A 226,932-nucleotide genomic window follows, 5' to 3' on the forward strand; every position below is an offset into this window, starting at 1 on the left:
GCCCATCGCCTTGTCGTTCGCTTCCGGATCGTTCTTGATCGGAATCAGCGCGCTCATCCCGCCGATCGCCGGCGCGTTGCGCTTGTGGCAAGTCTTCAGCAGCAGCAGCGCGTATGCGCGCATGAACGGCACCGTCATCGTGATCTTCGAGCGGTCGGCCAGGCAGAAGTCGCGGTCGTTCTTGAACTTCTTGATCGCCGAGAAGATGTAGTCCCAGCGGCCGGCGTTCAGGCCCGAGCTGTGTTCGCGCAGTTCGTACAGGATCTCGTCCATCTCGAACGCCGCGAGGATCGTCTCGATCAGCACCGTCGCGCGGATCGTGCCGCGCGGCACGCCGACTGCCTCCTGTGCGGCGACGAAGATGTCGTTCCACAGGCGCGCCTCGAGATGGCTTTCCATCTTCGGCAGGTAGAAGTACGGTCCCGAGCCGCGCGCGATCAGTTCCTTCGCGTTGTGGAACAGGAACAGCGCGAAATCGAAGATGCCGCCGGACACGCGCTGGCCGTCGACCGTCACGTGCTTCTCGTCGAGGTGCCAGCCGCGCGGACGCACGATCAGCGTTGCGACCTTGTCGTTCAGCCGGTACGACTTGCCGTTCTGCTCGAGCGAAATCGTGCGGCGCACGGCGTCCTTCAGGTTGATCTGGCCGTCGATCTGGTTCGTCCAGTTCGGCGCGTTCGAATCCTCGAAGTCCGTCATGTACGAATCGGCGCCGGAGTTCAGCGCGTTGATGATCATCTTGCGCTCGACGGGGCCGGTGATCTCGACGCGGCGGCATTGCAGGTCGGCCGGCAGCGGCGCGACCTTCCAGTCGCCTTCGCGGATCGCCTTCGTATCGGCCAGGAAATCGGGGCGTTCGCCAGCGTCGAGGCGCTTGGTGCGCTCGACGCGGGCCTGCAGCAGTGCCTGGCGGCGCGGCTCGAACGCGCGGTGCAGCGCCGCGACGAGTGCGAGCGCTTCAGGCGTCAGGATCGCTTCGTAACCCGGCTTGATTTCGCCGGTGATCGCCATGCCTTGCGGCAGCGTGATCGGGGTGCTCATGAGTCTCATCTCCTTGGTCGGTCAGTTGCGGTTTCGGTGAAGGGGGAAGGCGGCAGCGCCGCGAACGTCACGCGCCCGGGCCGGGGCGCGCGCGGTTCGCGGGTCTGCCGGACGGAGCCGGGGTGGCGAGGAATGCGAGCAGGTCGGCCATGCCGCTGCCGGTGCCGTCGGGCGGCGCGCCGAGCTCCTCGGCGGGCGCGCCCGTGCGGTTGAGCCAGAACGTCGTGTAGCCGAACCAGGCGGCGCCCGCGACGTCCCAGGCGTTCGACGACACGAACACGATGTCGCGCGGATTCGCGCCGAACGCGGCGGTGCCGAGCGCGTACGCGACCGGGCTCGGCTTGTACGCGCGCACCGCGTCGGCCGACAGCACACGATCGAACAGGCCGGTCATGCCGGCGCTCTTGATCGCGATGTCGAGCATCTCCGGGTTGCCGTTCGACAGGATCGCGAGCGGCGGGCGCGGTTCGAGCGCGCGCAGCTTGCGCAGCGCGGGCACCGTGTCGGGATAGGTGGACAGGCACGCGTATTCGTCCATCAGCCGCTTTTCGGCCGCGCTGTTCAGCGCGAGGCCAAGCAGGCGCGCGGCGAACCGCAGCGCGTCCAGCGTGATGTCGCGGAACGGCCGATAGCGGGCGCCGGACGGATCGGCGAGCGTGCGCAACTGCGAGTATTCGATTTGCTTGCGTCGCCACAGCTGCGACAACCGCTCCCCGTGACCGGGAAACATCTGCTCTGCCGCGGCCACGACCGCATGCACGTCGAACAACGTGCCGAATGCGTCGAAGAGGATTGCGTCGGGAGAGGAGAGTGTCGTTGTGGCCGACATAGCCTTGCGCTCCAGTTTCAGAGGTCGGATCGATTCTATTCGTGATAACAGGTGCTAAAAAAGACGCTAATCATCACTTGATCTTTTACTTTCATATACATAATCTTGACCGCTCAAGCTATTTGGAGGGCGGGAGCGCCGCCCTGGCGAGTCATGGACCGGTTCAAACAGATCGAAACGTTCGCCGCGGTCGCGGCGAAGGGCAGCCTGTCGGCGGCCGCGCACGCGGAAGGCGTCGCGCCGGCGATCATCGGACGCCGCCTCGACGCGCTCGAGGAGCGGCTCGGCGTCAAGCTGCTGGTGCGCACGACGCGCAAGCTCACGCTGACCTTCGAGGGTTCGGCCTTCCTCGAGGATTGCCAGCGGATCATCAACGACATGCAGAACGCGGAGGCGAGCGTGTCCGCCGGCGGCGTGAAGGCGAGCGGCCACTTGCGCATTTCCGCGCCGGCCGGCTTCGGCCGGCGCCACGTCGCGCCGCTCGTGCCCGAATTCAGCGGCGCGCATCCGGACGTGTCGGTCACGCTCGACCTGTCCGACCGGATGGTCGATCTGGTCAACGAAGGGTTCGATTGCGCGGTGCGGCTCGGCGAGCTGCCCGATTCGTCGCTGGTGTCGCTGAAGCTCGGCGAGAACCGGCGCGTGTGCGTCGCGTCTCCCGCGTATCTCGCGCGGCGCGGCACGCCGGCCACGCTCGCCGAACTCGCGCGCCACAACTGCCTCGCGCTTGCCGCGAACGCGAACCAGCAGCGCGGCTGGGCGTTCCAGGAGGACGACAAGGTCGTGTCGATTCGCGTAAACGGCACGATGGAATGCTCGGACGGCGCGGTGCTGCACGAGTGGTGCCTCGCCGGGTATGGCCTGGCATGGCGCTCGTGGTGGGAAGTCGGCGACGACATCGCGGCCGGGCGCCTCGTCAGCGTGCTCGATGCGTTCGCGGCGCCGCCGATCGGCATCCACGCGGTATTTCCGCAGCGCCGCCACCTGCCGCTGCGCGTGCGCCTGTTTCTCGATTACCTGAAACATACGTACGAGCGGCCCGGGTATTGGGGCGAATAGGGCGCGTCCGCCCGCGCGTTTCCGATATGAGGGCGAACCCGCTGCCGGCGCCGGTCGCCCGGTTTCGCGCACTACAATCGAAATTGGCATGCGCGACGCGCCGGGGTCGGCCCGCATGGGGTCGCGGCGCGCGCGGTGCGTCTGACGCAGGAGGGCGCGATGTTCCGGCACATCCTCGTTCCAACCGACGGCTCCGAGCTGTCGCAGAAGGCGATCGACGGCGCGATCGACCTGGCGCGCGCGGTCGGCGCGCAGGTCACGGCCTATGCGTGCCTGCCGCAGTATCCATACTCGCCGTTTTCCGAAGTGATCATCGAACCGCCCGCCGATTTCCGGGCGCGCAGCGAGCGCGAGGCGCGCGCGCACCTGGACGACGTGCAGGCGGCCGCGAAGGCGGCCGGCGTCGTCTGCGACAGCTGGACCAGCGTGCATCCGTCGCCGTACCTCGGCATCATCGAGGCGGCCGAACGCGGTGGCTGCGACGTGATCTTCATGGCGTCGCACGGACGCCGCGGGCTCGGCAGTCTGCTGATCGGCAGCGAAACGCAGCGCGTGCTGACCCATACGAAAATTCCGGTGATCGTCTATCGGTAGCCGCGGGGCCGTGCAGGGCCGCGCGGGCGGCGGCACGGCGGCGCCGCTGAAAAAAGGCGCGCCGGACGAAGCCGGCGCGCGTCGTTGCAGGCGGCCGCAGGCCGCGCGGCGGGTCGCACGGGTCACCGCGCGCCAGCCGTCTCCTCCCTGATTGTTGTTCCATGCCGCCGATGCCGCGCCGTCGCATGACGGGCGGGCATCGGCGTGACGCTTGCTTTCGCGTGTTATGCGACCTTCTTGCCGTCGAAGAACTGCTCGTCTTCGGTCGAGCCGTGCAGCGCGGTCGTCGAGGCTTCGCGCTCGACCGTCTGCGTGACCGCGTCGAAGTAGCCGGTGCCGACTTCGCGCTGGTGCTTGACGGCCGTGAAGCCCTTGTCCGCTGCCGCGAACTCGGCCTGCTGCAGTTCGACGAACGCGCTCATCTGCGTGCGGGCATAGCCGTGCGCGAGGTTGAACATCGAGTAGTTCAGCGCATGGAAGCCGGCCAGCGTGATGAACTGGAACTTGTAGCCCATCGCGCCGAGCTCCTTCTGGAACTTCGCGATCGTCGCGTCGTCGAGGTTCTTCTTCCAGTTGAACGACGGCGAACAGTTGTACGACAGCATCTTGCCCGGGAACTGCTTGTGGATCGCTTCGGCGAATTTCTTCGCGTACTCCAGATCCGGCTTGCCCGTTTCGCACCAGACGAGATCGGCGTACGGCGCATAGGCGAGGCCGCGCGAGATCGCCTGCCCGATGCCCGGCTTCGTCCGGAAGAAGCCTTCGACCGTGCGCTCGCCCGTCAGGAACGGCTTGTCGTTGTCGTCGATGTCGGATGTGATCAGGTCCGCCGCTTCGGCGTCGGTCCGCGCGACCAGCACGGTCGGCGTGCCCATCACGTCGGCCGCCAGGCGCGCCGCCGACAGTTTCGCGACCGCTTCGCGCGTCGGCACGAGCACCTTGCCGCCCATGTGGCCGCACTTCTTCACCGACGCGAGCTGGTCCTCGAAGTGGACGCCCGATGCGCCTGCCTCGATCATCGCCTTCATCAGTTCGAACGCGTTCAGCACGCCGCCGAAGCCGGCTTCCGCATCGGCAACGATCGGCGCGAAGAAGTCGACGTAGCCCTCGTCGCCCGGGTTCTTGCCTTCGGACCACTGGATCTGGTCGGCACGCGTCAGCGTGTTGTTGATGCGCTTGACGACGAGCGGCACCGAGTTCGCCGGGTACAGCGACTGGTCCGGGTACATTTCGCCCGCGACGTTCGCGTCGCCGGCCACCTGCCAGCCGGACAGGTAGATTGCCTTGAGGCCGGCCTTCACCTGCTGCATCGCCTGATTGCCGGTCAGCGCGCCGAGTGCGTTGACGAACGGCTCTTCGTTGATGAGGCTCCACAGCTTTTCCGCGCCGCGCTTGGCCAGCGTGTGCTCGACGACGATCGAGCCGCGCAGGCGAACCACGTCCTCAGCCGTGTAGCTGCGCTTGATACCCTTCCAGCGCGGATCGGTTTCCCATTGCTTTTGCAGTTCCTGTGCCTGTTGCTGTCGCGACATGATGAGCTCCTTGATGCGATGTGTTGCCAGATCGGTCGAATCGGACGGTACTGATGCCGTTCTCGAAACGGGGGCAGGGTGTGCGCCGTTTTCGGGAAGTCTTGTATAAGAGTTTAGGCAAGCCGATCGGAGCAAAACAGGGGGTGGCTCAGGAAGTTTTGAATTTTTTAATCGTTATTAATCAATGTGTTGTGTATTCGGTTTTGCAATGAGAAACGATTTTTCCCATCTCGCAATTGTAAGGTTGTGCCGCGCAGCATGATTTTTTACGACTCAAAAAAATTTTCCGTATCGTGAAATCTGGCGCGGGACGAAAAAAAACCGGCGCGGGTGCGCCGGTCTGCCGGATGGGCGGGGCGGCGCGGGGCCGCCCGGGCGTGCTTACGACGCCGAATTGCTGCGACGCGGGCCACCGCTGCGCTGGCCGTCGCGACGCGGGCCGCCGTCACGGCTGCCGCCCGGCTTGCCGCTCCAGCCGCCGCCATTGCCGCCGCCGTAGCTGCGGCCGTTGCCGCCATGACCGCCGCCCGGCTTGCCGCCGAAACGACGACCGCCGTTACCGCCGCCCGGACGGCCGCGGCCGCCGGTGCCGCGATCGTTGCGCGGGGGGGCCTTGCGCGGCTCGAAGCCTTCGATCACGTTGACCGGCAGCGGCGAGCGCACGAAGCGCTCGATGCGCTTGAGCGCGCCTTGTTCGGCGTGGTGCACGAGGCTCACCGCGGTGCCCGAACGGCCGGCACGGCCCGTACGGCCGATACGGTGCACGTAGTCTTCCGCGAACTTCGGCAGGTCGTAGTTGAACACGTGCGTGATGCCCGGGATGTCGATGCCGCGGGCCGCGACGTCGGTCGCGACCAGCACGCGCACGCGGCGCTCGCGCAGCGCACGGATGGTGCGGTTGCGCGCGCCCTGCGGCAGGTCGCCGTGCAGCGCGGCCGACTGGAAGCCGGCGTCGGCGAGACGGCCGGCGAGCTGGTCTGCGTCGATCTTGGTCGCCGTGAAGATGATCGCCTGGTCGAGCGCGTCGTCGCGCAGCAGGTGATCGAGCAGACGATCCTTGTGATCGCGGTCGTCGACGTAGTGGACGGTCTGCGCGATGTTTGCGCGCGACTCGATCTTCGCCGTGATCTCGATGCGCTCCGGATCCTTCAGCAGGCGGCTCGTCAGCGAACCGATCTTGCCGTCGAGCGTGGCCGAGAACAGCATCGTCTGGCGCGACTCGGGCGTCGCGGCGACGATCGTCTCGATGTCGTCGATGAAGCCCATGTCGAGCATGCGGTCGGCTTCGTCGAGCACGAGCATCTTCAGTTCGGACAGGTCGATGCGGCCGCGCTCGAGGTGGTCGAGCAGGCGGCCCGGCGTGGCGACCAGGATCTCGGGGTTCTTCGCGAGCAGCATCAGCTGCTGGCCGTAGGCGACGCCGCCGAGGATGCTGACCGTACGCAGACGCTTCAGGTGCTTGCCGTAGGTCGACGCGGCCGTGGTGACCTGCATCGCGAGTTCGCGGGTCGGCGTCAGCACGAGCAGGCCCGGGCGGGCGACGGGTTGCGGGCGGCGCGCACGGCGGTCGCCCTGGTTCGGTTCACGCGGCGCACGCGGTTGCTGCGCCTGCGACTTCTGAAGCTGCGCGAAACGTTCGATCGCGGGCAGCATGAATGCGGCCGTCTTGCCCGAACCGGTCGGGCTCGACACCAGCAGGTCACGGCCGGCGATGCCGGCCGGAATCGCGCGCTGCTGGACCGGCGTCGGCTTGGCGTAGCCGGCGGCCTGCAGCGCGGAGACGATCTCCGGCGACAACCCGAGCGACGCGAAAGTCGGCTCGTCCGACGCCGGTTCGACCGCGGCCGGTGCGGCGGCGTTCTCGAGACCGAGCGCCTGGTCGGCGATCGCGTTGAGCGGGCTGGAGTTGATGCTCGAAGTCATAACAATCCTTGAAACACAGTGGGTGAAACGTCGGCGCCAATCGCGCATACCCAAGTCGTCGGATTCAGCGAGCAAATCGGGAAACGGGTGCAATCCGCCGAACCGTCGGCGGATGAGGCATTAGAAGCTGTTTTGGGTGCGGCGCGCTTCTGGAGCGGGGCCGCCAGCCTGATAAGTGACGACCGCGAGGGTCGAAGCAGGAGGGGACAGGTTCTAAACCGGATTGGAGCTTAACGCTACGAGGCGTCGGGCCGGAACGGCTTGCGAGCCGAGCGCGGGAGATGACGCAGCCAGCATTATAAAGATATTTGCTGCGCTGCGCCACTGATTTGATTGCCTATTGCGGCGGGCGGGGCAGGTCAGGACGCCGTGCCGTTCTTCAGCGATTCGACGAGCTCGATGTATTGCTGCTTCGCCGCATCCTGGGTCGTGCCTTTCAGGGCTTCCCATGCGTCGTACTTGTACTTGCCGACGATATCGGTGAAGCCGGGCTTGTCGCCGTGCGCGTCGCCGTCGGTCGCCTGCTTGAAGAGCGCGTACAGGCGCAGCAGCGTCAGGTTGCCCGGTCGCTCGGTCAGTTGCTTGACGTCGATCTGGGCTTGGTCGAATTGGGCGGTGAGTTCGCTCATCGTGTGTCTCCGTAAGGGTTTCAAGTCGGCCGATCTTAACAAGCGCCGCGCCGCGCGGGGTCGAGCGATCCTTCCAAACCGCCGGCCGCGCGGCGCGCGCAACGCGATCGGGTCCGATCGCCCGTGGGAGCGGGGCGCCGCATTACAATGTCGGCCATGACGCAAACAGTGCTCCTCGCCATCGATACGTCGACCGAATACTGCTCGGTCGCGCTGCTGCGCTCGGCTTCGGCCGATGACGCCGTTTCCACCCCGCAAACCTGGGTCCGCCACGAGCTGACGGGCGCCGTGTCGAGCACGCGCGTGCTGCCGGCCATCCAGGAGCTCTTCGCCGAATCGGGCCTCACGTTCGCCGATTGCGACGCGATCGCATTCGGCGCGGGCCCCGGCTCGTTCACCGGGCTGCGTACCGCGACCGGCATCACCCAGGGGCTCGCGTTCGGGCGCGGGCTGCCGGTCGTGCCGGTCGGCACGCTGCTCGCGTGCGCCGAGCATGCGCGGCTGCGCGCGCCCGGCACGACGCGCGTGCTGGCCGCGCTCGATGCGCGGATGGATGAAGCGTACTGGGCCGACTTCGCGTGGGACGACCAGGCAGGCGACTGGCGCACGCTGCATCCGGCGTCGCTCGATGCGCCGGGCGCCGTCGGCGTGCCCGACGCGCCGTTCACGCTCGCGGGCAACGCGGCGGCCGCATTCGGCGCGCAGCTGCCGGCCGCGGCCGCCGCGGCCGTGATCGACGGCGACGCGCTGCCGCATGCGCTGGCGGTCGCGCATGCCGCGCTGAGGGCGTTCCGCGCCGGCCGTACGGTGCCGGCCGACCAGGCTGCACCGGAGTACGTGCGCGACAAGGTCGCGCAGACCACCGCCGAGCGCATCGCGGCCCGTGCCGCGCAGACGGGCGGAGCGAAAGGATGACAGGCGTATTGTTGAGCGACCGCTATCTGTCGCCGATGACGGATACCGATCTCGATGAAGTCGTCGCGATCGAGCAGGTCGCGTACGAATTCCCGTGGAGCCGCGGCAATTTCGAGGATTCGCTGCGCAACGGCTATTTCGGCGTGTGCCTGCGGCACGTGACGGGCACGCTCGTCGGCTATTGCGTGCTGATGCCGGTCATCGACGAGATGCACCTGCTGAACCTGTGCGTCGCCCCGGCGGCCCAGCAGTCGGGCGCGGGCCTCGCGCTGCTGCGCGAAGCCGTGCGCATCTCGCGCGCCGAACGGCTCGACGGCGTGCTGCTCGAGGTGCGGCCGTCCAATCCGCGCGCGATCCATCTGTACGAGCGCTTCGGCTTCGTGACGATCGGCCGGCGCAAGAACTACTATCCGGCGCGGCATCGCAGCCGGGAAGACGCGATCGTGATGCGTCTGACGCTGAACAAGGACGAAGGGGACGCGCATGGCGTGGGCTGAAGCAGCGCTCGAGGAAATGGGGCTCGCGCAAATATGGGTGCGGCGCGGGCAGCGTGCGGAAGGCGATGAAGCGGGCGCAACGCCGACGGCCGCGTCCGGCGCGGGGGGCGAGGTGTCCGCCGTTGCGACCGCAACCGTCGCGGCGACGCCTCGGCCGGTCGCGGAACAGCCTCGCGACACGCCGCCGCCTGCGACGCGTGCGTTCGCACGCGACGATACGGCGCCGGTCGGCGCAACCGCACGCGATGCGGCACCGGCGGGCGACGCCGGTTCGGCCGCCCGGGGCGCGAGCGATGACGACCACGCGCCCACCACGCCCGCACCGGCCGCTGCCGCGGACGACATGCCGCCCGTCACCGAGGACGATTTCGCCTGGTTTGACGCGGCGCCGCCCGGCGATCCGCTGCCGCCGGCCGAATCGCGTCCCGCCGCAACCCCGGTGGCGATGCTCGACTGGGATGCGCTGGCCGACCGCGTTGCCGGCTGCACGAGCTGCCGCCTGTGCGAGAAGCGCACCAATACCGTGTTCGGTGTCGGCGATCGCGAGGCGGACTGGATGCTGATCGGCGAGGCGCCGGGCGAGAACGAGGACAAGCAGGGCGAGCCGTTCGTCGGCCAGGCCGGCAAGCTGCTCGACAACATGCTGCAGTCGCTCGCGCTCAAGCGCGGCGACAACGTCTACATCGCGAACGTGATCAAGTGCCGCCCGCCGGGCAACCGCAATCCGGAACCGGACGAGGTCGCGCGCTGCGAGCCGTACCTGCAGCGCCAGGTCGCGCTCGTGAAGCCGAAGCTGATCGTCGCGCTCGGCCGCTTCGCCGCGCAGACGCTGCTGAAGACGGACGCGAGCATTGCCTCGCTGCGCGGCCGCGTGCACGCGTATGAAGGCGTGCCGGTGATCGTTACCTATCACCCGGCGTACCTGCTGCGCAGCCTGCAGGACAAGGCGAAGGCGTGGGCCGACCTGTGCCTGGCGCGCGATACCTTCCAGCGGCCGGAGGGTGACGACGCGAACGGGCCGGCCGGACGATGACGCGCAGCGCGGCGTTCGCGTTCGTCGATACGCTGCACGATGCCGCGGTCCGCGATCTGGGCTGGCTCCTCGCGAGCCCGAGCCTGCTCACCGCGGCGCCCGGCGCGCCGCTCGCGCATCCGTGGTCGGACGCGGTCGAGCGGGTGGCCGTCGAAGCGTGGCTCGTCGCGCTCGATGCCGCGCCGGCGCCGCTGCACCGCGCACTCGACGGGCTGCGGCCCGTGCGACTCGGCCGCTATGCCGAATGCCTGCTCGAGTATTTCCTCACGCACGGGCCGTCGCTGCGGCTCGTCGCCGCCAATCTGCCGCTGCGCAGCAACGGCAAGACGCTCGGCGAAGTCGATTTCCTCGTCGATGCGCCGGGCGGGCAGCGCCTGCACTGGGAACTCGCGGTGAAGTGCTATCTGTGCGCGCCGGTGGACGGCGACGCAACGCTCGCGGATTTCGTCGGGCCGAATCTCGTCGACCGCCTCGACCGCAAGCGCAGTCGGTTGCTCGAGCATCAATTGCGGCTGAGCGATCGCCACGGGTTCGCGCTGCTCGGCTACGGCGCGCCGTCCGATGCGCAGATGTTCATCAAGGGCTGGCTGTTCTATCCGCACGGCGTGCCGCTGCCGCCGGTGGCCGCGGAAATCGCGGCCGATCATCCGCGCGGGTTCTGGCTCACGCATGCGCAGTGGCCGGCCTGGGCGGCCGCGCAACCTGGTGGAGCGGCGTGGAACGTGCTGCCGCGGCTGGCGTGGCTCGCGCCGCGACGGGTGGCGGCGGACGCCGCGCCCGAACCGCTGGCGCAGTCGCTCGAGCTGCCGTCCGTATTGACGGCGCGCCAGGCGCCTGCGTTGATCGGCGTGCATCGACACGACGGCGACGGCGTATGGCGGGAGACGGCACGCGGCTTCATCGTCCCGGACGACTGGCCGGCGCGTGCGCGGGCGTTCGCCGCGCAGGACCACTGACGCCGCGTCAGCCGGCGCTTACCACCAGCGATGGAAGTGATGGACGGGGCCGACGCCGTGGCCGACGTCGAGCCGGCCGCTCGCGGCGATCGCGCCGGTGAGATAGGCCTTCGCTTCGCGCACCGCGCTCTCGAGATCGGGCTGTTGCGGCAGCAGCGCGGCGATCGCCGACGACAGCGTGCAGCCGGTGCCGTGCGTGTTGCTGGCCGGCACGCGCGCACCGTCGAACCGCACCGTATGCGCCGCGTCGACGAGCCAGTCGGGGCTCGCGGCGGCATCGGGCAGATGGCCGCCCTTCATCAGCACGGCGCGCGCACCGGTCTTCAGCAGCAGTTGACCTTGCCGGACCATCTCGTCTTCGGTCGTCGCGGGCGTATCGCCGAGCAGGGCGGCCGCTTCGGGCAGGTTCGGCGTGACGACGGTCGCGAGCGGCAGCAGCGCGTCGCGCAACGCGTCGACCGCATCGGGCGCGAGCAGCGCATGCGAGCTCTTCGAGATCATCACCGTGTCGAGCACGACGAAGCGCGGCGCATGGCGCCGCAGCGCGTCGGCCACCGCGTGCACGATCGCCGCGTTCGCGAGCATGCCGATCTTGACCGCGTCGATGCGGATGTCGTCGAACACCGCATCGAGCTGCGCGGTCACGAACGTGGCGTCCGGCGTGTGCACGCCCGTCACGCCGCGCGTGTTCTGCGCGGTCAGCGCGGTGATCACGCTCGCGCCGTACGCGCCGAGCGCGGAGAAGGTCTTGAGGTCGGCCTGGATGCCCGCGCCGCCGCCCGAGTCGGAGCCGGCGATCGTCAGGACGTTGGGTATCGGGTGCGTCATGATGGCAAGGCGCCGGTTCGAAGACCGGCGCCGACGGACGGAAACAGGAAGTGTAGCGTCAGTGCCGCGATTCGCCGATCAGCGCGACCGAGTCGAACTGACGCTGGTTCGCCTGGTGGCGGCGCATCACGAGCCACATCGTCAGGCACACGAACGTGCCGAACAGCACGATCACGACGCCGACCGGCACGTCGAGCCAGACGAGCACCGCATACAGGCACAGCATCACGAGCACCGACAGGTTCTCGTTGAAATTCTGCACCGCGATCGAGTGGCCGGCCGACAGCAGCACGTGGCCGCGATGTTGCAGCAGTGCGTTCATCGGAACCACGAAGTAGCCGGACAGCGCGCCGACGCAGATCAGGAAGATGTACGCGACGATCAGGTACGCCGGCAGGCGCAGGTGGCCGAAGTGCACGGCCCAGTGCGACGGGAACAGGTCGCGCGTGTAGAACGCCATCAGCATGACCGCGATGCCCATGATGATGCCGACGGGCAGCACGGTGAGCGACTTCTTCAGCGGGATCCGCGCGGCGGCGGCGATCGCGCCGCCCGCGACACCGACCGCGACCACCGCCTGCAGGATCGCGCCTTCGGACAGCGACATGTTGAGCGAGACTTCGGCCCACTTCAGCACGATGAACTGCAGGGTCGCGCCGGCGCCCCAGAACAGCGTCGTGACCGCGAGCGAGATCTGGCCGAGCTTGTCGCGCCAGAGCACCATGAAGCAGTCGGCGAAGTCGGTGAGGAGCTTGACCGGGCCACGCTCCTGCTTCGGGTAGCGCGCGCCCGTATCGGGGATCCGCAGGTTGAAGATGGCGGCGATCACGTAGATCGCCATGATGATCACCATCGCCGCTTCGGCGGGCGTGGCGATCCAGGCTGGCGTGTGCGCGATCACGTGCGACGCGATGTGCGGGCTGATCAGCGCGCCGCCGAGCACGGTGCCGAGGATGATCGAGCTGACGGTCGTGCCTTCGATCCAGCCGTTCGCGGCGACGAGCCTGTCGGCCGGCAGCAGCTCGGTCAGAATGCCGTATTTCGCGGGCGAGTAGGCCGCGGCGCCGAAGCCGACGATCCCGTACGCGATCAGCGGATGAGCACCGAACAGCATGATCAGGCAGCCGACCACCTTGATCGAGTTGGTGATGAACATCACGCGGCCCTTCGGGCGCGAGTCGGCGAACGCACCGACATACGCCGCCAGCACCACGTAGGACAACACGAAGAACAGCTTGAGCAGCGGTGTCATCCAGTTGGGGGCGTGGAGGTCTTTCAGCAGGGCGATGGCGGCGATGAGAAGCGCATTGTCGGCCAACGACGAGAAAAACTGCGCGGCCATGATGGTGTAAAAACCTTTTTTCATCTGATGCGATGCTTTCGTCGCTGCGGCAGGGCCGCGTAGGCCGCCTAGTATGCGATCGGCTTATTCCGTTCGAAATGGGTTGTGCGCACGGCTTTATAACACGAAAATACGGCAATTCGGACTAGCAAGATTCCCCGATCGTTCCGCAAATTGTCGGCTTCGGTGCTCAAAAGGCGCGGTAAGCTGATGATTCGCAAGCGTCTTTACGTAAATTTCCCATGCCGCGCCCGATCTCCGCCACCATCCATACCGCCGCTCTCGCGAACAATCTCTCCGTCGTCCGCCGATTTGCCGGCCCGTCCAAGGTCTGGGCGGTCGTCAAGGCCAACGCGTACGGCCACGGTCTCGCGCGCGTGTTTCCCGGCCTGCGCGGCACCGACGGCTTCGGCCTGCTCGACCTCGACGAGGCCGTGAAGCTGCGCGAGCTCGGCTGGGCCGGCCCGATCCTGCTGCTCGAAGGGTTCTTCCGCTCGACCGACATCGACGTGATCGACCGCTACAGCCTCACGACCACCGTCCACAACGACGAACAGATGCGGATGCTTGAGACGGCGCGGTTGTCGAAGCCCGTCAACGTGCACCTCAAGATGAACAGCGGGATGAACCGGCTCGGCTACGTGCCGGAGAAATACCGCGCCGCGTGGGAGCGCGCCCGCGCGTGCCCCGGCATCGGCCAGATTACGTTGATGACCCATTTTTCGGACGCGGACAACGAGCGCGGTGTGGCCGAGCAGCTCGCGACGTTCGAGCGCGGTGCGGAAAACATTGCCGGTGCGCGCAGTCTCGCGAATTCCGCGGCCGTGCTGTGGCATCCGGATACGCACTTCGACTGGGTGCGCCCGGGGATCGTGCTGTACGGCGCGTCGCCGTCGGGGCTGTCGGCCGACATCGCCGACACGGGCCTGAAGCCCGCGATGACGCTCGCGTCCGAGCTGATCGCCGTGCAGACGATCGCGAAGGGGCAGGCGATCGGCTACGGCTCGACGTTCTCCGCGCAGGCGCAGATGCGCATCGGCGTCGTCGCGTGCGGCTATGCGGACGGCTATCCGCGCGTCGCGCCCGAAGGCACGCCGGTGATCGTCGACGGCATCCGCACGCGGATCGTCGGCCGCGTGTCGATGGACATGATTACCGTCGACCTGACGCCGTGCCCGCAGGCCGGCGTCGGCGCGCGGGTCGAGCTGTGGGGCGACGCGCTGCCGATCGACGACGTCGCGCGCCATTGCGGGACCATCGGCTATGAACTGATGTGCGCGGTCGCCGGCCGCGTGCCGGTGCGCGCGGAATAAGGGCAGCTCGCGTGGCAAAACAGAAAACCGTCTACGTCTGCAGCGAGTGCGGCGGACAAACCCCGAAGTGGCAGGGGCAATGCCCGTCGTGCCAGGCCTGGAACACGCTCGTCGAATCGGTCGCCGAGTCGCCGGCCGCCCATCGCTTCCAGTCGCTCGCGAAGCGGGCGCCCGTGCAGCGGCTCGTCGACATCGAGGCGGCCGACGTGCCGCGCTTCTCCACCGGCATCGGCGAATTCGACCGCGTGCTGGGCGGCGGGCTGGTGCCGGGCGGCGTCGTGCTGATCGGCGGCGATCCGGGCATCGGCAAGTCGACGCTGTTGCTGCAGTCGCTCGCGGACATCGCCAGCGAGCGCCGTGCACTCTATATCAGCGGCGAGGAATCGGCCGCGCAGATCGCGTTGCGCGCGCAACGGCTCGCGCTGCTCGACGGCGGCGCACCGGCGGCCGAGCTGAAGCTGCTCGCCGAAATCCAGCTCGAGAAGATCCAGGCCGCGATCGATGTGGAACGGCCGGACGTCGCCGTCATCGACTCGATCCAGACCGTCTATTCCGAAGCGCTGACGTCGGCGCCCGGTTCGGTGGCCCAGGTGCGCGAGTGCGCGGCGCAGCTCACGCGCATCGCGAAGCAGTCCGGCACCGCGATCATCATGGTCGGACACGTGACGAAGGAGGGCAACCTCGCCGGCCCGCGCGTGCTCGAGCACATCGTCGACACGGTGCTGTACTTCGAAGGCGACACCCATTCGTCGTTCCGGCTCGTGCGCGCGTTCAAAAACCGCTTCGGCGCGGTCAACGAACTCGGCGTGTTCGCGATGACCGAGCGCGGGCTGCGCGGTGTCGCTAATCCGTCCGCGCTGTTCCTGTCGCAGCACGAGCAGGTCGTGCCGGGTTCCTGCGTGCTCGTCACGCAGGAGGGCACACGCCCGCTGCTCGTCGAAATCCAGGCGCTCGTCGATACGGCCCACGTGCCGAACCCGCGCCGGCTCGCGGTCGGCCTCGAGCAGAACCGGCTCGCGATGCTGCTCGCGGTGCTGCACCGGCATGCGGGCATCGCGTGTTTCGATCAGGACGTGTTTCTGAACGCGGTGGGCGGCGTGAAGATCACCGAACCGGCCGCCGACCTCGCGGTGCTGCTCGCGATCCATTCGTCGATGCGCAACAAGGCGCTGCCGAAGGGTCTGATCGTATTCGGCGAAGTGGGGCTGGCGGGCGAGATCCGGCCGTCGCCGCGCGGCCAGGAACGGCTGCGCGAGGCGGCGAAGCTTGGTTTCACCGCAGCGCTGATCCCGAAGGCGAATGCGCCGAAACAGCCGATCGAAGGGCTGAACGTGATGGCCGTCGAGCGGATCGAGCAGGCGATCGACCGCGTGCGCGATCTCGAATGACCGTGCGCGGCCGGCACCCGCGCGTGCCGGCCGGCCGCGATCTGTCGCGTAATTCGTTGTAAAGAATATGTAGGCTGATGTAACCTGCCGGACATCGCTTTTCCCTATCCTTTCCCGGATTGTCGAACCGCGCAATGCGAAGGGAACCTATGTTCAAACAGTATGGGGAAACGCCGGGCGGACGCAGTTACAACCTGCGCGGCTGCCGCGTGTCGGAGCCGATCGTTCAGCCGTGGGGCGGTGGATGTCGGATCGTCGAGTGGATCGACGACGAAGGGCGCATCGCGCGCCGGGTCGTGTCCGAGGACGTGACGGAAGCGGAGGTTGCTGCGGCGATCCGCCGGCCGACCGAAGGGCGGCGTCATCTGATGGACGACGACGAGCAGATGCCGCGCGATACGTTGCCGCGGCGTTGAGCGGCTGGCGGGGCCGACGAACGGCCGACGCGACAACGGCGAACGCGACAATGACGAAGAGGCCGGGCCTGAGTGCCCGGCCTTGTCGTTTCCGGGCCCGGTGCAGCCGGGCGGGTGCTTCGGGCGTTGACGCATCCCGGGGATGCCGCGCGTGGCCGATGAAGCGATCGGCCGACGGCGCCCCGGGCCGTGGTCAGCCGATCTGCTCGAGCTCTTCCTGCACGGCGAGCCAGTCCGCCTCGACCGTTTCGAGCCGGGTATTGACCTCACCGAGCGTGCGGATCGCGTCGGTCAGTTCCGTCTTGCGCGCGGCCTCGTAGCTCGCCGGATCGGCGACGAACGCGTCGAGACGCGCCTTCTCCGCGTGCAATGTTTCCATTTCCTTTTCGAGCTTCGTGATGCGGTTCTGCAGCGGTTTCTTCAGCTGCGACAGCCGCTGGCGCTCCTCGGCCGCCTGACGTTTCTGATCCTTGCGATTGACGCCCGAATCTACACCCGCTGCCGCCGCGCTGTCGGCCTTCGCGGCCGCGCGCTGCTCGGCCGCATGCTGCAGCAGCCAGTCGCGGTAATCGTCGAGATCGCCGTCGAACGGCTGCAGACGGTGTTTCGCGACGAGCATGAACTGGTCGGTGGTCGCGCGCAGCAGGTGGCGGTCGTGCGAGACGAGGATCAGCGTGCCTTCGAACTGCGCGAGCGCCATCGTCAGCGCGTGACGCGTTTCGAGGTCGAGGTGGTTGGTCGGCTCGTCGAGCAGCAGCAGGTTCGGCTTCTGCCAGATGATCAGCGCGAGCGCGAGCCGTGCTTTCTCGCCACCCGAGAACGGGCCGACCGGGCTCGTCGCCATGTCGCCCGAGAAATTGAAGCCGCCGAGGAAATCGCGCAGTTCCTGCTCGCGCGTATCGGGGGCGAGCCGGGCGAGATGCGCGAGCGGCGAATCGTCCTCGCGCAGCGTTTCGAGCTGGTGCTGCGCGAAATAGCCGATCGTCAGCCCCTTGCCGTCGCGCACGTGGCCCGACAGCGGCGCGAGCGTGCCGGCCAGCGTCTTGATCAGCGTCGACTTGCCCTGGCCGTTCGCGCCGAGCAGGCCGATGCGCTGGCCGTTCTGGATCGACAGCGCCACGCGTTCGACGATCGGAATGTCCGTGCCGTCGTCGGCGTGGTAGCCGCAGCGGACGTCCTCCATCACCATCATCGGATTCGGCGCGGCATCGGGCGTGCGGAACTCGAAGGTGAACGGCGACGCGATGTGCGCGGGCGCGATCAGCTCCATCTTCTCGAGCGCCTTCATCCGGCTTTGCGCCTGCTTGGCCTTGGTCGCCTTGGCCTTGAAGCGGTCGACGAAGCTCTGCAGGTGCTCGATCGTCTTCTGCTGCTTTTCGTATGCGCTTTGCTGCAGCGCCAGTTGTTGCGCGCGCAGCACTTCGAATTGCGAATAATTGCCGCCGTAGCGCTTCACCTGGCGATTTTCCAGATGCAGCGTGACGTTGCAGATCGAGTCGAGGAATTCGCGGTCGTGCGAGATCACGACGAGCGTGCCGGCGTAGCGGTGCAGCCAGTCCTCGAGCCAGACGATCGCGTCGAGGTCGAGGTGGTTGGTCGGTTCGTCGAGCAGCAGCAGGTCGGAGCGGCACATCAGCGCCTGCGCGAGGTTCAGCCGCATGCGCCAGCCGCCGGAGAAGCTGGCGACCGATTCGCGCGTCTGCGCGAGCGTGAAGCCGAGGCCGAGCAGCAGTGCTTCGGCGCGCGCCGGTGCGGTATAGCCGTCGGCGTCGGCGAAGGCCGCATGTGCGTCGGCCTCGGCCGCGCCGTCATGCGCGGCCGAGGCCGCGGCGATGCGCGCTTCGATCTCGCGCAGCGCGGTGTCGCCGTCGAGCGTGTAGTCGAGCGCCGAGCGGTCGACGGCGGGCGTTTCCTGCGACACGTGGGCGATCCGCCACGACGGCGGCATCGCGAAATCGCCGGCGTCGGAATGCAGCTCGCCGCGCAGGACCGAGAACAGCGTCGATTTGCCGGCGCCGTTCGCGCCGATCAGGCCGGCCTTTTCGCCGGGATTGAGCACGAACGAGGCCGACTCGAACAGCGGCTTGGTGCCGCGCGCAAGGCTGAACTGATTGAAACGGATCACGGCGGGAATGACTGGCCAAAACCGCTATTCTAGACTGCGCGCGCGTCGCCCCGGATATCGGCCGTTCGGCAGATGCCGCAACGGCGCGATTTGGCCTAGACTCCACCTCGATCCGGTTTCGTAAAAGGAGTGCCCGATGTCCACCCTGTATTCGTTCAGCGCAGAGACGCTCGCCGGTGAGCCGGCGTCGCTCGATGCGTACCGCGGCAAGGTGCTGCTGATCGTCAATACCGCGAGCGAGTGCGGTTTCACGCCGCAGTATGCGGGCCTGCAGAAGCTGTACGACCAGTACGCGGCGCGCGGTTTCTTCGTGCTCGGCTTCCCGTGCAACCAATTCGGCAAGCAGGAGCCGGGCGACGCCGCGCAGATCGGCGCGTTCTGCGAGCGCAATTACGGCGTCACGTTCCCGATGTTCGCGAAGATCGATGTGAAGGGCGACCACGCGCATCCGTTGTACCGCTACCTGACCGACGAGGCGCCCGGCATCCTCGGCCTCAAGGCGATCAAGTGGAATTTCACGAAATTCCTGATCGACCGTGACGGGCGGATCGTCAAGCGCTATGCGCCGTCGACGAAGCCCGAGGACATCGCCGCGGATATCGACAAGCTGTTGTAACCCCGAGAAGCGGCGGGCGGGCCGTTCGGACCGAGCGGGCAGTGGCCGCGGCGCCGAGCCGAATCCCGCGAAAGCGTGTGCCGTCATTCGAGCGGCGCACGTCCGGCGCTCGCGCGGCCGCTACAGGATTGGCGCGAACAGGCGCGCGACGTGCATCGCGATGCGTCGCCACGCGGGCGAGTGCCGATACTCGTTCGCATCGACTTCGTAGGCCAGTGAGAAATCGGCGTCGAGCATGGCCTCGACCTCGTCGGCGAACGTGCGATCGACGGTCAGCACCATGATTTCGAAGTTGAGCCGGAACGAGCGGTTGTCGAGATTCGCGCTGCCGATCGCGGCGGCGACACGGTCGATCAGCACGACCTTCTGGTGCAGGAAGCCGGGCCGGTAGCGGAACACCTTGACGCCCGCGTCGACGAGATCGCGCGCATAGAGCCTGGACGCCTCGAACACGACGTAGTGGTCGCGCCGGCTCGGGATCAGGATGCGCACGTCGACGCCGCGCATCACCGCGAGCTTCAGCGCGGCGATCACCGCTTCGTCGGGTACGAGATACGGCGTCGTGATCCAGATCCGTTCGCGCGCGGCGTTGATCGCCTCGACGAAGAACAGCGAGCCGGTTTCCTGTTTGTCGGCCGGCCCCATCGGCACGGCGAGGCAATGCATCGCGTCGTCGGGCAGCGCCTCCGGCGGTGTGGCGAGCGCCGGCAGCGTCTGCGTGGCCCAGTGCCAGTCTTCGGCGAACACGTACTGAATGCTGGCCACCACCGGGCCGCGGATCTCGATATGGGTGTCGCGCCACGGCGACAGGCGCCGGTTCGCGCCGAGATATTCGACGCCGACGTTGAGGCCGCCGACGAACGCGCGATTGCCGTCGACGACGACGATCTTGCGATGGTTGCGGAAGTTGAGCTGGAAGCGGTTGACGAACTTGCGGTGGGTCGCGAACGGATGGACCTCGACGCCGCCGCGGCGCAGCGTGTCGACGTAGCTGTGCGGCAGGTCGAAGCTGCCGATGCTGTCGTACAGCAGGTAGCAGCGCACGCCGGCCGCCGCGCGGGCGAGCAGCGCGTCGCTCAGCATCTGGCCGAGCGCGTCGTCGCGCACGATGAAGAACTGGACGATTACGTAGTCGCGCGCGGCGTCGATCGCCGACAGGATCGCCGAGAAGGTCGCGTCGCCGTTCACGAGCGTGCGCACCGCATTGCCGCCGACGAACGGCATTCCGCCCAGCCGCGTAAGCGCGAGCACGGCGGCCCGGCCGATCGCGTCGGCGGCCGGCCCGTCGGTTGCGTTCGCATCGGGCCACGGCGCGCGCGGCGTGTGCGTGCGCAGCGCTTCCATCTCGTGGCGCCGCGCGTCGACGTAGCCGGAGAACTTGCTGCGGCCGAGGAACAGATAGGGAATGAGCGTCAGGTATGGCATCGCGGCGAGCGATACCGCCCACGCGATCGCGCCTTGCGACGTGCGCGTGTTCAAGATCGCGTGACACGCCGCAATGATCCCGAGCACGTGGATGGCCAGGATCAGGGTGCCGAGGTGTAACCAGTCGAGGGTCATGGGCGCGTGACGGACTCCTGAAGTCGTGCGGCGCGACAGCCGCTTACGCGCATCTTACCCAACCGTGCGGGACAGCGGTGTGCCGTACCGCACGGTTCGGTCGTGGCGCGCCGTCAGGCCTTGCGCGGCAGGTCCGACGCCTGGATCAGGAACACGGCGTCGTCACCCGCGCTGGTGGGCAGCCACGTGAGCTCGAGGCCGCCGAACGCGGCTTCGACGTGCTCGCGCTCGTTGCCGATCTCGACGACGAGCACGCCGTCGTCGTGCAGCCACTTGTGTGCTTGCCCGATGATGCGTCGCACGATGTCCATGCCGTCGTCGCCGCCCGCGAGCGCCATCTCCGGCTCGTGCCGGTATTCGGGCGGGAGGGCCGCCATCGACGTTGCGTTCACGTACGGCGGATTCGTCAGGATCACGTCGTAGCGCGTGTCGGGCTCGGCGCGGAACGCGGGCAGCGGCGCGTAGAGGTCGCCGTGATGCAGCGTGATGCGATCGTCGAGACCATAGTCGTGCACGTTGATCCTGGCGACTTCGAGCGCCTTCTCGGACAGGTCGACCGCGTCGATCTCGGCATTCGGGAACGCGCTGGCCGCGAGGATCGCGAGGCAGCCGGAGCCGGTGCACAGCTCGAGCACCGCGCCGACCTGTTCGGGATCGGCGACATACGGCTGCAGCCCGTCGTCGAGCAGCTCGCCGATGAACGAGCGCGGCACGATCACGCGCTCGTCGACGTAGAAGCGGTGGCCGTGCATCCACGCTTCATGCGTGAGATAGGCGGCCGGCACGCGGTCGGTCGCGCGTCGTTCGATCACCGCGAGCACTGCCGCGATTTCGTCGGGCAGCAGGCGAGCATCGAGGAACGGCTCGAGCGTGTCGAGCGGAAGGTCGAGCGTGCGCAGCACGAGATAGGCGGCTTCGTCGTACGCGTTGTCCGAGCCGTGGCCGAACGCGAGCTTCGCCTTCGAGAAGCGCGTGACCGCATAGCGCAGCAGGTCGCGAACGGTTGCAAAAGGTGTCGTCATGCGAGGCTCCGTCAGGCAATCAGTTGTTCGAGCACGCGGCGGTACACGTTCTTCAGCGGGTCGACGAAGCGCACGTCGATGTGTTCGTCGATCTTGTGGATGCTGCCGTTCGGCGGACCGAACTCGATCACCTGTGGGCAGATGCGCGCGATGAAGCGCCCGTCGGACGTGCCGCCCGTCGTCGACAGTTCGGTCGTGAGGCCGGTTTCGGCGCGGATCGCGTTCTCGAGCGCGTTCGACAGGTCGCCGCGCGGCGTGAGGAACGGCAGGCCGCTCACCGACCACTTCAACGTGTATTCGAGGCCGTGCTTGTCGAGGATCGCATGCACGCGTGCCTGCAAGCCCTCGACGGTGCTCGCCGTCGAAAAGCGGAAGTTGAACATCAGGTCCGCGTGGCCGGGGATCACGTTGGTCGCGCCGGTGCCCGCATGCAGGTTCGACACCTGCCAGGTGGTCGGCGGGAAGTATTCGTTGCCTTCGTCCCACTGTTCGGCGGCGAGCTCGGCGAGCGCCGGCGCGAGCAGGTGGATCGGGTTCTTCGCGAGGTGCGGGTATGCAATGTGGCCCTGCACGCCCTTGACGATCAGTTCGCCCGACATCGAGCCGCGGCGGCCGTTCTTCACGACGTCGCCGAGTTCGGCGGTCGACGTCGGTTCGCCGACGATGCAGTAGTCGAGGCGTTCGCCGCGTGCTTCGAGCAGATCGACGACCTTCACGGTGCCGTCGGTGGCCGGTCCTTCCTCGTCACTCGTGATCAGGAACGCGATCGCGCCGCGATGGCCGGGGTGGGCCGCGACGAATTCCTCGGAGGCGACGACGAACGCCGCGAGCGACGTCTTCATGTCGGCCGCACCGCGGCCGTACAGCTTGCCGTCGCGATGCGCGGGAATGAACGGCGGCGAAGTCCACTGCTCGAGCGGGCCGGTCGGTACGACGTCGGTGTGGCCCGCGAACGCGAGCAGCTTGCCGTCGCGGCCGTCGGTGCCGCGCTTGACGGCCCACAGGTTGGTCACGCCGTGCGACGCGACGGTCTCGCATTCGAAGCCGAGCACGGCGAGGCGCTCGGTCATGATCTGCTGGCAATGCTGGTCGTCGGGCGTGACGGACGCGCGGGCGATCAGCTGTTCGGTAAGGGCTAGGGTGGCGGACATGGTTCGGACCACTTTCGATAAAAAATGCCGGCGCGGTGGCCGGCAGCGATGGGGCGTCGTGCGCGGCGCGTGCGCAGCGCGGGCGGCCCTAGGCGGCAAACAGCGCCGCGTACTGATCGGCCACGAAACCGAGCGATTTCACGCGGCCGTTGACGACGAGCACGGGGCGCTTGATGACCGACGGCTTGTGGATCATCAGCGCGACCGCGCCGGACTTCGTTTCCGCGGCCGCCTTCATGGCGTCGTCCAGGCCGCGCCACGTCGTGCCGCGCTTGTTCACGAGCGCGTCGAGCGACACGTCCTTCAGCCAGTCCTCGACGAGCGGTGCGCTGACGCCGAGCTTCTTGAAGTCGTGAAACTCGAACTCGACGCCGTGATCGTCGAGCCACACGCGGGCCTTCTTCACGGTGTCGCAGTTCGGAATGCCGTAGACGACCACGGTGCGCGGCTTGGCCATCAGTCGCCTCGCAGCAGCTCGTTCAGGCCGACCTTCGCGCGGGTCTTCGCGTCGACCTTCTTCACGATCACCGCGCAGTACAGGCTGTGCGAGCCGTCCTTCGACGGCAGGTTGCCGGCGACGACGACCGAGCCGGCCGGGATGCGGCCGTAGCTGACTTCACCCGTTTCGCGATCGTAGATCTTCGTGCTCTGGCCGAGGTACACGCCCATCGAGATCACCGAGTTCTCCTCGACGATCACGCCTTCGACGACTTCCGAGCGCGCGCCGATGAAGCAGTTGTCTTCGATGATGACGGGGTTCGCCTGCAGCGGCTCGAGCACGCCGCCGATGCCGACGCCGCCCGACAGGTGCACGTTCTTGCCGATCTGCGCGCACGAGCCGACCGTGGCCCACGTGTCGACCATCGTGCCTTCGTCGACGTACGCGCCGATGTTGGTGTACGACGGCATCAGCACGACGTTCTTCGCGATGAACGAGCCGCGGCGCGCGATGGCCGGCGGCACGACGCGGAAGCCGCCCGCGGCGAAGTCTTCGGCCGTGTAGTTCGCGAACTTCGACGGCACCTTGTCGTAGAACTGCGAGTAGCCGCCGGCCGGCATCGGTGCGTTGTCCTCCAGGCGGAACGACAGCAGCACGGCCTTCTTCAGCCACTGGTGCACGGTCCAGTTGCCGTCGATCTTCTCGGCGACGCGCAGTGCACCCTTGTCGAGTTGCTCGATCGCATGAGCGACGGCTTCGCGGACGTCGGCGGGCGCGGCCTTCGGCGACAGCTCGGCGCGGTTTTCCCAGGCGGTATCGATGATTTGCTGAAGTTGTTGCGACATGTTCGTTTTCGCAGGAGATGAATGGAATTGATCGGGATGGACGTCTTACCGCGCGAGAGCCCGGCAGAAATCGACGATGCGTTGCGCGCCCTCGACGCATTCGGGGGTGCCCGCGACGAGCGCGATCCGGATGAAATCGCGGCCCGGATTCGTGCCGTGCGCATCGCGCGCCAGATACGAGCCGGGCAGAACCGTCACATTATAGTCGGCGTACAGGCGGCGGGCGAACTCGGTATCCGACAGGCCGGTGCGCGCGACATTGGCCCACAGGTAGAACGCGGCGTCGGGCAGCTTCACGTCGATCACGTCGGCCAGCATCGGCGTGACCGTGCTGAACTTCTGCAGGTACAGCGCGCGGTTCTCGCGCACGTGCGCCTCGTCGTTCCACGCGGCGATGCTCGCGTGCTGCCAGACCGGCGACAGCGCGGCGCCGTGGTACGTGCGGTAGAGCAGGAATTTCTTCAGCAGCGCGGCGTCGCCGGCGACGAAGCCCGAGCGCATGCCCGGCACGTTCGAGCGCTTCGACAGGCTCGACAGCATCACGAGCCGCTCGAAGCCGCGACCGAGGCGGTGCGCGGCCTCGAGGCCGCCGAGCGGCGGTGCCGCTTCGTCGAAGTAGATCTCCGAATAGCACTCGTCGGATGCGATCACGAAGCCGTGGCGGTCGGACAGCGCGAACAGCTCGCGCCAGTCGTCGAGCGTCAGCACGGCGCCCGTCGGGTTGCCCGGCGAGCACACGTACAGCAGCTGGGTGCGCGCCCAGACTTCATCGGGCACGGCCGCGTAGTCGCACGCGAAGTTGCGCGCCGGGTCGCTGTTCGCGAAATAGGGTTCGGCACCGGCCAGGAGCGCCGCGCCTTCGTAAATTTGATAGAACGGATTCGGACAGAGTACGATCGCTTTCTTGCCGTCCGCGGTCGGGCGCGCGTCGATCACCGTCTGCGCGAGCGAGAACAGCGCCTCGCGCGACCCCGACACGGGCAGTACCTGCGTGGCCGGGTCGATCGCCGGCAGCCCGTAGCGGCGCTCCAGCCAGTGCGCGATCGACGTGCGCAGCGCGTCCGAGCCGGCCGTGGCCGGATATGACGCGAGGCCGTCGAGCGAAGCCACCACGGCGTCGCGGATCAGCGCCGGAGTCGGGTGCTTGGGCTCGCCGATGCCGAAGCTGATCGGTTTCAGGCCGGCGGAGGGCGTCACGTCCTTGAACAGGGCGCGCAGCTTTTCGAAGGGATAGGGCTGGAGCGAGTCGAGTCGAGGGTTCACGGGCGAAGCGGCCATCGCGGCCGGTTGGAGCGAAAGGGGCGGCGCGGGTGCCGCACGGCTGCGAGCGGGCGCCGACGGCGCGCGGGTCGCAACGGACGATTATAGCGTGATGCAATGCGGTCACGGCCCGCCGGAACGGCGGCCGGGCCGGTCGAATAAAGGGTATCGAACCAAATGAACAACGCGGTACGCGGCAGCCTGCCGACGCTGGCCATCCTGATCGGCGCGTCGGTATGGGGCCTGATCTGGTATCCGCTGCGGATCCTCGCGTCGCTCGGGCTCACCGGCACGCTGGCGAGCGCGCTGACGAGCGCCGTTGCGTTCCTGTTCGTGGTGGTCGTGCGGCACCGCACGATCGCCACGCTGCGCTGGCACTGGGTGCTGCCGGGCATCGCGATCACGGCGGGCGTGACGAACCTGGGCTTCGTGTGGGGCACGATCCACGGCGAAGTGCTGCGCGTGATGCTGCTGTTCTATCTGACGCCTGCCTGGACCGCGATCTACGCGCATTTCCTGCTGCGCGAGCGGCTGACCTGGGCCGGCGTGGGGCTTGCGGCGCTGTCGATCGGCGGCGCGATGCTGATGCTGTGGTCGCCGAAGCTCGGCATGCCGCTGCCGGCCAATCCGGCGGAATGGGCGGGGCTCGCGGCCGGCCTGAGTTTCGCGATGAGCAACGTGCTCGTGATCAAGGCGAGCCGCGAGCTGCCGGACATGCGCGCCGAAATGCGCACGGCGACGCTGTTCGGCGGCGCGGCGGTCTTCGGCGCGATCGCATCGCTGTTCGAGGGGCTGCCGGCCGCGCCGGCGGGCGGCCAGCTCGGCGTCGCCGTGCTGATCGTCGCCGCGATCGGCGTGACGATGGCGGCGAACAACCTGCTCGTGCAATATGGCCTCGCGCGCGTGCCGGCGAACCGCGCGTCGATCATCATGCTGTTTGAGATCGTGATCACCGCGCTGTCCGCGTGGGTGTTCGCGAACGAACTGCCGACGGCGCGCGAATGGGCGGGCGGCGCATGCATCGTGCTGGCGACGCTGCTGTCGAGCCGGGTCCATCGTGCCGCGCCGGCATCGGGCAAACCCGGCGACGGGCGGGACGGCGCACGCGCGATGGTATGATGGAAGCCGTTTGCGGGGCCCAACGCTGGATGCGCGCGGCCCCGCTTTTGAATTCCGGGGCGCATCGCGCGCACGGGCCGTCCGGCCCCGCGCGTCGCGGCCCCGTCCGTTTCACACCTTCTTCACATCCGATACCGCCGTGCGTCTGAGCTCGATCAAACTCGCTGGCTTCAAATCCTTTGTCGATCCCACGCATTTCCAGGTTCCGGGCCAGCTTGTCGGCGTGGTGGGCCCGAACGGGTGCGGCAAGTCCAACATCATCGATGCCGTGCGCTGGGTGCTCGGCGAGTCGCGCGCGTCCGAGCTGCGCGGCGAGTCGATGCAGGACGTGATCTTCAACGGCTCGACCGCACGCAAGCCCGGCAGCCGGGCCAGCGTCGAGCTGATCTTCGACAACTCCGACGGCCGCGCGGCCGGGCAGTGGGGCCAGTACGGCGAGATCGCCGTGAAGCGCGTGCTGACGCGCGACGGCACGTCGAGCTACTACATCAACAACCTGCCGGCGCGCCGCCGCGACATCCAGGACATCTTCCTCGGCACGGGCCTCGGCCCGCGCGCGTACGCGATCATCGGCCAGGGCATGATCGCGCGGATCATCGAGGCGAAGCCGGAAGAGCTGCGCGTGTTCCTCGAGGAAGCCGCGGGCGTGTCGAAGTACAAGGAGCGCCGCCGCGAAACGGAAAACCGCCTGCACGACACGCGCGAGAACCTGACGCGCGTCGAGGACATCGTCCGCGAGCTCGGCGCGAACCTCGAGAAGCTCGAGGCGCAGGCCGTCGTCGCGACCAAATACAAGGAACTCGTCGCCGACGGCGAGGAGAAGCAGCGCCTGTTGTGGCTGCTGCGCAAGAACGAGGCCGCGAGCGAGCAGCAGAAGCAGCAGCGCGCGATCGAGCAGGCGCAGATCGACCTCGAGGCGCAGACGGCAAAGCTGCGCGAGGTCGAGTCGCAGCTCGAGACGTTGCGGGTCGCGCATTATTCGGCGAGCGACGCGATGCAGGGCGCGCAGGGGGCGCTCTACGAGGCGAACGCCGAAGTGAGCCGCCTCGAGGCCGAGATCAAGTTCATCGTCGAATCGCGCAATCGCGTGCAGGCGCAGATCGCCGCGCTGAACGCGCAGCGCGAGCAATGGCGTGCGCAGGCCGAGAAGGCGCAGGACGAGCTCGAGGAAGCGGAAGAAGCGCGGGCGATGGCCGACGAGAAGGCCGCGCTCGCTGAAGACAACGCGGCTGCGAAGCACGACGCGCTCCCGGCGCTCGAGGCGAAATGGCGCGATGCGCAGGCGCAGCTCAACGACGAACGCGCGCGGATCGCGCAGACCGAACAGTCGTTGAAGCTCGAGGCCGCGCACCAGCGCAATGCCGACCAGCAGCTCCAGCAGCTTCAGCAGCGCCACGAACGCCTGAAGTCCGAGGCGGGCGGGCTCGACGCACCGGACGAAGCGCAGCTCGAGGAGTTGCGCATGCAGCTCGCCGAGCAGGAAGAGATCCTCGCCGAAGCCCAGGCACGCCTCACCGATGCGCAGGACGCGCTGCCGCGCCTCGACGGCGAACGCCGTGCCGCGCAGGAGCGCGTACAGGCCGAAAGCGCGCAGATCCACCAGCTCGAGGCGCGGCTCGCCGCGCTCAAGCAGCTGCAGGAGAACGTGCAGACCGAAGGCAAGATTCAGCCGTGGCTCGACAAGCACGAGCTCGGCGCGCTGCCGCGTCTCTGGAAGAAGCTGCACGTCGAGGCGGGCTGGGAAGCGGCGCTCGAGGCCGTGCTGCGCGAGCGTCTGGCTGCGCTCGAAGTGTCGAATCTCGACTGGGTGAAGGCGTTCGCGACCGACGCGCCGCCCGCGAAGCTCGCGTTCTACGCGCCGCCCGCGGCCGGTGAACCGCCGGCCGCCGCGGCCGGGCTGCGCCCGGTGCTGTCGCTCGTACGCATCGACGATGCGGGCATCCGTGCGGTGCTGAACGACTGGCTCGGCAACGTGTACGTCGCCGACGACGTCGCGCAGGCGCTCGCGACGCGCGCGCAACTGCCGGCAGGCGGCGCGTTCGTCGTCAAGGCCGGCCACATCGTCACGCGTGTCGGCGTGCAGCTGTACGCGGCCGATTCGGAGCAGGCCGGGATGCTGGCCCGCCAGCAGGAAATCGAGAACCTGACGCGCCAGGTGCGCGCGCAGGCGCTGCTCGCCGACGAGGCCCGCACCGCCGCCGTGCGGGCGGAGGCCGCGCACACGCAGGCCACGCAGGCGCTCGGCGACGTGCGCGCGCAGGCCGAGCGCGCGACGCAGCGCGTGCACGCACTGCAGATGGACGTGCTGAAGCTCGCGCAGGCGCATGAGCGCTACACGCAGCGCAGCACGCAGATCCGCGAGGAGCTCGAGGAAATCGGCGCGCAGATCGACGAGCAGCGCGCGCTGCGCGCGGAATCGGAAGCGAACTTCGAGCGTTTCGACGGCGAACTCGCCGAACTGCAGGCGTGCTTCGAGGACAACCAGCTCGCATTCGAGGCGCTCGACGAATCGCTGACGCAGGCGCGCCAGGAAGCGCGCGACCTCGAGCGCGGCGCGAACGACGCACGCTTCGCCGCGCGCAACGCGGTCACGCGGATCGACGAGCTCAAGCGCAGCATCCAGGTCGCGCACGAGCAGAGCGAGCGCGTCGCCGCGTCGCTGGAAGACGCGCGCGCCGAACTCGAAACGATCAACGAGCAGACCGCGCACACGGGCCTGCAGGACGCGCTCGAAATTCGCGCGGTGAAGGAAGAGGCGTTGCAGGCCGCGCGGATCGAGCTCGACGACCTGACGGCAAAGCTGCGCGCTTCGGACGAGCAGCGTCTCGTCGCCGAGCGTTCGCTGCAGCCGTTGCGCGACCGCATCACCGAGCTGCAGCTGAAGGAGCAGGCCGCGCGCCTGTCCGTCGAGCAGTTTGCCGAGCAGCTCGCGGCGGCCGAGGTCGACGAGCAAGCGCTGCGCGAGAAGCTGACGCCGGACCTGAAACCGTCGTACCTGCAGGGCGAGGTCACGCGCCTGAACAACGCGATCAACGCGCTGGGTCCGGTCAACATGGCCGCGCTCGACGAGCTGAAGGCCGCGAGCGAGCGCAAGGTGTTCCTCGATGCGCAGTCGGCCGACCTGACCGACGCGATCACGACGCTCGAGGATGCGATCCACAAGATCGACCAGGAAACCCGCACGCTGCTGCAGGGCACGTTCGACGAGGTCAACCGTCACTTCAGCGACCTGTTCCCGCGCCTGTTCGGCGGCGGCCAGGCGAAGCTGATCATGACGGGCGACGAGATCCTCGACGCGGGCGTGCAGGTGATGGCGCAGCCGCCGGGCAAGAAGAACGCGACCATTCACCTGCTGTCGGGCGGCGAAAAGGCGCTGACCGCCACCGCGCTGGTGTTCGCGATGTTCCAGCTGAACCCGGCGCCGTTCTGTCTGCTCGACGAGGTCGACGCGCCGCTCGACGACGCGAACACCGAGCGTTTCGCGAATCTCGTGCGCGCGATGTCCGACAAGACGCAGTTCCTCTTCATCTCGCACAACAAGATCGCGATGGAGATGGCGCAGCAACTGATCGGCGTGACGATGCAGGAGCAGGGCGTGTCGCGGATCGTTGCGGTGGACATGGAAACCGCCGCGGGTTTTGCCCAGAATTGACGTTTGACGAAACCGGACCGCGTTCGCGCGGCGCATGGGCGCCCGTTCGCGAGTCCGACGAACAAGAATTGCTGATGGAGCGTGCATGGACGAGTTGACACTCGGATTGATCGGCGCGGGCGCCGTCGTGGTGGGCGGCGTCGTGGTCTACAACGCGTGGCAGGGCGCGAAGGTGCGGCGCAGGATGCCGCGCCCGATGCCGGAAGAGACGGCCGAGGCGATGAATCGCCCCGAGCGCGACGAAGAGCTGCCGTTCATCGAGCCGGTGCGCCAGCCCGTGCGCCGCGAATCCGCGGCGCCGGCACCGGCAGCCGCTGCCGCGAGCGCATCGGCCGACGCCGCGCGCGTCGAGCCGACCTTCGGTGGCGTGGCGCCTGCCGACACGCCGGCCGACCTGCAGGCCGAGGCCACCGGCGTCGACGCGCCGTCGGCGTCGGCCGAGTCGGCCGAGCAGGCCGTCGACGAAGGTGCGGTCGCCGCCACGCAGGAAGCACCGGCCGCGGATGCATCGAACGAACCGGCTGAACCCGTGCTGCCCGCCGCGACGACGATTTCGTCGGCGCCGCCCGCGATCGTCGATCGCCGGATCGACTGCATCGTGCCGATTCGCCTCGGCGCGCCGCTGCCGGGCGACAAGATCCTGCCGGTCGCGCAGCGGCTGCGCCGCGCGGGCAGCAAGCCCGTGCATATCGAGGGCAAGCCGGAAGGCGGCCAGTGGGAACTGCTGCAGAACGGCGTGCGCTATGAAGAGCTGCGTGCCGCCGCCCAGCTCGCGAACCGCAGCGGCGCGCTGAACGAACTCGAATTTTCCGAATTCGTGACGGGCGTCCAGCAGTTCGCCGACGCGATCGACGGCGCACCGGAATTCCCGGACATGATGGAGACGGTCGCGATGGCGCGCGAACTCGACGGCTTTGCCGCGCAGTGCGACGCGCAGTTGTCGATCAACGTGATGTCGGACGGCGCGCCGTGGTCGGCGAACTACGTGCAGGCCGTCGCTTCCCAGGACGGGCTGCTGCTGTCGCGCGACGGCACGCGCTTCGTGAAGCTCGATGCGAAGCAGAACCCCGTGTTCATGCTGCAGTTCGGCGACACGAACTTCCTGCGCGACGACCTGACCTACAAGGGCGGCAACATGATCACGCTGGTGCTCGACGTGCCGGTCGCCGAAGAGGACATCCTGCCGTTCCGGCTGATGTGCGACTACGCGAAGTCGCTGTCCGAGCGGATCGGTGCGCGGGTCGTCGACGATTCGCGCCGGCCGCTGCCGGAATCGACGCTGGTGGCGATCGACCAGCAACTCATGAAGCTGTACGCGAAGCTCGAGGAAGCGGGCATCCCGGCCGGTTCGCCGGTCACGCGCCGCCTCTTCAGCCAGTAACGCGTTTCACGGGCGACGGCCTGCGGTGCCGTCGCCCGTTGTCGTTGCAGCGCCGCAAACACATCGTCCGTGTGCACTGCAACGCGCCTGCGCGGCACGCATCGCGTGCCCCCGCCGCGGCGTCAAACTGAGATAATCGAACATCCGATTTTTCAGAGCGAATTGCCGCCAGCATGGCCCGAACCCAAGCCGAACCGCCAGCCAGCCACCCCGACGCGCGTGCCGCTTGGCTGCGCGATCAACTCGAGCGGGCGAATTACGCCTATTACGTGCTCGACCAGCCGGATCTGCCCGACGCCGAATACGACCGGCTCTTCGGCGAGCTGCAACAGCTCGAAACCGATCATCCCGAGCTCGTGACGCCCGATTCGCCGACGCAGCGCGTCGGCGGCGAAGTGGCGAGCGGTTTCACGCCGGTCGTCCATGACGCGCCGATGCTGTCGCTGAACAACGGCTTCGCCGACGAGGACATCGCCGCGTTCGACAAGCGCGTCGCCGATGCGCTCGGCAAGACGACCGATCTTGCCGGCTCGGTGACGGATCCCGTCGAATACGCATGCGAGCTGAAGTTCGACGGGCTTGCGATCTCGCTGCGCTACGAGCACGGCGTGTTCGTGCAGGCATCGACGCGCGGCGACGGCACGACCGGCGAGGACGTGACGGAGAACGTCCGCACGATCCGCTCGATCCCGCTGAAGCTGAAGGGCGCGCACGTGCCCGCCGTGCTCGACGTGCGCGGCGAGGTGCTGATGTTCAAGCGCGATTTCGCACGCCTGAACGAACGCCAGCGCGCGGCCGAGCAGCGCGAATTCGCGAATCCGCGCAATGCGGCGGCCGGCAGCCTGCGCCAGCTCGACCCGAAGATCACCGCGCAGCGTCCGTTGTCGTTCTTCTCGTACGGGATCGGCGTGCTCGACGGGATGCCGATGCCGGACACGCACAGCGCGCTGCTCGACTGGTACGAGTCGCTCGGCCTGCCGGTGAACCGCGAACGCGCGGTCGTGCTCGGCGCCGACGGCCTGCTCGGTTTCTTCCGCAAGGTCGGCGAGAAGCGCGAATCGCTGCCGTACGATATCGACGGCGTCGTGTACAAGGTCAACCGGCGCGACGAGCAGGACCGCCTCGGCTTCGTGTCGCGCGCGCCGCGCTTCGCGCTCGCGCACAAGTTCCCCGCGCAGGAAGCATTGACGAAGCTCGTCGCGATCGACGTGCAGGTCGGCCGCACGGGCGCGATCACGCCGGTCGCGCGGCTCGAGCCGGTGTTCGTCGGCGGCGCGACGGTAACCAACGCAACGCTGCACAACGAGGACGAAGTGCGCCGCAAGGACATCCGGATCGGCGATACCGTGATCGTGCGGCGCGCGGGCGACGTGATTCCCGAAGTCGTCGGCGCGCTGCTCGATCGCCGGCCGGCCGATGCGGCCGAGTTCGTGATGCCGACCGAGTGCCCGGTATGCGGCTCGAAGATCGAGCGCCTGCCCGACGAGGCGATCGCGCGCTGCACGGGCGGCCTGTTTTGCCCGGCGCAGCGCAAGCAGGCGCTGTGGCACTTCGCGCAGCGCCGCGCGCTCGACATCGATGGGCTCGGCGAGAAGATCATCGATCAGCTCGTCGAGCTGAACCTCGTGCGCACGCCGGCCGACCTGTTCAATCTCGGTTTCGCGACGCTCGCGGAACTCGACCGGTTCGCCGAGAAGTCCGCACAGAATCTGCTCGACTCGCTCGAAAAGGCGAAGCACACGACCCTCGCGCGCTTCATCTACGGGCTCGGGATCCGCCATGTCGGCGAATCGACCGCGAAGGATCTCGCGAAGCATTTCGGGTCGCTGACGCCGATCATGGACGCGTCGATCGAGGAACTGCTCGAAGTGAACGACGTCGGTCCGATCGTGGCCGAGTCGCTGCACCAGTTCTTCGCGGAAGAGCACAACCGCACGGTGATCGAGCAGTTGCGCGCGCCCGGCAAGGTCACGTGGCCCGAAGGCCCGCCCGCGCCGAAGGCGCCGCAGGGCGTGCTCGCCGGCAAGACGGTCGTGCTGACGGGCACGCTGCCGACGCTCACGCGCGACGCGGCGAAGGAGATGCTCGAAGCGGCGGGCGCGAAAGTCGCGGGCTCGGTATCGAAGAAGACGGATTACGTGGTCGCGGGCGCTGACGCCGGCAGCAAGCTCGCGAAGGCCGAGGAACTCGGCATCCCCGTGCTGGACGAAGACGGACTGCACCAACTCCTGGAGGGCAACACGCCATGATTCGCGAGATCCTGAAGATGGGCGATCCGCGCCTGCTCGAAGTCGCCAAGCCGGTCGAGCGGTTCGATACCCCCGAACTGCACGAGATCGTCGCGGACATGTTCGAGACGATGCATCACGCGAACGGTGCGGGGCTTGCCGCGCCGCAAATCGGCGTCGGTCTGCAGATCATCATCTTCGGCTTCGGCAGCAACAACCGTTATCCGGACGCACCGCCCGTGCCCGAGACGGTGCTGATCAACCCGAAGCTCGAGTACATGCCGCCGGACATGGAGGAGGGCTGGGAGGGCTGCCTGTCGGTGCCGGGCATGCGCGGCGTCGTCAGCCGCTATGCGAAGGTGCGCTACAGCGGCTTCGATCAGTTCGGCGCGAAGCTCGACCGCGTCGCCGAAGGCTTCCACGCGCGGGTCGTCCAGCACGAATACGATCACCTGATCGGCAAGCTGTATCCGATGCGGATCACCGACTTCACGCGCTTCGGCTTCACCGAAGTGTTGTTTCCGGGGCTTGATCCGGCCGACGACGACTGACCGTCATGCGGCCGCGCGCGCCGTCGCCGTATCGAAACGCAAAAAGCCCGCTTGCGCGGGCTTTTTGCATTGCGCGGCACGCAGTGCGTGCCCGCCGTCAGAACGACTCGTCAGCCGACAGATAGCGCCATTGCCCTTGCGGCAACGCGCCGAGCATCACGCGGCCCATCCGCACGCGTTTCAGACCGATCACTTCGAGACCGACCAGTTCGCACATGCGGCGGATCTGGCGCTTCTTGCCTTCGCGCAGCACGAAACGCAGCTGTTCGCCGTTCTGCCAGCTCACCATCGCGGGCTTCAGCGGGACGCCGTCGAGCTCGAGACCGTGGCGCAGCTTCGCGAGCGATTCCGCGGGGAAGTGCTGGTCGATGTCGATCAGCCGTTCGCCGAAGCGCACGCGCACCAGATATTCCTTGTCGATGTCCGACTGCTCGCCGATCAGTTGCTTCGCGATCCGGCCGTTCTGCGTCAGCACGAGCAGGCCGGTCGAATCGATGTCGAGCCGCCCGGCCGGCGCGAGCGCATGCAGATGCTGCGGCGAGAAGCGCAGTTGCGAGCGGTCGCCGCTCCACTGGTTCGCGCGCGTGATCAGTACCGATGCCGGCTCGTAGCCGTCTTCCGCCTGACCCGACACGTAGCCGACCGGCTTGTGCAGCAGGATCGTCACCTGCGCGGCCTGCGCGGCGCTCGCGCGTTCGTCGATCTCGATCTTCTGGTCCGGGCGGACCTTGGTGCCGAGCGTGTCGATGCGTTCGCCGTCGACGAGCACCCAGCCCTTTTCGATCCATTCGTCCGCTTCGCGGCGCGAGCACAGGCCGAGTTCGGACATGCGCTTCGACAGGCGCATCAGGCCCGTTTCGTCGCCGTGGTCGACGTCGGCGGCGCGGCGCTTGACCGGTTGCGCGGTCTTCAGCGCGGCGCCGGTCGAGCGGCGTTCGGTGCCGCTACGTTCGTTGTCGCGTGCGGGGCGCGCCGGACGGTCGGACGACGTGCGGCGTTCGCCGAAGCTGCGCTTTTCGCCGTAGCCAGCTGCCTTGTCGCGGTAGGGTGCGCGTGCAGCGCCTTCGGCGCCTGCGCGGCGCGGGCGCGCATCGTCGTCGTTGCGACGGGCCGGGCGGTCGGAGGTCGTACGGCGTTCGCCGAAGCTGCGCTTTTCGCCTGCGCCGGCTGCCTTGTCGCGGTAGGGCGCACGTGCGCCGCCTTCAGCGCCTGCGCGGCGCGGGCGCGTATCGTCGTCGCTGCGGCGAGCCGGGCGGTCGGACGACGTACGGCGTTCGCCGAAGCTGCGCTTTTCGCCTGCGCCGGCTGCCTTGTCGCGGTAGGGCGCACGTGCGCCGCCTTCAGCGCCCGCGCCGCGCGGGCGCGTATCGTCGTCGCTGCGGCGAGCCGGGCGGTCGGATGTTGTGCGGCGTTCGCCGAAGCTGCGCTTTTCGCCTGCGCCGCCTGCCTTGTCGCGGTAGGGCGCACGTGCGCCACCTTCAGCGCTTGCGCGGCGCGGGCGCGTATCGTCGTCGCTGCGGCGAGCCGGGCGGTCGGACGACGTACGGCGTTCGCCGAAGCTGCGCTTTTCGCCTTCACCGGCTGCCTTGTCACGATAGGGCGCACGTGCGCCGCCTTCGGTGCCAGCACGGCGCGGCCGCGCATCGGGCTTGCCGTCGGTGCCGCGATATGGACGGGCGTCGCCGCGTTCGGCGCGGCCGCCAGGCTTCGCGTCACTGCGATAGCCGCGCTCGGCGCCGCCGTCACGCGGCGCGCGCTTCGCCGGAGCGCGTTCCGCACCCGGGCCCTCCGCGCCGCGCGGCTTGAACGCACGCTCGCCGGCGGCGGCCGGTGCGGCGGCCTTCTTCGGGCGCGGCGGCTTGTCGGCCGCGGACGGCGCGGCGGGGCGCACCGCCTTGCGGGCGACGAGGCTGCCGGAGCGGACAGGTGCGCGGGTCGGCGACGCCGGCCGCGGATTCTTGACGGTCAATTTGGTGCGCATAAACGCTGGGATTCATTCAGACTGCGATCGCGCGCAGCAATTCGGTTTCGAGCTGGATCTGCAAGCGGTTGTCGGACAGGCCGGCACCGTCGAGCAGGAAGATGTCCTCGACGCGTTCGCCGAGCGTATTGATCCGCGCCGCGTGGACGCCGACCCGATGCTCGGCCAGGACGCGCGCGATCGAATAGAGAAGGCCCGGCCGGTCGTTGGCGGACACGGACAGGATGTAGTACTGACCGCGCTCGTCGGCCCGGAGGTCGACGCGCGGCGTAATCGGAAACGTCCGGGACAGCCGCGACAGGCGACCCTTGGACGGCTCAGGCAGTGACGCGGTTTCGGCAAGGCGCGTCGCGAGTTGCTGTTCGACGAGATTCGCGATGTCGCGGTAGCGCACGTCGCGTTCGGTCTGCGTGACGATGAAGTTGTCGAGCGCATAGCCGTGCCGCGTCGTGCTGACGCGCGCATCGAGCACCGACAGCCCGTTGCGGTCGAAGTACGCGCAAATGCCCGCGAACAGGTCGGGGCGGTCCTTCACGTACACGAGCACTTGCAGCGCGTCGCCGATCGGCGACGGCCGCGCGCGGACGATCGCGGTTTCGGCGTTCACGTGCCGGTACAGCACGCGCGTCTGCCATGCGATGTCGGCCGCGTCGTGGCGCAGGAAAAAGCCGATGTCGAGCTGATCCCACAGCGCGCGATGCGCGTCGTCGGGCACGGTCTCGAGGCGCAGCAGCGCGAGCGCCTGCTCCTGCCGCGACTTCAGTTCCGAATGCGCGTCGGGATTGGCGCCGCCGAGCACCGCCAGCGTGATCCGGTAGAGGTCTTCGAGAAGCTTGCCCTTCCACGTGTTCCACACCTTCGGGCTCGTGCCGCGGATATCGGCGACGGTCAGCAGGTAGAGCGCGGTGAGGTAGCGTTCGTTGCCGACGACTTCGGCGAAGCGCTTGATGACCTCCGGGTCGCTCGTGTCCTGCTTCTGTGCGACCTGGCTCATCGTCAGGTGATGCTGGACGAGCCACACGATCAGCGCCGCGTCGTCGCCGGCGATCCCGTGCTCGCGGCAGAAACGCCGCGCGTCGGCCATCCCGAGCGTCGAGTGGTCGCCGCCGCGGCCTTTCGCGATGTCGTGGAACAACGCCGCGACATACAGCACCCACGGGCGCTCGAAATTGCCGATCAGCTGGCTGCAGAACGGGTACTCGTGCGCGTGCTCGGCCACCGCGAAGCGGCGAATGTTGCGCAACACCATCAGGATGTGCTGGTCGACCGTGTACACGTGGTAAAGGTCGTGCTGCATCTGGCCGACGATGCGGCGGAAATTCAGCAGATAGCGGCCGAGCACGCTCGTCTGGTTCATCAGCCGGAACGCATGCGTGATGCCTTCGGGCTGCTGCAGGATCTGCATGAACGTGCGGCGGTTCTGCGGATCGCGCCGCCACGTGTCGTTCATGATCTCGCGCGAGTTGTACAGCGCGCGCAGCGTGCGGGCGGACAGACCCTTCACGCCACGGGTCGCCTCGTACAGCAGGAACGCTTCGAGGATCGCGTCCGGATGGCGTTCGAACACGCCGTCGTCGACGATCTCGAGCATGCCCTGCTTCTCGACGAAGCGATCGGGCGACAGCACGCGCGTGATGCCACTCGTCGCGGGAAACAGCTGCGCCTCGATGTTCTGGATCAGGATCGTCGCCAGCTGCGTGACCGCTTTCGCGGCCCAGTAGTAACGGCGCATCAGCTGCTCGCTTGCGCGCTTGGCCTGCGTCGGCTGGTAGCCGAAGCTCTCGGCGGCCTGCGTCTGCAGGTCGAACACGAGCATGTCCTGGCGGCGGCCGGCGATCACGTGCAGCCGCGCGCGCAGCGTCTTCAGGAATCCTTCGTTGCGGCGCAGCTCGCGCGCCTCGCGATCGGTGATGAGGCCGCGCGTGTCGAGCTCGCGCCAGCTGCTGCCGAAGCCGGCCGCGCGCGCGATCCAGAGGATCGTCTGCAGGTCGCGCAACCCGCCCGGGCTTTCCTTCACGTTCGGTTCGAGGCTGTACGGCGTGTCCTGGAACTTCGCGTGGCGCTGGCGCATCTCGAGCACCTTCGCGGTGAAGAATGCGCGCGCGTCGAGCGCCTCGTGATACCGCACGGTGAAGCGCTCGAACAGCGCGGTGCTGCCGACGATGCGGCGCGCCTCGAGCAGCGAGGTCTGCACGGTGACGTCCTGCGATGCTTCCTCGATGCATTGGGCGACCGTGCGCACGCTGCTGCCGATCTCGAGGCCGAGATCCCATGCCATCCCGATGAAGCGCTCGATGCGCGCGTCGAGCGCCGCGTCGTGCGCATCGGGCAGCAGCACGAGGATGTCGACGTCGGAGTAGGGCGCGAGCTCGCCGCGCCCGTAGCCGCCGACGGCGACGAGTGCGAGCGTCGCGGGCAGCCCGCAGTCGTCCCACACGCGCTTGAGCACGTCGTCGGTGAGTTTCGACAGTGCGTGCATCAGCGACGCGACGTTCGTCGCGCTGCGAAAGCGCTCGAGCATGTCAGCCTTGGCGGCCTTGAATTCGGCGCGCCGCGACAGCGCTTCGGGCGAGGGGGCGGCGTGAGCGCTCATGGGCGTGCCGTTCAGGTCAGCAGGTCAGGGGCGGGCTGGCGCGGCGGCGCTCAGACCGCGGCGGCCGGTTGCGCGAACACCGGGCGCGCCGGCGTGCCGGCGGACACGGTCAGCACCTCGTAGCCCGTCTCGGTGACGAGCACCGTGTGCTCCCACTGCGCGGACAGGCTGCGGTCGCGCGTCTTGACCGTCCACTGGTCGGGCATCGTGCGGATATCGCGCTTGCCGGCGTTGATCATCGGCTCGATCGTGAAGATCATCCCGGCCTTCAGCTCGATGCCGGTGCCCGGACGGCCGTAGTGGACGACCTGCGGATCCTCGTGGAACACCGTGCCGATGCCGTGGCCGCAGTATTCGCGCACGACGCTGTAGCCCTGCGCTTCCGCATGCTTCTGGATCGCGTAGCCGATGTCGCCGAGGTGGGCGCCGGGCTTGACCTGGTCGATGCCGAGCCACATGCACTCGTAGGTGGTCTGTACGAGGCGCTTCGCGAGGATCGAGCCCTCGCCGACGATGAACATCCGGCTGGTGTCGCCGAAGTAGCCGTTCTTGATCACGGTGATGTCGATGTTCAGCGCGTCGCCGTTCTTGATCACCTTCTCGCCCGGAATGCCGTGGCAGATCACGTCGTTGACGGAGATGCAGGTGGCCTTCGGGTACGGCGGATAGCCGGGCGGCTGATAATTCAGCGGCGCGGGGATCGTGCCCTGCTCGTTGAGCATGAATTCGTGACAGAGCCGGTCGAGTTCGGCGGTCGTGACGCCCGCGACGACGTGCGGCGTGATGAAGTCGAGCACTTCGCTCGCGAGACGGCAGGCGACGCGCATCTCGGCGATGTCGTGTTCGTTTTTGAGCGTAATAGCCATCGAGGTATGCCTGGAATGCGGTGAATTGACGGATTATCGCACCTTATGGCGGGCCTCGCAGCCCCTGCCGGCGGTGCCGATGCGGGTTTTCGCGGATTGTCCGGCCGACTGCCGCGCGGCAAGCGAAAGTGCCGGGCGACTTGAGAGCCGACAAATCGGCGTGCTATACTCTCTGGCTAAGTCGACATCCAAATGCCGAACATGTCCGTCATCGGGCGGTGCAGGGCGGCATGGCAATGAAAGGCTTGCGGCACGGGCATTTTCGCACGTGCCGAATCGCAAGCCGGCGCAACCAGGGTGCCGGCCGCGCGGAACGAGGGTCCTTCGGGGCGCGTTCGCGCGGCGGTACGGCAGCCGGCTTAAGACCCAACCCTCGTGGAGAATTTACATGGCAGTCACGATGCGCCAAATGCTGGAAGCGGGTGTCCACTTCGGTCACCAGACCCGTTTCTGGAACCCGAAGATGGCTCCGTTCATTTTCGGTCACCGCAACAAGATTCACATCATCAACCTCGAAAAGACGCTGCCGATGTTCACGGACGCACAGAAGTACGTGCGCCAGCTGGCAGCGAACCGCGGCACGATCCTGTTCGTCGGCACGAAGCGTCAGTCGCGTGACACGATCGCCCAGGAAGCGCAGCGCGCGGGCATGCCGTACGTCAACGCACGCTGGCTCGGCGGCATGATGACCAACTTCAAGACGCTGAAGGTTTCGATCAAGCGCCTGAAGGACATGGAAGCGGCAGTCGAGGCAGGCGAGCTCGAGAAGATGAGCAAGAAGGAAGCGCTGCTGTTCGAACGCGAAATCGCCAAGCTGCAGAAGTCGATCGGCGGCGTGAAGGACATGGGCGGCATTCCGGACGCAATCTTCGTCGTCGACGTCGGCTACCACAAGATTGCCGTGACGGAAGCGAACAAGCTGGGCGTGCCGGTCATCGCCGTGGTCGATACGAACCACTCGCCGGAAGGTGTGGATTACGTGATCCCGGGTAACGACGACTCGAGCAAGGCAGTCGCGCTGTACGCCGAAGGCGTGGCCGACGCGATCCTGGAAGGCCGTGCGAACGCGGTCAACGAAGTAGTCCAGGCAGCGCGTGGCGACGACGAGTACGTCGAGGAAAACGCGTAACTGGCCCCGAGCCGGCGCAAAAAGGGGGCTCTCAACAGGCCCCCTTTTTTTAAGCTTGTGCGCCGGACCTGATCGCGCCGAATCGGCGCGGGTCCGGAAACGATTTTCGGCCGTTCGCGTCCAAGCGGGCGGCGTTGTGAATACAGACTCAAGGAGCGAATGATGGCGGCAATTACCGCAAGCATGGTGGCAGAACTGCGCGCAAAGACCGACGCACCGATGATGGAGTGCAAGAAGGCGCTGACGGAAGCCGACGGCGATCTGGCCAAGGCTGAAGAGCTGCTGCGCGTGAAGCTCGGCAACAAAGCGAGCAAGGCGGCATCGCGCGTGACGGCCGAAGGCGTCGTCGCATCGTTCGTCGGCGGCAACGCGGGCGCGCTGGTCGAATTGAACTGCGAAACCGACTTCGTCGCGAAGAACGACGACTTCCTCGCATTCTCGAAGACGGTCGCGGAACTCGTCGCGACGCAAAACCCGGCCGACGTGGCAGCGCTGTCGGCACTGCCGCTCGACGGCTCGACGGTCGACGCAGTGCGTCTGGCCCTGATCGGCAAGATCGGCGAGAACGTGTCGATCCGCCGTTTCGTCCGTTTCGAAACCGCGAACAAGATCGCAACGTACCTGCACGGCGCGCGTATCGGCGTGATCGTCGAGTACACGGGTGCGGAAGAGCAGGTCGGCAAGGACGTCGCGATGCACATCGCCGCGATGAAGCCGGTCGCGCTGTCGTCGGCCGACGTGCCGGCGGAGCTGATCGAGACGGAGCGCCGTGTCGCCGAGCAGAAGGCTGCCGAATCGGGCAAGCCGGCTGAAATCGTCGCGAAGATGGTCGACGGCAGCGTCCAGAAGTACCTGAAGGAAGTGTCGCTGCTGAACCAGACGTTCGTGAAGAACGACAAGCAGACGATCGAGCAGATGCTGAAGGCAGTGAATGCGGCAGTGCAGAAGTTCGCGCTGTTCGTCGTCGGCGAAGGCATCGAGAAGCGCCAGGACGACTTCGCCGCCGAAGTGGCCGCGCAAGTCGCAGCAGCAAAGCAGCAGTAAGCAGTCAGGCAGTATCCGCGGCGGGCGTCCGCTCCGCCGCGGCCCCGGCGGCGCCGCCGGCCGGCCGGGAACCCCCGTCCGACCGTCGGCGCTTGCCCGAATCAGTATTTCGCCCCTACAGTTCGTGGTTGTCATCCTCTCGTCGCTCGGAAGCCCCTATGTCCAATGCCTATAAACGCGTCCTCCTCAAACTCTCCGGCGAAGCGCTGATGGGCGACGATGCCTTCGGCATCAATCGCGCGACGATCGAGCGGATGGTGGCGGATATCGCCGAAGTCGTGGGTCTCGGCACGCAGCTCGCGGTCGTGATCGGCGGCGGTAACATTTTCCGCGGTGTCGCGGGTGGTGCGGCCGGCATGGACCGCGCGACGGCCGACTACATGGGGATGCTGGCGACGATGATGAACGCGCTGGCGCTGCAGGATGCGATGCGCCACGCCGGCATCGTCGCGCGCGTGCAGTCCGCGCTGCGCATGGACCAGGTCGTCGAGCCGTACATCCGGCCCCGCGCGATCCGCCAGCTCGAGGAAGGCAAGGTCGTGATCTTCGCGGCCGGCACGGGTAACCCGTTCTTCACGACGGACACGGCCGCCGCGCTGCGCGGTTCGGAAGTGGGCGCCGAGGTCGTACTGAAGGCGACCAAGGTCGACGGCGTATATTCTGCCGATCCGAAGAAGGATCCGTCGGCCACGCGCTACACGACGATCAGCTTCGACGAGGCGATCAGCCGCAATCTGCAGGTGATGGACGCGACGGCCTTCGCGCTGTGCCGCGACCAGAAGCTGCCGATCCGCGTGTTTTCGATCAACAAGCCCGGCGCGCTCAAGCGTATCGTGCTGGGCGAGGACGAAGGTACGCTCGTCCACGTGTAAACTCCCGCGGATGCGGGCAAGCGGCGTGGGTCGCCGGCCGCGGTGCGTGGCGCGCCGGGCGGGGCCCGCGTTCTTTGAAGGTTGGAAGGTTTGGAGGTTGAAATGAGTGTCGCTGATGTCAAGAAGGGCGTAGAGCAGAAGATGCAGCGCTCGATCGAAGCGTTCAAGAACGATCTGGCGAAGATCCGTACGGGCCGTGCGCATACCGGTCTGCTCGATCACGTGCAGGTCGACTACTACGGTTCGATGGTGCCGATCTCGCAGGTTGCGAACCTGACGCTCGTCGACGCACGCACGATCGGCGTGCAGCCGTGGGAAAAGAACATGGTCGCGAAGGTCGAGAAGGCCATCCGCGAAGCCGATCTCGGCCTGAACCCGGCGACGGCCGGCGACCTGATCCGCGTGCCGATGCCCGCGCTGACGGAAGAGCGCCGCCGCGAGCTGACCAAGGTTGTCAAGAGCGAAGGCGAAACGGCCAAGGTTGCGATCCGTAACCTGCGCCGCGACGCGAACGAAGCGCTCAAGAAGCTCGTGAAGGACAAGGAAATCTCGGAAGACGACGAGCGCCGTGCGAGCGACGACGTGCAGAAGCTGACCGACAAGCACGTTGCCGAAGTCGACAAGCTCGTGCAGAGCAAGGAAGCCGAGATCATGACGGTTTGACGACCGTCCTCGCGCGCCGCCTTCTTCCCGCATTACTGTCTCAACGGCCATGACCTATACCAGCTCTACCGTTCGCGTGCCTGACGTCGGCGCCGTGCCGCGTCATATCGCGATCATCATGGACGGCAACGGCCGTTGGGCGACCGAACGCCGCTTGCCGCGCGTCGCGGGGCACACCCGCGGCGTGGATGCCGTGCGGGCGGTGGTCGAAGGCTGCGCGCGCGCCGGCGTCGAATATCTGACGCTGTTCGCGTTCAGTTCGGAAAACTGGCGCCGGCCGAACGACGAAGTGTCGTTCCTGATGCGGCTGTTCATCACCGCGCTCGAGCGCGAGATCGGCAAGCTGCATGCGAACGGGATCCGCCTGCGGGTGGTGGGCGATCTCGAGCGCTTCGAGCCGCGCATCCGCGAACTGATCCGCCGTGCCGAAACCAAGACGGCGCGCAACACCCGTCTCACCCTGACGATCGCCGCGAACTACGGCGGCCGCTGGGACATCCTGCAGGCGACGAAGAAACTCGTCGAGCAGGCCGTGCGCGAGGGACGCGAGGTCGACGTGACCGAAGACGCGTTCGCGCCGCACCTGGCGATGGCCTATGCGCCGGAGCCCGATCTCTTCATCCGCACCGGCGGAGAGCAACGCGTCAGCAATTTCCTGCTGTGGCAGCTCGCATACGCCGAATTCTATTTCACCGACAAATACTGGCCGGACTTCGACGGCGCGGCGCTGGCCGACGCGATCGCGTCGTATACCGAGCGCGAGCGCCGTTTCGGGCGCACCAGCGCGCAGCTCGAACCCCAATCGCAGAACGCCGATTCCCTTTCATGCTGAAGACCCGTGTGATCACGGCGGTCGTGATGCTGGCAGTGTTGCTGCCGGTGACGCTGTTCGCGCCGCTCGCCGCGTTCGGCGCGCTGATCGGCGTCGTGCTCGTGTTCGCCGCGTGGGAGTGGGCGCGCCTGCTCAAGCTCGGCGCGACCGGCTCGGTCGTCTACGCGATCGTCGCGGCGCTGGCGCTCGCGGCGACCGCGCCGCTCGGCGTCGAAGCCACTTCGTCCCGTCCCCTTTTCATGGCGGCCGGCGTGTTCTGGCTGCTGGTCGGCCCGTTCTCGCTGCGGCGCAAGCCGGAGCTCGCGGGCGGCGTGTGGCGGCCGTTCCTGCTCGCCGCCGGGCTCGTGGTGTTCGCAGCCTGCTGGCATGCGGTCGTCGCGGCGCGCGCGCAGGGCGTTGCGTTCGTGCTGTCGCTGCTTCTGGTCGTCTGGCTGGCCGATATCGGCGCATATTTCGCGGGCAAGGCCTTCGGAAAGCGTAAACTGGCCGTTACGATCAGTCCTGGCAAGAGCTGGGAAGGCGCGATCGGCGGCTGGCTCGTCGTGATGGTCGTCGCGGGTATCGCGATGGCCGCGCACTGGTTCGAGCCGACCCTGTTTTCCGCATTCGCCGCGCGCTACGGGATGCCCGGTGCGTGGGCCGCGCTGACGCTGCTGGTCGTCTACAGCGTGATCGGCGACCTGTTCGAGTCGCTGCTCAAGCGTCAGGCGGGCGTGAAGGATTCGAGCGGCCTGCTGCCCGGTCACGGTGGCGTGCTCGACCGCGTCGACGCGCTGCTGCCGGTGCTGCCGCTCGCAATGCTGCTGCTTGGTTAAACCACTATTTCTGCTATGCAAAAACGTCTGACACTGCTCGGTTCCACGGGCTCGATCGGAGACAGCACGCTCGACGTGGTCGCCCGCCATCCCGAGCGTTTCTCGGTCTACGCGTTGACCGCGCACCGCAACGGCGACAAGCTCGTCGAGCAGTGCCTGCGCTTCGCACCCGAAATCGCGGTGGTCGGCGATGCGAGCACGGCCGCGCACGTCGAGGCGAAATTGCGCGCGGCGGGCAGCAAGACCACGGTGCTGTACGGGCCGCAGGCGCTCGTCGACGTGTCGAAGAGCGATGGCTGCGATACGGTCGTCGCCGCGATCGTCGGCGCGGCCGGCCTCGCGCCGAGCCTCGCGGCCGCGCGCGCCGGCAAGCGCATCCTGCTCGCGAACAAGGAATCGCTCGTGATGTCGGGCGCGATCTTCATGGACGCCGTGCGCGACCATGGCGCGATCCTGCTGCCGGTCGACAGCGAACACAACGCGATCTTCCAGTGCATGCCGCGCGACGAGAACGAGCACGGCGGGATCTCGAAGATCATCCTGACCGCGTCGGGCGGCCCGTTCCGTACGCGTGAGCCGGCCACGCTCGTCGACGTGACGCCGGACGAAGCATGCAAGCACCCGAACTGGGTGATGGGCCGCAAGATTTCCGTCGATTCCGCGACGATGATGAACAAGGGCCTCGAAGTCATCGAGGCGCACTGGATCTTCGGCCTGCCCGGCGACCGGATCGACGTGCTGATCCACCCGCAGAGCGTGATCCATTCGCTCGTGTCGTACCGCGACGGCTCGGTGCTCGCGCAGCTCGGCAACCCCGACATGCGCACGCCGATCGCGCACGCGCTCGCGTTCCCGGAGCGCGTCGACGCCGGTGTCGACCAGCTCGACCTCGCGCAGATCGCGCAGCTGTCGTTCGAGAAGCCCGACTACACGCGCTTCCCGTGCCTCGCGCTCGCGCTGAAGGCGCTTGAGGAGGGCGGTATCGCGAGCGCCGCGTTGAACGCGGCGAACGAAATCGCGGTCGAAGCATTTCTCGAGCGCCGGATCGGCTTCATGGCGATCGCGGCGACGGTCGATGCGGTGCTCAACGCACTGCCGAACCGTAACCCGAACGGGCTCGAAGACGTCCTTGCGGCGGACGCCGAGGCACGCCGCCTCGCCGCCGAGATCATTGCGAAAGCGCCTGCGCCACGCGTGGAGCGCGCTGTCTGAATGAGGTGCTCATGAACGTGCTGGTCGAACTGATCGCGTTTGCGGTGGCGATCGGGGTGCTGGTCGTCGTGCATGAGTACGGACATTATCGCGTCGCGCGCTGGTGCGGCGTGAAGGTGCTGCGTTTCTCGATCGGTTTCGGCCAGCCCGTCGCGCGCTGGGTCAGCCGCAGGACGGGCACCGAATGGACGCTCTCGGCGTTGCCGCTCGGCGGTTACGTGAAGATGCTCGACGAGCGCGAGCCGGGGGCGGGCGTCAAGCCCGAGGAACTCGATCAGGCGTTCAACCGGCAATCGGTGTTCAAGCGCATCGCAATCGTCGCCGCCGGCCCGATCGCGAACTTCCTGTTGGCAATCGTCCTGTTTTCCGTCGTATTCGCAACCGGCGTGACCGAGCCGGCCGCGGTGCTCGCGCCGCCGGCCGCCGGCACGGTGGCGGCCCACGCGGGCTTCGACGGCGGCGAGACGATCGTGTCGATCCGCGACGCGCGCGTAGGTGACGCGCAAGGTGGCGAGGCCGTGCCTGTGCGCTCGTGGTCGGACCTGCGCTGGAAGCTGCTGTCCGCCGCGTTCGATCATCGCGAGGTCGTGCTCGGCGCGCGCGACGGCGGCGCGTCGACGTTCGACTTCCGCGTCGACCTGCGCAATGTTCCCGAAAGCCAGCTCGACGACGATTTCATGATGCACCTGGGCTTCGAGACCGGCGGCGGCACGCTGTCGGTGGCGTCGGTGCAGCCCGGCAGCGCGGCCGAGCAGGCGGGCCTGAAGGCCGGCGACAAGCTGCTGGCGCTCGACGGCAATCCGATCGGCGGCGCGTCGCGCTTCATCGACGCGGTGAAGCACCATGCGGGCCAGGCGGTCGAACTGCGGGTCGAGCGTGGCGGCGCCACCCGGACGGTGTCGATCGTGCCGCAAGCGCAGCGCGACGATGAAACGGGGCAGCAGATCGGCCGCATCGGCGCGGCGCTGTCGATGCACACGCCGTCGGTCGACGTGCGCTATGGGCCGATCGAGAGTCTGCGGCTCGGCGCGCACCGCACGTGGGACATCGCGGTTTACTCGCTGAAGATGTTCGGACGGATGATCACGGGCGATGCGTCGCTGAAGAATCTGTCCGGCCCGGTGACGATCGCCGACTACGCCGGCAAGAGCGCGCGGCTCGGTCCGTCGGCCTTCCTGTCGTTCCTCGCCCTTGTCAGCATTAGCCTCGGGGTGCTGAACTTGCTGCCGATTCCCGTTTTGGACGGGGGGCATCTGTTATATTATCTGGTTGAAGCCGCGACCGGGAAAGCCGTCTCGGAGCGCTGGCAGCTGATTCTGCAAAGAGCCGGGTTGATCTGCATCGTCGCGTTGTCGGCGATCGCGCTGTTCAACGACCTGGCTCGGTTAATCCATTTCTGAAGCGTCAGGCGGCGGCCAGTCGGCCGCCGCCTGATTTGATGCAGCTAAATATTGGGGATGCACGTTGTTCAAACCTCATCGCTTTGTACCTAAGACAGTTGCAGCGGCCGCGCTCGCCGCGCACGGCCTCGCGGCGCATGCAGCGGCACCGTTCGTGGTGCAAGACATCAAGATCGAGGGGTTGCAGCGCGTCGAAGCGGGTTCGGTGTTCGCCTACCTGCCGATCAAGCAGGGCGATACCTTCACCGACGACAAGGCATCCGAAGCAATCCGCGCGCTGTACGCCACGGGTTTCTTCAACGACGTGCGCATTGCCACCCAGGGCAACGTCGTGATCGTGCAGGTGCAGGAGCGTCCGGCCATCGCGTCGATCGACTTCACCGGCACGAAGGAATTCGACAAGGACAACCTGACGAAGGCGCTGCGCGCGGTGGGTCTGGCCGACGGCCGCTACTACGACAAGGCGCTCGTCGACAAGGCGGAGCAGGAGCTCAAGCGTCAGTACCTGACGCGCGGCTTCTATGCGGCCGAGGTCAAGACGACGGTCACGCCGGTCGACGCGAACCGCGTGTCGATCCTGTTCGCGGTCGCCGAAGGCCCGAGCGCGAAGATCCGCCAGATCAACTTCATCGGCAACAAGGCGTTCAGCACGAGCGCGCTGCGCGACGAGATGCAGCTGTCGACGCCGAACTGGTTCTCCTGGTACACGAAGAACGACCTGTACTCGAAGGAAAAGCTCACGGGCGACCTCGAGGCCGTGCGCTCGTACTACCTGAACCGCGGCTACCTCGAGTTCAACATCGAGTCGACCCAGGTGTCGATCTCGCCCGACAAGAAGGACATGTACCTGACGGTCACGCTGCACGAAGGCGAGCCGTACACGGTGTCGGGCATCAAGCTGTCCGGCAACCTGCTCGACCGCGAAGCCGAACTGAACAAGCTGATCAAGATCAAGCCGGGCGATCGCTTCTCGGCCGAAAAGCTGCAGCAAACGACGAAGTCGATCGTCGACAAGCTCGGCGAATACGGCTATGCGTTCGCGACCGTCAACGCGCAGCCGGACATCGACCAGGCAAACCACAAGGTGAACCTGAATCTCGTCGTCGATCCGAGCCGCCGCGTGTACGTGCGCCGCATCAACGTGGTCGGCAACACGCGTACGCGTGACGAAGTCGTGCGCCGCGAAATGCGCCAGCTCGAAAGCTCGTGGTTCGATTCGAACCGCCTCGCGCTGTCGAAGGACCGCGTGAACCGTCTCGGCTACTTCACCAACGTCGACGTGACGACGGTGCCCGTCGAAGGCACGAACGACCAGGTCGACGTGAACGTGAAGGTCGATGAAAAGCCGACCGGCGCGATCACGCTGGGCGCGGGCTTCTCGTCGACGGATAAGGTGGTGCTGTCGGCCGGCGTGTCGCAGGACAACGTGTTCGGCTCGGGCACGAGCCTGTCGGTGAACGTCAACACCGCGAAGAGCTACCGCACGCTGACCGTCACGCAGGTCGACCCGTACTTCACGGTCGACGGCATCAAGCGGATCACGGATGTCTACTACCGCACGTACCAGCCGCTCTACTATTCGACGAGCTCGAGCTTCCGGATCATCAGCGCGGGCGGCAACCTGAAGTTCGGCATTCCGTTCTCGGAAGTCGACACGGTCTACTTCGGCGCGGGCTTCGAGCAGAACCGTCTCGACGTCGACTCGAACACGCCGCAGAGCTACCAGGATTACGTGAACGAGTTCGGCCGCGTGTCGAACACGGTGCCGCTGACGGTCGCGTGGTCGCGCGACGCGCGTGACAGCGCGCTGATCCCGAGCCGCGGCTACTTCACGCAGGCGAACGTCGAATACGGCGTGCCGGTCGGCAAGATCCAGTACTACAAGGCCGACCTGCAGGCGCAGTACTACTATTCGTTCTCGCGCGGCTTCATCCTGGGCCTGAACCTGCAAGGCGGCTACGGCAACGGTATCGGCAACCCGTACCCGATCTTCAAGAACTACTACGCGGGCGGTATCGGCTCCGTGCGTGGCTACGAGCCGAGCTCGCTGGGCCCGCGCGACACGAAGACGAACGACCCGATCGGCGGTTCGAAGATGTTGGTCGGCAACATCGAGCTGACGTTCCCGCTGCCGGGTACCGGCTACGACCGCACGCTGCGCGTGTTCACGTTCCTCGACGGCGGCAACGTGTGGGGCAACGCGCCGGGCGGCACGAGTACCGGCGCGAACGGCCTGCGTTACGGCTACGGTGTGGGTCTCGCGTGGATCTCGCCGATCGGCCCGCTGAAGCTGAGCCTCGGCTTCCCGCTGCAGAAGCATGAAGGCGACCAGTACCAGAAATTCCAGTTCCAGATCGGGACGGCGTTCTGATCGAACGCATGACAACAGCAACGAGAGGGTAATTTTGCTAACCGGTAAGTTTTCGAAACGAGTGATGTGTGCGCTGACCGTTGCGCTGGCCTTGGGCGCGGCGACGGCACATGCTCAGGACGTCGCCCGCATCGCGGCGGTCAATTCGGATCGGATCCTGCGCGAGTCCGCGCCCGCCAAGGCGGCGCAGACGAAGCTCGAAGCCGAGTTCGCGAAGCGCGACAAGGATCTGCAGGACCTCGCCGCGCGTCTGAAGTCGATGTCCGATTCGCTGGACAAGAACGGCCCGTCGCTGTCGGCGGCCGATCGCGCACAGAAGCAGCGCGATCTCGCGCAGCTCGATACTGACTTCCAGCGCAAGCAGCGCGAGTTTCGCGAGGACCTGAACCAGCGCCGCAACGAGGAACTCGCGGCGGTGCTGGAGCGTGCGAACAAGGTCATCAAGCAGATTGCCGAGCAGCAGAATTACGACCTGATCGTGCAGGAAGCCGTGTACGTCAGCCCGCGCATCGACATCACCGACAAGGTGCTCAAGGCGCTCGCGTCCGGCTCGACGAACTGAACGGAGCAGACGACGAATGGCATTGACGCTTGAGGCACTCGTAAAGCGGTTCGGCGGCGAGATCGTCGGCGACGCCCAGTGCAAGGTGGGCGGCCTCGCGCCGCTTGACCAGGCAGGCCCTCAGCAACTCGCGTTTCTCGCGAATCCGAAGTACCTGTCGCAGGTCGAGACGACCCGCGCCGGCGCGGTGCTGATCGCGCCGAAGGATCTCGAAAAGCTGGGCGCGGCCGCTGATGGCCGGACGGCCGGCTCCCGCAATTTCATCGTGACGCCGAATCCGTACGCGTACTTCGCACGCGTCGCGCAGATGTTCATCGATCTCGCCACGCCGCCGCGCGCGGCCGGCGTGCATCCGAGCGCGACGATCGATCCGGCCGCGCAGGTGGCCGCGAGCGCGGTGATCGGTCCGCACGTGACGATCGAGGCCGGCGCGGTGATCGAGGACGGCGTGCAGCTCGACGCGAACGTGTTCGTGGGGCGCGGCACGACGATCGGCGCGGGTTCGCACCTGTATCCGAACGCATCGGTGTACCACGGCTGCAAGATCGGCCCGCGCGCGATCATTCATTCGGGTGCCGTGATCGGTTCCGACGGGTTCGGCTTCGCGCCGGATTTCGTCGGCGACGGCGAGGCGCGCACCGGCAGCTGGGTCAAGATTCCGCAGGTCGGCGGCGTGTCGGTCGGCCCGGACGTCGAGATCGGCGCGAACACGACGATCGATCGCGGCGCGATGGCGGACACCGTCATCGAGGAATGCGTGAAGATCGACAACCAGGTGCAGATCGCCCACAACTGCCGGATCGGCGCCTACACGGTGATCGCCGGCAAGGCGGGCATCGCGGGCAGCACGACGATCGGCCGCCACTGCATGATCGGCGGCGCGGCCGGGATCGCCGGCCACGTGACGCTTGGCGACTATGTCATCATCACCGCGAATTCGGGCGTGTCGAAGTCGCTGCCGAAGGCAGGCATCTACACGAGCGCGTTCCCGGCCGTCGACCACGGCGAATGGAACAAGAGCGCCGCGCTCGTGCGCAACCTCGACAAGCTGCGCGACCGCATCAAGGCGCTCGAAACCGCGCTGGCCGCCCAGGGCGGCACGGACGCCTGACCGCACCATGCGAGACCACGAACCGGGCACGGCCAACGCATCCGGCCCGGTTTGCCAGACTGGGCCGCGCGGCGGCCCGCTTCAGCCTTTGCATCACCACCGCGCAGCTTCTGCGTGAGACGAACCATCATGAGCACTGAAAAAATCAATCTCGACATCCACAAGATCCTCACGCTGCTGCCGCATCGCTACCCGATTCTGCTCGTCGATCGCGTGCTCGAACTCGAGCCGCACAAGGGAATCAAAGCGCTGAAGAACGTGTCGATCAACGAGCCGTTCTTCCAGGGGCACTTCCCGAAGCGGCCGGTGATGCCGGGTGTGCTGATCCTCGAGGCGCTCGCTCAGGCGGCCGCGCTGCTGACGTTCGCGGAAGAGCAGCCGAAGGATCCGGAGAACACGCTGTACTACTTCGTCGGCATCGACGGCGCACGCTTCAAGCGTGTGGTCGAACCGGGCGACCAGCTGATTCTGAACGTGACGTTCGAACGCTACATCCGCGGCATCTGGAAGTTCAAGGCGGTGGCGGAAGTGGACGGCAAGGTGGCGGCGGAAGCCGAATTGATGTGCACGGTCAAGACGGCCGACGCGGCGCCCTGAGCGACGCGGCACGCATGGGTAACATAACGCGAGCAACGCGACACATCACATCGAGAGGCAACGGCGCATGACCAGGATTCATCCTACCGCGATCGTCGAACCGGGTGCGCAGATCGACGAGTCCGTCGAGATCGGGCCGTATGCGATCGTCGGGCCGCACGTCACGATCGGCGCGCGTACGACGATCGGTTCGCACAGCGTGATCGAAGGTCACACGACGCTCGGCGAGGACAACCGCATCGGCCATTACGCGTCGGTCGGCGGCCGTCCGCAGGACATGAAGTACAAGGACGAGCCGACGAAGCTCGTGATCGGCAACCGCAACACGATCCGCGAATTCACGACGATCCACACCGGCACCGTGCAGGACGTCGGCGTGACGACGCTCGGCGACGACAACTGGATCATGGCCTATGTGCACATCGGTCATGACTGCCGCGTCGGCAACAACGTGATCCTGTCGAGCAACGCGCAGATGGCCGGTCACGTCGAGATCGGCGACTTTGCGATCGTCGGCGGGATGTCGGGCGTGCACCAGTTCGTGCGCATCGGTGCGCACTCGATGCTGGGCGGCGCCTCGGCGCTCGTGCAGGACGTGCCGCCGTTCGTGATCGCGGCTGGCAACAAGGCGGAGCCGCACGGCATCAACGTCGAAGGCCTGCGCCGGCGCGGTTTCTCGCCCGACGCGATCTCGGCGCTGCGCAGCGCGTACCGCCTGCTGTACAAGAACGGGCTGTCGCTCGAGGAAGCGAAGGTGCAGTTGCGCGAATTGGCGGCCGCGGGCGGCGAAGGCGACGCAGCTGTTGGCGCGCTCGTCGCGTTCATCGACGCGTCCCAACGCGGCATCATCCGCTAAGCGATGTCGCTCCCGACCAATCAGCTCCGGCTCGCGATGGTGGCCGGCGAGCCGTCGGGCGATCTGCTCGCGGCGTCGCTGCTCGGCGGGCTTCAAGCGCGGCTGCCCGCGTCGACCCGCTACTACGGGATCGGCGGGCAGCGGATGCTCGCGCACGGCTTCGACTCGCACTGGCAGATGGACAAGCTGACGGTGCGCGGCTACGTCGAGGCGCTGGGCCAGATTCCCGAAATCCTTCGGATTCGCGGCGAACTGAAGCGCCAGCTGCTCGCGGAGCGGCCCGACGCATTCATCGGCGTCGACGCGCCCGACTTCAACTTCAACGTGGAGCAGGCCGCGCGCGACGCGGGCATCCCGTCGATCCACTTCGTGTGCCCGTCGATCTGGGCATGGCGCGGGGGGCGGATCAAGAAGATCGCGAAGTCCGTCGACCACATGCTGTGCCTGTTCCCGTTCGAACCGGCGATCCTCGACAAGGCGGGCGTCGCGTCGACGTATGTCGGCCACCCGCTGGCCGACGAGATTCCGCTCGAGCCCGACACGCACGGCGCGCGCATCGCGCTGGGTTTGCCCGCGGACGGCCCCGTGATCGCGGTGCTGCCGGGCAGCCGGCGCTCGGAGATCGGACTGATCGGCCCGACGTTCTTCGCGGCGATGGCGCTGATGCAGCAGCGCGAGCCCGGCGTGAGGTTCGTGATGCCGGCGGCGACGCCTGCACTGCGCGAGCTGCTGCAGCCGCTCGTCGACGCGCATCCGCAGCTTGCGCTGACGATCACCGACGGCCGCTCGCAGGTCGCGATGACGGCCGCCGACGCGATCCTCGTGAAGAGCGGCACCGTCACGCTGGAAGCCGCGCTGTTGAAGAAGCCGATGGTGATCTCGTACAAGGTGCCCTGGTTGACCGGGCAGATCATGCGCAGGCAGGGCTACCTGCCGTACGTCGGCTTGCCGAACATCCTGGCGGGGCGCTTCGTCGTGCCCGAGCTGCTGCAGCATTTCGCGACGCCCGAGGCGCTCGCCGATGCGACGCTCACGCAGCTGCGCGACGACGCGAACCGTCGCACGCTGACCGAAGTGTTTACCGAAATGCATCTCTCGCTGCGGCAGAACACGGCCGCGAAAGCGGCCGAAGCGGTCGTGCGTGTACTCGAGCAACGCAAGGGGCGCGCATGACGGCCGCCCGTGCACCACGCCGCCGCGCGTCGACCGACGTGCAGGGCGGCTTCGACTTCAGCCGGCCCGACGAGATCGTCTGCGGCGTCGACGAAGCGGGCCGCGGCCCGCTCGCGGGGCCGGTGGTCGCCGCCGCGGTGATCCTCGATCCCGCGCAGCCGATCGACGGGCTCGACGATTCGAAGGCGTTGTCCGCGAAGAAGCGCGATGCGCTGTACGAGCTGATCGTCGCGCGCTCGCGCGCGTATTGCGTCGCTTCGGCGAGCGTCGACGAGATCGATACGCTCAACATCCTGCACGCAACGATGCTCGCGATGAAGCGGGCCGTCGAAGGCCTGTCGGTGCTGCCGACGCTCGCACAGATCGACGGCAACCGCTGTCCGACGCTGACGGTGCGTGCCGAGGCGATCGTCAGCGGCGACGCGCTCGTGCCGAGCATTTCCGCCGCATCGATCCTCGCGAAGGTCACGCGCGACCGCATGCTCGTCGACTTGCACGAACGCTTCCCGGTATATGGCTTCAACGTGCATGCGGGCTACGGCACCGAGAAACATCTTGCCGCGCTGCGCGAGCATGGCCCGTGCGAAGCCCATCGGCGCTCGTTCGCGCCGGTGCGTGCGGCACTTGACCTGATTCGATGAAAAGCATTACTTCCCGCGACAACCCGCTGTACAAGCGCCTGAAGGCGCTCGCGGGTTCGACGTCCCAGCAGCGGCGGGGCGGCCAGGCGCTGCTCGAGGGTTTCCACCTCGCCAGCGCGTATCTCGATACGGGCGCGACACCCGAGCTGTGCGTCGCGACCGAAGGCGCGCTCGCGCACGACGAAGCGCAGGCGATCATCGCGCGCGTCGACGCGCAGCGGGTCGTCACGCTGCCCGACGCATTGTTCGGGCAACTGTCGAACGTGGTCAGCGGCGTCGGTTTCCTGTTGCTCGTCGACCGGCCCGCGCAGCCGCTGCCGGAGCGCGTCACGCACACGTCTGTCGTGCTCGACGGCGTGCAGGACGCCGGCAACGTCGGTTCGATCTTGCGCAGCGCGGCGGCCGCCGGCGTACGGCACGTATTCTGTGCGCCGGGCACCGCCTATGCGTGGTCGTCGAAGGTGCTGCGTTCGGCGATGGGCGCGCATTTTCTGCTGTCGATCCACGAGGACGTCGAGCCGGACGCGCTCGCCGCGCGTCTCGACGTGCCGGTCGCGCTGACCGATTCGCACGGCGCACGGGCAGTCTACGACTGCGACCTGGCCGGGCCCGTCGCATGGGTGTTCGGCAACGAGGGCGCCGGCGTGTCGGCGTTCTGGCGCGACGCGGCCACGCATCGCGTAACGATCCCGCAGCCGGGCGGCATGGAGTCGCTGAACGTCGCGGCGGCGGCGGCGGTGTGTCTGTTCGAGCAGGTGCGGCAGCAGCGGCGCGCGTGACTGACGACGTGACGCACGGCGTTGTCCGCGTGCGTATCCCGACCATGAAAAAAGGCCGCGTTCGACGCGGCCTTTCTGCTTCTGGCGGCGGCCTCGCGGCCGCGCCGGCGGGCAAGTCGTCAGTACGACTGCCGGTCGAGACGGATTTCCTGCAGGATCGTCGTCGCGATCTCCTCGATCGACTTGTGCGTCGACGACAGCCACTTGATCCCTTCGCGACGCATCATCGCCTCGGCCTCGTTGATCTCGTAGCGGCAGTTCTCCGGCGCCGCGTACTTGCTGCCCGGGCGGCGCTCGTTGCGAATCTCCGACAGGCGTTGCGGGTCGATCGACAGGCCGAACAGCTTGTCGCGATGCGGCGACAGCGCCGACGGCAGCTTGCCGCGCTCGAAGTCTTCCGGAATCAGCGGATAGTTGGCTGCCTTCACGCCGTACTGCATCGCGAGATACAGGCTCGTCGGTGTCTTGCCGCTGCGCGACACGCCGACCAGGATCACGTCGGCCTCCGACAGGTTGCGGTTCGACTGGCCGTCGTCGTGCGCGAGCGAGAAGTTGATCGCCTCGATCCGCGTCTTGTATTCCTCGGTGTCGGCGTTCTGGTGGCCGCGACCCATCGCGTGGCTCGACTTCAGCTCCAGTTCCTGCTCGAGCGGCTCGACGAAGCGCTGGAACATGTCCAGCACGAGCGCGTTCGAGCGCTTGACGATGTCGTTCGACTCGCTGTCGACGAGCGTCGTGAACACGATCGCGCGGCGACCGTCGTGCACCGCGGCTTCGTTGATCTTCTCGACGGTCGCAAAGGCCTTGTCGAGCGAGTCGACGAACGGCAAGCGCACGAGGCGGAATTTCTGGTCGAACTGGGAGAGGATCGAGTGCGCGAAGGTTTCGGCAGTGATCCCGGTGCCGTCGGAGACGATGAAAACGGTAGGCAGCATGAATCTGGGCGTCGAACGTGAAGGGCGGTTGCGCGGGCGGCTGGAGGTTCGCCTCCAGACGCAGTGACAAGGTCGCGCCACATCCGGCAGCCGGCACGGTAGAATAGCGGCAACCTGTTGGATAAGCAATTGCGGGGGCAGGGTGCGAACGGCACCCCGGGCTTGCCGCGATCGATCTAAAACTCCCGGCAAGTTCGGCGATTCGTCTGAATATATCGCCCTTCTGCCGGGATTTTTGCAAATCGGGTCGGAAGATTTTCCGCCGCTGCGATTGTTTCTCCAACAGGTTGCGCAAGACGCGCCGCGCCTTTTTGCAAGCGCCCGCGTCCGAGCCCACTTGCGCAATCGAGCATTTTTTTCACACTTAGGGGCTTGTATGACTAACGCAGCAAACGTCGCAAAGGACCAGGCGTATGTAATCCCGTTCGAGCAGTTGCGGATGACCGATGTGGAGATCGTGGGCGGCAAGAATGCGTCGCTCGGCGAGATGATCAGCCAGCTTTCCGAAGCAGGCGTTCGCGTACCCACCGGTTTCGCCACGACCGCGCTCGCATTCCGTGATTTCCTCAAGCACAACGATCTGACCGATCGCATCGCCAAGCGTCTCGAGTCGCTCGACATCGACGACGTGAAGGCGCTCGCCGAAGCCGGTGCCGAAATCCGCAAGTGGATCGTCGATGCGCCGCTGCAGGCACGTCTCGAGCAGGAAATCCGCGCACAGTTCGAAATCCTGAAGAACGGCTCGCCGGGCGAGCTGTCGTTCGCCGTGCGTTCGTCCGCGACCGCGGAAGACCTGCCCGACGCGTCGTTCGCCGGCCAGCAGGAGTCGTACCTGAACGTCGTCGGCATCGACGACGTGCTCGATCGCATGAAGCACGTGTTCGCGTCGCTGTACAACGACCGCGCGATCTCGTACCGCGTGCACAAGGGCTTCACGCACGCCGAAGTCGCGCTGTCGGCCGGCGTGCAGCGCATGGTCCGCTCGGACGTCGGCGCGGCCGGCGTGATGTTCACGATCGACACCGAATCGGGCTTCAAGGACGCCGTGTTCATCACGTCGAGCTATGGCCTGGGCGAAACCGTCGTGCAGGGCGCCGTGAACCCGGACGAGTTCTACGTGTTCAAGACGACGCTCGCGCAGGACAAGTACCCGATCATCCGCCGCTCGATCGGCTCGAAGCTGATCAAGATGGAATTCACGCAGCCGGGCGAGCCGGGCCGCGTGAAGACGGTCGACGTGCCGCACGAGCAGCGCAACCGCTACTCGATCACCGACGAAGACGTGATCGAGCTGGCGAAGTACGCGGTCATCATCGAGAAGCACTACCAGCGTCCGATGGACATCGAGTGGGGCAAGGACGGCCGCGACGGCAAGATCTTCATCCTGCAGGCGCGTCCGGAAACGGTGAAGAGCCAGGCGACCGGCAAGGCCGAGCAGCGCTTCAAGCTGAAGGGCCAGTCGCAGGTGCTGGCGACGGGTCGTGCGATCGGCCAGAAGATCGGCGCGGGCCCCGTGCGCGTGATCCAGGATCCGTCGGAAATGGAACGCGTGCAGCCGGGCGACGTGCTGGTGGCGGACATGACCGACCCGAACTGGGAGCCGGTGATGAAGCGTGCGGCGGCGATCGTCACGAACCGTGGCGGCCGGACCTGCCACGCGGCGATCATCGCGCGTGAGCTCGGCGTGCCGGCAGTCGTCGGCTGCGGCGACGCGACCGACATCCTGAAGGACGGCGCGCTCGTCACGGTGTCGTGCGCGGAAGGCGACGAAGGCAAGATCTACGACGGGCTGCTCGAGACGGAAGTCACGGAAGTGCAGCGCGGCGAGCTGCCGGAAATCCCGGTCAAGATCATGATGAACGTCGGCAACCCGCAGCTCGCGTTCGACTTCTCGCAACTGCCGAACGGTGGTGTTGGCCTCGCGCGTCTCGAGTTCATCATCAACAACAACATCGGCGTGCACCCGAAGGCGATCCTCGAGTACCCGAACATCGACCAGGATCTGAAGAAGGCGGTCGAGAGCGTCGCGCGCGGCCACGCGTCGCCGCGCCAGTTCTACGTCGACAAGCTGACGGAAGGCGTCGCGACGATCGCCGCGGCGTTCTATCCGAAGCCCGTGATCGTGCGTCTGTCCGACTTCAAGTCGAACGAGTACAAGAAGCTGATCGGCGGTTCGCGCTACGAGCCGGACGAGGAAAACCCGATGCTGGGCTTCCGCGGCGCGTCGCGCTACATCGCCGAAGATTTCGCGCAGGCGTTCGAGATGGAGTGCCGTGCACTGAAGCGCGTGCGCGACGAGATGGGCCTGACCAACGTCGAGATCATGGTGCCGTTCGTGCGGACCGTGAAGCAGGCGGAGCGCGTCGTCGGCCTGCTCGAGAAGTTCGGCCTGAAGCGTGGCGAGAACGGCCTGCGCCTCGTGATGATGTGTGAAGTTCCGACCAACGCGATCCTTGCCGAAGAGTTCCTCGAGCACTTCGACGGTTTCTCGATCGGTTCGAACGACCTCACGCAGCTCACGCTCGGCCTCGACCGCGACTCGGGCATGGAACTGCTGGCCGTCGACTTCGACGAACGCGACCCGGCCGTCAAGTTCCTGCTCAAGCGGGCGATCGATACCTGCCGCAAGATGGGCAAGTACGTCGGCATCTGCGGTCAGGGCCCGTCCGATCATCCGGACTTCGCGCAATGGCTGACCGACGAAGGCATCGTGTCGATCTCGCTGAACCCGGACACGATCATCGATACGTGGCAGGCGCTCGCCAACCGGAAGTAACGGTCGGTAATGGCCGTTCGGCGCAAGTGCGGTACCGCCGCGCTTGCGTTGAAGGCAAAATGCAAGGTTCGTGTTATAAACACCCCGGTAAGCACCGGGGTGTTTTTGTTTGTCGGTATGTAACGGGGTGACCCGGCCGACCCGGGCGTGCCGGTCGCGTCCGCTTGCGGCGGCGAAGAATATAGTGAGCGTACGGGACCGTTTTTCTGGAGACCACAATGATGTCGGGGCATCTGTTCTGGTGGGTCGCGGTGGGTGTGCTGGTCGTGGCCGAGTTGCTCACGGGCACGTTCTACCTGCTGATGATTGCGCTCGGTTTTCTCGCGGGCGGATTGCTGCAACTGGCCGGTTTCGCGCCGCACGTGCAGTTTGGCGTGGCCGCCGTGGTCGCGATCATCGCGATGATCGTGCTGCGCCGCTCGGGGCTCGGGCGCAAGCAGAAGCGCGACACGTCGACGAATCCCGACGTCAATCTCGATATCGGCTCGACCGTCACGGTCGACGCGTGGCATGACGGCCACGCGCGCGTGCAATATCGCGGCGCCGACTGGGACGTCGAACTCGCGCACGGCGAGCGCGACGATGTGCGCGTGTATCAGGTGCGCGCCGTGCGCGGCAACTGTCTCGTGGTCGTAGCGAAACCCGCGGGCTGATCGTCCGCTGATACAACAAGGAGAGAACATTTCATGGATTCGCTGATCATCTGGGTCGTCCTGCTCGTCATCGCCATCGTGATCGTGTCGAAGACGGTGAAGATCGTGCCGCAGCAGCATGCGTGGGTGCTCGAACGCTTCGGGCGCTATCACGCGACGCTGTCGCCCGGTCTCAATATCGTGCTGCCGTTCGTCGACCGGATCGCCTACCGGCACGTGCTGAAGGAAATTCCGCTCGACGTGCCGAGCCAGGTCTGCATCACGCGCGACAACACGCAACTGCAGGTCGACGGCGTGCTGTACTTCCAGGTGACCGATCCGATGAAGGCGTCGTACGGATCGAGCAACTTCGTGCTCGCGATCACGCAGCTCGCGCAGACGACGCTACGGTCGGTGGTCGGCAAGCTCGAGCTCGACAAGACCTTCGAGGAACGCGACTTCATCAACCACAACATCGTGTCGGCGCTCGACCAGGCTGCCGCGAACTGGGGTGTGAAAGTGCTGCGTTACGAGATCAAGGACCTGACGCCGCCGAAGGAAATCCTGCACGCGATGCAGGCACAGATCACCGCCGAGCGGGAAAAGCGCGCGCTGATCGCCGCATCCGAAGGCCGCAAGCAGGAGCAGATCAACCTCGCGTCGGGTGCGCGCGAGGCGGCGATCCAGAAGTCGGAAGGCGAGCGGCAGGCCGCGATCAACCAGGCGCAGGGCGAGGCGGCCGCGATTCTCGCGGTGGCAGAGGCGAACGCGCAGGCCATCCAGAAGATCGCGAACGCGATCCAGTCGCAGGGCGGGATGGATGCCGTGAACCTGAAGGTCGCCGAGCAGTACGTCGGTGCCTTCTCGAACCTCGCGAAACAGGGCAATACGCTGATCGTGCCGGCGAACCTGTCGGATCTCGGCACCGCGATCGCGTCGGCGCTGACGATCGTCAAGAACGCGACGCCCGCCGCGGTCGGAAAGGGTTGAGCGCACGCGCGGCTCGGTGAGCCGTCCGGCCGTGGCGTGCGGCCGGCGTGCGGCGAATCGTCGCGCCATGGAATTGCGATGCTGCTCGCATGACGATAAGCAGCGCGGGGGTTCATCAGGAACCGTGAGCGGCTGCTCGATCGTCGCATCGACGCATCGCGGCTCACAAAAGCACACGGCCCGCTTCGAGCGGGCCGTGTTGTTTGCGATGCGGAACGTTGCGCGTCAGGTGCCGGCGCGCATGATGCGGGCCTTTTCGCGCTCCCAGTCGCGTTTCTTCTCGGTTTCGCGCTTGTCGTGCAGCTTCTTGCCCTTCGCGAGCGCGATGTCGCATTTCACGCGACCGCCCTTGTAGTGGAAGTTCAGCGGCACGAGCGTGTAGCCGCGCTGCTCGACCTTGCCGATCAGTTTCTTGATTTCGTCGCGATGCAGCAGCAGCTTGCGCGTGCGGACCGGATCGGGCTTGATGTGCGTCGAGGCTTCGGGCAGTGGGCTGATGTGGGTGCCGATCAGGAAGATCTCGGCGTTCTTGACCACGACGTAGCCTTCCTTGATCTGGCCGCGCCCGGCGCGCAGCGCCTTGACTTCCCAGCCCTCGAGCACGAGCCCCGCCTCGTAGCGTTCCTCGATGTGATAATCGAAGTGCGCTTTCCTGTTGTCGATGATGCTCATGAAAGGATCGGGCCAACTCGTTTAAAATCACGATTTTAGCAAAGCGGGGCGGGAATCGCCCGGCTTGCGTTCTTACCTCGAGCGATGCCGCGCGATTTATGGCAGATGTCCAGAAAACCGTATTGATCCGTCATTCGGCGGAACAGATGTTCGACCTCGTCACCGACGTGGCCGATTACCCCAATTTCCTGCCCTGGTGCGGCGGCGTCGAGATTCGCCGTCAGGACGACAGCGGGATGGAAGCGCGCATCGACATCAACTTCAAGGGCATCAAGCAGCATTTCGCGACGCGCAACACGCAGCAGCGCCCGACACGGATCGACATGGAGTTCGCGGACGGCCCGTTCCGGAAGTTCACGGGTTCGTGGCGCTTCATCCCGCTGCGCTCCGATGCATGCAAGATCGAATTTGCGCTGCACTACGAATTCTCGAGCATCCTGCTCGAAAAGATCATCGGGCCGGTGTTCAGCCATATCGCGAACACGTTCGTCGATTCGTTCGTCAAGCGCGCTGACCAGCGCTACGGGAAGGGGTGACGCGATGCTGTCGATCGAAGTCTGTTACGCGCTGCCGGATCGCCAGACGCTGATTCCGGTGTCGCTGCCCGAAGGCGCGACCGTGCGCGCGGCCATCGACGCGAGCGGCGTGCTCGCGCTGCACCCGGAAATCGACCTCGCGCATGCAAAAACCGGCGTGTTCGGCAAGCTCGCACCGCTCGACGCGCCGCTTGCCGATCATGATCGTGTCGAGATCTACCGCCCGTTGATCGTCGATCCGAAGCTCGCGCGCCAGCGGCGCGTGGACAAGACCCGCCGCGAGGGCTCCATCGAGGGCCGCAAGTGGATGCACAAGGACGCGCGCTGACGCGTCGCGCCAGCATCGCTCCATTTCCTTTTGTCCCGATTCGTCAGACCAGGCTCGCACGCGCTCAGTGGGCCGTGATGTTCGCGTTCGCGGCTGCACGGCCGGGCGTGTCGCCGCTCGCATGCGTGTCGCCGTGCCGGCGCACCGACCCGTACACGCCCGCCAGCAGCAGCGCGAGCGCCGCGATCTCGAGCACGCGCGGCATCCGGTGGTCGTAGACGAATGCGTAGAGCATCGCGAACACGGTCTCGAACACGATCAGCTGGCCGGACAGCGTGAGCGGCAGCCGCTTCGATGCAGCGTTCCACAGTCCGTTGCCGAGCCACGACGCGCCGATCGCGAGCGCGAGGTTCAGCAGCCAGAACAGTTGCCAGCGCGATGCCGGGACGGCCGCCTGGACCGTGCCGGCCGGCAGCGCGAGGATCGCGAGCCAGCAGAGGCCGCCGATCAGGCCCGTCACTACACCCCACAGCACCGACCATTCGTTGCCGCCGAAATGATGGTGGCGCTGCAGGTAGCGCGTGTTCGCGACCGCGTACCAGGTCCAGCTCGCGAGCGCGCCGGTTGCGCACGCGACGCCGGCGAGCTTCTGGCCGAGCGTCGTCGCATGCGCGGCTTCCGATGTGAACAGGTCGACGTTGATGCAGACGATGCCGGCGATCACCAGCGCGAGCGGGGCGACGAGGCGCCGCAGCGGCATCGCGCCTTGGTCGCCGAGGCCGGCGAGCGTGACGGTCACGGGCAGCACGCCGACGATCAGCGAGCTGGGCGCGATGCCGATCAGGTGCACGGCGCCGGACAGCAGCATGTAGTACGCGACGTTGCCGATCAGCGCGAGCTTCGCGAGCGCGACGAGATCCTCGCGCGTCAGCCGCACGAGCAGCGAACGGGCAGCCGGCAGTGCCGCCGCCAGCGACACGAGGCCGTACATCGCGTAGCGGCCCGCGCTCAGCAGCAGCGGCGAGAAGTCGGTCATCAGCCGCGGCACGAGAAAGACCATCCCCCACAACGCGCCCGCAAGGACGCCATACACCACACCGCGCTGCATCGACTGCTCCGAACGAATGACTGACGAGCGCGCATCTTAACGATGGCGGCGCGACAGCGTCTTGTTCATTCCTGCACTCCAGAGCGGACGCGGTTCGGAATCGGCCGGGAGCGCCATCGCGATTCGTGCTGGCGTTGACCGGGGATGGCGGCGGGCCGGGCGGCCCGTCGATGATCGGCGATCAGCGCTCGACCGGCTCGGATGCCGCCGCACTGTCGCCCTCCGCGCGTGCTCGCGCAGGGCGCCGCACGGCGCGCAGCTTGCCGCTGTTGCCGCCGCCGCAATAGAAGAGGTCGCGACCGTCGGATTCCAGCCCCGACACGCCGACACCGGGCGGCATGTCGACCTGTTCGAGCACCTGGCCGGTGCGCGGGTCGATCCGCCGCAGCGCGCTCTCGTCCGCTTCCCAGGTGCCGTGCCACAGCTCGCCGTCGACCCACGTCACGCCGGTGACGAAGCGGTTCGACTCGATCGTGCGCAGCACGGCGCCCGATTGCGGATCCACCTGATGAATCTTGCGCTCGCGATACTGGCCGACCCACAGCGTACCTTCGGCCCACGCGAGCCCCGAATCCGCGCCGCCGCCGGGCGCGGGGATCGTCGCGAGCACGCGGCCCGAATCGGGATCGATCTTCTCGATGCGGTCCTCGACGATCTGGAACAGATGACGCCCGTCGAACGCGGTGCCTGCGTGCGCGGCGACGTCGAGTGCGCGCACGGTCGTGCCGCGTTCCGGGTCGAGCGCGTTCAGCTTGTCGCCGGACGCGAACCAGACGCGCTGTCCGTCGAACGTGACGCCGTGCACGCCGTCGACGCCCGGAAACGGGCCGTATTCGCGGAGGATGTCTGCGGTGGAGCGTTTCATGTCTGTCACCTCGTCGTTGGTGTGCCCATCCTAGTCGCCCGGCAGCGGTGCGGGGAGTAACAAGGTCGTCGCGAATCCGGGTAGCGGCGGCGTCATCCAGCGGCGCGCGCGACCGCGGCCGAGCGCCTGCACCTTGTCCGCTTCGGCGAGCGCATCGAGCGCGCGCTGCACGGTGCGCTGGCTAGCGCCAAGCGCGAGCGCCAGCGCGGAGCTCGACCATGCCTCGCCGTCCGCGAGCAGCGCGAGCACGGCCGCATGGCGATCGTCGACCGGACGCGCGAGCACGACGGTCTCGCGTGGGCCGAGCGGCTCGAGCGCGAAGCCGCGCGGCGTCGCGGTGACGTTCGCGAGCGGGCGCAGCATCGCGCGCAAGCGGCCGATCTCGACGCGCAGGCGTGCGCGATGCGATTCGTCCGCGTGTCTCGCGCGAAACGCCGCGGCGACGAGCGCATTTCGCGACACGTCGCCGGGCCACGCCTCGCCCAGCGCGCGGGCGAGCACGAACAGCACCGGGCGGCGCGCGAGCGACACGGTCGTGCGTGCGTCGCGCACGGCGTGGCGACATGCATCGACGACCAGCGCATTCGATTCCAGCAGCGCCTCGACCTCGTCGAGCAGCACGAGCCGCGACGCACCGCGCGCGATGAGCCGCGCGGCCGGCGTATCCAGCATGCGTGCGGCCGTCTCGATTTCGGCCGTCAGCGCGGCGATGTCGGCGTCCCGTGCGGCCGCGCGGGCACGGGCGAGTGCCGTGCGCGCGAAGTGCGGGCGGATGCGGCGCATCGCGATGCCGGCCGCGATCAGTTCGTGGGCCGCGCGCGATGCGGCCGGCAGTGGTGCGGGATCGAGGTTCGCGAGCTGCCGTTCGGCTTCGTCGACGTGCCCGATCAGCAGCAGCCGGCGCACGCCGAGATAGCGCGCATGCGCGGCGTTCGCGCGGTCGCCGTGTGCGTCGAGCGTCGCGCAGGCGGCTTCGAGGGCGCGCGACGGCCAGCCGAGGTCGCGGGACGCCAGCGCGATTTCGGCTTCCGCGACGACGCAGCGCGCCCGCGCGAGCGCTTCCTTCGCGCCGAACGCGCGTGCCGCGCCGCGCACGAGCGCCCGCGCGCGCTCGAAATCGCCGAGCTGCGCCATCGCGATGCCGCGCAACGCGAGCGCCGGCGCGTCGTCGCGCAGTGCGACGCGGTTCAGCGCGCCGAGCGGGTCGCCCGCCGCGAGCGCCCGCGCGGCGGCCGTGATCAGCGAATCCATCCGAATCCCGACACAGTTGTCACTCCCTCCGGTCCGATGCCCGGCCCTAATCTAGCACCACGCACACGGCGGAGGCGCCGTGCCCGGATATCCATCGAAAGGAGGAACCTGCAATGACGAACCATCTCACCGGAACGCGCGCCGAATGGCTGACTGCGCGCCGCGCGCTGCTCGATGCGGAAAAGGCGTTGACGCGGCAAAGCGACGACCTCGCGCGGCGGCGCCAGGCGCTGCCGTGGGTGCGCGTCGACAAGGCCTACCGGTTCGACACCGAGGACGGCCCGGCGACGCTCGACGACCTGTTCGGCGGCCGTTCGCAACTGCTCGTCTATCACTTCATGTTCGGCCCCGACTACAAGGCCGGCTGCCCGTCGTGCTCGGCGCTCGCCGACGGTTTCGACGGTTTTGCGGTCCACCTCGCGAACCACGACGTGACGCTCGCGGCGGTGTCGCGCGCGCCGCTCGCGAAGCTGCTCGCGTACCGGCAGCGGATGGGCTGGCACTTTCCGTGGGCGTCGTCCGACGGCGGCGAGTTCAATTTCGACTTCAACGTGTCGTTCACCGAAACGCAGCAACGCACCGGCGACGTCGAATACAACTATGCGCGGGCCGGTCACGCGATGGACATGGACCCGCCGCCGGCGGCCGTCGCCCAGTTCGCGGCGACCTGCGGCACCGACGCCGCCACGTATGCGCGCGACCGGCCCGGGATGAGTGCGTTCGTGCGCGGGGATGGCGTCGTCTATCACACGTATTCGACGTACGCACGCGGGCTCGACGGGCTGTGGGGGATGTATCAGTGGCTCGATCGTGCGCCGCTCGGGCGCAACGAGACGGGCGTGTGGTGGCGCCGCCATGACGAGTACGCGCGCGGCTGAGCGCGGGCCGGCGAGCGGCGGGAGCGGGCAATGAGCGTCACGACGAAACCGGCTGCGACCGGCGCGCCGGGCGGTGGCCGACGGGCATTCGGCGCCGCGCTCGTCGCGGTATTTGGCGCCGGCGTCTGGGCGACGCTCGCGCAGCACGCATCGATGGACGCGATGGGCGGCATGCCGATGGCGGGCGGCTGGACGTTGTCGGCTGGATGGCTCCGGCCGTGCGGATGGCAGGCAGGGCGCGCGTTCGCCGCGTTCGCAGGCATGTGGGGCGCGATGACGGTGACGATGATGCTGCCGGTGCTGGCGCCGGTGCTCTGGCGATACCGGCGGAGCCTTGGCCCGTCGGGCGAGGCGCGCGTGGCGTGGTTGGTCGCGGTCGCGGGCGCCGGGTATTTCTGCGCATGGATGGCGCTCGGCGCGCTGGTGTTTCCAGGCGGCACCGCGCTGGCGGCGGTCGCCGCGCGGTTGCCCGCGCTCGCCGCCGCGATGCCGTTCGCGTCCGGCACGGTCGTGCTCGGCGCGGGCGTGCTGCAGTTGTCCGGCTGGAAGGCGCGCCGGCTCGCTTGCTGCCGGCATGCACCGGACGACGCATGTGGGCGGCGGGCCGAAGCCGCGGCCGCGGTTGCTTGGTGGTACGGCGTGCGAACCGCGCTACGTTGCGGCGCCTGCTGCGGGAACCTGATGGCCGTTGCTCTGGCAGCCGGCATGATGGATCTACGCGTGATGGCCGTCGTGACCGGGGCGATCGCCGCCGAGCGGCTGGCGCCGGGCGGCGAGCGCGTTGCCCGGATCGTCGGCGGCGGCGCGATCGGTGTCGGCGCGGCGATGATCGCGCGCGCCGCGGCCGGGCTGGTCTAGTGCCGCCCCGGGGCCGCATGGACGTGCCGAGCGGGGCTGGCCGAGGCCCCGCCGGCAGGGCCGCCGTCGCGCGGCCACGACATGCGATCGGCCCGATTCCGGCCGGTTGCGCGAATGGGTCGATGCGGGGGTGAAACGAAAGGCGATCGAAAACGAACCGAACGGCGATCCGAACGATTCGGCCCCCGAACGCTTGAAAACGCCTAACCCGTTGTTCGTGTTGTGAAAATTCGCAGCGCTTCGCGTATAATTCGCTTTTGCGCCCATAGGATTTGCCATGCGTCTGATCCAAAAAGCACTCACTTTCGATGATGTGCTCCTCGTTCCCGCCTTCTCCGACGTTCTCCCGCGCGACACCAGCCTGAAGACCAAGCTGACCCGCAACATCTCCCTGAACATGCCGCTCGTGTCCGCCGCGATGGACACGGTCACCGAAGGTCGCCTCGCGATCGCGATGGCGCAGCAGGGTGGTGTGGGCATCGTCCACAAGAACCTCACGCCGGCCGAGCAGGCCCGCGAGGTCGCGAAGGTCAAGCGTTTCGAATCGGGCGTCGTGCGCGACCCGATCACGGTTCCGCCGCAGATGAAGGTACGCGACGTGATCGCGCTGTCGCGTCAGCATGGCATCTCGGGCTTCCCGGTCGTGGAAGGCCCGCAACTCGTCGGCATCGTCACGAACCGCGACCTGCGTTTCGAATCGCGCCTCGACGAACCGGTCAAGTCGATCATGACGCCGCGCGAGCGCCTCGTCACGGTCAAGGAAGGCACGCCGCTCGCCGAAGCGAAGGCGCTGATGCACAGCCACCGCCTCGAGCGCGTGCTGGTCGTCAACGACGCGTTCGAACTGCGCGGCCTGATGACCGTCAAGGACATCACCAAGCAGACCGAACACCCGGATGCGTGCAAGGACGAACACGGCAAGCTGCGCGCAGGCGCGGCGGTCGGCGTCGGCCCGGACAACGAAGAGCGCGTCGAGCTGCTGGTGCAGGCCGGCGTCGACGTGATCGTCGTCGATACCGCGCACGGCCACAGCAAGGGCGTGCTCGAGCGCGTGCGCTGGGTCAAGCAGAACTTCCCGCACGTCGAGGTGATCGGCGGCAACATCGCGACGGCAGCCGCCGCGAAGGCGCTCGTCGAATACGGCGCGGACGCGGTCAAGGTCGGCATCGGCCCGGGCTCGATCTGCACGACGCGGATCGTCGCGGGCGTCGGCGTGCCGCAGATCAGCGCGATCGCGAACGTCGCGGAAGCGCTGAAGGGCACCGGCGTGCCGTGCATCGCCGACGGCGGCGTGCGTTTCTCGGGCGACGTGTCGAAGGCCCTCGCGGCCGGCGCGAACGCGGTGATGATGGGCAGCATGTTCGCGGGCACCGAAGAGGCGCCGGGCGACGTCTTCCTGTATCAGGGCCGCCAGTACAAGTCGTACCGCGGCATGGGTTCGGTCGGCGCGATGAAGGACGGCGCGGCGGACCGCTACTTCCAGGACAACTCGGCGAATATCGACAAGCTCGTGCCGGAAGGCATCGAAGGCCGCGTCGCATACAAGGGTTCGGTCAACGCGATCCTGTTCCAGCTGGTCGGCGGCGTGCGCGCGAGCATGGGCTACTGCGGCTGCCGCACGATCGACGAGCTGCACGACAAGGCCGAATTCGTCCAGATCACCGCGGCGGGCATGCGCGAGTCGCACGTGCATGACGTGCAGATCACGAAGGAAGCACCGAACTACCACGTGGACTGATCGCCGATGAAACCGTTGCTGCGAGCCGTGCTGATCGTCGATGCCGTGCTGCTGCTGGCGTTCGGCGTGCTGTTCGTGCTGACGCCCTGGCAGGCGCTGTTCAACGCGCTGCAGCTGGCGAACATCCAGCCGGCGATGCTCGGCCAGGCGTTCGGCATCGCGCTGCTCGGCCTCGCGTGGCTCGCGTTCCATGCGGCGGTCAACGGCGATCTCACGGCGCCCGTCGCGCGTGCGGTCGGCCATGTGAACTGGCTGATCGGCGTGCTGGCGGTGGTGTGGTCGTTCGGCACCGGCAACGGTCCCGCGCTCGCGGCCGCCGGCCGCGTGCTGTCGACGATGGCCGGTGTCGCGCTGATCGTGCTCGGCGTCGGCGGCGTACGCCTCGCCTCGGCCGTGCGGCGGCGCGAGAAGGCGCAGGCGCTCGAGCAGCGTCCGGCCGCACCGGCGCCGGCCTCCGCCCCGCAGCAACGGGTCGAACCGGTCGTCGGCCGTCCGGCGGCGCCGTCGGCAGCCACGCCGGCCGAATCCGACCGATTGTCAGGCAGCGTCGCGTTCGACGCACGCCCGCCGTCGCAGGATTGACCGGCGATGCGTCGCGCGAGCCGCCTGCCGCCCGACGCCGTTGTCCATGCTATTGACGCAGCGCTTCATGCGCTGCTTTTCTTATTCTCTTCATCCTGTCCGCAGCCATGCACGACAAAATCCTGATTCTCGACTTCGGTTCGCAAGTCACCCAACTGATCGCGCGCCGCGTGCGCGAAGCGCACGTCTACTGCGAAATCCATCCGAACGACGTGTCCGACGACTTCGTCCGCGAGTTCGCGCCGAAGGCGGTGATCCTGTCGGGCAGCCATGCGAGCACGTACGAAGACCACCAGCTGCGTGCGCCGCAGGCCGTGTGGGATCTCGGCGTGCCGGTGCTCGGCATCTGCTACGGCATGCAGACGATGGCCGTGCAGCTCGGCGGCAAGGTCGAGTGGAGCGACCATCGCGAATTCGGTTACGCGGAAATGCGCGCGCACGGGCATACGCGCCTGTTCGACGGCATCGAGGATTTCAAGACGGCCGAAGGCCACGGTATGCTGAAGGTCTGGATGAGCCACGGCGACAAGGTTGCCGAGCTGCCGCCGGGCTTCGCGCTGATGGCGTCGACGCCGAGCTGCCCGATCGCCGGCATGGCCGACGAGGCGCGCGGCTACTACGCGGTGCAGTTCCACCCGGAAGTCACGCACACGGTGAAGGGCCGCCAGATCATCGAACGCTTCGTGCTGCAGATCGCCGGCGCGAAGCCCGACTGGATCATGAAGAACCACATCGAGGAAGCCGTTGCGAAGATCCGCGAGCAGGTCGGTGACGAGGAAGTGATTCTCGGCCTGTCGGGCGGGGTGGATTCGAGCGTCGCGGCGGCGCTGATCCATCGCGCGATCGGCGACCAGCTCACCTGCGTGTTCGTCGACCACGGCCTGCTGCGCCTGAACGAAGGCAAGATGGTGCTCGACATGTTCGAGGGCCGCCTGCATGCGAAGGTCGTGCACGTCGACGCGTCCGAGCAGTTCCTCGGCCATCTGGCCGGCGTGACCGATCCGGAAGCGAAGCGCAAGATCATCGGCCGCGAGTTCGTCGAAGTGTTCCAGGCGGAAGCGAAGAAGCTGTCGAAGGCGAAGTGGCTCGCACAGGGCACGATCTATCCGGACGTGGTCGAGTCGGGCGGCACGAAGACGAAGAAGGCGACGACGATCAAGAGCCACCACAACGTCGGCGGCCTGCCGGAAACGCTCGGTCTGAAGCTGCTCGAGCCGCTGCGCGACCTGTTCAAGGACGAAGTGCGCGAACTGGGCGTCGCGCTCGGCCTGCCGCCGGAGATGGTGTACCGCCATCCGTTCCCGGGCCCGGGCCTCGGCGTGCGGATTCTCGGCGAAGTGAAGCGCGAATACGCGGACCTGCTGCGTCGCGCGGATGCGATCTTCATCGAGGAACTGCGCGGCACGACCGCCACCGCGCAGGACGCGGCAGCGGGCCTGTGCGGCGAGGCCGACGTCGGCAAGACCTGGTACGACCTGACGAGCCAGGCGTTCGCGGTGTTCCTGCCGGTGAAGTCGGTCGGCGTGATGGGCGATGGCCGCACGTACGACTACGTGACGTCGCTGCGCGCGGTGCAGACCACCGACTTCATGACCGCGCACTGGGCGCACCTGCCGTACGCGCTGCTCGGCCGCGCGTCGAACCGGATCATCAACGAGGTGCGCGGGATCAACCGCGTGGTGTACGACATCTCGGGCAAGCCGCCGGCGACGATCGAGTGGGAGTGATCCGGCGCCGGGGCGTGCCTCGGTAGCGGACCACGGCATCTGACGATGCGAACGCCCGGCAGGGATGACCTGCCGGGCGTTGTCGTTTGTGCGATCGGCGAGTGACGGGCGCACGGAAGCGGTGTAAGTCGCTGCCTGATACGCGGCCGAAGCGGGCGGCCCGATGCGAGTCGATTCGTCGGCGCTCAGTCCGCTGGTCGTCCAAACGCGAGCACATCGCACGATGCGATGCCCGCATCCGGCTCGTCTCTGCCCAGTTCCGCCAGATATGGCCACGGATAGATGCCGCGCGCGTGACCGTCGCCGAACAGCAGGCGGATGCCGTAACCGGCCGCTTCCACCCCGTTCAGCGTCAGGTCGGGCGGCGCGTCGACTTGCCTGCCGTCGAGCCGGATCTTCCGGCACGCGGCGCATGGACAATCGCCGCGCAACCTCGCAAAGCCGATACGCTGCGTGGTGCCGTCCGGCCAGCACAGCGTCAGCGCACGAGTCGCATGATCGAGACGAATCTCGGCCGGCGGCGTCATCGTGCATCTCCTCCAATCTGCGCGATGGCGATCCGCACGGCCTTGCGTACTTCGGGATCGCGATCGTCCAATGCGTCGCGCAGCGCGGGCAGCGTCGCGGGATCGCGCAGTTCGCCGAGCGCGAGTGCGGCCTCCTTGCGCAGGTTGCTGATCGCATGCGACAGCAGCGCGGCGACGGCCGGCGCCGCGGCGGCGTCGCGCAATTGCCCGAGTGCGCGCACCGCACGCAGGCGCACCTGCCAGTAATCGTCATTGAGCGCGGCGACGAGCGGCGCGCGTGCGACCGAGACACGCAGCTTGCCGAGCGTCGCGGCCGCTTCCTCGCGTACCTGCCATTCGGCGTCGCGCAGCGCGGCAAGCAACGCGTTGACGACGACCGTGTCGCCGGACGCCGCAAACCCGACCGCGCCGACCGCGATGCGCCGCACGTCCGCATCCGCGTCGGTCGTCGCGATGCGTGCGAGCGGCGACAACGCGCGGACGTCCTTGAGCCAGCCGAGCACGGCGACGGCTTCGGCGCGCACGGCTGCCTGCGGCGCGTCGAGCGCGTGCAACGCAGGCGCGAACGCGTCGGGGTCGCGCAGTTCGCGCAGCGCGCGCAACGCGGCGCCGCGCACGAACGGCTCGGCGTGTTCGGCCCAGCGGCACAGCACGGCACCGGACGCGACATCCTTCAGTTCGGACAGGCTGCGTGCCGCGGTCGCGCGCACGTCGTCGTCCGGATCGAGCAGCGCGTGGCACAGCGTGTCGACGACGTCGGGCTGCTCCCAGGCGGCGAGCACGCGCGCCGCTTCGCCGCGCACGTCGGCGGCCGGATCGTCGCGCAGTGCCGCAACGAAGATCGGCACGAGATCGGGATCCTCGAGATCGGCGAGTTCGAGCAGCGCGATGCGGCGCACGGATGCATCGGGCGCCGCAACACGCGCGACGAGCGCGGCGAGGTCTGAAGCGTGCGCGCCAGGTAGCGGGAAAGCAGGGGAGGAAGCGGTCATGGGCAAAATTCGGAGTATTAACGATGCGTAAGAGGCGTGACGAACGACACGGTCGCGCCGATCCGCGACCCAATGGCGCGCAGCAGCGTCCGCATCATGCGGCGCCTCTGCGTGTCGAGCACGCCGAACGATTCATCCATCGGCAGCATGCGCGGCCGGATGATCGGCACACGCGCGATGTCGATGCACACGCGGTCCGCCGGGTCAGCGCAGCAGGTATGGGATGTCGACCTTGACCGCGCCGGTCGGGCAGTCGCGTTCGCACGGCATGCAGTACCAGCATTCGTCGAACTGCATGTAGGCCTTGCCTTTGGTCACGTCGATCGCGAGCAGGTCGAGCGGGCATACGTCGACGCAGACGGTGCAGCCCTTGTCGGCGATGCAGCGATCCTCGTCGATCGTCACGGGCGCGCTGCTGCGCAGAAAGATGTCTTGCGGGGTATGGGGCACGGTCAGGCTCCTCGGAGTCAGAGGGCGGCCGCGAGGGCGGCCGGTTCGCGGATGCGCAGGTGAGCGTAGGCGCTGCGTTCGTCGTCGGCGAGCGGCACGACATAGGGCTCGACCGGCCGCTTCTCGCTGCGCATCGTGCCGTCGGCATCCTTGCGCAACCATGTGTGGCAGAACCATTCGGCGTCTTCGCGATGCGGAAAATCGACGCGATGGTGATATAGCCCCCAGCGGCTCTCGGTGCGGAAGAGCGATGCACGCGCGGCCATTTCGGCGCAGTCGCGGATCGCGCGCACTTCGGCCGCGCGCATCAGTTCATGAGGGTGGTTCGCCTTGAGTTCTTCGATATCCTCAATAATGGCGTCGAAACGTTGCAGCCCGATTTCCATCTTGCGCGTCACCTTCGGCGGTTGCAGATAATCGTTCACCATGCGGCGCAGCTTGTATTCGACCTGCGCCGGCGCGAGGCCACGCTCGCGCGTGAGCGGCGCGAGCACGCGGGTGCGTTCGGCCGCGACCTGTTGGTCGTCCACCGGCGCGTGATCGCGGCCGGCCACGTAGTCGGCCGCGTTCTGCCCGGCGAACCAGCCGTAGGTGAACGCGCCGAGCATGTAGTTGTGCGGGACGGCCGCCATGTCGCCGGCCGCGTAGAGCCCCGGCACGGTCGTTTCGGCGCGGGCGTTCACGTACACGCCGGACGCGCTGTGGCCGCTGCAGAAGCCGATCTCGGAGATGTGCATCTCGACCATCTGATGCCGGTAGTCGGTGCCGCGTCCTGCGTGGAAGCGACCGCGGCTCGGCCGCTCGTTCGTGTGCAGGATCTGCTCGATGGTCTGGATCGTTTCCTCCGCGAGGTGGTCGAGCTTCAGGAACACCGGGCCGTTGCCGCTTTGCAGCTCCTGGTAGAACTCCCACATCATCTGGCCGCTCCAGTAGTCGCACTCGATGAAGCGTTCGCCCTTGCCGTTCGCGGTGAAACCGCCGAGCGGGCCGGTCACGTACGCGCACGCCGGGCCGTTGTAGTCCTTGATCAGCGGATTGATCTGGAAGCATTCGAGGTTCGCGAGCGCCGCGCCGGCGTGGTACGCCATCGCGTAGCCGTCGCCCGCGTTGGTCGGGTTTTCGTACGTGCCCATCAGGTATCCGGACGCCGGCAGCCCGAGACGGCCGGCGGCGCCGCAGCACAGGATCACGGCCTTCGCGCGGATCACGTGAAAATCGGCCGTGCGGCAGTCGAAGCCGAGCACGCCGCTCGCGCGGCCTTGCGCGTCGGTCAGCACGCGCGTCGCGACGATCCTGTTCGTGATCGCGATGCGGGCACGTTTCAACTGCCGGTACAGCACCTTCTTGATGTCGTGACCTTCCGGCATCGGCAGCACGTACGAACCCATGTGGTGGACCTTCTTCACCGCGTAGTCGCCGGTGCCGTCCTTTTCGAACTTCACGCCCCAGCGGTCGAGTTGCTCGATCGTCGCGAAGCTGTGCGTCGCATACGCATACACGGCTTCCTGGTCGACGATCCCGTCGTTGGCGATCGTGATTTCGCGCGTGTACTGCTCGGGCGTCGCGTGGCCGGGAATCACCGCGTTGTTCAGGCCGTCCATCCCCATCGAGATCGCGCCGCTGCGCTTCACGTTGGCCTTCTCCAGCAGCAGCACGCGCAGCGACGGATCGCGCTCCTTCGCCTTGATCGCCGCCATCGGGCCGGCCGTGCCGCCGCCGACCACGACGATGTCGTATTCGAGTACATGGGTGTTCATTGCGGATTCCTTAAGGGTTGGTGCGTTTTCTGCCGGTCGATGCGCAGCCGGTACTGGAACGCGTCGCCGCGGAAGTACAGGTGTTCGTAGTCGATTGGCGCACCGGACGCATCGTGCGTCAGGCGCTCGATCCACAGCACGGGACTGCTTTCCTCGACGCGCAGCGCATCGACGATTTCATCGTCGGCGAGGATCGCGTCGATCGACACGTCGGCGTGACCGAGCGGCACGCCGCAGTCGTTCTCGAGAATCAGGAAGATGTCGCGGGTTGCGAGATCGGCGCCCGCGAGCCGCTTGCCGAGCGCCGCGGGCACCCACGTCTGCTCGAGCGACACGGGCTCGCGGTTCAGCAGCCGCACGCGGCGGATCTCGACGAGCGGCGCGCCTTCCGGCACGTTCAGCTTCGTCGCGAGATGGCGGTCGGCCTTCACGGTGCGAAAGCTGCGCAACTGGTTGACGATCTCGTAGCCCATCGACGACATCGCCTCGGCGAAGCCCTGCAGCGACGTCACGTTCTGGAACGCCTTCGGCTTCGACACGAACGTGCCCTTGCCGTGCAGCCTGAACAGCAAGCCTTCCTTCTGCAGGTCGCCGAGTGCCTGGCGCACCGTGATGCGGCTCACGTCGAACATCGCGCAGAGTTCGTGCTCGGACGGCATCCTGCTGTGCGGCGCATAAGTGCCGTCGAGGATACGCGTGCGCAGCGTGTCCTTGATCTGTACGTAGAGCGGAGCCGCCGATAGCGGCACGACGTTGGATGAGGTCATCGGTCAACTTGTCATGACAAGAGGACTCGAGTGTAGTGACCGCGCTCGCGCGCCCAAACCAACGATTTCTGATTTCGACTTTCCGATTCCGGAAAAGCGGGGGCGGCTGCGTGGCTGAGGTTCGTCCGGATCTGCCGCTTGTCGGCTGCCCGAATCGGCAGACAATCGGAGATTCGCGCTCGCATGTGCCGCGCATGTCGATTTCACGCCGCGTCGTTCGTCGTATCGATGTCGACCGGATTCGCGACGGCGTCCGCAGTCCGGTTCCTCATCGATGCCTGACCGACAGAGAGAAAGGAGGTGCCAGATGCCTGATTCCCGCTATCGCTGGGTGATCGTCGCCGCGGGCGGCCTGATGGGCTGCATCGCGATCGGCGCGATGTTTTCGCTGCCCGTGTTCCTGCGGGCCATCGCACGCGACACCGGCTGGTCGATGACCGGCATTTCCGCCGCGATGACGCTCGGCTTCATCGCGATGGCCTTCGCGAGCATCGGCTGGGGCAGCCTGTCGGACCGGATCGGCACGCGTGCGGTGGTCGTGACGGGCGCCGTTCTGCTGTCGGCGAGCCTGGCGCTTGCGAGCCGAGCGCCGTCGCTGCTCGCGTTCCAGCTGATTTTCGGGCTGGCCGTCGGCAGCGCGACGGCCGCGGTGTTCGCGCCGATGATGGCCTGCGTGACGGGCTGGTTCGACACGCACCGCAGTCTCGCGGTGTCGCTGGTGTCGGCCGGCATGGGCATGGCGCCGATGACGATGTCGCCGCTGGCGGCGTGGCTCGTGTCGGGCCACGGCTGGCGCACGTCGATGCTGCTGATCGCCGCGCTCGCGGCCGCCGTGATGATTCCGGCGTCGCTGCTCGTGCGCCGTGCCCCCGCGCTCGACGGGCCGCACGCCGAGCCGGCGCCGGCCGGCGGGCCCGGGGCCGCGCCGCTGTCGGTCGGCGGCGCGCTGCGTTCGCCGCAGTTCATCGTGCTGCTGCTGACCAACTTCTTCTGCTGCGCGACGCATTCCGGCCCGATCTTCCATACGGTCAGCTACGCGGTGACGTGCGGGATTCCGTTGATCGTCGCGGTGTCGATCTACAGCGTCGAGGGGCTCGCCGGCATGGGCGGGCGCATCGCGTTCGGGCTGCTGGGCGACCGCCTCGGTGCGAAACGCATGCTGGTGGCGGGGCTGCTCGCGCAGGCGCTCGGCGCGCTCGGCTACTACTTCGTGCGCACGCTCGACGGGTTCTACGCGGTCGCGATGCTGTTCGGTTTCATCTATGCGGGCGTGATGCCGCTCTATGCGGTGCTCGCGCGCGAGAACTTCCCGCTGCGGATGATGGGCACCGTGATCGGCGGCTGCGCGATGGCCGGCAGCCTCGGGATGGCGGCCGGGCCGGTCGCGGGCGGTTTGATCGTCGATGCGCTGGGCAGCTATGGCTGGCTGTACCTCGGATCGTTCGCGATTGGCATCGGCGCGTTCCTCGTCGCGATGATGTTCCGCCCGTTTCCGAAGGCGCGGTCGCACGTGGTCGCCGCATGACCCGGCAGTCGCGAAACGGCGATTTCTGCGGGATGACGAACGCCGACCGACCCGGGCGAAAATAAAAAAACAGGGCCGGACGTCGCCCGCGCGGACGACGCCAAATCGGCGCGGAGCCTGCTGCGGCGCAGCACAGCGGCAAGTCGTGGCGATCGGCGCGCATGCGCGCCGATTCGGCCCCTAAAAACACAATATCGAGCATACCTTCGAAGGGCCTGTCATACGCACGTCACCCTGCTAGAATTCGGCTGCCGCATTTGTTCCGATTGACTGATGAGATTGCTTGACGCACTGGTCGAACAACGCATTGCCGCCGCCGCCGCGCGGGGCGAGTTCGACGATTTGCCGGGTACCGGCGCGCCGCAGGCGCTGGATGACGACCTGCTCGTACCCGAGGAGGTGCGGGTGGCCAACCGTATCCTGAAGAATGCGGGCTTCGTGCCGCCGGCCGTCGAGCAACTGCGCGCGCTGCGCAACCTGCAGGACGAACTGCAGGCGGTCAGCGATCGTGCCGCGCGCTGCCGGCTGCAGGCGAAGATACTCGCCCTCGACATGGCGCTCGAATCGCTGCGCGGCGGCCCGATGGTGATGCCGCGCGACTATTGCCGGCGCATCGCGGAACGTCTGTGCGAGCGCGGGCTCGACGACGCGTCCGCCGAAGCGGGGCCGATGTGAGCGCCGACGCGCTGCACGACGCCGCAGCCGGATCGGCCGCAGCTCCCGATTCCCCCGTTCCCGAAGCCGTGCCCGTGTCGGCGCGCGATCTGCATTTCATGCGGCTCGCGCAGGCCGCCGCCGAAGAGGCGCGCGCGGCCGGCGAAGTGCCGGTCGGCGCGGTGCTCGTGCGTGGCGACGAGGTGATCGCACGCGGCTTCAACCATCCGATCGGCGGGCACGACCCGTCGGCCCATGCGGAAATGGCCGCGTTGCGCATGGCCGCTCAGCATTTGCAGAATTACCGGATGCCCGGCTGCGAGCTGTACGTGACGCTCGAGCCGTGCCTGATGTGCGCGGGCGCGATCATGCACGCGCGCATCGCGCGAGTCGTCTACGGCGCCGCCGATCCGAAGACGGGCGCGTGCGGCAGCGTGATCGACGCGTTCGCGAATCCTCAGCTCAACCACCATACCGACGTGACCGGCGGCGTGCTCGCCGACGAGTGCGGCGCCGCGCTGAAGTCGTTCTTCGCGGAGCGCCGTCGCGCGCTGCGTGAGGCGCGGCTCGCACGCGACGCCGAATCCGGCGCGCCGTAACCCCTGCCGCGCCCGTCGCCCGGAGCGGGGCGGGCAGCACGGTTCCGTGAACCGGAGACGGTTCGGACCCTCTAAGCAGGTTTGACGATCCCGATACCTTTCGCCATGTCCCTCCAGCCCGCTGCGTCCTACACCATCCGCCTGCTGGCGCCGTCCGGCTACCCGCACGACCCCGACGCGATCAACCGCGCGCTCGAGCGCCTGAGCGGCTCGCAACATCGCATCGAGAACATCGAGGCGACGCAACGCCGCTTCCAGCGATTCGGCGGTACCGACGGCGAGCGGGCCGGCGACCTGAACCGCCTCGCGGATCCGGAGCGCGCGCTGCCGGACATCGCACTCGCGGTGCGCGGCGGCTACGGCGCCGCACGCATCCTGCACGGGCTCGACTATCGTGGGCTCGAGCGCCGCCTGCGCGACCAGCCGATCGCGCTCGTCGGCCACAGCGACTTCACCGCGATCCAGCTCGCGCTGTACGCGAAGGCGCGCATCAAGACGTTCGGCGGCCCGATGCTGTCGGCCGATTTCGGCGCGGAAACGCCGAGCGATTTCACGATGCAGCACTTCTGGTGGACGTTGTCGCAGCCGACCACGACGATCATCGCCGAGGCGGCGCCGCAGGTGCAGACTGTGAACGTGACGGGCACGCTGTGGGGCGGCAACCTGGCTATCCTCACCTCGCTCGTGGGCACGCCGTACATGCCCGACATCGAGGGCGGCATCCTCTTCGTCGAGGACGTCAACGAGCAGCCGTTCCGGATCGAACGGATGATCTACCAGTTGCACCTGTCGGGCGTGCTCGCGCGCCAGCAGGCGCTCGTGCTCGGCCAGTTCACGGGTGCGCGGCCGTTCGAGTACGACAACGGCTACGACATGCAGGCGATGATCGACCAGGTGCGCTCTGTGGTCGGCATTCCGGTCGTCACGGGGCTGCAGTTCGGCCACGTTCCCGACCTGCTGACGTTGCCGTTCGGTGCGCAGGCGCAGCTCGTCGCGAATGCGCACGGTTTCCGGCTCACGCTGTCGGACTATCCGCATCTCGGCTGAGCCGGGCAGGGACGATCGAAAGGCGGGGCTTCCCGCCTTTTTCTTTAAGTAAACGCGCAACTAACGGTCATAAATTTTTGTCGCCGTCGATCGGGTTGGTGGCAGCGCGTGCACCAGTTTTGTCAACAAAATGACCGGAAGGGTATACACCGTGAGCCGCGATGGAAAAGCAGCAGAGGCTTGTCATGCCTGGATTTGGTGTGCCGCGCACCGCTCTGATACAGGGGAATGCACGCAGATTGTGCGCATTCCGGGAAAAGAATTGTTGACAATCTTTATGTCCGTCCTAGGATGAGGACCATCACGCGATGCAGAACATGAACGACTCCGATACCCATCCGTCCGGCGCTGCCGGTCCCGAAGCGATCGCCGAGCGGATCCGCACGGCGATCCTCGAGCATCGGCTCGCGCCCGGCGCGAAGCTGACGGAGGCGCAGCTTTGCGACGTGTTCGGGGTGAAGCGCGGCACGATCCGGCAGGCGCTCTCGCAGCTCGCGGCCGACAAGCTGGTCGATCTCGAGCCGAATCGCGGTGCGTTCGTCGCGAGTCCGACGCTGCAGGACGTGCACGAGGTGTTCGAGATGCGCCGGATCATCGAGCTGGCCGTCGTCGAGCGGCTCGCGACGGGGCCGGGCGCGAAGCGGCTGAAGGGCGTTGCGGCGCTGATCGACAAGGAACGCAAGGCGTTCGAGCGGCACGATTTCGCGGCGTGGATCCGCCTGTCGGGCGAATTCCACACGGCGCTCGCGGCGCTGACGGGCAATGCGACGCTCTGCGAGTGCCTCGACGGGCTCGTCGCACGCTCGACGTTGATGTCGGCGCTGTATGAATCGCACGGACGCAGCCCGTGCTCGTGCGACGACCATGACGAGATCCTGACCGCGCTGGAAGCGGGCGATTCGAAGCGGGCGGTGACGCTGATGGCGCACCACCTGCAGCATGTCGAACTGAAGATGCTGGACCGGCCCGCGCAAGGGCAGGTCGATTTGCGCGAAGTGTTCGGCGGCGCCTGAGCGGCGACGCGAATCCGGCTGCGCGCCACACGACAAGAGCAATGCAGGCCGGCGGTTTGCACCGCCGGCCGCCAGTCCGACTCCGGGCGATGATCCGGAGCGATATCGATGACGGTGGAGCGGCTGATTGGCCGCGTCAAGGAGAAGTCATGGCTCAGTTCAGTGTGGCGCACGACAGCGCGTATCCGGCGGAAGAAGGCGGCGAGGGCGGTGGACCCGTGTTGCCGGACGGTTACAGTCAACGTTTGTACAACAAAGATTTGGCACCCCTTAAGAATCAGACTTGGGGCGCCTACAACATCTTCGCGTTCTGGATGTCGGACGTGCACAGCGTCGGCGGCTACGTGTTCGCGGGCAGCCTGTTCGCGCTCGGGCTGACGAGCTGGCAGGTGCTGATCGCGCTGATCGTCGGCATCACGATCGTGAACCGGCTGTGCAACCTGATCGCGCGGCCGAGCCAGCAGATCGGCGTGCCGTATCCGGTCGCGTGCCGCGCGACGTTCGGCGTGCTCGGCGCGAACGTGCCGGCCGTGATCCGCGGGCTGATCGCGATCGCGTGGTACGGCATCCAGACCTATCTCGCATCCAGTGCGCTCGTGATCGTCGTGCTGAAGTTCTTTCCGCAATGGCTGCCGTATGCGGACGTCCATCGCTATGGCTTTCTCGGGCTGTCGGCGGTCGGCTGGGCCGGCTTCATGCTGCTGTGGGTGCTGCAGGCGCTCGTGTTCTGGAACGGGATGGAGACGATCAAGAAGTTCATCGACTTCGCGGGTCCGGCCGTCTACGTCGTGATGTTCATCCTGGCCGGCTACATGGTGTGGCGCGCGGGCTGGCGCAACATCGGCATCAACCTCGGCGGCGTCAAGTATCACGGCGCGGAAGTGATTCCGGTGATGATCACGGCCGTGTCGCTCGTCGTGTCGTACTTCTCCGGGCCGATGCTCAATTTCGGCGACTTCTCGCGCTACTGCCGCTCGTTCGGCGACGTGAAGCGCGGCAACTTCTGGGGGCTGCCGGTCAACTTCCTCGCGTTCTCGCTCGTCACGGTGATCACCACCGCCGCGACGCTTCCGGTGTTCGGCGAACTCATCACCGATCCCGTCGAGACGGTCGGCCGCATCGACCATCCGACCGCCGTGATCCTCGGCGCGCTGACGTTCACGATCGCGACGATCGGCATCAACATCGTCGCGAACTTCGTGTCGCCCGCGTTCGACTTCTCGAACGTCGCGCCGCGGCTGATCAGCTGGCGCGCGGGCGGGATGCTCGCGGCCGTCGCGTCGATCTTCATCACGCCGTGGAACCTGTTCAACAACCCGGCCGTGATCCACTACACGCTCGACGTGCTCGGCGCGTTCATCGGCCCGCTGTACGGCGTGCTGATCGCCGACTTCTACCTCGTCAAGCGCGGCCGGCTCGTGCGCGACGACCTGTACACGATGTCGGAGCGCGGCACCTACTGGTACACGGGCGGCGTGAACCGCCGCGCGCTCGCCGCGCTGCTGCCGGCCGCGGTGATCGCCGTCATCTGCGTGATGGTGCCGGGCTGGCAGGCCGCCGCGAACTTCTCGTGGTTCATCGGCGCCGGGCTCGGTTTCGTGTTCTACCGGCTGCTCGTGCGCACGAAGGCCTGAGGAGCGCGCGATGAAGATCAAGCTGATCAATCCGAACACGACGCAGCGGATGACCGATGCGATGGACCGCTGCGCGCGTGAAATCGCGGTGGCAGGCACCGAGATCGTCGCGGTGAGCCCGCCGATGGGGCCGCCGTCGATCGAAGGCTATTACGACGAGGCGCTCGCGACGCCCGGGCTTCTGGCCGAGGTCGCGCAGGGCGAGCGCGACGGCTGCGACGCGTACGTGATCGCGTGTTTCGGCGACCCGGGCCTTTATGCGGCGCGCGAACTCGCGCGCGGGCCAGTGATCGGGATCGCCGAGGCGGCGATGCATGCGGCGAGCGTGCTCGCGCCGGGCTTCTCGGTCGTCACGACCCTCGCGCGCACCTGCGGGATGGCGTGGCATCTCGCCGAGCGCTACGGGATGAAGCGGTTCTGCCGCAACGTGCGGGCGACCGACGTCGCGGTGCTCGAACTCGACCGGCCCGGTTCGGCCGCGCGGCGGATCATCGTCGACGAATGCCGGCGCGCGCTCGACGAGGACGGCGCCGACGCGATCGTCCTCGGCTGCGCCGGGATGGCCGAATTCGCGCACGAGATCGAGCAGCAGATCGGCGCGCCGGTCGTGGAAGGCGTCACGGCGGCCGTCAAGTGGGCCGAGGCGCTCGTCGCGCTGCGCCTCGCGACCGCGAAGCGCGGCGACTATGCGCGGCCGCTGCCGAAACGCTACGACGGCGAATTCGCGCGTTTCAGCCCGCCGGAGGACGCGCCCGCGCCCGCGTCGGCCGCCGCCACGGCGCGAAGCGGGAGCGCCGCGTCGGAACCGGTCCCGAATTTGCCGCAACCGCACATACACGCCGTCTGACATGCACTATCTGCGCCGCTGTATGGGCGCGTATGAACGTTTTCGCTACACTGGGCCGTCATCGCATCGGCCCGTGCGGCCGGCCTCCGGCACCCGCGCGGGTCGATGCGAACCCATTACTTCAGCAAGCTTTCGCCGCACTTCGAACCCATGTCACTCGATCCCAACTATCCTCGCGACCTGATCGGCTACGGCCGCCATCCCGTGCAGGCGAACTGGCCCGGGCGTGCCCGCGTCGCCGTGCAATTCGTGCTGAACTACGAGGAGGGCGGCGAGAACTGCGTGCTGCACGGCGACCCGGGCTCCGAGCAGTTCCTGTCCGAAATCGTCGGCGCGGCCGCGTATCCGGATCGCCACATGAGCATGGAATCGATCTACGAATACGGGTCGCGTGCCGGCGTGTGGCGCATCCTGCGCGAATTCGAGAAGCGCGGGCTGCCGCTGACGGTGTTCGGCGTGGGCATGGCGATCGAGCGTCATCCTGAACTCGCGCGCGCATTCGTCGAGCTCGGCCACGAGATCGCGTGCCACGGCTGGCGCTGGATCCACTACCAGAGCATGACGCCCGAGCTCGAGGCCGAGCACATGCGCCTCGGGATGGAAGCGATCGAGCGCGTGACGGGCGAGCGTCCGCTCGGCTGGTACACCGGCCGCGACAGCCCGAACACGCACCGTCTCGTCGCGGAATACGGCGGCTTCCTGTACGACTCCGACAACTACGGCGACGACCTGCCGTTCTGGATGGACGTCGAGGTGTCGGGCGGCGGCACGTCGCCGCAGCTGATCGTCCCGTACACGCTCGATACGAACGACATGCGCTTCGCGACGCCGCAGGGCTTCAACACCGGCGACCACTTCTTCGACTACCTGCGCGACGCGTTCGACGTGCTGTACGCGGAGGGCGACGACGCGCCGAAGATGCTGTCGATCGGCATGCACTGCCGTCTGCTCGGCCGGCCGGGACGTTTCCGCGGGCTGCAGCGTTTCCTCGATCACATCGAGAAGCACGATCGCGTATGGGTGACGCGCCGTGTCGATATCGCGCGTCATTGGCGTGAACATCATCCGTATCAGCCCAATCATCGAAACGAAGGGAAAGCATGAAGGCGATGCGTTACACGTTGGAGCAACTGAACACGATGGCGCCGAGCGCATTCGTCGCGGCGCTGTCGGGGATCTTCGAACATTCGCCGTGGGTGGCCGAGGTCGCCGCGGGCGAGCGGCCGTTCGTGAGCATCGACGCGCTGCACGAGACGATGTCGAACGCGGTGGAGACGGGCGGCGAAGCGCGCCAGCTCGCATTGATCAACGCTCACCCGGAGCTGGCCGGCAAGGCCGCCGTGCGCGGCGAGCTGACAGCCGAGTCGACCCGTGAGCAGAGCGGCGCAGGTCTCGACCAGTGCACGCAGGAAGAGTTCGACAAGCTGCTGACGCTGAACCGCACGTATCGCGAGAAGTTCGGCTTCCCGTTCATCCTCGCGGTGCGCGGCTACGACCGGCACGGCATCATCGCGAACTTCGAGTCGCGCGTGAATCATTCGCGCACCGAGGAACTGCGCGCGAGCCTCGACCAGATCTACCGGATCGCGCGCTTTCGCCTCGACGACCTGATCGACGCCTGACACCTCGCGACGGCCTGCTGCGTCGCGGCGGCCGATCGCATCACTGAAACAAGGAAACATCATGGCTGTTCCGCTTCTCGATCCCGACGCCCCCGACTTCACGCGGCGCTACGTGAACCTCGCCGACCCGCGCCTCGGTGCGCAGGCGCTCGAGGCCAGCGACGATTTCTTCGCGCCGAAGGACCGGATGCTGAACCCCGAGCCGGCGGTGTTCATCCCCGGCAAGTACGACGACCACGGCAAGTGGATGGACGGCTGGGAGACGCGCCGCAAGCGCACGACGGGCTATGACTGGTGCATCGTCAAGCTCGCGCGGCCGGGCGTGATCAAGGGCTTCGACATCGACACGAGCCACTTCACCGGCAACTTCCCGCCGGCCGCGTCGATCGAGGCGGCATACGTGGCCGACGGCGCACCGACGCATGCGACGGAATGGGTCGAGATCGTGCCGTCGACGACGCTGCAAGGCAACAGCCATCACTATGTCGAAGCGCGCGACGCGCGTGCGTTCACGCACCTGCGCGTGAACATCTATCCGGATGGCGGCATCGCGCGCCTGCGCGTGTATGGCCAGCCGCAGCTCGACTGGGCCGGCGCGAGCGCGACCGAGCAGTTCGACCTTGCGGCGATGGAAAACGGCGGCTACGTGGTGGCCGCGAACAACCAGCATTTCGGCGTCGCGTCGAACCTGCTGCTGCCGGGCCGCGGCGTGAACATGGGCGATGGCTGGGAAACCCGCCGCCGCCGCGAACCGGGCAACGACTGGGCGATCATCGCGCTCGCGCAACCCGGCGTGATCCGCAAGATCGAAGTCGATACCGCGTTCTTCAAGGGCAACTATCCGGACCGCTGCTCGATCCAGGCCGCGTACGTGTCGGGCGGCACCGACAGCTCGCTGATCACGCAGTCGATGTTCTGGCCGGTGCTGCTCGGCGAACAGAAGCTGCAGATGGACAAGCAGCATTACTTCGAGCACGAGATCGCATCGCTGGGCCCGGTGACCCACGTGCGCCTGAACATCATTCCGGACGGCGGCGTGTCGCGCCTGCGTCTGTGGGGGACGCTCGACAAATGAAGACGCTCGCAATCGAACCGCTGACCAAGGACGCGTTCGCGCCGTTCGGCGACGTGATCGAAACGGACGGCGCGAAGCAGATTCCGATCAACCTCGGCACGACGATCCGCTTTCACGATCTCGCGAAGGTCGACGTGACCGACGAAGACGGCCGCACGCTCGTCAACCTGTTCCGCGGCCAGCCGCGCACGCTGCCGTTCGAGGTGAAGATGCTCGAGCGTCATCCGCTCGGCAGCCAGGCGTTCGTGCCGCTGAACGACCAGCCGTATCTCGTCGTCGTCGCGCCGGCGGGCGATCTCGATCCGTCGAAGATCCGCGCATTCGTGACGAGCGGGTGGCAGGGCGTGAACTATGCGAAGGGCGTGTGGCATCACCCGCTGATCGCGCTCGGCGGCGTCAGCGACTTCATCGTCGTCGATCGCGGCGGCGACGGCCTGAATCTGAACGAGCAGGACCTGCAGGAATCGCTGTGGCTCACCGAGGACGCGCTGGATGCACTGACGGCCTGAGCAGCATTTCGGCAGTACCGTTTCATCGAAGAGACCCGCGCGATCTGCGCGGGTTTTTTTATGCTCGCCGCGCGCACTGGCCCATGACGTTGCCCCTACGTCGAAGACGTCGATCGCGTGCTATCGTGCCCGCATCGCCACCGCACGACGCCCGGTTCCCGGGCCGTACCACGATGAGCCAACCTGAAAACGACCTCGCGATCCTGTTGCGCACGATGCAGCCCGAACTGCATCGCGGTGCGTTCGCGTTCGTCGCACTGCCGGCCGATGCCGACATATCGTTATCCGAAGCGATTGCAACGTTCCGCGAAACGGAAGGCATGACCGTCGTCGTCGACGAGGAAACGGCCGCACGTCGCGGCTGGCCGGTGCTGTTCCGCGCCGCGTGGATCACGCTGACGGTGCATTCGGACCTCGCGGCGGTCGGCCTGACGGCCGCGTTCGCGAGCGCCCTCGGCGCGGCCGGCATCAGCTGCAACGTGATGGCCGCCGCGTATCACGATCACATCTTCGTGCCGTTCGACGACGGCCCGCGTGCGCTCGACGCGCTCGTCGCGCTGCAGCGCGACGCGATGCGAAGCTAGCGGGAGACACGTTCCGCGCGGGTAAAAAAACGGGCCCGTTTCCGGGCCCGCGAACGGAGAGGACTGCACCGTCCAACCAAGCGGCGGCCGGCGCAGGGCGGCTTACTTGACCGCGCCGCCCTCGAACCAGGCGGCGAGCTTCACGCGCTCGTCGTCGGTCATGTGCGTGACGTTGCCGATCGGCATCGCCTTCAGGCGCACGGCCTGTTCGTAGATGCGTTGTGCGTTCTTCGACACCTCGTCCGGCGTGTCGAACATCACGCCGGCGGGCGCGCTGCCCATCAGCGTCGGCTTCGACGAGTGGCACTCGACGCAGCGCTGCTGCAGGATCGGCATGATGTCGTTGATCACGATCTTCGGTGCGTTCGCCGCCTGCGCTTCCGGTGCGACCGGCTTCGGCATCGTCCACACCAGTGCGCCCGACAGCAGCGCGACGCCGCCGATCGGCAGGTACCACAGCTGCTTGCCGCGGTGACGCATCACGAAGAACTGACGGATCAGCGCGCCGGCCAGCATGATCAGCACGAGCACGACCCAGTTGAACTTGTTCGTATACGTCATCGCATAGTGGTTCGACAGCATCGCGAACACGACCGGCAGCGTGAAATACGTGTTGTGCACCGAACGCTGCTTGCCGCGCTTGCCGTAGATCGGGTTCGGCTCTTCGCCCTTGAGCATCTTGTCGACCATCTTGCGCTGGCCCGGGATGATCACGAAGAACACGTTCGCCGACATGATCGTCGCGAGCATCGCGCCGACGATCAGGTACGCCGCACGGCCCGAGAAGATGTGGCACGCGAGGTACGCGGCGACGACGACGTAGAGGCCGACGCAGATGCCCAGCACGCGATCGTTGGTGCCGAGGATGCGGCACAGCGAGTCGTAGACGATCCAGCCGGCCGCGAGGAAGCCGAGGGCGGACGCGACGGCGACCACGGGGCCCATGTCGAGCACGCTCTTGTCGATCAGATACGTGTTCGGTGCGAGCAGGTACAGCACGAAGAACAGCGAGAAGCCCGACAGCCAGGTCGTGTACGACGGCCACTTCGACCAGTGCAGGTCATCCGGCATTTCCGGCGGGGCGACCGTGTACTTCTGCATGTTGTAGAAACCGCCGCCGTGGACGTGCCACAGCTCGCCGAACACGCCGCGCTTGCGCTGGTTCGCGTCGGTCGGCGGTTTCAGGCTGTTGTCGAGCGCGACGAAATAGAAGGACTCGCCGATCCACGCAATGGCGACGATGACGTGCAGCCATCGCAGCGCGAGGTTCAGCCAGTCGGTGATGAAGCCTTCCATGAAACTCCTCCAGACTCAGATCGTTGTCTTTGATGCGGGCGCCGATGCGTGTGTCAGCTGCCGCGATAGGTGCTGTACGACCACGGCGACACGAGCAGCGGCACGTGGTAGTGCGACGCGGTGTCGGCGATGCCGAAGCGCAGCACGACGCGGTCGACGAAGCGGGGTTCGGGCACCTTCACGCCGAGCGACGCGAAGTAGTCGCCGGCATGGAACACGAGTTCGTATTCGCCGGCGGCGAGCGCGGCGCCTTCGAGCAGGGGTTCGTCGCAGCGGCCGTCGCTATTGGTCAGCACGGTCTTGATCGCGCGGCGCGATTCGCCGTCCAGCGCGTAGAGGTCCACCTTGATGGCAGCGCCGGGGCGACCGTGTGCCGTATCGAGTACGTGGGTAGTGAGCTTTCCCATTCGCAATTGTCCTTGTGTGAATGCGAGGTTCGGCGGCGACTCGATCCATTGACTGTGCGGCGGATCGAGGCTCCACGTCACGTGGCTACATACCCGTCGGCGAGAGTGAAGCGAGCGCCGTGCAGGCATTGTAAAAAGGTTCCCCGCGCAAATACGGGCGCGATATCAAAGATAATGCGCCGCGCATGAACCGCTGTCGACGCCCCGCCGGAAGCCGCCGGCGGCCCAGGATTCCGGCGCCTGCCGGGGCCGCGCGCGGCGTACCATATCGAATCCGTGAAGCGCGGTATTCCGGATCGCGCATTGTGCGTTGCGCGCGCTTGGGCGATGCTCCGGCCGTGCGCGTCGGGCCGTAGGCCCGCGCGTACCCCGAAGACGGCATTCACGCCGGGTAACCGGGCCAGCGCGTTCGAACGGACGCAGGCACCGGGGCGTGCCGCGAATCAGCGTTCGAACGGCCTTGTGACGGTCTCCGGGAGCGGCTCCCGGGGGCAGAACGACGCGGAGAACGCATGAACCTCGAGCAGCACGCCGGCGCACGCGCGCCGCACCCATCCTCATCCCGCCCGACGACCCTGCTGGTCAAGCACGCCGACGTGCTCGTGACCATGGACGACACGCGTCGCGAATTGCGCGACGCGGGCCTCTATATCGAAGACAACCGGATCGTCGCGGTCGGCCCGAGCGCCGAGTTGCCCGATACCGCCGACGAAGTGCTCGACCTGCGCGGCCACCTCGTGATCCCGGGGCTCGTGAACACGCATCACCACATGTACCAGAGCCTCACGCGGGCGGTGCCGGCCGCGCAGAACGCCGAGCTGTTCGGCTGGCTCACGAACCTGTATCGGATCTGGGCGCACCTGACGCCCGAGATGATCGAGGTGTCGACGCTGACCGCGATGGCCGAGCTGCTGCAGTCGGGTTGCACGACGTCGAGCGATCATCTGTACATCTATCCGAACGGCAGCCGGCTCGACGACAGCATCGGCGCCGCGCAGCGAATCGGCATGCGCTTTCACGCGAGCCGCGGCGCGATGAGCGTCGGCCAGCGCGACGGCGGGCTGCCACCCGATTCGGTCGTCGAGCGCGAGCCCGACATCCTGCGCGACGCGCAGCGCCTGATCGAGACCTATCACGACGAAGGTCGCTACGCGATGCTGCGGATGGTGGTCGCGCCGTGCTCGCCGTTCTCGGTGAGCCGCGGCCTGATGCGCGACGCGGCCGTGCTGGCGCGCGACTACGGCGTGTCGCTGCACACGCACCTGGCCGAGAACGTCAACGACATCGCGTACAGCCGCGAGAAGTTCGGGATGACGCCCGCCGAATACGCGGAAGATCTCGGCTGGGTCGGCCACGACGTATGGCACGCGCACTGCGTGCAGCTCGACGATGCGGGCATCGGCCTGTTCGCGCGCACCGGCACCGGCGTCGCGCACTGTCCATGTTCGAACATGCGGCTCGCGTCGGGCATCGCGCCCGTCAAGAAGATGCGTCTCGCGGGTGTGCCGGTCGGGCTCGGCGTCGACGGTTCCGCGTCGAACGACGGCGCGCAGATGGTCGCGGAAGTGCGGCAGGCGCTGCTGCTGCAGCGGGTCGGTTTCGGGCCCGACGCGATGACCGCGCGCGAGGCGCTCGAGATCGCGACGCTGGGCGGCGCGAAGGTGCTGAACCGCGACGACATCGGCGCGCTGAAGCCCGGCATGGCCGCGGACTTCGCCGCATTCGACCTGCGCCAGCCGCTGTTCGCGGGCGCGCTGCACGATCCGGTCGCGGCGCTCGTGTTCTGCGCGCCGTCGCAGACGGCGTACACGGTGGTGAACGGGAAGGTGGTGGTGCGGGAAGGGCGGCTCGCGACGCTCGACCTGCCGCCGGTCATCGAGCGTCACAACGCGTTGGCGCAGGCACTCGTGGAGGCGTCGCGCTGACGCATCGATGTGAAGGCCGCGCCGCGCGCCGCGGATCGGGCGCGCGGTGGCGGTGGCGGCCGCCACACGCCGCGCATCGCACGGGGCCGCACCGCGACGGCATGGCCGGCGCGTGCGTCGTGCGCGCTTACGCCTCGATCAGCGTGCGGGTCGCTTCGGCGACGAGGCTGCGCAGCCAGCGCACCTCGTCGGAGTAGTGGCAGCGTTCGTGCCACAGCTGGTAATACTGCATCGGCGGAAAGTCGAGCGGCGCCGGCACGACCGACAGCGGCAGGAACTTCGCGTAGTGATCGGCGAACAGGCGCGTCGTCGTGAAGATCAGGTCGGACTTCACCAGCACGTACGGTGCGAGGTTGAAGTACGGCAGCGTGACGACCACGTGACGCTTGAGCCGTTCGCGCGCGAGATGCACGTCGATCGCGCCGCGCTGGCCGACCGAGTACGGCGTCGGCGCGAGATGCGGCGCGTTCAGGTACTGGTCGAGCGTGAGGCCGCCGCGCTTCGCGAACGGATGCGTGTTGCTCATCAGGCAGACGATTTCGTCGACGAACAGGTTCGACAGGTGCAATTGCTCGGGCGGCTCGGGCCAGTTCCCGACGACGATGTCGAGCTTGCCGTCTTCCAGCGCGAGCTCGTAGTCGAATGCGGGGCCGAGCGAGTGGAACTCGAGCGTCGCGTTCGGCGCCGCCTGGCGGAAGCGTTCGACGACGGTCGGCACGAACAGCACGTTCAGGTAGTCGGGGCAGCCGATCCGATAGCAGCGGATCGACGTGGCCGGGTCGAAATTGTGCTGCTGGAACTTGATGCGCTCGATTTCGCGCAGTGCGTTCTGCACCGGCTCGAGCAGGCGCAATCCGTATTCGGTCGGGACCATGCCGGACTTGCCGCGCACGAGCAGCGGGTCGCCGGTGATGTCGCGCAGGCGCCGCAGTGCGGCGCTGATCGCCGGTTGCGACTGGTTCAGTTTGACGGCCGCGCGCGTGACGCTGCGCTCCATCAACAAGGTGTGCAAGACGCGCAAGAGGTACGTGTCGATCGCCTCGCGTTGCTGACTCATGATTTCTCCAGTTTATATGGCTGGGCTGATCGATGGGTGATGTGGGTATATGGTTTTTAATATGAACGAAAGTCAGCGTCAAGAGATGGATACCCGCACACGCGCGCCGGCCGGGCCTCGCGAAGGGGGCTGAACGGGGCGTGATGCGGGTGGGCGCGGCACCGCGCGGATGCGCATTGCACGCATCCGGCGGCCAGGGCACCGCGCGTGGCGCGCGTGCGTCAGTCGTCGATGCGCATGCCGACTTTCAGCGTGACCTGCCAGTGGATGACCTGGTCGCCTTCGATGTGGCCGCGCGTTTCGGTGACCTGGAACCAGTGCAGGTTGTGCAGCGTCTTGCCGGCTTTCGAGATCGCGTTGCGGATGGCGTCGTCGCACGATTGCCGCGATGAACCGGTCAGTTCGATCAGCTTGTAGACGTGGTCGCTCATGATGCGCTCCCTGGGTTGTCGGTGTGTGCGGCCGGCGCAAGCGGCGGGCCCGAGACGGCGCCGTGCGTGTCCGGCTTCTTGAGTGATAGGTATGATGGGCGGCAAGTGCAACCCCAATTGGAGACGAGGAACATCGTGGAAGTCGGATTTTGCGGACCGGGATTGATGGGCGCGCCGATGATTCGGCATTTGCTGGCGGCGGGCCATCGGGTCAGCGTATGGAACCGGACGCGCGCCAAGGCCGAGGCGCTCGAAAAGGATGGTGCGCAGGTGGTCGACACGCCGCGCGAACTGGCCGAGCGCGTCGACACGGTATTCGTGTGCGTGCTCGACGGCCGCGCGGTCGGCGACGTCGCGTTCGGCGAGCACGGGCTCCTTGCCGGCGATGCGAATGCGCGCCGCCTGAAGCGCATCGTCGATCATTCGAGCATTCCGCCTGCGGCGACGCGCGACTACGCGGCGCGCGCGGCCGCGCTCGGCGTCGGCTGGATCGACGCGCCGGTGTCGGGCGGCGTGCCCGGCGCGCAGGCCGGCACGCTCGCGGTGATGGCCGGCGGCGGCGCGGCCGACCTCGACGCGGTGCGGCCGCTGATCGACACCTACGCGTCGCGCATCACGCACATGGGCGACGCGGGCGCGGGCCAGACCGCGAAACTCTGCAACCAGGCGATCGTCACCGCGACGGTGACCGCGATCGCGGAAGCGGTCGGCCTCGCCCAGGCGAGCGGCATCGACGCCGCGCGTCTGGCCGACGCGCTGGCGGGCGGGTGGGCCGATTCGGTGCTGCTGCAGACCTTCGTGCCGCGCATGACGTCAGGCGGTCATCCGCCGATCGGCGCGCTGAGCACGTTCCAGAAGGACGTCGACGCGATCGCCGACGCCGCGCGCGACACCGGCGCGGTAATGCCAGTATCGGCCACGGTGCAGCAGGTGCTGCGGCTGGGCGCCGCGCAGGGGCTCGCCGGTGCCGATTTCGCCGCGTTCATCGACATCGTCCGGCCCGGCAACGGGCGCGCGACGGCGCGGTGATCGCGCGGCGACGGTGAAGCGGGAAGCCTGAATGGCCGATGGGCCGCCCGGAGGCGGCCCATCGTGTCGGTGTCGGTTCAGCCGAGGGAGCGCGGTGTCGTGTCGCCGGCGTTCTGGCGTCCGAGGCCGCCGCGCAGGCTCGCCTTCGTGCCTGCACCAAATTCGGGCAGGATGCGCGCGCGGGCGCGGCTCGCGAACACGAGGAAGCCGAAGCCGTTCGCCTCGTACCAGTACCCGCCGTTCTCGAGGCCGTCGAGCGGTTGTTCGAGTGCGTTGGCGATCGATTCGATGCAGCGCTTGCGCAGTTCGGCGATGGCCGGATAGGGCGGCTGAGCGCCGCGCACGCTGCACAGGAGCACGTCGAGGCCGGGCAGCACATGCGCGTAGAGGACGGGCTCGTCCTGCGCACGGGCGCGGGCAATCTTGGTGTCGAGCTGCGCGAACGGTTTCGAGTGGCGCAATACCGCGAGGAACGACTCCTGGCCGTCCTGTTGCGCACGTCGACGTTTTTTCGGGAAGGACATAAACACTCGCCTCAAAAACAATTGCAAGAAATGCGGCACTTTCATGCGACCCACTCCCGGCTATGTACGCCGCATGTCGATCCTTTATAGCACACGAAAATGCTGCACTCGTGCGGTACGACGATCAATGTCTCCCGTCGACCCGCTTGCCACGATGATCGACACAGCCAGCGTCTTGGCGCCCGTACTGTCGTTTAGTCTCCATCATAGACCTGCTTTTCCCGCGCGTGCATTCGCGCGTCACAAAAAAGTGAGACAGGCCGCGCACGGCGCGCGCCCATGAAAAAGGCCCGCACTTGGCGGGCCCGGCGGATGCTGCGTTGCGCGGTGCTCAGCGTTGCTTGAGCGAATCGCGGATCTCGCGCAGCAGCACGGTGTCTTCCGGCGTCGCGGCCGGCGCGGCTTCGTCAGGCTTGCGCAGCTTGTTGATGAATTTCACCATCAGGAAGATGATGAACGCGAGGATCACGAAGTTGATCGCCACGGTGATGAACGAGCCGTAGCCGAATGCGGCGACGCCCGCGGCCTGCAGGTCCTTGAACGAATCGGGATTACCCTTGAACGACGGAGGGATGGTGCCGAGCAGAACGAACTTGTTCGAGAAATCCAGACCGCCCGTCAGCACGCCGATGACCGGCATGATGAGGTCTTTCACGACCGAGTCGACGATCTTCGAGAATGCGCCACCGATGATCACGCCGACGGCGAGATCCATCACATTGCCTTTGACGGCGAACTCCTTGAATTCCTTGATTATGCTCATGAGCGGCTTTCTCCTGGTTGGGCGAGGGGAGGCGTGCTGCGACCCGCAAGGCTGCGAAGCGTCTGGCGGGTCGGCGGGGGATCGGAGGCACGCCGATGGCCGCATGATAGCGAACGTGCCCCATTGCCGGTAGCCCATCTTGAAATGATTAACAAATCACGGACGGGGCCGGCGCGAGCGGAAATGAAAGGAAGCGCGGTCTGAGGCGGCGGGCGCGGCGCGATGCGTCGACGCCCGCGTGTGCACGGCTCAGGTGTTGTCGTCGGTCCAGCCGTCGTCGTTGCTGCCGAGATCGACGCCGCCACCGCCGTTGCCGTCGCTCCAGTTCGCGTTGTCGCCGCGGCCGAAGTCGAAGCCCGGATCGTTGTTCTCCTGGCGCCGGCGCTGGTCGTCGACGATCACGTCGCGTTCGACCACGCGTTCGCGGCCGCCGGACATCGCCTCGCCGAGCAGCACGCCCGTCAGCAGCCCGCCCATTCCGCCGCCGAAGCCACCGCCTTGCTGGACCACGACGGGCGGCTGCTGTTGCGGATACGGCTGCTGCGGGTACGGTTGCTGCTGATATGGCTGGCCTTGCATGCCGGTCATGCGATCGGCTTCCTGCGCATACACGGAGCCGCCGCCGTTCGCGGGCGCCGCGGGCTGCGCGCTCGGATCGGGGCGGCCCTCGACGCGCGCTCTCACGCTCGCATGGCGCTGTTCGAGTTCGTCGATGCGATACGGCGGCACCGGGTTCTTGCCGTTCGACAGCGTCTCGACGAGCGTGCGTGCATCGGTCTCGATGCCTTCGAGTTCGCCGGTGAGCGCGGCGGCGCCCGGCGCCGTCGACAGCTTCGCGTCGAGTTTCAGCGGACGGATGTCGTTCAGCACGTCGGTCGCGCGCTTCAATTGCGTGCGGCGTTCGTCGTCGGCGCGGCTGTTGTCGGCGGAGCGCGCGCGCCGCAACGTCCAGCGCAGCACCAGCGCGATGATCGCGACGATCAGCCCGAGGCCTATCCACATGCCGGTCGACGGACCGTGTTTCTCGACCGGCGCGGCGGGCGCGAGCGACGACTGCAACGAACCGGCCTGGGTGGCCGACGGTGCGTTGCCGCTGGTGTGCGCGGCGTCGGCGCGAATGCGCGATTCGGTCTGCGCGAAACGCGACGCGTCGGTGAAGCGCAGTTGCGGATCGAGCGACTTCGCCCGCTGCAGTTGCGCGAGCGCGTCGGACGCGCGGCCTTCGCGGTCCAGCACCTGGGCGTACAGGTAGCGCGCATGCGCGTTGTTCGGATGCGCGTCGATGACTTGCGACAGCTGCGTGTCGGCTTGCTGCCAGTTGCGCTGCGCGATCGATTGCTCGACCTGCTGCAGCGACGGGACCGCAAACGCGGCGGACGACAGCAGCATCAGCGAAAGGCCGAGAGCGGCGAGAGATTTCTTCATGGTCGAACCGGGCGCGAGCGCCCGTCTCCTGACGATCGGTGCGCGCCGCGGGCCCGGGGGGCCGCGGCGCGGTTGCCGTTACTGCGCGGGCGTGTCGAGCTGCTTCTTCAGCGCGGCGAGGCGGTCCTCGACCGACGGGCCCTTGTTCAGCGCGGCGAGCTTGTCGTCGAGCGCCTTGCCGCTCGACGTGTCGGCCGAATTCAGGCGGGCGTCCGAGCGCGCGTTCTGCAGCGCGACCTTGTCCTCGAGCTTCTGGAAGTCCTCGGACAGGTTCTTGCCGCCGATGCCGCCCAGCGCGCTGGCCGCGACATCCTTCGCCTGCGCGATTTCCTGCTTGGCCTGCAGGATGTTCGAGCGCGCGTTCAGGTCGTTGCGGCGCTGACGCATGTCGGCGATCTGCCCCTTCAGCTTGTCGACCGACGGCTCGAGCGTCGCCAGTTCGGCCGCGAGCGCGTCGCGCTCGGCTTCCGCGTTCGACTGCGCGGCGAGCGCCTCGCGTGCGAGCGCTTCGTCGCCGGCCTGCAGCGCGCGCTTCGCGCCGTCCTCGTACTTCTTCACCTTGTCGTCGGCCGCATCGCGCTTGCTGCGCTGGGTCGCGACTTGTGCCTCGATCTCGATCAGCGAATTCTCGGCACGGCCGATGCTGTCGTCGAGCTCCCGCACGATCTGCCGTGCGTCGCGCGACGGATCCTGTACCGAGTCGGCCGCATCGTTCAGCAGGCCTTTGATCGTGCGCGAAACAGAGTCGAAAAGCGACATGAAATCCTCCGTGGTTGAAAGGTGCCGCGTCGGCGGCAATGCCCGTCGCGAATCGGTTCCGACCCGCGTGAGCTGGCGGATATTACACCGCCGGCCCCTTAAATACGGCTTAAGTGCCGGAGTTCAAGCGCGAGGCGTGTGCGGACTTCCACCTTTCGCATCTGAAAGAAACGGCGCGGCACGCGCCGGGTTGCGAGTCCATGATAGGCGGAGCATCGCGCCAATACGTTCCGCAATTCACGCTTGTGCGGGAATTTTTACAAAAAATCGCGAAGCCGATCGGTCGATTTCATTAAAATGCGCTGTCACGTCGCGGGAACGGATCGCCGCGCGGCGGGGTCTGTCGACGTGACAGTTGCCACGATGCACCCACTCTGATTCATCCGCTTGCATTTTCCGCATGCGTCCGAGGGCGCCACGCCGCCCGCCATTCCGACATGCCAATTATCAAACGACCGTCTTCTTCTTCCGATCGGAACGAACCTCACTACACGTTGCGCCGTTCGCCGTCGGGAGCCTATTACCCCGATGACGACGACCGCGGCGACGACCGGCGCGCGCAGCGTCGCGGCGGCGGGGGCGGCGATCGCCGTTCGTTCGGCTCGCGCGTCGCGCTGTGGTTTGTCGGCCTGTTCGCGACGCTCGCGATCGTCGGTGCGCTGATCGTCGGCTACGCACTCGTCGTGATGGCGCCGCAGCTGCCGTCGCTCGATGCGCTGACCAACTACCAGCCGAAGGTGCCGCTGCGCGTGTTTACCGCCGATCACGTGCTGATCGGCGAGTTCGGCGAGGAGCGCCGCAGCCTCGTGCGCTTCCAGGACATTCCCGACGTGATGAAGAAGGCGGTGCTCGCGATCGAGGACTACCGCTTCTACGAGCACGGCGGCGTGGACTTCCTCGGCATTCTGCGCGCGGGCGTCGCCGACCTGATGCACGGCGGCGCGCGCCAGGGCGCGAGCACGATCACGATGCAGGTCGCGCGCAACTTCTTCCTGTCGAGCGAGAAGACGTATACGCGCAAGATCTACGAGATGCTGCTCGCGTACAAGATCGAAAAGGCCCTGACGAAGGACCAGATCCTCGAGCTGTACATGAACCAGATCTACCTGGGCCAGCGCTCGTACGGTTTCGCGGCCGCCGCGCGCGTGTATTTCGGCAAGGACCTGAAGGACATCACGCTCGCGGAAGCGGCGATGCTCGCGGGGCTGCCGAAGGCGCCGTCCGCGTATAACCCGGTCGTCAATCCGAAGCGCGCGAAGGTGCGTCAGGAGTACATCCTGAAGCGCATGCTCGAGATCGGCTACATCACGCAGCCGCAGTACGACCAGGCGGTGAAGGAAGAGATCCACGTGCGCACGCCGGGCAACCAGTACGCGGTGCACGGCGAATACGTCGCCGAGATGGTGCGGCAGATGATGTACCAGCAATACAAGGACGAAACCTATACGCGCGGGCTGACCGTCACGACGACGATCAACTCGGCCGACCAGGAAGCGGCGTATCAGGCCGTGCGTCGCGGCATTCTCGATTACGAGCGCCGCCACGGCTATCGCGGGCCGGAAGGCTCGATCAACCTGCCGGCGGCCGGCGACGATCGCGACGAGGCGATAGACGATGCGCTCGCCGATCACCCGGACAACGGCGACCTGCAGTCGGCGGTGGTGCTGGCCGCGTCGCCGAACGCGGTCGAGGTGCAGTTCGTCGGCGGCGCGACGACGACGATCGGCCCGGCCGGGCTGCGCTTCGTGTCGGCCGCGCTGAGCCCGCGCGCGAACGCGACGTTGCGGATCAAGCCGGGCTCGATCGTGCGCGTGCTGAAGGACGGCAAGGCGGGCTGGCAGGTCGTGCAGCTGCCGCAGGTCGAAGGCGCGCTCGTCGCGATCGCGCCGCAGGACGGTGCGATCCGCTCGCTCGTCGGCGGCTTCGACTTCAACAAGAGCAAGTTCAACCACGTGACGCAGGCGTGGCGCCAGCCGGGTTCGTCGTTCAAGCCGTTCATCTATTCGGCGTCGCTCGACAAGGGCCTCGGACCGGCGACGATCATCAACGATGCGCCGTTGTACTTCCCGCCGAGCGTGCCGGGCGGCACCGCGTGGGAGCCGAAGGACGACGATCAGCCCGACGGCCCGATGTCGATGCGCACGGGCCTGCAGCGTTCGAAGAACCTGGTCTCGATCCGGATTCTCGCGTCGATCGGCACGCAGTACGCGCAGGAGTACGTGACGCAGCGCTTCGGCTTCGATCCGGCGAAGACGCCGCCGTACCTGCCGATGGCGCTGGGTGCCGGCCTCGTGACGCCGCTGCAGCTCGCGACCGGCTATGCGGTGTTCGCGAACGGCGGCTACAAGGTCGATCCGTACCTGATCGCCGAAGTCGACGACGCGCGCGGCCAGCCGCTGCAGAAGTCGCAGCCGGTGATCGCCGGCGGCACCGCGCCGCGCACGATCGAAGGCCGCAACGCATACGTGATGAACAGCCTGCTGCACACGGTCGCGACGGCCGGCACGGGCGCGGGCACCAACGCGCTCGGCCGAAGCGACCTGCAGGGCAAGACGGGTACGACGAACGATGCGAAGGACGGCTGGTTCGCCGGCTACCAGCAGTCGCTCGTCGCCGTCGCGTGGATGGGCTTCGACCAGCCGAAGAGCCTCGGCAGCCGCGAATTCGGCGCGCAGCTCGCGCTGCCGATCTGGGTGAACTACATGCGCACCGCGCTGAACGGCGTGCCCGAGCAGCAGATGCCGATGCCGGACGGGCTGACCTCGATCGACGGCGAGCTTTACTACGCGGATCGCACGCCGGGCAACGGCTTCGTCGCGAGCGTGGACATCAACCCGGCCGCGAACGCGATCAGCGCGAACGACGCGCTCGGCTCGGCCGGCTCGGAAGGGCTCGCGCCGCCGCCCGTCACGCAGCAGGAGAAGCAGCAGATCATGGACATGTTCCAGAACAAGTAAGCGATACGCGGATGTCTCGCATGCGACGGGCGCCTTCGGGCGCCCGTTTTCTTTTGCGTGTCGCCGTGCGCCGGCCGATGAGGACGAATCAGAACGACGCGCAGGCCGGCACGAGCGTGATGCCGACGGACTCCTGCCGGAAGCGCTCGCGGTACGCTTGCCGGATCTCGGCAAGCCGCGCGTGCGAGTTGGCCGTATCGTCTGCGACGATGCGGACCACGAAACTCGCTTCGCGGATGATCCGGCCGGTGGCGCGGTCGCGCCATTGGCCGCGGGTGTCCCAGTAGGTGAAGCCGTCCGGAAAGCGCGGCGTGACGACGTCGGCGAGGAACGCCGCGCGTTCCGTATCGGTGACGGGGCCGCGTCCGGCGATATCGCGCCCGAACAGCAGGTCGGCCTGCAGCATCCGGTGCGCGTCCGGCTGCACGCAGGCCGTGGGCGTGTCGACGACGGGCGAGGGCGGCGCCGCGCAACCGGCGAGCAGCGCGATGGCGGCGGTGCCGATCGCGTGATGCGCGCGACGCCGCCACGTCGCGGGATGGGCGTTCGAAGGCGGCATCTGCCTATTTCGCGTCCGGCGTGCTTCGCGCGCGTAAAACGCTGCGCGCTCAACCACTTGCGTGCATGTCCGGCGGGTTATCAACAGGGCTGTCAACATAAACTGGGGATAACCCGGGGTGCCGTGCACGGCGTCAGTGCTGCAGTTTCGCGTGCGCGAGATGCATGCCGAGCGTCGCGGGGTCGGTGTTCGTGCCCGACAGCAGCACGCCGATCCGCTTGCCCTGCAGCGTTTCGCGCAGCGGGCCGAGCAGCGCCGCGAGCGCGGCCGCGCACGCCGGTTCGACCGCCAGCTTCAGATGCGAGAACAGGAACAGCATCGCCGCGCGCAGCGCGTCGTCGGACACCGTGACGATGCGGTCGACGTGGCGCCGGCACAGCTGGTAGCTGTATTCCTCGGTGTGCGGCGCCATCAGCGAGTCGGCGATGGTCTGCATCGCGCTCATCTTGATCGTGTGATTCGCCGCGAAGCTGCGGCTCATCGCGTCGGCGCCTTCCGGTTCGACGCCATACACGTGCACGCGCGGATTCGCGAGCCGCAGCGCGGTCGCCATGCCGGCCGCGAGCCCGCCGCCGCCGATCGGCACGATCACCGCGTCGAGATCGGGCGTCTGCGTCGCCCATTCGTAGCCGAGCGTCGCGGTGCCGAGAATCGTGTGATAGCCGTTGAACGGATGGATGAAGAAGCGGCCTTCCTCGGCCTCGATCCGCCGCACGAGGTCGAATGCCTGCGACGCGCTGCCGGCGAGCACGACTTCCGCGCGGTACTGCTTGCACTGCGCGATGCGCGCCGGGCTCGCGGTATGGAACATCACGACTTTCGCGCTGCTGCCGAGCCGCATCGCCGCGTACGCGACGGCTGCCGCGTGATTGCCGGCCGACACGCACGTGACGCCGGCGTTCTTGCGCGCTTCGTCGAGGGCCATCAGGTGCGTGAACGCGCCGCGCGCCTTGAAGCTGCCGCTCACCTGCAGCAGCTCGAACTTGAAGTTGACGTGCGTGCCCTCGAGGGACGGGAGGTCGGCGCGCTCGAACACGGGCGTGCGCGCGACCCACGGCGACAACGCGAAATGCTGCGCGGCGATTTCGTCGAGCGTCGGAATCGGCTCGCCGTCGATCGTCGTATGGGCGGTGCCCTGTTGTTCAGTCGACATGACGTGGCGGATGGCGGGGTGGGCCGGCCCGCGCACGCAGGCCGGCGTGGCGGGGGGCAGTCAGTGTGCGTCGACCGACATGCTGCGGATGAACTTGCGCAGGAACTGCTCGCAGGCGGCGAGCTGCGCGAGTTCGACATACTCGTTCGGCTTGTGCGCCTGTTCGATGTTGCCGGGCCCGCACACGATGCTCGGAATGCCCGCGCGTTCGAACAGGCCGGCCTCGGTGCCGTATGCGACCTTGCGCTTGTCCTGGTCGGCCGTCAGCGCGCGCACGAGCTGCGTGATCGCGGCCTGTTCGGTCGCATCGAGCCCGGGTGCGGCGGCGATCTTCGAGAACTCGATCGCCGCGTTCGGATGCTCGCGACGCATCTGCGGCAGCAGCGTTTCCTGCGCATACGCTTCGATGCGCGTGAAGATCTGCTCGGGATCGAGCGTCGGCAGGTTGCGGAACTCGAAGTCGAACCGGCATTCGGCCGGCACCGTGTTGATCGCGTTGCCGCCCTGGATCGTGCTCGTCTGCGCGGTCGTGAACGGTACGTCGTACAGCTCGTCGAATGGGCCTTCGGCGCGGAAGCGCTCGGCGATGTCGCGGATGTGGCAGATGAGGCGCGCCGCGTATTCGATCGCGTTCAGGCCCTTCGGCGTCAGCGACGAGTGTGCCGCGTGGCCGCGCACGCAGCATCGATACGCGTTGATGCCCTTGTGCGCGATGATCGGTCGCATGCTGGTCGGCTCGCCGACGATGCAGCCGGACGGCTTCACGCCGCGCTTGACGAGATCGGCGATCAGAAGCGGTGCGCCCGCGCAGCCGATTTCCTCGTCATAGGACAGCGCGAAATGGATCGGCTTCGCGAGCTTCGTCGCCTGCATCTCCGGCAGCAGCGCGAGCGCCGCGCCGATGAAGCCCTTCATGTCGCACGTGCCGCGGCCATACAGGCGGCCGTCGCGCAACTCCGGCGCGAACGGGTTGCTGTCCCACTGCTGGCCGTCGACCGGCACGACGTCGGTGTGCCCCGACAGCACGATGCCGCCGTCGGTCGAGCCGTCGTGCGCGGGCACGGTCGCGAACAGGTTGGCCCAGCCTTCGCGCGGGTCGTGCGTGAGCGTCGACACGATGCCTTTCGCGGCCAGTGCGTCGCGCACCGTTTCGATCAGCCCGAGGTTCGGCACGCGGCTCGTCGTGTCCATCGACACCAGCCGCTCGATCCAGGGCAGGCTGACGAGCGAAGCGTCGCCTTGCGGGGCGGCGGACGGCGCGGGCGCGTCGAGTGTGGACATGGCAAAACTCCGTCTGATGAATGGGAAAATCATACTCAAAAACGCGCACGCCCGCCTTCGCCGGCCGCGATGCGGTGCAGCATCGCGGCCGTGCGGTCAGCGTGCCGCGCTCGCGGCGTCGGCGCGCGGCGCGAGCGCGCGCAGCGTCTCCTTGATCGTCGACACGCGGATCGCGAGGTCGGGCGAGCGCGTCTCGATGCGCAGCTTGTCCTGGCCCGCGAGCTTGATGTGCCGGTGCTTCTGCACCATCTCGATGATCCGCATCGGATCGATCGGCGGGTTCGGCTCGAACTGCAGCCCGATCGCGGCCTCGCTCGCGTCGATCTTGACGATGCCGAGCGGCTTCGCGGCCAGCCGCAGCCGGTGCGTCTCGACGAGCGCGTGCGCCTGCGGCGGCAGCTTGCCGAAGCGGTCGATCAGCTCTTCCTGGATGCCGTCGATCGCGTCGCCGTGTTCGCAGTTCGCGAGACGCTTGTACAGCGACAGCCGCTCCTGCACGTCCGCGCAGTAATCGGCCGGCAGGATCGCGGGCGCGTGCAGGTTGATTTCCGTCGTCGCGGCGAGCGGGGCGGTGAGGTCGGGCTCCTTGCCGTTCTTCAGCGCCTTCACCGCGTCGTTCAGCATGTCGGTGTAAAGCTGGAAGCCGATCTCGTGGATCTCGCCCGACTGCTTGTCGCCGAGCACCTCGCCGGTGCCGCGGATCTCGAGATCGTGCATCGCGAGATAGAAGCCCGAACCGAGTTCCTCCATCTGCTGGATCGCCTCGAGCCGGCGCTGCGCCTGCTTGGTCAGCGACTGCGGGTCGTGGACCAGCAGGTAGGCATACGCCTGGTGATGTGAACGGCCGACCCGGCCGCGCAACTGGTGCAGCTGCGCGAGGCCGAACTTGTCCGAGCGATGCATGATGATCGTGTTCGCGCTCGGCACGTCGATGCCGGTCTCGATGATGGTCGTGCACAGCAGCACGTTCGCGCGCTGCGCGACGAAATCTCGCATCACGCGTTCGAGTTCGCGCTCGTGCATCTGGCCGTGCGCGATCACGATGCGCGCCTCGGGCACGAGTTCCTCGAGCATCGCCTTGCGGTTCTCGATCGTCTCGACCTCGTTGTGCAGGAAGTACACCTGGCCGCCGCGCTTCAGTTCGCGCAGCATCGCCTCGCGGATCACGCTTTCTTCCTCGCGCCGCACGAAGGTCTTGATCGCGAGCCGCTTTTGCGGCGCGGTCGCGATCACCGAGAAATCGCGCAGCCCCTCGAGCGCCATGCCGAGCGTGCGCGGGATCGGCGTCGCGGTCAGCGTCAGCACGTCGACCTCCGCGCGCAGCGCCTTCAGCGCTTCCTTCTGGCGCACGCCGAAGCGGTGTTCCTCGTCGATGATGACGAGGCCGAGGCGCTTGAACTGCACGTCCGACGACAGCAGCTTGTGCGTGCCGATCACGATGTCGACGCTGCCTTCGTTGATCTGCGCGATCGCCGCGTTCACTTCCTTCGCGGTCTTGAAACGCGACAGCTCGACGATGCGCACCGGCCAGTCCGCGAAACGGTCGGCGAAGGTCTGCGTATGCTGCTCGGCGAGCAGCGTGGTCGGCGACAGCAGCGCGACCTGCTTGCCGCCCATCACCGCGATGAACGCGGCGCGCAGCGCGACCTCGGTCTTGCCGAAGCCGACGTCGCCGCACACGAGGCGGTCCATCGGCTTGCCGCTGGTCATGTCGCCGATCACGGCCGCGATCGCCGCGGCCTGGTCGGGCGTTTCCTCGAAGCCGAAGCTTTCCGCGAACTTCACGTAGTCGCGCGGCTCGAGCGCGAACGCATGGCCTTCGCGGGCCGCGCGCCGCGCATACAGGTTCAGCAGCTCGGCGGCCGTGTCGCGGATCTGCTGCGCGGCCTTGCGTTTCGCGCGCTCCCACTGGCCCGAGCCGAGCGCGTGCAGCGGCGCGCTGTCGGGATCGGCGCCGCTGTAACGCGAGATCACGTGCAGTTGCGCGACCGGCACGTAGAGCTTGCTTTCGCCCGCGTATGCGAGATGCAGGAATTCGGTCTCGCCTTCGCCGAGATCCATCGACACGAGGCCCATGTAGCGGCCGATGCCGTGCTGCGCATGCACGACCGGATCGCCGACCTTCAGCTCCGACAGGTCGCGCACCATCGCGTCGACGTTGCTCGCCTGTTCCTGGCGGCGACGCCCGGCGCGGCGGCCGAGCGCACCGTACAGCTCGGTTTCGGTGACGATCGCGTAGCCTTCGCCCGGCACCGCGAAGCCGCTCGCGAGCGGCGCGACGCCGAGCGCGAAGGGCGCATCGCTTTCGAGCCAGCCTGCGAAGTGGTCGTTCGACGCGGGGCGCAGGTGATGCTCGGCGAGCAGTTGCAGGATCGTTTCGCGGCGGCCGGCCGATTCGACCGTCAGCAGCACGCGCTTGCCCGACGATTCGACGAACGTGCGCAGCGCGGCGAGCGGATCGTCGGCATGGCGATCGACGGTGAGCTCGGGCAGGCCCGTCGCCCAGCCGCCCGCCGGCTGCGCGGGCAGCACGACGCGCGCGAACGGCTTCGCGAACGCGAAGAAATCCTCGTCGGACAGGAACAGGCGCTGCGGCTCGAGGATCGGCCGCTCGCGATCGTGCGCGAGGAACGCATGACGCTGCTTCGTATCGGCCGTGAAGCGGCGGATCGACGCTTCGAGGTCGCCGGCGAACACGAGGTGCGCATCCTGCGGCAGGTAGTGGAACAGCGTGGCCGTCTCGTCGAAGAAGAGGGGCAGGTAATACTCGATGCCGGCCGACGGCACGCCGTTGCCGATGTCCTTGTAGATCGGCGCGCGGCTCGGGTCGCCTTCGAAGGTTTCGCGCCAGCGGCTGCGGAAGGCCGTGCGCGCGGCTTCGTCGAACGGAAACTCGCGGCCGGGCAGGAGGCGCACGTCGCGCACCGGATAGAGGCTGCGCTGCGTATCGGGATCGAACGCACGGATCGAGTCGACCTGGTCGTCGAACAGGTCGATCCGGTACGGCAGCGGCGAGCCCATCGGGTACAGGTCGAGCAGCGAGCCGCGCACGCAGTATTCGCCGGGGCGCACGACCTGGCTCACGTGCTCGTAGCCGGCCAGCGTGAGCTGCGCCTTCAGCTTTGCCTCGTCGAGCCGCTCGCCCTGCGCGAACGCGAACGTGTACGCGGCCATGAACGATGCGGGCGGCATCCGGTACAGCGCCGTGGTCGCGGGCACCAGCAGGATGTCGCAGCGGCCCTCTCCGAGGTCGTGCAGCGTCGCGAGGCGCTCGGAGACGAGATCCTGGTGCGGCGAGAACGTGTCGTACGGCAGCGTTTCCCAGTCCGGCAGCAGGCGCACGCGCGCGTCTGGCGAGAAATAGCGGAGTTCCTGCGACAGCCGCTGCGCGTCGACCGCGTTCGCGCAGATCACCGCGAGGAGCGGGACCGCGTCGCGGTTGTCGGCGAGATAGCGGGCGATGGCGAGTGCGTCGGCGGAGCCGTGCGCGCCGTCGAAGGCGAACCGCTGGCCCGGTTTGACGCGGGCGACGGGCGAGGCGAACGGGGTGGAAGCGTTGTCTGGCATAGGGACGGCAGGGGTGGCGGGCACGGGCGCATCGCGGTGCGCCGGTCGAGACGAAAGACCTATTATAAAATCCGCTTCTCGATTTCATCTTTCCGGCGTTTCCCCTTCGTGACTCCCCGACTTTTCGCCCTGATTCCTTGCGCCGGCACGGGCAGCCGTTCCGGCTCTGCCGTGCCGAAGCAATACCGCACGCTGGCCGGCCGCGCGCTCCTGCATTACACGCTCGCCGCGTTCGACGCGTGCAGCGAATTCGCGCAGACGCTCGTCGTCCTCGCACCCGACGACACGCACTTCGACGCGCGCCGTTTCGCGGGCCTGCGTTTCGCGGTGCGCCGCTGCGGCGGCGGCTCGCGGCAGGCGTCGGTGCTCAACGGGCTGCTCGAGCTGGCCGAGTTCGGCGCGACCGACCAGGACTGGGTGCTGGTGCACGACGCCGCGCGCCCGGGCATCACGCCGGAGCTGATCCGCACGCTGGTCGCGACGCTGAAGGACGACCCGGTCGGCGGCATCGTCGCGCTGCCGGTGGCCGATACGCTCAAGCGCGTGCCGGCCGGCGGCGACGCGATCGCGCGCACCGAATCGCGCGACGCGCTGTGGCAGGCGCAGACGCCGCAGATGTTCCGCATCGGCATGCTGCGCGACGCGATCCTGCGCGCGCAGCGCGAAGGGCACGACCTGACCGACGAGGCCAGCGCGATCGAATGGGCCGGCCATACGCCGCGTGTCGTGCAGGGCAGCCTGCGCAACTTCAAGGTCACGTACCCGGAAGATTTCGCGCTCGCGGAAGCGATCCTCGCGCGCTCCACGAACGCTTCCTGACTTTCACCTCATCTCAACCGGACTACGCATGGATTTCAGAATCGGACAAGGCTACGACGTGCACCAGCTCGTCCCGGGGCGCCCCCTCATCATCGGCGGCGTGACGATTCCTTACGAGCGCGGCCTGCTCGGTCATTCGGATGCAGACGTGCTGCTGCACGCGATCACCGACGCGCTGTTCGGCGCGGCGGCGCTGGGCGACATCGGCCGCCATTTCTCCGACACCGACGCGGCGTTCAAGGGCGCGGACAGCCGCGTGCTGCTGCGCGAGTGCGTCGCCCGCGTGAAGGCGGCCGGCTTCGCGATCCAGAACGTCGACAGCACGGTGATCGCGCAGGCGCCGAAGCTCGCGCCGCACATCGACGGGATGCGAGCGAACATCGCGGCCGATCTCGGACTGCCGCTCGAGCGCGTGAACGTGAAGGCGAAGACCAACGAGAAGCTCGGCTATCTCGGCCGTGGCGAGGGCATCGAGGCGCAGGCCGCCGCGTTGCTGGTGAAGCAGGGCGCGTGAGCGTCCGAAGTCGATCCGAAGCGGCGCGCCGGTCGCGCCGCCGGAATGAAAAATGCCACGCGCTTGCGTGGCATTTTCGTTTTTGCGGTGCGGTGCGGTGCGGTGCGGTGTGATGCGGTGCGGCGCATGGCCGCCGCAATGCACCGCGCTGCCGCTGGCGCGACGGCTTATTCGCCTTCGGCGGCGATCACCTGTGCGGCGGCGTTGATCACCGACGCGATACGGCCGACGTCGCGCAACTGCGTCGTCGTCATGCCTTGCTCGTTCTTCAGCAGCGCATAGTGCGACTTCACGCAGAAGTGGCACTTGCCGACGATCGATGCGGCGAGCGCGTACATCTCGAACCTGCGCTTGTCGACGCCGCCGTGCGACGCATACGCGCCCATCCGCAGCTCGGCACGCTGCGTCTTCAGGTCGGCGTCGTCGGCCATCTCGACATACGGATACCAGGTGTTGTTCATCCCCATCAGCGCGGCCGCCGTCAGCACGGCGTTCGTCTCTTCGGGCGACAGCACGCCGGCTTCGCGGATCGTCTTCACGAGCACGGTGCTCTTCGCCGCGACCGCCGCCGCCAGCGCGACGCCGACTGCATCGGTGCCTTCGAGCGACGAGCGCGAGATCGTGCCGTCGAGGTTCAGGCGAATGTCCTTCGCGTAGTCGGGGATACGCGCCTTAATCGAGTCGATGAATTCCATTGATATCTCCTATGGGTTGGCCGTTAAAAAAGCCCGCAGGCAGGACGTGCGCCGCGGGCTTCGTGCATCGATGCGCTTACAGCGTTGCGCCGCCGACTGCGCGGTTGCACGGGCACAGTTCGTCCGTTTGCAGGCCGTCCAGAATGCGCAGGACTTCTTCCGGGCTGCGGCCGACGTTCAGGTTGTTCACCGAAACGTGCTGGATCGTGTTGTCCGGATCGACGATGAACGTCGCGCGCAGGGCCACGCCGGCTTCCTTGTCGCGCACGCCGAGCTGGTCGATCAGCTCGCCCTTGACGTCGCCGAACGAGTAGTGGTTCAGCTTGTCCAGGTCCTTGTGCTCACGGCGCCATGCGAGCTTCACGAATTCGTTGTCCGAGCTGCCGCCGAGCAGGACGGCGTCGCGCTCTTCGAACTGCTTCGTCAGCTTCGCGAACTCGACGATTTCCGTCGGGCAGACGAACGTGAAATCCTTCGGATAGAAGTAGATGATCTTCCACTTGCCCGGGAACGACGCTTCGGTGACTGTCTCGAACGCCGACTGGCCGTTTTCCTCGTGATTGTTGAAGCCCGGCTTCGCGGCTACGACGGTGAATGCTTCGAGTTTATCGCCCACGGTTTTCATGCGGATACTCCTGTATGAGTTGGGAAGAAGACTGAGTCAAGCTACCTCGGTGCTGCAACGTTGGTGTGACAGCATGGGCAGGACTATAACACTATTAACAAAACGCTTCAATAGATTTTGGCTAACGATTCCCATAGTTTTTTTCAACCGCGCCGATAGTGTGACGTGCAAGAAGCGTGCGCGAACGCGTCACGCCGTCGCACGCGCCTTGCCGGCGCCGGGGAATTCGAGGGTGACTTCGAGGCCCGCTTCGGGGCTGCGGTTGCGCAGGCGCAGCGCGCCGCGATAGCGGCCGACCAGGCGCAGCACGATCGCCATGCCGAGCCCCGTGCCGTCCGCCTTGGTGCGCGCCGTGTCGACGCGGTAGAACGGCCGCATCACGAGCGGCAATTGGTCCTCGGGGATGCCGGGGCCCTCGTCGCTCACCGACAGCTCGACGCGCGCGTGCGTCACGCGCGTCTCGAGCGTGATGCGCGACACGCCGTCGTCGCGGCTCTGGCCGTATTTGCGCGCGTTCTCGACGAGGTTGCCGATCACGCGGCGCATGTCGGTCTCGTCGGCTTCGATCACGGCGGTCGCCGCGAGCCGCGTGCGGATCTCGACGCCGTCCTCGCCCGCCACGCGCGCGGCGACTTCCTGCGCGATCGACGACAGGTCGACGGGCTCGGGCTTGCGTTGCGACGGGCGCGCGTAATCGATGAAGGCCGCGATGATGCGGTCCATCTGCTCGATGTCGTCGACCATCGCGTCCTTGGTCGCCTGGTCGGACGGACTCATCTCGGTCTCGAGGCGCAGCCGCGCGAGCGGCGTGCGCAGGTCGTGCGAGATGCCCGCGAGCATCAGCGCGCGGTCGGCCTCGAGCTGTTCGAGATCGCGCACCATCTGGTTGAAGCTGCGGTTGGTCTCGGCCGCGACGCCCATCCCGCGCTCGGGCAGCAGTTCGGGCGTCTGGCCCGAGCCGATCTGCCGCGCGGCGAGCGCCAGCCGCGAGAACGGCCGGTTCACGAGACTCGTGATGAACGCCGAGCCGAACAGCGACAGCGCGAGCGCGAACAGGCCCCAGCCGGCCCACTGCAGGCCGGTGACGCTGTCGAGCTGGTCGCGGTCGAGCGCGACCCAGTAGTCGTCGTCGTCGATCTTGAAACTGATCCACACGCCCGGGATGTCGTTGACCGATTGCGCGATCACGGTGTCGTCGCCGAGACGGCTGCGGATGTCGTGTTCGATCAGGCGGTTCAGCGATTCGTCGGGCTGCAGCTTGAACTTGTCGGTTTTTTCGCGCGGGTACACGCGCACGCCCTCGTTGCTCTCGAGATCCTGCAGCAGCGCGCGCCGCAAATCGGGATCGGAATAGAGCAGGGCGGTGCGCGTGAGCTTCACGATCGCGACGAGCTGGAGCGCGACGCGCTGCGCGCGCGGCTCGCGCTCGATCACGCGAAAGCTCTGGAACCACGCGGCGAGACTGACCGAGATCAGCAGCGCGATCAGCAGGAAGGTGCGCCAGAACAGCCCGCCGAACGCGAGCTGCAGGAGGCGCCGGTCGATACGCATGGGACGGGCCGAGGGCGGGCGAAACCGGAAAGGAAAAAGATCAGGCGGCGCCGTCCGGAATGAACACGTAGCCGAGGCCCCAGACGGTCTGGATGAAGCGCGGGCTGCCCGGATCCGGCTCGATCAGCTTGCGCAGGCGCGAGATCTGCACGTCGAGGCTGCGGTCGAACACTTCGTATTCACGGCCGCGCGCGAGCTCCATCAGCTTTTCGCGCGACAGCGGCTGGCGCGGATGACGCGCGAACACCTTCAGCACCGAGAATTCGCCGGTCGTCAGCGGAATTTCCTGGCCGGACTTCGTCAGCGTGCGCGTCGCGAGGTTCAGCGAGAACTCGCCGAACTCGAACACCTCGGTGGTTTCCGACGGCGCGCCCGGCAGCTCGGCCGGCGCCTGGCGGCGCAGCACCGCGTGAATGCGCGCGACGAGTTCGCGCGGATTGAACGGCTTCGGCAGGTAGTCGTCGGCGCCCATCTCGAGGCCGACGATGCGATCGACGTCCTCGCCCTTCGCGGTGAGCATGATGATCGGCGTGCGGTCGTTGCTGCCGCGCAGGCGGCGGCAGATCGACAGGCCGTCCTCGCCCGGCAGCATCAGGTCGAGCACGAGCAGGTCGAAGCGCTCGCGCACCCAGAGCTTGTTCATCGCGGTCGCGTTTTCCGCGACGTACACGTTGAAACCCTGCTCGCCGAGATAGCGGCGCAGCAGATCGCGCAGGCGCGGGTCGTCGTCGACGACGAGAATCTTGGAGGGGTTTTTCGTTTCCATGAGCGGCATCTTATCGCGAATGGGAAATTACGCACGGTCGCGTATTTTCGCGCGTTACAGTCCGTTACAAAATTTACCCGTAGTGTCGCGCGGAGTAAAGGCAGGCTATAGAGATTCCTTTACTCGAAGCCGAAATTCGGTAGATACTCCCCTGCACTCCATCTTTCATCTTTGTACGCCCGAATTCCGCAGGGTTTTTCAAGTACCAGAGGTAACCGGTTGCCGCGTGACGAAGGGAACAAATCGACCAAAGAAGCGAGGACGGTCATGCGATCTGCCCGGATTGCACTGATGCTGACGATCGCACTTGCCGGTCCATATGCGTCGAACTTCGCGTATGCGCAGCGCCCCGAGCAGGGCGCCTCGTCGCGCAAGCTGCCGCGCGGCAAAGCGCCGCAGCCCGACCGCGCCGCCGACATGGCGGTCCGTTCCGCCGTGCCTCCCGATCTCGAACAGCGCCGCCGCGACGGGCACATGACGCCCGAGGAGCGCCACCTGTTGCGCCAGCACATCGAGGACGCCGTTCGCGAGCTGTACAAGCGCTGATCCGCACGCGCCCACGCGCCGCGCGGAAAGATTCCGTAGCAATTTTTCCGTCAACTTTCGGATGCCTGCTGCCGTTGTACCGGCATCCGCACCGCCGGTGCGTTCCGGGAGTCCACGACGATGAAAGCGAACGCTGCCGCCCCGGCATCGCCCGCGATGCAGGCGCCGCTCGACGCCGACGACGCGCTGTTCTTCCTGAGCCGCACCGGCTTTTCTCCCGCACCGGCCGAGGTCGCCCGCATCGTCGGGATGACGCGCGCGCAAGTCGTGGTCGACACGCTCGGCAACGTGCGTCGCGACCCCGTGACGCCCTGGCCCGACTGGCTCGCCGAGTTGCCGCCGACCCGCGCGCAGCGACAGGCGCTGACGCCCGACATGCGGCGCGACGAGCAGGGCGAACGCAATCGCCGCTACGATGCGTTGCGTGCGGCGTGGGTCAACGAAATGGTCGTGACGCCGTCGCCGCTCACCGAGCGCATGACGCTGTTCTGGCACGGGCATTTCACGTCCGGGCAGGACAAGGTCCCGTATCCGCAGACGATGGCCGCACAGAATGCGCTGTTTCGCCGCGAGGCGCTCGGCAACTTCGGCACGCTCCTGCATGCGGTCGCGAAGGATCCGGCGATGCTTCAGTATCTCGACGGCGCGAGCAACCGCAAGGGCCGTCCGAACGAGAACTTCGCGCGCGAGGTGATGGAGCTGTTTACGCTCGGCGAAGGGCATTACACGCAGCACGACGTCACCGAGGCCGCGCGCGCGATGACCGGCTGGAGCGTCGATCCCGATACGCTGCGCTTCGCGGTGCGGCCCGAATGGCACGACGCGGGCGACAAGACGATACTCGGCGAGACCGGTGCGTTCGACGGCGACGGCTTTCTCGACATCCTGTTGAAGCGGCCCGACACCGCACGCTTCATCGCCGGCAAGCTGTGGCGCGAGTTCGTATCCGATACGCCCGACGCCGGCGCGCTCGATGTCGTCGCCGAACGGTTTCGCGCGAGCGGCTACGACATACGCGCGGCGCTCGCCGCCCTTTGGTCGACCGACGAATTCTGGGATCCGCGCAATCGCGGCGTGCTCGTGAAGTCGCCGGCCGAGTTCGTCGTCGGATCGGTGCGGTTGTTCGACGTCGCGTACGGCGATCCGCAGATGCTCGCGAACACCGTGCGCACGCTCGGGCAGAACCTGTTCTATCCGCCGAACGTGAAGGGCTGGCCGGGCGGCGCGATGTGGATCAACAGCACGACGCTGCTTGCGCGCAAGCAGTTCGTCGAGCAGTTGTTCCGCGCGACCGAGACCGCCGGCATGCGGGCGCCGGCGCATGCAATGGCGGCACCGTCGCCGAATAATGCGCACGCGATACCGGTTGCCGACGCCGCGTCGGTTGCCGGCATGCGCGGTGCGCCGGCCCGGCCCGCGCGCGGCGGCCTGCGATTCGACCTCGAACGCTGGCTTGCGCAGTATCGTGCGCGGCCGCAGGCGATTGCCGGATTGTCGACCGAGCTTCAACTGCAGCACGCGGTGCTGCCGGTGTCGCCGGTCGCGGCCATCGATACGGACTCGACCGGCGGCGCGTATCTCGAGGCGCTGCTGATGGATCCGGCCTATCAACTGAAATGACCGAAACGACGATGAACAGGCGCGCTGCCGTGGTGGCCATGCCGCGCGGCGAACCGAAGGATGCACGATGAACCGACGTGATTTTCTGACGCTGACGGGCGCCGCGGCCGCGGCGGGCGTGTCGTTGTGGCAGCCGCCCGCGCAGGCGGCGACATCGATCGCCGCGGCGGGGCGGCAGCCGGCGGCCGGCTATGCGAACGTGCTGATCCTCGTCGAGCTGAAGGGCGGCAACGACGGCCTCAACACCGTGGTGCCGTATGCCGATCCGCTCTACTACCAGTTTCGCCGAAGCATCGGCATCAAGCGCGATCAGGTGCTGCAGCTCGATGCGCATACGGGGCTGCACCCGTCGCTCGCGCCGTTGATGCCGCTGTGGCGCGACGGGCAGGTCGCGGTCGTGCAGGGCGTCGGCTATCCGCAGCCGAACCTGTCGCATTTCCGCTCGATCGAGATCTGGGATACCGCGTCGCGCTCCGACCAGTACCTGCACGAAGGCTGGCTCACGCGCACGTTCGCGCAGGCGCCGGTGCCGCCGGGCTTCGCGGCCGACGGCGTCGTGCTCGGCAGCGCGGAGATGGGGCCGCTCGCGAACGGCGCGCGCGCGATCGCGCTCGTCAATCCGGCGCAGTTCATCCGCGCGGCGCGGTTGGCCGAACCGTCGTCGCTGCGCGAGCGGAACCCGGCGCTCGCGCACATCATCGACGTCGAGAACGACATCGTGAAGGCGGCCGACCGGCTGCGCCCGCGCGGCGGCATGCGCGAGTTCAGGACCGCCTTTCCGGCCGGTACGTTCGGTACGTCGGTGAAGACCGCGATGCAGGTGCTCGCGGCATGCGAGGCGTCGGGGCCCGGCGCGCAGGACGGCGTCGCGGTGTTGCGGCTCACGCTCAACGGTTTCGATACGCACCAGAACCAGCCGGGGCAGCAGGCTGCGCTGCTCAAGCAGTTCGCGGAAGGGATGAGTGCGATGCGCGGCGCGTTGATCGAACTCGGACGCTGGAACCAGACGCTCGTGATGACGTATGCGGAATTCGGGCGGCGCGTGCGCGAGAACCAGAGCAACGGCACCGATCACGGCACCGCCGCGCCGCATTTCGTGATGGGCGGGCGCGTGGCGGGCGGGTTGTACGGCGCGGCGCCGGCACTCGGGCATCTCGACGGCAACGGCAACCTGCCGGTCGCGGTCGATTTCCGCCAGCTGTATGCGACCGTGCTCGGGCCGTGGTGGGGGCTCGATGCGACGCACGTGCTGCAGCAGCGCTTCGATACGCTGCCGCTGCTGAAGGTGTGATGCCGGGGAGGGTGACGGCGCGGGTCAGCGGCGGCGCGCCGCGCGCCACGCGATCCACAGCTTGCGGATCGGTGTCAGGGCGATGCGCTGGTGCAGCACCTGGTAGCCGTCGCGCTCGATTTCGTCGAGCAGCGCACTGGCCAGTGCAATCTGCGCGCGCAACGTGCGTTGCGCGCGGCGCTCGGATGCGGGGACCGCTGCGTCGGCGGCGGCCAGCGCGTCGCGTGCGCGGCCCGTCTGAAACTGCAGCAGCTCGGTGAAAGCCGGGCTGTAGCGGCGGTTCAGCAGGTCGGCAGCGGTCACGTTGTAGCGTTGCAGTTCGTCGATCGGCAGATAGATGCGGCCGTGCCGCGCGTCGTTGCCGAGTTCCTGCACGAATTGCGCGAGCATCAGCGCGCGGCCGGCATCCGCGGCCCACGGTTGCGGGTCGGCCGGATTCGCGGCGCTTGCGCGCGCGACCAGCGACGCGAAGGTGCCGCCCACCTGCGCGATGTAGCGTTGCAGGTTCGCGAAATCCAGATAACGCGCCTGTTCGAGATCCATCCCGTAACCGTTGACGAGCGTGCGCAGCGCATCGGATTCGGCCCCGATCGCCGGGTGGTGTTGCGCGAGCGCCTTCGTGACCGGATGCGACGGTTCGTCGGCGGCGAGCGCCGCGAGTTCCTTGTGCCACCACGCGAGCTTCGTGTGTCCGACGGTCGGATCGCTGGTTTCCTTGACGGTTTCCTCGAGTTCGCGGCGCAGCGCGAACAGGGCCGTCAGCCGCGGTTCGGCGGCGAGCGGCGCCTGGCGCAGCGCGTAGTAGACGCTGGAGCCTGCGGGGGCGGCCTTTTGCTGACAGTAGTCGTCGAAGTTCACGGGTGGGATCGTGGCGGAGGCGGGTTCGGGGACGCGCACCGGCGCATGGCCGGCACGTCGAGCGCGGCATTCTAGCACCGCTCTTCGACGGGCGCCGGTGGGGCGAGACAATGCTGCGCAGATCGGGTAGAATCTCGCGCTCGCCTGATCGGGTGTGCCGGTTTTTGGGTTCGGCATGAAGTCCCGGGCGCGTGGAGAACGCATCTTGCGTGCCATGCGGTTAGGCGACAGAAATCCGCGTGAGTGGCGAAATTGGTAGACGCACCAGGTTTAGGTCCTGACGCCCGCAAGGGTGTGCCGGTTCGAGTCCGGTCTCACGCACCACGAAGTCGAACGTACCCCGCCAAGGGCCGTTCCAAAAAAGCGCTGCCGGTTGGCTGACCGGCAGCGCTTTTTTGTTGGTGCGGTTCCGCGCGGAGTGCACGCGCGGGCTTATGAACGGTTCCAATCCGAATGGAGAGGCCTGCTGCTCGCCGCAGATACCTGTACTGGACCTGAAAAAGAAGCGCCGCGCGTCCGCCGACCGCGGCGCTTCGTCGTTTCAAGCGTGCCTAGTCCCAGAAACTCCGCACCGCGACCGCCACGATCACCGGCACCGAGAACACCAGCGGAATCGCGAAATACTGCGCTTCGCGATCGACGATCCAGCTATAGATCAACCACGCCGCGCCGATTGCGAACGTGACGAGCCCGACCAGCACGGCGGCGATATTCAGTGCGAGCTTCGAAGGCTGGCGGCGCGCTTTGTCGTTGGTGTCGGGGTCGCGCGGAGACGATTTCATCTGAAGAGGGGGCCGGACCTGGCAGGTGTAAAAGCACAGGAAACCCCATCCGCACCGATCGCGCAAGGGCCGGCTCCGCATCGTTGGTGAGCGCGCGTTACAAGCCGAACGACACGGCCAGTTCGTCGAGCAGTTCGCGCTGGAACGCGACGAACCGCTCGCCCGGCTGCTGCGCGATCGCGAGATCCAGCATCGGATCGGCGACATCGGTTCGGATACCGGCCAGTTCCTCGACGATCGCGAGTCCGCAGAACGGCACGTACGCTTCCGAATAGCCGCCCTCGTGGACGATCACGAGCCGTCCGCCGCAATGGCGTTGCGCCGCCTCCTTTACCGCGCGCGTCATGTACCGGTAACTGTCCGTATGCAATTGCATGCGCGCGAGCGGATCGACCGCGTTCGCATCGAGGCCGCTCGCGACGATGATCAATTCCGGCCGGAACCGCTCCAGCGCCGGCAGCACGATCCGCTCGAACGCGTGGCGATACGCGTCGTCGCCGCTGCCCGCGAGCAACGGCACGTTCAGGTTCGCACCGATGCCCGCGCCTGCGCCGCGCTCGTCACCGCCGCTGTAGCCGGGCGGAAAGCAGCGGTCCTGATGCAGCGAGATCGTCAGCGTGTCCGGATCGTCGTAGTAGATCGATTGCGTGCCGTTGCCGTGATGCACGTCCCAGTCGATCACCGCGACGCGGTCGATGCCATGCTTCGCGCGTGCGGCCTCGATCGCGATCGGGATGTTCGCGAGCAGGCAGAAGCCCATCGGGCGATCGCGCAGGCAGTGATGGCCGGGCGGCCGCGACAGCGAAAACGCGTTCGCCGCGCGCTCGGCGACGACGGCGTCGACCGCCGCGATCGCGAGACCCGCGGACAGCGCGGCGATCTCGTAGCTACCCTTGCCGAACGGCGCGAGATCGCCGAGGTCGCCGCCGTTTGCATCGCTGAGCGCGCGGAATGCGTCGAGATAGCTGGCCGGGTGGATGCGCAGCAGATCGCCGGTGGTGGCCGGCGCGGCACCGCGCATGTCGAGTTGGTCGGCCAGGCCCGACGCCTGCACGAGCGACAGGAGGCGGCGCTTCGAATCGGGCGATTCCGCGTAGCCTGCGCTCGACGGCGGCTGGACCCAGCCGCCGACCGGGAAGAACAGCGCGTGCGTGCCGCCGGTGTGCCAGAAGGTGCGTTCGTCGGTGAAGAAGGCAGTGCGATTCATGGATGCGTTGACCTGTCACGGTTGGGAAGAAGCGGAAGTGATGGAAGACCGCGCGCGCCGATCGACATGGCGCAGTGCGGCAAACGATGCGATCGCGACGGCCGTCGCGGCCGCGAACAGCGCGCGCATCGTGCCGCCGGCATCGAGCAACAACCCGGCGAGGAGCGGGCCGGCCGCGAGGCCCGCGCCGATCACGAAATTGAGCGTCGCGACGAGGCGTCCGGACGTGTCGATCTGAGCGACGGTCGCGAGAATGAACGGCAGTACGAACGTCCACGCAAACTTGAACGCGAAGATCGCCGCGCCGTAGCCGCTCGCATGCGGCAGCGCGGCGAGTGCGACGAGCGCCGCCGCGAGCAGCGCGTAACCGGCTGCCAGCATCGTGCGCCGCGCAAGCCGGCCGCCCGCGCACGATGCGAGCGCCGCGCCGGCAATTCCCATCACGCTCGCGATCGCGAGCACGTTGCCGGTCGATTGCGGGTCGAGTCCGGCTTCCGCCGCCGCGCGGCTCGCGAACGTCCACACGCTGCCGATCGCGAGATAGAAGCTCAGTACCGCGCCGATCGCGAGCGCGACGAAGAGCCGTGGTGCATCCGTCGCGGCGCCGCGCGCGGCCCGGGCCGACGCGGGCCGCGCACCGAGCGTTGCCGGAAAGCCGCGTGACAACGGCGCGGCAAGCAGCGCGAGCGCGGCGAGCGCGACGTACAGCGCGCGCAGCCCGAACGCGGCGAACACGTGCGGCAGCATGAACAGGCCAACCGCACCGGCGACCAACTGGCCGACGACCCACAGCCCGTACACACGATCGCTGTTCTCGCTCGTGGCCGCGCTGGTCATGCAGAGCACCATCAACGAGCCGCCGCCAAGCGCGGTGACGGCTCGCAGCGCGAGCAGCGGGCCGAAGCCGGGCATCCACAACGCGGTCAGGAGATTGCCCGCGCCGAACAGCGCGATCGCGCACGCAGCGACGCGGCGCGCATCGACGCGGCCGAGCCACAGGTACGACGGCACGGTCGCGAGGCTGAACGCGCCGAGTTCGACGAAGAAGTAGGTGCCGATCTGCGACGCGGACAGCCCGAGCTGCGTTGCCAGTTGACCGGCTACGGCCGGCGCGACGAGCAGCAGCAGCGGCGTGATGGCCGCGAACACGACGAGCGCGACGAGCGTCGAGCGCGCGAAAGGCGCCGCGCGGCCGTCGGACGACGGCGCGGCATCGGAGCAAAGGGTTTTCATGGCGGGATCTCGCTGGACGGAATCAGAACAGGTGATACATGCCGACCATCGCGCCGAACTGCGATGCGCCGGCGAGCGGTGTCGGGTCGTATTCGTAGACGGTCTGCGAACTCTGGCCGCCGTTGCGCGCATAACCGAGGTTCACATAGGCGACGGTGCGTTTCGACAGCGCGTAGGTGGAGCTGGCGATGAAGAGCGTCGGGTGGCCGATCGTCGGCATGTGCGAATCGGTGTGGTAGACGCCCGCGTTCAGCCCGATGCCGCCCGACGTCAGATAACGGGCGCCGCCCCAGACGATCGTGCGCGCCGCATCGAGGTCGCCGGTCAGGCGTTCGACGCCCGCGTAGACGGTGAGCGGCAGCGTCGCGAACGCGTAACGCGCGGCGAGCGTGCCGAGTTCGCGGCGGCGCGCGGACGCGTCCTCCGCGGCTGACGCGTCGCCGTGGGCCTGATGCAGCACCGCGCTGACCGACAGTCCGTTGCTGGCGTACTGACCGCCGAGCTCGAGCACGCGCCCGGCGCGCGTGTTGCCCGCGACGCCGGCGGTCGCGGCGAGGGCCTCGACATCGAAGCCGGCGAACGTCGGAGACTGGTACTTGATCGAGTGGTCGATGAAGTTCGCGTTCATCGGCACGAGCACGCCCTGGCCGCTGTACGACGCGTACCACAGCGGGTCGTAGAACAGCGTCTTGTCGAACAGCACGCTGAACTGCCGGCCGAGCGTCACGGTGCCGACGGGCCCCGCGATGCCGACATACGCGCCGCGGAAGAACGCGTAGCCGGGCACGGTCGAGGTGCCGTCGTTGATGTTGAGACCTTGTTCGAGCTTGAACAGCGCGCGCCAGCCGCCGCCAAGATCCTCGGTGCCCTTCAGCCCGACCTGCGACGGCAGGATGCCGTAGTTCTGCAACTGCACGGCCGCGTGCCGTCCGTCGGCATGCGTCAGGTACTGCACGCCGGCGTCGAGCGCGCCGTACAGCGTGAGGGTCGATTGCGCGTGCGCGGCGAGGCTGCACGCGGCGAGCGCCGCGGCGGTCGCCGTGCGGATGAAGCGGAATGTCGTCACGTGGGGTTCTCCATACCGTCCTGCATCGTTTGTCGTTGGTGTTGTCGCGACGCAGTGTCGGCGGCGGGAAAACCGCTGAACAGTCGTGCAGATGAACGGTGAGGAAAACCCGCGGTGCACGGGATGGACGGACCGCGACACCGCGGCGCGGCGTGCTGCGCAGCAGCAACGGGTGGTGCACCGTTCAAATGGATGGGGTTGCCGCGTGTTCCGGCGACGGGGCCCGCCAAAAATGCCGGTCGCTATAATCGGCCGGTCTGCATTGCGCGCATCAGCGGCCCGATCGGGCAGGGGAGCGGAAGGTGAGGATCACCACGGATATCAGGCAGGATCCCGATGCGCTGCGCGATGTGCCGGCCGCGATCGTGCTCGACGAATCCGCATGGCCGCCGCTGCCGTCGCGCCGCGCCGATTTCGACGGTGTGACGCGCGGCGACGCGGCGCGACGCGAACTCGGCCTGATGCTGCTCGACCTGTACGCGCTCGCCGCGCAGTCGAGCATCGGCGAATTCGAGTGCCGCTTCTTTTCGCTGCTGCAGGGGCTCATCCCGTTCGACGCCGCGTGGACCGGCGTCGCGACGCACGTGCCGACCGGCCCGGTGATGCACAACAGTTTCCTGTACCGTCTTCCGCACGCGTTCTTCAGCGACTGGAAACGCGTGCGCGACTGCGATCCGCTCGCGCAGCGCACGCTGCTCGGCGCGCATGGTCGCGCGGTGCGCTTGTCGGTCGTCGAACCCGGGTTCGACGCGCGGTTTCGCGACTGGTGCGTGAAGTACGGGCTGGCGCAACTGATGTGCGTGTGTACGCTCGATCGCCGCTTCGGGCTGACGACGTTCATGTCGATCTACCGCCAGGGCCTGAACCGTCCGTTCAGCGACGACGACGCGAGCCGCTTCGAGGAAGTGATTCCGCATCTGGCGGCCGCGCTGACGATCAACCGCGCGGCACAGCTCACGCGCGAGCGTGCCGATGCGGTGGCGCCGGCGGCGCGCGCGCTGTGCGACAACTTCGGCGTGCTGCATCACGCTGACCACGGCTTCGACGACGTGCTGCGGACTGAATGGCCGGCGTGGACGGGCCCGCGCGTGCCGGAGCCGCTGGTCGCGCATGTGCGGCGCCAGTCGGGCCAGCCGTACATCGGCGACGCGCTGCGCATCCAGTGCGTGCCCGTCGCGGGACTGTTCCAGATCGAGGCGCGGCCGCGCTCGCTGCTCGACCGGCTGAGCCCGCGCGAGCTGGCGGCGATCCGCTATTACGGTGCCGGCCGTTCGCACAAGGAGGTCGCGCAGCAGATGGCGATTTCGCCGACGACCGTGCGTCACTATCTGCGCTGCGCGTACCGCAAGCTCGGCATGCACGACAAGAGCCAGATCGCCGGCGTGCTCGGCGCGACGGGCGGCTCGACCGACGACGAGCCAGTGGAGGCGGGCATCGCACCGCGCTGAATCGCTCATGCGAACACGGTCACGCAGATGCTTGCATGAATGGTTGTATCCGCAACCATCTGGCGCTATGCTCGTCAGCTCCCGGTAGACGGATTTCCATCATGAACGACACGAATTCAGGGTCGGTGCGCGCGGCGGTGGTCGGTGTCGGCGCGATCGGCGGGTTGCTCGCGGCCGCGCTGTCGCGGGCCGGCATGACGGTGAGCGCATTCGCGCGCGGCGCGACGCTCGATGCCCTGAACGCGCACGGCGTGCGCGTGATCGACGAAGCGGGCGCCGAGTCGTCGGTCCCGGTGCGTGCGAGCGACGACGCGGCCGCGCTCGGCGTGCAGGACTACGTGGTGATCGCGCTCAAAGCGCAGGCATTGCCGGCGCTGGCCGCGCGCATCGCGCCGCTGGTCGGGCCCGGCACGGTGATCGTCGCCGCGATGAACGGGCTGCCGTGGTGGTTCACGCACGGGTTCGCGGGCCCGCTCGACGGCGTGCCGCTCGATGCGGTCGATCCGGCGGGGGCGGTTTCGGCGGCGCTGCCGCCCGCGCAGGCGATCGGATGCGTCGTGCACCTGTCGTCGAGCACCGACGCGCCCGGTATCGTGCGCCGCGGTCGCGGCAACCGTCTGATCATTGGCTCGCCCGATCCGCGGCTCGATGCGTCGACCGCGCGATTCGCGGCGGCGCTCGCCGCGGGCGGCTTCGACGTCGAGTCGACTGCGGCGATCCGCACCGAAATCTGGGCAAAGCTGTGGGGCAACATGAATATGAACCCATTGAGCGCGCTGACGGGTTCAACCGCCTCGCAACTGCTCGACGATCCGTTCACGCACGACCTCGCATTGCGGATGATGGAGGAGGCGGCCGCGATCGGCGCGAAGCTCGGTCTCGATACGGGAATGAGCGGGCCGGAGCGGATTGCCGTGACGCGCAAGCTTGGTGCGTTCAGGACATCGATGCTGCAGGATTTCGAGGCCGGGCGAGCACTCGAAATCGGACCGATCCTCGGCGTGTTTCCGGAACTGGGACGCAAGCTCGACGTGCCGACGCCGTATTGCGACGCGGTGCTGGGATTGCTGCGTCAGCGTGCGGCGAACAGCGGGCTATAGCGGAGGCGAATGGCCGCGCCGATGGCCGGCACGAGAAGAAGGATGAAGAAGTGCGGGGCAGTCGTCCGGTAGCCACGGCAAGAGAAGCCGGACACGCTGCCCTTGGGCCTGCCCTTGCGCGACTCGGGTGGTCCGCAGGCACCCGTATTGCGACTCAGTCGTCGCGTTCGACCGCGTTCGCGACGACCTTGTCGAGCAGTCGCTCGAACGTCTGGCGCTCGCTGTCGGACAGGCAAGCGAGCAAGCCGTCATTCCACTTGCGCACGATCGGCATGATCTTGCGATGCAGCGCGCGGCCGTCGGCGGTCAGCGCGATCAGCACGATCCGGCCGTCTTCCTCGCTGGCGCTGCGCTGGAGCAGCCCCTGGCGCAGCAGCGCTTCCGCCGCGCGGCTCGCCTGGCTCTTGTCGAGGTTGGTGTGGCGAGCGAGATCCATGATCGAAAATGGACCGAAGGCGCCGACGGCGGCGATCACCCGCGCCTCGGGCAGCGAGATGTCCAGCTTGTGCCGGTACACGTCGGCGATCCCGCGGTCGGATCGCTTCGTGAGCGCATGGAGGCGATAGGTCAGAAACTGATCGAGCCCGGCTTGGCGGCCTTTCATGTCGAATCCTGAAGAAAAAGGGCGGGCCCGATTGTTCCTGTATCGCGCGCTCGGGTCAACGGTCAGTGTGCGCCGTACTTCAGCCGTGTCAACTGTTCGGCTTCGTTCGCGAGCAGGTTCGCCGCGTCGCGGATCGCGACGTCGAGCGTGATCGGGCCGGGCGCGGGCGAGAAGCAGCCGGAAAAGTGTTCGGACAGGCGCGGCAGCGCGGCCGGGTCGACCGCGCCCGACAGCAGCGACGCGGGCACGCCCGCGACCCGCGCATGACGGCAGGCGATGAACGGTGCCTTGCCGTGCAGCGTCTGCACGTCGGAGCGGCCTTCGCCGGTGATCAGCCAGTCCGCGCCGGCGAGCGCGGCATCGAGCCCGATCTGCCGCGCGACGACTTCCGCGCCGGCTTCGAATTGTGCGCCCAGCATATGGAGCGCGAATCCGAGGCCGCCCGCGGCGCCGGCGCCGGGCAGCTCACGGCCTCGCCGGTCGAGCGCGGCCTCGAGCAGGTCGGCGAAACGGCCGAGCGCGGCGTCGAGGGTCGCAACCTGCTCGGGCGTCACGCTCTTTTGCGGACCGAACACCGCGGTCGCGCCGTGCGCGCCCGTCAGCGGGTTGTCGACGTCGGACATGCCGATGAATTCCGCTTCCTTCAGGCGCGGATCGAGCCCCGACGCGTCGATCCGCGCGATATCGGCGAGCCGCGCCGGGACGGGTTCGACCGGCTGGCCGGCCGCGTCGAAGCATTGCAGGCCGAGGCCGGCGAGCAACCCCGCGCCCGCGTCGTTGGTGCTGCTGCCGCCGAGCGCGACGAAGAAGCGGCGCACGCCCTCGTCGAGCAGCGTGCGGATCGCTTCGCCCATGCCGCGCGTGCTGCGCGCGTCAACGGGCACGCTCATGCCGACCGCGTCGGTGATCCCGACGATCTCGGCCGTCTCGACGATCGCGGTGCGCGCGTCGATCACGCCGACCGCCGCGTCGCGTGCCGCGAGCGACGCGCCGGCCACCCGCAGCGTGCGCCGCGTGCCGCCGCCCGCCAGCATCGCGTCGAGCGTGCCTTCGCCGCCGTCGGCCATCGGGCAGCAGCGCACGACCGCGTCGGGGCGGGCACGGCGGATGCCGGTGGCGATCGCGTCCGCGACCTGCTCGGCGGAAAGCGAGCCTTTGAACGAATCGGGCGCGATGACGACGACAGGCGCGGACGGGTGTTGCGGCATGGTGTCTCCGGAAGGCGTGATTGGTGTGAAGAATGGCGGCCGCGATCGCGGCGCATCCTCATTCGGAGCTTACAGGATGGTGGGCCAGCGGTGGATACGCCGTTCGGCATAGCGGCGATCCGCGCGCATTGCCGTGCGCGGGAGCGGGCGGCATGGCCGGTCGACATCGTTGTCGTACCGATCTGGCGGTACGAGGAAAATTGTTTGCTAGAATAGTCGATTCTTCCGGCCAAAGCCGTGCTCCGAGCCGCTTGCGCTAGCCATCCGGCGCGTGCAGGGATGGCGTGGCGCTCCGGCGCGGCGTGTGCATGCGATGCACCTCACGCCGCAGGCAGGCACGGCAAGGAAAACCCGATTCGCTCGAATAATTTTAGGACGATTGAAGCCATGGCTAACGTTGTTGAGAACCTCGGCAAGCTTGAACGCCGCGTGACGATTTCCCTGCCGAAAGACACCGTGCAGAAGGAAATCGACGCCCGTATCCAGAAACTCGCGAAGAACGTTCGCATGCCGGGTTTCCGCCCGGGCAAGGTGCCGCTCAAGATGGTCGCCCAGCAGTACGCGGGTCAGGTCGAGGCGGAAGTGCTGAGCGACAAGATCGGCCAGGAATTCTTCACGATCAGCCGCGCGGAAAACCTGCGCGTCGCCGGCCAGCCGAGCTTCGAGCCGAAGCAGGAGCAGGCTGAGGACGCATACGCGTTCGACGCGACGTTCGAGGTTTACCCGGAAGTGAAGATCGGCGATCTGGCGACGGCTGAAGTCGAGCGCTCGACGACGTCGATCGGCGACGCGGAGATCGACCGCACGCTGGAAATCCTGCGCAAGCAGCGCGTGCACTACCACGCTCGCGGCGAAGCCGGCGAGCATGGCGACGGCGGCGCGGACACCGCAGCGAAGAACGGCGACCGCGTGACGGTCGACTTCGTCGGCAAGATCGACGACGTCGCGTTCCAGGGCGGCACGGCCGAAGACTTCCCGTTCGTGCTCGGCGAAGGCCGCATGCTGCCGGAATTCGAAACGGCGGCGCTGGGCCTGAAGGCGGGCGAACAGCGTACGTTCGACCTGAAGTTCCCGGACGATTACCACGGCAAGGACGTGGCGGGCAAGACGGCGCAATTCACGGTCACGATGAAGAAGATCGAGTGGCCGCACATGCCGGAAATCGACGGCGAATTCGCGAAGTCGCTCGGCATCGAAGACGGCGACCTGACGAAGATGCGCGCCGAAATCAAGGAAAACCTCGAGCGCGAAGCGAAGCGTCGCACGCAAGCCATCGTCAAGAACCAGGTGATGGACGCGCTGCTGAAGATTTCCGAACTCGACGTGCCGAAGGCGCTGATCGAGCAGGACCAGCAACGTCTCGTCGAAATGGCTCGCCAGGATCTGGCGCAGCGCGGCGTGCCGAACGCGAAGGACGCACCGATCCCGGCCGAGATGTTCGCCGAGCAGGCAGAGCGTCGCGTGAAGCTGGGCCTCGTGCTGGCCGAGCTGGTGAAGTCGAACAGCCTCGAAGCGAAGCCGGAGCAGATCCGCGCGGAAGTCGACGAGTTCGCGAAGAGCTACGAAGACCCGAAGGAAGTGGTCCGCTGGTATTATTCGAACCAGCAGCGCCTCGCCGAGATGGAAGCGTTCGTCGTTGAAAGCAACGTCGTCGACTTCGTGCTGGGCAAGGCAAAGGTGACGGACAAGGAAGTGAGCTTCGAGGCACTCGCGAGCGCATCGGCGCAAGCGTAAGTGTCGCTCTAGCGGCGTGCCGGCTGTCGGAGCGACGGCCCGCACGCCGTTTTTACGTCAAGCGCACGGTTGCCATTAATATGGCGATTGAGCGGGCGGCTTCCCTCCGTTCAATTTTCCATTCGAACAAGGTTCATTGAATGATCACTCGCGCTGAATTGCTGGACATGCTTGCTTCGAACGCGCCGCAGGGTTTCGAGGCGCAAGCGCTGGGGCTGGTGCCGATCGTCGTCGAAACGAGCGGCCGCGGCGAGCGTTCGTACGATATCTATTCGCGTCTCCTGAAGGAGCGCCTGGTGTTCATGGTCGGTGAGGTGAACGACCAGACCGCCAACCTCGTGGTCGCGCAACTGCTGTTCCTCGAGAGCGAAAATCCCGACAAGGACATCAGCCTCTACATCAACAGCCCGGGCGGCTCGGTGTCGGCCGGCATGGCGATTTACGACACGATGCAGTTCATCAAGCCGGACGTGTCGACCCTCTGCATGGGCCTCGCGGCCAGCATGGGCGCGTTCCTGCTCGCGTCGGGCGCGAAGGGCAAGCGTTTCGCGCTGCCGAACTCGCGCGTGATGATTCACCAGCCGCTCGGCGGCGCGCGCGGCCAGGCGTCCGACATCGAGATCCAGGCACGCGAAATCCTCTACCTGAAGGAACGGCTGAACAACCTGCTCGCGCAGCATACGGGTCAGGACGTCGAGCGCATCGCCCGCGACACGGACCGTGATAACTTCATGTCGAGCGAAGATGCGAAGGCGTACGGGCTGATCGATCAGGTGCTGCTGAAGCGCCCGTGAGCTTAAGTGGGGTGCCGCCCCGATTCGTGCGGTGCCCCTGCAACGTCCCGAGTGCTCTGAGCATCTGCGGCAAGCGCATCCAGCCGGCTCCGGTCGCGCCCTAGGCGCGGCGTCCGGAGCATTCGGCGTATCATGTCATTTACCTGTCCGGAGGCTCTACATTCATGGCGGACAAAAAAGGTTCGAACAGCGAGAAGCTGTTGTATTGCTCGTTTTGCGGGAAGAGCCAGCATGAGGTGAAGAAACTCATCGCGGGCCCGTCGGTATTCATCTGCGATGAGTGCATCGACCTCTGCAACGAGATCATTCGCGACGAGGCGGCTGCCGCCGGCGTCGAGGCCAGCCTGTCCCGGTCGGATCTGCCGAGCCCGCAGGAAATTCGCGACATCCTCGATCAGTACGTGATCGGCCAGGAGCGCGCGAAGAAGATCCTCGCGGTGGCCGTGTACAACCACTACAAGCGCCTCAAGCATCTCGACAAGAAGGACGACGTCGAGCTGTCGAAGAGCAACATCCTGCTGATCGGCCCGACGGGCTCCGGCAAGACGCTGCTCGCGCAGACGCTCGCGCGGTTGCTGAACGTGCCGTTCGTGATCGCCGATGCGACGACGCTGACCGAAGCCGGCTACGTCGGCGAGGACGTCGAGAACATCATCCAGAAGCTGTTGCAGAACTGCAACTACGAGGTCGACAAGGCCCAGCGCGGGATCGTCTACATCGACGAAATCGACAAGATCAGCCGCAAGTCGGACAACCCGTCGATCACGCGCGACGTGTCGGGCGAGGGCGTCCAGCAGGCACTGCTGAAGCTCGTCGAGGGCACGATGGCGTCGGTGCCGCCACAGGGCGGCCGCAAGCACCCGAACCAGGATTTCATTCAGGTCGACACGACCAACATCCTGTTCATCTGCGGCGGTGCGTTCGACGGTCTCGAGAAGGTGATCACCGACCGTACCGAAAAGACGGGCATCGGCTTCGGTGCGACGGTCAAGAGCAAGCAGGAACGCGACGCGGGCGAAGTGCTGCGCGAAACGGAACCGGAAGACCTGATCAAATTCGGTCTGATCCCCGAATTGATCGGCCGTCTGCCGGTGGTCGCGACGCTCGGCAAGCTCGATGAAGCCGCGCTGATGAAGATTCTCGTCGAGCCGAAGAATGCGCTCGTCAAGCAGTATCACAAGCTGTTCGCGATGGAGCGCGTCGAGCTGGAAATCCGGCCGGGTGCGCTGCAGGCAGTCGCCCGCAAGGCGATCCGCCGCAAGACCGGCGCGCGCGGTTTGCGTTCGATCATCGAACAGGCATTGCTCGACGTGATGTACGAGCTGCCGGCGATGAAAGGGGTCAGCAAGGTCATCATCGACGAGAACGTCATCGATGGCGACGGCAAACCCCTGCTGATCTATGAGGACACGCCGAAGGTGGCGGGTTCGAACTGACCGGCTTGCCGACGATGTTCTGCGAAAAAGGCCGTTCATGAGTCCGTGGGCGGCTTTTTTTCGTTTATCTTGTGGGTAACTCTGACTCGACACGCGGTGGTTACTTTCTTACCGAATATTTCCCGCACTTGAAGGCTTGCAATTCGTTGTGGCGGCCTCAATTACCGAACAATTGATTCCACTCATGGGGAAATGAAATGTCAGGCACCCAACTTCTCCCGCCGGAACGCATCACGCTCCCGCTGCTGCCGCTGCGGGATGTCGTCGTTTTCCCGCACATGGTGATTCCGCTCTTCGTGGGCCGGCCGAAATCGATCAAGGCCCTCGAAGCAGCGATGGAAGGCGGCAAGCACATCATGCTCGTCGCCCAGAAAACCGCGGCCAAGGACGAACCGACCGAAAAGGACATGTACGAGGTCGGTTGTATCGCCAACATCCTGCAGATGCTGAAGCTGCCGGACGGCACCGTGAAGGTGCTCGTCGAGGGCCTGCAGCGTGCGAAGGCGTTGTCGATCGAAGAGCAGGAGACGCAGTTCTCCTGTGAAGTAATGCCGCTCGAGCCCGATCACGCCGACAGCGCGGAAACGGAAGCGCTGCGCCGTGCGATCGTGTCGCAGTTCGACCAGTACGTGAAGCTGAACAAGAAGATCCCGCCGGAGATTCTCACGTCGCTGTCGGGCATCGACGAAGCCGGTCGCCTCGCGGACATGATCGCCGAGCGTCTGCCGCTGAAGCTCGACCAGAAGCAGCACATCCTCGAGATGTTCCCGGTCATCGAGCGCCTCGAGCACCTGCTCGCGCAGCTCGAAGCCGAGATCGACATCCTGCAGGTCGAAAAGCGCATCCGCGGGCGCGTGAAGCGCCAGATGGAAAAGAGCCAGCGCGAGTACTACCTGAACGAGCAGGTCAAGGCGATCCAGAAGGAACTGGGCGAAGGCGAAGAGGGTGCGGACCTCGAGGAACTCGAGAAGCGCATCAACGCCGCGCGCATGCCGAAGGAAGCGAAGAAGAAGGCCGATGCCGAGCTCAAGAAGCTGAAGCTGATGTCGCCGATGTCGGCCGAAGCGACCGTCGTGCGCAACTACATCGACACGCTGATCGGCCTGCCGTGGCGCAAGAAGAGCAAGGTCAACAACGATCTGTCGAACGCGGAGCAGGTGCTCGACGAGGATCACTTCGGCCTCGAGAAGGTGAAGGAACGTATCCTCGAGTACCTCGCGGTGCAACAGCGCGTGGACAAGGTGAAGGCGCCGATCCTGTGCCTCGTCGGGCCCCCGGGCGTTGGCAAGACCTCGCTCGGCCAGTCGATCGCTCGCGCGACGAACCGCAAGTTCGTCCGGATGGCGCTCGGCGGCGTGCGTGACGAAGCCGAGATCCGCGGTCACCGCCGCACGTACATCGGCTCGATGCCGGGCAAGATCCTGCAAAGCCTGGCGAAGGTCGGCGTGCGCAATCCGCTCTTCCTGCTCGACGAAGTCGACAAGATGGGCATGGATTTCCGCGGCGATCCGTCGTCGGCGCTGCTCGAAGTGCTCGATCCGGAACAGAACCACACGTTCGCCGACCACTACATCGAAGTCGACTTCGACCTGTCGGACGTGATGTTCGTCGCGACGTCGAACTCGCTGAACATCCCGCCGCCGCTGCTCGACCGGATGGAAGTGATTCGTCTGTCGGGTTACACGGAAGACGAGAAGGTCAGCATCGCGCAGCGCTACCTGCTGCCGAAGCAGAAGAAGAACAACGGTCTGAAGGACGGCGAGATCGAGGTCACCGAGCAGGCGATCCGCGACATCATCCGCTACTACACGCGCGAAGCCGGTGTGCGTTCGCTCGAGCGGGAAGTGTCGAAGATCTGCCGCAAGGTCGTGAAGATGCTGTTGCTGAAGAAGGCATCGGGCGCGATCAAGGTCGATGGCGAGAACCTCGATACGTTCCTCGGCGTGCGCAAGTACGACTTCGGCCTCGCGGCGAAGGAAAACCAGGTCGGTCAGGTGACGGGCCTCGCGTGGACGGAAGTCGGCGGCGACCTGCTGACGATCGAAGCCGCGGTGATGCCGGGCAAGGGCAACGTGATCCGCACGGGTTCGCTCGGCGACGTGATGAAGGAGTCGGTCGAGGCCGCACGTTCGGTCGTGCGCTCGCGTTCGCGCCGTCTGGGTATCAAGGACGAGGCGTTCGAGAAGCAGGACATCCACATCCACGTGCCGGAAGGCGCGACGCCGAAGGACGGTCCGTCCGCCGGCGGTGCGATGACGACCGCGCTGGTGTCGGTGCTGACGGGGATTCCCGTGCGTGCCGATGTCGCGATGACGGGCGAGATCACGCTGCGTGGCGAAGTGCTGCCGATCGGCGGGCTGAAGGAAAAGCTGCTGGCAGCGCATCGCGGCGGCATCAAGCTCGTGCTGATCCCGGAAGAGAACGTGAAGGATCTCGCGGACATTCCGGACAACGTGAAGAATGCGATCGAGATCGTGCCGGTCCGCTGGATCGACAAGGTGCTCGAGCTCGCGCTCGAACGTACGCCGACCCCGCTGCCGCCGGAAGAAGAGGCGAAGGCTGCGGCACCGGTCGGCGAGGCGGCGAAGGATGCCGGCTCGACGGAAGTCGTCAAGCACTGAAAACCTGAACGCCGTCTCTGACGGTTGTTCACGAAACCCGCGGCGTGTCCGCGGGTTTTTTATGTGCGTCGACATCGTGGGTTGAGCGGCGCGTTAAAATTTTTTGCGCACGGGCTTGGCAAAATGATCGGGGATGAATTAAACTTGCGGGCTCGCTGGTTGTTGATGCCGAAACGCAGATCGCAGCCAGAACGAATCGGAAACGGGTGCTTAGCTCAGCTGGTAGAGCGGCGCCCTTACAAGGCGTAGGTCGGGGGTTCGAACCCCTCAGCACCCACCAGTTTCCTGATTCAGCCAGACCAAGGAGCGGTAGTTCAGTCGGTTAGAATACCGGCCTGTCACGCCGGGGGTCGCGGGTTCGAGTCCCGTCCGCTCCGCCAGAAAATGAAGAAGCCCGCCTTGTGCGGGCTTTTTCATTTGCGTCGTTGCTCGTGCCCGCGTGCGGGCACGAGACTGCGGAGTGGAGGAAGCCGCCTGCGCGGCTTCCGGCGGGACTCGAAGGGCTGCGCGTGCACGCGCAGCCGCGGCCTGCGGGATGTAGGCGAGTCCCGTCCGCTCCGCCAGAAAATGAGAAAGCCCGCCTTGTGCGGGCTTTTTCATTTGCGTTGTCGGTTGCGCCCGTTCGTTGCGCACCTGCTTTTCTCCCGTGCCACCCCGTATGTTGTAATATCGGACGTTTTGTCCAATTTTCCCGTCACGCATGCTCGATTTCTTCCGTAATCACCAGCGCCTGATGATGGCGCTCCTGCTCCTGATCGTGTTGCCGGGGCTGGGTTTCGTCGGGATCCAAGGTTTCCGCGGCTTCTTCGACGACAGCGCGAACGTCGCGGCGGTCAACGGGCACAAGATCACGCGGGTCGAATTCGACGGCGCGTTCCGCCAGCAGATCGACCAGGCGCGCCAGGCGCTCGGCGGGCAGTTCGACATCAAGGCATTCGACACACCCGAACATCGCAAGCAAGTGCTCGACGGCCTGATCCAGCAACGCGTGCTGGCCGACGAGACGCAGCGCCTGCACCTGACCGCATCCGACAATGCAGTGCGCGACGCGCTGATGAGCGACCCGATGATCGCGTCGCTGAAGAAACCCGACGGTACGATCGACGTCCAGCGCTACGCGCAACTGTTGTCGTTCCAGGGGATGACGCCCGAGCAGTACCAGGAGCGCGTGCGCTACAGCCTCGCGCTGCAGCAGATTCCGGCGAGCATCGTGGCGAGCGCGTTCACGCCGAAGGGGCCGGCGCAACGGCTGTCGGAACTGGCTGCGCAGCAGCGTGAAGTGCAGGCGCTCGTGCTGAAGACGAGCGACTACGCGACGAAGGTGCAGCCGACCGACGCACAGCTCACCGCATACTACGACGCGCACAAGCAGGGTTTCGCGACGCCGGAAACCGCGACGATCCAGTATCTCGTCTATTCGCCGGCCGCTGCCGCCGCGAGCGCGCAGCCGACCGATGCCGACATCAAGAAGTTCTACGACGACAACCCGACGCACTTCCGCTCGGAAGCGCAGGTGCGCGTGAGCCACATCTTCATCGCCGCGGCGAGCGACGCAAGCGCGGCCGACAAGGCGGCCGCGAAGGCGAAGGCCGAGCAGCTGCTGGCCGACGTGAAGGCGCATCCGGACCAGTTCGCGCAGATTGCGCAGAAGAGCTCGCAGGACGCGCCGTCGGCGGCGAAGGGCGGCGATCTGGGCTTCATCACGCGTGGCTCGACGGCGGGCGGCAAGGCGTTCGACGATGCCGCGTTCGCGCTGAAGCAGGGCGACGTGAGCGGTATCGTGCAATCGGATCTCGGTTTCCACATCCTGAAGGCGACGGAAGTGAAGCCGTCGGTGGTCAAGCCGTTCGCGGACGTGAAGGACCAGATCGCAGTCGACCTGAAGCAGCAATACGCGGCGAAGGCGTTCTCGGACAACGCGGAAGGCTTCACGTCGACCGTCTATGAAAAGGCGAAGACGCTGCAGCCGGCCGCTGACAAGTACAAGCTGACGATCCAGACGGCCACCGTCACGCCGACGCCGAATCCGCAACTGCCGCCGACGAGCCCGCTGAACAATCCGAAGTTCCTCGCTGCGGTGTTCGCGAACGACTCGGTGAAGAGCCAGAACAACACGCAGGCGATCGACGTGGGCAACAACACGCTGATCTCGGCGCGCGTGACGGACTACAAGCCGGCGGCCGTGCCGGCGCTCGACACGATCAAGGACGCGGTGCGTCAGAAGGTCATCGCCGAGCAGGCCGCGGAACGCGCGAAGAAGGACGGCGCGGCGAAGCTGGCCGAGCTGCAGAAGTCGAAGTCGGTCGATGGCTTCACGGCCGCGCAGAAGGTGTCGCGCACGCAGTCGCAGGGCCTGACGCCGGCGGCGCTGAGCGCCGTCTACAAGGTCGATGCGAAGACACTGCCGGCATACGTCGGTGTCGATCTCGGCGCGGACGGCTACGCGATCTATCGCGTGAACGCGGTGATCCCGGGCACGGCCGTCGATCCGCAGCAGCTCGCGGCCGCGCAGCAGCAGATGGCGCAGGTCGAAGCGCAAAGCGAAGGCGAGGCGTATCTCGCCGCGCTGCGCGACCGCTCGAAGGTGAAGCTGTACGGCACCACGCAGAGCCAGTCGCAGGATGGCGGCAACTAAGCCACAGCCAAGCGTCAACCCAGCGAAGCGCCGTTCACGGTTTCGCGTGCAGCAACACGAAGCCCCGCTCGTAACGGGGCTTTTTGCTTTCCGGCGATGGCGCGCCGCGAGGTCAGCCGCGCGGCTTGCCGAGCAGCGGCTTCAGCGCCGGCCAGACGTTGTCGAGCAGGATGCCCTGCGCCTGCTGCGCGGGATGCATCTGGTCCGACTGGAACATCTCCGGCTTGTTCTCGATGCCGGCCAGCAGGAATGGCACGAGCGGTACGCCGAGTTCCTTCGACAGGCGCGTGTAGACCGCATGGAATTTCTGCGTGTAATCGGGCCCGTAGTTGGGCGGCACGTACATGCCGACCAGCACGACCTTCGCGCGCGCTTGTCGCGCATCGGCGATGATGTCGCGCAGGTTCTGTTCGGTCGTCGCGAGCGGCACGCCCCGCAGCGCGTCGTTCGAGCCGAGCTCGACGACGACGATCGACGGCTTGAGCCGTTGCAGCACCGCAGGCAGTCGCGCGCGGCCGCCGCTCGTGGTGTCGCCGCTGACGCTTGCGTTTGCGACGCTATAATCGATTCGCTCGGTCGCGAGCCGTTGCCGCAGCAACGCAACCCAGCCGGTGTCGCGTGGCAACCCGTATTCGGCCGACAGGCTGTCGCCGAGCACGACGAGCGCGGGCTGGCCCGATGTCGAGGCCGCCGCCGTTGCGGCGCGTGCGGGCACGTTTGCTGCGAGCAGGGTACCCAGCAGCGCGGCGAACGCCGCGCGTCTTTTCCAGCGGAATGTCGTGTCCATGTTCAAGATTACCGATCCGATCATCGAAGTCCATGACGTGTGCAAGCGGGTCGCCGACGCAACGGGCGAGCTGACGATCCTCGACGGCATCACGTTCGCCGTGCGGCCCGGCAGCAGCCTCGCGATCGTCGGCGCATCGGGGTCGGGCAAATCGACGCTGCTCGGCCTGCTTGCGGGGTTGGACAGCGCGACGAGCGGCACGGTTCGCCTGCTCGGCCGCGCGCTCGACCAGCTCGACGAGGACGAGCGCGCTGCGCTGCGCAATGGCGCGGTCGGATTCGTGTTCCAGTCGTTTCAGTTGATGCCGCACCTGACGGCACTCGAGAACGTGATGCTTCCGCTCGAGCTGCAAGGCGGCATCAACGCGCGCGACGCCGCCGATCGGGCTCGTGCGTTGCTCGTGCAGGTCGGTCTTGGCGAGCGCACCGCGCATTATCCGAAGCTGCTGTCGGGTGGCGAGCAACAGCGCGTCGCGCTTGCGCGCGCATTCGTCACGCATCCCGCAATTCTGTTCGCCGACGAACCGACCGGCAGTCTCGATGCAGCCACCGGCCACGCCGTCATCGACCTGATGTTCAAACTGAACCGCACGCACGGCGCGACGCTCGTGCTCGTCACGCACGACGCCGAACTCGCGCGGCGCTGCGCGACGACGATCACCATCGACGCCGGCCGCATCGTCGCGCCGCACGCGGTATAGCGCGACACCGAATTTCTTGCCGGCCGCGCAGGGTGGATCACCCGGTGCGGCCGGCGTGCGTTCGACGCTGTCGCGTCAGCGCTTGAGCGCCGCACGCGCGCGCTCGATCAGCGCGGTCGTCGACGAATCGTGCTTCGCGGGATCGACCGATTCGGCCGACAGGTCGGCTTCGACGACCTTGCCGAGAATCTTGCCGAGCTCGACGCCCCACTGGTCGAACGGATTGATGTCCCACACCGTTGCCTGCACCAGCACCTTGTGCTCGTAGAGCGCGATCAGCGCGCCAAGCGTGCGCGGCGTCAGCGCATCCACCAGCAGCGTCGTCGTCGGGCGGTTGCCGGGGAAGGTCAGGTGCGGCGCGAGCGCTTCCTTGCCGGGGCCGGCGACCTTGCGCGCTTCGTCGAGCGTGCGGCCGAGCATCAGCGCTTCACTCTGCGCGAAGCAGTTCGCGAGCAGCTTCGGATGATGGCTCGCGAGCGGATGCTCGGGCGTCAGCACCGCGATGAAGTCGATCGGCACGATCGTCGGGCCCTGGTGCAGCATCTGGAAAAACGCGTGCTGGCCGTTGGTGCCAGGCTCGCCCCACGTGACGGCCGACGTCGGGTAGTCGACGAACGTGCCGTCCAGGCGTGCGGACTTGCCGTTGCTTTCCATCTCGAGCTGCTGCAGGTACGACGGCAGGTAGTGCAGCGCTTCCGAATACGGCGCGACGAGATAGCTCTGCGAGCCGAAGAAGTTGCGATACCAGATGCCGATCAGGCCGAGCAGCACCGGCAGGTTGCGCTCGAGCGGCGCTTCGCGGAAATGGCGGTCCATGTCGTTCGCGCCGGCGAGGAGTTCGTCGAACTGCTCGGGCCCGATCGCGATCATGATCGACAGGCCGACCGCCGACCACAGCGAATAGCGGCCGCCGACCCAGTCCCACATTTCGAACACGTTGTCGGCGGAGATGCCGAACTTCACGACTTCGGCCGGGTTCGCCGACACGCCGACGAAGTGCTTCGCCAGCGCATCTTCCGGGCAGCCGCGCGCGACGAACCAGTCGCGCAGCGAGCGTGCGTTCGTCATCGTCTCGAGCGTCGTGAAGGTCTTCGACACGATGATCGCGAGCGTTTCCTCCGGGTCGACCTGTTCGAGCACGCGCGCGAGATCGGCGCCGTCGACGTTCGACACGAAGTGGGTCGAAATGTCGGGCGTCGCGACATGGTGCAGCGCATGCGTGACCATCTTCGGTCCGAGATCCGAGCCGCCGATGCCGATGTTGATCACGTGGCGGATGCGCTTGCCGGTGTAGCCGGTCCACGCGCCGCTGCGCACGGCGCGTGCGAAGGTCGCCATCTTCGCGCGCTCGGCGCTGACCTGCGCATGGAACGGCGCGTGCGGGTCGGTCGCGCGCAATGCCGTGTGCAGCGCGGCGCGGCCTTCGGTCGGGTTGACGATTTCGCCGGCGAACATCGCGTCGCGGCGCGCCTCGACGCCCGCTTCGCGGGCCAGCTGCACGAGCAGGCGCAGCGTGTCGTCGTTGATGCGGTTCTTCGAGAAGTCGGCCGCAAGGCCGCCGCCGGGGATCGTGAAGCGTTCGGCGCGGGTCGGCGCGCGGTCGTTTTCCGGCGCGAACCAGTCGCGCAGCCGCGCGTGGCGGATTTGTTCGAAGTGGGATTGAAGGGCAGTCCAGGCGGGGAGCGAATTCAGCGTCATGGCGGTTCGAGTGAAGCGTGAATCGGGAGGAATGCCGCGCCGGCGCATCGGGATCGGAACGCCGGCGGACGAGCGGGCCCGCCGTGCGGCGGGGCACCCAGTATAGCGGCGTTATATGTCGGCGCGCGCCGACGGGTAAAAAAGGCGATTGATCAGCGTGCGCACCATCGGCGCGAGTTCGCCCGCGGTGAGGCCGGCCGGCCCCGTGCCGTTCGCGGTCAGCGTGTCGGCCGCGAGGCCGTGCAGGTAGACGCCCGCAAGCGCGGCTTCGTACGGCGCGACGCGCTGCGCGAGCAACGCGCCGATCAGGCCGCCGAGCACGTCGCCGGTGCCGCCGGTGGCGAGCGCCGCATTGCCGGTCGGATTGATCGTCAGGCGGCCGTCGGGCGCCGCAATCACCGTGCCCGAACCCTTCAGCACGACGATGCTCGCGTAGCGCGCGGCCAGCGCCTGCGCCGCGGCCAGCCGGTCGTGCTGCACCGTCGCGGTATCGCTGCCGAGCAGCCGCGCTGCCTCGAGCGGATGCGGCGTCAGCACGCACGCGTTGCCCCGGGCGCCGCGGGCGGCGACGGCGGCGGCGAGGTCGGCGTGCGTCGCGACGAGGTTCAGCGCGTCGGCGTCGAGCAGCGTCGCGGCGTCGTGCGCGAGCACGTCGCGCACGAGGGCGACCGCGGCCTCGCGCGCGCCGAGGCCGCAGCCTGCCGCGATCGCGGACATCGCATCGAGCTCGAGGCTGTCCGCGGGATGCAGCATCAGTTCGGGAAACGGCGGGTCGTACGGCGGCGCACCGGCGCCGAGGAAGCCGACATGCACCTTGCCGGCGCCCGCGAACAGCGCGGCACGCGCGGCGAGGATCGGCGCGCCGCACATGCCGGTGTCGCCGCCGAGCACCGCCAGGCTGCCGAACGTGCCCTTGTGCGAAGCGAACGCGCGGGCGGGCAGCGCGGCGGCGAACCGTGCCGGTGCATTCAGCACGACGGCCGGCGCGGCGGGCGGTGCGACGTCGAGCGACGCGATGTCGATCTCGCCGGCGAGGTCGCGGCCGTCGCCGGTATAAAGCCCCGGCTTCGCGCCGATGAAGGTGAGCGTGTGCGTCGCGGTGACGGCGACGCCCGCGCCGACGATCCGGCCCGTGTCGCTGTCGAGCCCGCTCGGTACGTCGAGCGCGAGCACGCGGCCGCCGCTTCGGGCATGTGCGGCGATGCGCGCGGCCTGGGCGGCGAACGGTCCGTCGAGTGCGCGAGCGAGGCCGATGCCGAACAATCCGTCGACGACCCACGCGTAATCGTCGAGCGAGGCGGGCGGTTCGGTCGACAGCGGCACGCCGGCCGCGCGCGCGAGGCCGAGCGCCCATTGCGCATCGTCGGGCTTGACCGGCACCGGCATCCAGGCCTGCGTCGCGACGCCGAGCTGCTGCAGTTGCGCGGCGGCCACCAGCGCGTCGCCGCCGTTGTTGCCGGGGCCGACCGCGAACCAGACCGGGCGGTCGTCTCCGGCCACCCGTTCGGACAGCCAGCGCGCGGCGGCGGCGCCCGCGCGGCCCATCAGCGTGTGCGGCGGCAGTTCGGCGGTCGCGGCGGCCTCGGCCGCGCGCAGGTCGGCGACGCGCAGCAGCGCGAGCGGGGCGGAGTCGGGAAGCGGGCGGGGATTCGTCATCGCGGGGTCATGGCGGCGGGAGGAGGCCGCCCCGGGACGGGCCCGTGGCGGTCAGGTCGTGAAGCGCGCGGGACTCAGCGCGGCGAGCGTGTCGGCGGGCCACTGCTGCGTGTCGCCGCTCAGACAGTCTGTCACCACTTTAGCAGACCCGCACGCGAGGCCCCAACCGGCCGGGCCATGCCCGAAATTGACGAACACACGCGGATGCGGGGTCGGACCGACGACCGGCAGGCCGTCCGGCGACAGCAGCTGCGTGCCTTGCCACGACAGCGCGGCGGAAATCTTCGCGGCGCCCGGCACCCAGTCGTGGACGGCCTGGCCGAGCAGCGCGAGCGCGGCCTCGGACAGCGGCTCGGGGAGCGGCTTCGCGGTGTCGGCGAGGCTCTGCAGCACCGCGCCGCCGCCGATGCGCAGCCGCTGGTGGGTGCGCGTGATCGAGATCCGCTTGATCGAATCGACGACGCTCAGGTGCGGCGCATGTTCTTCGTATGCGACCGGGGCGGTCAGCGTATGCGTGCGCACCGGATGCAGCGGCAGCCGCCAGCCGAGCCGCTCCAGCAGCGGCAGGCTGCCGGCGCCCGCGGCGACCACGATCGCGTCGGCCGACATCACGTCGACCTCGTGCGCCTTCGTCGCGTGCCGGCCGCCGGCCGGCGCGAGCTCGACCGCGGCCCGGCCGGTGTCGACGCGGATCGCGGCGACGTCCGCGCCGAAGCGGAACTGCACGCCGTGCTCGTCGAGCGTCTGCTTGATCAGTTTCGCGAACAGCGGGCAATTTCCGGTGCGCTCGCTCTCAAGCAGCACGCCGCCGGCAAAGCCGGGCTCGGCCGGCACCGACGGCTCGAGCGCCGCGCATTCGTCGGCCGTGAGCACCCGGTACGGCTGGTCGAGCGCACGCAGCAGGTCGAGTGCCGGTTGCAGCGCTTCCCAGTCGCGCGGGTCGCGCACGACGTGCAGGATTCCGGGTTTCTGCTCGAATTCGAGTTGGAGGCGCGCCTCGATGTCGGCGAGCGACTCGCGCGACGCGTCGATCAGCGGGCGCAGCCGCGCATACTGCGCGGCGAATGCGTCGGGCTCGCGCAGCGCGGCGAGCTGCTTGACGAAGCGGCGCACGCCGCCGTTGAAGCCGGGCTTGTAGACGATGCCGGTGTCTTGCGGCTGGCGCTGGCGCATGAAGGTCGGCCCGAACCAGACGTCGAGCGGGCTCGGCAGCAGCGTGCCGCCGTCGCCGTAGGTCGCGCCCTGCGCGACGGTCGCGTGGCGTTCGACCACGCACACGCGATGGCCGGCCGCGCGCAGCTGGTAGGCGGTGGCGACGCCGCTGATTCCGCCGCCGATGACGATGACATCCATGGATTGCTTCGATGACGGGCGGCATGCATGCCGCCCGGTGAGGATTCGCTGACGGGCTCCCGGCCCGGTGAACCGCAAATGATAGCGCCAAAATCGCGCGAACCGGCGTCGCGCGAGCTCGTCCGATTCCGCCATCGCGTGGTCGCCGGCCGCCGCGGCCGTGCCTGCCGGTCCGGCGGCCGGCTGTGCGCCGCGGATGCCGCCGCACCGTTGCGGTGCGTGACGGGTGCCGATCAGCCGGTCTGGGACGGCCGACTTCCGGGTATAATTACGGCCTTCCTTTCGCCCCACGTCGCCACCTCGCGCGACTCATCGACGTCAGTCCAGCCCATGGCTCACTTCTCGTGTTTTCCCGGCGCTTCGGCCCTCTCCGATTTCCGTCAAACCCGTCTGCTCGACACGCTCAGGCAAATCGACGCCAACATCGTCGCGGTGCGCGGCCAGTTCCTGCACTTCGTCAATGCGGCCGAGCCGCTGTCGGCCGACGACAGCGCACGCATCGACGCACTGATGCACTACGGCGCGCCGTTCGAGCCGGCGGCCGAGAAGGGCACGACCGAGACGTTCGTCGTGCTGCCGCGCTTCGGCACCGTTTCGCCGTGGGCGAGCAAGGCGACCGACATCGCGCAGCACTGCGGTCTCACGCAGGTGCGCCGCATCGAACGCGGTGTCGAATTTACGGTCACGCTGAAGTCGGGCCTGCTCGGCGGCAAGAAGGCGCTGTCCGACGACGCGCGCGCAGCCGTCGCGGCCGCGCTGCATGACCGGATGACCGAAAGCGTGGTCGCCGCGCGCGACGACGCGAAGCACCTGTTCGACGAGCTGCCGGCCAAGCCGCTCGCGACCGTCGACGTGCTGGGCGTCGGCCGCGCCGCGCTCGAGCGCGCGAACGTCGAGCTGGGCCTCGCGCTCGCCGACGACGAGATCGACTACCTGGTCGACGCGTTCCGCAAGCTCGAACGCAACCCGACCGACGTCGAACTGATGATGTTCGCGCAGGCGAACAGCGAGCATTGCCGCCACAAGATCTTCAACGCGCAGTGGACGATCGACGGCGAAGCGCAGGACATGTCGCTGTTCGCGATGATCCGCAACACCGAGAAGCTGAGCCCGCAAGGCACGATCGTCGCGTATTCGGACAACTCGTCGATCATGGTCGGCGCCGAAGCCGAGCGCTGGTTCCCGCGCAACGCGGGCGCGGCCGGCGAGCCGGGCGAACGCTATGGTCGTCACACCGAGCTCACCCACACGCTGATGAAGGTCGAGACGCACAACCACCCGACGGCGATCTCGCCGTTCCCGGGTGCGGCGACCGGCGCGGGCGGCGAGATCCGCGACGAAGGCGCGACGGGCCGCGGTGCGCGTCCGAAGGCCGGCCTCACGGGCTTCACCGTGTCGAACCTCGATCTGCCGGACGCACGCCAGTCGTGGGAAAACGCACGCGACGCGGCGCAGCCGGTCGGCGAGCGCAATCCGAACGAGCAGCACGGCCCGTACGGCCGCCCGGACCGCATCGCGTCGCCGCTGCAGATCATGATCGACGGCCCGCTCGGCGGCGCCGCGTTCAACAACGAATTCGGCCGTCCGAACCTCGGCGGCTACTTCCGCGTGTACGAGCAGAACGTCGGCGGCCAGGTGCGCGGCTATCACAAGCCGATCATGATCGCGGGCGGCCTCGGCAACATCGCGGATCAACACACGCACAAGCACGACGTGCCGGCAGGTTCGCTGCTGATCCAGATCGGCGGCCCGGGCATGCGGATCGGCATGGGCGGCGGCGCGGCGAGCTCGATGGCGACCGGCGCGAACACGGCCGAACTCGACTTCGACTCGGTGCAGCGCGGCAACCCGGAAATCGAGCGGCGCGCGCAGGAAGTGATCAACGGCTGCTGGCAGCTCGGCGCGGAAAACCCGATCCTGAGCATCCACGACGTCGGCGCGGGCGGCCTGTCGAACGCGTTCCCCGAAATCGTCGACGGCGCGGGCAAGGGCGCGCGCTTCGAACTGCGCAAGGTCGCGCTCGAGGAATCGGGCCTGTCGCCGCGTGAAATCTGGTCGAACGAGGCGCAGGAGCGCTACGTGCTGGCGATCGCGCCGGCCGACCTGCCGCGCTTCGAGGCGATCTGCGCACGCGAGCGCTGCCCGTTCGCGGTGGTCGGCGTCGCGACCGACGAACGCCAGCTGAAGCTCGTCGACGACGAAGCAACGGGCATCGAGGAGTTCCCGGTCGACATGCCGATGGAAGTGCTGCTCGGCAAGCCGCCGCGCATGCACCGAGACGTCGCGCGCGTCGCGACCGAGCGCGCGCCGGTCGAAGTGACGGGCATCGCGCTGTCGGAAGTCGCGGTCGACGTGCTGAAGCACCCGACGGTCGGCAGCAAGTCGTTCCTGATCACGATCGGCGACCGTTCGGTCGGCGGCACGTCGGTGCGCGACCAGATGGTCGGCCCGTGGCAGGTGCCGGTGGCCGACTGCGCGGTGACCGCGCTCGACTACGCGGGCTTCAAGGGCGAGGCGATGACGATGGCCGAGCGCACGCCGCTCGCGGTGATCGACGCGCCGGCATCGGGCCGCATGGCCGTCGGCGAGGCGATCACGAACATCGCGAGCGCGCCGATCGCGTCGCTCGACAAGCTGAAGCTGTCGGCGAACTGGATGGCCGCGTGCGGCACGGCCGGCGAGGACGCCGCGCTGTTCGACACGGTCAAGGCGATCGGCATGGAGCTGTGCCCGGCGCTCGGGATCGGCATCCCGGTCGGCAAGGATTCGCTGTCGATGAAGACCAAGTGGGACGAGCAGGGCGTCGCGAAGGAAGTGGTGTCGCCGGTGTCGCTGATCATCTCCGCGTTCGCGCCGGTCGAGGACGTGCGCCGTCACCTGACGCCGCAACTGCGCCGCATCGCCGACGCGGGCGACAGCGTGCTGATCGCGATCGATCTCGGCCGCGGCAAGAACCGGATGGGCGGCAGCATCTTCGCGCAGGTCACGCAGCAGGTCGGCGATACGACGCCGGACGTCGACGATCCGGAAGACCTGAAGCGCTTCTTCGACGCGATCCAGTCGCTCAACGCGCAAGACAAGCTGCTCGCGTACCACGACCGCTCGGACGGCGGCCTGTGGGCGACGGTGTGCGAAATGGCGTTCGCGGGTCACGCGGGCGTGTCGCTGAACGTCGACATGCTGACGCTCGACCCGAATCACGAATCGGACTACGGCGACGCGAAGGACTGGGCGAAGCAGACGAGCGGCCGTCGCGAGGATCGCACGCTGCGCGCGTTGTTCTCGGAAGAACTCGGCGCCGTCGTGCAGGTGCGCGCGGCCGATCGCGACGCGGTGCTCGGCGCGCTGCGCGAGTTCGGTCTGTCGGCGTGCTCGCACGTGATCGGCACGGTCAATGATCGCGACGTGATCGAGGTGTACCGCGACGCGAAGAAGGTGTTCGACGCGCCGCGCGCTGAACTCCATCGCGCGTGGAGCGAAGTGAGCTGGCGCATCGCGCGCCTGCGCGACAACCCCGCTTGCGCGGACGCCGAATACGACGCGCTGCTGGACGCGGCCGACCCGGGCATCTCGCCGGTGCTGAGCTTCGACCCGGCCGACGACATCGCAGCACCTTTCATCGCGACGGGCGCGCGCCCGCGTGTCGCGATCCTGCGCGAGCAGGGCGTGAACTCGCATCTCGAAACGGCCTATGCGTTCGACCGCGCGGGCTTCGATGCGCACGACGTGCACATGAGCGACCTGCTGGCCGGCCGCGCGACGCTCGCCGATTTCGCGGGCGCGGTGGCATGCGGCGGCTTCTCGTACGGCGACGTGCTGGGTGCGGGCGAAGGCTGGGCGAAGACGATCCGCTTCAACGCGAATCTCGCCGACATGTTCTCGGCCTTCTTCGCGCGTCCCGACACGTTCGCGCTCGGCATCTGCAACGGTTGCCAGATGCTTTCGAGCCTCGCGTCGATGATTCCGGGCGCGGAGGCATGGCCGAAGTTCACGCGCAACAAGTCGGAGCAGTTCGAGGCGCGCTTCTCGTTCGTCGAAGTGGAGAAGTCGCCGTCGATCTTCTTCGCGGGGATGGAAGGCTCGCGGATTCCGGTGGCGGTCGCCCACGGCGAAGGCTATGCGGACTTCTCGCAGCAGGGCGACATCGATCGCGTCGCGGTCGCGATGCGCTACGTCGACCACCGTGGCGAGGCGACCGAGCGTTATCCGTTCAACCCGAACGGCTCGCCGGCCGGCATCACGTCGGTCACGACGGCCGACGGCCGCTTCTCGGTGCTGATGCCGCACATGGAGCGCGTGCACCGCACGGTCACGATGAGCTGGCATCCGGAAGGCTGGGGCGAAGCGAGCCCGTGGATGCGCGTGTTCCGTAACGCACGCCGCTGGATCGGCTGATGTTCGATCCGCACGCACCGGTCGAGATCGTCACGCTGCGCGACGAACGCGCAAGCGATGTCGATGCGATCGGTCGCGTGATCGTGGCCGCGTTCGCGGACGAGCCGCAGCACGGTCGGTTCGAACGGCAGATCGTCGATGCGCTGCGCGCGGAGGGTGTGCTCAGCGTGTCGCTCGTCGCGGAGCGCGACGAGCGCGTGATCGGTCACGTCGCGTTTTCGCCGGTGTCGATCGGCGGCGAGCCGGCCGGCAGCCAGCAGTGGTACGGGCTCGCACCGCTCGCGGTGCTGCCCGACTGCCAGCGGCAAAGCATCGGCGCGGGGCTCGTGCGCACGGGGCTCGATGCGTTGCGCCGGCTCGGTGCGCGCGGCTGCGTCGTGCTCGGCGATCCCGAGTATTACGCGCGTTTCGACTTCGTGCAGTCCGGCGATCTGGTGTTCCCGGATGCGCCGCCCGAGTATTTTCTCGCGCTGGCGTTCGACGAAGCTGCGCCGCGGCCGTCGGGCGAAGTCCGCTACCACGATGTGTTTTATCCGGCATAGCGGTTCGCCGCGCTGCCCGAACGCTATCCCGCAGTCCTGAAAAGCCGCCTCGAAGCGGCTTTTTCTTTGCGCGGCCACCGCGTGGGCTGGCCGACCGCAAGCGAGCATGAAAAAGAAAAAGGCCGCTCCGGGGAGCGGCCTTTGCGTGGGCGATCGTCGCCGACGTTACTGGATCTTCGCCTGCTGGCGCAGGCCTTCCTCGAACGCCTGCAGCTTCTGCTGCACGAGCTGCTGCGCGATCTGCGCCTTCACCTGGTCGAACGGCGGCGGGGCGATGTCGCGGACGTCGTCGACACGGATGATGTGCCAGCCGAACTGCGTCTTCACCGGCGCGTCGGTCATCTGGCCTTTCTGGAGCTTCTGCGCGGCGGCCGCGAATTCCGGCACGTACGCCTTCGGATCGGACCAGTCGAGGTCGCCGCCGTTCTTGCCCGAGCCCGGATCCTTCGAGTACTGCTTGGCCAGATCCTCGAACTTCGCGCCGGCCTTGATCTTCGCGATCAGATCCTTCGCCTGCTGCTCGCTGTCGACGAGGATGTGGTGCAGGTGATACTCGCGGTTGCCGCCGGCACCCTTCACGAGATCGTCATAGCGCGCCTTCACTTCCGCGTCGGTCGGCTGGTTCTTCTTCAGGAAGCTCTCGATCATCGAGCGCAGCACGACCGTCTGTTGCGCGACGGCGACCTGCGCCTTCACGTCCGGACGGTTCGGGATGCCTTCGCGGATCGCTTCCTGCATCAGGATTTCGCGGTTCACGAGTTCCTGGCGCACGGCTTGTTGCAGTTGCGGGCTGTCGGTCTGGCCTTGCTGGACGAGCTGCGCGACCATCGCATCGGCGCGCGACTTCGGAATCGGCGTGCCGTTGACGACGGCGATGTTCTGGGCGAATGCCGGTGCCGCTGCGAATGCAGCCGCCGCGACCCACAGGCGGGGGGATTTCAGGATCATCGGGAATTCCTGTTGAGACTAGATTGAAGATTCGTTGAATTCTTCGGGCGTATAAGCCACGATCGCGAGCGCGTGAATGCCGCGCTGCATCGCATCAGCGAGCGCATCATACACCAGCCGGTGCCGCGCGACGCGCGGCTTGCCCGCGAAGGCGGCCGACACGATCGTCACCGTGTAGTGGCCGCCGGCGGCCGCGCCGGCGTGGCCCGCGTGCTGCGCGCTGTCGTCGCGCACCGCGAGCGACAGCGGCGCGAGCGCCGCGCTCAGGCGCGCTTCGATCAGCGCGATGCGTTCGTCGGGAGAGGCGGCGAGAAAGGCGTCGGTCATGTCATTCGTCCTTCAGGTACTTCGTGAGCCACAGGCTCTGCAGGATGATGAACACGACCATCGCGCCCGTCGTGCCGAACAGCTTGAAGTTCACCCACTGCGATTCGGTGAAGTTGTGCACCACGTACAGGTTCGCGACGCCGAGCACCGCGAAGAACAGCGCCCACGCGACGTTCAGTTTGTCCCACACGGGGTGCGGCAGCGTGAGCTGCTTGCCCATCATCTTCTCGATCAGGTTGTTGCCGAACGCATAGCGTGCGGCCAGCAGCCCGATCGCAAACAGCCAGTACAGCACAGTCGGTTTCCATTGAATGAATTTCTCGTCATGCAGGACGAGAGTGGCGCCACCGAAGACGACGATCACGCCGAGACTGACCCACAGCATCGTGTCGACCTTCCGGTGCCGGAAGGCCACCCACGCGACCTGGGCCAGTGTCGCGACGATCGCGACGGCGGTGGCGGTGAAGATGCCCCAGACCTTGAAGGCGGCGAAAAACAGGATGATCGGAAACAGATCGAACAGGAATTTCATGGCGCTCGCAGCTGCGTGAAAGGCCGCATCGCGCGGCCTTTCACCGTTGTGGGGACCCGCCAGGCGCCACCGTCCGGGATCGGGGCAGCCGGGAAGGCTGTCCGACCGATCCGTCCGGTGCCGCTCATTCGTTTTCGGGTCGGGACTCGAAGTTTAACGCAGCCGAATTGATGCAGTACCGCAAACCGGTCTTGTCGCGCGGTCCGTCCTCGAACACGTGGCCGAGATGCGCGCCGCAATGGTTGCAGCGGACCTCGACGCGCACCATGCCGTGCGAGCGGTCGATCTTCTCGTCGATCACCTCGCCGTTGAGCGGCTTGAAGTAGCTGGGCCAGCCGCAGCCCGAATGAAACTTGGCGCCGGATTCGAACAGCGGCGTGCTGCAGACGACGCATTTGTAGATGCCGGCGTCCTCGGTGTCGGTGTATTCGCCGGTGAAGGCGCGCTCGGTCGCCGCATGCTGCGTGACCTCGTACTGCATCGGCGTGAGCCGGCGGCGCAGTTCGGCGTCGTCCTTCTGGTACGGGAAGGTCTTGTCGTCGGAATCGTGTGACATGTGGATGTTCTCCTGATCGGTCGGTCGGGTCGTGCGGGTCACGACGAGCAGCTCACTTCGAGCGACCCGGCCCAGTCGGGCGGCAATGCCGCATACGTTTCGTGTTCCGGTTGTTCGTCGAATGGCCGGCGCAGCACCTGCGCGAGTCGCTCGACTTCGGAAAAATCCTTTTCCTTCGCGCGCCGGATCGCAACTTCGGCCAAATGATTCCGCAGCACGTATTTCGGATTCACGCGATTCATCGCGGCCGCGCGGGCCGCGTCGTCGCGCGTTTCCTCGGACAGCCGTGCGCGATAGAGGTTCGCCCACGCGTCGAATGCGTCGCGATCGATGAACAGGTCGCGCACCGGCGCGTCGCGGCTCGCGTCGTGCTTCGACAGCTGCGCGAGCCGGCGGAACGTCAACGTGAAGTCCGCATGGCTCGCGTGCATCGTTTCGAGCAGCTTGTTCGCGAGCTCGGCGTCGTTCTCGCGCTCGAGCTCGAGGCCGAGCTTCGCGCGCATCGCGCGTTCGAGCGCGGGGCCGAAGCGTTCGGGAAACTTCGCGAGCACGGCCTGCGCATCGTCGACCGCGCGCTCGGCGCGCGCATCGTCGTCGGCGATCCCGTGCTGCAGCCCGATCAGCGGCAGCAGCGCCTGCGCGAGGCAGTAGCAGTTCCAGTGCGCGATGCGCGGCTGCATCCGGTATGCGTAGCGGCCGCTCGTGTCGGAGTGGTTGCAGATGTGGTTCGCGTCGAACGCGTCGACGAAGCCGAACGGGCCGTAGTCGATCGTCACGCCGAGGATCGACATGTTGTCGGTGTTCATCACGCCGTGGCAGAAGCCGACCGCCTGCCACTGCGCGACGAGGTCGGCCGTGCGCAGCATTGCGGCTTCGAGCAGTGCGAGGTACGGATCGTCGGCGTCGCGGCATGCCGGATAGAAGCGGTCGATCACGTGATCGGCGAGCTGGCGCAGCAGGTCCGGGCGATCGTTCGAGAAGAAATGCTCGAAGTGGCCGAAGCGCACGAAGCTCTCCGAAACACGCGTGACGACAGCCGACGTCTCGATCTCCTCGCGCATCACCGGCTGGTCGGAGCCGATCACCGTGAGCGCGCGGGTGGTCGGGATGCCGAGGTGATGCATGGCTTCCGAGCACAGGAATTCGCGGATCGACGAGCGCAGCACCGCGCGGCCGTCGCCCATCCGCGAATACGGTGTGCGGCCGCCGCCCTTGATCTGCAGTTCGTAGCGCTGGCCGTCCGCGCCGGGGAGTTCGCCGATCGTCAGCGCGCGGCCGTCGCCGAGCTGGCCGGCCCACACGCCGAACTGGTGACCGGAATACACCGACGCATACGGCATCGCGCTCGCCGGCCAGTCGCGCGTCGGGTTGCCGGCGAACAGCTCGGCGAACCCGGGCTGCTGGCCGAGCGACACCGGCAGCCCGAGCAGGTGCGCGACTTCGTCGGAAAAGCCGACGACGTACGGCGCGGGCAGCGGCGCGGCCGGCAGCCGCGTATGAAACGCGTCGCCGAGCGTGACGAACGCGCCGGTGGCCGGCGCGCCGAGCGTCGCGGCGAGGTCGGGGAGAGTGTCAGCCGTATCGGCTGCGCTTCGGGAAAACGACATGTTGAGCGCCTCTGGGTAAGCCGATATTGTAAGGCGGCGCCGCGCCGCCCGCATGGCGGCCCGCGCGCCTTGCGCCAGGCCTGTCCGGGCCGTGGACAGGCTGCAAGCTGGCGCACCGTTTCGAGGCTGGTCACCGATTCGCGTCCTTCCGGGAGAACAAGACGATGGGTAAGCCGTTGCTGGGCCAGATGATGGACATGCCGTTGCTGGTGTCGTCGCTGATCGCGCACGCCGCGCGTCATGCGGGCGACACGGAGATCGTGTCGAGGCGCGTGGAAGGCGACCTGCATCGCTACACGTACCGCGACTGCGAGCAGCGCGCGAAACGGCTCGCGCAGGCGCTCGCGCGGCTCGGCGTCGAATCGGGCGACCGCGTCGGCACGCTGGCCTGGAACGGCTACCGGCATCTGGAGGCGTATTACGGGATCGGCGGGATGGGCGCCGTGTGCCATACGATCAACCCGCGTCTCTTTCCCGAGCAGATCGCCTACATCGTCAATCACGCGGAAGACCGCTACGTCTGCTTCGACATCAATTTCGCGCCGCTCATCGACGTGATCGCGCCGCAATGCCCGCTCGTGAAAGGCTGGATCGCGATGACCGACGCCGCGCATCTGCCGTCCGGCGCGACGCCGTTCCTGTGCTACGAAACGCTCGTCGACGCCGAGGACGGCCGCTACGACTGGCCGCGTCTCGACGAATTGCAGGCGTCCGGCCTGTGCTACACGTCGGGCACGACCGGCAACCCGAAGGGCGTGCTGTATTCGCATCGCTCGACGGTGCTGCACGCATACGGCGCTGCGCTGCCCGACGCGATGAACCTGTCGGCGCTCGACGCCGTGCTGCCCGTCGTGCCGATGTTCCATGTGAACGCGTGGGGGTTGCCGTATGCGGTGCCGCTCACGGGCGGCAAGCTCGTGCTGCCCGGCAAGGACCTCGACGGCAAGTCGCTGTACGAACTGATGGAGGCCGAGCGCGTGACGTTTTCCGCGGGCGTGCCGACCGTGTGGCTCGGGCTGCTGAACTACATGCGCGAGGCCGGCGTGCGTTTCTCGACGCTGAACCGCACGGTGATCGGCGGCTCCGCGTGTCCGCCTGCGATGCTGCGCACGTTCGAGGACGAATACGGCGTGCGCGTGATCCACGCGTGGGGGATGACCGAGCTGTCGCCGCTCGGCACGCTCGCGACGCTGAATTGGGCGCAGTCGCAGCGGCCGCTCGACGCGCAGCGCCGGTTGCTGGAAAAGCAGGGGCGCGTGATCTGCGGTGTCGACATGCGGATCGTCGGCGACGACGGCAACGAATTGCCGTGGGACGGCGTCGCGTTCGGCGAGCTGCAGGTGCGCGGGCCCTGGGTGATCGATCGCTACTTCGGGTGCGATACGTCGCCGCTGTCGGACGGCTGGTTCCCGACCGGCGACGTCGCGACGATCGACCCCGACGGCTTCCTGCAGATCACCGACCGCAGCAAGGACGTGATCAAGTCCGGCGGCGAGTGGATCAGCTCGATCGACATCGAGAACGTCGCGATCGCGCACCCGGGCGTCGCCGAAGCCGCGTGCATCGCGTGCGCGCATCCGAAATGGACCGAGCGTCCGCTGCTCGTCGTGGTGCCGCGCGAAGGAGCGAACCTGACGCGCGACGCGCTGCTCGCGTTTTACGAGGGCAAGGTCGCGAAGTGGTGGGTGCCCGACGACGTCGTGTTCGTCGAATCGCTGCCGCACACCGCGACCGGCAAGCTGCAGAAGCTGAAGCTGCGCGAGACGTTCCGCAACTACGTGCTGCCGACGGCGGTCGGCGAGCCGTAAGCCGCGGCCGGCGACGGCCCGCCGCGCGGTCTCCCGATCCGGCCCCCGGATCGGGACAAAATCAAATTGAACGACCGTGCTTTTTCGTTGTATGCTGCCTCCGTTCGATCCGGACATGCGGCCGTTCGACCGCGCACAATGAAGCGCAGCCACCCCGGCGCGCGATGCATGGAGGCAGGCAGATGGCAGTGGATTACTCGACTCGCGACGGCGTGGCCGTCATCACGCTCAACAATCCGCCCGTCAACGGGCTCGGCCTGTCGACACGCCAGGGCGTCATGGACGCGCTCGATCGCGCCGCGCAGGATCCGTCGGTCACGGCGATCGTGCTGACCGGCGCGGGCCGCGCGTTCTCGGGCGGCGCCGACATCACCGAATTCAATACCCCGAAGGCCCTGCAGGAACCGACGCTGCACACCGTGATCCGCGCGGTGGAGGCGAGCGCGAAACCGGTCGTCGCGGCGCTGCACAGCGTCGTGATGGGCGGCGGCCTGGAGCTCGCGCTCGGCGCGCACTATCGCGTCGCGGCGCCCGGCGCGCAGGTCGCGCTGCCGGAGGTAAAGCTCGGCCTACTGCCGGGCGCGGGCGGCACGCAACGCCTGCCGCGCGCGGTGGGCCTCGAAACCGCGCTGAACATGATCGTGTCGGGCGCGCCGGTGCCGTCGGAGCAGCTCGCGACGAGCGGGCTGTTCGACGAGATGGCCGACGACGACCTGCTCGACGCGGCCGTCGCGTTCGCGCGCAAGGTCGGCGCGCGGCAGGGGCCGCATCCGCGCGTGCGCGATCGCGGGATCGTCCACGAGAATGCGGCGGGCTTCATCCAGTTCGCGCGCAATTCCGCACGGGCCGCCGCGCCGAACTTCCCCGCGCCGCACAAGTGCATCGACGCGATCGAGGCCGGCGTGCTGAACGGTTTCGACAAGGGCAGCGTCGCCGAGCGCGACGGTTTTGTCGCGCTGATGATGACGCCGGAAAGCCGCGCGCTGCGCCATGCGTTCTTCGGCGAGCGCGCGGCGAGCAAGATTCCCGACGTGCCGGCCGATACGCCGGTGCGCGAGATCCGCCGCGTCGGCGTGATCGGCGCGGGCACGATGGGCGGCGGGATCGCGATGAACTTCATCAACGCGGGCCTGCCCGTCACGCTGCTCGAGACGAAGCAGGACGCGCTCGACCGCGGGCTGGCCACGATCCGCAAGAACTACGACGCGCAGGTGAAGAAGGGCAAGCTCACGCAGCAGAAGCTCGATGCGCGCATGGCGCTGATCACGCCGACGCTGTCCTACGACGACCTGAAGGATGCGGACCTGATCGTCGAGGCCGTGTTCGAGGAGCTCGGCGTGAAGGCGCAGGTGTTCGGCCAGCTCGATGCGGTGGCGAAGCCCGGTGCGATCCTCGCGTCGAACACGTCGACGCTCGACGTCGACAAGATCGCCGCGTTCACGAAGCGGCCGCAGGACGTGGTCGGCATGCACTTCTTCAGCCCGGCGAACGTGATGAAGCTGCTCGAGGTCGTGCGCGGCGCGCAGACCGCGAAGGACGTGCTCGCCACCGTGATGGCGGTGGCGAAGAAGATCCGCAAGACGGCGGTCGTGTCGGGCGTGTGCGACGGCTTCATCGGCAACCGGATGATCGAGCAGTACATCCGCCAGGCACTCTTCATGCTCGAGGAAGGCGCGCTGCCCGCGCAGGTCGATCGCGCGATCGAGAAGTTCGGTTTCGCGATGGGCCCGTTCCGGATGAGCGACCTCGCCGGCAACGACATCGGCTGGGCGATCCGCAAGCGCCGCTATGTCGAGCAGCCCGATCTGCATTACTCGAAGATCGCCGACCGCCTGTGCGAACAGGGCCGCTTCGGCCAGAAGACGGGCGGCGGCTGGTACGACTACGTGCCGGGCGAGCGCAAGGCGAAGCCGTCGGCGCTCGTCGACGAGATGGTCGTCGCGTATTCGAAGGAGCGCGGCGTGGAGCGGCGCAAGATCGGCGACGACGAGATCGTCGAGCGGCTCGTGTTCGCGCTCGTCAACGAAGGCGCGAAGATTCTCGAGGAGAAGATCGCGTCGAAGGCGTCCGACATCGACATGGTCTATCTGACCGGCTACGGCTTCCCGCTGTGGCGTGGCGGCCCGATGCTGTATGCGGACATGGTCGGCCTCTACAACGTCGAGCGTGCGATCCGCCGCTATGCGGCCGCGCCGAACGGCGATGCGTGGACGCTCGCGCCGTCGATCGTCGAACTGGCGAAGGCCGGACGCGGGTTCAACGGCTGACGCCGGGCGTGGCGGCGCGCCCGGGCTTGCAAGGAGAAACGCAATGAAACGCACTGACGACGTGTTGCTCGTGATCGACGTGCAGTACGACTTCATGCCGGGCGGCGCACTCGCGGTGCCGGACGGCGACGCGGTCGTGCCGGTGATCAACGCGCTCGCGCGACGCTTCGACCAGGTCGTGCTGACGCAGGACTGGCACCCGCGCGACCACGTGTCGTTCGCGGCGAATCATCCGGGGCGCGAGCCGTTCTCGACGCTCGCGCTGCCGTACGGCGAGCAGGTGCTGTGGCCCGTGCATTGCGTGCAGGATACCGAAGGCGCGGCGCTGCATCGCGACCTCGACATCCCGCATGCGAGGCTCGTGATCCGCAAGGGTGGCGACGCGCAGGTCGACAGCTATTCCGCGTTCGTCGAAGCCGACCGCACGACGCGCACGGGGCTGGCCGGCTATCTGCGCGAGCTCGGCGCGAAACGCGTGTGGTGCTGCGGGCTCGCGACCGACTATTGCGTCGCGTGGTCCGCGCTCGATGCGCGCGCGGCCGGCTTCGAGGCCGCCGTGATCAACGATGCGTGCCGTGCGATCGACCTGAACGGGTCGCTCGCGCACGCATGGCAACAGATGCAGGCGGCGGGCGTTGCACACGTGACGTCCGCGGGCGCGCGCCCGACGGCGTAGCGCATTCCCATCCGATTCAGGACAGCAGGACCGAAGGAGACTCGCATGACCGAAGCCGTAATCGTATCGACCGCACGCACGCCGCTCGCGAAATCGTGGCGTGGCGCATTCAACATGACGCACGGCGCGACGCTCGGCGGCCACGTGGTCGCGGCCGCGCTCGAACGCGCGAAGCTGGACCCCGCGCGCATCGAGGACGTGATCATGGGCTGCGCGAACCCCGAAGGCGCGACCGGCGCGAACATCGCGCGGCAGATCGCGCTGCGCGCCGGGCTGCCGGTGAGCGTGCCGGGGATGACGGTGAACCGTTTCTGCTCGTCCGGGCTGCAGACCATCGCGCTCGCCGCGCAGCGGATCATCGCGGGCGAGGGCGATGTGTATGTCGCGGGCGGCGTCGAATCGATCTCGTGCGTGCAGAACGAGATGAACCGGCACATGATCCAGGAGGGCTGGCTCGTCGAGCACAAGCCCGAGATCTACTGGAACATGCTTCAGACGGCTGAGAACGTTGCGAAGCGCTACGGAATCTCGAAGGAGCGGCAGGACGAGTATGGCGTGCGGTCGCAACTGCGGGCCGCGGCCGCTCAGGAGGCCGGGCGCTTCAACGACGAGATCGTGCCGATCACGGTACGCGCGGGCATCGCCGACAAGGCGACGGGCCGGCTGTTCACGCAGGACGTGACGGTGTCGGCCGACGAAGGCATCCGGCCGGACTCGACGCTCGACGGCGTGTCGAAGATCCGTTCGGCCGTGCCGGGCGGCGTGATCACCGCGGGCAACGCGAGCCAGTTCTCGGACGGCGCGTCGGCGTGCGTGGTGATGAACGCGGATGTCGCGCAGCGCGAAGGGCTGCAGCCGCTCGGCGTGTTCCGCGGGTTCGCGGTCGCCGGTTGCGAGCCGGACGAAATGGGCATCGGCCCGGTGTTCGCGGTGCCCAAGCTGCTGAAGCAGGCGGGGCTGAAGGTCGACGACATCGGCCTGTGGGAACTGAACGAAGCGTTCGCGGTGCAGGTGCTGTACTGCCGCGATACGCTCGGGATTCCTGACGACCGCCTGAACGTGAACGGCGGCGCGATCGCGGTCGGCCATCCGTACGGCGTGTCCGGTGCGCGCCTGACAGGCCATGCGCTGATCGAAGGCAAGCGGCGCGGCGTGAAATACGTGGTCGTCACGATGTGCATCGGCGGCGGGCAGGGCGCCGCCGGCCTGTTCGAAATCGTCTGATTTTTTGCATGCCGGACGACGGCCGCCGCTTGCGTTGACGCCAGCCGCGGCCGTCGAATGCGATTCGAAAGGATCGGGAAGCAAACGGTGCCGGTTCGATGCTGCCGTTTCCCCTTACTTGTCAAACGAATTGCCGCACCTATACTTGCTCTGACATTTGCCTTTCGGCGGGATGGGGCAACGCGTGCATCGCACCGACGCACGTGATGCGTTTCCGGTAGCCGGCGCAGTCGATGCATCGCGCGTGTCCGGCACCGTGAACGTTCGAACCACGCAGCAGACCGAACGGGGACCGAATTGAGCACGACCTATGCAGCCGGGGAACCGCCGCGCGTCGTCAGCGCGGCCGCGAGGCTCTATGCGAAATGCCTGCTGGTCGGCTTCGCATTGCTGCCAGCCTATCTGATCGCCTATCTGTGGTTCTTCAGCGACCCGCACGTCGTGTTCGAGAGCCACGCCTTCCATGAAATCGCAATCGCGGCCGCGACCCTCGAGGGTGCATTCGTCACCTACGTGACGTGGGTGTGCTACCGGTCGTCCGGCGAGCCGCTGTTGCGCTGGCTGACACTCGGCTTTCTGGGCTTCGCGATGATCTATGCGATGCACGGCGTGTTCACCGGGATGGCGCATCACAACATCTGGCTGTTCCTGCTGTACGGGCCCGCATCGCGCCTCGTGATGTCGATTCTGCTGCTGACGGGGCTGCTGTCGTATTCGCAGCCGCCCGATCGGTTCGAGAAGCGTACGCGCGCGCGAACGTGGCTGCCGTGGATCGTGTTGTTCCTGGTCGTCGACGTGGCGGTCGCATACATCGCGTATTCGCCGGTCGCGGGCGCGCTGGGCACGCGACTGTCGATGGAAGGCGGCGCGCTGGTGTTTTCGCTGCTCAACGTCGGCGTGCTGCTCGCGCGGCGCATCCGTTCGCCGCTGATGGTGATCTACGGCGTGTCGATCATGGCGTTCGCGCTGTCGTCGCTCGCGTTCATCCTCGGCAAGCCCTGGAACCACATGTGGTGGCTCGCGCATGCGATCTTCGCGGGCGGGTTCTTCCTGCTCAGCTACGGCGTCGTGCAGGCGCTGCAGACGACGCGCTCGTTCTCGGCGATCTACAGCCAGGAAGACCTGATGAGCCGGCTGTCGGAATCGATGGCGCGCACCGAGAGTGCGCTGCAGGAGTTGCGGCGCACGAACCAGAAGCTCGAATACATGGCCGCGACCGATCCGATGACCGGCGCGTCGAACCGCCGCCAGTTCATCGCGCAGGTCGAGCGCGAGATCGTGCGCGCGGAGCGCGACGGCACGCCGTTTTGCCTGCTCGCGCTCGATCTCGACAACTTCAAGAACATCAACGACGCATACGGGCACCAGATCGGCGACGAGGTGCTGCGCGGCGTCGTGCGCCAGTGTCTCGAGGCGATTCGTCCGGCCGGTGCGCTCGCGCGGGTCGGCGGCGAGGAATTCATGGCGCTGTTGCCCGAGATGCCGCTCGAAGGCGCGCGCATGACGGCCGAGCGCGTGCGCTCGTCGATCGCGAGTTCGCCGTTCGGGCTGGATTTCAAGCGCGTGCAGGTGACGGTCAGCGTCGGCGTCGCGCAGTACGGTGTCGACGGGAGCACGGTCGATGCATTGCTGCGGGCGGTCGATGAACGGCTGTACCAGGCGAAGCGCGACGGGCGCAATCGCGTGGTCGCGCACTGACGAGCGGCCGTCGCGCATTCGACTACGTAGTGCGCGCGGCCGCAACATGATGGCGCGACGCGAGGCAGGTTCGTCTCGCACGCATTCGGAATGAAGCCCCGCACGAGCATGCGCGTGCGGGGCTTTCGTTTCACTGGCGCATCGGCTAACGCGACGCGATGGCCGCCGCACGCTCCGGCCGCGCGTCCTGCATCCGCTGCGACGCCTGCCACCAGTACTTGCCCGCGCGCAGTTGCGGATCGCGGATCGCGAGATACGTCGTGCTCCACAGCTGTGCCGCGTTGGCCTCGGTTGCATCCGCGCTGCGGGTGCCGAATGCATCGGTCTGGTACCGGCCGTTCACGTACGACCAGGTCCACATTTCCGACGTGCGCATGTCGCGTCCGTTCGAGATCACCTGCCAGATCGTCTGCCGGGCCTGCGTCAGCAGCGTGCGCGTCGTGTCCGACAGATCCTGGCGCGCGAGCTGGCGGTCGAGCCCGGCGACCCACATCGCCTGCTGCCACGACCAGATCACCGTGCCGTGATACGCGGAACTCGTGAATTTGGGCCACAGCGCCTGGTTCGCATACGCGGGGTTCGCGATCAGCATCCCGACGTCGGTGACGAGCCCGGTCGGGAACGGCCGCGTGACGTCGGCGACGATCCGCTGAAGCTGGTCGTCCGGCGGCGTGCCGAACAGCAGCGCGAAGCCGCCGTCGGAATTCATCACCGGGATCGGCGTGCCTTGCTGGTCGAGCGACAGCGCGTAGAACATCAGCGGCGCGCTCGGCGCGGCGCCCGCCGGCAAACCGGCAGACGGCGCATAGGCCGATATGTCGGTCGCGGCCTGCGCGGCCGGCACGCTCACCTGGAACAGCGGCGGCGCCTGCTGCTCCCACGTCGCCGCTTCGGTCGCCGTGTTCGCGAGCGTCGCGCGTTGCCCGGCGTCCAGGTAAGGATCGAGCAGGCCGCGCGCGAGGAACGCATTCGCCGCGCGCAGCGCGGCCGGCACGAGCACCGCATTCACGTCGTACGGATAGACGCCGCCGCCGAGCCCGTCGGTGCTGTCACGCCAGTTGCCGACGATCTCGCCGGGCCGCAGGTGGATCAGGTTCGCGACCGACGGCTGCTGGGCGAACGGCTGCGCGGTCGCCGCGACGTGCAGCAGGTTGACGACGAGCCGGCTGCCGTTCGTCTGGCCGTCGCTGCCGCGTTGCGCGAGATAGGCGGCCGCGCGCGCCTGGCCGCGCGCGTCGTCGATCAGCCAGGCCGCCGCGATCGGTGCGAGCAGGTAGTCGCTGTCGATCATCTTGTAATCGTAGGTCGGCGTTGCATCGTTCGGCCGGCCGTGCTTCGCGTTGTCGACCAGCGCGAATTCGCCGATGCCTTCCTCGTGCGCGACCTTGCCGTCGTTCGACAGGCGACTCAGCACCGACGTCAGCCCGGCCTCGATCGCCGCGGGCTCGAGCACCGGCATCAGCATGCGCACCGAGATCAGCGTGTCGCGGCCGAAGTACGTGTCGTATTGCCACGAGCCGGCCAGCAGCTTGTCGTGGAAGCTCAGGAATTCGAGCACGTTCTGGCTGACCGGGTCGGGATTCACGGACGGCGCGAGCAGGTCCGCGCGCAGGATTGGCGACAACGGCGTTTCGCCCGACAGCGCGTCGACGTGCAGTTTCAGCGTATGCGCGCCGGGCGCCGCGCGCAGCACGAGCTTGCCGCCCGCGGCCGTCGCGATGCTGCCGCCGTCGCGCAGCGTGATGCGCAGCATCTGGCCAGGCGCGCCGTCGATCCGGTCGCGCTGCCATTGCGCGGCGCTGCCCTGGACCGTCGGGGCGGTGACGATCTCCGGCGGAATCGTCGCGCCGCCGTTGAAGTCGCGCAGGAAGCGCACGTTGCCGAGCAGGCCCTGGCGGATCGTCAGCGTGTCGGTATCGACCGACACGTCGGCGCCGATGCCGTACAGCGCGCGACCGCGCGTGTCGGGCGCCGACAGCGCGGACGGCGGCGTGTCGAGACTCCAGTTCACCGGCTGAGCGACGTCGTCGAACCACACCCCGGTGCCGCTGTTGCCGGCCGGAAACACCACGAGCAGACGCGGTTTCGTCGACGAGCGCACCAGCAGGTGCGCGGCGACCTTGTCCTGCCGGTAGAACGCATTGATCTGCCCGCCGGCGTCCATGCGGAACGACAGTGCGGCGCTATTCGACGGCGTACCGCTCGACTGGACGTCGTCGTCGTTGCAGGCGGCGAGCAGGCCCGCGCAGACGAATCCGAGACACAGCGATTTCGTGAAGCGGTGCACGTTCATGACGACCCTCCTGATGCATGTGATTTTTATCGGAATGCTGAATGAGCGGACGGTTTGATCCGCTTTGTGCCGCGTCGTGGGCATTCTGAAAATGTCCGGGACTAATCGTCGCGTGATGCTCGGGGGGCGAATTGAACGGTATTAATCGAATGGACGATCAATGCCGAAAAGTGAAGGCAAAAGGACGCGCCGCCCGTTTTGATGCGGGTGTAGTCACTGGAGAAAGCCTTCGCGAAGGCGAAGGGCGATGTTCGTGCGGTTCTGAAAAATCAGACGAAAGACGTTGTATGGGATTCTAAATTTCGATGAAAGTCAAAGTCAATGATGTTTTATGGATTTTTGAATATTTAATTACCTGTTAAATCGCAATTATTACCCGACTAATCGGTAAAAACTGCGACTATGAAAATATGAATAACGAATCCGGATAACGATCGATCAAATGGTTGGCAATGGCGCTTCAATCCGGCGATCCGGCGATTGATGCCGGACCGGAGCCGAGCCAATCGCGACGTGAAGCCGGGCGATTCGGCCGAGCAATGCGCGTTCCTGCCATTCGGCCGCAGACGGACGCCATTGCCGCCGCACGCCAACCGATGCGGGCTGCCCGCTGCATGATCACCCCATCGCGGTCGTCAAGTTTGGTAGGCTTGGTGCCTGCCGCCGTTTCCCGGATCGCGTCGTCGAATATCGATGCGGTGAAAAATCGCGTATCGTCGTCGGAACGACCGGACGACGGTCGATATTCGACCCGTTTCGTCCCGGCCCGCCCGCGCCAGCGGGCAAACAGCGCAGACCGACAACAGACGGGGTGCGTCGCCCGCCGCCCCAGCGGCGCGCCGGCAGCACGCACGCCAACGAACAGGAGCAACGGAAGTGATCAGACATATCGTGATGTGGAAGCTGAAGGAATCGGCGGAAGGCGGCACGCGTGCGCAAAACGCGTTGAAGCTGAAGGAAAAGCTCGAAGGCTGCCGCGACCTCGTGCCGGGCATCCTGCAACTCGACGTCGGCATCGCGACGCCGGGCCTGGAGGCCACGTCGGACGTCGTGCTCGTGTCCGATTTCACGGACCAGGCCGCGCTCGATGCGTACCAGGTGCACCCGGTTCACCAGGAAGTGAAGAAATTCGTCGTTGCCGTGGCCGAATCGCGCCAGTGCGTCGACTACCTGTCCGACAGCGCACGATGAGCGACGCGGCATCCCCGACGGACGGCCCGTCGATCGAAAGCCCGTTCGTCGATCTGCTCGGCGTGCGGCTCGTGTCCGCGAAGGATGGCGCGAGCGAGATCGTGCTGCCGCTCGACGAGCGGCACATGAACACGTGGAGCATCGCGCACGGCGGCGTGACGATGACGCTGTCGGACATCGCGCTCGCGATGGCCGCCCGGAGCCTGACCGACGACGGCGTCGGCGTCGTCACGGTCGAGATGAAGGTGAATTTCATGCAGCCCGGGCGCGGCGAGTTGCGCGCATACGGACGCGTGATGCATCGTTCGACGACGATGGCGTACTGCGAAGGTGAAGTGCGCGACAGCGACGGCAACTTCGTCGCGAAGGCGCTCGGCACGTTCAAGTACATGCGGCGGCTCGCGGTCGGCCGCGACATCAAGCGGCAACGCACGCGCACGGCGCCGGATGCCCAGCCCGGCCCGAGCGACGCGTAAGCGCCGGAATGCGCGGCCCTGCCAGGTTACGGGCAGGGCCGTTTTGTTTTGCGGCACGGATTCGCAGCGGGCCCGCGTCACGCTGCGAACGCAGCCAAGGAGGCAGCCATGAACACGATCAATCGCCAGATTCTGCTCGTGTCCCGCCCGCAAGGCGCCGCGAGCGCCGACAACTTCCGGCTCGTCGAAACGCCGCTCGTGCCGCTCGCCGACGGCGAGCTGCGGGTCCGCAACCATTTCCTGTCGCTCGATCCGTACATGCGCGGACGCATGAACGACGCAAAGTCGTACGCGGTGCCGCAGCCGCTGAACGAAGTGATGATCGGCGGCACGGCGGGCGAGGTGATCGAATCGCGTCACCCGGATTTCGCTGTCGGCGAGCACGTGGTCGGCCAGTTCGGCTGGCAGGAATACGGCACGTCGAACGGCAACGGGCTGCGCAAGGTGGACACGTCGCGGGTGCCGCTGTCCGCCTGGCTCGGCGTGACCGGCATGCCGGGCGTGACGGCGTGGGTCGGGCTGAACCGGATCATCGCGCCGAAAGCCGGCGAAACGATCGTCGTCAGCGCGGCGAGCGGGGCGGTCGGCAGCGTCGTCGGCCAGCTCGCGAAGCGCGCCGGATGCCGCGCGGTCGGTATCGCGGGCGGCCCCGACAAGTGCCGCTACGTGGTCGACACGCTCGGCTTCGACGCGTGCGTCGACTATAAGGCCGGCCGGCTGGCCGACGATCTGGCCGCCGCGACGCCGGACGGCGTCGACGGCTGTTTCGAGAACGTCGGCGGCGCCGTGCTCGACACGACGATGACGCGGATGAACGCATTCGGCCGGATCGCCGTGTGCGGGATGATCGCCGGCTACGACGGCGCGCCCGTGCCGCTCGCGAATCCGGGCCTGATCCTGCGTTCGCGGCTGACGATGCAGGGCTTCATCGTGTTCGAATATCCCGACGCATGGCCGCCCGCGCTGGCGGAACTCAGCGAGCTCGTCGCGACGAAGCAGCTGCATTACCGCGAGACGATCGCATACGGACTCGAGCGGGCGCCGGACGCGTTCCTCGGGCTCCTGAAAGGCCGCAATTTCGGCAAGCAGCTCGTGCAGCTCGTCTGATCCGCGCGTGGCATCATGTGACGCTTGTCCGTTCACGGCGCCGCATGCGCCGTCCTCACCGATGCCGCTGAATCCGAAGATCGCCCAGATACTCGACATGGTCGAGCGCGCGAAACGCCCGTCCTATCACCACCAGACGCCGCAGCAGGCGCGCGCCGCGTACGAGAAGAGCGCGCCGATCCTCGATGTCGCGCCCGCGCCGATGCATTCGGTCGAGGCCTGCGTCGTGCCGACGCGCGATGGCCGCACGATCGGCGCGCGGCTGTACCTGCCGGTTGAGCCGAGCCTCGCCGAACCGCTGCCGGCGTTCGTCTATTACCACGGCGGCGGTTTCACGGTCGGCAGCGTCGACACGCACGACGCGCTGTGCCGCATGTTCGCGCGCGACGCGCAGTGCGCGGTGCTGTCGGTCGACTACCGGCTCGCGCCCGAGCACCGGTTCCCGACCGCGGTGAACGACGCCGACGACGCATTGCGCTGGCTGCATCGCGAGGCCGCCGCGTTCGGCATCGATGCGGCGCGGCTCGCGGTCGGTGGCGACAGCGCGGGCGGCACGCTCGCGACCGTCTGCGCGGTGCTCGCGCGCGACGCGGGCATCGACCTTGCGCTGCAGCTGCTGATCTATCCGGGCGTGACGGGCTACCAGGACACCGAATCGCACGGACGGCTCGCGAACGGCTACCTGCTGACGCAGGACACGATCCAGTGGTTCTTCACGCAATACGTGCGGGATCGATCCGACCGCGACGACTGGCGCTTCGCGCCGCTCGACGGCACGCGCGGCGCGCCGTCGTTCGCCGGTGTGGCCCCGGCCTGGATCGCGACGGCCGAATACGACCCGCTGAGCGACGAGGGCGCCGCGTACGCGGACAAGCTGCGCGCGGCCGGCAATGCGGTTACGCTGGTCTGCTATCCGGGGATGATCCACGAGTTCTTCAAGATGGGCGGCTACGTGCCGGAGGTGCGGGCCGCGCATGCCGACGCGGTGGCGGCGCTCAAGGCCGCATTCGACGACGTTTGACGGCGGCGGCGCCCGGCGCCGCGCGGAGGAAGCGATGACCGACGGCTGGGTGGAAACGGGTGACTGGGTCGTGCTGGGCGGCGATGCCGCACGTATTCGCGATGCGGTGTTCGTGCGCGAGCAGCGGATTCCGCCGGAATGGGAGCTCGACGACGAGGATCCGCTGTCGCTGCACGCGGTGGCTTACCGGGTCGATGCGGCGACCGGCGCGCGCCGCGCGGTCGCGACGGGACGGCTGCTGCGCACCGGCACGATCGGCCGCGTCGCGGTGCTGGCCGACGCGCGCGGGCAGGGCGCGGGATCGGCCGTGCTCCATGCGCTGCTGGATGCGGCGCGGCATCGCGGCGAGCCGGTCGTGCGGCTCTACGCGCAGGATGCCGCGGTGTCGTTCTACGCGCGGCACGGCTTCGCGGCGATCGGCGAACCGTTCGTCGAAATCGGCGTGCCGCACGTCGAGATGGCGCGCGCGCCCTAGTGCCGCGCGGGCGGCAGGCTCAGCGCGGTTGCGTCGCGTCGATGTCGAACGTGAACGCGCGCTCGAAACTGCCCGGGCGAACGGTGCGGTGCGAGCCGTCGTCGTCGCAGCGTTCCTTGATGTCGACCGTCAGCCGCACGCCTTCCTTCATCGTCACGCGCAGCGCGGTCGTGCCGCGCGTGCCGTATTCGGGCGTCTCGATGAACGCAGCCGACAGCGCCCGCTCGCGCTCGACCGGAATGCCGGTATGCGGCAGCGCGTCGTCGTCCGCGACATGCGGATCGCGCATCAGATCGATCAGCTCGTCGAGCGACGGAGTCGGGTTGTCGGTCAGCAGCGTGCCGAGTTCGGCGCGCTTGCGCACGACTTTCGGCCAGGGCGTATCGAGCCGCGCGTTCGACAGCGCATGCACGCCGGCGCCGATCGAGATCGGCGCGGCGATCCCGGTTTCACCTTCGGCCGCGCGATTGCAGAGCCACGCGAGTTCGCGCCGCTTCCAGTCGCCGACCAGCAGGTTGAAGCCGTTGTAGACAGCCGCGTGCTCGGCCAGCTCGCCGAGGTAGTCGAGCGGCGCGACGGACGGGCCGCGGAGGAAATCGGACACGAGCTTGCCGCGGGTCGGCGCGCCCGCGCGAATGTCGAACGGCGCGCGGTAATTGGTCAGCGCCGCGAAGCGGCCGTCGCGCGACACGCCGAGCCACGTGCCGCCCGCTTCGAGATCGCGGCCGGCGAGCACGCCCGGCACATCCTCCCACCACGAAAGCGGCGCACTCGTGCGGCGAAAGAATTCGTCGCGGTTGGCGGTCAGGGTAAAGACGGGACCGGCGGCGGCATCAGGCTGCCAGTCGAAGGCAATCAGACACATCGGGCGAATCTCTCGCAGGAAACGTCGGGCGCCGGCCGCCATGTGCGCGCCGGCGTGCGAACGGGTTGTCAGTGCGTCACGCTTCCGTCGGCCATGCGTACGGCAGCGCGTCGAACGCGAGCGCCGGACCGTCGGCCGCACCGAGGTGCACCGTGCCGTTGTCGAGCGCGGCCAGCTTGATCTCGACGAGCGCGTCGACGCCGCCCGCGGGCGCGGCCGCCGCGTTGACGATCATCCCGCACGGCTGGCCCGGGTCGTCGCTGTGGAACAGCTCGACGCCGGCATGCACGGTGTCGGTCTCGCCGACGACGTGCGCGAGCGCGGTACGGCGCTTGATCGTGCCGCGGTACTGGCTGCGCGCGACGATTTCCTGGCCCGGGTAGCACCCCTTGCGGAAGTTAACGGCACCGATCACGTCGAAGTTGACCATCTGCGGCACGAACTGTTCGACGGCCGGCTGCGTGATGCGCGGCTCGCCCGCGCGCACGTCGAGCCAGTCCCACACGGCCGGCGATACGACCGGCAGCGTGCCGGCGAGCGCGGCGAGACGCGCGTCGACTTCCGCGCGCGGCCCGATCCACAGGTAGCGCTTGCGGCCGGCCGCATCCGGCACGCGAATCAGCGCCCCGGCCGGGCCGTCTACCTTCACGTGTACGCCGTCCGGCAGCGCGTCGAAGATGCCCGACAGCGCGTCGCGCACGTCGCCCGCGAAGCCGACCACCGCGAGCGCGTCGCTCGCGTCCGTCAGTTTCGCTTTCGCACGCAGCACGAACATCGACAGCCGTTTCTGCACGGCGGCCTGGACGTCCTTCGAGACGAGCAGGCGCACGCCGTGACCGGCGCGCCACGCGAGGAACGACGCGAGCAGGCGGCCCTTCGGCGAGCAATAGCCGGACAGGCGCGCGCTCGCGGCATCGAGATGCTCGATGTCGTTGGTGAGCTGGCTGTGCAGGAACGTCGCGGCGTCGTCGCCGGCCACGTCGATCACGCCGAACTGCGCGAGCGGCATGCAGGCGCCCGGCGCGTCGAAATCGGCGGCGGACGGGCGGGGGAAAACGGGGAGCGAGACGGATGCGGGCTGGGCAGCCGGTGAAGCGAACGGTGTGCTCATGGAATGAGGGAACAGTCAACCCTGACTTTGACGAAGGCGAGCAAGTATTATATGGGTCTTACCTGAGTCACGTTTCCATGTCCCTACTGAAGAAATGCGCCGCGACTGTCGTGGCGCTGGCCGTCGTTGTGGCCGCTGCCGGCGCGGGCGGCGGGTATTACTGGGCGACCCGGCCGCTGCTGCTGGGTGCCGCGTCGCTCGACGTCACGATCAAGCCGCGCAGCAGCGTGAAGAGCGTCGCGCTGCAGCTCGAGCGCGGCGGCGTCCCGGTCGAGCCGCTCGGCTTCGTCGCGATGACGCGCCTGCTCGGGCTGTCGAGCCGGCTCAAGTCCGGCAACTACGAATTCAAGACCGGCATCACGCCGTACGACGTGCTGCAGAAGATCGCACGGGGCGACGTGAACGAATACGTCGCGACGGTGATCGAAGGCTGGACCTTCAAGCGGATGCGCGCGGAACTCGACGGCAATCCCGATCTCGCGCACGCGACGGCCGGCATGAGCGACGCCGAACTGTTGCGCGCGATCGGGGCGCCGGACAACGCGATCCAGCGCGGCAGCGGCGAGGGGCTGTTCTTCCCCGACACCTACCTGTTCGACAAGGGCACGAGCGATCTGAACATCTACCGGCGTGCGTACCACCTGATGCAGACGCGTCTCGACGAAGCGTGGGCCGCGCGCGTGCCCGGACTGCCGTACAAGACGCCTTACGAAGCGCTGACGATCGCGTCGATCGTCGAAAAGGAAACGGGCCACGCGGCCGATCGCGCGTTCGTCGCGGCGGTGTTCGCGAACCGGCTGCGCATCGGGATGCCGCTGCAGACCGATCCGTCGGTGATCTATGGCCTGGGGGATGCGTACGACGGCCGCCTGCGCAAGCGCGACCTGCAGGCCGACACTCCCTACAATACCTACACGCGCCGCGGGCTGCCCCCGACGCCGATCGCCCTGCCGGGCGTCGCCGCGCTGCAGGCGGCGATCAATCCGGCCCAGACGAGCGCGCTCTATTTCGTCGCGAAGGGCGACGGCACGAGCGTGTTCTCGGACACGCTCGGCGACCACAACAAGGCCGTGGACAAGTACATACGAGGTCAATAATGGCGAGCGGTAAATTCATCACGTTCGAAGGCATCGACGGGGCGGGGAAGACCACCCACCTGCAATGGTTCTGCGAACGCCTCCAGGCCAGGCTGGCCGCGAGCGGCCGGCAGGTCGTCGTGACCCGCGAGCCGGGCGGCACGCAACTGGGCGAGAAGCTGCGCGAAATCCTGCTGAACCAGCCGATGGATCTCGAGACCGAAGCGCTGCTGATGTTCGCCGCGCGCCGCGAGCACCTCGCGCTCGTGATCGAGCCCGCGCTCGCGCGCGGCGATTGGGTCGTGTCAGATCGCTTCACCGACGCCACGTTCGCGTATCAGGGCGGCGGCCGCGGGCTGCCGCGCGACAAGCTCGAGACGCTCGAGCGCTGGGTGCAGGGCGGTTTCCAGCCCGACCTGACGGTGCTGTTCGACGTCGCGCCGCAAGTGGCGAGCGAGCGCCGCGGCGCCGCGCGCATGCCCGACAAGTTCGAAAGCGAGTCGGACGCATTCTTCGCGCGCACCCGCGGCGAATACCTGCGGCGCGCGGAAGAAGCGCCGCATCGCTTCGCGATCGTCGACGCGACGCAGACGATTCCCGAAATCCGCCAGCAGCTCGAACGCGTGCTCGCCGCGCTGTAACACGAAGGAACGCACCACATGATCTATCCGTGGCAGACCGACGACTGGAACCGCCTGCAGCAACTGCGTGCGCAGTGGCCGCATGCGCTGCTGCTGCACGGCCAGGCCGGGATCGGCAAGCTGCAGTTCGCGCAGCATCTCGCGCAGGGCTTCCTGTGCGAGGCGCCGCAGCCGAACGGCGAGCCGTGCGGCACCTGCGCGGCCTGCACGTGGTTCGCGCAGGGCAACCATCCGGACTACCGGATCGTGCTGCCCGAGGCGCTCGCGGGCGAGGCGCCGGGCGTCATCGACGACGCGAAGCCGGCCGACGCGGACGAAGGCGGCAAGAAGACGCGCACGCCGAGCAAGGAAATCAAGATCGAGCAGGTGCGTGCGTTGCTCGACTTCTGCGGGGTCGGTTCGCACCGCGGCGGCGCGCGCGTCGTCGTGCTGTATCCGGCCGAGGCGCTGAACGTCGCCGCGTCGAACGCGCTGCTGAAGACGCTGGAGGAGCCGCCGTCCGGCGTCGTGTTCCTGCTGGTGTCGGCGCGCATCGACCGGCTGCTGCCGACCATCATCAGCCGCTGCCGGCAGTGGCCGATGACCGTGCCGGCGCCCGACGCGGCCGCGGCGTGGCTCGCGGCGCAGGGCATCGGCGATGCGCGCGCGCTGCTCGCCGAGGCCGGCGGCGCGCCGCTCGCCGCGCTGGCGCTCGCGAGCGACGAGAACCGCCCGCTGCGCGATTTCACGCTCGGCCAGCTCGCGGCCGGCGCCGCGTGCGATCCGTTCGCGTGCGGCGAGACGCTGCAGAAGCTGCCGGTGCCGCTGGTGCTCGGCTGGCTGCAGCGCTGGCTGTACGATCTGCTCGCGCAGCGGATGGCGGGCGCGCCGCGCTACTTCCCGATGCAGGCGGCCGCGCTCGCGCGGTGCGCGGAAGGCGTCGACGCGAATGCGTTCGCGCGCTTCATGAAGGCCGTGACGCGCCAGCGGACGGTCGAGAACCATCCGCTCAATGCCCGGCTCGTATTCGAGGAACTGTTTCTCGGTTATCGGGAAATGTTCGCGTGAGCGCGTATTGTTTCCTTCGCGTGAGGAAACGATTGCCGGCGAGCGCATGAGCGCCCGCCAACCGTATTCAGGAACCACGATGTTCGTCGACTCTCACTGCCACATCAATTTCAAGGGTCTCGCCGACCGCCTGCCTGCCGTGCTGGAGAACATGCGCGAGCACGACGTCACGCACGCGCTGTGCGTGTCGGTCGACTTCGAGACGCTGCCCGACGTGCTCGCCATCGCGCAGGCGCACGACAACGTGTACGCTTCGGTCGGCGTGCACCCGGATCACGAGGACGCGCGGGAGCCGACGCTCGCGGAACTGATCGAGCTGGCCGCGCACCCGAAGGTCGTCGCGATCGGCGAGACGGGCCTCGACTACTATCGCCTCGAGGGCCGCTCGATCGCCGACATGGAGTGGCAGCGCGAACGCTTTCGCACGCACATCCGCGCGGCGACCGCGACGATGAAGCCGTTGATCGTCCATACGCGCTCGTCGTCGGAGGACACGCTGCGGATCATGGCCGAGGAGCGCGCGGACGTGCCGGGCGGCGTGATGCACTGCTTCACCGAGCCGTGGCCCGTCGCCGAGCAGGCGCTCGCGCAGAACTTCCATATCTCGCTGTCGGGGATCGTCACGTTCAAGAATGCGACCGACGTGCAGGACGTCGCGCGGCGCGTGCCGCTCGACCGGCTGCTGATCGAAACCGACTCGCCGTACCTCGCGCCGGTGCCGTATCGCGGCAAGCCGAATGAACCTGCGTACGTCAGCCATGTCGGACGCTTTATCGCATCCGAGCGCGGGATTGCCGTCGAGGCGCTCGCCGATGCGACGACACAGAACTTTTTCCGGCTGTTCAAGATCGCCCGCTAACGACGCGCGGCCAGCCGATAACCCAGGGAAGGAGCCCACAACAATGACGAAGCCGACCACATATCTGCCCAAGCGCGCACTCGTCGCCGCCGCGCTCGTCGCGAGCGGCCTCTTCGCCGCCGCCGGCGCGCATGCCGAGTCGCTCGACGCGATCGTCAAGGCGGTCAAGTTCGACGACATCGCCGACATCGGCAAGCAGCTCAAGAGCGGCAAGCTCGATCCGAACACGCTCGCGCCGAACGGCGACCCGATCCTCGTGATCGCCGCGCGCGAGAAGTCCGACAAGGTCGCTGCCGCGATCGCCACGACGCCGAACGTCGACCTCGAGAAGGAAGACAAGGCCGGCGAGAACGCGCTGATGCTCGCGTCGCTGAACGGCGACGTCGGGCTCGTCAAGCTGCTGATCGACAAGGGCGCGGAAGTCAGCAAGAAGGGCTGGGCACCGCTGCACTACGCGGCGACCAACGGCCAGGACGAGGTCGTCAAGATCCTGCTCGACCACGACGCGTATATCGACACCGCATCGCCGAACGGCACGACGCCGCTGATGATGGCCGCGCGCGGGAACCACGCGACGACGGTCAACCTGCTGCTCGACCAGGGTGCCGATCCGCAGGTGAAGAACCAGCTCGGCATCACCGCGCTCGAGTTTGCGAAGCACTACAAGGCGCCGGACGCGATCGACATCCTGAGCAAGCGGACGGTGCGCATCGGTGCGTCGGCGCCGGCAGATGCCCAAAAGAGTGCAAAATGACGGTTTCGGCGCGGTGGCGCAGCGCCCGGACGGCCGGAATCCGGCCATCCGCGGGCGTCCGGCCGCCGCGCCGGTCAGCGCAGCAAGCGGCCCCCGGGCCGCATTGACATAAGGAACACCATGTTGCGGGCTATGTTTTGTGCCGCGGCGTTCGCCGTGCCGTTGTCGGCGGCGGCTTTCACGGGCGCGGATCTCGACCGGCTGTGCGCGAAGACGGACGTCAAGTCGCGGGCGTCGTGCGCGGCCTACATCGAAGGCGCCGCCGATGGCGTCTACAACACGATCGACGCGATCGGCGGCACCACGGGGCCGCGCGTCGGGCAGTATTTCTGCCTGCCGCCCGACATCCGGGCGCAGCAGATGACCGACGCGGTGCGCAAGTACATCGCGGAGAACCCGAAGCTGGCCGACTACAACGCGAGCACCGCGGTGTCGCTCGGTCTCGGCAAGGCGTTCCCGTGCAGGGGCGGCAGCTGATCTGACGCCGCGGCCGGGCGCGCGCGTTGCCCGGACGTCGCCGACGCATCCAGGACGAGGCCGCCGCGCCTCATAACCGAAGCATCCCGGGCGCCGATGATTTCAATCGAGGAATTGCAGCGCATCGCCGATGCGCCATTGCATGCGTGGCTCGGCACGCTGGGCGTGTCGGTCATCGTCGTGCTTGTCGTCGTGATCGTGCACCGTGTCGGCGCACGCATCGTCAAGCGCATCGCGCAACCGTATCCGTTGATGAGCGTGATCCTGCGCTACATCGACAAACCGTCGCTCGTCACGCTCGCGCTGCTCGCGCTCGAGTTCCTGTGGATCCAGGCGGACGAAGGCATGTCGTTCGTGGGCGGGATGCGCACCGCGGCCGCGGTCGGCTCCATCGTGTCGCTGACCTGGCTGCTGGTGCGGCTCGCGGCCGGCGTCGGCGACGCGATCATCCAGGCCCATCCGATGGACGCGGCCGACAATCTCCACGCACGACGCGTCCACACGCAGGCCAAGGTGCTCGTGCGGACCGTCATGGTGCTGATCGTGATCATCGGCACCGGCGCCGCGCTGATGACGTTCCCGAACGTGCGCCAGGTCGGCGCGAGCCTGCTGGCGTCGGCCGGCGTCGCGGGGCTGGTTGCCGGCATCGCCGCGCGGCCGGTGCTCGGCAACCTGATCGCCGGACTGCAGATCGCGCTCACGCAGCCGATCCGGCTCGACGACGTCGTCGTGATCCAGGGCGAGTGGGGCCGCATCGAGGAAATCACGGGCTCGTTCGTGTCGGTGCGGCTGTGGGACCAGCGCCGGCTCGTCGTTCCGCTGCAGTGGATCATCGAAAACCCGTTCACGAACTGGACGCGCAGCAGCTCGGAGATCATCGGCACGGTGTACCTGTCGGTCGACTACCGCACGCCGCTCGCGCCGTTGCGCGAGGAGCTCGCGCGGCTCGTCCATGCGGCGCCCGAGTGGGACGGCCGCGTGCAGGTGCTGCAGGTGACCGACGCGACCGAGCGCACGATGCAGTTGCGCGCGCTCGTCAGCGCGGCCGACTCGTCGGCGTGCTGGGATCTGCGCTGTCGCGTGCGCGAGGGCTTGATCGCCTACCTGCAGGCGCGTTTTCCGCAATGCCTGCCGCGCAGCCGGATGGAGCTGTATCCGCACGATGCGGCGCTGGACGAGCCGAACCCCGAACGGCCGCATGCGCGCCCGCCCGCCGCCAGCACGGCGGCCAACACCGCGGCCGATCCGAAGGCCACCGAAGGCCGCTGAACGCGTGCCGATACCCGCCGCCATTTCCTTTCCATGACCGCGCTGAACACGCTCGCCATCGCCAACTACCGCTCGCTGCGCGAGCTGATCGTGCCGCTCGCGGCGCTCACCGTCGTCACGGGGCCGAACGGCAGCGGCAAGTCGAGCGTGTACCGCGCGCTGCGGCTGCTCGCCGATACGGCGCAGGGGCGCGTGATTCCGTCGCTCGCGCGCGAAGGCGGGCTGCCGTCGACGCTGTGGGCCGGCCCCGAGCGCTTTTCGCGCGCCATGCTGAGCGGCGAAATGCCGGTGACCGGTACGGTGCGCAACGGGCCCGTGAGCCTCAAGCTCGGTTTCGCGGGCGACGATTTCGGTTATGCGATCGATCTCGGCCTGCCGGTCCCGAGCCGTTCGCAGTTCTCGCTCGATCCCGTCGTGAAGCGCGAATGCATCTGGGGCGGCGCGCTGCTGCGCCCGTCGACGCTGCTGGTCGACCGGCAGGGCGCGCAGATTCGCGCGCGCACCGCGTCGGGCGACTGGCGCACGGTGCCGCAGCCGGTCGCGAGCTTCGACAGCATGATGACCGAGTTTGCCGATCCGGTCGGCGCGCCGGAGATGATCGCGGTGCGCGAGCGGATCCGGTCGTGGCGCTTCTACGACCATTTCCGCACCGATGCGCAGGCGCCGGCCCGGCAGTCGCACATTGGCACTCACACGCCGGTGCTCGCGGACGACGGCGCCGACCTGGCCGCCGCGCTGCAGACGATTCGCGAAATCGGGGATGCCGCCGCGCTCGATGCGGCGATCGACGACGCGTTTCCCGGCGCCTCGATCGACATCGACAATCCGGGCGGCCGCGGCCGCTTCGACGTGCTGATGCGCCAGCCGGGGCTGCTTCGGCCATTGTCGGCCGCCGAGCTGTCGGACGGCACGCTGCGCTATCTGCTGCTCGCGGCAGCGCTGCTGACGCCGCGGCCGCCCGCGCTGATGGTGCTGAACGAACCGGAGACGAGCCTGCACCCCGATCTGCTGCCGGCGCTCGGCCGCCTGATCGCGCAGGCCGCGCAACGTTCGCAGGTGCTGGTCGTGTCGCACGCGGCGCGGCTCATCGCGACGCTCGAACGCGAGGCCGGCTGCGAGTCGCTCGTGCTCGACAAGCAGCTCGGCGCGACCGTGCTCGTCGACGCGGATACGCGCGACCTGCCGCCGTGGAAGTGGCCGTCGCGCTGACGGGCGGGGCGGTGTGCGCGGCCCGCCGGCGACAGGCCGTCGGACGGCCGCCGTCGGATGCCCGTCGCCGGATGCCCGTCGCGCCGGTCCAGCCGTCCCGAAGCGGTATGGGCGGCCTGCGGGCGAATGTATCCTGTCTGTAACAACGCCCATAAAATGAAAGCCCGGTGCTTCCGGGCATCGGGATCACGAATAATAATGAGATATTCGGCCGGCGCGATGCCGGCCGCATGCCGCACGCAGCGCGGTGTGCATCTGCCCCCGTGCCGGCCGACCGAGGACACAGGAGACGTGGACCATGAGAATTGCCCAGATCGCCCCGCTGACCGAATCCGTGCCGCCGAAGCTGTACGGCGGCACGGAACGCGTCGTGTCCTACATCACCGAGGCGCTCGTCGACCTCGGCCATGACGTGACGCTGTTCGCCAGTGGCGATTCGACGACCCGGGCCAGGCTCGAACCGGTGTGGCCGCGCGCGTTGCGGCTCGACTCGTCGATCCGCGATCGCGTCGCCCCGCACATGCTGCTGATGGAGACGGTCGCGCGCCGCGCGAAGGATTTCGACGTGCTCCATTTCCACATGGACTACTACTCGTTTTCGGTTTTCAACCGGCAGGACACGCCGTACGTGACGACGCTGCACGGCCGGCTCGACCTGCCGGAGCAGCAACCGGTGTTCGACACGTTCAACACCGCGCCGGTGATCTCGATCTCGAATTCGCAGCGCCAGCCGCTGCCGCAGGCGAAATGGCTGACGACCGTGTACCACGGGCTGCCCGACGCACTGTACCTGCCGCAGCCCGTCGAGCCGCGCTATCTCGCGTTCCTCGGCCGCATCTCGCCGGAGAAGCGGGTCGACACGGCGATCCGCATCGCACGCCAGTGCGGGCTGCCGATCCGGATCGCAGCGAAGATCGACGCGGCGGACCAGGAATACTTCGAACGCGAGATCAAGCCGCTGTTCGCCCTCCCGCACGTCGAATACATCGGCGAGATCGCCGACCATCAGAAGGCCGAATTCCTGTCGGGCGCGCATGCGCTGCTGTTTCCGATCGACTGGCCGGAGCCGTTCGGGCTGGTGATGATCGAGGCGATGTCGTGTGGCACGCCGGTGATCGCGTTCAATCGCGGCGCGGTGCCGGAGGTGCTGGACGAAGGCGTGTCGGGCTTCATCGTCGAAGACGAAATCAGCGCGGTGGCCGCCGTGAACCGGCTGCACCTGCTGCCGCGCGCACGCGTGCGGCAGCGCTTCGAGGAGCGCTTCACGTCGCGGCGGATGGCGCAGCAGTATGTCGACGTGTACCAGTCGCTGATTCGCGCGCAGAAGCGCTCGCGCTTCAAGGTGATCGATTCGACGACCTGACGCGTCACGCGCGCGGATAAAAAAACGGCGATGCCCGCAAGGACATCGCCGTTTGTACATCGCCCGCGCGCGGTGCGCACGGGCGAGGACGCCTCGGCGTCAGATCTTCAGCTTCGTGACCTTCGTGCCGTTGATCGACACGTCGCCCATCAGGCCGGCATTGGTCAGCACGATGACCTGGACCGGCGCGGTGGCCGTGGTCGTGTCGACCGCGCCGTTCGCGCCCATCTTCACGAGCGCGACCGATGCACCGGCGCCGGCTGCCCAGCCGTCCGAGCCGCGGAATTCGTCGAGCGCTTCCTGCGTCATGAACAGGAACACGATCGCCTTCGACTGCGCGCCGGCCTGCAGGCCGACCGACAGCGACGACGTGTTGTAGTAGCCGACCGTGCTGCCGCCGACGCGCAGCGCGCCGTTGCCCGTCTGGCCGCCGACGATGAAGCCTGCCTGGATCACGTCCGGGAACACGAGCACGCCGCGCGACTTCGCGACGAGTTCGCGCGAACCCTTGACCGTGGAATACATGCGCGACAGCGTTGCATCGACGCTCGAGTCGATCGCCTGACGCTTCGACGCGTTGGTCGCGGCATTGTCGGGCTTGTCGGGGGTGGTGGTGCAACCGGTGAGCGCAAGGCTGCCGACGATGAGCGCAGCGGCGGCTTTCAGCACAAGGTTCCGTTTTTGCATCGTTCTTCTCCATCGGGTGATGTTCGGAGTGAGTCTCGCTCAAGGAGCGGATCACGTCGGCAGTTATATCACAGTGGATTACAACCCCTTTTCATTCGCGCATGAAAAGGCGTCAAATCGTTTTGGGGTGTCGCGGCGCGCCAACGGACGGACCGGCGCGCGTACGGCGATACGTCGCGCGGCCGGCCGGGGGCGGCAGGAAAACGGAAGGGGGCGTTGCTGCGCGTCAGTGCGGCGTGACGGGCGGTGCCGGCGGGGCGGGCGGCTTGATCGGCGGGCGCCGCAGCGCGCGGCGGATCAGCGCGATCACGACCCCGCACGCGAACAGGAACGCGGCCGGCACGACCCAATAGCCGACGAATGCGTGCCACAGATAACCGGCGAGCGTATTGCGGCGCACCACGTATTCGTCCCGGGCCGCTTGCTGACGTGCCGCGTTGGCGGCCAGCACGTCGGCCGGGCAACCGGCGGCGCGCGCCGCGTCAGGATCGCCGTGGCACTTCGCGGCGGCGCCTGCCGCCTGCTGTGCATCGGTGAGCTGCCAGGTGGTCAGCGCGAGCTGCAGGTCGGCCTTGTTGTACGCCATTTCCTCGCGGATCTCGCGCACGGCGACGATCGCGACGGGCACGGCCCAGAACACGATCACGATCAGCCAGCGGCGGAACCAGCGGTGTTGTCTCCATGCCATCCATGCCTCCGTTTGACGCGGCGTGCGCGTCTGTCTCGAGGGCGGCCCGATGGCGCTTCTTGTACTTGGGTGGGCCGCGTTGCAGCCATCATAGAAGAAATCGCGGCGAATTGCCGCACCATGTGGCGGCATTCGTACGGCGCGCGGGGGAGTGCGGCGGGAGGGCGGTGGCGCATATGGCGACGGCGGCGATGCCGTCGGCCGGACGGCACGGCGACGCATCCGGCGTCATCGCGCGCGTCGATGCGCGTGCAACGAAAAGAAAAATGCCGCGCCCGCCGAAGCGGTGCGCGGCATTCGCGCGGGAGCGCCGGAACTCAGGCGGCCGGCTGGCTGCTCAGGCAACTCTTCATGAACGCCTTGCGGTCGTCGCCCTTCTTGTCGGCGGCCTGGGTGTTGCAGGCCTTCATCTTTTCCTGCTGCGACATCTTCTTCGCGGGCTTGGCCGACAGGCAGTCCTTCATGAACGCCTTGCGTTCGTCGCCCGTCTTGCCGGCGGCCTGGGTGTTACAGGCCTTCATCTTGTCCTGCTGGCTGTTCGCCGCGAAGGCGGGGGAAGCCAGCATGCCGCCGAGAAGCACTGCGGCTACGAGCGATTGGATTTTCATTTCGACACTCCCATGGGGTGAATTGCGTTTTATATCGACGCCGTCACGAAGCCCGGCGCAACGGAACAGGGTCACATCGCGCCGCGCGCTCCGATTATGGCAAATCAATGTGAAAACACCAAAACGGCATTCCTATAACGCGGCGGGCGGCGTGGCCGTTGACGGCGCGCGCGCGCCGGCCATCGGGACAAACCATGACGCGACGCGTTCGGCTCCGGTCGCGCGCACGTGACCTACCGGATGCCCGCCGCGAGCCATTACAATCGCGGCCATGAATACTCCGAACTCCGCAACTTCTTCGTCCGCGCCGGCGCTGCCGCGCATCGCCGTACTCGCCACCGGCGGCACGATCGCCGGCGCCGCGCCGGACGCCGCCAGCACGGCCGGCTATCAGGCCGGCGCGCTCGGCGTCAATTTCCTGCTCGACGCGGTGCCGGCGCTCGCGTCGGTCGCGCGCATCGATGCCGAGCAGGTCGCCAGCATCGACAGCAAGGATCTCGCGCTGCCGCTGTGGAATACGCTCGCCGCGCGCATCGACGCGCTGATGGCCGATCCGGCGATCGACGGCATCGTGATCACCCACGGTACCGATACGCTCGAGGAAACCGCGTACGCGCTGCATCTGGTCGTGACCGGCGACAAGCCGGTCGTGCTGACGGCCGCGATGCGGCCGGCCACCGCGCTGTCGTCCGACGGGCCGCTGAACCTGCTGAACGCGGTGACGGTCGCCGCTCACCCGGCCGCGCGCGGGCAGGGCGTGCTCGTCGCGTTCAACAATCGGATCCACGGCGCGCGCGACGTCGTGAAGACGAGCACTTACGCGGTCGACGCATTCCAGTCGCCGGAACTGGGCGCGCTCGGCTGGGTGCAGGACGGCCGCGTCGAATTCGCGCGCCGCGTGACGCGTTCGCGCGATGCGCACCTGGCGATCGCGGCCACATGGCCGCCGGTCGAAGTCGTCGCGAGCTATGCGGGCGTGACGCGTACGGCCGTCGACGCGCTCGTTGCGGCCGGCGTGCGCGGCCTCGTCGTCGCGGGCACCGGCAACGGGTCGATCCACGCGACGCTGCAGGCGGCGCTCGCCGATGCGGCGAAAGCGGGTGTCGCCGTGGTGCGTGCGTCGCGCGTCGGCTCGGGGCACGTGATGCGCAACGGCGCCGCGAACGACGACGCGCTCGGTTTCGTGAGCGCCGGGTCGCTGAGCCCGTTCAAGGCACGCGTGCTGCTGATGCTCGCACTCGCGAACGGCATGCACGGGCGCGACGCGCTGCAACGCGCATTCGACACGCTGTGACCGCTGGCCGCCGATCGGGCGGCGCGCATGAAAAAAAGGCAGGCCATCGGCCTGCCTTTTTTGCGTCAGTGCTGCGCGAATGCTCAGGACTGCGGCGGAATCACGAGCTTCTGGCCCGGATAGATCCGGTCCGGGCTCGACAGCATCGGCTTGTTCGCCTCGAAGATCGCCGGGTACTTGTTCGCGTCGCCGTACACTTCCTTGGCGATCGCCGACAGCGTGTCGCCCGGCTTCACGTCGTGGTACTGAACTTCCGGATCGTCCGGCTGCAGATCGTCGTCGTTGACGCCCGCGACGCCTTGCACGTTGCCGGCCGCGACCTTGACCTTCGCCTTCGTGTCGAGGTCGGCGACGCTGCCCGACAGCGTGACGGTGCGCGATGCGCCGTCGAACGCGACGGTCAGGTTCGACGTGTCGAGACCTTGCGTGTTGATGTAGTTCTTGATCGCATCGGCCGCGGTCTGGTTCGCGGCATTCGGATCTTCCGCTGCTTGCGCATCGGCGTGACCCAGCAGTTTTTCACCCGCCTCTTTGATAAACGAAAGAAGACCCATCGCTGCACTCCCTAGGTGGTTGAAAAGAAAACGCGCCGTGAAGTGGCGAAAAAAACACCGCGCTGGGTGCGATCACCGGGGTGAGCGCAGGCGCGGCGGATTTCTCGAAAGGCGTGGCGAAAGTGTAGGCGTTCATCGCGACGATTGCATGAAAAATCGCACGCCCGAACGTAAAGAAATGTAATACGCGAAATCCGACAGGCGGACACCCGACGACGACGTCTGACCGACCAAGGCTTCCCCGGCGTCGCCGGGTGCCGCTGCGGACCCCACCACGCCGCTCTCAGCCCAGAGCGGCGTTTTTCGCCCCGCCGTGCACGCATTTCAGCAATGCGCGGCGGGGCGCCCCACCGTGATGCACGCGCAGGCGCGCATCGATGCGACCGGCCGCAGCCGGATCGCGTGTGTGCGTCGCGCGTTCGCCGTTGCAGCGATACGCGCGTCGTTGCGTCGGCGTTACGCGGCCGGCGTCTGGCCGATCTCGAAGTTCGACATGATCTCGAGCGCACGCACGAGTGCCGAGTGATCCCACGCCTTGCCGCCGTGCGATGCGCACACGCTGAACAGCTGCTGCGCGCTCGCCGTGTGCGGCAGTGCGAGGCCGAGCTTGCGTGCGCCGTCGAGCGCAAGATTCAGGTCCTTCTGATGCAGCTCGATGCGGAAGCCCGGATCGAACGTGCGCTTCGTCATGCGCGCGCCGTGCACTTCGAGGATGCGCGAGGCGGCGAAGCCGCCCATCAGCGCCTGGCGCACGCGCTCCGGATCGGCGCCCGAGCGGGCGGCGAACAGCAGCGCTTCGCCGACCGCTTCGATGTTCAGCGCGACGATGATCTGGTTCGCGACCTTGCAGGTCTGGCCCGCGCCGTTGTCGCCGACGAGCGTGATGTTCTTGCCCATCTTCTCGAACAGCGGCTTCGCGCGCTCGAAGGCCTTCTCCGGGCCGCCGACCATGATCGTCAGCGTCGCTTCGCGGGCGCCGACTTCGCCGCCGGACACCGGCGCGTCGAGGTAGTCGCAGCCGAGCGCGTTGATCTGCTTCGCGAACTCCTGCGTGTCGAGCGGCGAGATCGAGCTCATGTCGATCACGAGCTTGCCGGCCGTCAGACCCTTCGCGACGCCGTCGTCGGCGAACAGCACGTTACGCACGTCGGGCGTGTCCGGCACCATCGAGATGATGATGTCGGCGTTCTGCGCGACTTCGGTCGAGTTCGCGACGACCTTCGCGCTGGCGCGCAGGTCGTCGGGAATCGGGAACGCACCGTTCACGACGAGCTGATGATCGCCCTTGAGCAGGTTGCGCGCCATGTGCGCGCCCATGATGCCGAGGCCGATGAAACCGATGGTTGCCATGTGTGAAAGTCTCCTATGGGGGCGTATGTGGGAAAGCCGCGGGAAGGGCGGATCTCAGGCCGCGCGACGCGCCGAGCCCGGTGCGCAGCCGGCGACGCTTTGCAGCCAGCCGAGCCCTTCCGTCGTGGTGGTGCGGGGCTTGTATTCGCAGCCGACGTAGCCGGTGTAGCCGAGCCGGTCGAGCAGCGCGAACAGGAACGCGTAATTGATCTCGCCCGTACCCGGCTCGTTGCGGCCCGGGTTGTCCGCGAGCTGGACGTGGCCGATCGATGCGAGGTTGCGTTCGATCGTCGCGGCCAGTTCGCCTTCCATGCGCTGCATGTGATAGATGTCGTACTGCAGGAACAGGTTGTCCGAGCCGACCGCGCGGATCACGTCGAGCCCTTCGGACGAGCGGTTCAGCGCGAAACCGGGGATGTCGAAGCTGTTGCACGGCTCGACCAGCAGACGGATGCCTTCGCGCTTCAGCGCGTCGGCGGCGAAGCGCAGGTTGTCGACGATCGTGACGAACGTCTTGTCGCGCGCCGTGCTCGCCGACGGAATGCCGACGAGGCAGTTCAGCTGCGGCACCTTCAGCGCCTTCGCGTACTCGATCGCACGGCCGACGCCTTCCTGGAACTCGCCGACGCGATCGGGCAGGCACGCGATGCCGCGCTCGCCCTGGTCCCAGTTGCCGGCGGGCAGGTTGTGCAGCACGAGGCGCAGGCGGTGCGTCTCGAGCCGTTCGGCGAGTTCCTCTTTCGCGTACGGGTACGGGAACAGGAACTCGACGGCGTCGAAGCCCGCGTCCGCGGCCGCCTTGAAGCGGTCGAGGAACGGCACTTCATTGAACAGCATGGTCAGGTTTGCAGCAAACTTCGGCATGAGCTAAGCCTCTTCGGTCGGTCAGTCAAAAAATGTCGTGCGGATCAGTCGAGCATCGAGATCGCGGTCGGCGCGTGTTCGGCCTTCTCGGCGAGTTCCTCGAATTCGTTGATCGCATCGATTTCGGTGCCCATCGAGATGTTCGTCACGCGCTCGAGGATCACTTCGACGACGACCGGCACGCTGAACTCTTCCGCGAGCGCCTGCGCCTGCTTCAGCGCCGGCTCGATTTCTTCCGGCTTGAACACGCGCAGCGCCTTGCAGCCGAGGCCTTCGGCGACCGCCACGTGGTCGACGCCATAGCCGTTCAGCTCCGGTGCGTTGACGTTGTCGAACGCGAGCTGCACGCAGTAGTCCATGTCGAACGCACGCTGCGCCTGGCGAATCAGGCCGAGGTACGAGTTGTTCACGACGACGTGCACGTACGGCAGCTTGAATTGCGCGCCGGCGGCCAGCTCCTCGATCATGAACTGGAAGTCGTAGTCGCCCGACAGCGCGACGATCGGACGGCGCGGGTCGGCCGCACGCACGCCGAGTGCGGCGGGGATCGTCCAGCCGAGCGGGCCGGCCTGGCCGCAGTTGATCCAGTTGCGCGCCTTGAACACGTGCAGGAACTGCGCGGCGGCGATCTGCGACAGGCCGATCGTGCTGACGTAGCACGTGTCGCGGCCGAACACCTTGTTCATTTCTTCGTACACGCGCTGCGGCTTGACCGGCACGTTGTCGAAGTGGGTCTTGCGCTGCAGCGTGCGCTTGCGTTCCTGGCACTCGGACACCCATGCGCTGCGATCCTTCAGCTTGCCGGCGGCCTTCCATTCCTGCGCGACGGCGACGAACAGCTCCAGCGCGGCCTTCGCGTCCGACACGATGCCGAGATCCGGGCCGAACACGCGGCCGATCTGGGTCGGCTCGATGTCAACGTGCACGAACTTGCGGCCCTTCGTGTAGACCTCGACGCTGCCCGTGTGGCGGTTCGCCCAGCGGTTGCCGATGCCGAGCACGAAGTCGGACGCGAGCATCGTCGCGTTGCCGTAGCGGTGCGACGTCTGCAGGCCGACCATGCCGGCCATCAGCGGGTGGTCGTCCGGAATCGCGCCCCACGACATCAGCGTCGGGATCACGGGCACGCCGATCGTTTCGGCGAACTGGACGAGCAGGTCTTCGGCCGCCGCGTTGAGCACACCGCCGCCCGACACGATCAGCGGCTTGTCCGCGTCGTTGAGCATCGCGAGCGCTTTCTCGATCTGCGCGCGGGTCGCCGCGGGCTTGTAGACCGGCAGCGGTTCGTACGTGTCGATGTCGAATTCGATCTCGGCGAGCTGCACGTCGATCGGCAGGTCGACCAGCACCGGGCCCGGGCGGCCCGAGCGCATCAGATGGAACGCCTGCTGGAACACGCGCGGCACCAGCGCCGGTTCGCGCACGGTGACGGCCCATTTGGTGACGGGCTTCGCGATCGACTCGATGTCGACGGCCTGGAAGTCTTCCTTGTACAGGCGCGCACGCGGCGCCTGGCCCGTGATCGCGAGGATCGGAATCGAGTCGGCCGACGCGGAGTAGAGACCGGTGATCATGTCGGTGCCGGCGGGGCCCGACGTGCCGATGCACACGCCGATGTTGCCCGGCGCGGCGCGCGTGAAGCCTTCGGCCATGTGCGACGCACCCTCGACGTGGCGGGCCAGCACGTGGCTGATGCCGCCCGACTTGCGCATCGCGGAATAGAACGGGTTGATTGCCGCGCCCGGCACGCCGAATGCGGTCTGGATGCCTTCCTTCTCGAGCACGAGTACGGCTGCGTCGACGGCTCTCATCTTGGCCATGAATGTCTCCTTGAATGTGCGGATCTTGCGAATCGGTCTGTTGGGAACACTTTAGGGACGCAGGAAAGGTTTGATAAGATCAGCCGAAGTCGCTTATTTCGAAACTAAAAGTATGGAATGACGGCCGGACGGGGCTTTCCCGCCGGTGTCGGAGCCGGGACGGAGACGGGACGGAGACGGGAGATGGATCGTTTCAAGCAGATCGAGACGTTCGTGCGGGTCGCGGACGCGGGCAGCCTCGCGGCGGCCGCGCTCGAGGAGGGCGTGTCGCCGGTGGTGCTCGGGCGGCGCATCGACGCGCTGGAGAAGCGCCTCGGCGTGAAGCTGATGTACCGCTCGACGCGGCGGCTGGTGGTGAGCGAGGAGGGCGCCGCGTTCCTCGAGCGCTGCCGCGGGCTGCTGTCCGAATGGGACCAGGCCGAGAACGAGCTGGCCGCCGGCCGCCGCGCGGTCAGCGGGCATCTGATCGTGTCCGCGCCGGCCGCGTTCGGCCGCAAGCACGTGGCGCCGCACGCGCCCGGTTTCCTCGTCGACAAGCCGGAAATGCAGCTGTCGTTCAACCTGACCGATCGCGTCGTCGATCTCGTGCGCGAAGGCTACGACCTGTCGATCCGGATTGGCGGCTCGGTCGACCCGAACTTCGTCGCGGTCAAACTCGCGTCGAACCGGCGTGTCGTGTGCGGCACGCCCGACTATTTCCGCCGCCACGGCCGGCCGAAGTCGCTCGACGACCTGCTCAGGCACAACTGTCTCGCGTTCAACCTGCAGGGGGGCCAGAACCGCGGGTGGTATTTCCAGCGCCACGGCAAGATCGTGACGATGCGGGTGGCCGGCAATCTCGACTGCAACGACGGCGAGCTGCTGCATCGCTGGGTGGCGGAAAGCCTCGGGCTCGGCTGGCGCTCGACCTGGGAAATCGCCGCGCAGCTCGAGACGGGCGAACTCGAGACGGTGCTCGACGAATATGCGCTGCCGGACTACGACATCCTCGCGGTCTATCCGCAGCAGCGCTACGTGCCCGCGCGCGTGCGCTACTTCATCGACTACCTGCGCGAAGCGTATGCGCGCCCCGGCTACTGGAGCACCACGCCGTAACGGACGCGGCAGGTTCCGGCATTTTTTTGCGCATCGTCGGCTGCATGCGGGAATAAACTCGACGCAGCGGCGGTAAGGTCATCGAGTGCGCACGCTGCCGGTCTGTCCGGGCGCCGGGCGCGGAACGGGCGCGGCTTCGGCCGCCGGGACGAGGGAGGCCATGTGGGGCAAGCCGGACAGGCGGTCGACGAACGGACGGAGGACGACGCGGTCGCGCGCGGCGAGCGGTTTCGCGCGCTCGTGCTGCCGCATCTCGACGCCGCGTACAACCTCGCGCGCTGGCTGAGCGGCAATGCGGGCGACGCGGACGACGTCGTCCAGGACGCGTGCATGCGCGCGCTGCGCTTCGTCGACTCGTGCCGCGGCGACAACGCGCGGCCGTGGCTGCTGACGATCGTGCGCCACACCTGGTACACCGAATGGCGCCGCCGCACCCACGCGCACGAGGTCGCATTGCCCGACACGCTCGACGACACGGAGGTGCCCGACGACTGGCAGCCGGCGACCGAGGATCCGCTCGCGCAATTGCTGCGCGGCGAGAACGTGAGGCTCGTGAATGCGGCGCTCGCGAAGCTGGCGCCCGAATATCGCGAGGTGCTGGTGCTGCGCGAGATGGAGGATTTGAGTTACCGCGAGATCGCGGCGATCGCCGACGTGCCCGTCGGCACCGTGATGTCGCGGCTTGCGCGCGGCCGGCGCAGGCTCGCCGCGCTGCTGGGCGACGCTGCGGCGCCGGCGTCGACGTCCAAACCCGCGCCGGGACGAGCGTCGGCAAGCGGAACCGCATCGGAGGCGATCGATGGACTGTAACGAAGCGCGAGCGTTGCTGGACGCGGACGTCGACCGCGAGCTGTCGGCGCCCGATGCATTGCGCATCCAGCGGCATGTCGAAGGGTGCGACGCGTGCCGCCGCGAACGCGAACGAATCGTCGCGCTGGGGCGGATCGTGCGGCAGGCCGACTATCACCGCGCGCCGAATGCGCTGCGGGCGAGCATCCTCGCGGGGCTGCCGGCGGCGGGCGGCGCGGGGGAGCGCAGCCAAGCCCACGCGGAACCGGGGCCTGACGCGGCGGCGCGGCCGCGGCCTCGACCGAACGGTCGCCGCTGGTTTTCATGGCCGACCGGGCGCGGCGAGCCGGCTCGCCCGGCGCCTGCCGGGCCGGGGCCGCGTGTCCCGGCGCTGCCGGGGCTCGGCTGGGGCATGGCGCTGGTGATCGCGCTGGCCGCGGCCGCCGGGATGGTGGTGTCCACGCGCCACGCCGAAACCGGCCAGACGGTCGACGAACTGGTCGCGAGTCACGTTCGGGCCGGCCTGTCGGCGCGCGACATCGACGTGATCTCGACCGATCGGCATACGGTCAAGCCGTGGTTCAACGGCCGACTCGACTATGCGCCGCCGGTCGAGGATCTGTCGGCGAGCGGTTTCCCGCTGGCCGGCGGGCGGCTCGACTACGTCGGGCGGCGCCGCGTCGCAGTGCTCGTCTACCGGTACCGGCAACACGTGATCGACGTGTACGTGTGGCCGGCCGGCGTCGGGCGGCAGGCTGCGCCGTATGCGGCCGTGTCGCAGGGGTACGCGCTCGACCGCTGGGATGCGGCCGGGATGACGTGGTGGGCCGTGACCGACGCCGAACCGTCGGCGCTGGACGCGTTCAGGACGGCGCTCGACGCGCGGCTGGGCGGGGCGCGCAGCGAGTGACGGCAGGCCGCGTCGCCGGGCACGTCATCCCGTGCGCGATGCTCGGTCCCCGATTCATGAACAGGCGCGCCGACGGCCTTTTCGGCTGCCGGCGCCGTTCAAGTCTTTGAAAACATGGCCGAATCCGGTCGGAAATCGTCGATCGGTGTTGCATGCGCCCCGTATCCGGGTTAGAATCTTCGGCTTCTCACTTGCCACACCGGTTCAGACGCCCGGGTGGCTTTAATCCACAAGGAGTGTGTAATGCGTCATTACGAAATCGTATTCATCGTGCACCCCGATCAGAGCGAGCAAGTGCCCGCGATGATCGAGCGTTACAAGACCACGATCACGACGCACGGCGGCCAGATCCACCGTGTCGAAGACTGGGGCCGTCGCCAGCTGGCCTACATGATCGAGAAACTCGCGAAGGCTCACTACGTCTGCATGAACATCGAGTGCGACCAGACGACGCTCGACGAACTCGAACACGCGTTCAAGTTCAACGACGCCGTGCTGCGTCACCTCATCGTCAAGATGAAGAAGGCCGAGACCGGCCCGTCGCCGATGATGAAGGAAGTTCAGCGCGAAGAAGCCAAGAAGGCGGCTGCAGCTCAGCCGACCGAAGCGCAGGCTTAAGTTCGTCACTCATTAAGCCATCAAGGAGCGCGCCACTCACGTGAACAGGTTGCAATTGACGGCGAGCGTCGTCGAACGCGCACCGGTGCGATATACGCCGGCAGGTGTTCCGATCGCAAGCGCCACGTTGCATCACCGCACGGAAGTCGTCGAAGCAGGCATTCCCCGTCAGGTCGAAATGACGATCGAGGCGGTGGCGGCCGGTGAGGCGAGCGGCAAGCTGGAAAGTCGTGAAATGGGCGTCGAAACGCTGTTCACGGGCTTTCTGGCAAAGAAGAGCCGCAACGCGAGAACCTTGGTGTTTCACATCACTGCATTGCAGGACATAGGAAAGGACTGAAATCATGGCCCGCCCGACTGGTAAGAAATTCGACAAGCGTCGTCAGCAACAAAACCCGCTCTTCAAGCGCAAGAAGTTCTGCCGTTTCACGGCTGCCGGCGTCGAGCAGATCGACTACAAGGACACGGAAACGCTGAAGGACTTCATCGGCGAAAACGGCAAGATCACGCCGGCTCGTCTGACGGGTACGAAGGCGCACTATCAGCGTCAGCTGGACACGGCAATCAAGCGTGCGCGTTTCCTCGCGCTGCTGCCGTACACCGATCAGCACAAGGCGTAATCAGGCGACGCAATAAGGAGAATTCGAATGCAAATCATTCTGTTGGAAAAAGTCGCCAATCTGGGCAACCTGGGCGATATCGTCAAGGTCAAGGACGGTTACGCTCGCAACTTCCTGATCCCGAACCGCAAGGCTCGCCGTGCAACGAAGGAAGCGATCGCCGAATTCGAAGTTCGCCGCGCTGAACTCGAAAAGATCGCCGCTGAAAAGCTGGCGGCATCGCAGGCAGTCGGCGAGAAGCTGAACGGCCAGTCGTTCGAAATCACGCAGAAGTCGGGCGTTGACGGCCGTCTGTTCGGCTCGGTCACGAACGGCGACGTCGCGGAACTGCTGAAGAAGGCAGGTTTCGAAGTCGAGAAGCTGCAAGTTCGCATGCCGGAAGGCCCGCTGAAGATGATCGGCGAGCACAACGTTCAGGTCGCGCTGCACACGGACGTCGTCGTCGACGTCACGGTCAACGTGATCGGCGACCACGCGTAAGCGTATGCAAGCTTTCCGGGCGGCTTCCGCCGTCCGGACAAGGGCAGGCGCCCGGGCAACCGGGGCCTGCCTTTTTTATTGCCCGATCGCCGGAGCGGTAGCGCTGCCGCGATCAATTCGCGATAATCCCAACCCATGAACGCGCCGCAAGATCCTCAAATCGAATCGCTGAAAGTCCCGCCGCATTCGGTCGAAGCCGAGCAGTCGGTGCTCGGCGGCCTGTTGCTCGACAACGCGGCATGGGACCGGATTGCCGACTTCCTGTCGCAGGGCGACTTCTATCGCTACGACCATCGGATCATCTACGAGCACATCGGCCGGCTGATCGCATCGACGCGCCCGGCCGACGTCGTGACCGTGTACGAAGCGCTGACCACGTCCGGCAAGGCCGACGACGTCGGCGGCCTCGCCTACCTGAACGCACTCGCGCAGAACACGCCGAGCGCCGCGAACATCCGCCGCTACGCGGAAATCGTGCGCGACCGCGCGGTGCTGCGTCGGCTCGTGTCGGTCGCCGACGAAATCTCGGCCGACGCGTTCAATCCGCAGGGCAAGGAAGTTCGCCAGCTGCTCGACGAGGCCGAATCGAAGGTGTTTTCGATCGCCGAAGAGGGCGCGCGCGGCAACCAGGGCTTCCTCGAAATCGGTCCGCTGCTCACGCAGGTCGTCGAGCGCATCGACACGCTGTATCACACCGCGAACCCGAGCGACGTCACGGGCACGCCGACGGGCTTCGTCGACCTTGACCGGATGACGTCCGGGATGCACGGCGGTGAACTGATCATCGTCGCAGGGCGGCCGTCGATGGGTAAGACCGCATTTTCGATGAACATCGGCGAATACGTCGCGGTCGAGTACGGGTTGCCGGTAGCCGTGTTTTCGATGGAAATGCCGGGCACCCAGCTTGTGATGCGTATGCTCGGCTCGATCGGCCGGCTCGACCAGCACCGGATGCGTACCGGCCGGCTGACGGACGAAGACTGGCCGAAGCTGACGCACGCGGTGCAGAAGATGAGCGAGGCGCAGCTCTTCATTGACGAGACGGGCGGCCTGAACCCGATGGAATTGCGCTCGCGCGCGCGGCGCCTGGCTCGGCAGTGCGGCAAGCTCGGCCTGATCATCGTCGACTACCTGCAGCTGATGTCGGGTTCGTCGCAGGGCGAGAACCGCGCGACCGAAATCTCGGAAATCTCGCGATCGCTGAAGAGTCTGGCCAAGGAGCTGGACGTGCCGGTGATCGCGCTGTCGCAGTTGAACCGCGGGCTGGAACAGCGTCCGAACAAGCGCCCGGTGATGTCCGATTTGCGTGAATCGGGCGCAATCGAACAGGACGCGGACGTGATCCTGTTCATCTATCGCGACGAGGTCTACAATCCGGACAGCCCGGACAAGGGTACGGCCGAAATCATCATCGGCAAGCAGCGTAACGGCCCAATCGGACCCGTTCGGCTCACGTTCCTGGGCCAATACACGAAGTTCGACAACTTTGCGGGGGCGCAGAACTTCTACGGCGAGTAACACTTCTTCGCCAGATGTAAACCGTTATTTCACCAAGCGTTGTATCCAATCCCGGCGCGCGCATATGCGCGCGTCGCGTCGCAACCGAAAACGGTACAATATCGCCCGTTTTCGTGACAGTCGTTTGACAATCTCTCAGGAATCCCATGTTCGGTCGATTCATGCCCACCGAGGGCAAGTTCTTTGAACTCTTCAACGCGCACGCGAAGCACATCGTTTCCGGTGGCCGCGAGCTCGAACTGCTGATCGACAATCTCGCCGACGCCGAGATTCACAAGCAAAACGTGCAAACCGCCGAGAAGGCCGCTGACAAGCTGACGCATGAAGCGATCGATCTGCTGCACAAGACCTTCATCACGCCGCTCGATCGCGACGAGATCCACAAGCTGATCACGACGATGGACGACATCCTCGACCTGATGGAGGACGTCGCGACGGCCGTATCGCTGTACGACGTGCAATCCGTCACGTCCGAGGCGAGCCAGCTCGCGCACATCGTCACGCAGTCGGCGCAGCACGTGCAGCAGGCCGTCGGATTGCTGTCCGACATGAAGCAGTCGGCGCAGATCCTCAAGCAGTGCGAGGAGATCGACCGCTGGGAGTCGGAGGCCGATCGCGTGCTGCGCGCGGCAATGTCGAAGCTGTTCCGCGAGGAAGACGACGTGAAGACGCTCATCAAGCTGAAGGCGATCTACGAACTGCTCGAGGAGATCACCGACAAGTGCGAGGACGTCGCGAACATCATCGAAGGCATCGTGCTGGAAAACGCCTGAGCGGATCACGATGCATTCGATACAACTCGCCCTATGGATGGTCGCGACGCTCGTGCTCGTCGCGCTCGTATTCGACTTCATGAACGGCTTTCACGACGCGGCGAACTCGATCGCCACCGTCGTGTCGACCGGGGTGCTGAAACCCCAGCAGGCCGTGGTGTTTGCGGCCGCGTTCAACGTCATCGCGTATTTCATCTTCCACCTGAAGGTCGCGCAGACGGTCGGTAAAGGCACGATCGATCCCGAGATCGTCGACCACTATGTCGTGTTCGGCGCGCTGGTCGGTGCGATCGGCTGGAACGTGATCACGTGGTATTACGGGATTCCGTCGAGCTCGTCGCATGCGCTGATCGGCGGCCTCGTCGGCTCCGCGCTCGCGAAGTCCGGCTGGAGCTCGCTGAACATCGACGGCCTGATGAAGACCGTCGCATTCATCTTCATCTCGCCGCTGCTCGGTTTCATCCTCGGCTCGCTGTTCATGCTCGGCGTGTCGTGGCTGTATTTCCGTACCGCTCCCAGCAAGGTCGACCGGCGCTTCCGCCGGCTCCAGCTGCTGTCGGCCGGTCTGTACAGCCTCGGCCACGGCGGCAACGACGCGCAGAAGACGATCGGCATCATCTGGATGCTGCTGATCGCGTCGGGCTATGCGTCGGCGACCTCCGATGCGCCGCCCGCGTGGGTGATCGGCGCGTGCTACCTGTCGATGGGTCTCGGCACGCTGTTCGGCGGCTGGCGCATCGTCCGCACGATGGGCCAGAAGATCACGAAGCTCAAGCCGGTCGGCGGTTTCTGTGCAGAAAGCGGCGGGGCGATCACGCTGTTCATCGCGTCGTTTCTCGGCATTCCAGTGTCGACCACGCACACGATCACCGGTGCGATCGTCGGCGTCGGCGCGACCCAGAAGCTGTCGGCCGTGCGCTGGGGCGTTGCCGGTAATATCGTGTGGGCCTGGGTGCTGACGATTCCGGCGTCCGCGCTGATCGCTGCGGGCGGATGGTGGGTCGGGCATCAGATCTTCTGATTCCGACGCTCCCTGACGACGCGACATGCGCCGCACACCGAAAGGTTGCGGCGCATTTTTCTTTGGAGATCGGGAAAGGCGCGGATGGGCCGGGAATGGCGGGGTTGCCGCCGGGATGGGGCCGGTCAGTAACTGCCGTTCGCGAAGCGGGCGATCGGATCGTCCGCGGTGCCGGTGCGCGGGCCGAGCGGTGCGGATTGCGTCGACGCACGCAGTACCTGCACGGGCTCGATGCCGCGCGGCGACGTCGCGGCGGCGGCGGGCGGGGGCTCCGCATCGAACGCGGCAGCCTGGGCGGCCGTCAGTGCCGTCGTCGGAATCTGCGTGCCGGTCTCCGTTGGGGCCGTGGTCGCCGTCATCGCGGTCATCTCGCCATTCGCGGACGCCGCCTGCTGCTGGGCTGCCGGCACGCGCGGCGGCGGAGGTTCGTACGGATCGGCGGTCGTGGCGGCTGCCGGGGCGACCGCTGCGGTCGATACGACCGGCGCTGCCTGGATGACCGGAGCCGGCGACGGTGCCGCGCCGGCTTGTGACGAAGCGTAGGCCGGCTGCCGCGCCGCGGCGGCTGCGACGACCGGGGCCGGTGCGGCCGTCGGCGCATCGCGTCGTGCCTCGTAGGTCGGCGCATCGAACGGCGCCGGCGTGCCGCGCGGCGGCGCGACGCGGCGAATGCCGTCGAAGCGCTTGGCCCAGTACGGGTTCGTCAGGTAGTCGAGCCGCACGGTGCCGCCGGTCGACGGCGCGTTGACGAAGCGCAGCTTGCCGACGTAAATGCCGACGTGCGAGTGCGGGCGGCCGGTCGTATTGAAGAAGATCAGGTCGCCCGGCGCGACCTGGTCGGGGTCGATCGACACGCCGCGGCTGCTCATGTCGGCGGTCGTGCGCGGCAGGTTCACGTCGGCCGCGCGGCCGATCACGTAGCGCACGAGCCCGCTGCAGTCGAAGCCGCTCGTCGGCGTGTTGCCGCCCCAGCGATACGGCACGCCGACGAGGCTCATTGCCTGGATCGAAATCTCTTCCTGACCGACGCTGTGATCGACGAATTTCGGGAAATTGGCGGGCGCCGGGAACGCGCGCGGCGTCGTGATCTTCATGCCGGAGGTGCGCGAAGCCGACTGCGGCGGCACGCTGGAGCAGGCCGCGAGCAGTGAAACGACGGCGACGGGAACCCAGATTCGAAGCATGACAAGGCGGACGAGCGCGGAACGCTCGCGAATCGTATGACAACAGACAGACCCGATGGTAGACGTTCCGGCGGGGCTTAGGCAACCATTCCTGAGAATTTACTTGAAGTTTCGCGCGTAAGTGAGGCTGTTGCGTAACGAAGCGTGACCAACGTTTCCGACCCCAAAAATAAAAACGGCGCTCCGGAAACGGAGCGCCGCATGGCGTCGACGGCCGGTGGTCGGCCGGTCGCGCGTTACAGAATGTCCGACGCGTAGTCGGCGAGCCGCGAGCGTTCGCCGCGCGCGAGCGTCACGTGGCCGCTGTGGCCCCAACCCTTGAAGCGGTCGACGACGTAGGTCAGGCCCGAACTGCCTTCGGTCAGGTAAGGCGTGTCGATCTGCGCGATGTTGCCGAGGCACACGATCTTCGTGCCGGGGCCCGCGCGCGTGACGAGCGTCTTCATCTGTTTCGGCGTGAGGTTCTGCGCTTCGTCGATGATCAGGTACTTGTCGACGAACGTGCGGCCGCGCATGAAGTTCATGCTCTTCACCTTCAGGCGCGAACGGATCAGCTCCTGCGTCGCCGCGCGGCCCCATTCGCCGGCTGCGTCGTCGGTTTTCTGCAGCACTTCGAGGTTGTCGTCGAATGCGCCCATCCACGGCTGCATCTTCTCTTCCTCGGTACCGGGCAGGAAACCGATGTCCTCGCCGACGGGCACGGTCGCGCGCGTCACGATGATCTCGTTGTAGCGCTTGTCGTCGAGCACCTGCGCGAGGCCGGCCGCGAGCGCGACGAGCGTCTTGCCGGTGCCGGCCTGGCCGAGCAGCGTGACGAAGTCGATCTCGGGGTTCATCAGCAGGTTCAGCGCGAAGTTCTGCTCGCGGTTGCGCGCGGTGATGCCCCACACGTTGTTCTTGTGGTGGCTGTAGTCGCGCAGCGTCTGCAGCAGCGCCGTCTTCCCGTTCAGCTCGCGGACGATCGCATGGAACGTCGGTTCGCCGTTCTGCGGCTCGAGATAGACGAACTCGTTGACGAGCATCGACGCGACGAGCGGGCCCGTCACGCGGTAGTACGTGGTGCCCGTCTTCGTGTCCTGCCAGCTCTCCATGCCCTTCGCGTGCCGGGTCCAGAAGTCCTGCGGCAGTTCGCGCACGCCGGTATAGAGGAGGTCCTTGTCCTCGAGTACCTGGTCGTTGAAGTAGTCTTCCGCGGGCAGGCCGAGCGCGTGCGCCTTGATCCGCATGTTGATGTCTTTCGACACCAGCACGACCTGACGGTCCGGCCGGTCGCGCTGCAGCGCGCGCACGACGCCCAGGATCTGGTTGTCGGCCTTGCCTTCCGGCAGGCCTTCGACGGGCGGAATGTTGGTGAGCGTCGTCTGGAAGTGCAGGCGGCCGAGCGCCTCGCGGCTGCCGAGGCGCGACAGCGGAATGCCGTTCGTGATCGGGCCCGCGTCGGCGACCAGCGCGTCGAGCGTGCGGCTCACCTGGCGCGCGTTGCGCGCGACTTCCGACATCCCCTTCTTGTGGTTGTCGAGTTCCTCGAGCGTCATCATCGGCAGATAGACGTCGTGTTCCTCGAAGCGGAAGAGGCTGCTCGGGTCGTGCATCAGCACGTTGGTGTCGAGCACGAACAGCTTCTGCAGCTCGGCCTCGGCCGGCTTGCGGCTGCGCGACTTCGTCGCGGCGCCGGCATCGCGTGCGGGCGCCGCGGCCGGTTTCCCGGCGGCGGGCTTGTCGTGGCGTGCCTCGACCGGCGCGATGGGCGCAGCTTCGACCGGCGCCTGCATCGGCTGCAGCAGCGCCGCGGTCTGTTTGGTCTTGCGGCCGCGCGCGGGTGTGCTCGCGGCTTCTTGCGCCGACGACGCGACGGCGCGCAGCGGCGCGGCCGTGTTCGCGGCTTCGGTCATCGGTTGGGCCACGCTGGCCGGGCCATAGTCACCGGCTGTGGATGCGTCCCCTTCGGCGGATTTCTTCGCGGCTTTCGCGGGCCGCGCTTTCGCCTTGTATTCGTCGGGCGGCAGCAGGCTGCCGAGCTTGCTGGGGGGGGTAGGCAAAGGCATGGTGTCCCTCGGGAGGAATCGTGTCGCATGAAGTGCGCCGCTGATCGCATCCTGCGTGACGTACACGCATGCAGTTTGCGCGCGGTGGCGCACAGGAATATCGTCTAGCCGGTTCGCCTAAGTGTCGATCAGCTCCTTGACGGGGTGAGGGCCGGACCGAGGGCCGGCGCGCAGTCCATAAAAAAAGCCGCTGCCCCGTCGACAGGGACATGCGGCTCGGCTGATACCGTCGTAATGCGCGTCAGGTGCCGGAAAGCATCGCAACGGGCACCGGTGCAGCTACGAGAAATATGGGGCGAACTGGCATTCATTGCGGCCCAATATAACGCGGCTCAAAGCGCTTGTACAGCACTTAGCACGTCGTCCACGTGACCGGGCACCTTGATGCCGCGCCAAGCCTGGCGAAGCACGCCGTCGGCGTCGATCAGGAACGTCGAGCGCTCGATTCCGCGCACTTCCTTGCCATACATTTTCTTCATCTTGATGACATCGAACAGCGCGCACAGCGCTTCGTCGGCATCGGAGATCAGCGGGAACGGCAGTTCGAGCTTTGCCTTGAAGTTGTCATGCGAGCGCAGGCTGTCGCGCGACACGCCGATGACTTCGGCGCCGGCCTTCTTGAACTTCGGATAGAGATCGCGGAACTGCAGGCCTTCGGTCGTGCAGCCCGGCGTGTTGTCCTTCGGATAGAAATACAGGACGAGCTTCTTGCCCTTCAGGTCGGACAGCGAAATGTCGCCGCCCGTAGCCGGTGCGGTGAAATCGGGAACTTGACGGTCAACTTCGACGGACACGTGTTTCTCCTGTTGTTATGGAAAGGCGCCGCTCGGGCGGCGCGGTACGGCGGGACGTTGCGGCGGCACGCCGCAAGGGCGGGGCCGGCGGCGCCGGCGCGCGCGAACTCAGTCGGGCTGGACGATCAGTTCGCCGGAGCGGCCGGGAATCTCGCCCCACGTGACAGGGTACGATGGCAGCGAGTCGCGGTCCAGCGTCGCGTGGTAATCGCCCATCGTCGCAAACGTATGGCCCTGCGCGCGCCACCCGGCGAGCAGTTGCTCGAACACCGGCGCGAGCTTCTGGCCTTCCAGTTCCGCATGCAGCGTGAACACCTGGTCGTGCGGATTGGTCTCCGTGAACTTCAGGATATGCGCGGCGACGTTGTGCGTGTCGATGCCGTCGATGCCGAGCACTTCGTCGAGCGTCGGCAGCGTGGTCGGCATCTGCACGTGCGACAGCGTGCGGCCGCCGACCACGGGCAGGTACGGCGAATGGCCGCGACCGTCGGATGCGTAGCGCATCCCCCATGCGTCGATCTGCTCGAACGCCGCGTCGTTCATCTGCCAGCCGGCCGCGCCGTGCGTGACGGGCGGCGCGCCGAAGACGTCGACGAAGCGCGCGTGGCTCTTCTGCATTTCACGCGCGGTCCAGTCGCGATCGCGCACGCGCACGTTGTCCTGCCAGTACACGTGATCCCACGTGTGGATCCCGCATTCGAAGCCGGCCTCGTGGATCGCGCGCATGTCCGCGATCGCGCGGCGGCCGATGTCGGGGCCCGGCAGCAGCACGCCGTACATCAGCTGCTTCACGCCGTAATGCTCGACCACCGACGTGCGCGACACCTTCTTCAGGAAGCCGGGGCGGAACACGCGCCGCAGCGCCCAGCCCGTGTGATCGGGCCCGAGGCTGAAGAGGAAGGTCGCGCGCGCACTGAAGCGGTCGAAGATGCGCGCGAGGTTCGGCACGCCTTCGCGCGTGCCGCGCAGCGTGTCGACGTCGATCTTGAGGACGATACGAGCCAAGCGAGCGTCCCGTCAGTTCTGCTGCTCGACCAGCGCGCGCGCGTCGGCGACATGGCCGCGATACGCTTCGAAGATCTTGCGCAGCGCGTCGTCGAACGTCGATTGCGGCGCCCATGCGAGCTCCTGCATCGTGTTGTCGATCTTCGGCACGCGGTTCTGCACGTCCTGGTAGCCGTTGCCGTAGTAGGCGCCCGACGTCGTTTCGACGAGCTGCACCTGCTTCGCGGAGCCGGCGTATTCCGGGTATTCGGCGGCCAGTTCGAGCATCTTGTGCGCGAGCTCGCGAACCGAGAAGTTGTTCTTCGGATTCCCGATGTTGTAGATCTTGCCCGACGCGACGCCGTTCTTGTTCTCGATGATCTTCATCAGCGCGCTGATGCCGTCGTCGATATCGGTGAACGCGCGCTTCTGCGAGCCGCCGTCCACGAGGCTAATGTTCTCGCCGCGCACGATGTGGCCGAGGAACTGCGTGACGACGCGCGAGCTGCCTTCCTTCGGCGTGTAGATCGAGTCGAGGCCCGGGCCGATCCAGTTGAACGGACGGAACAGGGTGAAGTTCAGGCCTTCCATCCCGTAGCCCCAGATCACGCGGTCCATCAGCTGCTTCGAGCACGCGTAGATCCAGCGCGGCTTGTTGATCGGGCCGTAGGTGAGTGCCGATGCATCCGGGTCGAACTGCTCGTCCGAGCACATGCCATAGACCTCGGAGGTCGACGGGAACACGAGGTGCTTGCCGTACTTGACGGCCGAACGCACGATCGGCAGGTTCGCCTCGAAGTCGAGCTCGAACACGCGCAGCGGCTGCTGGACGTAGGTCGCGGGCGTCGCGATCGCCACGAGCGGCAGGATCACGTCGCACTTCTTCACGTGATACTCGACCCACTCCTTGTTGATCGTGATGTCGCCTTCGAAGAAGTGCATCCGCTCGTGGTTGACGAGGTCGCCCAGCCGATCGGTCTGCATGTCCATGCCGAACACTTCCCAATCGGTGGTTTCAAGAATGCGCTTCGACAGGTGATGGCCGATGAAGCCGTTCACACCCAGGATCAGGACTTTTTTTGCTTTCATGAATGACGGGAAGAATGAATGAACTGCGCGAATTCCGCGGGCGTCACGACGGTTTCGCTGCCGTCGCGCTGCTGCCACAGCTCGAGAATGGATAGGGCGCGGCTGTCGCCGCAGACGCCGAATAGCGCATTATCGCTTACGTGCAGGCCGGGCGGCAAATCCGCCGCGGCCGCGGCGAGCGCGCTGCCGGGCGCCGCGAGGCGCGCGCGGGCGATCACGAACCGCGTGCCGCCGACGTCGGTGAACGCGCCCGGATACGGGGGCGCGACCGCGCGAACCAGGTTGTAGACCTGCGCGGCCGGCTTCGACCAGTCGACGCGGCCGTCCTCCGGCTTGCGTCCGCCGTAGTAGCTGCCGTTCGAGAGATCGTTCGGCAGATGCGGCGCATCGCCCGCGAGCAGCGCGGGCAGCACGCGCCAGAGCGTCTGCTCGGCGGCCACCGTCACCTTGTCGAACACCTGCGTGGCCGTGTCGTCCGGCAGGATCGGCACCGCGGTCTGGCCGATGATCGCGCCGGCGTCGGGCTTCGCGGCCATCTCGTGCAGCGTCGCGCCGGTTTCCGTTTCGCCGTTCAGCACGGCCCAGTTGGTCGGTACCCGACCCCGGTATTTCGGCAGCAGCGAACCGTGCATGTTGTACGCGCCGCGCGGCGCGATCGCGAGCAGGTCCACCGGCAGCATGTGGCGGTAGTAGAACGAGAAGATGAAGTCCGGCTGCGCGTCGGCCACCGCGCGGCGCAGTGCCGGATCGGCGGGGTCGGTCGGCGTGACGACCGGGATCCCGTGCTCGGCGGCGACGGATGCGACGCTGCCGAACCAGATGTTCTCGTTCGGATTGTCCTCGTGCGTGACGACGAGCGCGACGTCGACGCCGCGTGCCAGCAACACCTGCAGGCACCGCACGCCGACGTTGTGATACGCGAAGACGACGGCGCGCGGCTTCATTGCGACACCCCCGTGCGATTCGTGCCGGCCGGCACCGCCGGCATGCCGTCATGCTGTTCGAGCACGGCCTGGATCAGGTAGCGCGGCCGTGCACGCACCTGCTGGTAGATGCGGCCGACGTATTCGCCGAGCAGGCCGAGCGCGAAGATGATCACGCCGAGCAGGAAGAACGTGATCGCGAACAGCGTGAACACGCCTTGCACTTCCGCGCCGACGATGAAACGGCGCACGAGCAGCAGCACGAACAGCGCGGCGGAGCCGAGCGACAGGATCACGCCGATGAACGACAGCCACTGCAGCGGCACGACCGAGAAGCCCGTCACGAGGTCGAAGTTCAGCCGGATCAGGCTGTACAGCGAGTATTTCGATTCGCCCGCGAAGCGTTCTTCGTGCGCGACCTCGATTTCGGTCGGGTTCTGCGCGAACGTATAGGCCAGCGCGGGGATGAACGTGTTGACTTCGCCGCACACGTTGATCGTGTCGATGATGCGGCGGCTGTACGCGCGCAGCATGCAGCCCTGGTCGGTCATCTTGATCCGCGTGATGCGCTCGCGCAGCCGGTTCATCATCTGCGATGCCTTGCGCCGCCACAGGCTGTCCTGACGCTGCTTGCGGATCGAGCCGACGTAGTCGTAGCCCTCGCGCATCTTCGCGATCAGCTTGCCGATTTCCTCGGGCGGGTTCTGCAGGTCGGCGTCGAGCGTGATGACGATGTCGCCGCGCGACTGCGCGAAGCCGGCGAGGATCGCCATGTGCTGGCCGTAGTTGCCGTTGAGCAGCACGACGCGCGTCGTGTCGGGGCGCACGTGGAACTGGTCTGCCAGCATCGCGGCCGAGCGGTCGCGGCTGCCGTCGTTGATCAGGATCACTTCGTACGACGTGCCGAGTGCGTCGAGTGCCGGGTACAGGCGCGCGAACAGCGCGGCCAGGCCCTCTTCCTCGTTGTACACGGGGATGATGACCGATACCTCCGGGTTCGCGGCGCCCGGATGCCCGGCGCGTGCTTCAAGGTGATTCATGTACGCTTATTTTCCGTATTGTTCGCAAATCTGGTTGACGGCGTCGGCCACGCGACGCACGTCGTCTTCCGTCATCTGGGTGAAGAGCGGCAGCGTGACGGTCGATGCGCCGTATCGTTCGGCGTGGGGGAACATGCCCTCCTTGAAGCCGCGTGCACGATACAGCGTGAAAAGATGGATGGCCGGGTAGTGGACGCCCGTGCCGATCCCGCGTTCCTTCATCTGCGCCATGAAATCGGCGCGCGAGATCGACAGACGGTCGAGCGGCAGCGTGACCTGGAACATGTGCCAGTTGCTGTTCTCGAAATCGGCGACGGGCAGGCCGAGCCCGAGCTTCACGGCCGGGCCGCCGTCGAGCGCGGCGAAGTATGCGCGCACGAGAGCGCGGCGCTGCGCGGTGAAGCGCTCGAGGTGCGGCAGCTGGCCGAGGCCGACGCGCGCGGCGACGTCGGTCAGGTTGTACTTGCCGCCGAGCACGTCGCAGTCCATCCCGTCGAAGCCGGTGCGCGTGATGCCCTGCAGGCGGTACTTCTGCGCGAGCGTCGCCTCGTCCTCGTTGTTCAGCACGAGCGCGCCGCCTTCGATCGTCGTCAGGTTCTTGTTCGCGTGGAAGCTGAACGACACGATGTCGCCGCTCGCGCCGATGCGCTTGCCTTTCCAGGTCGAGCCGAGCGCCTGCGCGGCGTCCTCGATCACGCGCAGGTTGTGCGCGCGCGCGATTGCGTACAGGCGGTCCATGTCGACCGGCAGGCCGGCCAGATAGACCGGGATGATCGCCTTCGTGCGCGGCGTGATCGCCTGCTCGAGCTTGTCGAGGTCGATGTTGCGCGTGACGGGATCGATGTCGGCGAATATGGGCGTCGCGCCCGTCTCGAGGATCACGTTGCTGGTCGACACCCACGACGCCGGCGTCGTGATCACCTCGTCGCCGGGGCCGACGCCCGCGATGCGCAGGCCGATCTCGAGCGTGCAGGTGCCCGAATTGAACGCGCGGACCGGACGGCCGCCGCAGTACTCGGACAGCGCTGCCTCGAATTTCTGGCTTTGCGGGCCGGTGGTGATCCAGCCCGAGCGCAGCACTTCGACGACACCCTGGATGGTTTCCTCGTCGATCTCGGGGCGGGTGAACGGCAGGAACGGAGCGGTAGTCTGGCTCATGAACGCTTGTGGCCTGTAATGGCTGGTAATAAAGGGGCGGGCGATCCGGCCCGAAACCGGCATTAAACACCGGTTGCCGGATTCGTACCGTGATTTTTTGTAGGCGGACGCTTAATGCCACCGGGCCGGGGCGCGCTCAACTGCGCGCGAGTACGAGCACGCCGATCAGGATGATGCCGATGCCGACGAGCCGCTGGACCGACAGCACCTCGCCGAACAGGTACCAGGCGGCAAACGCGTTGACCACGTAGCCGAGCGACAGCATCGGGTACGCGATCGACACGTCGACCCGCGACAGCCCGAGAATCCAGACGACCACGCTCAGCACGTAGCAGCCGAGGCCGCCGATGATCGGCAGTTGGGTCGCGATCTTCAGGCCGACGGGGATGATGTTCGCACGGCTGAATTCGAAGTGTCCAACGGCGTTGACGCCGGCTTTCAGCAGGAGTTGCGCACAGGCGTTGAGCATCACGCCGGTGATGATGCAGACGAACGAAACGGGATTCATGCGGCGGGCGTCCTTACGATTGCGGTTTCTCGACGATCACGCGGCGGTTGTCGCGCGCGATCACGCGCATCGGCACGCCTTGCTTGACCAGCGTGTCGTACTGGCCGGGGGGCATGATCGCGAGCGCATGGGTTTCCTGCTTCCAGCGTTCGATCCATTGGTCGACGGTCGGGATCCACTTGTTCGGCTCGACCGAGATCCCGAATGCGAGTTCGTCCTGGCGCTGGACCATGATCGTCGTGTGGCCCATATAGAACGGGAACGTGTGATCGAGCATCTCGATCGAGTAGAACGGCGTGTCGGGCGGCAGCTTCGCCAGTTCGGCGCGCACGGCGGGCGCGAGCAGCGCGCCCGAGCTGTAGCGCCCGAACTCGTCGTGACCGGTGCCGCCGATCGTGCCGAACGCGAGCCACGCGGCGCCGAACGCGGTGATCGCGGCCGCGACGCCCACGCGACGGTTCAGCCATGCGGCCGCGAGCGTCAGCGCGCCCGCGACCGCGAGGCCCGCGTACAGCCATAGCTGGAACGCGCGGTACAGCGCGTTCGGCGTGCGGGCGTCGCCCTGATACGCGAGGAAGATGATCCCGAACGCCGCGACGACGAAGAACACGAGGTAGCCGAGCAGGTGACGGCGGAACCGGTCGGCGCTCATCAGCGGCAGGTACGCGCCGATCATCAGCGCGAGCGCGGGCGCGATCGGCAGCACGTACGAAATCAGCTTCGAATGCGATGCGCTGAAGAACAGGAAGATGAACGCGCTCCAGATCAGCAGCACGAGCATCGGGGAGAAGCCGTTCGGCTGACGCGGCATGCGCAGTGCATGTCGGAGGCTCTGCCACGCGACCGACAGCCACGGCAGGAAGCCGACCAGCAGCACCGGCACGAAATAGTAGAGCGGGCCCGGGCGGTTCTGTTCCGGGGTCAGATACCGGCGGAACTGCTGGACGATGAAGAAGAAGTTGAAGAACTCGGGGTTGCGCTGCTGGACGAGCACGAACCACGGCGTGACGATCGCGAAGAAGATCACGAGGCCGCTGACCAGATACAGCCGCTTCCACAGCGCCCAGTCGCGGGCGATCAGCGTATAGAGCACCAGCACGGCGCCGGGCAGGATCAGGCCGACGAGGCCCTTGGACAGCACGGCGAACGCCATCGCGGCCCAGCACGCCCACATCCAGCCGCGCGCCGCGCCCGCCGGAAGCCCGGGCCGCTGCGCGAGCAGCAGCGAGCAGAGCGACAGCGTCATCCAGAACGCGAGCCCCATGTCGAGCGCGTTGAAGTGGCCCATCAGGTTCCAGTACGGCGAGCATGCGAGCACGACGGCCGCGAGGAAGCCGGACAGCGGGTTGAACAGGCGCGCGCCCGTGAAGCCGACCAGCAGCACGCCGGCGAAGCTGGCGAGGCCCGTGTAGAGGCGCGCCTGCCATTCGCCGATGCCGAACCATGCGAACGTCAGCGCGTTCAGCCAGGTCTGCAGCGGCGGCTTCTCGAAGTACTTGTAGCCGTTGTAGCGCGGCGTGATCCAGTCGCCGGTGACGAACATTTCCCGCGCCATTTCCGCGTAGCGGCCTTCGTCGCTCGGGATCAGGTGGCGCAGCCCGAGCGGCGCGAACCAGACGATCGCGAGCGCGACGAGCAGGAGGACGAGCATGATGCGGTTGAGCGGTAGCCTCGACGGCGTATCGTTCATGGATTTTCAGCCTGTTGGTTGTTGTGAGAGCCGCCGGCGGGTTGCGCCGGGGCGGTCGGCTTGCCGGTCATCGACCCGGACGACGATCCGGGGATCGACCCGGTGTGCCGGCCCGAGTTTTACCGCAACAGTGATTAACGTTCAATTAAGAGCGCGGCGGCGACCTTGCGGCCCTCGGCCATCAGGATGTTGTAGGTGCGGCAGGCGGCCTGGAAATCCATCGTCTCGACGCCGATCCGCTGGGCCGTGAGTGCGGCCACGAGGCGCGGGTGCGGGAAGCGCAGCCGCGCGCCGCTGCCGAAGATCACGAGCTCGGGCGCCGGGTCGAGCAGCATCGCGAAATGCTCGGGCGCGAGCGCGTCGAACGACGACACGGGCCAGTCCCGCACCGGTGCGCCGGGCAGCACGATGACGCTTCCTTCGTGGCGTTGGAGGTTGACGTCGACATAATCGGGGCCGTAGCCGGTGACGGTATTGAGCGCGCCGCTCGTGTCCTGGTGCAGTTTCAAATCGGTATTCCGCGGTTCCGTGGAGGGAGTGTCTGGCAAGGGCCGCACGGGCCCGGGCGGCCGGTTTCGCGACCGCCGCGCGCGGGACGCCTGACGGCGCGGGCCCGGAGCGGCCATGGTGCATTGCGAAAGTCGGCCAAAATCCGCTAAATTATAACTTTTTGGTCGCCCCCGGGCGCCACTTGCGTCGTGCGTCGCCACAAGCCGCGTCCGACCGCCCGCATTTTCCCCAGTCTAGACAGCGCGCACAGACCGGCCGCTCTCCAGTTTTGATCCCGTCCCCCGGCCGCAAGGCCAACCCAGGAACCGTGTCGTCGTGAAACCGATTCAGAAGTCGAACAAGCTGCTCAACGTCTGCTACGACATCCGTGGCCCGGTGCTCGAGCACGCGAAGCGCCTCGAGGAAGAAGGCCACCGCATCATCAAGCTGAACATCGGCAACCTCGCGCCGTTCGGTTTCGACGCGCCGGACGAAATCATCCAGGACATGATCCGCAACCTGCCGGCGTCGTCCGGCTATTCGGATTCGAAGGGCGTGTTCTCGGCCCGCAAGGCCGTGATGCACTACACGCAGCAAAAGGGTGTCGTCGGCGTCGGCCTCGACGACATCTACATCGGCAACGGCGCGTCCGAGCTGATCGTGATGGCGACCCAGGCGCTCCTGAACGACGGCGACGAAGTGCTGCTGCCGGCGCCCGACTACCCGCTGTGGACGGCCGCCGTGAGCCTGTCGGGCGGCACGCCCGTGCATTACGTGTGCGACGAGCAGAACGCGTGGATGCCCGACCTCGACGACATCCGCAGCAAGATCACGCCGAACACCAAGGCGATCGTCGTGATCAACCCGAACAACCCGACCGGCGCGCTTTATTCCGACGAATTGCTGCGCGATCTGCTCGAGATCGCGCGCCAGCACGGGCTGATCGTGTTCGCCGACGAGGTCTACGACAAGATCGTCTACGACGGGCTCGAGCACACGGCGCTGGGCTCGCTGTCGGAAGACGTGATCACCGTCACGTTCAACAGCCTGTCGAAGAGCTATCGCTCGTGCGGCTATCGCGCGGGCTGGATGGCCGTGTCGGGCCTCGGCGGCGACAACCGCCGGCGCGCGAAGGATTATCTGGAAGGGCTCGGGATCCTGTCGTCGATGCGCCTGTGCGCGAACGTGCCCGGGCAGTTCGCGATCCAGACCGCGCTCGGCGGCTACCAGAGCATCAAGGAGCTGATCGTGCCGAGCGGGCGCCTGTACAAGCAGCGCGAGCTGGCGTACGACATGCTCACGTCGATTCCGGGCGTGACCTGCGTGAAGCCGCAGGCCGCGCTGTACATGTTCCCGCGCCTCGATCCGAAGCTTTATCCGATCCAGAACGACCAGCAGTTCATCCTCGACCTGTTGCTCGAGGAACGCGTGCTGCTCGTGCAGGGGACGGGCTTCAACTGGGCGGCGCCGGATCACTTCCGCGTGGTCTTCCTGCCGAACCTCGACGACCTGACCGATTCGATCAACCGGATCGCGCGCTTCCTCGACGGCTACCGCAAGCGCCATTCGGTCTGAGCGGACAAGGTCCCCGGCATTCATTCATTCTTACTCATCGATCACACGCAGCATGGAACCGATCAAAGTTGGCCTGTTGGGCTTCGGCACCGTCGGCAGCGGCACCTTCACGGTGCTGCACCGCAACCAGGAAGAAATCAAGCGACGCGCGGGGCGCGGCATCGAGGTCGCGCGCATCGCGGTGCGCAACCCGGCCAAGGCGCAGGCCGCGCTCGGCGGTAACGCCGGCGCCGCGCAGATCACCGACGATTTCAACGCGGTCGTCGACGATCCGTCGATTTCGATCATCGCCGAGATGATCGGCGGCACGGGCATCGCGCGCGAGCTCGTGCTGCGCGCGATCGCGAACGGCAAGCACGTCGTGACGGCGAACAAGGCGCTGCTCGCGGTGCACGGCACCGAGATCTTCGAGGCCGCGCGCGAAAAGGGCGTGATGGTCGCGTTCGAGGCGGCCGTCGCCGGCGGCATTCCGATCATCAAGGCGCTGCGCGAAGGCCTGACCGCGAACCGCATCCAGTACATCGCCGGCATCATCAACGGCACGACGAACTACATCCTGTCGGAAATGCGCGACCGCGGCCTCGACTTCGCGACCGCGCTGAAGGCCGCGCAGGAGCTCGGTTACGCGGAAGCCGATCCGACCTTCGACATCGAAGGCGTCGACGCCGCGCACAAGGCGACCATCATGAGCGCGATCGCGTTCGGCGTGCCGGTCCAGTTCGACCGCGCGTACGTCGAAGGCATCAGCAAGCTCGACGCGACCGACATCCGCTACGCGGAAGAGCTCGGCTACCGGATCAAGCTGCTCGGCATCACGCGCCGCGCCGAAAACGGCATCGAGCTGCGCGTGCATCCGACGCTGATTCCCGAGAAGCGCCTGCTCGCGAACGTCGAGGGTGCGATGAACGCGGTCGTCGTGCACGGCGACGCGGTCGGCACGACGCTGTATTACGGCAAGGGCGCGGGCGCGGAACCGACCGCATCGGCGGTCGTCGCGGATCTCGTCGACGTCACGCGCCTGCACACGGCCGACCCCGAGCATCGCGTCCCGCATCTCGCGTTCCAGCCGGACAGCCTGTCGAACACGCCGATCCTACCGATCGAGGAAGTGACGAGCGGCTACTACCTGCGCCTGCGCGTGGCCGACCAGACGGGCGTGCTCGCGGACATCACGCGCATCCTCGCCGCGACGGGCATCTCGATCGACGCGCTGCTGCAGAAGGAATCGGAGCAGGTCGACGACGCGAACGGCGAAACCGACATCATCCTGATCACGCACGAGACGCTGGAGAAGCACGTGAACGCGGCGATCACGCAGATCGAAGGCCTCGCGACGGTGGTCTCGAAGGTGACGAAGCTGCGCATGGAAGCGCTGAACTGAGGACCAGGAACGACATGAACTACATCTCCACGCGCGGCGCCGGCATCGGCGAGCGCCACACGTTCTCCGACATCCTGCTCGGCGGTCTCGCGAAGGACGGCGGGCTGTACCTGCCGGCCGAGTACCCGAAGGTGTCGGCCGACGAACTGGCCCGCTGGCGCACGCTGCCGTACGCGGATCTCGCGTTCGAGATCCTGTCGAAGTTCTGCGACGACGTGCCGGCCGACGACCTGCGCGCGATCACGCGCCGCACGTATACGGCCGCCGTGTACAGCAACACGCGCCACGGCGAGAACGCGTCCGACATCACGCCGCTGAAGACGCTCGGCACCGAGAACGGCGCGCCGGTCTCGCTGCTCGAACTGTCGAACGGCCCGACGCTCGCGTTCAAGGACATGGCGATGCAGCTGCTCGGCAATCTGTTCGAGTACACGCTCGCGAAGCACGGCGAAGCGCTGAACATCCTCGGCGCGACGTCGGGCGACACGGGCAGCGCGGCCGAATACGCGATGCGCGGCAAGGCCGGCGTGCGCGTGTTCATGCTGTCGCCGCACAAGAAGATGAGCGCGTTCCAGACCGCCCAGATGTTCAGCCTGCAGGATCCGAACATCTTCAACCTCGCGGTCGAAGGCGTGTTCGACGACTGCCAGGACATCGTGAAGGCCGTGTCGAACGATCACGCGTTCAAGGCGCAGCAGAAGATCGGCACCGTCAACTCGATCAACTGGGCGCGCGTCGTCGCGCAGGTCGTGTACTACTTCAAGGGCTATTTCGCGGCGACGACGTCCAACGACGAGCGCGTGTCGTTCACGGTGCCGTCGGGCAACTTCGGCAACGTCTGCGCGGGTCACATCGCGCGGATGATGGGCCTGCCGATCGCGAAGCTCGTGGTCGCGACCAACGAGAACGACGTGCTCGACGAGTTCTTCCGCACCGGCGCATATCGCGTGCGCAGCGCGGAAAACACGTATCACACGAGCAGCCCGAGCATGGACATATCGAAAGCGTCGAACTTCGAGCGCTTCGTGTTCGACCTGCTTGGCCGCGATCCGGCACGCGTGATGCAGCTGTTCCGCGACGTCGAGGAGAAGGGCGGTTTCGATCTCGCGGCGAGCGGCGACTTCGCGCGCGTCGCCGAGTTCGGCTTCGTGTCGGGTCGCAGCAGCCACACGGACCGCATCGCGACGATCCGCGACGTGTTCTCGCGTTACGACACGATGATCGATACGCACACGGCCGACGGCGTGAAGGTCGCGCGCGAGCACCTCGACGCGGGCGTGCCGATGATCGTGCTCGAGACGGCCCAGCCGATCAAGTTCGGCGAGACGATCCGCGAGGCGCTCGATCGCGAAGCCGAGCGGCCGGCCGCATTCGACGGGCTCGAGGCGCTGCCGCAGCGTTTCGAGGTCGTAAAGGCCGATGCGCAGCAGGTGAAGGACTTCATCGCCGCGCATACGGGCGCATAACGTAGCACCCGGGGCAGCGCCGGGCCGCGGGGTCGCAAGCCCGGCGGCGCAGGACGGCCGGAATGCCGATTCGTCGCACGGATCGGGGTTCCGGCCGTTTCGTTTGCTGGCGGCCGCGCGCGGGCGCGTTGCCGGATGGCGCGCGAAACGAGTGCCGGGGCAGCGCGTTCGCGCCGATCACAGTTGCCGCATGTCCGGCATATCGCACGTGGGTGCGATGGCGTCGCTACAATGACGTATTGATTCCAACGATCCCCGATTCCATCGATGTCGAACCCGAATCCCGCGGCGCCGCGCGCGCCGATGCTGTCGACCGCCGAAGCGCTCGCCGCGCTGCTCGAAGCCGCGAAGCCGCTGCCCGGCGCCGAAACCGTCGCCACGCTCGACGGTCTCGGCCGTGTGCTGGCGGCCGACGTGAGCTCGCCGCTCGACGTGCCGCCGATGCATACGAGCGCGATGGACGGCTATGCGGTGCGCGTCGCTGATCTGCTGCACGGCGAGCGGCGCCTGCCGGTGTCGCAGCGGATCCCGGCCGGCCACCCGGCCGCGCCGCTCGCGGCGGGCACGGCCGCGCGGATCTTCACCGGCGCGACGGTGCCGCCCGGCGCCGACGCCGTCGTGATGCAGGAGCAGACGTCGGCCGACGGCGATGCGGTCGAAATCCTCCACACGCCGAAGGCCGGTGAGTGGATCACCGCGCAGGGCGCGGACATCCGCGAAGGTTCGGTGATCCTGCCGGCCGGTACGCGGCTCACGCCGCAGGCGCTCGGGCTGGCCGCGTCGGTCGGCTGTGCGCAGCTGTCGGTCGCGCGGCGGGTTCGCGTCGCGGTGTTCTTCACCGGCGATGAACTGACGATGCCGGGCGAGCCGCTGAAACCCGGCGCGATCTACAATTCGAACCGCTTCACGCTGCGCGGGCTGCTTGAGCGGCTCGGCTGCCACGTGACCGACTTCGGGATCGTGCCCGACTCGCTCGCCGCGACCCGCGACACGCTGCGCGAGGCCGCGCGCGATCACGACGTGATCCTGACGAGCGGCGGCGTATCGGTCGGCGACGAGGATCACGTGAAGCCGGCCGTCGAGGCTGAGGGGCGGCTCGCGCTGTGGCAGATCGCGATGAAGCCGGGCAAGCCGCTCGCGTTCGGCGCGGTGCGCCGCGGCGACGCGCGTCCCGACGCGCACTTCATCGGGCTGCCGGGCAATCCCGTGTCGAGCTTCGTCACGTTCCTGCTGTTCGTGCGGCCGTTCCTGCTGCGCCTGTCCGGCGTGCGCGACGTCGCGCCGCGTGCGCTGTCGCTGCGCGCGGACTTTTCGCAAAGCAAGGGCGATCGGCGCAACGAATTCCTGCGCGCGCGCGTCAACGCGGCCGGCGGCCTCGACCTGTTCCCGAACCAGAGCTCGGCGGTGCTGACGTCGACGGTCTGGGGCGACGGCCTGATCGACAATCCGCCGCAGCACGCGATCAGCGCGGGCGAGACCGTGCGTTTCATTCCGTTTTCCGAACTGCTGTCGTAACGCGACGGCTTCCTGACCCATGAAGATTCAACTGAAATTCTTTGCAAGCGTGCGCGAGGCGCTGGGCGTGTCCGACGAACAGGCTGACGTGCCGGACGGCGTGACGACCGTCGGCGACGTGCGCGCGTGGCTGCGCCTGCGCGGCGGCGCGTGGGCCGAGACGCTCGCCGAAGGGCGCGCGCTGCGCATGGCATGCAATCACGAGATGACCGACCCCGATACGCGGCTCACCGACGGTTGCGAGGTCGCGTTTTTTCCGCCCGTGACGGGCGGTTGAGCTTTGCATGGGACCAGAGTAGAGCGCTGAAGCGCCAACTCTGGTCGACCGCGAAGCATGGGACCAGAGTAGAGCGCTAAAGCGCTAACTCTGGTCGACCGCGAAGCATGGGACCAGAGTAGAGCGCTAAAGCGCTAACTCTGGTCGACAGAGGCAGACGATGGCTACGGTACGAGTACAGACTAACGATTTCGACCTGAACGCCGAGGTGGCGGCGCTGCGCGCGCGCAACCCGAAGATCGGCGCGGTCGCCTGCTTCGTCGGCACCGTGCGCGACCTGAACGAAGGCGATTCGGTCGCCGCGATGGAACTCGAGCACTATCCGGGGATGACCGAGAAGGCGCTCGAGAAGATCGCCGCCGAGGCCGCCCGGCGATGGCCCGGGATCGACGTCGCGATCGTGCATCGCGTCGGCCGGCTGCTGCCGCTCGACCAGATCGTGATGGTCGCGACGGTCGCATCGCATCGCGGCGACGCGTTCGCGTCGTGCGAGTTCGTGATGGACTACTTGAAGACCGAGGCGCCGTTCTGGAAAAAGGAAACGACGCCGGACGGCGAGCGCTGGGTCGACGCCCGCAGCACCGACGATGCGGCGCTCGCGCGCTGGGGCGTCGAATCGGGCAACACGCCGCGTTGAGCGCGGCGTTCGTGTCGTGCGGCGACGTGCCGCAGGCACTCAAGCGCTCCGGCGCTGCGAATCGTCGTGTCAGGCGTCCGGATCGGTTCCGCGCCCGATGATCTTCGTCGGAAACGGCTCGCCGCGGGCGCGTGACGGCAGCGCATGCGGATCGTCGTCCGTGTCGCGACGGCGTGGCGCGATCGCGTCGAGCAGCGCCTGCTGCTCGGGCGGAATCTGATAATCCCAGCCGAAGCGGCTCAACTGCAGGCTCTGCGCGATGCGCAGCGCGGGCTCCATGAAGCGGATGGCCGCGGGCGGCGTGTAGCGTCCCTCGACGGTCTTCAGGAACAGCGACAGCCAGCGGCTGAAATGCGCGGGCTCGATCCCGTCGAGTGGCTGGTGCGCCTGCTGCACGTTGCCGCGATAGCCCTTGGTGCCGAGCACGAGGCTCGACCAGAAGCTCACCATCTTCGGCAGATGGTCGTCCCAGCGGCCGTCCAGCTTCGCGTCGAACACGGGGCCGAGCAGCGGATCGGCGCGCACGCGCTCGTAGAACGCGTACACGAGGTCGCGGATGTTGTCTTCGGTCGGTTCGGCGTCGCGCGGGCGGGCCGGGGCGGTTTCGGGCGAGGCGGGCAGGGCGGTCATGGCAAAAAGGGCCGGGAAATCAGGGCGTCAGCGTCGTGTCGGCGGAACGGCAGCGTGGGCAACGCGCAGGACGCCGACAGAATTTTCACGCAAAATAGCGTCCACCGATGCCTGAAAAATGCGTAGGTGCCATGCATCTTATTGCGCGCCGGCCGTCCCGGCAACCCGGCGCCGTCAAGCGGCCTCGAGAACCGTCCCGGCGCGCGTCTCGATTGATCCGGCCCGCTTGATCGGGGCGCGATCGATCATTTTCCGTATTCGCTCATGAGACTCACCGACTACACCGACTATTCGCTGCGCGTCATGCTGTACCTGGCCGTGCGCGGCGAGGGGCTCGCGACGATCCAGGAGATCTCGGACGCCTACGGCATCTCGAAGAACCATCTGATGAAGGTCGTGCAGCAGCTCGGCGAGCTCGGCTGGGTCGATACCGTCCGCGGCCGCAACGGCGGGCTGCGGCTGTTTCCCGATTCGCTGAAGCTGACGGTCGGCCAGGTCGTGCGCGCGACCGAGAACGATTTCGCGCTGGTCGGCTGCTTTGCGCCCGACGGCGACGAGTCGCGCGGCTGCGTGATCGAACCGCAGTGCCGCCTGAAGGGCGTGCTGGCGGCCGCGCGCGACGCATTCTTCGCCGAACTCGACCGTCACACGCTCGGCGAACTGACCGTGCCCGCGTCGCCGCTCATGGCGCTGCTGGGCATTCGTCCGATCGCGCTGGTGCGTGCCGAGCCGTCCGGGGACGACGCGCCGGCATCCGCCGCGTCGCCGTCGAAGGTCGGCTGACACGCCGGCACCATCGCCGCCATCCGGGCGGCGGCCGGCCCGCAGGCCGCCGCATCGCCAGCCGGCGATTTTTGCGCTGAATCAACCCGAATTTCGCTTGAAACCCGTATAACCATCCACATCTTGGTGTTAATCGAAAATTGGAGGTCTCGCCAAATGAGAATCGACAAGCTCACCACCAAGTTCCAGGAAGCACTCGCGGACGCCCAAAGCCTCGCGGCAGGCCGCGACAATCAATACATCGAACCCGTTCACGTGCTGGCGGCGCTGGTCGCGCAGCAGGACGGCTCCGCCCGCTCGCTGATGTCGCGCGCGGGCGTTCACGTGCAGGCGCTGCAAGGCGCGCTGAACGAAGCCATTTCGCGCCTGCCGCAAGTCACGGGCACGGGCGGCGACATCCAGATCGGCCGCGAGCTGGCCGGGCTGCTGAACCAGGCCGACAAGGAAGCGCAGAAACTCAACGACACGTTCATCGCGAGCGAGATGTTCCTGCTCGCCGTGTCCGACGACAAGGGCGACGCCGGTAAGCTCGCCCGTCAGCATGGCCTCACGCGCAAGGCGCTCGAAGCCGCGATCGCCGCGGTGCGCGGCGGCTCGCAGGTGCACAGCCAGGACGCGGAAAGCCAGCGCGAGGCGCTGAAGAAATACACGGTCGACCTGACCGAGCGCGCCCGCGCGGGCAAGCTCGATCCGGTGATCGGCCGCGACGACGAAATCCGCCGTTCGATCCAGATCCTGCAGCGCCGGACCAAGAACAACCCGGTGCTGATCGGCGAGCCGGGCGTCGGCAAGACCGCGATCGTCGAAGGGCTCGCGCAGCGCATCGTCAACGGCGAAGTGCCCGAGACGCTGAAGGGCAAGCGCGTGCTGTCGCTCGACATGGCCGCGCTGCTCGCCGGCGCGAAGTATCGCGGCGAGTTCGAGGAGCGCCTGAAGGCCGTGCTCAACGACATCGCCAAGGACGAAGGCCAGACGATCGTGTTCATCGACGAGATCCATACGATGGTCGGTGCCGGCAAGGCCGAAGGCGCGATGGACGCAGGCAACATGCTGAAGCCGGCGTTGTCGCGCGGCGAGCTGCACTGCATCGGCGCGACCACGCTCGACGAATACCGCAAGTACATCGAGAAGGACGCCGCGCTCGAGCGCCGCTTCCAGAAGGTGCTCGTCGACGAGCCGAGCGTCGAGGCGACGATCGCGATCCTGCGCGGGCTGCAGGAGAAGTACGAACTGCACCACGGCGTCGACATCACCGACCCGGCGATCGTCGCCGCGGCCGAGCTGTCGCACCGCTACATCACCGATCGTTTCCTGCCGGACAAGGCGATCGACCTGATCGACGAGGCCGCGTCGAAGATCAAGATGGAAATCGATTCGAAGCCCGAAGAGATGGACAAGCTCGATCGCCGTCTGATCCAGCTGAAGATCGAGCGCGAGGCCGTGAAGAAGGAGCAGGACGAGGCGTCGCAGAAGCGTCTGCAACTGATCGAGGAAGAGATCGATCGCCTCGGCCGCGAATATGCGGACCTGGAAGAGATCTGGACCGCCGAGAAGGCCGCGGTGCAGGGCAGCGCGCAGCTCAAGGAAGAGATCGAGAAGGTGCGGGCCGACATCGCGCGTCTGCAGCGTGAAGGCAAGCTGGAGAAGGTCGCCGAGCTGCAGTACGGCAAGCTGCCGCAACTCGAGTCGCAACTGAAGCAGGTCACGCAGGCCGAAGAGCAGGAGCAGCACAACCCGACGCGTCCGCGTCTGCTGCGCACGCAGGTCGGCGCGGAAGAAATCGCGGAAGTCGTGTCGCGCGCAACCGGGATTCCGGTGTCGCGGATGATGCAGGGCGAACGCGAGAAGCTGCTGCACATCGAGGAAAAGCTGCACGAACGCGTGGTCGGCCAGCACGAGGCGATCGGCGCGGTCGCGGATGCGATCCGTCGTTCGCGCGCCGGTCTCGCCGATCCGAACCGCCCGTACGGCTCGTTCCTGTTCCTCGGCCCGACGGGCGTCGGCAAGACCGAGCTGTGCAAGGCACTGGCGGCGTTCCTGTTCGATTCGGAAGAGCACCTGATCCGCATCGACATGAGCGAGTTCATGGAGAAGCACAGCGTCGCGCGGCTGATCGGCGCGCCGCCGGGCTATGTCGGCTACGAGGAAGGCGGCTACCTGACGGAAGCCGTGCGCCGCAAGCCGTACAGCGTGATCCTGCTCGACGAGATCGAAAAGGCGCACCCGGACGTGTTCAACGTGCTGCTGCAGGTGCTCGACGACGGCCGCATGACCGACGGGCAGGGGCGTACGGTCGACTTCAAGAACACGGTGATCGTGATGACCTCGAACCTCGGCTCGCAGGTGATCCAGGCAATGACGGGGGCACCGCAGGAAGAGATCAAGGACGCCGTGTGGCTCGAAGTGAAGCAGCACTTCCGCCCCGAGTTCCTGAACCGGATCGACGACGTCGTCGTGTTCCACGCGCTCGATCGCAGCAACATCGAATCGATCGCGAAGATCCAGCTCGCGCGCCTGCACGACCGGCTCGCGAAGCTCGACATGGCGCTCGACGTGTCGCCGGCGGCGCTCGAACAGATCGGGAAGGTCGGCTACGATCCGCTGTTCGGCGCGCGGCCGCTGAAGCGCGCGATCCAGCAGGAGATCGAGAACCCGGTCGCGAAGCTGATCCTCGCGGGCCGCTTCGGTCCGAAGGACGTGATCCCGGTCGACGTCAGCGACGGCAAGTTCGTGTTCGACCGCGTCGTGCACTGATCGCCGGCGATCGGCCGCACGCCCGGTTCGCGCCGGGCGCGCAAAAACAAACACCCCGCTCAGGCGGGGTGTTTGCATATGGTGCGGCCGAAACCGCCGTCGAGGCCGTCAGCCGGCGCGGTGCGGGCTCAGGCCTGCTTGCCGCCGAACATGCCGGCGAGCTGCGTGAGCGTGCCGAGCACGTTCGACGTATCGACCTGGCCGCCGGCCGGCACTTCGCCGTTCGGCGTCGCGCCGTTGACGACGTGCGGCAGCACCTGCGCGAGGATCGACGATGCCTGGGACGGATCGATGCCGACCTTGCTCGCCAGCGAGCCGACGACGTCGGAACCGAGCACGTTCTGCAGCGTGTCGGCCGAGATCGGCTGGTTTTCGCCGTTGCCGACCCACGAGCCGATGATGTCGCCGGCGCCGCCGGCCTTGAACTTCTCGATCAGGCCGTTCAGGCCGCCCGGCTGGTTGTTGATGAATTCGAGCGCGGTCGCGATGAGCGCGCTTTGCGAGTTGCCGCCGGCCTGGCCGCCGATCAGACCGCCAACGATGTCGAGGAGACCCATGGTTCTTCACCTTCACTGAAAAGGGCGCCGCAACGACGGCGCCCGTTGATCGAATGCCGCGCGCACGCAATCGTACGCGCGGCGCACATCAGGCGCCCGACGCCGCGGCGGCGGAGGCTGCCTTGTCCTTCTTGCTCTTCTTCTTCGAACCCTTCGTCGCCTTCGTGGACGACGCTGCTGCCGGCGCGCTCGCTCCCGCATCGGCGGATGCCGCCGCGGCCGCGGCCGCCTTTTCCTTCTTCGACGCACGCTTGCTCTTGGCCGGCTTCGACGCCGCTTCCGGCGCGCTGGCGGCCGGGGTCGGCGCTGGCGCCGGCGTTGCGGTCGTCGACGTCGGCGCCGTGCCTGTCGATGTCGTGGCCGACGGGGTTGCGGACGTCGTCGCGGCCGGCTTCGACAGCTTCACGCCCTTCGGCGGCGTCGACGAGCCGCCGATCGTCAGGCCGTTTTCCTCGAGATGCCCGACCGACTTCGTGCCGAGACCCTTCACGCGGTTCGCGAGATCGTCCGCATCCTTGAACGGGCCGTTCTTGGTGCGTTCGTCGATGATCGCCTTCGACTTCACGGGCCCGAGGCCCTTCACCGATTCGAGCGCGGCCTGGTCGGCAGTGTTGACTTCGACGGCCGCGGCGAGACCGGCGGCAAGCGACAGCGATAGCGCGACGAACAGCATCAGCAGCTTTTTCAGCATGGCATAGGCTCCCTGGTTCTGACGGATGAATGGCTGTTGCAACGGACGGCGGGGCGAGACTTCGCCGGGCGTCGCCGTTAAGCATAGGACAAATGCGTGCCCTTTTTGAGACAGGCTGACCGAATCTTGCTGAAGGCTTGCGTCGCTGTAAAGACAGAAAGCCGCGCCGTGCGGTGGTTTTGACCATTCTTTACGGTGTCTGCGGCGGTGATCTCAGATCGTTGTACTTGGCCGATCGATAACGCTTGACTTAGAGTGAACTCTAACTCCTAACCTTGATCCTGCCATGTCGAAAACCGTATCCACACCTTCCGCCGCCGGTCCGCTGACGATCGGGCAAGTCGCCGAACTGACCGGCGTGTCGACGCATACGCTGCGGTATTACGAGCAGGCCGGCCTGCTGCGCGCGATTTCGCGCACGGCGGCCGGGCACCGGCTCTATGCGCCGGCCGACCTTGACTGGCTTGCCTTCGTGATGCGCCTGAAGGCGACCGGCATGCCGATCGCGCAGATGCAGCAGTTCGCGGCGCTGCGTGCGCAAGGCGAGTCGACGTTCGGTGCGCGGCGGCGGTTGCTGGCCGAGCATCGCGACGCGGTGCGCGCGCATATCGCGGAACTGCAGGCGAGCCTCGACGCGATCGGCGACAAGATCGCGTATTACGAGACGCAGGAGCGCGAGACGGAACGACGGGCGACCCCTTCTCACTCTTTATTGGAACAGGACGGACACCATGGAACAACGCGTTGACGATCGCTATGCGCGGGGCTGGGACAAGTTGAAGGAAATCGACGGTGAAGCGGGCGAGCGCGTGATCGCCTCGCTTGCGTCGATCGCGCCGGATTTCGGCCGGATGGTGATCGAATTTCCGTTCGGCGACGTCTACAGCCGGCCGCAGCTCGACCTCAAGTCGCGCGAAATCGCGACGATCGCGGCGCTGGCCGCGCTCGGCAACGCGCAGCCGCAGCTGAAGGTGCATATCGAGGCCGCGTTGAACGTCGGCTGCACGCGCGACGAGATTGTCGAGGTGTTCATTCAGATGGCCGTCTACGCGGGGTTTCCTGCTGCGCTCAACGCGTTGTTCGCGGCGCACGAGGTGTTCACGCGGCGTGATGAAGCGGCTGGTCGGGACGGCGGCACGGCCGAAGCGGTCGCGCACGCCGCGTGATGCGACGCGTGCCGGTGCGTCAGAGGCGGTGCGGCGCGACGATCCGGTGTTTCGCGATCCGCCGGTACAGCGTCGCGCGCGAGATGCCGAGCGCCTGCGCGGCCGCGTCGGGCCGCCAGCGATGCGCGGTGAGCGCCGCGACGATACGGCCGCGTTCGTCGTCCGGCAGCGCGCCGGCCGGACCGGCGCCGAGTTGCGCGGCGAGATCGGCCGGCAGGTCGCGCCGCGTCACGCGTGCGGCGTCGCATACCGCGCACGCATAGCGCAGCACGTTGCGCAACTGCCGCACGTTGCCGGGCCACGGGTACGAGGCGAGTTGCTCGGCGAGCGACGCGTCGAGCGTGAGCACGTGGCCGGTCGCCTGCGCTTCTTCGGCGAATACCGCGGCGATCACGTCGCGCACGTCCGCGCGCTCGCGCAGCGGCGGCAGTTCGAACGTCGCGCCGCTCAGCCGGTAATACAGATCCTCGCGGAACGTGCCGTCGGCCACCATGCGCGCGAGATCGCGGTGCGTCGCGCAGATCACGTCGAGATCGACGCGCACCGGCGTATCGCTGCCGAGCGGCACGACCTCGCCGTCGGCGAGCACGCGCAGCAGGCGGGTCTGCAGCGTGAGCGGCATGTCGCCGATTTCGTCGAGGAATAGCGTGCCGCCGTCCGCGAGCGCGATCTTGCCGCGCGCGCCGTGCTTGCGCGCACCGGTGAACGCGCCGGCCGCATAGCCGAACAGCTCGCTTTCGATCAGCGCCTCGGGCAGCGCGCCGCAGTTGACCGCGACGAACGGCCGTGCGCGTCGCGCACCGGCATCGTGGATCGCGCGGGCGAATACTTCTTTTCCTGCACCGGTTTCGCCCAGCACGAGAATCGGCAGCCGCTTGCTCGCGACACGCAGCGCGAGTTCGGCCTGTTGAGCGACGCGCGCGTCGCTGCTGTGCAGGAACGGCGTCAGCGCGCCGACGTGGCGCTGCGCGGTGCCGGGGCGGCGCGACGCCGTGCCGGTTTCGCGGCCGGTGCGCCGGAGCGGCGCGCGCAGCCGCGCATAGAGCGGGGCGCCGGTCGCGCGCAGCCGCAGCGCGACGATTGCGTCGAGCCGCGCGGCGTCGCGCAGCGGCATCTCGGTTGCGTCGAAGATCTCGTCGATATGGCGCGGTTCGCGCAGCGCCGGCAGCGCGTCGCGCGCTTGCCGGTTCGCGGCGACGATGTTGCCGCACTCGTCGAACGCGATCAGCCATTCGGGCTGTGCCTCGACGTAATGACGATTCGGATGCCCGAACAATATCCAGTGCTGCGCGGTGCTGTGCACGAAATAGCCGTCCTCGATCAGCGCCGCGCTCTGCCGCACGAGCTGATATACGAGCCGCTGGCTGTCGCGGCCGTCCGGCGACTGGACGGCCGACGCGTCGAGCACGCCGATCAGTTCGCCGCCCGGCGCGAAGATCGGGGCCGCACTGCAAGTGAGCGTGGTGAACGCCGCGCGGAAGTGGTCGGTCTTGTGCACGGTGATCGGCGCGAGATCGGTCAGCACGCTCGCGACCCCGCAGGTGCCTTCCTCGCTTTCCGACCAGCACGAGCCGATGTGCAGCCCCGCATGACGGAAGTCGTTGCGGCGTTCGCGGTCGATGCGGTAGTCGATCGTCACGCCGTGCGCGTCCGTCAGCATCACGCAGTAATCGGCGACGCGAATCATGTCGTGCAGGCGCGTCAGGCACTGGCCCGACGCGCGCAGGAAGGCTTCCTCCTTGTCGCGCACCTCGCGCAGCTCGGCCGCGGTCAGCACGCGCGGGCCGATCGACGACGCGGGGTCGAGCGCGTAGCGCTCGAGCGAGCGCTGCCACGACGACACGAGACGCGCGGAATCGGCCGGCGCGGGCAGGCGTCCGGCGAGCGCGCCGAGCACACGGTCGGCGTGCTGGGCCTGGGGGACGGCATAGGGCATGGTCGGCTCCGGTTCCGTACGGCGGGGAATTCGATGTTCTTGTAGCACATCCGCCTGCGCGGATCACATTGCATCGCAGCACGCGCGCGGCGTGAGACGTTCGTCTCAGCGACATCTCAGCGGGTCTCGCGCGGTTGAGACGCACGGGCGTGCCACGTGCGACGGTGGCCCGCATCATGGCGTTGCGCGCCGTGCCGCGACACGCGTGGCTTGCGGGCCGAAGCGCCATCCGGATGAAGGTGCCGAAACCGTCGCGCGGGGCGATCGACGGCGTGAGACGCATGGGCGGTTTCGCGGGGCGTCGGGCTGGCGCGGCAACTGCAGGCGATGGCCGGCATGGCCGCCGCGCCAGTCTGCAAGCGGGTTCCGTGGTCGTTGACCGCACGGTGGCACGCCGCTTGCAGATGTCACGGGCAAGCTCGGCGCGGTCGCGTCGGCGACGACGATCCGCTGCCCTCGATGACGGCGGACGACACATGCAGGGCCGGCGCGAGCGCCGGTCCACTGGATGGAGACAAGCCCGTGACGACGCCCGTGACCGTCGGCGTGATCGCGAACCCCGCATCGGGGCGCGACATTCGCCGCCTGACGACGCATGCATCCGTGTTCCCGACGGCGGAAAAGGCCAACATGGTCGTGCGTCTGCTCGCCGGCCTCGGCGCGATGGGCGTCGAGCGCGTGCTGACCTTGCGCGACAAGACGGGCATCGCGACGCTGCTGATGCGTGCGCTCGACACGCATCGCGCGGTCGCGCCGCGCGAGCGCTGGCCCGACGTCGAATTCGTCGACCTGCCGATCTCCGATACCGTCGCCGACACGCACGCCGGCGCCGCTTACATGCACCGGATGGAAGTCGCGCTGATCGTCGTGCTCGGCGGCGACGGCACCCATCGCGCGGTCGCCGCGCATTGCGGCGCGACGCCGCTCGTCGCGCTGTCCACCGGCACCAACAACGCGTTTCCCGAACATCGCGAGGCGACCGTCGCGGGCGTCGCGGCAGGACTCGCCGCGACCGGCGCCGTGCCGGCCGAGGTCGCGTTGGCGCGCAACAAGCGGCTCGTCGTGCGCTGCGCGGCGGGGGCGAACGCGGGGCGCGAGGAAATCGCGCTCGTCGACGTGTGCGCGGCCCGCCAGCGCTTCATCGGCGCGCGCGCGATCTCGGGGCCCGACGACATCGACACGCTTTATCTGACTTTCGCGGAGCCGGACGGCATCGGCCTGTCCGCGCTCGGCGGCGCGTGGGCGCCGCTCGAGCGCGGTGCCCCGCACGGGCTCGCGATGCGTTTCGCCGTCGACGGCAAGACCGCCGGCACGCCGCTCGTCGCGCCGATCGCACCCGGGCGCGTCGATCGCGTCGTGATGCGCAGTTGCGAGCGGCTCGAGCCGGGTGCGTGGCAGACGATCCCGTTCGAGCACGGCACGCTCGCGTTCGATGGCGAGCGCGAGATCGAGGTCGCGCGCGGCGACCGCTACGAGATCGCGCTCGACTGGCGCGGGCCGCTGACGGTCGATGTCGGCCGCACGCTGCGTTACGCGTCGTCACGGCAGTTGTTGCGCGATGCCGGCGCATGGCACGACTGACGATGGCTTCACGTTTCACCGACGGCCGGGCCGTCGTGCAATCCGTCGCCGGGGCGTTGCCGCGGCGGCATTCGCAGTCAGACCTACCCAGGAGACACACATGACCGTTTCGACACAGCTCAGCAGGGACACGCTGCTGGACGCCTACCGGCTGATGCGCACGATCCGCGAATTCGAGGAACGCCTGCACGTCGAGTTCGCGACCGGCGAAATCCCCGGCTTCGTTCACCTGTACGCGGGCGAGGAGGCCTCCGCGGTCGGCACGATGCTGCACCTCGGACTTGAAGACTATGTCGCCACCACGCACCGCGGGCACGGCCACTGCATCGCGAAAGGCGTCGACGTGCACGGGATGATGGCCGAGATCTACGGCAAGAAGACGGGCGTCTGCCACGGCAAGGGCGGCTCGATGCACATCGCCGACCTGTCGATGGGGATGCTCGGCGCGAACGGGATCGTCGGCGCGGGCGGCCCGCTCGTGTGCGGCGCGGCGCTCGCGGCCAAGCACAAGAAGACGGGCGGCGTCGGCGTGTGCTTCTTCGGTGACGGCGCGTCGAACCAGGGCGTGATCTTCGAATCGATGAACCTCGCGTCGGTGTGGCGGCTGCCGGCGATCTTCGTGGCCGAAAACAACGGTTATGCGGAGGCGACGTCGTCGAGCTGGTCGGTCGCGACCGACAACATCGCCGATCGCGCGAACGGCTTCGGGATGCCGGGCGTGATCGTCGACGGTTTCGACTTCTTCGCGGTGCACGAGGCGCTCGGCGAAGCCGTCGCGCGGGCACGCAACGGTGGCGGCCCGACGCTCGTCGAAGTGAAGTTCACGCGCTATTTCGGTCACTTCGAAGGCGATGCGCAGACCTATCGCGCGCCGGGCGAAGTGCAGAAGCTGCGCGACGAGAAGGACTGCCTGAAGCATTTCGAAGCGCGCGTCGTGCGTGCCGAGGCGCTGACGACCGACGAACTGCGCGCGGTCGATGTGCAGGTGAAGGCGTTGATCGACGACGCGGTCGCGCAGGCGAAGGCCGCGCCGCTGCCCGACGCGGCCGACCTGCTGACCGACGTGTACGTGTCGTACCCGTGAGCGCGATGTGACACAGCGGCCACCGGCCCGAAGCCGGCACGGCGAACCCAATATTCCAGGAGACGGACATGGCAAGGAAGATCACTTATTCGCAGGCGATCAACGAGGCGCTCGCGCAGGAAATGGCGCGCGACGACAGCGTGATCGTGATGGGCGAGGACAACGCGGGCGGCGCGGGCGCGCCGGGCGAGGACGACGCATGGGGCGGCGTGCTCGGCGTGACGAAGGGGCTGTTCCACAAGTTTCCGGGCCGCGTGCTCGATACGCCGCTGTCGGAAGGCGGCTACATCGGCGCGGCGGTCGGCGCGGCCGCGTGCGGGATGCGGCCCGTCGCGGAGCTGATGTTCATCGATTTCATGGGCGTGTGCTTCGACCAGATCTTCAACCAGGCCGCGAAATTCCGCTACATGTTCGGCGGCAAGGCCGTGACGCCGGTCGTGATCCGCGCGATGTACGGCGCCGGCCTGCGCGCGGCCGCGCAGCATTCGCAGATGCTCACGTCGCTGTTTACGCACATCCCGGGGCTGAAGGTCGTGTGCCCGTCGACGCCTTACGACGCGAAGGGGCTGCTGATCCAGTCGATCCGCGACAACGATCCCGTGATCTTCCTCGAACACAAGCTGCTTTATACCCGCGAAGGCGATGTGCCTGAGGAATCCTATGCGATTCCGTTCGGCGAGGCGAACGTCGTGCGCGACGGCGACGACGCGACGATCGTCACGTACGGACGCATGGTGCATCTCGCGACCGACGCGGCCGCGAAGCTCGCGAAGGACGGCATCCAGGTCGACGTGATCGACCTGCGCACGACGTCGCCGCTCGACGAGGAAACGATCCTCGAAAGCGCGGAGCGCACCGGGCGCGTGGTGGTGGTCGATGAAGCGAACCCGCGCTGCTCGATCGCGACCGACATCGCCGCGCTCGTCGCACGGCGCGCGTTCCGATCGCTCAAGGCACCGATCGAGCTCGTGACCGCACCGCACACGCCCGCGCCGTTCGCCGGCGTGCTGGAAGACCTTTACATCCCGTCCGCCGACGCGATCGCGCAGGCGGTACTCAAGACGAGGAGCTGACACGATGTCGATTCACATGATCACGATGCCCAAGTGGGGGCTGTCGATGGAGCAGGGGCAGGTCAACGGCTGGCTGAAGGCGATCGGCGAACGCGTGACGAAGGGCGACGAAGTGCTCGACGTCGAGACCGACAAGATCTCGTCGGGCGTCGAATGCGCGTTCGACGGCACGCTGCGCCGTCAGGTCGCGCAGGAAGGCGAGACGCTGCCGGTCGGTGCGCTGCTCGGCGTGGTGGCTGCGGCCGAGGCCAGCGATGCCGACATCGACGCGGCGATCGCCGAATTCCAGCGCGACTTCGTGCCGACCGCGACCGCCGACGACGCGGCCGGCCCGCAACCCGAGAAGGCGCAGATCGGTGGACGTACGATCCGGTTCCTGAAACTCGGCGACGGGTCGGGCACGCCAGCGGTGCTGATCCACGGCTTCGGCGGCGACCTGAACAACTGGTTGTTCAACCACGCGGAGCTCGCCGCGCATCGGCCCGTATGGGCGCTCGACCTGCCCGGGCACGGCGAGTCGGGCAAGGCGGTCGACACCGGCAGTCTCGACGAACTGGCCGACGCGGTGCTCGCGCTGCTCGACGCGCAGCACATCGATCGCGCGCACCTGATCGGGCATTCGATGGGCGGCGCGGTCGCGATGGCGGCGGCGGAGCGCGCGCCGCAACGCGTTGCCTCGCTGGCGCTGATCGCGAGCGCCGGGCTCGGCGTCGATATCAACCGCGGCTACATCGACGGCTTCGTCGCCGGCAACAGCCGCAATACGCTGAAGCCGCACCTCGGCGCGTTGTTCGCCGACAACGCGCTCGTCACGCGGCAACTGGTCGAGGATCTCGTCAAGTACAAACGGCTCGAAGGCGTGCAGGCCGCGCTGGAGAAGATCGCGAACGCCGCGTTCGACGGCGCGTCCCAGCGGCGCGTGTTCCGCGACCGCGTCGGGGCGCTCGCGCCGCGCACGCTCGTGATCTGGGGCGAGCGCGACCAGGTGATTCCGGCGCAGCATGCGCAGGGCTTGCCGGACGGCGTGCGGGCCGAGGTGATCGCCGGCAGCGGTCACATGGTGCAGATGGAGGCGGCTGCCGACGTGAACCGCCTGATCGTCGCGTTTCTCGGAGACTGACGATGGCCGCCGCGCTCGAACGACCCAGCCTCACCGCGCTCGGCCAGCCGGGCGCGAGGAGTCGCGGCAAGCTCGCGCGCATCCCGGTGCGCGTCGAGCCCGCGGCCGGCGCGGCGCTGCCGAAGCCGCCGTGGCTGCGGGCGCGGCCGATGATGAGCGGGGCGGTCGCCGACATGGCGGCCGTGCTGCGCGATCACCGGCTGCATTCCGTCTGCGAGGAGGCGATGTGCCCGAACATCGGCGAATGCTTCGCGCAGCGCACCGCGACGTTCATGATCATGGGCGGGCTGTGCACGCGGCGCTGCCCGTTCTGCGACGTCGCGCACGGCCGCCCCGAGCCGCTGGATCCCGACGAGCCCGCGCGGCTCGCCGACGCGGTCGCGGCGCTCGGGCTGCGCTACGTCGTGATCACGTCGGTCGATCGCGACGACTTGCGCGACGGCGGCGCCGCGCATTTTGCGGCCTGCATCGCGGCGGCGCGCGCGAGCGTGCCGGGCATCGGCGTCGAGGTGCTGACGCCCGACTTCCGTGGCCGCGTCGCGCGGGCGCTCGATGCGTTGTCGTCGGCGTGGCCGGACGTGTTCAATCACAACGTCGAAACGGTGCCGTCGCTGTATCGGGCGGCGCGGCCGGGTGCCGATTATCGCGGTTCGCTCGACCTGCTCGCGCAGGCGAAGGCCGCGCGGCCGACGCTCGTGACGAAATCGGGTTTGATGCTCGGGCTCGGCGAGCGCGACGACGAGGTGCGGGACACGCTGCGCGACCTGCGCGCGCACGAGGTCGACGTGCTGACGCTCGGCCAGTATCTCGCGCCGTCCGCGCATCATCTGCCGGTGCGTCGCTACGTGAGCCCCGACGCGTTCGCCGCGTGGCGCGACGAGGGGCTGGCGCTCGGTTTCAGGGAAGTCGTTGCAGGCCCGCTCGTGCGGTCCTCGTACCACGCAGCCGACGTGCTGGAGGACGCGTAGGCCGCGCGCCGTGCGTCATGCGCTGTATGCGCTGACGGCCGGTTGCGCGCGGCTGACGTGGCGCAGGTAGAGCGCGAGGCCTGCGCCCGCGAGCATCAGGCTGATCGTGTTCGCGAACCAGAAGCCGCGCGCGCCGGTCAGCCAGGCCGGTGCGATGCCGCCGACGTCGAAGCCGAGCACGTAGCCGCCGCCGAGCCCCACGCCCCACAGCGCGACCGCATAGATCACGGTCGGCACGACCGCGACCTTGTACGCGCGCAGCACGAAGGCGGACGTGATCTGCAGCGCGTCGAAGAAGTGGTAGCAGGTGACGATTGCGACCAGCGGCAGCGCGGCGGCGGCCACGGCCGGGTTCGGTGTGTAGCCGCCGACGATCAGCGGACGCAGCGTGAACACGAGCACGCCGTACGCGGCTGCGATCCCGCACGCGAGCATCACGCTGTGCCGGCCGAGCAGGCGTGCCTCGTCCGGGCGGCCGGCGCCGAGTGCGCGCGCCACCAGCGTCGACGCCGCGACGCCGATCGACAGCGGCGTCATGTACAGCACCGCGCCGATGTTGCCGGCGATCTGGTGGCCGGCGAGCGTCGTCGTGCCGAATTGCGCGATGAAGAGCGCCATGCACGTGTACGACGTGACCTCGATCAGGTACGACAGGCCCATCGGCACGCCGAGCTTCAGGATCGCCTTCTGGCGTGCCCAGACGGGCCAGCAAAAGCGCGAGAAGATCGAAAGCGGCGAGAACACGTCGAGCTTTGCGAGCAGCGTGAAGCCGATCAGCGCGAGCGCCCAGTTGATCAGCGTGCTGGCGAGCCCGCAGCCGGGGCCGCCGAGGGCCGGCACGCCGAGGCCGCCGAAGATGAACCACACGTTGAGCGGAAACTTGAGCAGCAGCGCGCCGACCTGCAGGATCATCGCGAGGCGCGGCTTGCCGGCTGCGTTGGTCAGCGCGTTGTAGATCCGGAACACGAGGCTCGCCGGCAGGCCGTACGACAGGATCCGCAGGTAATCGACCGTGCGGTCGTGCAGCGCGGGCGGCGCGTGGGCGATGTGCAGCAGCGGTTCGGGAAAATGCAGCAGCAGGAAGCCGGGCACCGCGAGCATCAGCGCGAGCCACAGCGCCTGGCGGACCTCTTCGCCGATTTCCGCGTAGCGCCGCGCACCGTACAGTTGCCCGGTGATCGGCTGCAGCGCGGACAGGATGCCCGTCATCCCGATGTAGACCGACACGTAGATCGACGAACCGAGCCCGAGTGCGGCCAGGTCGATGGCCGAATAGCGGCCGACCATTGCCGTGTCGATCACGCCGAACGCGATGATCGCGAGCTGGCCGACGAGCACCGGCCATGCGAGACCGACGATCCGGCGGATGTCGGCGAACATCGTCAATCGACCGTCCGGTGGCGCGCGCCGCGGCGCTTGACGGGCGCCGTCGGCCGCTCGATGCGCTCGTACAGGCGGAAGCGTTCGTCGCGGTCGGCGACGCGGCGGCCTTCCCACACGAGACGCCACACGTATTGCGACATCGCGCTCGGCTCGCCGAAGTCCGCGCGATCCTGGCGCAGGATCACGTCGCAGTCGCCCGAGAACTCGAAGTGCATGTCGCCGAAGTATGCGAAGGTCGCGATCTGCGCATCGCCGAGCCGCACGGGCGAGATGCATTCATAGTCTTTCGGCAGATGCGACGCGATCTGTTGCGCGACGTCGCTGTAGGTCCGGCCGTAGTTGACGATCGGCAGCCACAGCGTCATCAGCAGCACCCACATCAGCGTGGTGCCCGCGCCCGACAGCACGACGCTGCGCCACAGCACCTTCGGCTGGCGCGAGATGCGCCAGCGCGCGAGCAGGCACCAGCATACGGTGACGATCACCGCGCAGATGAACGACAGGATCTTGAAGTGCGGTTCGTAGCCCGGCACGAGGCGCGCGAGGTTGCGCGCGAGCGGGTGCGGGAAGCCGGTGAGCGACGCGAGCCATACGAGCCACACGAAGGTGCCGAGAATCGTGAAGCTCAGCACCGCGAACCAGTCGAATGCGTTGATCGCGCCGCGCTTGAGCGTCGGCAGCGCGAAGGTGGCGAGCACCGCGAGCGGCGGCAGCAGCAGCATGTACATGCGGTTCGACTGTTGGCTCTGCAGGATCACGAGCGCGACGAGCGGCACCACGACCGACAGCGGAATCGCGATGTGCGCGCGGCGGCGCATGCCGGCCCAGCTCCACCAGGCCCAGATCGCGAGCGGCCACGCGGGCCACGTGAACAGCGGCAGGTTCTTCGCCGCGTAGGCGAGCACCGCGGTCGGCGGGCCCGAGAAGCGCATCAGGCTGCCATGGATCCACTGGTTGAAGAACCACGCGGCGTCGTCGGGTGCCGCGTGGAACGCGGCGAGCGGCCACAGCGCGAAGATCGCGGCCGCGAGCGGCAGGCCGACCAGCGGCAGGCGCAGGTTGCGCATTTCCGGCGTGACGAGCCACAGCGCGGCGGTGCCGGCGAGCAGCGCGACGACGAGCACCGGGTTGCCGGACAGCGCGACGAGACCGATCGCGATGCCCCACCACAGCGCACCCTGCATCGGCTTGTCGATGCCGCGCACGATGCCGTACACGAACATCGCGATCCACGCGAACTGCGCGAGCTGCGGCGTGGTTTCGTGGCCGCGCTCCGCGAGCCCGAAGCACGCGACGAGGACCAGCAGCGCGCCGTCGGCGAGCGTGCGGCCGTAGTCGCGCGGCTCCGGCTCGCCGCCGAATGCGTACTTGAACGGCTGGACCTCGGCGCGCCGGCCGAGCAGGTAGGCGGCGTACCAGACGAACGCGCACGCGACGCAGAACAGCACGCCCGTGTCCACGCGCGACGCGTTGCTCGCGTCGACCCACGGCGCCAGCGCGCGGATCGACAGCGCGCCGAGCCAGTAGCCGAGCGGCCCGTCGGTCGTGATGAACTTGCCGACGAGATTCGGCAGCAGCCAGTCGTGCCAGCCGCCGGTGGCCATCGTCCACATCACGCCGAAACCTGCCGCGTCCTCGTTCTTCCACGGGTCGCGGCCGAACAGGCCGAACGCCGCGTAGACGAGGCAGAGCGTGAGCAGCAGCCAGCGCGGCAGCGCGCGCGTGGCGGAGGCGGTGAGACGAACGACTGGCTTCATGCAGATGAGCGATTTGTTATGGGCGGGCGGCCGGCGCGGTCATGCGCCCGCCGACGGCGCCGGATTCGAGCATCCGGCATTGTAGACGCGCCGGCCGTTGCGCGTCGGACGATTGCCCCGGCACCGGCCTGCGAGCGGTGTTTTCCCGGCGAGCGGAGACAAAAAAGGGCAGCCTGGGCTGCCCTTTCGTGCGGTACCGGTGCGTTGCAACCACCGGATCGGTGCGAAGCTTACTTCGCGACCTTGCCGCTGGCGCGTGCGCCGAACTTGTTCTTGAACTTCTCGACACGGCCTGCCGTGTCCATGATCTTTTGCTGACCCGTGTAGAACGAGTGCGATTCCGACGACACTTCGATCTTGGCGAGCGGGTAGGTCTTGCCTTCGTGTTCGATGGTTTCACGCGTCTGGATCGTCGAGCGCGTGATGAACTTGAAGCCGTTCGACATGTCTTGGAAGACGACTTCGCGGTAGTCCGGGTGAATGCCAGGTTTCATGATGTTCCTTGGTGAGAGCGGTAGCCAACCCGCCGCTTGCCGTGCCGGACCGCACGTATTTGCGCGATTCAGCCGACGTCAAGCCCGGCGCGAGCCACTTGCCTAAGGTCGAAAAACGGCGATTATGCCAGAAAATCAGACGGTTGACGAATAATTTTCACCGCGCGTCGAGGGCGCCCGTCCGGGCCGGATCCTGTCGATAGTAGCGGGCGAGCAGCCGGTAGAGTTCCGGAAATTCGGACTCGAACGCACGCGGTCGCACGAACAGCGCCTCGCTGCACACCGCGAAGAACTCCGACGGGTGATCGGCGGCATAGGGATCGATCAGCGAGTCGCGCTCGAAGCGCGCCCACGCGCGATCCGGCACCGCATCGACGCGCGCGCAGAACTGGTCGTACGCATGCTCGAACACGTCGGCCCACGCCTGCGCGTCGAGGTGCGGCGCGTGCCAGCGGCGAAAAAGGGGCGGATACCCGTCGGCCTCGCCGTTGACCATGTCGATCTTGTGCGCGAACTCGTGGATCACGACGTTGTACGCGTCGCGGCCGTCCGTCATCTGTGCGTCTTCCCACGACAGGATCACCGGGCCGCCTTCCCACGCTTCGCCGCTCGCATCCTGCTCGACTTCATGGACGACACCGTCCTCGTCCTGCACGGTCTTGCGGATGACGAATTCGCCCGGATACACGACGACGCCGACCCAGCCGTCGTACAGCGACAGATCGAGGTTCAGCACGGGCAGGCACGCCTGCGCGGCGATCGCGACGATCATCTCGTCGGTCAGCTCGAGCCCATGCGCGGTCGAGAACGATTTCTTCGCGATGAACAGGCTCGTCAGCTCGCGCAGCCGGCCCAGGTCGCCGGGCGACAGCGCGTCGAGGAACGGCAGGCGTGCGACGGTGTCCTGCCACAGCGCATCGGGAATCGGATGGCTGCGCAGCGCGCGGTCGCGGCGGCGGTCGTCGAACCAGCGGGTCAGTTTCGAGAGCATGGAGGCAGCGCGGGAGAATCCAAAGCCTGTCTTTTAACTCAATCGATCTCTTTTTGCCATGCCGCGA

General features: G+C 67.4%; 206 protein-coding genes, 3 tRNA genes and 1 pseudogene (2 of these 210 cut by a window edge). 120 read left to right on the forward strand and 90 right to left on the reverse strand.

The features are described 5' to 3' along the window. Window positions 1-1,041: the 5' portion of a malate synthase A gene (gene aceB, locus ACV22V_RS04555; protein WP_059701622.1), read on the reverse strand. 552 nt of this gene lie to the left of the window's left edge; only the first 1,041 of its 1,593 coding nucleotides appear in the window; it begins with the start codon at window positions 1,039-1,041; its stop codon lies beyond the left edge, outside the window. 67 nt (window positions 1,042-1,108) lie between these two features. Beyond that, the gene (locus ACV22V_RS04560) at window positions 1,109-1,870 is read right to left on the reverse strand and encodes a haloacid dehalogenase type II (RefSeq protein WP_059529252.1); all 762 of its coding nucleotides are present in this window, start codon (window positions 1,868-1,870) and stop codon (window positions 1,109-1,111) included. Window positions 1,871-2,023: 153 nt separating this feature from the next. On the opposite strand from ACV22V_RS04560, the gene ACV22V_RS04565 reads away from it, so the two are divergent. Then, entirely contained in the window at window positions 2,024-2,929 is a 906-nt protein-coding gene (locus tag ACV22V_RS04565; protein WP_059529255.1) for a LysR family transcriptional regulator, read from the forward strand. Between the two features lie 159 nt (window positions 2,930-3,088). Beyond that, on the forward strand, window positions 3,089-3,523 hold the full coding sequence (locus ACV22V_RS04570) for a universal stress protein (protein ID WP_057929788.1): 435 nt from the start codon (window positions 3,089-3,091) through the stop codon (window positions 3,521-3,523). A gap of 224 nt (window positions 3,524-3,747) precedes the next feature. Here the strand turns inward: ACV22V_RS04570 and aceA are convergent, their stop codons facing one another. The 3 genes from aceA to ACV22V_RS04585 form a co-directional block, all read right to left on the reverse strand. Then, window positions 3,748-5,055, reverse strand: a complete 1,308-nt coding sequence (gene aceA, locus ACV22V_RS04575; RefSeq protein WP_059529257.1) for an isocitrate lyase — start codon at window positions 5,053-5,055, stop codon at window positions 3,748-3,750. 381 nt (window positions 5,056-5,436) lie between these two features. Continuing rightward, a complete protein-coding gene (locus ACV22V_RS04580; RefSeq protein WP_059529260.1) occupies window positions 5,437-6,978 on the reverse strand; it encodes a DEAD/DEAH box helicase in 1,542 nt (513 codons plus the stop codon). Window positions 6,979-7,337: 359 nt separating this feature from the next. After that, the gene (locus tag ACV22V_RS04585) at window positions 7,338-7,607 is read right to left on the reverse strand and encodes an acyl-CoA-binding protein (protein ID WP_059529263.1); all 270 of its coding nucleotides are present in this window, start codon (window positions 7,605-7,607) and stop codon (window positions 7,338-7,340) included. Window positions 7,608-7,754: 147 nt separating this feature from the next. On the opposite strand from ACV22V_RS04585, the gene tsaB reads away from it, so the two are divergent. Genes tsaB through ACV22V_RS04605 form a run of 4 tightly spaced genes read left to right on the forward strand, consistent with a single transcriptional unit; the run spans window position 7,755 to window position 11,008 of the window. Further along, window positions 7,755-8,522 (forward strand): tRNA (adenosine(37)-N6)-threonylcarbamoyltransferase complex dimerization subunit type 1 TsaB, encoded by a 768-nt coding sequence (tsaB, locus tag ACV22V_RS04590; RefSeq protein ID WP_059529266.1) that lies wholly within the window; start codon window positions 7,755-7,757, stop codon window positions 8,520-8,522. Next, on the forward strand, window positions 8,519-9,019 hold the full coding sequence (gene rimI / locus ACV22V_RS04595; RefSeq protein WP_448013139.1) for a ribosomal protein S18-alanine N-acetyltransferase: 501 nt from the start codon (window positions 8,519-8,521) through the stop codon (window positions 9,017-9,019). Before tsaB ends, rimI begins: the two co-directional genes overlap by 4 nt. Next, window positions 9,006-10,052 (forward strand): uracil-DNA glycosylase, encoded by a 1,047-nt coding sequence (locus ACV22V_RS04600; protein WP_448013140.1) that lies wholly within the window; start codon window positions 9,006-9,008, stop codon window positions 10,050-10,052. Before rimI ends, ACV22V_RS04600 begins: the two co-directional genes overlap by 14 nt. Then, complete coding sequence (locus ACV22V_RS04605) at window positions 10,049-11,008, forward strand: DUF1853 family protein (RefSeq protein WP_223961074.1); 960 nt, start codon at window positions 10,049-10,051, stop codon at window positions 11,006-11,008. The genes ACV22V_RS04600 and ACV22V_RS04605 overlap by 4 nt, the downstream gene beginning before the upstream one ends. Window positions 11,009-11,026: 18 nt before the next feature. Here the strand turns inward: ACV22V_RS04605 and thiD are convergent, their stop codons facing one another. Both thiD and lplT read right to left on the reverse strand, forming a co-directional pair. Then, a complete protein-coding gene (thiD, locus tag ACV22V_RS04610; protein ID WP_448013141.1) occupies window positions 11,027-11,836 on the reverse strand; it encodes a bifunctional hydroxymethylpyrimidine kinase/phosphomethylpyrimidine kinase in 810 nt (269 codons plus the stop codon). Window positions 11,837-11,894: 58 nt separating this feature from the next. Beyond that, on the reverse strand, window positions 11,895-13,202 hold the full coding sequence (gene lplT / locus ACV22V_RS04615) for a lysophospholipid transporter LplT (protein WP_059529280.1): 1,308 nt from the start codon (window positions 13,200-13,202) through the stop codon (window positions 11,895-11,897). A 218-nt stretch (window positions 13,203-13,420) separates the two neighbouring features. Here lplT and alr point away from each other — a divergent pair, with 218 nt between their 5' ends. The 3 genes from alr (at window position 13,421) to ACV22V_RS04630 (ending at window position 16,295) form a co-directional block, all read left to right on the forward strand. Beyond that, window positions 13,421-14,491, forward strand: coding sequence for an alanine racemase (alr, locus tag ACV22V_RS04620; RefSeq protein ID WP_059529283.1), 1,071 nt, complete (start codon window positions 13,421-13,423; stop codon window positions 14,489-14,491). 11 nt (window positions 14,492-14,502) lie between these two features. Continuing rightward, the gene (gene radA, locus ACV22V_RS04625; RefSeq protein ID WP_448013142.1) at window positions 14,503-15,879 is read left to right on the forward strand and encodes a DNA repair protein RadA; all 1,377 of its coding nucleotides are present in this window, start codon (window positions 14,503-14,505) and stop codon (window positions 15,877-15,879) included. 149 nt (window positions 15,880-16,028) lie between these two features. Further along, a complete protein-coding gene (locus tag ACV22V_RS04630) occupies window positions 16,029-16,295 on the forward strand; it encodes a DUF2866 domain-containing protein (RefSeq protein ID WP_059529286.1) in 267 nt (88 codons plus the stop codon). A 193-nt stretch (window positions 16,296-16,488) separates the two neighbouring features. Here ACV22V_RS04630 and ACV22V_RS04635 read toward each other — a convergent pair whose 3' ends face one another. After that, a complete protein-coding gene (locus tag ACV22V_RS04635) occupies window positions 16,489-18,420 on the reverse strand; it encodes an ATP-binding cassette domain-containing protein (protein WP_448013143.1) in 1,932 nt (643 codons plus the stop codon). 136 nt (window positions 18,421-18,556) lie between these two features. On the opposite strand from ACV22V_RS04635, the gene ACV22V_RS04640 reads away from it, so the two are divergent. Next, window positions 18,557-19,036, forward strand: a complete 480-nt coding sequence (locus tag ACV22V_RS04640) for a glutathione peroxidase (protein WP_059529292.1) — start codon at window positions 18,557-18,559, stop codon at window positions 19,034-19,036. A 120-nt stretch (window positions 19,037-19,156) separates the two neighbouring features. Here ACV22V_RS04640 and cls read toward each other — a convergent pair whose 3' ends face one another. The 6 genes from cls to dapC form a co-directional block, all read right to left on the reverse strand. Beyond that, on the reverse strand, window positions 19,157-20,596 hold the full coding sequence (gene cls / locus ACV22V_RS04645) for a cardiolipin synthase (protein WP_448013144.1): 1,440 nt from the start codon (window positions 20,594-20,596) through the stop codon (window positions 19,157-19,159). A gap of 113 nt (window positions 20,597-20,709) precedes the next feature. Then, window positions 20,710-21,618: a 50S ribosomal protein L3 N(5)-glutamine methyltransferase gene (gene prmB / locus ACV22V_RS04650; protein WP_448013145.1), complete on the reverse strand. Its 909-nt coding sequence runs from the start codon at window positions 21,616-21,618 to the stop codon at window positions 20,710-20,712. 11 nt (window positions 21,619-21,629) lie between these two features. Further along, complete coding sequence (gene dapE, locus ACV22V_RS04655; RefSeq protein ID WP_448013146.1) at window positions 21,630-22,769, reverse strand: succinyl-diaminopimelate desuccinylase; 1,140 nt, start codon at window positions 22,767-22,769, stop codon at window positions 21,630-21,632. A gap of 88 nt (window positions 22,770-22,857) precedes the next feature. Next, a complete protein-coding gene (locus ACV22V_RS04660) occupies window positions 22,858-23,226 on the reverse strand; it encodes an ArsC family reductase (protein WP_044847939.1) in 369 nt (122 codons plus the stop codon). Continuing rightward, on the reverse strand, window positions 23,226-24,053 hold the full coding sequence (dapD, locus tag ACV22V_RS04665; RefSeq protein WP_006478479.1) for a 2,3,4,5-tetrahydropyridine-2,6-dicarboxylate N-succinyltransferase: 828 nt from the start codon (window positions 24,051-24,053) through the stop codon (window positions 23,226-23,228). The genes ACV22V_RS04660 and dapD overlap by 1 nt, the downstream gene beginning before the upstream one ends. Before the next feature lie 45 nt (window positions 24,054-24,098). After that, window positions 24,099-25,331 carry a succinyldiaminopimelate transaminase gene (gene dapC, locus ACV22V_RS04670; RefSeq protein ID WP_448013147.1) on the reverse strand — a complete coding sequence of 411 codons (1,233 nt, stop codon included), beginning with the start codon at window positions 25,329-25,331 and terminating at the stop codon, window positions 24,099-24,101. Between the two features lie 159 nt (window positions 25,332-25,490). Here dapC and ACV22V_RS04675 point away from each other — a divergent pair, with 159 nt between their 5' ends. From ACV22V_RS04675 to def, 5 genes are all read left to right on the forward strand, one after another. Further along, on the forward strand, window positions 25,491-26,432 hold the full coding sequence (locus ACV22V_RS04675) for a DMT family transporter (protein WP_448013148.1): 942 nt from the start codon (window positions 25,491-25,493) through the stop codon (window positions 26,430-26,432). 139 nt (window positions 26,433-26,571) lie between these two features. After that, window positions 26,572-30,084, forward strand: coding sequence for a chromosome segregation protein SMC (gene smc, locus ACV22V_RS04680; protein WP_448013149.1), 3,513 nt, complete (start codon window positions 26,572-26,574; stop codon window positions 30,082-30,084). 85 nt (window positions 30,085-30,169) lie between these two features. Further along, window positions 30,170-31,465: a cell division protein ZipA C-terminal FtsZ-binding domain-containing protein gene (locus tag ACV22V_RS04685; protein WP_059529311.1), complete on the forward strand. Its 1,296-nt coding sequence runs from the start codon at window positions 30,170-30,172 to the stop codon at window positions 31,463-31,465. A 173-nt stretch (window positions 31,466-31,638) separates the two neighbouring features. Continuing rightward, on the forward strand, window positions 31,639-33,714 hold the full coding sequence (gene ligA / locus ACV22V_RS04690) for an NAD-dependent DNA ligase LigA (protein WP_059529314.1): 2,076 nt from the start codon (window positions 31,639-31,641) through the stop codon (window positions 33,712-33,714). Then, window positions 33,711-34,244: a peptide deformylase gene (gene def / locus ACV22V_RS04695; RefSeq protein ID WP_059511077.1), complete on the forward strand. Its 534-nt coding sequence runs from the start codon at window positions 33,711-33,713 to the stop codon at window positions 34,242-34,244. Before ligA ends, def begins: the two co-directional genes overlap by 4 nt. Window positions 34,245-34,341: 97 nt before the next feature. Here def and ACV22V_RS04700 read toward each other — a convergent pair whose 3' ends face one another. From ACV22V_RS04700 to map, 3 genes are read right to left on the reverse strand one after another with little or no spacing between them, the layout of a single operon-like run. After that, a complete protein-coding gene (locus ACV22V_RS04700) occupies window positions 34,342-36,225 on the reverse strand; it encodes a pseudouridine synthase (protein WP_448013150.1) in 1,884 nt (627 codons plus the stop codon). A 16-nt stretch (window positions 36,226-36,241) separates the two neighbouring features. Then, a complete protein-coding gene (locus tag ACV22V_RS04705) occupies window positions 36,242-38,818 on the reverse strand; it encodes a [protein-PII] uridylyltransferase (RefSeq protein WP_059529317.1) in 2,577 nt (858 codons plus the stop codon). Between the two features lie 50 nt (window positions 38,819-38,868). Beyond that, window positions 38,869-39,684, reverse strand: a complete 816-nt coding sequence (gene map / locus ACV22V_RS04710; protein WP_012328760.1) for a type I methionyl aminopeptidase — start codon at window positions 39,682-39,684, stop codon at window positions 38,869-38,871. A gap of 388 nt (window positions 39,685-40,072) precedes the next feature. Here map and rpsB point away from each other — a divergent pair, with 388 nt between their 5' ends. The 16 genes from rpsB to ACV22V_RS04790 all read left to right on the forward strand — a co-directional run bounded on the left by rpsB (window position 40,073) and on the right by ACV22V_RS04790 (window position 55,741). Next, a complete protein-coding gene (gene rpsB / locus ACV22V_RS04715; RefSeq protein ID WP_006483818.1) occupies window positions 40,073-40,813 on the forward strand; it encodes a 30S ribosomal protein S2 in 741 nt (246 codons plus the stop codon). A gap of 162 nt (window positions 40,814-40,975) precedes the next feature. Next, window positions 40,976-41,857, forward strand: coding sequence for a translation elongation factor Ts (gene tsf / locus ACV22V_RS04720; RefSeq protein WP_448013151.1), 882 nt, complete (start codon window positions 40,976-40,978; stop codon window positions 41,855-41,857). A 158-nt stretch (window positions 41,858-42,015) separates the two neighbouring features. Then, window positions 42,016-42,729 carry a UMP kinase gene (pyrH, locus tag ACV22V_RS04725; protein WP_011885142.1) on the forward strand — a complete coding sequence of 238 codons (714 nt, stop codon included), beginning with the start codon at window positions 42,016-42,018 and terminating at the stop codon, window positions 42,727-42,729. A 102-nt stretch (window positions 42,730-42,831) separates the two neighbouring features. Next, a complete protein-coding gene (frr, locus tag ACV22V_RS04730; protein WP_006752152.1) occupies window positions 42,832-43,392 on the forward strand; it encodes a ribosome recycling factor in 561 nt (186 codons plus the stop codon). Window positions 43,393-43,441: 49 nt separating this feature from the next. Continuing rightward, a complete protein-coding gene (uppS, locus tag ACV22V_RS04735; protein ID WP_006758563.1) occupies window positions 43,442-44,224 on the forward strand; it encodes a polyprenyl diphosphate synthase in 783 nt (260 codons plus the stop codon). Beyond that, window positions 44,218-45,039, forward strand: coding sequence for a phosphatidate cytidylyltransferase (locus tag ACV22V_RS04740; RefSeq protein ID WP_448013152.1), 822 nt, complete (start codon window positions 44,218-44,220; stop codon window positions 45,037-45,039). The genes uppS and ACV22V_RS04740 overlap by 7 nt, the downstream gene beginning before the upstream one ends. Before the next feature lie 15 nt (window positions 45,040-45,054). Next, window positions 45,055-46,251 carry a 1-deoxy-D-xylulose-5-phosphate reductoisomerase gene (locus tag ACV22V_RS04745; protein ID WP_059529323.1) on the forward strand — a complete coding sequence of 399 codons (1,197 nt, stop codon included), beginning with the start codon at window positions 45,055-45,057 and terminating at the stop codon, window positions 46,249-46,251. A gap of 11 nt (window positions 46,252-46,262) precedes the next feature. Then, a complete protein-coding gene (gene rseP, locus ACV22V_RS04750; protein WP_448013153.1) occupies window positions 46,263-47,651 on the forward strand; it encodes an RIP metalloprotease RseP in 1,389 nt (462 codons plus the stop codon). A 64-nt stretch (window positions 47,652-47,715) separates the two neighbouring features. Continuing rightward, window positions 47,716-50,022, forward strand: a complete 2,307-nt coding sequence (bamA, locus tag ACV22V_RS04755) for an outer membrane protein assembly factor BamA (RefSeq protein WP_059691997.1) — start codon at window positions 47,716-47,718, stop codon at window positions 50,020-50,022. A gap of 64 nt (window positions 50,023-50,086) precedes the next feature. After that, a complete protein-coding gene (locus ACV22V_RS04760) occupies window positions 50,087-50,584 on the forward strand; it encodes an OmpH family outer membrane protein (RefSeq protein ID WP_059529330.1) in 498 nt (165 codons plus the stop codon). Window positions 50,585-50,600: 16 nt separating this feature from the next. Then, window positions 50,601-51,695: a UDP-3-O-(3-hydroxymyristoyl)glucosamine N-acyltransferase gene (gene lpxD, locus ACV22V_RS04765; RefSeq protein WP_059691996.1), complete on the forward strand. Its 1,095-nt coding sequence runs from the start codon at window positions 50,601-50,603 to the stop codon at window positions 51,693-51,695. Between the two features lie 129 nt (window positions 51,696-51,824). Beyond that, window positions 51,825-52,292, forward strand: a complete 468-nt coding sequence (gene fabZ / locus ACV22V_RS04770; RefSeq protein WP_006495559.1) for a 3-hydroxyacyl-ACP dehydratase FabZ — start codon at window positions 51,825-51,827, stop codon at window positions 52,290-52,292. Window positions 52,293-52,359: 67 nt separating this feature from the next. Next, window positions 52,360-53,148, forward strand: coding sequence for an acyl-ACP--UDP-N-acetylglucosamine O-acyltransferase (lpxA, locus tag ACV22V_RS04775; RefSeq protein WP_059529336.1), 789 nt, complete (start codon window positions 52,360-52,362; stop codon window positions 53,146-53,148). A gap of 3 nt (window positions 53,149-53,151) precedes the next feature. Next, on the forward strand, window positions 53,152-54,321 hold the full coding sequence (gene lpxB, locus ACV22V_RS04780) for a lipid-A-disaccharide synthase (RefSeq protein ID WP_059529340.1): 1,170 nt from the start codon (window positions 53,152-53,154) through the stop codon (window positions 54,319-54,321). Next, the gene (rnhB, locus tag ACV22V_RS04785) at window positions 54,318-54,962 is read left to right on the forward strand and encodes a ribonuclease HII (protein WP_059691995.1); all 645 of its coding nucleotides are present in this window, start codon (window positions 54,318-54,320) and stop codon (window positions 54,960-54,962) included. Before lpxB ends, rnhB begins: the two co-directional genes overlap by 4 nt. Beyond that, the gene (locus tag ACV22V_RS04790; protein ID WP_059529345.1) at window positions 54,959-55,741 is read left to right on the forward strand and encodes a TrmH family RNA methyltransferase; all 783 of its coding nucleotides are present in this window, start codon (window positions 54,959-54,961) and stop codon (window positions 55,739-55,741) included. Before rnhB ends, ACV22V_RS04790 begins: the two co-directional genes overlap by 4 nt. Before the next feature lie 119 nt (window positions 55,742-55,860). Here ACV22V_RS04790 and ppsR read toward each other — a convergent pair whose 3' ends face one another. Next, window positions 55,861-56,676 carry a posphoenolpyruvate synthetase regulatory kinase/phosphorylase PpsR gene (ppsR, locus tag ACV22V_RS04795; protein WP_059450011.1) on the reverse strand — a complete coding sequence of 272 codons (816 nt, stop codon included), beginning with the start codon at window positions 56,674-56,676 and terminating at the stop codon, window positions 55,861-55,863. A 376-nt stretch (window positions 56,677-57,052) separates the two neighbouring features. On the opposite strand from ppsR, the gene ppsA reads away from it, so the two are divergent. The 3 genes from ppsA (at window position 57,053) to ACV22V_RS04810 (ending at window position 61,074) form a co-directional block, all read left to right on the forward strand. Continuing rightward, window positions 57,053-59,452 carry a phosphoenolpyruvate synthase gene (gene ppsA, locus ACV22V_RS04800; protein WP_059529348.1) on the forward strand — a complete coding sequence of 800 codons (2,400 nt, stop codon included), beginning with the start codon at window positions 57,053-57,055 and terminating at the stop codon, window positions 59,450-59,452. A 218-nt stretch (window positions 59,453-59,670) separates the two neighbouring features. After that, window positions 59,671-60,105: an NfeD family protein gene (locus tag ACV22V_RS04805; protein WP_059691994.1), complete on the forward strand. Its 435-nt coding sequence runs from the start codon at window positions 59,671-59,673 to the stop codon at window positions 60,103-60,105. Between the two features lie 33 nt (window positions 60,106-60,138). Beyond that, the gene (locus ACV22V_RS04810) at window positions 60,139-61,074 is read left to right on the forward strand and encodes an SPFH domain-containing protein (RefSeq protein ID WP_059529353.1); all 936 of its coding nucleotides are present in this window, start codon (window positions 60,139-60,141) and stop codon (window positions 61,072-61,074) included. A gap of 225 nt (window positions 61,075-61,299) precedes the next feature. Here ACV22V_RS04810 and smpB read toward each other — a convergent pair whose 3' ends face one another. Next, on the reverse strand, window positions 61,300-61,746 hold the full coding sequence (smpB, locus tag ACV22V_RS04815; protein ID WP_050012888.1) for an SsrA-binding protein SmpB: 447 nt from the start codon (window positions 61,744-61,746) through the stop codon (window positions 61,300-61,302). Window positions 61,747-61,844: 98 nt separating this feature from the next. Between smpB and ACV22V_RS04820 the strand changes: the two genes are divergently transcribed. Both ACV22V_RS04820 and ACV22V_RS04825 read left to right on the forward strand, forming a co-directional pair. After that, window positions 61,845-62,282 carry a type II toxin-antitoxin system RatA family toxin gene (locus ACV22V_RS04820; protein WP_059529356.1) on the forward strand — a complete coding sequence of 146 codons (438 nt, stop codon included), beginning with the start codon at window positions 61,845-61,847 and terminating at the stop codon, window positions 62,280-62,282. A 4-nt stretch (window positions 62,283-62,286) separates the two neighbouring features. Continuing rightward, complete coding sequence (locus tag ACV22V_RS04825) at window positions 62,287-62,610, forward strand: RnfH family protein (protein WP_059450006.1); 324 nt, start codon at window positions 62,287-62,289, stop codon at window positions 62,608-62,610. A 64-nt stretch (window positions 62,611-62,674) separates the two neighbouring features. Here ACV22V_RS04825 and ACV22V_RS04830 read toward each other — a convergent pair whose 3' ends face one another. The 3 genes from ACV22V_RS04830 to ACV22V_RS04840 form a co-directional block, all read right to left on the reverse strand. Then, on the reverse strand, window positions 62,675-63,658 hold the full coding sequence (locus tag ACV22V_RS04830; RefSeq protein WP_448013154.1) for a DMT family transporter: 984 nt from the start codon (window positions 63,656-63,658) through the stop codon (window positions 62,675-62,677). Window positions 63,659-63,839: 181 nt separating this feature from the next. After that, a complete protein-coding gene (locus ACV22V_RS04835; RefSeq protein ID WP_059817724.1) occupies window positions 63,840-64,523 on the reverse strand; it encodes a Vgb family protein in 684 nt (227 codons plus the stop codon). A gap of 30 nt (window positions 64,524-64,553) precedes the next feature. After that, window positions 64,554-65,774: a helix-turn-helix domain-containing protein gene (locus ACV22V_RS04840; RefSeq protein ID WP_448013155.1), complete on the reverse strand. Its 1,221-nt coding sequence runs from the start codon at window positions 65,772-65,774 to the stop codon at window positions 64,554-64,556. A gap of 113 nt (window positions 65,775-65,887) precedes the next feature. Here ACV22V_RS04840 and ACV22V_RS04845 point away from each other — a divergent pair, with 113 nt between their 5' ends. The 5 genes from ACV22V_RS04845 (at window position 65,888) to guaA (ending at window position 71,557) form a co-directional block, all read left to right on the forward strand. Further along, window positions 65,888-66,652: a DUF899 domain-containing protein gene (locus ACV22V_RS04845; protein ID WP_448013156.1), complete on the forward strand. Its 765-nt coding sequence runs from the start codon at window positions 65,888-65,890 to the stop codon at window positions 66,650-66,652. A 30-nt stretch (window positions 66,653-66,682) separates the two neighbouring features. After that, complete coding sequence (locus ACV22V_RS04850; RefSeq protein WP_448013157.1) at window positions 66,683-67,510, forward strand: copper chaperone; 828 nt, start codon at window positions 66,683-66,685, stop codon at window positions 67,508-67,510. Between the two features lie 277 nt (window positions 67,511-67,787). Beyond that, a complete protein-coding gene (gene guaB, locus ACV22V_RS04855; RefSeq protein WP_059464274.1) occupies window positions 67,788-69,248 on the forward strand; it encodes an IMP dehydrogenase in 1,461 nt (486 codons plus the stop codon). A gap of 6 nt (window positions 69,249-69,254) precedes the next feature. Next, on the forward strand, window positions 69,255-69,830 hold the full coding sequence (locus ACV22V_RS04860; protein WP_448013158.1) for a hypothetical protein: 576 nt from the start codon (window positions 69,255-69,257) through the stop codon (window positions 69,828-69,830). A gap of 107 nt (window positions 69,831-69,937) precedes the next feature. After that, complete coding sequence (gene guaA / locus ACV22V_RS04865; RefSeq protein WP_059529378.1) at window positions 69,938-71,557, forward strand: glutamine-hydrolyzing GMP synthase; 1,620 nt, start codon at window positions 69,938-69,940, stop codon at window positions 71,555-71,557. 185 nt (window positions 71,558-71,742) lie between these two features. Here the strand turns inward: guaA and ACV22V_RS04870 are convergent, their stop codons facing one another. Genes ACV22V_RS04870 through ACV22V_RS04895 form a run of 6 tightly spaced genes read right to left on the reverse strand, consistent with a single transcriptional unit; the run spans window position 71,743 to window position 76,050 of the window. Beyond that, window positions 71,743-72,084 (reverse strand): gamma-butyrobetaine hydroxylase-like domain-containing protein, encoded by a 342-nt coding sequence (locus ACV22V_RS04870; RefSeq protein ID WP_448013159.1) that lies wholly within the window; start codon window positions 72,082-72,084, stop codon window positions 71,743-71,745. Next, a complete protein-coding gene (locus ACV22V_RS04875) occupies window positions 72,081-73,076 on the reverse strand; it encodes a HEAT repeat domain-containing protein (RefSeq protein ID WP_448013160.1) in 996 nt (331 codons plus the stop codon). Before ACV22V_RS04875 ends, ACV22V_RS04870 begins: the two co-directional genes overlap by 4 nt. 17 nt (window positions 73,077-73,093) lie before the next feature. Continuing rightward, window positions 73,094-73,267, reverse strand: coding sequence for a hypothetical protein (locus ACV22V_RS04880; protein ID WP_156441394.1), 174 nt, complete (start codon window positions 73,265-73,267; stop codon window positions 73,094-73,096). 13 nt (window positions 73,268-73,280) lie between these two features. Continuing rightward, a complete protein-coding gene (locus ACV22V_RS04885; RefSeq protein ID WP_059529554.1) occupies window positions 73,281-73,526 on the reverse strand; it encodes a 4Fe-4S dicluster domain-containing protein in 246 nt (81 codons plus the stop codon). Window positions 73,527-73,543: 17 nt separating this feature from the next. Beyond that, window positions 73,544-75,283 (reverse strand): fumarate reductase/succinate dehydrogenase flavoprotein subunit, encoded by a 1,740-nt coding sequence (locus ACV22V_RS04890; protein ID WP_448013161.1) that lies wholly within the window; start codon window positions 75,281-75,283, stop codon window positions 73,544-73,546. Continuing rightward, on the reverse strand, window positions 75,280-76,050 hold the full coding sequence (locus ACV22V_RS04895) for a GntR family transcriptional regulator (protein WP_448013162.1): 771 nt from the start codon (window positions 76,048-76,050) through the stop codon (window positions 75,280-75,282). Before ACV22V_RS04895 ends, ACV22V_RS04890 begins: the two co-directional genes overlap by 4 nt. A gap of 307 nt (window positions 76,051-76,357) precedes the next feature. Here ACV22V_RS04895 and ACV22V_RS04900 point away from each other — a divergent pair, with 307 nt between their 5' ends. The 12 genes from ACV22V_RS04900 to ACV22V_RS04955 all read left to right on the forward strand — a co-directional run bounded on the left by ACV22V_RS04900 (window position 76,358) and on the right by ACV22V_RS04955 (window position 87,159). Further along, window positions 76,358-77,575, forward strand: coding sequence for an MFS transporter (locus ACV22V_RS04900; RefSeq protein WP_448013163.1), 1,218 nt, complete (start codon window positions 76,358-76,360; stop codon window positions 77,573-77,575). 273 nt (window positions 77,576-77,848) lie between these two features. Continuing rightward, window positions 77,849-78,250 carry a DnaJ family domain-containing protein gene (locus tag ACV22V_RS04905; protein WP_009694817.1) on the forward strand — a complete coding sequence of 134 codons (402 nt, stop codon included), beginning with the start codon at window positions 77,849-77,851 and terminating at the stop codon, window positions 78,248-78,250. Continuing rightward, complete coding sequence (tadA, locus tag ACV22V_RS04910; protein ID WP_059529566.1) at window positions 78,247-78,828, forward strand: tRNA adenosine(34) deaminase TadA; 582 nt, start codon at window positions 78,247-78,249, stop codon at window positions 78,826-78,828. Before ACV22V_RS04905 ends, tadA begins: the two co-directional genes overlap by 4 nt. Window positions 78,829-78,933: 105 nt before the next feature. Next, window positions 78,934-79,875 carry a muramoyltetrapeptide carboxypeptidase gene (ldcA, locus tag ACV22V_RS04915; protein WP_448013164.1) on the forward strand — a complete coding sequence of 314 codons (942 nt, stop codon included), beginning with the start codon at window positions 78,934-78,936 and terminating at the stop codon, window positions 79,873-79,875. 308 nt (window positions 79,876-80,183) lie between these two features. Continuing rightward, on the forward strand, window positions 80,184-80,888 hold the full coding sequence (locus tag ACV22V_RS04920) for a GntR family transcriptional regulator (protein ID WP_059599950.1): 705 nt from the start codon (window positions 80,184-80,186) through the stop codon (window positions 80,886-80,888). Window positions 80,889-81,037: 149 nt separating this feature from the next. After that, window positions 81,038-82,522, forward strand: coding sequence for an NCS1 family nucleobase:cation symporter-1 (locus ACV22V_RS04925; protein ID WP_448013165.1), 1,485 nt, complete (start codon window positions 81,038-81,040; stop codon window positions 82,520-82,522). A gap of 10 nt (window positions 82,523-82,532) precedes the next feature. After that, entirely contained in the window at window positions 82,533-83,369 is an 837-nt protein-coding gene (locus ACV22V_RS04930; RefSeq protein ID WP_448013166.1) for an aspartate/glutamate racemase family protein, read from the forward strand. A 150-nt stretch (window positions 83,370-83,519) separates the two neighbouring features. Then, entirely contained in the window at window positions 83,520-84,473 is a 954-nt protein-coding gene (gene puuE, locus ACV22V_RS04935; protein WP_059529581.1) for an allantoinase PuuE, read from the forward strand. Then, on the forward strand, window positions 84,470-84,991 hold the full coding sequence (gene uraD / locus ACV22V_RS04940; RefSeq protein ID WP_059529583.1) for a 2-oxo-4-hydroxy-4-carboxy-5-ureidoimidazoline decarboxylase: 522 nt from the start codon (window positions 84,470-84,472) through the stop codon (window positions 84,989-84,991). Before puuE ends, uraD begins: the two co-directional genes overlap by 4 nt. A gap of 61 nt (window positions 84,992-85,052) precedes the next feature. Then, window positions 85,053-86,066, forward strand: coding sequence for an allantoicase (gene alc, locus ACV22V_RS04945; RefSeq protein ID WP_059693511.1), 1,014 nt, complete (start codon window positions 85,053-85,055; stop codon window positions 86,064-86,066). Then, on the forward strand, window positions 86,063-86,575 hold the full coding sequence (locus tag ACV22V_RS04950; RefSeq protein ID WP_059529590.1) for an ureidoglycolate lyase: 513 nt from the start codon (window positions 86,063-86,065) through the stop codon (window positions 86,573-86,575). The genes alc and ACV22V_RS04950 overlap by 4 nt, the downstream gene beginning before the upstream one ends. Before the next feature lie 173 nt (window positions 86,576-86,748). Next, entirely contained in the window at window positions 86,749-87,159 is a 411-nt protein-coding gene (locus ACV22V_RS04955; protein WP_059698608.1) for an ACT domain-containing protein, read from the forward strand. A 102-nt stretch (window positions 87,160-87,261) separates the two neighbouring features. On the opposite strand, the gene ACV22V_RS04960 is transcribed toward ACV22V_RS04955, so the two are convergent. Together ACV22V_RS04960 and uraH are read right to left on the reverse strand one after the other, a co-directional pair. After that, the gene (locus ACV22V_RS04960; RefSeq protein ID WP_059698607.1) at window positions 87,262-88,455 is read right to left on the reverse strand and encodes a urate hydroxylase PuuD; all 1,194 of its coding nucleotides are present in this window, start codon (window positions 88,453-88,455) and stop codon (window positions 87,262-87,264) included. 53 nt (window positions 88,456-88,508) lie between these two features. Continuing rightward, window positions 88,509-88,862, reverse strand: coding sequence for a hydroxyisourate hydrolase (gene uraH / locus ACV22V_RS04965; RefSeq protein WP_011657188.1), 354 nt, complete (start codon window positions 88,860-88,862; stop codon window positions 88,509-88,511). Between the two features lie 512 nt (window positions 88,863-89,374). On the opposite strand from uraH, the gene ACV22V_RS04970 reads away from it, so the two are divergent. Beyond that, window positions 89,375-90,787: an 8-oxoguanine deaminase gene (locus ACV22V_RS04970; protein WP_448013167.1), complete on the forward strand. Its 1,413-nt coding sequence runs from the start codon at window positions 89,375-89,377 to the stop codon at window positions 90,785-90,787. 127 nt (window positions 90,788-90,914) lie between these two features. On the opposite strand, the gene ACV22V_RS04975 is transcribed toward ACV22V_RS04970, so the two are convergent. Together ACV22V_RS04975 and ACV22V_RS04980 are read right to left on the reverse strand one after the other, a co-directional pair. Further along, window positions 90,915-91,844, reverse strand: coding sequence for a LysR substrate-binding domain-containing protein (locus ACV22V_RS04975; protein ID WP_006762467.1), 930 nt, complete (start codon window positions 91,842-91,844; stop codon window positions 90,915-90,917). Between the two features lie 221 nt (window positions 91,845-92,065). Beyond that, a complete protein-coding gene (locus ACV22V_RS04980; protein ID WP_006755984.1) occupies window positions 92,066-92,275 on the reverse strand; it encodes a dodecin in 210 nt (69 codons plus the stop codon). A 135-nt stretch (window positions 92,276-92,410) separates the two neighbouring features. On the opposite strand from ACV22V_RS04980, the gene ACV22V_RS04985 reads away from it, so the two are divergent. Continuing rightward, a complete protein-coding gene (locus ACV22V_RS04985; protein ID WP_175915380.1) occupies window positions 92,411-93,304 on the forward strand; it encodes an NAD(P)-dependent oxidoreductase in 894 nt (297 codons plus the stop codon). 77 nt (window positions 93,305-93,381) lie between these two features. Here ACV22V_RS04985 and ACV22V_RS04990 read toward each other — a convergent pair whose 3' ends face one another. The 4 genes from ACV22V_RS04990 to ACV22V_RS05005 all read right to left on the reverse strand — a co-directional run bounded on the left by ACV22V_RS04990 (window position 93,382) and on the right by ACV22V_RS05005 (window position 96,775). Next, window positions 93,382-93,828: a hypothetical protein gene (locus ACV22V_RS04990; protein ID WP_027784713.1), complete on the reverse strand. Its 447-nt coding sequence runs from the start codon at window positions 93,826-93,828 to the stop codon at window positions 93,382-93,384. Between the two features lie 331 nt (window positions 93,829-94,159). Beyond that, the gene (gene mscL, locus ACV22V_RS04995) at window positions 94,160-94,591 is read right to left on the reverse strand and encodes a large conductance mechanosensitive channel protein MscL (RefSeq protein WP_059529603.1); all 432 of its coding nucleotides are present in this window, start codon (window positions 94,589-94,591) and stop codon (window positions 94,160-94,162) included. Between the two features lie 249 nt (window positions 94,592-94,840). Continuing rightward, window positions 94,841-96,016, reverse strand: coding sequence for a tetratricopeptide repeat protein (locus ACV22V_RS05000; protein ID WP_448013168.1), 1,176 nt, complete (start codon window positions 96,014-96,016; stop codon window positions 94,841-94,843). 78 nt (window positions 96,017-96,094) lie between these two features. Then, window positions 96,095-96,775, reverse strand: coding sequence for a PspA/IM30 family protein (locus tag ACV22V_RS05005; RefSeq protein ID WP_448013169.1), 681 nt, complete (start codon window positions 96,773-96,775; stop codon window positions 96,095-96,097). Window positions 96,776-97,212: 437 nt separating this feature from the next. Here ACV22V_RS05005 and ACV22V_RS05010 point away from each other — a divergent pair, with 437 nt between their 5' ends. Further along, window positions 97,213-99,732 carry a penicillin-binding protein 1A gene (locus tag ACV22V_RS05010; protein ID WP_059698601.1) on the forward strand — a complete coding sequence of 840 codons (2,520 nt, stop codon included), beginning with the start codon at window positions 97,213-97,215 and terminating at the stop codon, window positions 99,730-99,732. A gap of 88 nt (window positions 99,733-99,820) precedes the next feature. On the opposite strand, the gene ACV22V_RS05015 is transcribed toward ACV22V_RS05010, so the two are convergent. The 4 genes from ACV22V_RS05015 to mfd all read right to left on the reverse strand — a co-directional run bounded on the left by ACV22V_RS05015 (window position 99,821) and on the right by mfd (window position 106,292). Continuing rightward, entirely contained in the window at window positions 99,821-100,291 is a 471-nt protein-coding gene (locus tag ACV22V_RS05015) for a DUF3574 domain-containing protein (RefSeq protein WP_448013170.1), read from the reverse strand. A gap of 133 nt (window positions 100,292-100,424) precedes the next feature. After that, window positions 100,425-101,444 carry a threonine/serine dehydratase gene (locus tag ACV22V_RS05020; RefSeq protein WP_059529616.1) on the reverse strand — a complete coding sequence of 340 codons (1,020 nt, stop codon included), beginning with the start codon at window positions 101,442-101,444 and terminating at the stop codon, window positions 100,425-100,427. Window positions 101,445-101,504: 60 nt separating this feature from the next. Beyond that, on the reverse strand, window positions 101,505-102,725 hold the full coding sequence (gene argE, locus ACV22V_RS05025) for an acetylornithine deacetylase (RefSeq protein WP_059529624.1): 1,221 nt from the start codon (window positions 102,723-102,725) through the stop codon (window positions 101,505-101,507). 96 nt (window positions 102,726-102,821) lie between these two features. Next, window positions 102,822-106,292: a transcription-repair coupling factor gene (gene mfd, locus ACV22V_RS05030; RefSeq protein WP_448013171.1), complete on the reverse strand. Its 3,471-nt coding sequence runs from the start codon at window positions 106,290-106,292 to the stop codon at window positions 102,822-102,824. Between the two features lie 108 nt (window positions 106,293-106,400). On the opposite strand from mfd, the gene ispD reads away from it, so the two are divergent. Both ispD and ispF read left to right on the forward strand, forming a co-directional pair. After that, complete coding sequence (ispD, locus tag ACV22V_RS05035; RefSeq protein WP_059693491.1) at window positions 106,401-107,111, forward strand: 2-C-methyl-D-erythritol 4-phosphate cytidylyltransferase; 711 nt, start codon at window positions 106,401-106,403, stop codon at window positions 107,109-107,111. Between the two features lie 28 nt (window positions 107,112-107,139). Further along, window positions 107,140-107,625 (forward strand): 2-C-methyl-D-erythritol 2,4-cyclodiphosphate synthase, encoded by a 486-nt coding sequence (ispF, locus tag ACV22V_RS05040; RefSeq protein WP_175718041.1) that lies wholly within the window; start codon window positions 107,140-107,142, stop codon window positions 107,623-107,625. A 167-nt stretch (window positions 107,626-107,792) separates the two neighbouring features. Here the strand turns inward: ispF and ACV22V_RS05045 are convergent, their stop codons facing one another. The 4 genes from ACV22V_RS05045 to ompR form a co-directional block, all read right to left on the reverse strand. Next, complete coding sequence (locus ACV22V_RS05045) at window positions 107,793-108,320, reverse strand: carboxymuconolactone decarboxylase family protein (protein WP_044843722.1); 528 nt, start codon at window positions 108,318-108,320, stop codon at window positions 107,793-107,795. A 76-nt stretch (window positions 108,321-108,396) separates the two neighbouring features. Beyond that, window positions 108,397-108,945 carry a peroxiredoxin gene (locus ACV22V_RS05050; RefSeq protein WP_006478563.1) on the reverse strand — a complete coding sequence of 183 codons (549 nt, stop codon included), beginning with the start codon at window positions 108,943-108,945 and terminating at the stop codon, window positions 108,397-108,399. A gap of 189 nt (window positions 108,946-109,134) precedes the next feature. Further along, complete coding sequence (locus tag ACV22V_RS05055) at window positions 109,135-110,496, reverse strand: ATP-binding protein (RefSeq protein WP_059693488.1); 1,362 nt, start codon at window positions 110,494-110,496, stop codon at window positions 109,135-109,137. Between the two features lie 40 nt (window positions 110,497-110,536). After that, a complete protein-coding gene (ompR, locus tag ACV22V_RS05060; RefSeq protein WP_004192636.1) occupies window positions 110,537-111,271 on the reverse strand; it encodes an osmolarity response regulator transcription factor OmpR in 735 nt (244 codons plus the stop codon). Window positions 111,272-111,529: 258 nt separating this feature from the next. Between ompR and ACV22V_RS05065 the strand changes: the two genes are divergently transcribed. The 3 genes from ACV22V_RS05065 (at window position 111,530) to ACV22V_RS05075 (ending at window position 114,719) form a co-directional block, all read left to right on the forward strand. After that, complete coding sequence (locus tag ACV22V_RS05065; protein ID WP_059529638.1) at window positions 111,530-111,808, forward strand: hypothetical protein; 279 nt, start codon at window positions 111,530-111,532, stop codon at window positions 111,806-111,808. Between the two features lie 120 nt (window positions 111,809-111,928). Then, window positions 111,929-113,428, forward strand: coding sequence for a DUF1800 domain-containing protein (locus ACV22V_RS05070; protein WP_448013172.1), 1,500 nt, complete (start codon window positions 111,929-111,931; stop codon window positions 113,426-113,428). A gap of 67 nt (window positions 113,429-113,495) precedes the next feature. Next, window positions 113,496-114,719 (forward strand): DUF1501 domain-containing protein, encoded by a 1,224-nt coding sequence (locus ACV22V_RS05075; RefSeq protein ID WP_059693483.1) that lies wholly within the window; start codon window positions 113,496-113,498, stop codon window positions 114,717-114,719. Between the two features lie 24 nt (window positions 114,720-114,743). Here the strand turns inward: ACV22V_RS05075 and hpnD are convergent, their stop codons facing one another. After that, entirely contained in the window at window positions 114,744-115,577 is an 834-nt protein-coding gene (gene hpnD, locus ACV22V_RS05080; protein ID WP_448013173.1) for a presqualene diphosphate synthase HpnD, read from the reverse strand. A 237-nt stretch (window positions 115,578-115,814) separates the two neighbouring features. Here hpnD and ACV22V_RS05085 point away from each other — a divergent pair. Then, a tRNA-Leu gene (locus tag ACV22V_RS05085) sits at window positions 115,815-115,901 on the forward strand. Between the two features lie 227 nt (window positions 115,902-116,128). Here ACV22V_RS05085 and ACV22V_RS05090 read toward each other — a convergent pair. The 4 genes from ACV22V_RS05090 to ACV22V_RS05105 form a co-directional block, all read right to left on the reverse strand. Beyond that, a complete protein-coding gene (locus ACV22V_RS05090) occupies window positions 116,129-116,359 on the reverse strand; it encodes a hypothetical protein (RefSeq protein ID WP_059529650.1) in 231 nt (76 codons plus the stop codon). A 97-nt stretch (window positions 116,360-116,456) separates the two neighbouring features. Beyond that, window positions 116,457-117,566 carry a class II histone deacetylase gene (locus ACV22V_RS05095; protein ID WP_448013174.1) on the reverse strand — a complete coding sequence of 370 codons (1,110 nt, stop codon included), beginning with the start codon at window positions 117,564-117,566 and terminating at the stop codon, window positions 116,457-116,459. 15 nt (window positions 117,567-117,581) lie between these two features. Beyond that, window positions 117,582-118,799 carry an MFS transporter gene (locus ACV22V_RS05100; protein WP_448013175.1) on the reverse strand — a complete coding sequence of 406 codons (1,218 nt, stop codon included), beginning with the start codon at window positions 118,797-118,799 and terminating at the stop codon, window positions 117,582-117,584. A 22-nt stretch (window positions 118,800-118,821) separates the two neighbouring features. Then, the gene (locus tag ACV22V_RS05105; protein ID WP_448013176.1) at window positions 118,822-119,865 is read right to left on the reverse strand and encodes a porin; all 1,044 of its coding nucleotides are present in this window, start codon (window positions 119,863-119,865) and stop codon (window positions 118,822-118,824) included. Window positions 119,866-120,167: 302 nt separating this feature from the next. Between ACV22V_RS05105 and ACV22V_RS05110 the strand changes: the two genes are divergently transcribed. Together ACV22V_RS05110 and ACV22V_RS05115 are read left to right on the forward strand one after the other, a co-directional pair. After that, complete coding sequence (locus ACV22V_RS05110; RefSeq protein WP_059693370.1) at window positions 120,168-121,313, forward strand: helix-turn-helix transcriptional regulator; 1,146 nt, start codon at window positions 120,168-120,170, stop codon at window positions 121,311-121,313. 101 nt (window positions 121,314-121,414) lie between these two features. Continuing rightward, window positions 121,415-122,413 (forward strand): 2-dehydropantoate 2-reductase, encoded by a 999-nt coding sequence (locus ACV22V_RS05115; RefSeq protein WP_448013177.1) that lies wholly within the window; start codon window positions 121,415-121,417, stop codon window positions 122,411-122,413. Window positions 122,414-122,567: 154 nt separating this feature from the next. Here ACV22V_RS05115 and ACV22V_RS05120 read toward each other — a convergent pair whose 3' ends face one another. Together ACV22V_RS05120 and ACV22V_RS05125 are read right to left on the reverse strand one after the other, a co-directional pair. Next, window positions 122,568-123,017: a MarR family winged helix-turn-helix transcriptional regulator gene (locus ACV22V_RS05120; protein ID WP_059693366.1), complete on the reverse strand. Its 450-nt coding sequence runs from the start codon at window positions 123,015-123,017 to the stop codon at window positions 122,568-122,570. Window positions 123,018-123,079: 62 nt separating this feature from the next. After that, window positions 123,080-124,225: a glycerate kinase gene (locus tag ACV22V_RS05125; RefSeq protein WP_448013178.1), complete on the reverse strand. Its 1,146-nt coding sequence runs from the start codon at window positions 124,223-124,225 to the stop codon at window positions 123,080-123,082. Window positions 124,226-124,612: 387 nt separating this feature from the next. Between ACV22V_RS05125 and tig the strand changes: the two genes are divergently transcribed. From tig to ACV22V_RS05160, 7 genes are all read left to right on the forward strand, one after another. Next, on the forward strand, window positions 124,613-125,959 hold the full coding sequence (gene tig, locus ACV22V_RS05130; RefSeq protein WP_059529684.1) for a trigger factor: 1,347 nt from the start codon (window positions 124,613-124,615) through the stop codon (window positions 125,957-125,959). A 140-nt stretch (window positions 125,960-126,099) separates the two neighbouring features. Continuing rightward, complete coding sequence (gene clpP, locus ACV22V_RS05135; RefSeq protein ID WP_006496351.1) at window positions 126,100-126,753, forward strand: ATP-dependent Clp endopeptidase proteolytic subunit ClpP; 654 nt, start codon at window positions 126,100-126,102, stop codon at window positions 126,751-126,753. A 164-nt stretch (window positions 126,754-126,917) separates the two neighbouring features. After that, window positions 126,918-128,189, forward strand: a complete 1,272-nt coding sequence (gene clpX, locus ACV22V_RS05140) for an ATP-dependent Clp protease ATP-binding subunit ClpX (protein ID WP_006754177.1) — start codon at window positions 126,918-126,920, stop codon at window positions 128,187-128,189. A 197-nt stretch (window positions 128,190-128,386) separates the two neighbouring features. Then, complete coding sequence (lon, locus tag ACV22V_RS05145; protein ID WP_044843675.1) at window positions 128,387-130,810, forward strand: endopeptidase La; 2,424 nt, start codon at window positions 128,387-128,389, stop codon at window positions 130,808-130,810. Between the two features lie 204 nt (window positions 130,811-131,014). Beyond that, window positions 131,015-131,090 (forward strand) — tRNA-Val (locus ACV22V_RS05150). 23 nt (window positions 131,091-131,113) lie between these two features. Further along, window positions 131,114-131,190 (forward strand) — tRNA-Asp (locus tag ACV22V_RS05155). 320 nt (window positions 131,191-131,510) lie between these two features. Further along, complete coding sequence (locus tag ACV22V_RS05160) at window positions 131,511-133,445, forward strand: SurA N-terminal domain-containing protein (protein WP_448013179.1); 1,935 nt, start codon at window positions 131,511-131,513, stop codon at window positions 133,443-133,445. 112 nt (window positions 133,446-133,557) lie between these two features. Here the strand turns inward: ACV22V_RS05160 and ACV22V_RS05165 are convergent, their stop codons facing one another. Further along, window positions 133,558-134,232: an arylesterase gene (locus ACV22V_RS05165; protein WP_059693358.1), complete on the reverse strand. Its 675-nt coding sequence runs from the start codon at window positions 134,230-134,232 to the stop codon at window positions 133,558-133,560. On the opposite strand from ACV22V_RS05165, the gene ACV22V_RS05170 reads away from it, so the two are divergent. Further along, on the forward strand, window positions 134,231-134,932 hold the full coding sequence (locus ACV22V_RS05170; RefSeq protein ID WP_448013180.1) for an ABC transporter ATP-binding protein: 702 nt from the start codon (window positions 134,231-134,233) through the stop codon (window positions 134,930-134,932). The genes ACV22V_RS05165 and ACV22V_RS05170 overlap by 2 nt on opposite strands. Window positions 134,933-135,007: 75 nt before the next feature. Here the strand turns inward: ACV22V_RS05170 and pgi are convergent, their stop codons facing one another. From pgi to ACV22V_RS05185, 3 genes are all read right to left on the reverse strand, one after another. Continuing rightward, entirely contained in the window at window positions 135,008-136,630 is a 1,623-nt protein-coding gene (gene pgi / locus ACV22V_RS05175; RefSeq protein WP_059529697.1) for a glucose-6-phosphate isomerase, read from the reverse strand. A gap of 111 nt (window positions 136,631-136,741) precedes the next feature. Beyond that, window positions 136,742-138,286, reverse strand: a complete 1,545-nt coding sequence (locus ACV22V_RS05180) for an NAD(P)H-hydrate dehydratase (RefSeq protein WP_448013181.1) — start codon at window positions 138,284-138,286, stop codon at window positions 136,742-136,744. A 51-nt stretch (window positions 138,287-138,337) separates the two neighbouring features. After that, on the reverse strand, window positions 138,338-139,639 hold the full coding sequence (locus ACV22V_RS05185) for an FAD-dependent oxidoreductase (RefSeq protein WP_448013182.1): 1,302 nt from the start codon (window positions 139,637-139,639) through the stop codon (window positions 138,338-138,340). A 330-nt stretch (window positions 139,640-139,969) separates the two neighbouring features. Here ACV22V_RS05185 and purL point away from each other — a divergent pair, with 330 nt between their 5' ends. Together purL and ACV22V_RS05195 are read left to right on the forward strand one after the other, a co-directional pair. Continuing rightward, window positions 139,970-144,034: a phosphoribosylformylglycinamidine synthase gene (gene purL, locus ACV22V_RS05190; RefSeq protein ID WP_448013183.1), complete on the forward strand. Its 4,065-nt coding sequence runs from the start codon at window positions 139,970-139,972 to the stop codon at window positions 144,032-144,034. Further along, window positions 144,034-144,576 (forward strand): GNAT family N-acetyltransferase, encoded by a 543-nt coding sequence (locus ACV22V_RS05195; RefSeq protein WP_448013184.1) that lies wholly within the window; start codon window positions 144,034-144,036, stop codon window positions 144,574-144,576. The genes purL and ACV22V_RS05195 overlap by 1 nt, the downstream gene beginning before the upstream one ends. Before the next feature lie 165 nt (window positions 144,577-144,741). Here ACV22V_RS05195 and ACV22V_RS05200 read toward each other — a convergent pair whose 3' ends face one another. The 5 genes from ACV22V_RS05200 to ACV22V_RS05220 all read right to left on the reverse strand — a co-directional run bounded on the left by ACV22V_RS05200 (window position 144,742) and on the right by ACV22V_RS05220 (window position 148,546). After that, entirely contained in the window at window positions 144,742-145,524 is a 783-nt protein-coding gene (locus ACV22V_RS05200; protein ID WP_059529712.1) for a peptidylprolyl isomerase, read from the reverse strand. Window positions 145,525-145,542: 18 nt separating this feature from the next. Continuing rightward, window positions 145,543-145,851: a BolA family protein gene (locus tag ACV22V_RS05205; protein WP_059529714.1), complete on the reverse strand. Its 309-nt coding sequence runs from the start codon at window positions 145,849-145,851 to the stop codon at window positions 145,543-145,545. A gap of 1 nt (window position 145,852) precedes the next feature. Further along, window positions 145,853-146,383, reverse strand: coding sequence for a septation protein A (locus tag ACV22V_RS05210; protein ID WP_011352350.1), 531 nt, complete (start codon window positions 146,381-146,383; stop codon window positions 145,853-145,855). Between the two features lie 124 nt (window positions 146,384-146,507). Beyond that, window positions 146,508-146,939, reverse strand: a complete 432-nt coding sequence (msrB, locus tag ACV22V_RS05215) for a peptide-methionine (R)-S-oxide reductase MsrB (protein ID WP_059529717.1) — start codon at window positions 146,937-146,939, stop codon at window positions 146,508-146,510. Window positions 146,940-146,977: 38 nt separating this feature from the next. Beyond that, window positions 146,978-148,546, reverse strand: a complete 1,569-nt coding sequence (locus ACV22V_RS05220) for a protein adenylyltransferase SelO (protein WP_448013185.1) — start codon at window positions 148,544-148,546, stop codon at window positions 146,978-146,980. Window positions 148,547-148,710: 164 nt separating this feature from the next. Between ACV22V_RS05220 and ACV22V_RS05225 the strand changes: the two genes are divergently transcribed. The 5 genes from ACV22V_RS05225 to ACV22V_RS05245 all read left to right on the forward strand — a co-directional run bounded on the left by ACV22V_RS05225 (window position 148,711) and on the right by ACV22V_RS05245 (window position 156,219). Then, entirely contained in the window at window positions 148,711-150,354 is a 1,644-nt protein-coding gene (locus tag ACV22V_RS05225) for a 3-(methylthio)propionyl-CoA ligase (RefSeq protein ID WP_448013186.1), read from the forward strand. A gap of 182 nt (window positions 150,355-150,536) precedes the next feature. After that, window positions 150,537-152,621 (forward strand): 3-hydroxyacyl-CoA dehydrogenase NAD-binding domain-containing protein, encoded by a 2,085-nt coding sequence (locus ACV22V_RS05230; RefSeq protein ID WP_448013187.1) that lies wholly within the window; start codon window positions 150,537-150,539, stop codon window positions 152,619-152,621. Window positions 152,622-152,664: 43 nt separating this feature from the next. After that, a complete protein-coding gene (gene pncA, locus ACV22V_RS05235; RefSeq protein WP_059698553.1) occupies window positions 152,665-153,297 on the forward strand; it encodes a bifunctional nicotinamidase/pyrazinamidase in 633 nt (210 codons plus the stop codon). Window positions 153,298-153,342: 45 nt separating this feature from the next. Further along, complete coding sequence (locus ACV22V_RS05240) at window positions 153,343-154,521, forward strand: acetyl-CoA C-acyltransferase (protein ID WP_448013188.1); 1,179 nt, start codon at window positions 153,343-153,345, stop codon at window positions 154,519-154,521. Window positions 154,522-154,818: 297 nt separating this feature from the next. After that, window positions 154,819-156,219, forward strand: a complete 1,401-nt coding sequence (locus ACV22V_RS05245) for a sensor domain-containing diguanylate cyclase (protein ID WP_059693338.1) — start codon at window positions 154,819-154,821, stop codon at window positions 156,217-156,219. A gap of 145 nt (window positions 156,220-156,364) precedes the next feature. Here the strand turns inward: ACV22V_RS05245 and ACV22V_RS05250 are convergent, their stop codons facing one another. After that, complete coding sequence (locus ACV22V_RS05250) at window positions 156,365-158,506, reverse strand: hypothetical protein (protein WP_448013315.1); 2,142 nt, start codon at window positions 158,504-158,506, stop codon at window positions 156,365-156,367. An 882-nt stretch (window positions 158,507-159,388) separates the two neighbouring features. Here ACV22V_RS05250 and ACV22V_RS05255 point away from each other — a divergent pair. From ACV22V_RS05255 to ACV22V_RS05275, 5 genes are all read left to right on the forward strand, one after another. After that, the gene (locus ACV22V_RS05255; RefSeq protein ID WP_059529737.1) at window positions 159,389-159,703 is read left to right on the forward strand and encodes a Dabb family protein; all 315 of its coding nucleotides are present in this window, start codon (window positions 159,389-159,391) and stop codon (window positions 159,701-159,703) included. Next, complete coding sequence (locus tag ACV22V_RS05260) at window positions 159,700-160,179, forward strand: PaaI family thioesterase (RefSeq protein WP_006753420.1); 480 nt, start codon at window positions 159,700-159,702, stop codon at window positions 160,177-160,179. Before ACV22V_RS05255 ends, ACV22V_RS05260 begins: the two co-directional genes overlap by 4 nt. Before the next feature lie 108 nt (window positions 160,180-160,287). Then, the gene (locus ACV22V_RS05265; RefSeq protein ID WP_448013189.1) at window positions 160,288-161,286 is read left to right on the forward strand and encodes an NADP-dependent oxidoreductase; all 999 of its coding nucleotides are present in this window, start codon (window positions 160,288-160,290) and stop codon (window positions 161,284-161,286) included. A 61-nt stretch (window positions 161,287-161,347) separates the two neighbouring features. Further along, window positions 161,348-162,307, forward strand: a complete 960-nt coding sequence (locus ACV22V_RS05270; protein WP_059529743.1) for an alpha/beta hydrolase — start codon at window positions 161,348-161,350, stop codon at window positions 162,305-162,307. A 34-nt stretch (window positions 162,308-162,341) separates the two neighbouring features. Next, window positions 162,342-162,782, forward strand: coding sequence for a GNAT family N-acetyltransferase (locus ACV22V_RS05275; RefSeq protein WP_448013190.1), 441 nt, complete (start codon window positions 162,342-162,344; stop codon window positions 162,780-162,782). Between the two features lie 19 nt (window positions 162,783-162,801). Here the strand turns inward: ACV22V_RS05275 and ACV22V_RS05280 are convergent, their stop codons facing one another. Together ACV22V_RS05280 and ygfZ are read right to left on the reverse strand one after the other, a co-directional pair. Then, window positions 162,802-163,647 carry an NRDE family protein gene (locus ACV22V_RS05280; RefSeq protein WP_448013191.1) on the reverse strand — a complete coding sequence of 282 codons (846 nt, stop codon included), beginning with the start codon at window positions 163,645-163,647 and terminating at the stop codon, window positions 162,802-162,804. 76 nt (window positions 163,648-163,723) lie between these two features. Then, on the reverse strand, window positions 163,724-164,758 hold the full coding sequence (gene ygfZ, locus ACV22V_RS05285) for a CAF17-like 4Fe-4S cluster assembly/insertion protein YgfZ (RefSeq protein WP_059529752.1): 1,035 nt from the start codon (window positions 164,756-164,758) through the stop codon (window positions 163,724-163,726). 77 nt (window positions 164,759-164,835) lie between these two features. On the opposite strand from ygfZ, the gene mltG reads away from it, so the two are divergent. The 9 genes from mltG to ACV22V_RS05330 all read left to right on the forward strand — a co-directional run bounded on the left by mltG (window position 164,836) and on the right by ACV22V_RS05330 (window position 173,453). Beyond that, window positions 164,836-165,855: an endolytic transglycosylase MltG gene (mltG, locus tag ACV22V_RS05290; RefSeq protein WP_059698542.1), complete on the forward strand. Its 1,020-nt coding sequence runs from the start codon at window positions 164,836-164,838 to the stop codon at window positions 165,853-165,855. Beyond that, window positions 165,855-166,475, forward strand: coding sequence for a dTMP kinase (gene tmk / locus ACV22V_RS05295; RefSeq protein WP_059529758.1), 621 nt, complete (start codon window positions 165,855-165,857; stop codon window positions 166,473-166,475). The genes mltG and tmk overlap by 1 nt, the downstream gene beginning before the upstream one ends. A gap of 18 nt (window positions 166,476-166,493) precedes the next feature. Further along, window positions 166,494-167,522: a DNA polymerase III subunit delta' gene (locus tag ACV22V_RS05300; RefSeq protein WP_059529761.1), complete on the forward strand. Its 1,029-nt coding sequence runs from the start codon at window positions 166,494-166,496 to the stop codon at window positions 167,520-167,522. A gap of 79 nt (window positions 167,523-167,601) precedes the next feature. Further along, window positions 167,602-168,381: a TatD family hydrolase gene (locus ACV22V_RS05305; protein ID WP_059529764.1), complete on the forward strand. Its 780-nt coding sequence runs from the start codon at window positions 167,602-167,604 to the stop codon at window positions 168,379-168,381. Window positions 168,382-168,424: 43 nt separating this feature from the next. Further along, a complete protein-coding gene (locus ACV22V_RS05310; RefSeq protein WP_059529767.1) occupies window positions 168,425-169,135 on the forward strand; it encodes an ankyrin repeat domain-containing protein in 711 nt (236 codons plus the stop codon). A 120-nt stretch (window positions 169,136-169,255) separates the two neighbouring features. Next, window positions 169,256-169,612, forward strand: coding sequence for a Rap1a/Tai family immunity protein (locus ACV22V_RS05315; RefSeq protein WP_006755340.1), 357 nt, complete (start codon window positions 169,256-169,258; stop codon window positions 169,610-169,612). 96 nt (window positions 169,613-169,708) lie between these two features. Next, window positions 169,709-170,881, forward strand: a complete 1,173-nt coding sequence (locus ACV22V_RS05320; protein WP_059529770.1) for a mechanosensitive ion channel family protein — start codon at window positions 169,709-169,711, stop codon at window positions 170,879-170,881. 33 nt (window positions 170,882-170,914) lie between these two features. Next, window positions 170,915-172,090, forward strand: a complete 1,176-nt coding sequence (locus ACV22V_RS05325) for an AAA family ATPase (RefSeq protein ID WP_059693302.1) — start codon at window positions 170,915-170,917, stop codon at window positions 172,088-172,090. Window positions 172,091-172,388: 298 nt separating this feature from the next. Further along, complete coding sequence (locus tag ACV22V_RS05330; RefSeq protein WP_059529776.1) at window positions 172,389-173,453, forward strand: glycosyltransferase family 4 protein; 1,065 nt, start codon at window positions 172,389-172,391, stop codon at window positions 173,451-173,453. Between the two features lie 99 nt (window positions 173,454-173,552). Here ACV22V_RS05330 and ACV22V_RS05335 read toward each other — a convergent pair whose 3' ends face one another. The 3 genes from ACV22V_RS05335 to ACV22V_RS05345 all read right to left on the reverse strand — a co-directional run bounded on the left by ACV22V_RS05335 (window position 173,553) and on the right by ACV22V_RS05345 (window position 175,436). Continuing rightward, window positions 173,553-174,140, reverse strand: coding sequence for a BPSL1445 family SYLF domain-containing lipoprotein (locus tag ACV22V_RS05335; protein WP_059449922.1), 588 nt, complete (start codon window positions 174,138-174,140; stop codon window positions 173,553-173,555). A gap of 226 nt (window positions 174,141-174,366) precedes the next feature. Continuing rightward, window positions 174,367-174,828: a hypothetical protein gene (locus ACV22V_RS05340; RefSeq protein WP_059464355.1), complete on the reverse strand. Its 462-nt coding sequence runs from the start codon at window positions 174,826-174,828 to the stop codon at window positions 174,367-174,369. 317 nt (window positions 174,829-175,145) lie between these two features. Continuing rightward, window positions 175,146-175,436 (reverse strand): PsiF family protein, encoded by a 291-nt coding sequence (locus ACV22V_RS05345; RefSeq protein WP_044843641.1) that lies wholly within the window; start codon window positions 175,434-175,436, stop codon window positions 175,146-175,148. Window positions 175,437-175,707: 271 nt separating this feature from the next. On the opposite strand from ACV22V_RS05345, the gene ACV22V_RS05350 reads away from it, so the two are divergent. Next, window positions 175,708-176,730 carry an asparaginase gene (locus tag ACV22V_RS05350; RefSeq protein WP_059817606.1) on the forward strand — a complete coding sequence of 341 codons (1,023 nt, stop codon included), beginning with the start codon at window positions 175,708-175,710 and terminating at the stop codon, window positions 176,728-176,730. A gap of 83 nt (window positions 176,731-176,813) precedes the next feature. Here the strand turns inward: ACV22V_RS05350 and lysM are convergent, their stop codons facing one another. The 4 genes from lysM to gcl form a co-directional block, all read right to left on the reverse strand. After that, the gene (lysM, locus tag ACV22V_RS05355) at window positions 176,814-177,284 is read right to left on the reverse strand and encodes a peptidoglycan-binding protein LysM (protein ID WP_021162125.1); all 471 of its coding nucleotides are present in this window, start codon (window positions 177,282-177,284) and stop codon (window positions 176,814-176,816) included. A gap of 456 nt (window positions 177,285-177,740) precedes the next feature. Then, entirely contained in the window at window positions 177,741-178,634 is an 894-nt protein-coding gene (locus tag ACV22V_RS05360) for a 2-hydroxy-3-oxopropionate reductase (RefSeq protein ID WP_059693297.1), read from the reverse strand. Between the two features lie 54 nt (window positions 178,635-178,688). Beyond that, window positions 178,689-179,498 carry a hydroxypyruvate isomerase gene (gene hyi / locus ACV22V_RS05365; protein ID WP_175947637.1) on the reverse strand — a complete coding sequence of 270 codons (810 nt, stop codon included), beginning with the start codon at window positions 179,496-179,498 and terminating at the stop codon, window positions 178,689-178,691. A 44-nt stretch (window positions 179,499-179,542) separates the two neighbouring features. Then, window positions 179,543-181,318: a glyoxylate carboligase gene (gene gcl / locus ACV22V_RS05370; RefSeq protein WP_059529790.1), complete on the reverse strand. Its 1,776-nt coding sequence runs from the start codon at window positions 181,316-181,318 to the stop codon at window positions 179,543-179,545. Between the two features lie 183 nt (window positions 181,319-181,501). On the opposite strand from gcl, the gene ACV22V_RS05375 reads away from it, so the two are divergent. The 10 genes from ACV22V_RS05375 to ACV22V_RS05420 all read left to right on the forward strand — a co-directional run bounded on the left by ACV22V_RS05375 (window position 181,502) and on the right by ACV22V_RS05420 (window position 189,142). After that, complete coding sequence (locus ACV22V_RS05375; protein ID WP_059529794.1) at window positions 181,502-182,413, forward strand: LysR family transcriptional regulator; 912 nt, start codon at window positions 181,502-181,504, stop codon at window positions 182,411-182,413. Between the two features lie 162 nt (window positions 182,414-182,575). Beyond that, a complete protein-coding gene (locus ACV22V_RS05380; protein ID WP_059529797.1) occupies window positions 182,576-183,223 on the forward strand; it encodes an RNA polymerase sigma factor in 648 nt (215 codons plus the stop codon). Beyond that, complete coding sequence (locus tag ACV22V_RS05385; protein WP_448013192.1) at window positions 183,213-184,112, forward strand: zf-HC2 domain-containing protein; 900 nt, start codon at window positions 183,213-183,215, stop codon at window positions 184,110-184,112. The genes ACV22V_RS05380 and ACV22V_RS05385 overlap by 11 nt, the downstream gene beginning before the upstream one ends. A gap of 243 nt (window positions 184,113-184,355) precedes the next feature. Beyond that, the gene (gene rpsF, locus ACV22V_RS05390) at window positions 184,356-184,730 is read left to right on the forward strand and encodes a 30S ribosomal protein S6 (protein WP_006755436.1); all 375 of its coding nucleotides are present in this window, start codon (window positions 184,356-184,358) and stop codon (window positions 184,728-184,730) included. A 40-nt stretch (window positions 184,731-184,770) separates the two neighbouring features. Further along, on the forward strand, window positions 184,771-185,070 hold the full coding sequence (gene priB, locus ACV22V_RS05395; protein ID WP_006486250.1) for a primosomal replication protein N: 300 nt from the start codon (window positions 184,771-184,773) through the stop codon (window positions 185,068-185,070). Between the two features lie 4 nt (window positions 185,071-185,074). After that, a complete protein-coding gene (gene rpsR, locus ACV22V_RS05400; protein WP_004193360.1) occupies window positions 185,075-185,350 on the forward strand; it encodes a 30S ribosomal protein S18 in 276 nt (91 codons plus the stop codon). Between the two features lie 27 nt (window positions 185,351-185,377). Next, entirely contained in the window at window positions 185,378-185,830 is a 453-nt protein-coding gene (gene rplI / locus ACV22V_RS05405) for a 50S ribosomal protein L9 (protein WP_047900882.1), read from the forward strand. A 135-nt stretch (window positions 185,831-185,965) separates the two neighbouring features. Further along, window positions 185,966-187,348 carry a replicative DNA helicase gene (locus ACV22V_RS05410; RefSeq protein ID WP_044847233.1) on the forward strand — a complete coding sequence of 461 codons (1,383 nt, stop codon included), beginning with the start codon at window positions 185,966-185,968 and terminating at the stop codon, window positions 187,346-187,348. Between the two features lie 146 nt (window positions 187,349-187,494). Beyond that, entirely contained in the window at window positions 187,495-188,121 is a 627-nt protein-coding gene (locus ACV22V_RS05415) for a DUF47 domain-containing protein (protein ID WP_044847234.1), read from the forward strand. 10 nt (window positions 188,122-188,131) lie between these two features. Beyond that, window positions 188,132-189,142 (forward strand): inorganic phosphate transporter, encoded by a 1,011-nt coding sequence (locus ACV22V_RS05420; protein WP_059449911.1) that lies wholly within the window; start codon window positions 188,132-188,134, stop codon window positions 189,140-189,142. A 125-nt stretch (window positions 189,143-189,267) separates the two neighbouring features. Here ACV22V_RS05420 and ACV22V_RS05425 read toward each other — a convergent pair whose 3' ends face one another. Together ACV22V_RS05425 and ACV22V_RS05430 are read right to left on the reverse strand one after the other, a co-directional pair. Continuing rightward, the gene (locus ACV22V_RS05425) at window positions 189,268-190,326 is read right to left on the reverse strand and encodes a C40 family peptidase (protein WP_448013193.1); all 1,059 of its coding nucleotides are present in this window, start codon (window positions 190,324-190,326) and stop codon (window positions 189,268-189,270) included. A gap of 236 nt (window positions 190,327-190,562) precedes the next feature. After that, a complete protein-coding gene (locus ACV22V_RS05430; RefSeq protein WP_059529806.1) occupies window positions 190,563-192,371 on the reverse strand; it encodes a PhoH family protein in 1,809 nt (602 codons plus the stop codon). Between ACV22V_RS05430 and ACV22V_RS05435 the strand changes: the two are divergent. Next, window positions 192,267-192,511, forward strand: a pseudogene (locus ACV22V_RS05435) (hypothetical protein); the annotation flags it as partial. The gene ACV22V_RS05430 and the pseudogene ACV22V_RS05435 overlap by 105 nt on opposite strands. A 192-nt stretch (window positions 192,512-192,703) precedes the next feature. Here ACV22V_RS05435 and ACV22V_RS05440 read toward each other — a convergent pair. The 9 genes from ACV22V_RS05440 to ACV22V_RS05480 form a co-directional block, all read right to left on the reverse strand. Beyond that, window positions 192,704-193,165, reverse strand: a complete 462-nt coding sequence (locus tag ACV22V_RS05440; protein WP_006756046.1) for a peroxiredoxin — start codon at window positions 193,163-193,165, stop codon at window positions 192,704-192,706. Between the two features lie 108 nt (window positions 193,166-193,273). Beyond that, window positions 193,274-194,170, reverse strand: coding sequence for a polysaccharide deacetylase family protein (locus ACV22V_RS05445; RefSeq protein WP_059529808.1), 897 nt, complete (start codon window positions 194,168-194,170; stop codon window positions 193,274-193,276). Between the two features lie 12 nt (window positions 194,171-194,182). Beyond that, the gene (locus ACV22V_RS05450) at window positions 194,183-195,238 is read right to left on the reverse strand and encodes a bifunctional UDP-4-keto-pentose/UDP-xylose synthase (RefSeq protein WP_059529811.1); all 1,056 of its coding nucleotides are present in this window, start codon (window positions 195,236-195,238) and stop codon (window positions 194,183-194,185) included. Then, entirely contained in the window at window positions 195,235-196,182 is a 948-nt protein-coding gene (locus tag ACV22V_RS05455) for a formyltransferase (protein ID WP_448013194.1), read from the reverse strand. Before ACV22V_RS05455 ends, ACV22V_RS05450 begins: the two co-directional genes overlap by 4 nt. Continuing rightward, window positions 196,179-197,201, reverse strand: coding sequence for a glycosyltransferase (locus ACV22V_RS05460; RefSeq protein WP_059529818.1), 1,023 nt, complete (start codon window positions 197,199-197,201; stop codon window positions 196,179-196,181). Before ACV22V_RS05460 ends, ACV22V_RS05455 begins: the two co-directional genes overlap by 4 nt. A gap of 6 nt (window positions 197,202-197,207) precedes the next feature. Then, window positions 197,208-198,359, reverse strand: coding sequence for a DegT/DnrJ/EryC1/StrS family aminotransferase (locus ACV22V_RS05465; protein WP_448013195.1), 1,152 nt, complete (start codon window positions 198,357-198,359; stop codon window positions 197,208-197,210). Between the two features lie 136 nt (window positions 198,360-198,495). After that, window positions 198,496-198,867, reverse strand: a complete 372-nt coding sequence (locus ACV22V_RS05470; RefSeq protein ID WP_014896865.1) for an EamA family transporter — start codon at window positions 198,865-198,867, stop codon at window positions 198,496-198,498. 13 nt (window positions 198,868-198,880) lie between these two features. Beyond that, window positions 198,881-200,557, reverse strand: a complete 1,677-nt coding sequence (locus ACV22V_RS05475; RefSeq protein WP_448013196.1) for a phospholipid carrier-dependent glycosyltransferase — start codon at window positions 200,555-200,557, stop codon at window positions 198,881-198,883. Window positions 200,558-200,691: 134 nt separating this feature from the next. Next, window positions 200,692-201,066, reverse strand: a complete 375-nt coding sequence (locus tag ACV22V_RS05480) for an Mth938-like domain-containing protein (RefSeq protein WP_059529828.1) — start codon at window positions 201,064-201,066, stop codon at window positions 200,692-200,694. A gap of 316 nt (window positions 201,067-201,382) precedes the next feature. Here ACV22V_RS05480 and ACV22V_RS05485 point away from each other — a divergent pair, with 316 nt between their 5' ends. The 6 genes from ACV22V_RS05485 to ACV22V_RS05510 all read left to right on the forward strand — a co-directional run bounded on the left by ACV22V_RS05485 (window position 201,383) and on the right by ACV22V_RS05510 (window position 207,897). Then, a complete protein-coding gene (locus ACV22V_RS05485; protein WP_059529831.1) occupies window positions 201,383-202,621 on the forward strand; it encodes a pyridoxal phosphate-dependent aminotransferase in 1,239 nt (412 codons plus the stop codon). A gap of 52 nt (window positions 202,622-202,673) precedes the next feature. Then, entirely contained in the window at window positions 202,674-204,002 is a 1,329-nt protein-coding gene (locus ACV22V_RS05490; protein WP_448013197.1) for a homoserine dehydrogenase, read from the forward strand. Window positions 204,003-204,016: 14 nt separating this feature from the next. Next, window positions 204,017-205,468 (forward strand): threonine synthase, encoded by a 1,452-nt coding sequence (thrC, locus tag ACV22V_RS05495; RefSeq protein WP_448013198.1) that lies wholly within the window; start codon window positions 204,017-204,019, stop codon window positions 205,466-205,468. Between the two features lie 267 nt (window positions 205,469-205,735). After that, entirely contained in the window at window positions 205,736-206,983 is a 1,248-nt protein-coding gene (locus tag ACV22V_RS05500; protein ID WP_448013199.1) for a molybdopterin molybdotransferase MoeA, read from the forward strand. Window positions 206,984-207,002: 19 nt separating this feature from the next. Next, a complete protein-coding gene (gene moaD, locus ACV22V_RS05505; protein ID WP_006758354.1) occupies window positions 207,003-207,260 on the forward strand; it encodes a molybdopterin converting factor subunit 1 in 258 nt (85 codons plus the stop codon). A gap of 160 nt (window positions 207,261-207,420) precedes the next feature. After that, complete coding sequence (locus ACV22V_RS05510) at window positions 207,421-207,897, forward strand: molybdenum cofactor biosynthesis protein MoaE (protein ID WP_059693276.1); 477 nt, start codon at window positions 207,421-207,423, stop codon at window positions 207,895-207,897. A gap of 69 nt (window positions 207,898-207,966) precedes the next feature. On the opposite strand, the gene ACV22V_RS05515 is transcribed toward ACV22V_RS05510, so the two are convergent. Next, window positions 207,967-208,527, reverse strand: a complete 561-nt coding sequence (locus tag ACV22V_RS05515) for a group III truncated hemoglobin (protein WP_448013200.1) — start codon at window positions 208,525-208,527, stop codon at window positions 207,967-207,969. A 264-nt stretch (window positions 208,528-208,791) separates the two neighbouring features. On the opposite strand from ACV22V_RS05515, the gene ACV22V_RS05520 reads away from it, so the two are divergent. Both ACV22V_RS05520 and clpB read left to right on the forward strand, forming a co-directional pair. Beyond that, window positions 208,792-209,310 carry an Rrf2 family transcriptional regulator gene (locus tag ACV22V_RS05520; RefSeq protein ID WP_059529849.1) on the forward strand — a complete coding sequence of 173 codons (519 nt, stop codon included), beginning with the start codon at window positions 208,792-208,794 and terminating at the stop codon, window positions 209,308-209,310. A 156-nt stretch (window positions 209,311-209,466) separates the two neighbouring features. Then, the gene (gene clpB / locus ACV22V_RS05525; RefSeq protein ID WP_059529853.1) at window positions 209,467-212,064 is read left to right on the forward strand and encodes an ATP-dependent chaperone ClpB; all 2,598 of its coding nucleotides are present in this window, start codon (window positions 209,467-209,469) and stop codon (window positions 212,062-212,064) included. A 128-nt stretch (window positions 212,065-212,192) separates the two neighbouring features. Here the strand turns inward: clpB and ACV22V_RS05530 are convergent, their stop codons facing one another. Both ACV22V_RS05530 and ACV22V_RS05535 read right to left on the reverse strand, forming a co-directional pair. Next, window positions 212,193-212,621 carry a YidB family protein gene (locus ACV22V_RS05530; RefSeq protein ID WP_448013201.1) on the reverse strand — a complete coding sequence of 143 codons (429 nt, stop codon included), beginning with the start codon at window positions 212,619-212,621 and terminating at the stop codon, window positions 212,193-212,195. Window positions 212,622-212,709: 88 nt separating this feature from the next. Then, window positions 212,710-213,312 (reverse strand): ComEA family DNA-binding protein, encoded by a 603-nt coding sequence (locus tag ACV22V_RS05535; RefSeq protein ID WP_448013202.1) that lies wholly within the window; start codon window positions 213,310-213,312, stop codon window positions 212,710-212,712. A gap of 286 nt (window positions 213,313-213,598) precedes the next feature. On the opposite strand from ACV22V_RS05535, the gene ACV22V_RS05540 reads away from it, so the two are divergent. Both ACV22V_RS05540 and ACV22V_RS05545 read left to right on the forward strand, forming a co-directional pair. Then, window positions 213,599-214,060 carry a MerR family transcriptional regulator gene (locus ACV22V_RS05540; RefSeq protein ID WP_448013203.1) on the forward strand — a complete coding sequence of 154 codons (462 nt, stop codon included), beginning with the start codon at window positions 213,599-213,601 and terminating at the stop codon, window positions 214,058-214,060. Further along, the gene (locus ACV22V_RS05545) at window positions 214,044-214,478 is read left to right on the forward strand and encodes a carboxymuconolactone decarboxylase family protein (RefSeq protein WP_059693265.1); all 435 of its coding nucleotides are present in this window, start codon (window positions 214,044-214,046) and stop codon (window positions 214,476-214,478) included. The genes ACV22V_RS05540 and ACV22V_RS05545 overlap by 17 nt, the downstream gene beginning before the upstream one ends. Before the next feature lie 19 nt (window positions 214,479-214,497). On the opposite strand, the gene ACV22V_RS05550 is transcribed toward ACV22V_RS05545, so the two are convergent. Further along, window positions 214,498-216,414: a sigma-54-dependent Fis family transcriptional regulator gene (locus ACV22V_RS05550; protein ID WP_175916355.1), complete on the reverse strand. Its 1,917-nt coding sequence runs from the start codon at window positions 216,412-216,414 to the stop codon at window positions 214,498-214,500. A 522-nt stretch (window positions 216,415-216,936) separates the two neighbouring features. Between ACV22V_RS05550 and ACV22V_RS05555 the strand changes: the two genes are divergently transcribed. The 5 genes from ACV22V_RS05555 to lipA all read left to right on the forward strand — a co-directional run bounded on the left by ACV22V_RS05555 (window position 216,937) and on the right by lipA (window position 222,240). Then, on the forward strand, window positions 216,937-217,995 hold the full coding sequence (locus ACV22V_RS05555; protein ID WP_448013204.1) for an ATP-NAD kinase family protein: 1,059 nt from the start codon (window positions 216,937-216,939) through the stop codon (window positions 217,993-217,995). Window positions 217,996-218,095: 100 nt separating this feature from the next. Then, a complete protein-coding gene (locus ACV22V_RS05560) occupies window positions 218,096-219,079 on the forward strand; it encodes a thiamine pyrophosphate-dependent dehydrogenase E1 component subunit alpha (RefSeq protein WP_448013205.1) in 984 nt (327 codons plus the stop codon). Window positions 219,080-219,147: 68 nt separating this feature from the next. After that, window positions 219,148-220,152, forward strand: coding sequence for an alpha-ketoacid dehydrogenase subunit beta (locus ACV22V_RS05565; protein WP_059529875.1), 1,005 nt, complete (start codon window positions 219,148-219,150; stop codon window positions 220,150-220,152). 4 nt (window positions 220,153-220,156) lie between these two features. Further along, window positions 220,157-221,272, forward strand: a complete 1,116-nt coding sequence (locus tag ACV22V_RS05570) for an acetoin dehydrogenase dihydrolipoyllysine-residue acetyltransferase subunit (protein ID WP_448013206.1) — start codon at window positions 220,157-220,159, stop codon at window positions 221,270-221,272. A 2-nt stretch (window positions 221,273-221,274) separates the two neighbouring features. Beyond that, window positions 221,275-222,240, forward strand: a complete 966-nt coding sequence (lipA, locus tag ACV22V_RS05575; protein ID WP_448013207.1) for a lipoyl synthase — start codon at window positions 221,275-221,277, stop codon at window positions 222,238-222,240. A 15-nt stretch (window positions 222,241-222,255) separates the two neighbouring features. Here the strand turns inward: lipA and ACV22V_RS05580 are convergent, their stop codons facing one another. The 5 genes from ACV22V_RS05580 to ACV22V_RS05600 form a co-directional block, all read right to left on the reverse strand. Beyond that, entirely contained in the window at window positions 222,256-223,620 is a 1,365-nt protein-coding gene (locus ACV22V_RS05580) for an MATE family efflux transporter (RefSeq protein ID WP_059529884.1), read from the reverse strand. A gap of 2 nt (window positions 223,621-223,622) precedes the next feature. After that, the gene (locus ACV22V_RS05585) at window positions 223,623-225,380 is read right to left on the reverse strand and encodes an ArnT family glycosyltransferase (protein WP_448013208.1); all 1,758 of its coding nucleotides are present in this window, start codon (window positions 225,378-225,380) and stop codon (window positions 223,623-223,625) included. A 230-nt stretch (window positions 225,381-225,610) separates the two neighbouring features. Continuing rightward, window positions 225,611-225,874 carry a type B 50S ribosomal protein L31 gene (locus ACV22V_RS05590; RefSeq protein ID WP_040144297.1) on the reverse strand — a complete coding sequence of 88 codons (264 nt, stop codon included), beginning with the start codon at window positions 225,872-225,874 and terminating at the stop codon, window positions 225,611-225,613. 157 nt (window positions 225,875-226,031) lie between these two features. Further along, the gene (locus ACV22V_RS05595) at window positions 226,032-226,865 is read right to left on the reverse strand and encodes a M90 family metallopeptidase (protein ID WP_059529890.1); all 834 of its coding nucleotides are present in this window, start codon (window positions 226,863-226,865) and stop codon (window positions 226,032-226,034) included. A gap of 38 nt (window positions 226,866-226,903) precedes the next feature. Further along, window positions 226,904-226,932 carry the 3' end of an MFS transporter gene (locus ACV22V_RS05600; protein ID WP_448013209.1) on the reverse strand. It continues 1,528 nt past the right edge of the window, so only the last 29 of its 1,557 coding nucleotides appear in the window; its start codon lies beyond the right edge, outside the window; it ends in the stop codon at window positions 226,904-226,906.

Source organism: Burkholderia sp. AW33-5 (assembly GCF_053427615.1).

Excerpts from the sequence above, each read along its gene's own strand:
- ACV22V_RS05260 (WP_006753420.1), top strand. The coding sequence starts at position 159,700 with ATGAGCGACGCGGCATCCCCGACGGACGGCCCGTCGATCGAAAGCCCG.
- ACV22V_RS05100 (WP_448013175.1), bottom strand. The coding sequence starts at position 118,799 with ATGAAAACCCTTTGCTCCGATGCCGCGCCGTCGTCCGACGGCCGCGCG.
- map (WP_012328760.1), bottom strand. The coding sequence starts at position 39,684 with ATGGCTATTACGCTCAAAAACGAACACGACATCGCCGAGATGCGCGTC.
- frr (WP_006752152.1), top strand. The coding sequence starts at position 42,832 with ATGAGTGTCGCTGATGTCAAGAAGGGCGTAGAGCAGAAGATGCAGCGC.
- ACV22V_RS05415 (WP_044847234.1), top strand. The coding sequence starts at position 187,495 with ATGTTCGGTCGATTCATGCCCACCGAGGGCAAGTTCTTTGAACTCTTC.
- ACV22V_RS04745 (WP_059529323.1), top strand. The coding sequence starts at position 45,055 with ATGCAAAAACGTCTGACACTGCTCGGTTCCACGGGCTCGATCGGAGAC.
- gcl (WP_059529790.1), bottom strand. The coding sequence starts at position 181,318 with ATGGCCAAGATGAGAGCCGTCGACGCAGCCGTACTCGTGCTCGAGAAG.
- ACV22V_RS05565 (WP_059529875.1), top strand. The coding sequence starts at position 219,148 with ATGGCAAGGAAGATCACTTATTCGCAGGCGATCAACGAGGCGCTCGCG.
- ACV22V_RS04700 (WP_448013150.1), bottom strand. The coding sequence starts at position 36,225 with ATGCGCACCAAATTGACCGTCAAGAATCCGCGGCCGGCGTCGCCGACC.
- ACV22V_RS05120 (WP_059693366.1), bottom strand. The coding sequence starts at position 123,017 with ATGAAAGGCCGCCAAGCCGGGCTCGATCAGTTTCTGACCTATCGCCTC.
- ACV22V_RS05320 (WP_059529770.1), top strand. The coding sequence starts at position 169,709 with ATGATTTCAATCGAGGAATTGCAGCGCATCGCCGATGCGCCATTGCAT.
- ACV22V_RS05185 (WP_448013182.1), bottom strand. The coding sequence starts at position 139,639 with ATGGATGTCATCGTCATCGGCGGCGGAATCAGCGGCGTCGCCACCGCC.
- uppS (WP_006758563.1), top strand. The coding sequence starts at position 43,442 with ATGACCTATACCAGCTCTACCGTTCGCGTGCCTGACGTCGGCGCCGTG.
- rpsB (WP_006483818.1), top strand. The coding sequence starts at position 40,073 with ATGGCAGTCACGATGCGCCAAATGCTGGAAGCGGGTGTCCACTTCGGT.
- lon (WP_044843675.1), top strand. The coding sequence starts at position 128,387 with ATGTCAGGCACCCAACTTCTCCCGCCGGAACGCATCACGCTCCCGCTG.
- ACV22V_RS05070 (WP_448013172.1), top strand. The coding sequence starts at position 111,929 with ATGAAAGCGAACGCTGCCGCCCCGGCATCGCCCGCGATGCAGGCGCCG.
- ACV22V_RS05350 (WP_059817606.1), top strand. The coding sequence starts at position 175,708 with ATGAATACTCCGAACTCCGCAACTTCTTCGTCCGCGCCGGCGCTGCCG.
- ACV22V_RS05050 (WP_006478563.1), bottom strand. The coding sequence starts at position 108,945 with ATGAAAACCGTGGGCGATAAACTCGAAGCATTCACCGTCGTAGCCGCG.
- ACV22V_RS04890 (WP_448013161.1), bottom strand. The coding sequence starts at position 75,283 with ATGAACACCCATGTACTCGAATACGACATCGTCGTGGTCGGCGGCGGC.
- ACV22V_RS05220 (WP_448013185.1), bottom strand. The coding sequence starts at position 148,546 with ATGTCGTTTTCCCGAAGCGCAGCCGATACGGCTGACACTCTCCCCGAC.
- ACV22V_RS04875 (WP_448013160.1), bottom strand. The coding sequence starts at position 73,076 with ATGACCGCTTCCTCCCCTGCTTTCCCGCTACCTGGCGCGCACGCTTCA.
- alr (WP_059529283.1), top strand. The coding sequence starts at position 13,421 with ATGCCGCGCCCGATCTCCGCCACCATCCATACCGCCGCTCTCGCGAAC.
- tsaB (WP_059529266.1), top strand. The coding sequence starts at position 7,755 with ATGTCGGCCATGACGCAAACAGTGCTCCTCGCCATCGATACGTCGACC.
- ACV22V_RS04975 (WP_006762467.1), bottom strand. The coding sequence starts at position 91,844 with ATGAGTCAGCAACGCGAGGCGATCGACACGTACCTCTTGCGCGTCTTG.
- ACV22V_RS04970 (WP_448013167.1), top strand. The coding sequence starts at position 89,375 with ATGAACCTCGAGCAGCACGCCGGCGCACGCGCGCCGCACCCATCCTCA.
- ispF (WP_175718041.1), top strand. The coding sequence starts at position 107,140 with ATGGATTTCAGAATCGGACAAGGCTACGACGTGCACCAGCTCGTCCCG.
- ACV22V_RS05500 (WP_448013199.1), top strand. The coding sequence starts at position 205,736 with ATGTCGAACCCGAATCCCGCGGCGCCGCGCGCGCCGATGCTGTCGACC.
- ACV22V_RS04840 (WP_448013155.1), bottom strand. The coding sequence starts at position 65,774 with ATGGATTCGCTGATCACGGCCGCCGCGCGGGCGCTCGCGGCGGGCGAC.
- tig (WP_059529684.1), top strand. The coding sequence starts at position 124,613 with ATGGCTAACGTTGTTGAGAACCTCGGCAAGCTTGAACGCCGCGTGACG.
- ACV22V_RS05595 (WP_059529890.1), bottom strand. The coding sequence starts at position 226,865 with ATGCTCTCGAAACTGACCCGCTGGTTCGACGACCGCCGCCGCGACCGC.
- ACV22V_RS05545 (WP_059693265.1), top strand. The coding sequence starts at position 214,044 with ATGGAACAACGCGTTGACGATCGCTATGCGCGGGGCTGGGACAAGTTG.
- ACV22V_RS05375 (WP_059529794.1), top strand. The coding sequence starts at position 181,502 with ATGGATCGTTTCAAGCAGATCGAGACGTTCGTGCGGGTCGCGGACGCG.
- ACV22V_RS04920 (WP_059599950.1), top strand. The coding sequence starts at position 80,184 with ATGCAGAACATGAACGACTCCGATACCCATCCGTCCGGCGCTGCCGGT.
- ACV22V_RS04600 (WP_448013140.1), top strand. The coding sequence starts at position 9,006 with ATGGCGTGGGCTGAAGCAGCGCTCGAGGAAATGGGGCTCGCGCAAATA.
- ACV22V_RS04930 (WP_448013166.1), top strand. The coding sequence starts at position 82,533 with ATGAAGATCAAGCTGATCAATCCGAACACGACGCAGCGGATGACCGAT.
- ACV22V_RS05585 (WP_448013208.1), bottom strand. The coding sequence starts at position 225,380 with ATGAAGCCAGTCGTTCGTCTCACCGCCTCCGCCACGCGCGCGCTGCCG.
- ACV22V_RS05520 (WP_059529849.1), top strand. The coding sequence starts at position 208,792 with ATGAGACTCACCGACTACACCGACTATTCGCTGCGCGTCATGCTGTAC.
- ACV22V_RS04605 (WP_223961074.1), top strand. The coding sequence starts at position 10,049 with ATGACGCGCAGCGCGGCGTTCGCGTTCGTCGATACGCTGCACGATGCC.
- ACV22V_RS04960 (WP_059698607.1), bottom strand. The coding sequence starts at position 88,455 with ATGGAAGGCTTCATCACCGACTGGCTGAACCTCGCGCTGCGATGGCTG.
- thiD (WP_448013141.1), bottom strand. The coding sequence starts at position 11,836 with ATGACGCACCCGATACCCAACGTCCTGACGATCGCCGGCTCCGACTCG.
- mltG (WP_059698542.1), top strand. The coding sequence starts at position 164,836 with ATGTCCCTACTGAAGAAATGCGCCGCGACTGTCGTGGCGCTGGCCGTC.
- ACV22V_RS05205 (WP_059529714.1), bottom strand. The coding sequence starts at position 145,851 with ATGACCGACGCCTTTCTCGCCGCCTCTCCCGACGAACGCATCGCGCTG.
- ACV22V_RS05005 (WP_448013169.1), bottom strand. The coding sequence starts at position 96,775 with ATGTCGCTTTTCGACTCTGTTTCGCGCACGATCAAAGGCCTGCTGAAC.
- ACV22V_RS04570 (WP_057929788.1), top strand. The coding sequence starts at position 3,089 with ATGTTCCGGCACATCCTCGTTCCAACCGACGGCTCCGAGCTGTCGCAG.
- ACV22V_RS05385 (WP_448013192.1), top strand. The coding sequence starts at position 183,213 with ATGGACTGTAACGAAGCGCGAGCGTTGCTGGACGCGGACGTCGACCGC.
- ACV22V_RS05000 (WP_448013168.1), bottom strand. The coding sequence starts at position 96,016 with ATGAAGAAATCTCTCGCCGCTCTCGGCCTTTCGCTGATGCTGCTGTCG.
- ACV22V_RS05210 (WP_011352350.1), bottom strand. The coding sequence starts at position 146,383 with ATGAAATTCCTGTTCGATCTGTTTCCGATCATCCTGTTTTTCGCCGCC.
- mscL (WP_059529603.1), bottom strand. The coding sequence starts at position 94,591 with ATGAGCATAATCAAGGAATTCAAGGAGTTCGCCGTCAAAGGCAATGTG.
- ACV22V_RS05280 (WP_448013191.1), bottom strand. The coding sequence starts at position 163,647 with ATGTGTCTGATTGCCTTCGACTGGCAGCCTGATGCCGCCGCCGGTCCC.
- ACV22V_RS05510 (WP_059693276.1), top strand. The coding sequence starts at position 207,421 with ATGGCTACGGTACGAGTACAGACTAACGATTTCGACCTGAACGCCGAG.
- ACV22V_RS05275 (WP_448013190.1), top strand. The coding sequence starts at position 162,342 with ATGACCGACGGCTGGGTGGAAACGGGTGACTGGGTCGTGCTGGGCGGC.
- ACV22V_RS05430 (WP_059529806.1), bottom strand. The coding sequence starts at position 192,371 with ATGCCTTTGCCTACCCCCCCCAGCAAGCTCGGCAGCCTGCTGCCGCCC.
- ACV22V_RS05560 (WP_448013205.1), top strand. The coding sequence starts at position 218,096 with ATGACCGTTTCGACACAGCTCAGCAGGGACACGCTGCTGGACGCCTAC.
- ACV22V_RS04895 (WP_448013162.1), bottom strand. The coding sequence starts at position 76,050 with ATGACCTCATCCAACGTCGTGCCGCTATCGGCGGCTCCGCTCTACGTA.
- ACV22V_RS05125 (WP_448013178.1), bottom strand. The coding sequence starts at position 124,225 with ATGCCGCAACACCCGTCCGCGCCTGTCGTCGTCATCGCGCCCGATTCG.
- ACV22V_RS04810 (WP_059529353.1), top strand. The coding sequence starts at position 60,139 with ATGGATTCGCTGATCATCTGGGTCGTCCTGCTCGTCATCGCCATCGTG.
- ACV22V_RS05340 (WP_059464355.1), bottom strand. The coding sequence starts at position 174,828 with ATGGCATGGAGACAACACCGCTGGTTCCGCCGCTGGCTGATCGTGATC.
- ACV22V_RS05590 (WP_040144297.1), bottom strand. The coding sequence starts at position 225,874 with ATGAAACCTGGCATTCACCCGGACTACCGCGAAGTCGTCTTCCAAGAC.
- ACV22V_RS05580 (WP_059529884.1), bottom strand. The coding sequence starts at position 223,620 with ATGTTCGCCGACATCCGCCGGATCGTCGGTCTCGCATGGCCGGTGCTC.
- ACV22V_RS05425 (WP_448013193.1), bottom strand. The coding sequence starts at position 190,326 with ATGCTTCGAATCTGGGTTCCCGTCGCCGTCGTTTCACTGCTCGCGGCC.
- ACV22V_RS04565 (WP_059529255.1), top strand. The coding sequence starts at position 2,024 with ATGGACCGGTTCAAACAGATCGAAACGTTCGCCGCGGTCGCGGCGAAG.
- ACV22V_RS05160 (WP_448013179.1), top strand. The coding sequence starts at position 131,511 with ATGCTCGATTTCTTCCGTAATCACCAGCGCCTGATGATGGCGCTCCTG.
- ACV22V_RS05065 (WP_059529638.1), top strand. The coding sequence starts at position 111,530 with ATGCGATCTGCCCGGATTGCACTGATGCTGACGATCGCACTTGCCGGT.
- ACV22V_RS05195 (WP_448013184.1), top strand. The coding sequence starts at position 144,034 with ATGTTCGATCCGCACGCACCGGTCGAGATCGTCACGCTGCGCGACGAA.
- ACV22V_RS04740 (WP_448013152.1), top strand. The coding sequence starts at position 44,218 with ATGCTGAAGACCCGTGTGATCACGGCGGTCGTGATGCTGGCAGTGTTG.
- rplI (WP_047900882.1), top strand. The coding sequence starts at position 185,378 with ATGCAAATCATTCTGTTGGAAAAAGTCGCCAATCTGGGCAACCTGGGC.
- ACV22V_RS05540 (WP_448013203.1), top strand. The coding sequence starts at position 213,599 with ATGTCGAAAACCGTATCCACACCTTCCGCCGCCGGTCCGCTGACGATC.
- alc (WP_059693511.1), top strand. The coding sequence starts at position 85,053 with ATGGCTGTTCCGCTTCTCGATCCCGACGCCCCCGACTTCACGCGGCGC.
- ACV22V_RS04925 (WP_448013165.1), top strand. The coding sequence starts at position 81,038 with ATGGCTCAGTTCAGTGTGGCGCACGACAGCGCGTATCCGGCGGAAGAA.
- aceA (WP_059529257.1), bottom strand. The coding sequence starts at position 5,055 with ATGTCGCGACAGCAACAGGCACAGGAACTGCAAAAGCAATGGGAAACC.
- lysM (WP_021162125.1), bottom strand. The coding sequence starts at position 177,284 with ATGGGTCTTCTTTCGTTTATCAAAGAGGCGGGTGAAAAACTGCTGGGT.
- ACV22V_RS05570 (WP_448013206.1), top strand. The coding sequence starts at position 220,157 with ATGTCGATTCACATGATCACGATGCCCAAGTGGGGGCTGTCGATGGAG.
- ACV22V_RS04900 (WP_448013163.1), top strand. The coding sequence starts at position 76,358 with ATGCCTGATTCCCGCTATCGCTGGGTGATCGTCGCCGCGGGCGGCCTG.
- ACV22V_RS04835 (WP_059817724.1), bottom strand. The coding sequence starts at position 64,523 with ATGAAACGCTCCACCGCAGACATCCTCCGCGAATACGGCCCGTTTCCG.
- ppsA (WP_059529348.1), top strand. The coding sequence starts at position 57,053 with ATGACTAACGCAGCAAACGTCGCAAAGGACCAGGCGTATGTAATCCCG.
- fabZ (WP_006495559.1), top strand. The coding sequence starts at position 51,825 with ATGAGCACTGAAAAAATCAATCTCGACATCCACAAGATCCTCACGCTG.
- thrC (WP_448013198.1), top strand. The coding sequence starts at position 204,017 with ATGAACTACATCTCCACGCGCGGCGCCGGCATCGGCGAGCGCCACACG.
- guaA (WP_059529378.1), top strand. The coding sequence starts at position 69,938 with ATGCACGACAAAATCCTGATTCTCGACTTCGGTTCGCAAGTCACCCAA.
- mfd (WP_448013171.1), bottom strand. The coding sequence starts at position 106,292 with ATGCCAGACAACGCTTCCACCCCGTTCGCCTCGCCCGTCGCCCGCGTC.
- ACV22V_RS04640 (WP_059529292.1), top strand. The coding sequence starts at position 18,557 with ATGTCCACCCTGTATTCGTTCAGCGCAGAGACGCTCGCCGGTGAGCCG.
- pgi (WP_059529697.1), bottom strand. The coding sequence starts at position 136,630 with ATGACGCTGAATTCGCTCCCCGCCTGGACTGCCCTTCAATCCCACTTC.
- ygfZ (WP_059529752.1), bottom strand. The coding sequence starts at position 164,758 with ATGAGCACACCGTTCGCTTCACCGGCTGCCCAGCCCGCATCCGTCTCG.
- ACV22V_RS05325 (WP_059693302.1), top strand. The coding sequence starts at position 170,915 with ATGACCGCGCTGAACACGCTCGCCATCGCCAACTACCGCTCGCTGCGC.
- hyi (WP_175947637.1), bottom strand. The coding sequence starts at position 179,498 with ATGCCGAAGTTTGCTGCAAACCTGACCATGCTGTTCAATGAAGTGCCG.
- ACV22V_RS05460 (WP_059529818.1), bottom strand. The coding sequence starts at position 197,201 with ATGAATCACCTTGAAGCACGCGCCGGGCATCCGGGCGCCGCGAACCCG.
- ACV22V_RS05335 (WP_059449922.1), bottom strand. The coding sequence starts at position 174,140 with ATGCAAAAACGGAACCTTGTGCTGAAAGCCGCCGCTGCGCTCATCGTC.
- ACV22V_RS05515 (WP_448013200.1), bottom strand. The coding sequence starts at position 208,527 with ATGACCGCCCTGCCCGCCTCGCCCGAAACCGCCCCGGCCCGCCCGCGC.
- ACV22V_RS05530 (WP_448013201.1), bottom strand. The coding sequence starts at position 212,621 with ATGGGTCTCCTCGACATCGTTGGCGGTCTGATCGGCGGCCAGGCCGGC.
- argE (WP_059529624.1), bottom strand. The coding sequence starts at position 102,725 with ATGTCCACACTCGACGCGCCCGCGCCGTCCGCCGCCCCGCAAGGCGAC.
- def (WP_059511077.1), top strand. The coding sequence starts at position 33,711 with ATGATTCGCGAGATCCTGAAGATGGGCGATCCGCGCCTGCTCGAAGTC.
- dapC (WP_448013147.1), bottom strand. The coding sequence starts at position 25,331 with ATGGCCGCTTCGCCCGTGAACCCTCGACTCGACTCGCTCCAGCCCTAT.
- ACV22V_RS05330 (WP_059529776.1), top strand. The coding sequence starts at position 172,389 with ATGAGAATTGCCCAGATCGCCCCGCTGACCGAATCCGTGCCGCCGAAG.
- ACV22V_RS05450 (WP_059529811.1), bottom strand. The coding sequence starts at position 195,238 with ATGAAAGCAAAAAAAGTCCTGATCCTGGGTGTGAACGGCTTCATCGGC.
- ppsR (WP_059450011.1), bottom strand. The coding sequence starts at position 56,676 with ATGCTGCCTACCGTTTTCATCGTCTCCGACGGCACCGGGATCACTGCC.
- msrB (WP_059529717.1), bottom strand. The coding sequence starts at position 146,939 with ATGTCACACGATTCCGACGACAAGACCTTCCCGTACCAGAAGGACGAC.
- ACV22V_RS04560 (WP_059529252.1), bottom strand. The coding sequence starts at position 1,870 with ATGTCGGCCACAACGACACTCTCCTCTCCCGACGCAATCCTCTTCGAC.
- ACV22V_RS04905 (WP_009694817.1), top strand. The coding sequence starts at position 77,849 with ATGAGATTGCTTGACGCACTGGTCGAACAACGCATTGCCGCCGCCGCC.
- rpsF (WP_006755436.1), top strand. The coding sequence starts at position 184,356 with ATGCGTCATTACGAAATCGTATTCATCGTGCACCCCGATCAGAGCGAG.
- ACV22V_RS04580 (WP_059529260.1), bottom strand. The coding sequence starts at position 6,978 with ATGACTTCGAGCATCAACTCCAGCCCGCTCAACGCGATCGCCGACCAG.
- ACV22V_RS05475 (WP_448013196.1), bottom strand. The coding sequence starts at position 200,557 with ATGAACGATACGCCGTCGAGGCTACCGCTCAACCGCATCATGCTCGTC.
- ACV22V_RS05230 (WP_448013187.1), top strand. The coding sequence starts at position 150,537 with ATGGCAGTGGATTACTCGACTCGCGACGGCGTGGCCGTCATCACGCTC.
- ACV22V_RS05470 (WP_014896865.1), bottom strand. The coding sequence starts at position 198,867 with ATGAATCCCGTTTCGTTCGTCTGCATCATCACCGGCGTGATGCTCAAC.
- ACV22V_RS05465 (WP_448013195.1), bottom strand. The coding sequence starts at position 198,359 with ATGAGCCAGACTACCGCTCCGTTCCTGCCGTTCACCCGCCCCGAGATC.
- ACV22V_RS04850 (WP_448013157.1), top strand. The coding sequence starts at position 66,683 with ATGAGCGTCACGACGAAACCGGCTGCGACCGGCGCGCCGGGCGGTGGC.
- clpP (WP_006496351.1), top strand. The coding sequence starts at position 126,100 with ATGATCACTCGCGCTGAATTGCTGGACATGCTTGCTTCGAACGCGCCG.
- ACV22V_RS05180 (WP_448013181.1), bottom strand. The coding sequence starts at position 138,286 with ATGACGAATCCCCGCCCGCTTCCCGACTCCGCCCCGCTCGCGCTGCTG.
- ACV22V_RS04585 (WP_059529263.1), bottom strand. The coding sequence starts at position 7,607 with ATGAGCGAACTCACCGCCCAATTCGACCAAGCCCAGATCGACGTCAAG.
- ACV22V_RS05270 (WP_059529743.1), top strand. The coding sequence starts at position 161,348 with ATGCCGCTGAATCCGAAGATCGCCCAGATACTCGACATGGTCGAGCGC.
- rnhB (WP_059691995.1), top strand. The coding sequence starts at position 54,318 with ATGACGGCCGCCCGTGCACCACGCCGCCGCGCGTCGACCGACGTGCAG.
- ACV22V_RS05240 (WP_448013188.1), top strand. The coding sequence starts at position 153,343 with ATGACCGAAGCCGTAATCGTATCGACCGCACGCACGCCGCTCGCGAAA.
- ACV22V_RS04870 (WP_448013159.1), bottom strand. The coding sequence starts at position 72,084 with ATGACGCCGCCGGCCGAGATTCGTCTCGATCATGCGACTCGTGCGCTG.
- uraH (WP_011657188.1), bottom strand. The coding sequence starts at position 88,862 with ATGGGAAAGCTCACTACCCACGTACTCGATACGGCACACGGTCGCCCC.
- ACV22V_RS04675 (WP_448013148.1), top strand. The coding sequence starts at position 25,491 with ATGAACAACGCGGTACGCGGCAGCCTGCCGACGCTGGCCATCCTGATC.
- prmB (WP_448013145.1), bottom strand. The coding sequence starts at position 21,618 with ATGACGACACCTTTTGCAACCGTTCGCGACCTGCTGCGCTATGCGGTC.
- dapE (WP_448013146.1), bottom strand. The coding sequence starts at position 22,769 with ATGTCCGCCACCCTAGCCCTTACCGAACAGCTGATCGCCCGCGCGTCC.
- ACV22V_RS05360 (WP_059693297.1), bottom strand. The coding sequence starts at position 178,634 with ATGGCAACCATCGGTTTCATCGGCCTCGGCATCATGGGCGCGCACATG.
- ACV22V_RS05225 (WP_448013186.1), top strand. The coding sequence starts at position 148,711 with ATGGGTAAGCCGTTGCTGGGCCAGATGATGGACATGCCGTTGCTGGTG.
- ligA (WP_059529314.1), top strand. The coding sequence starts at position 31,639 with ATGGCCCGAACCCAAGCCGAACCGCCAGCCAGCCACCCCGACGCGCGT.
- ACV22V_RS05165 (WP_059693358.1), bottom strand. The coding sequence starts at position 134,232 with ATGGACACGACATTCCGCTGGAAAAGACGCGCGGCGTTCGCCGCGCTG.
- lplT (WP_059529280.1), bottom strand. The coding sequence starts at position 13,202 with ATGAAAAAAGGTTTTTACACCATCATGGCCGCGCAGTTTTTCTCGTCG.
- purL (WP_448013183.1), top strand. The coding sequence starts at position 139,970 with ATGGCTCACTTCTCGTGTTTTCCCGGCGCTTCGGCCCTCTCCGATTTC.
- lipA (WP_448013207.1), top strand. The coding sequence starts at position 221,275 with ATGGCCGCCGCGCTCGAACGACCCAGCCTCACCGCGCTCGGCCAGCCG.
- ldcA (WP_448013164.1), top strand. The coding sequence starts at position 78,934 with ATGTCCCTCCAGCCCGCTGCGTCCTACACCATCCGCCTGCTGGCGCCG.
- ACV22V_RS05115 (WP_448013177.1), top strand. The coding sequence starts at position 121,415 with ATGAACGACACGAATTCAGGGTCGGTGCGCGCGGCGGTGGTCGGTGTC.
- ACV22V_RS05455 (WP_448013194.1), bottom strand. The coding sequence starts at position 196,182 with ATGAAGCCGCGCGCCGTCGTCTTCGCGTATCACAACGTCGGCGTGCGG.
- ACV22V_RS04845 (WP_448013156.1), top strand. The coding sequence starts at position 65,888 with ATGACGAACCATCTCACCGGAACGCGCGCCGAATGGCTGACTGCGCGC.
- ACV22V_RS04790 (WP_059529345.1), top strand. The coding sequence starts at position 54,959 with ATGAAAAGCATTACTTCCCGCGACAACCCGCTGTACAAGCGCCTGAAG.
- ACV22V_RS05310 (WP_059529767.1), top strand. The coding sequence starts at position 168,425 with ATGACGAAGCCGACCACATATCTGCCCAAGCGCGCACTCGTCGCCGCC.
- ACV22V_RS04660 (WP_044847939.1), bottom strand. The coding sequence starts at position 23,226 with ATGGCCAAGCCGCGCACCGTGGTCGTCTACGGCATTCCGAACTGCGAC.
- dapD (WP_006478479.1), bottom strand. The coding sequence starts at position 24,053 with ATGTCGCAACAACTTCAGCAAATCATCGATACCGCCTGGGAAAACCGC.
- ACV22V_RS04955 (WP_059698608.1), top strand. The coding sequence starts at position 86,749 with ATGAGCCAACCTGAAAACGACCTCGCGATCCTGTTGCGCACGATGCAG.
- ACV22V_RS04830 (WP_448013154.1), bottom strand. The coding sequence starts at position 63,658 with ATGCAGCGCGGTGTGGTGTATGGCGTCCTTGCGGGCGCGTTGTGGGGG.
- clpB (WP_059529853.1), top strand. The coding sequence starts at position 209,467 with ATGAGAATCGACAAGCTCACCACCAAGTTCCAGGAAGCACTCGCGGAC.
- lpxD (WP_059691996.1), top strand. The coding sequence starts at position 50,601 with ATGGCATTGACGCTTGAGGCACTCGTAAAGCGGTTCGGCGGCGAGATC.
- ACV22V_RS05550 (WP_175916355.1), bottom strand. The coding sequence starts at position 216,414 with ATGCCCTATGCCGTCCCCCAGGCCCAGCACGCCGACCGTGTGCTCGGC.
- ACV22V_RS05020 (WP_059529616.1), bottom strand. The coding sequence starts at position 101,444 with ATGTCGACTGAACAACAGGGCACCGCCCATACGACGATCGACGGCGAG.
- ACV22V_RS04820 (WP_059529356.1), top strand. The coding sequence starts at position 61,845 with ATGGCAGATGTCCAGAAAACCGTATTGATCCGTCATTCGGCGGAACAG.
- ACV22V_RS05200 (WP_059529712.1), bottom strand. The coding sequence starts at position 145,524 with ATGATCCTGAAATCCCCCCGCCTGTGGGTCGCGGCGGCTGCATTCGCA.
- ACV22V_RS04760 (WP_059529330.1), top strand. The coding sequence starts at position 50,087 with ATGTGTGCGCTGACCGTTGCGCTGGCCTTGGGCGCGGCGACGGCACAT.
- ACV22V_RS05170 (WP_448013180.1), top strand. The coding sequence starts at position 134,231 with ATGTTCAAGATTACCGATCCGATCATCGAAGTCCATGACGTGTGCAAG.
- guaB (WP_059464274.1), top strand. The coding sequence starts at position 67,788 with ATGCGTCTGATCCAAAAAGCACTCACTTTCGATGATGTGCTCCTCGTT.
- rimI (WP_448013139.1), top strand. The coding sequence starts at position 8,519 with ATGACAGGCGTATTGTTGAGCGACCGCTATCTGTCGCCGATGACGGAT.
- ACV22V_RS05075 (WP_059693483.1), top strand. The coding sequence starts at position 113,496 with ATGAACCGACGTGATTTTCTGACGCTGACGGGCGCCGCGGCCGCGGCG.
- ACV22V_RS04705 (WP_059529317.1), bottom strand. The coding sequence starts at position 38,818 with ATGAGCGCTCACGCCGCCCCCTCGCCCGAAGCGCTGTCGCGGCGCGCC.
- ACV22V_RS04630 (WP_059529286.1), top strand. The coding sequence starts at position 16,029 with ATGTTCAAACAGTATGGGGAAACGCCGGGCGGACGCAGTTACAACCTG.
- clpX (WP_006754177.1), top strand. The coding sequence starts at position 126,918 with ATGGCGGACAAAAAAGGTTCGAACAGCGAGAAGCTGTTGTATTGCTCG.
- ACV22V_RS05490 (WP_448013197.1), top strand. The coding sequence starts at position 202,674 with ATGGAACCGATCAAAGTTGGCCTGTTGGGCTTCGGCACCGTCGGCAGC.
- puuE (WP_059529581.1), top strand. The coding sequence starts at position 83,520 with ATGTCACTCGATCCCAACTATCCTCGCGACCTGATCGGCTACGGCCGC.
- ACV22V_RS05345 (WP_044843641.1), bottom strand. The coding sequence starts at position 175,436 with ATGAAAATCCAATCGCTCGTAGCCGCAGTGCTTCTCGGCGGCATGCTG.
- pyrH (WP_011885142.1), top strand. The coding sequence starts at position 42,016 with ATGTCCAATGCCTATAAACGCGTCCTCCTCAAACTCTCCGGCGAAGCG.
- ACV22V_RS05045 (WP_044843722.1), bottom strand. The coding sequence starts at position 108,320 with ATGGAATTCATCGACTCGATTAAGGCGCGTATCCCCGACTACGCGAAG.
- ACV22V_RS05420 (WP_059449911.1), top strand. The coding sequence starts at position 188,132 with ATGCATTCGATACAACTCGCCCTATGGATGGTCGCGACGCTCGTGCTC.
- ACV22V_RS05055 (WP_059693488.1), bottom strand. The coding sequence starts at position 110,496 with ATGCGTATCGACCGGCGCCTCCTGCAGCTCGCGTTCGGCGGGCTGTTC.
- rpsR (WP_004193360.1), top strand. The coding sequence starts at position 185,075 with ATGGCCCGCCCGACTGGTAAGAAATTCGACAAGCGTCGTCAGCAACAA.
- ACV22V_RS05315 (WP_006755340.1), top strand. The coding sequence starts at position 169,256 with ATGTTGCGGGCTATGTTTTGTGCCGCGGCGTTCGCCGTGCCGTTGTCG.
- ACV22V_RS04825 (WP_059450006.1), top strand. The coding sequence starts at position 62,287 with ATGCTGTCGATCGAAGTCTGTTACGCGCTGCCGGATCGCCAGACGCTG.
- cls (WP_448013144.1), bottom strand. The coding sequence starts at position 20,596 with ATGACCCTCGACTGGTTACACCTCGGCACCCTGATCCTGGCCATCCAC.
- tsf (WP_448013151.1), top strand. The coding sequence starts at position 40,976 with ATGGCGGCAATTACCGCAAGCATGGTGGCAGAACTGCGCGCAAAGACC.
- ACV22V_RS04860 (WP_448013158.1), top strand. The coding sequence starts at position 69,255 with ATGAAACCGTTGCTGCGAGCCGTGCTGATCGTCGATGCCGTGCTGCTG.
- lpxB (WP_059529340.1), top strand. The coding sequence starts at position 53,152 with ATGTCGCTCCCGACCAATCAGCTCCGGCTCGCGATGGTGGCCGGCGAG.
- ACV22V_RS04685 (WP_059529311.1), top strand. The coding sequence starts at position 30,170 with ATGGACGAGTTGACACTCGGATTGATCGGCGCGGGCGCCGTCGTGGTG.
- ACV22V_RS05535 (WP_448013202.1), bottom strand. The coding sequence starts at position 213,312 with ATGCTGAAAAAGCTGCTGATGCTGTTCGTCGCGCTATCGCTGTCGCTT.
- ACV22V_RS05305 (WP_059529764.1), top strand. The coding sequence starts at position 167,602 with ATGTTCGTCGACTCTCACTGCCACATCAATTTCAAGGGTCTCGCCGAC.
- tmk (WP_059529758.1), top strand. The coding sequence starts at position 165,855 with ATGGCGAGCGGTAAATTCATCACGTTCGAAGGCATCGACGGGGCGGGG.
- ACV22V_RS05095 (WP_448013174.1), bottom strand. The coding sequence starts at position 117,566 with ATGAATCGCACTGCCTTCTTCACCGACGAACGCACCTTCTGGCACACC.
- ACV22V_RS04990 (WP_027784713.1), bottom strand. The coding sequence starts at position 93,828 with ATGTCCTTCCCGAAAAAACGTCGACGTGCGCAACAGGACGGCCAGGAG.
- ACV22V_RS04805 (WP_059691994.1), top strand. The coding sequence starts at position 59,671 with ATGATGTCGGGGCATCTGTTCTGGTGGGTCGCGGTGGGTGTGCTGGTC.
- ACV22V_RS04950 (WP_059529590.1), top strand. The coding sequence starts at position 86,063 with ATGAAGACGCTCGCAATCGAACCGCTGACCAAGGACGCGTTCGCGCCG.
- moaD (WP_006758354.1), top strand. The coding sequence starts at position 207,003 with ATGAAGATTCAACTGAAATTCTTTGCAAGCGTGCGCGAGGCGCTGGGC.
- ompR (WP_004192636.1), bottom strand. The coding sequence starts at position 111,271 with ATGCCGCTCATGGAAACGAAAAACCCCTCCAAGATTCTCGTCGTCGAC.
- lpxA (WP_059529336.1), top strand. The coding sequence starts at position 52,360 with ATGACCAGGATTCATCCTACCGCGATCGTCGAACCGGGTGCGCAGATC.
- ACV22V_RS05410 (WP_044847233.1), top strand. The coding sequence starts at position 185,966 with ATGAACGCGCCGCAAGATCCTCAAATCGAATCGCTGAAAGTCCCGCCG.
- ACV22V_RS05300 (WP_059529761.1), top strand. The coding sequence starts at position 166,494 with ATGATCTATCCGTGGCAGACCGACGACTGGAACCGCCTGCAGCAACTG.
- ACV22V_RS05090 (WP_059529650.1), bottom strand. The coding sequence starts at position 116,359 with ATGAAATCGTCTCCGCGCGACCCCGACACCAACGACAAAGCGCGCCGC.
- ACV22V_RS05015 (WP_448013170.1), bottom strand. The coding sequence starts at position 100,291 with ATGCCGCCTTCGAACGCCCATCCCGCGACGTGGCGGCGTCGCGCGCAT.
- ACV22V_RS05010 (WP_059698601.1), top strand. The coding sequence starts at position 97,213 with ATGCCAATTATCAAACGACCGTCTTCTTCTTCCGATCGGAACGAACCT.
- ACV22V_RS05265 (WP_448013189.1), top strand. The coding sequence starts at position 160,288 with ATGAACACGATCAATCGCCAGATTCTGCTCGTGTCCCGCCCGCAAGGC.
- rseP (WP_448013153.1), top strand. The coding sequence starts at position 46,263 with ATGAACGTGCTGGTCGAACTGATCGCGTTTGCGGTGGCGATCGGGGTG.
- uraD (WP_059529583.1), top strand. The coding sequence starts at position 84,470 with ATGAAGGCGATGCGTTACACGTTGGAGCAACTGAACACGATGGCGCCG.
- pncA (WP_059698553.1), top strand. The coding sequence starts at position 152,665 with ATGAAACGCACTGACGACGTGTTGCTCGTGATCGACGTGCAGTACGAC.
- ACV22V_RS04980 (WP_006755984.1), bottom strand. The coding sequence starts at position 92,275 with ATGAGCGACCACGTCTACAAGCTGATCGAACTGACCGGTTCATCGCGG.
- smpB (WP_050012888.1), bottom strand. The coding sequence starts at position 61,746 with ATGAGCATCATCGACAACAGGAAAGCGCACTTCGATTATCACATCGAG.